Raw genomic sequence first — 228,478 nt, forward strand, 5'->3', positions numbered from 1 at the left:
GCCGGGCGCCCCGGGATGTCGTACGGAAGTCGTCGTACGTCAGTCCTTGATCTCGCAGATCGCGGCGCCGGAGGTGAGGGAGCCGCCGACCTCGGCGGACAGGCCCTTGATGGTGCCGGACTTGTGCGCGTTCAGGGGCTGTTCCATCTTCATCGCCTCGAGGACGACGATCAGGTCGCCTTCCTTGACCTCCTGGCCCTCCTCGACGGCCACCTTGACGATGGTGCCCTGCATCGGGGAGGCGAGGGTGTCGCCGGAGGCCGCGGGGCCGGACTTCTTCGCCGCGCGGCGCTTGGGCTTGGCCCCGGCCGCGAGACCGGTGCGGGCCAGCGACATGCCGAGCGAGGACGGGAGGGAGACCTCCAGGCGCTTGCCGCCGACCTCGACGACGATCGTCTCGCGGTCCGGGTCCTCGTCCGTCTCGGTGTCGGCGGGAGCCGCGAAGGGCTTGATCTCGTTGACGAACTCGGTCTCGATCCAGCGGGTGTGGACCGTGAAGGGGTCCTCGCTGCCGGTGAGTTCGGGGGCGAACGCCGGGTCGGTGACCACCGCGCGGTGGAACGGGATGGCGGTGGCCATGCCCTCGACCTGGAACTCGGCCAGCGCCCGGGCCGCGCGCTGCAGTGCCTGCTCGCGGGTGGCGCCGGTGACGATCAGCTTGGCCAGCAGGGAGTCCCAGGCCGGGCCGATCACCGATCCGGACTCCACGCCCGCGTCCAGGCGGACACCGGGGCCGGTGGGCGGGTCGAAGGTGGTGACCGTGCCGGGGGCCGGCAGGAAGTTGCGGCCGGGGTCCTCGCCGTTGATGCGGAACTCGAAGGAATGCCCGCGCAGCTCCGGGTCGCCGTAGCCGAGCTCCTCGCCGTCGGCGATGCGGAACATCTCGCGGACGAGGTCGATGCCGGCGACCTCCTCGGTGACCGGGTGCTCCACCTGGAGACGGGTGTTGACCTCCAGGAAGGAGATCGTGCCGTCCAGGCCGACCAGGAACTCGACGGTGCCGGCACCCACGTAGCCGGCCTCCTTGAGGATGGCCTTGGAGGACGAGTACAGCTCGGCGACCTGCGCCTCGGAGAGGAACGGCGCCGGGGCCTCCTCCACGAGCTTCTGGTGGCGGCGCTGCAGCGAGCAGTCACGCGTCGACACCACGACCACGTTGCCGTGCCGGTCGGCGAGGCACTGGGTCTCGACGTGGCGGGGCTTGTCGAGGTAACGCTCGACGAAGCACTCCCCGCGCCCGAACGCCGCGACCGCCTCGCGCACCGCGGACTCGTACAGCTCGGGCACCTCCTCGAGGGTGCGGGCGACCTTCAGGCCGCGTCCGCCGCCACCGAAGGCGGCCTTGATCGCGATGGGCAGGCCGTGCTGTTCGGCGAACGCGACGACCTCGTCGGCGCCGGAGACCGGGTCCGGGGTACCCGCCACGAGCGGGGCGCCCGCGCGCTGGGCGATATGACGGGCCGCCACCTTGTCGCCGAGGTCGCGGATGGCCTGCGGCGGCGGGCCGATCCAGATCAGGCCGGCGTCCAGGACGGCCTGGGCGAAGTCGGCGTTCTCGGACAGGAAGCCGTAGCCGGGATGGATGGCGTCCGCGCCGGACTCCCGGGCGGCCTTGAGGACCTTGTCGATGTCCAGGTAACTGGTGGCCGGGGTGTCACCGCCCAGGGCGAACGCCTCATCCGCGGCGCGGACATGCAATGCGTCCCGGTCCGGGTCCGCGTAGACGGCCACGCTCGCGATCCCGGCGTCCCGGCAGGCCCGGGCCACGCGGACAGCGATTTCGCCACGGTTGGCGATGAGCACCTTGCGCACGATTGAGGCTCCCTCCTTGAAACAAGCCGAGTTTAGGGACTGCCGACACGCCACATCGACCCGTCCCCGGTGGTGAGCTTGCCCACACGGAGCGTGATTCCGGGCTTGCTCAACCTGCGAAATCCCATGTCGCGCCTCGGCACGCAGGTCTCTCCCGGAAAACCCTAGCCCTCCGCTGTGGTCAAGGTCTCTGTCATCACGTGCTGCGGGCCACTTGGTTTCTTTGTGGAATCCCTACGAATGGCCCAATGATTCTTTGCCCCTGCTCGAACCCTTGTCCCGGGGTTTACCCGTTAGTAGCGTTCGCGGTGCCTCGAACGTACTTGTAGTAACAGGCGTCAGGCTCAAACGGCAGTCGAAAGTGGGTGGGGGCCGGTGGTGCGCAGGCCGTTGGCGTGGGTGTTGGCGCTCGTGCTCTTCGTCGAGGCGCTCGGCATCGCGGGGCTGAACTGGCTCCTCGGGAACGTCGTCGACAGTCAGGACATGTCCCTGGCCGGTCTGGACCCGGACGTGATGTCGATGTCCTCGAAGATCGGTGGCCTGGTCTTCGGTGCCTACTTCGCGCTGTGCGGCCTGGTAGCCCTGCTCGTGGGCCTGCGCGGCCGCGCCCCGGCCGGCCTCGGCCGCGTCCTGCTGATCAGCGCGGCCGTGGTGCACGGGCTGCTGGGCGCGTTCAGCTGGGGGCTGGTGGGCTGGACGGCGTTCGTGTTCATGATGGTCGTCCTCGGCCTCATAGTGCTGCTGCTCATGACGTACGACGCCCAGAGCGCCCCTGAGGAGCCCGTCGACGCCGTTCCCGACGGGGGCAAGGGCGACGACGGCTCCCCGGCCGGGGGCTCCCCGGTCACCCCTCCGCCGGCGCCCACAACTCCGTGATGCCGATGCCCAGTTGGCCGAGCAGCCGCCGCACCAGCGGCAGGCTGATGCCGATCACGTTGCCGTGGTCGCCGTCGATCCCGTCGATGAACGGGGCCGAGCGGCCGTCGAGGGTGAACGCTCCGGCGACGTAGAGCGGTTCGCCGGAGGCCACGTACGCCGCGATCTCCTCGTCGGTCGGCTCGCCGAAGCGGACGACCGTGGAGGCGGTCGCGGAGGTGTACCGGCCGGTGACGGTGTCGTAGACGCAGTGGCCGGTCTGCAGCGTGCCCGCCCGGCCGCGCATCGACTTCCAGCGGGCCGTGGCCTCCTCGGCGTCGGCCGGCTTGCCCAGGGCCTCGCCGTCCAGGTCGAGAACCGAGTCGCAGCCGATCACGATCGCGCCCTTGACCTCCGGCTTCGCGGCCACGACGGAGGCCTTCGCCTCGGCCAGGGCCAGCGCCAGATCGGCGGGGGTGGGCGCGGTGACGGCGTCCTCGTCGACGCCGCTCACGATGACCTCGGGGTCCAGCCCCGCCTGGCGGAGCAGGTTGAGGCGGGCGGGGGACTGGGAGGCGAGGACGAGTCGGCGGCGCGGCTGATCAGTCATGCGGTCAGCGTATCGGCGGCCCGGCAGGACGCACCGCAGCCGGGCTCACCGCAGTCCGAGCACGATCATCGTCAGCACCATGGCCAGCGCCATGAGAACGCCCAGCCGCCGCAACATCTCCTGCATCTCGCGCAGTTCCTCGGGCGGCTCGTTCTCGGGGTCGGACCACAGCATGCCTTCCATCGTCGGTCGGGGGTCTGGGGCGGCGCCTGAGTACGCGTACTCAACTTTTCTCCAAACGGTGCTAGCGTTCCATTAACTAAAGGGACTTCAGTCCCGTTTGATCGATGTCTGGAGGATGCGTCATGTTCACCGCTTCCTGGACCGCGTCACCTCAGTCGCCCAGCGAGGGCTTCACGCCCAACTGGTCCCGCGAGGGCTTCTGGCGCCAGTCACTGCGGCAGGTCGTACGGCTGTCGGCAGGGGGTGGCCGGGTGCGGGTGCGGCTCTCCCACGCGTACGGCACCTCGCCCGTGCGGGTCGCGGGGGCGAGCGTGGGGCGTACGGCCGTCGGGGCCGGCGTGGAGCCGGGCTCGCTCACGCGGCTCACCTTCGGGGGCGCCGGCGAGGTCCGGATACCCCCGCGGGGGGAGATCGTCAGCGACGACGTCCCGCTCGCCGTCGCCGCCGGGGAGTCGGTGACCGTGACCCTGTACTTCGACGCCACGACCGGCCCCGCGACCTTCCACGCGCAGGCCTTCACGACCGGCTACCGGGGCGAGGGCGACCTGTCGGCGGACACCGGCGGCGAGGGCTTCGACGCGACGACCGAGTCCTGGTACTTCCTGACGGCCGTGGAGGTCGACTCCGGCCGCGCGGACGCCGTCGCCCTCTTCGGCGACTCGATCACGGACGGGTTCGGGTCGACACCGGGTGCGAACCGGCGCTGGTCGGACGTGCTCGCCGCGCGGACGGGGCGGCCTGTTCTGAACGCCGGTATCGGCGGGAACCTGCTGCTCAACGACTCCGCCTGGTACGGAGAGCGGGGCGTGCGCAGGCTGCGCCGGGACGTCCTCGACCGACCCGGCGTGGACACGCTCGTCGTGCTGCTCGGCCTCAACGACATCGGCTTCAGCGAGACGGACGAGCAGCCGACCTACAAGCCGGCGCCGGTGGTGGAGGCGGCGGAACTCATCGCTGGGCACCGGGAGTTGATACGGCAGGGCAGGGCGGCGGGACTGAGGGCGATCGGGGCGACTCTGCTGCCGTTCGGGGGCTCGGACCACTGGGGTGAGCATGCGGCCAAGGTGAGTCACGAGCTGAACGAGTGGATCCGCTGCTCCGGGGAGTACGACGCGGTGGTGGACCTCGACCGGGCGCTGGCCGACCCCGCGGACCCCGACCGCCTGCACCCGTCGTACGACTTCGGCGATCACCTGCACCCGAACGATGCCGGGTACGAGGTGATGGCCGAAGTCGTCTCAGCGCACCTCTAGCCCGGCCAATAGGTACGGGCCCAGGTCGCCGGGCCCGGCTGCGGCAGGCGGTGTGCTGCGATGCGGGACGGGTCCGACCACCCGTCCCGCGGCTTGGGCGCGCCGGACGGCGTGGCTGCCGCCGCCGCGGCGCGGGCGCGAACCACCGCCAGTGCGGCGGCCAGCTCCTCCGGTGTCGGGTTGCCCCGTAGGACCTTGATGTTCATCGTGGCTCCCAGCAGGCCTAGAGGGGGATGTTGCCGTGCTTCTTCGGAGGCAGGGATTCCCGCTTCGTACGCAGCTGACGCAGACCGCGCACGACATGGCGGCGGGTGTCGGACGGCATGATCACCGAGTCGATGTAGCCGCGCTCGGCCGCGATGTAGGGGTTGAGGAGGGTGTCCTCGTACTCCTGGATCAGCCGGGCCCGCACCGCCTCCAGATCCTCCCCGCTCGCCTCCGCCTCGGCGATCGTGCGCCGGTGCAGGATGTTGACCGCGCCCTGGGCGCCCATGACGGCGATCTGGGCGGTCGGCCAGGCGAGGTTGAGGTCGGCGCCGAGGTGCTTGGAGCCCATGACGTCGTAGGCGCCGCCGAAGGCCTTGCGGGTGATCACCGTGATGAGCGGGACCGTCGCCTCGGCGTAGGCGTAGATCAGCTTGGCGCCGCGGCGGATGATGCCGTCGTGCTCCTGGTCGACGCCCGGGAGGAAGCCGGGCACGTCGACGAAGGTGATGACCGGGACGTTGAAGGCGTCGCAGGTGCGCACGAAGCGGGCGGCCTTCTCGCTGGCCTGGATGTCGAGGCAGCCGGCGAACTGCATCGGCTGGTTGGCGACGATGCCGACCGGGCGGCCCTCGACGCGGCCGAAGCCGGTGAGGATGTTCGGCGCGAACAGCGGCTGCGTCTCGAAGAACTCGGCGTCGTCCAGGATGTGTTCGATCACCGTGTGCATGTCGTACGGCTGGTTCGCGCTGTCCGGCACGATCGTGTCCAGCTCGCGGTCCTCGTCGGTGACCGCGAGGTCCGCCTCCTCCGGGAACGCCGGGGGCTCGGAGAGGTTGTTGGACGGCAGGTACGACAGCAGCTGCTTGACGTACTCGATGGCGTCCTTCTCGTCACCGGCCATGTGGTGCGCCACGCCGGAGGCGGAGTTGTGGGTGCGGGCGCCGCCCAGCTCCTCGAAGCCGACGTCCTCACCGGTGACCGTCTTGATGACGTCCGGGCCGGTGATGAACATGTGCGAGGTCTGGTCGACCATGACCGTGAAGTCGGTGATGGCCGGGGAGTAGACCGCGCCGCCCGCACACGGGCCGACGACCAGGCTGATCTGCGGGATGACGCCGGACGCGTGCGTGTTGCGGCGGAAGATCTCGCCGTACGCGCCCAGCGAGGCCACGCCCTCCTGGATGCGGGCGCCGCCGGAGTCGTTGATGCCGATGACCGGACAGCCGGTCTTCAGCGCGAAGTCCATGACCTTGACGATCTTCTGGCCGTAGACCTCGCCCAGCGCACCGCCGAAGACGGTGAAGTCCTGCGAGAACACGGCGACGGGGCGGCCGTCGACCGTGCCGTACCCGGTGACGACACCGTCGCCGTACGGGCGGTTCTTCTCCAGGCCGAAGTTGGTGGAGCGGTGCCGGGCGAACTCGTCGAGCTCGACGAAGGAGCCCTCGTCGAGGAGGAGCTCGATGCGCTCACGGGCCGTCAACTTGCCCTTGGCGTGCTGCTTTTCGACGGCGCGAGCGGAGCCGGCGTGCGTCGCTTCCTCGATACGGCGCTGGAGATCCGCGAGCTTGCCCGCGGTGGTGTGGATGTCGATCCCTTGGGGCTCTTGGATCTCGTGACGCTCTTCCGGCTCGGACATCGGGATGGCGCTCCCTGCCTGCTCAAAAGGGGGGACGGTTACTCATCCGTAGCGTAGTGGGGTGCCTACGAATCAGCAGTGCGGCGTTTACCACACCTAGGGTGGCTTGCATGACGCCGCGAGATGCATCAGATGACAGCCGTTGGTCCGATCTGGACCGTCCGCCGCTGAACGCCGCCGCGCTGCGGCGCGGCCTCGTGCGGGAGGGCGGGCTCTGGCGTGACGTGGAGGTGGTGCGGGCCACCGGCTCCACCAACACCGACCTGGTGGACCTGGCGACCAAGGGCAAGGCGGGCGAGGGCGCCGTCCTGGTCGCCGAGGAGCAGACGGCCGGCAAGGGACGCCTGGACCGGCAGTGGACGGCACCGGCCCGCTCGGGGCTGTTCTTCTCGGTGCTGCTGAACCCGGCCGAGGTGCCGGTGGCCCGGTGGGGGTGGCTGCCGCTGCTCACCGGCGTCGCCGTGGCGACGGGGCTGTCACGCTCGGCGGGCGTCGACACGGCACTCAAGTGGCCCAACGACCTGCTGGTGACCGTCGGCGGCGAGGAGCGCAAGGCCGGCGGGATCCTTGCGGAGCGGGCCGGGAGCTCCGGAGTGGTCGTCGGGGTCGGCATCAATGTCACCCTGCGTGCGGACGAGCTGCCGGTGCCCCAGGCGGGGTCGCTGGCGCTCGCCGGGGCGGTGAGCACGGACCGCGATCCGCTGCTGCGGGCGGTCCTGCGGTCGCTGGAGGAGTGGTACGGGCGGTGGCGGGCCGCGGCCGGGGATCCGGTGGTGAGCGGGCTGCAGGAGACGTACGCGGCGGGGTGCGCGACGCTGGGGAGGGTCGTGCGGGCCGAGTTGCCGGGGGAGCGGGCGGTCACCGGCGAGGCCGTCGCGATCGACGGTGACGGGCGGCTGGTGCTGGCCACGGAGGAGGGCGTGCAGGAGCCCGTGGGGGCCGGGGACATCGTGCACCTGCGGCCGGCGTGAGGCGCGTCGACGACCACGAAGACGCCGGTCATCTCACCAGCACAGGTAGGTCACCGTCGGTCTTCCCTTACGGAGTGAGGTGGCCCACACCTGCCGTACAGTGAAGGCCGGTCGATTACTGACCGCGGCAGATCGGAAGGGCAGCAGGCGTGACCGTCGACGATTCGGGCTCCGGCACGGGCGCGGACGGCCGGGTGGACCCCCACGCCGCCGACCCCGGCGAGGATCCGCTCGCCCTGCGCCTCGAAGGCCTCATCCTCGGCGCCGAGCGGCGCTACACCCCGTTTCAGGCGGCCCGTAGCGCCGGTGTCTCCATGGAGCTGGCGTCCCGGTTCTGGCGGGCCATGGGGTTCGCCGACATCGGGCAGGCCAAGGCGCTGACCGAGGCCGACGTACTGGCGCTCCGGCGTCTGGCCGGTCTCGTCGAGGCGGGGCTGCTCAGCGAGGCCATGGCCGTGCAGGTGGCGCGGTCGACGGGGCAGACCACCGCCCGGCTGGCCGAGTGGCAGATCGACTCTTTCCTGGAGGGCCTGACCGAGCCCCCGGAGCCGGGCATGACCCGCACCGAGGTCACGTACCCGATCATCGAGCTGCTCCTGCCCGAGCTGCAGGAGTTCCTCGTCTACGTCTGGCGGCGCCAGCTCGCCGCCTCGGCCGGCCGGGTCATCCAGGCCGCCGACGACGAGGAGATGGTCGACCGGCGCCTCGCCGTGGGCTTCGCCGACCTGGTCGGCTTCACGCGGCTGACCCGCCGCATGGAGGAGGAGGAACTCGGCGAACTCGTCGAGGCCTTCGAGACCACCGCGGCCGACCTGGTCGCCGCGCGTGGCGGGCGGCTGATCAAGACCCTGGGCGACGAGGTTCTGTACGCGGCCGACGACGCGGGTGTCGCCGCGGAGATCGCCCTGCGGCTCATCGAGACGATGGCGGGCGACGAGACGATGCCCGAGCTGCGGGTCGGCATCGCGTTCGGCACGGTGACCACCCGGATGGGCGATGTCTTCGGTACGACCGTGAACCTTGCCTCCCGGCTGACGTCGATAGCTCCGCGTGACGCCGTACTCGTCGACAGCGCGTTCGCGGAGGAGCTCGTCCGAACGGGTGAAGCGCCGGCGTCCGAGGCGGAGGCCGCGGAGGCCGCTGCCGCCGCGGAGAAGGAGGGGGAGGAGCCGCCGGTCTACCGGTTCGCGTTGCAGCCGATGTGGCAGCGGCCGGTGCGGGGGTTGGGCGTGGTCGAGCCGTGGCTCTTGACGCGGAGGGCGTCCGGCGGGGGCGAGTGAGCGCCGTTGGGCCTCGGGTGGTGTGTCGGCTGCGGGTTCGTCGTGGTTGATCGCGCACGCGCGGCGGAGCCGCATATTGATCATATTGATACAGCCCCGCGCCCCTATGGGGGCGTTGCAGCGCAGGTCGACTTGTCAGTGAGCGGCGGGGAGTGAGTCCACGCACAGGCCGATGATCGGGACGCAGACGGTGTTGTCGTCGGGCTGGCCTGGTTGGGCGGCCGGGGGGTTCGTCGCTGTCTGTCCGGGTGCCGGTGTCGGGGTCTGTTCGGGTGCCTGGCCGGGCGTTGTCGGACGGTGGGGTTCTGGGGCCGGTGCGGCGGACGTCCTGCCGGCTGGTGCGCCCGGTCGTGGCGTCGCCTTGGCGTTCGTGGTCGGTACGGCGATCGTGGCTGTCGTCGGTGTCGTGCCCAGGCCGCCCATGGCCGAAGTGGCCGACGGGCTTGGTTTCGGGGTGGTCGACGGGAGCGTGGCGGCCGTGTCGGCCGAGCCGTCCGTGACCGTGTCGCCGATCGCCAGGTCCGGGGTCGGGTCGGTCTCCGTGGTGCCGAGGCCGGTGACGTCGGTGTCCGGGGTCGGGCGTACGAGACTCAGGGCGCCGGCCGCCAGGGCGAGGCCTCCCGCGGCCAGGAGGACCTTGCGGGGGCGAGGTCGGCGATGGCGGCCCCGAGGGCCGAAGAGTGGCGACGCCTTCGGCGCTTCGGCTTCCCGCGCCGTCTCTCTCGCCTGCGGCCCTTCCGCCGTACCACCCATCACAACCCCTCCCAACACGCTCGCGCCCCCAATGCGCCGTGGTTCGCGCACGCTATGCGCTGTCGTCGGCGGCAGGGCGGGAGTTGGGCGGGATGTCACTCGAACGGGGTGTCGGGCCTTGGCTCGGAACCGTTGCGGAGTCGCTCGTGGTGGGCCTTTTCCCGGCGGGGTCCGGCTGCGATGATCGAGGCGAGAGTTGTTAACCCGCGTTAACCGGAGGGTGTCATGACTGAGGAGCGGTACGGGGAGTTCGTGCTGGTGCGCCGACACGGCGGCGGGGGAGACGGGGCCGTCGGGCCTGTCGCCGAACTCGTCCTCGACCGGCCCAAGGCCATGAACGCCGTCTCGACGGAGATGGCCCGTTCGATCGCGGGGGCGTGTGCGGCGCTGGGTGCGGACCGTGACGTACGGGTGGTGGTGCTGACCTCCACGCATGAGCGGGCGTTCTGCGTCGGGGCGGACCTGAAGGAGCGGAACTCCTTCAGTGACGCGGAGCTGGTGCGGCAGCGGCCGGTGGCGCGGGGGGCGTACACCGGGGTGCTGGAGCTGCCCGTGCCGACGATCGCGGCGGTACATGGCTTCGCGCTGGGGGGCGGCTTCGAGCTGGCGCTGGCCTGCGATGTGATCGTGGCCGACCGGACGGCTGTGGTGGGGCTGCCCGAGGTGTCGGTCGGGGTCATTCCCGGGGGCGGGGGGACGCAGTTGCTGCCGCGACGGGTGGGGGCCGCTCGGGCGGCGGAGCTGATCTTCACGGCGCGGCGGGTCGAGGCAGTCGAGGCCCGGGAGCTGGGGTTGGTGGATCAGCTGGTGGAGGAGGGGCGGGACCGGGAGGAGGCGCTCGCCCTCGGTGCTCGGATCGCGGCGAACTCGCCGGTCGGGCTGCGGGCCGCCAAGCGGGCATTGCGGTTGGGGCACGGGCTGGATCTGCGGGCCGGGCTGGAGGTCGAGGACGCGGCGTGGCGGGCGGTGGCGTTCTCGGGGGACCGGGCCGAGGGGGTGGCGGCGTTCAACGAGAAGCGGAAGCCGGAGTGGCCGGGGGAGTAGGCGAGTAGGGGGGCGGGGGGCGAGCCTCTGGGAGGGCGTACGGGCTGCCCCCGCCTGGGCGGACACGGGCGGACACGGGCGGTCGGCGGCCGGCCCGGCCGGCGAGGGGTGGGGGGAAACCGGGCGGCGTGCCTGCGGAGGTGTCGTGGCGCGCGCGGCCGTTGTGGGGTGGTCGGCAGGCCCGGCGGCAGCGGCGGCGCCAGCGGCGACGGCAGTGGCAGCGGCAGCGCCCGGGCCCGGGTGGGGGTGCGGATCGACGGTGCGCGTGCCGGCCTGCGCGATGTCGTACTTCTTCGCCGGGCCGCGGGCGAGCGTTCGCGTCGGCTTCCGTGGGCATACCCGTCACTCCAGCGCCGTATCAATGTCCTAGTTCGCCCTAAACCTCCTAGCCTGGAGTGATGGGTGAGGACAGACGGCTCGCGGCCGTGGTGGCGCTGGCGCAGGGGATGGCGGCGGCGCACACCCCGCGTGAGTCCTGGCGGGCGGCGGCGCTCGGGGCGTGTCGGGCGTTGGTCGGCAGCTTTGCCGCGTTGTCGGTGTGGGAGCGGGAGCTCGGGCGGTTGCGGGTGCTCGTGAACGTGGGGGACCGGGCGCAGGGGGAGGAGGAGTTTCCCGGCGACGAGGCCTATCCCGTGCATCAGTTTCCGGAGATCACCGAGTTCCTGCACGAGCGGTGGGCCTCCGGTGGTGAGCCCAACGCCTGGGTGGAGACGGCCGACGGTCCCGCCGCCGGTCAACCCGGGTACTGCCATCAGCGGGTCGCCGCGCTGCGGCGGCGGGGGCGGGGGTGCTGTGTCGTCGCGCCGATCGTGCTGAACGGGCGGGCCTGGGGGGAGCTCTATGTCGCCCGTTCCGCCGGTGCGCCCGTCTTCGACCGGGGGGACGCCGACTTCGCCACCGTGCTGGCGTCCGTCGTGGCCGCCGGGATCGCGCAGAGCGAGCGGCTGGAGGAGGCCCGGCGGCTGGCGTTCACCGACGCGCTCACCGGGCTCGCCAATCGGCGTGCGGTGGATGTGCGGTTGGAGGAGGCCGTCGAGCGGCATCGTCGTGAGGGTGTCGTCGTCAGTCTCGTGGTGTGTGACCTCAACGGGCTCAAGCGGGTCAACGACACGCGGGGGCATGCCGTGGGGGACCGGCTGTTGGAGCGGTTCGGGTCGGTGTTGTCGCTGTGCGGGGCGATGTTGCCCGGTGCGCTGGCCGCGCGGCTCGGGGGGGACGAGTTCTGTCTGCTCGTTGTCGGGTCGCCTGCCGATGATGTGGTGAAGGCCGCCGATGAACTGTGCCGTCGGGCCGGTGAGTTGGAGCTGGGGGAGGGGGTCGCGTGCGGGGTGGCGTCGACCGGGGACGCGGTGGGGCCCGTTCGGTCCGCGCGGCGGTTGTTCCGGCTGGCCGATGCGGCGCAGTACCGGGCGAAGGCGGTGCGGGCGGACAGGGCGGTTGTCGCGGGGCGGGAGGGGGCGGACGATCCGGTGGTGCGGCTCGCTGACGCGGAGCCGTCGGGGGAGGGGGTTGTGGAGCGGCGGCGGTTCCGGGGGCGGGTGCCGTGACCTTGCCGGTGCCGAGTGTGGGCCTTGGGTTTCTCGCCCCCGCCGCCCCTACCCGTCCCGTCCCTGGGGGCTGCCGCCCCCAGACCCCCGCTTCGGCCCTGAACGGGCCTCGTCCTCAAACGCCGGACGGGCTGAAAATGCCGGGACCGGCGTCCTCAAGTGCCGGACGGGCTGAAAATGCCGGGACCGGCGTCCTCAAGTGTCGGACAGGCTGAAATTGCCTTGGCCGGCGTTGTAAGGGGTGTACCCCCCACCCACTAGTGACATCTTCGTCTTCAGTGCGTACGCTCCTGAATATGGATATGCACACTGTGGTGGTGGGGACCTCCGGGGTCACCGCGTCCGACGTTCTCTCCGTGGCGCGGGGCGGGGCGCGGGTCGAGTTGTCGGTGGAGGCTGTCGCGGCGCTGGGCGCTGCTCGCGAGATCGTGGACGCGCTGGCGGCCAAGCCCGAGCCCGTGTACGGCGTCTCCACCGGTTTCGGTGCCCTGGCGACCCGGCATATCAGCCAGGAGCTGCGGGCCCGCTTGCAGCGCAACATCGTCCGCTCGCACGCGGCGGGGATGGGGCCGCGCGTGGAGCGGGAGGTCGTACGGGCCCTGATGTTCCTGCGGCTGAAGACCGTCTGCTCGGGGCACACGGGCGTGCGGCCCGAGGTCGCGCAGACCATGGCCGATGTGCTCAACGCCGGTATCACCCCCGTTGTCCACGAGCACGGGTCCCTCGGCTGCTCCGGTGACCTGGCCCCCCTCTCGCACTGCGCCCTCACGCTGATGGGGGAGGGCGACGCCGAGGGGCCGGACGGGGTCGTGCGGCCCGCCGGTGAGCTGCTCGCCGCGCACGGCATCGCGGCCGTGGAGTTGCGGGAGAAGGAAGGGCTCGCCCTGCTCAACGGCACGGACGGCATGCTCGGCATGCTGATCATGGCCCTCGCCGACCTGGACACCCTGTACAAGTCCGCCGATGTCACCGCCGCCCTCAGCCTGGAGGCCCTGCTCGGGACGGACAAGGTCCTCGCGCCCGAACTGCACGCCATCCGGCCGCACCCGGGCCAGGGTGCCTCCGCCGCCAACATGCTGGCCGTGCTGAAGGGTTCGGGACTGACCGGGCATCACCAGGACGACGCGCCCCGCGTGCAGGACGCCTACTCGGTGCGGTGTGCTCCGCAGGTCGCCGGGGCCGGGCGGGACACCATGGCGCATGCGCGGCTGGTCGCCGAGCGGGAGCTCGCCGCCGCCGTGGACAACCCGGTCGTGCTGGCCGACGGGCGCGTCGAGTCCAACGGCAACTTCCATGGGGCGCCGGTCGCCTACGTCCTCGACTTCCTCGCCATCGCCGTCGCCGACCTGGCCTCCATCGCCGAGCGGCGCACCGACCGGCTGCTCGACAAGAACCGCAGCCACGGGCTGCCGCCGTTCCTGGCGGACGACGCGGGGGTCGACTCCGGGTTGATGATCGCCCAGTACACCCAGGCCGCCCTGGTCAGCGAGCTGAAGCGGCTGGCCGTGCCCGCGTCCGCCGACTCGATTCCGTCCTCCGCCATGCAGGAGGACCACGTCTCCATGGGCTGGTCGGCCGCGCGCAAGCTCCGTACCGCCGTCGACAACCTCACCCGTGTGCTCGCCGTCGAGCTGTACGCCGCCACCCGCGCCATCGAGCTGCGGGAGGGGCTCGCCCCGGCACCGGCCTCGCAGGCGGTCATCGACGCCGCACGGTCCGCCGGAGTCCGGGGCGCCGGGCCCGACCGGTTCCTGGCCCCCGACCTCGCGGCGGCCGACGCGTTCGTGCGCTGCGGGGAGTTGGTCGCGGCGACGGAGAAGGTCACCGGCCCGCTCCAGTGAGGACGGAAGGGGCCCTGTCCGTCGTACGAGAGATGTGCGTCGTACGGCGGACAGGGCCCTGGTGTCGTTACTTCAGCTTGGCGCCCTGGGCGTCGACCACCGCGGCCGGGACCGTGTAGTCCTTGCCGGTCATCAGCGCGCCGAGGTTCATCGTGTAGTACGTCGCGACGGTGTTCCCGTGGCGGACGACCTCGGCGTGCGCCTGGCCGCTGTCACCGTCCTCCAGGTCCGAGGTCAGGGCGAACGCCACCGACTCGTCGCCGGCGCCCGCGCCCTTCTCGGCGGTGACCTTGGTGAACTTGCCCTCGTCGCTCTTCTCGCCGGCGGTGAAGCCGCCCGCGCACTTCTCGACCGCGTCGGAGACGGACTTGAACGCCTCCTCGGCGCCGCCGCCGTCGTAGGACGAGAGCCCCACCACGGTGACGTTGACGCTCATCGACTCGTTGAGCGCGTCCTCGATGTCTCCCTCGGACAGGTCCTCCAGGGACTTGGAGGCGGCGTCCGTGGGCTTCTTCTCCTCCGTGGCCACGGTCCTCGTCTCGGTGGCCGCGTCACCCGGGGCGAGGCCGCCGATGACGTAGACGAGGGGCTTGCACTGCTCGTCGCCGGTGATGGCGCTCTTGGCGGAAGGAAGCTTCTTGGCCTCGACATTCGAGACCTTGTGCCCGTCGACATCGCCGTCGGCGATGATCAGCTTCTTCAACTCCGCGGAGCTGAGCGCCTTCGCGTCAGAACCGCCGGAGTCCCCGCCGCAACCCGTGACAAGGGCGAGCGACAGCGCGCTCACGACAACCGTGGCGGCTGCACGCACGCCCGATGATCTCTTCATGCGCGGACTATGAAGCCCAGGTGAACAGGGCGTCAAGTGATTTCAGAACCCGAGACGTTCGCGGCGCACCGAGTAGGCGACGAAGCCCGCGCCCAGCGCGAGGGAGACGGTCCCGCCGACGATGTACGGCGTGGTGTCGAAGCTTCCGGTGTCGGCGAGCCGGGTGTCGTCGCCGGTGATGTCACCGGTCGTGTCGCCGGTGCTCGCGGAAGCGGCCCGCGCCTGCTGGATCGTCTGCCCCGTGGGGGTGGCCGAAGGCTCCGTTCTCGCCGGCTCGTCGCCCGACGCGTTCGCGGAGGGCACGAACCACAGGGCGCCCAGCAGGGCGCCCGCGGCGGTGGCGGTCAGCAGCGATCGGCGTGCGGTGGACGACGATCGGTGAGCGGCGGACACGGAATATCGATCCCCTTGTGGTGCTGGTGAATTGGCCGTGTGGGGCGATGTTAGTGAAAGTCGCGGGTCACGGGAAAGTCACGGGGGAAAAGTGCCGTACCGAGCCGTACTCTCCGGGCATGAGCAATCCAGAATCATCACGGTTTGTGCGACTTCGCGTGGAAGTCGTCCTGGAAGTGGACGACGAGGACGCACTGACTCGGGCCGCGCTGCGGCGCATCGCCGACGACAGCACCATGCCGCCCGACGAACGGGCCCACGCCGAAAGCAGTGTGACGGAAGACACCGCGGAGGCCCTCGCCTATCTGGTTGATCCGTTCGACCTGGTCAGCGAGGTGCCGGGGATCGAGCTCGCGCAGGCCTCCTGGTCCAGCGAGCGCATCGGGCACGACCCGGATTCGCCCGAGTGGGACTTCGACGACGATGATGTCGACGAGGACTTCGACGACGAAGCGGCGAGCAGGGTCGGCTGAGGCGTCTTGGGGAAATCGTGACCCCGGGCGGCAACCGCCGCCCGGGGTTTCGTCGTCTCATGGTGCGCACTGGCCGACACCCGCATCATCCGTCATGGCGAATGTGACGTGGTGTGGCCCACACATACCCGGTATGTGGAACGGGACGAACCGGTCGTAGCGTTGAAGATTCTTGACGGGGACTCTCGGGGTTTTTGGGATTCGGGAACTATGGAGAAGCGTGTGATGACGAACAGTAAGCGGCGCAAGGGCCTCGCGGTCGCGTCCGCACTGCTCGGCGGTGTCCTGGTGCTCTCCGCCTGCTCCGGCGGCGACGACAAGGCCGGCGGCGACGGCGACACCTCGCAGTCCAAGGTCGACGAGGCGGCGGCCAAGAAGACCTCCGAGGCCCAGATCAAGATCACGCCCGAGGACGGCACCGACAACGCCTCCATCAACAACTCGGCCGCCGTCACCGTGAGCAAGGGCACGCTCACCGAGGTGACGATGACGACCGCCGAGGGCGCCGCGGTCGAGGGCGAGATATCCGCCGACAAGACCAGCTGGAAGCCGAGCGCCCAGCTGGAGCGCTCCACGACCTACAAGATCGCGGTGGCCGCGAAGGACTCCAAGGGCCTGGAGGCCCACGAGAACGCCTCCTTCACCACCGTCTCCCCGAACAACAGCTTCCTCGGCTACTTCACGCCCGAGGACGGCTCCACCGTCGGTGTCGGTATGCCTGTCTCGATCAACTTCGACAAGGCGATCAGCAACAAGGCGGCCGTCCAGAAGGGCGTCACCGTCTCCTCCACCAGCGGCCAGGAAGTCGTCTGCCACTGGTTCAACGACACGCGCATGGACTGCCGGCCCGAGGACTACTGGCAGGAGGGCGCCACCGTCACCCTGAAGATGGCCCTGGACGGCGTCGAGGGCTCCGACGGCGTCTACGGCGTCCAGGAGAAGACGGTCACCTTCAAGATCGGCCGCAACCAGGTCTCCTACGTCGACGCGAAGACCAAGCAGATGAAGGTCACGCAGGACGGCAAGACCATCAAGACCATCCCGATCTCGGCCGGTTCCCCGGAGAACAAGACCTACGAGGGCACCATGGTGATGTCCGAGAAGTTCAAGGAGACGCGCATGAACGGCGCGACCGTGGGCTTCACGGACGACGACGGCAAGGGCGAGTACGACATCAAGGACGTGCCGCACGCCATCCGCCTCTCGACCTCCGGCACCTTCATCCACGGCAATTACTGGGGTGCGAAGTCCATCTTCGGCAGCGTGAACACCAGCCACGGCTGTGTGGGTCTGTCGGACACGAAGGGCGCCAACGACAAGGGCACGGCGGGCTACTGGTTCTACAACAGCTCGATCGTCGGTGACGTCGTGGTCGTCCAGAACACCGGGGACAAGACGATCGCCCCGGACAACGGCCTCAACGGCTGGAACATGGACTGGGCGCAGTGGAAGGCCGGTTCGGCCGTCTGACGTACCGCCGCGCGTAGAAGTCCTACAGCTGCCTCACAGCTGACCGATGCCGCCTCCAGGGGCGGCATCGGTGTTTCCTGGGGGCGTCTCAGTCTTCTCATCCATCTCTTATTTCGGCCTTATCCCTTCATCACGCGCCGTCTCTAGCTTGCGGCGCATGTTCTTCACCTACCTGAGGCGCGAGCTGCGCCGCCGCAGAAAGGCGGCCCTCGTCGTCGCCTCCGGACTCGCGCTGGGCATCGCGCTGGTCATCATGGTCACCTCCGTGTCCTCCGGCATGAGCAAGGCCCAGGACAAGGTCCTGCAATCCCTGTACGGCCTCGGCACGGACATGACCGTCACCAAGGCCGCCGAACCGGCCGCGAGCAGCTCCGAGCGGCCGCGCTTCGAGTTCGACGCGCAGGACAGCGACTCCGACGAGGAGCAGTCCAGCGACCGCGTCATGGTCCAGGGCTTCCAGACGCTGGCGGGCTCGACCGTGACCGAGGTCGGCCGGCAGAGCGGGGTCTCGGACGCCGTGGGCGGGCTGAGCCTGCAGGTCATCAAGGTCAGCGGGGAGTTCACGCGGGGTGAGTTCCAGCAGGACCAGAGCAGCGGGGGCCAACAGGGCGGGGGTCCCGGGCAGGACGGTGGCGGCACCGGCGGCAGCGGGCAGCCGCAGGGCGAAGTGCGCGGTGGCGGCGCCAACTTCGACGTCAACAACTACTCCGTCTACGGCACCGACGTCACCAAGCCGGCGCTCGGTCCGCTGACGTCGTCGAAGATCACCAGTGGCCGTGCCTTCAAGACGTCGGAGACCAACGCCAAGGTCGTCGTCGCCGACACGTCGTACGCCAAGGAGAAGAAGCTCAAGGTCGGCTCGACCGTCACCGTCAAGGGCACCAAGTTCGAGGTCATCGGCATCGCCACGCCCGACAGCGGGGACGCGGCGGCCAACCTCTACATCCCCCTGAAGCAGGCGCAGACGCTCGCCGACGCGAAGGACAAGGTCACCACGATCTACGTCAAGGCGACCGACTCGCAGCAGATCGACACCGTCAAGTCGGCCATCCAGAAGAACATCTCCGGTACGACGGTGACGACCTCCGCGGACCTCGCAGACACGGTGTCGGGCTCCCTGTCCACGGCATCCTCGCTGGCGACGAGTGTCGGCAAGTGGCTGTCGATCGCCGTGCTCGTGGCGGCGTTCCTGGTCGCCGGTCTGCTCACCTCCTCGGCCGTCTCCCGCCGGGTGCGGGAGTTCGGCACGCTGAAGGCGCTGGGGTGGAAGTCGGGGCGGGTGACCCGGCAGGTGGTCGGTGAGGCGGTCGTCAACGGGCTGCTCGGCGGGGCGCTGGGTATTGCGCTGGGTCTCGCGGGAGCGTACGTCGTGACGGCGATCAGCCCGACGCTGCAGGCGCAGTTGGGCGGCGGCGGTGGCGGTGGCGGCGGTATGGGCGGTGGCTTCGGGGGCGGCGGCCCTGGTCGTCGGACGGCTTCCACCACCCTCGACGTCGCGCTGACGGCACCGGTCAGCCTGACGACGGTTGCGCTCGCGGTGGGGCTCGCGGTGACCGGCGGCCTGATCGCCGGCGCGTTCGGCGGCTGGCGGGCGTCCCGGCTCCGTCCGGCGGACGCACTGCGCCGCGTCGAGTAGCTGACGTCGGCTGCAACGCCCTCAGGGGCGCGGGGAACTGCGCGATCAGCCCCCACGCACCCGCAGCCGCAGAGGCTGCGACAGCCGAGCGAACGCCTGTGGCCAGGCCGGCTGCAACGCCCTCAGGGGCGCGGGGAACTGCGCGATCAGCCCCCACCCACCCCCAGCCGAACAACGACTCGCACCACCCCGAACCCCACCCAGGAGCAACCCGATGTACGAACTCAGAAACGTCACCAAGCGCTACACCCGAGGCAAGGAATCCATCGACGCCCTCGACGGAGTGGACCTCACCATCGCCGACGGGGACCGCCTCGTCATCCAGGGCCCCACCGGCGGCGGCAAGTCCACCCTCCTCCAGATGCTCGGCGCCCTGGACCGCCCCACCGCAGGCGAAGTCGTGCTCGACGGCACCGACCTGGCCAGGCTCTCCGAAACCCGGCTCACAAAGGTGCGCAGCGAGAACATCGGCTTCGTCTTCCAGTCCTTCAACCTGATCCCCACCCTCACCGCACAGGAGAACGTCGAGACCGCCCTCGTCCCCCTCGGCGTCAAGCCGAAGGAGCGGCGCGAGCGGGCCGCCGAGGCGCTCACTTCGGTCGGACTGGGGGAGCGGCTCGGGCATCTGCCGAGCGAGATGTCCGGCGGTCAGCAGCAGCGTGTCGCCATCGCCCGCGCGCTCGTCAAGCAGCCCAAGGTGCTGCTGGCCGACGAACCCACGGGAAATCTCGACGAGTCGATGCGCGACGAGATCATGGACGTACTCGAACGCATGTGGAAGGAACTCGGGCTGACCTTCATCATGGTCACCCACGACTCGGCGATCGCGAAAAAAGCCCCGCGACTGGCGACCATCCGCAAGGGACGGATCAGTGTCAAGGAGAATGCGGGTGCGTAACCCACCAACTTTGTAACGGAGTTCACGCCGTCGCGTAACAGTCGACAGGTGTGCTTCTCATCTTCCTCTCATCTATTGAGGAGCCTGATCACCCCTCGGCATACTGCGTATTCCGGGGGGTGACGCGCATGCGTACGGGACCTCCTCCGGCCGGGTGAAGGGGAATTCGCCCGGACCTTCTGCAAGGGGGAAACTTGCGCAGACAAGTCAAAAGAGTTGGCGTGGCCTCTGTGGCAACAGCGGCCGCCGTCGCCCTCGCCGCGGGAATGACCAGCCCGGCGTCGGCCGAACCGGAGCAGCGCGCGTCCGGCGCCGCTTCGTCGTTCACGTCTCCCCACCGCATCACCCTGATCACGGGTGACCGGATCTCCGTCGACTCCAAGGGCCGGGTGGTCGGCCTGGAGCGGGCGCAGGGGCGTGGGCACATACCCGTACAGATTCGCAAGGTGGACGGGCACACGCTCGCCATCCCGGCCGACGCGATCCGCCTGGTCGCCGCCGGCAAGCTCGACCAGCGGCTGTTCGACATCACCGAGCTGGCCAAGTCCGAGACCCGCGCCTCCCAGGCCAAGGGCCTGAAGGTCATCGTCGGTTACAAGGGCGCCGCCGCCGGCGCCAAGGCCGACGTCCGGGACGCGGGCACGCTGCGCCGGACCCTGAAGTCCCTGAACGCGGACGCGGTGCAGACCCCGCACCAGGACACGCCCGAACTGTGGGACGCGCTCACCAACGGCGACAAGACCGCCTCCGGCATCGCGCACGTCTGGCTCGACGGCGTCCGCGAGGCCAGCCTCGACAAGTCCGTGCCGCAGATCGGCGCCCCCAAGGCGTGGGAGGCCGGCTACGACGGCAAGGGCGTCAAGATCGCCGTCCTGGACACCGGCGTCGACGCGACCCACCCGGACCTCAAGGACCAGGTGATCGCGGCCAAGAACTTCACGCCGTCCGCCACCGCCGAGGACAAGGTCGGTCACGGCACGCACGTCGCGTCCATCGCGGCGGGAACCGGCGCCAAGTCCGGCGGCAAGTTCAAGGGTGTGGCGCCCGGCGCCGACATCCTCAACGGCAAGGTCCTCGACGACCAGGGCTTCGGCGACGACTCCGGCATCCTCGCCGGCATGGAGTGGGCGGCCGAGCAGGGCGCCCAGGTCGTCAACATGAGCCTGGGCGGCGGCGACACCCCGGAGATCGACCCGCTGGAGGCGGCGGTCAACAAGCTGTCCGCCGAGAAGGGCATCCTGTTCGCGATCGCGGCGGGCAACTCCGGCCCGGAGTCGGTCGGTTCGCCGGGCAGCGCCGAGGCCGCGCTCACCGTCGGCGCCGTCGACAAGAAGGACGTCCTGGCGCCCTTCTCCAGCACCGGCCCGCGCCTCGGCGACGGCGCCATCAAGCCGGACGTCACCGCGCCGGGCGTGGACATCACGGCCGCGTCCGCCAAGGGCAGCCTCATCGAGCAGGAAGTCGGCGAGAAGCCGGCCGGCTACCTGACCATTTCCGGTACGTCCATGGCGACCCCGCATGTCGCGGGCGCGGCGGCGATCCTCAAGCAGCAGCACCCGGACTGGACGTACGCCGAGCTCAAGGGCGCGCTGGCCGGTTCCACCAAGGGCGGCAAGTACACGCCGTTCGAGCAGGGTTCGGGCCGTATCCAGGTCGACAAGGCCATCAAGCAGACCGTGATCGCCGACCCGGTGTCGGTGAGCTTCGGCACGCAGGCCTGGCCGCACACCGACGACACGCCGGTCACCAAGGAGCTGACGTACCGCAACCTCGGCACCGAGGACGTCACGCTCACGCTCTCCGCGACCGCCACCGACCCCAAGGGCCAGGCGGCTCCCGCGGGCTTCTTCAAGCTCGGCGCGACGAAGGTGACGGTCCCGGCGGGCGGCAAGGCCTCCGTCGACTTCACCGTCAACACCAAGCTGGGCGGCACGCTCGACGGCGCCTACTCCGCGTATGTGACGGCGACGGGCGGCGGGCAGAGCGTCCGTACCGGCGCCGCGGTGCAGCGTGAGGTGGAGTCGTACGACGTCACCGTCAAGCACATCGACAAGGACGGCAAGCCGGCCCCCGAGTACAACACCGTCCTGCTCGGCTACTCCGGCCTGGCGACCGACCGGGCCTACCAGCTGCCGGTCTCCGAGTCCGGCACCACCAAGCTGCGGCTGCCCAAGGGCACGTATCTGCTGGACGCCTGGATCGCCAAGGACTGGGTGAACCTGGAGGGCGGCCTCGACTGGCTGGTCCAGCCGAAGCTGAGCCTCACCAAGAACACCTCGGTGACGATCGACGCCCGTACGGCCAAGAGCGCCGACATCACTGTGCCGGACGCGCAGGCCAAGCAGGTGTTCGCCTCCAGCAACTACTTCTACGACCCGGCGGGCATCGGCATCGGGGTCGGCCTCGACTCCTTCGCCAACCTGCGGATGGCGCACCTGGGTCCGGAGGTCGCGAGCGGTCTGATGCAGACCTGGAACGGCCAGTGGACCAAGGGCGCGGACGCCGAGTACGACGTCGCCACCACCGCCAAGGTCAAGAAGATCCAGGGCAACAAGGTCCGCCACTTCAAGGCGGGCGAGCTCGCCAAGGTGAAGAACAACCTCGGCGCCTCGTCCCCGAACAAGACCGGCTCCCTGCTTCCCCTCGGGATCTTCCCCGACGACGCGGCGCTCGGTTCGCCGATCGAGCAGAAGCTGCCCGGTTCGCGGACGGTGTACCTGTCGACGTCCGACAAGATCAAGTGGACCTTCGACTTCCAGCAGTACGCCGGCAAGGACGCGGACGGCTTCCCGATCACCGACACGTACTACACGCTGGGCGAGCCGCAGGCCTTCAAGGGCGGGCAGAGCTACACGAAGACCTTCAACACGGCGGTCTTCGGCCCGCACATCAACAAGGAATTCGGCTTGTTCCGCGAGGCCAACGAGATCTACGGCTACCTGCCGCTGTTCGCCGACGCCAACAAGCACGCCGGGTCGTCGGACTTCACCGCGGTGACCACCAACCTGTACCGCAACGGCACCAAGATCGGCACCAACAAGGACCCGCTGTTCGGTGAGCCGTTCAAGGTCCCGGCTGGGGAGGCCGAGTACAAGCTGACGACCTCGGTCAAGCGGAGCGTCAAGGTCGCGGCCGCCTCCACGCGGATCGACGCGAGCTGGACCTTCCGGTCCAAGAAGTCGGCCGCCGAGCAGGTCAAGCTTCCTGCCTCCACGGTCCGCTTCAACGCCAAGACCGGCCTGGACAGCCGCGTCGAGGCCGACAAGAAGGTGACGATCCCGGTCACCGTCGTGGGTGCGGCCGCGGGCAGCAACCTCAAGTCGCTGCACGTGTACGTGTCGTACGACTACGGGCAGACCTGGAAGAAGGTCGACGTCCGGGACGGCAAGATCACGGTGAAGAACCCGGCGAAGGGGAAGGCCATCTCCTTCCACGCCAAGGTCGCCGACAAGAAGGGCAACAAGTCGACGGTCTCGATCTACAACGCGTACTACGGCAAGTAGGCCGTAGGCCGCCGAGCAGGTCCTGAGTCAGAAAGCCCCGCCGGAGGTGCTGCTTCCGGCGGGGCTTTCGCATGCGTCGGGGGCGCCGGGGGACTCGATGGCCTCCCGCTCCCGTGAGAACCTCGATACCGGAAGTGGCGGAGGACGAGCGTCCGGTCGGTTTTCGTGTTTCCGTGAGGCCATGACGGCTCACACGGTCGAATACATCCGGTACCGCATCCCCGAGCAGAAGTCGGCGGAGTTCCTGGCCGCCTACACCCGCGCAGCGGCCCAGCTGGCCGCGTCCCCGCACTGCGTCGACTATGAACTCGCCCGCTGCGAGGAGGACTTCGAGCACTACGTCCTGCGCATCACCTGGACCTCGACGGAGGACCATCTGGAAGGCTTCCGCAAGTCGGAGCTGTTCCCCGACTTCCTCGCCGAGATCCGTCCGTACATCACGCACATCGAGGAGATGCGCCACTACAAGCCGACGACGGTGCGCGGCGCGGGCGCGTCCGTGCCGACGCTGTACGCCTGGGCGGGCGGTGCGGAGGCGTTCGCCCGTCTGACATCGGTCTTCTACGACAAGGTCCTCAAGGACGACCTGCTGGCCCCGCTGTTCGCGCACCTGGACCCGGAGCACGCGCTGCACGTGGCGCTCTGGCTCGGCGAGGTCTTCGGCGGCCCGCCCGCCTACTCCGAGACCCAGGGCGGCCACGGCCACATGGTCGCCAAGCACATGGGCCGGGGCATCACCGAGCCCCAGCGCCGCCGCTGGGTCAACCTCATCCAGGACGCGGCCGACGAGGCGGGCCTGCCGACGGACGCGGAGTTCCGCTCGGCGTTCCTGGCGTACGTGGAGTGGGGGACGCGGCTGGCGGTGTACTTCTCGGGGCCGGACGCGGTGGCGCCGGCGGAGCAGCCGGTGCCGAAGTGGAACTGGGGGGCCGCACCGCCGTATCAGGGCTGACGGCGGGCCGGGCGCACGGTCCTGCGCCTCCCGCGGCGAAGAAGGTACGTGAGGGTCTCCACTCCGCGGGCAGGTCTCTTTCAGCCTGCCCGCGCCTCAGCCGCCGCTGCCGTACGGCCTCGTCAGGATCTCCAGGTTGTGGCCGTTCGGATCGTCGAAGTAGGTGCCGCGGCCGCCGTCATTGCGGTTGATCTCGCCGGGGCGGCTGTGGAAGGGGTCGGCCCAGTAGGGCAGGCCGGCTTTCCGGATGCGGTCGAAGATCGTGTCGAAGTCGTCCTCCGACACCAGGAACGCGTAGTGCTGCGGCGTGATGGCGCCGGGCGACTCCAGATAGTCCAGGGTCACGCCGTTCGGGATCTCGACCGGTATGAAGGGGCCGTACTGCGGGCTCACCTCCAGGCCCAGGATGTCGGCGAGGAACCGGGCCGACGCCTTCTTGTCGTGCGCGGCGACGATGGTGTGGTTGAGCCGGACGGTCATCGGGGCTGCCTCCTCGTGTGCACGGGTCACGGTTCGGACTGGCCTGGTTTCACAGTAGGCCCGGCCGTCGCGCGGCACATCGGCCGAGGGGAGGGGTGGCGCTACACCTCCGGTACTCCGTCTCCGGAGCCGCGAGCTCCGTACGTGATCGCCCGAGTCAAGGTTGCGTGCTCACCGTCCTCGGCGTCGTCCTCGCCGCCACGGCCACCGGGGCCGCCGGACCGATCGGGTTCGTGGCACCGACCGCGCCGCAACTGGCCCGGCGACTCACCCGTACACCCCAACTCCCGCTCCTGAACGCCGCGTCGACCGGCGCGATCGTCCTCGTCGCCGCCGATCTCGCCGCCCGTACGCGCCTGCCCCCGCTGGAGATCCCGGTCGGCGCGCTCACCGCGCTCGTCGGTGGGCCGTATCCGCTGTGGCTGCTGGGGCGTCGTACGGGGACACGCCGAGGGCCCCGGAGCAGTGCGGCTCCGGGGCCCGGTCATCCGGCGTGGATCAGATCGTCGCCGTGTCGATCACGAACCGGTACCGCACATCGCTGCTGAGTACCCGCTCGTACGCCTCGTTGATCTGGTCCGCCTTGATCAGCTCGATCTCCGCGCCGAAGCCGTGCCCGGCGCAGAAGTCCAGCATCTCCTGGGTCTCGGCGATGCCGCCGATCATCGAGCCGGCGAGCGTCTTGTTGCCGCCGATCAGCGAGAAGAGGTTGAGCGCGATCGGCTCCTCGGGGGCGCCGACGTTCACCAGGGCGCCGCCGGTCTTCAGCAGGCTCAGGTAGGCGCCGAAGTCGAGCGGTGCCGACACCGTGGAGAGGATCAGGTCGAAGGTGCCGGCCAGCTCCTCGAAGGTCTTCGGGTCGCTGGTGGCGTAGTAGTGGTCGGCGCCCAGCTTCAGGCCGTCGTCCTTCTTGCGCAGGGACTGGGAGAGGACGGTCACCTCGGCGCCCAGCGCGTGCGCGATCTTGACGCCCATGTGGCCGAGGCCGCCCAGACCGATGACGGCGACCTTCTTGCCCGGGCCCGCGCCCCAGTGCTTGAGCGGCGAGTACGTGGTGATGCCGGCGCACAGGAGGGGCGCGGCGACGTCCAGGGACAGGCCGTCGGGGATGCGGAGGACGAAGTTCTCGTCGACGACGACCTTCTCCGAGTAGCCGCCGTAGGTGGGCTCGCCGTCCTTGCCGATGGCGTTGTAGGTGCCGACGCCACCGCCGGTGCAGTGCTGTTCGAGACCGGCCCTGCAGTTCTCGCACTCACGGCAGGAGTCGACCAGGCAGCCGACGCCCACCCGGTCGCCGACCTTGTGCTTGGTCACGCCGGAGCCGACCTCGGAGACGATGCCCGCGATCTCGTGGCCGGGGACCATCGGGAAGATCGCCTCGCCCCAGCCCTCCTGGGCCTGGTGGATGTCGGAGTGGCAGATACCGGCGAACTTGATGTCGATCAGGACATCGAACTCGCCGACCTCACGGCGCTCGATGGTGGTGCGCTCCAGCGGAGCCTTGGCGGCGGGTGCTGCGTATGCGGCGACGGTGGTCATGCCGGGATCTCCTAGCGGGGGTTTTTGCGCCCGGCTGCCTTCTGGTCCTGCTTCACGTCCGGGCACGGCACCCAGCCTGCCGGGATGTTCCCAGGTCACCCAGGCCTCGGTTGTACGTACGTCCGCCGGTCCTACCACTGACGGGGTCAGGCTCGTGTGCGTATGACCGGGAATACTTGAGGCATGGAAGACAAGCCCGAATCCGGTGGCGGCCTGGACCGGCGCGCCGAGCTCAGCGAGTTTCTGCGCACCCGGCGTGCCCGGCTGAAGCCCGAGGACGTCGGGCTGCCGGACTTCGGGCGGCACCGAAGGGTGCCCGGGCTGCGGCGCGAGGAGCTGGCGCAGCTGGCCGGGGTGTCCGTGGCGTACTACACGCGCCTTGAGCAGGGCAACGGGCGCAACGTCTCGGCGGAGGTCCTCGACGCGATCGCCCGGGCGCTGCGGCTGAGCGACGCCGAGCACGCGCACCTCACGCACCTCGCGAAGCCGAAGCAGAACAAGAAGAAGCCGGCGGCGCGGACGGAGCAGGTGCGGCCGGCGCTGGCGCAGCTGCTGGACTCGATCGACGGGGTGCCCGCGTACGTCGCGGGCCGGCGCTCGGACATCCTCGCCTGGAACCGGATGGCGGCGGCGGTGTTCGGCGACTGGTCGGAGCTGCCGGTGCAGGAGCGGAACTGGGCGCGGCTGGTGTTCCTGAAGGCCGAGTATCGCGAGCTCTTCGTGGAGTGGGACCAGAAGGCGTCCGACATGGTCGCCTATCTGCGTATGGACGCGGGCTGCCACCCGGACGACCCGCGTCTGTCGGCCCTCGTCGGCGAACTCTCCGTCAAGAGCGAGGAGTTCCGGCGGCTGTGGGCCGCGCACGACGTCAAGGAGAAGAGCTACGGCGTCAAGAACATCCGGCATCCTCTGGTGGGCGAGCTGACCCTGAACTTCGAGTCGTTCCGCCTGTCCGACGGCACGGAACAGTCCCTGATCACGTACCACGCGGAGCCGGGGTCACCGTCGGCGGAGGCGTTGCGGCTGCTGGCGAGCTGGGGGGCGGATGCGACGAAGGCGGGGGCTACGGGGAGGTCGGGGCCGTCGGTGTGAGGGGGCCCTTGGGGGAGGGTTCGGGACTCGGCGACGGGGGGGGGAGGGTTCGGGACTCGGCGACTCAGTGGAGCTCAGGGTCTCGGCCGCCGCGTCGCTCGACCGCCGAGGCGACCTCCTCCAGGTCCTTCGCGATCGCCTTGCTCACCGCCCGTGAGCCCAGGCCGCCCAGAATCCTGGCGAGCAGGCCCGCGACGCCGCCGGAGGCCACGGCGGTGAAGGTCATCCGGACCGTCGTCGCCGACGGCCCGTCCGCCCGTAGCACCCACTCCGAGATGTAGCGCGAGCCGTGCGACTCGGCCTCCACGACATAGCGCTCGGGCGGATCGCTGGCGGTCACCCACATCTCCTCGGTGGCCTCCTTGCCGAACATCCGCCGGGTCTCCCGCCACCGCGTCCCGACACCGAAGGCCCCGTCCGTGAGGACCTCGACCTTCGTGACGCCGCTGAGCACCCGCTCCATGCCCCGAAGGTCGGTCAGGGCCTCCCACACAGGCCCCTGGCCCGCGGCGATACGCCGCTCCACGACGACGCTTCTGCTGGTCATGCCCCCATGAAAGCAGCAGGGTCCGACAATCGCCCGACGGCCGGGGTACGCGACGGGGTCACACCGCCCGCCACGGGACGAACGACCTGGTGGTCCTGCCGGAGCTGTGGACTGCCGGGGCCTGGCGTACGACCGCTGGGAGCGCGATGCCGAAGGGGTCGACGGCCCCCTTCCCTGGGCCTGCTCGACGAGAGCGCGGAGCTGATCGCGGTACCCGCGGCATGGCCCGCGACCCGCCTCAGCCACTCCGAACTCCCCGTGCCGCGCGACCGTGTCCTCGCCATCGCGGCGCCTGGGGGACGGTGAAGGCCGGTGGTCCGTGTCCGCAGGGCCGGTCGGACGGGTACGGAATCGCCGGGCCCCCTCGCGCGTTGAGGTGAGCGGGCATGGGATGCCGGCGGTGTGCGAGCCGAGTAGCCCGAGTGAGCGAGCTGAGAGATATGGGAGGGCAGCGATGGCTGCGCAGGCGCAGAGGGCCGTGCTGGCGGGCGGATGCTTCTGGGGGATGGAGGAGCTGATCCGTCGGCTTCCGGGCGTGACGGCGACCCGGGTGGGATACACCGGGGGTGACGTGCCGAACGCGACGTACCGTAACCACGGCACGCACGCGGAGGCCATCGAGATCCTTTTCGACCCCGCGAAGACCGACTTCCGCGCGCTCCTGGAGTTCTTCTTCCAGATCCACGACCCGAGCACGAAGGACCGCCAGGGCAACGACATCGGCACCAGCTACCGCTCGGCGATCTACTACGTGGACGACGAGCAGAAGCGGATCGCCGAGGACACGATCGCGGACGTGGACGCCTCCGGCCTGTGGCCCGGCAAGGTCGTCACCGAGGTGGAGCCGGTCGGCCCCTTCTGGGAGGCCGAGCCCGAGCACCAGGATTACCTGCAGCGTTACCCCGACGGCTACACCTGCCACTTCCCGCGCCCGGGGTGGCGGCTCCCCGCCCGCGCCGAGGGCTGACCGCGAGGGCGCCCGGCGGTGCTGGGTGCCGCGTCCGCGGCACCCAGGCGAGCGCCGTCACCGTGCGTCGCGTAGCTGGAGGAGGTGTGGGGTGCTCGGTGTAGCCGCCCTGATAGCCGACCAGAGTCGTCCACACCCCCGCCGGGAGCTGCCAGAACTTGCGCTCCGCGCCCCAGAAGCAGCCCAGCCCGAAGTCGGCGACCTCCAAGCCCTCGGGGTAGGGGCCGAGGAGCGGGTTGCCGAGGACCGTGTGGCGGTCGGGGACCGGGAAGACCGGTTCCGGACGGCCCTGCAGCGCCTGCTCGGGGGTGGGCAGGAGGGGCGTACGCCCGAAGAGCATGAGGGTTCCTTCCTCGCGGGCCGGGGCGGCGGCCGCGGGACGCCGCGACGGGGTACCTCCGCACCGGGCGGTACCCCGTCAACGTACGGCCGGGACCTCAGATTCCGCGCCGCGCCTTCACCACCTGCGCCGCGCTGAAGTCCCGCTGCTGCACATACGCCTTGATCATCCCTTCCCGGCTGCCGCGGTACGCCCACGGCACGGTGTCGATGTACCCGTCGACCAGCCGGAACTGCTCGACCGCCGCCTCGTACCGGTCCTGCCAGTACAGCAGGCTGGCCAGCAGGTGGCGGACCGGCGGGATCCGCCAGTCGTCGGGGTTCGCGGCGGCCGCGGCCGCCACGTCGACCAGGGCGGCGTCGACCGCCGCGACGATCTCCGGGCGCTTGTAGAACTCGTCCTGTTCGAGGTCGTCGTGCGCGATCTCGTACTCGAAGTACGCCTCCAGCGGCAGCACGCTCAGCAACTGGCCCGGCGTCCCCTTCTGCGCCGCGGACCGGGCGAAGGACTCCGCCAGTTCGTACGAGCCGCGCCACTTCTTGCACCAGTACTGCAGGGCGGAGGTGTGCGCGGCCAGGTGGTGCGGGTCGCGCTTGACGATCTCGGCCCAGATCTCCTCGAACCGCTCGTGCGGGTAGCCGAGGCCCTTCGCCAGCGGGATCTCCACGATGAACGGGCACGGGTCGTCGCCGGCCAGCGCCTGCGCGGCCGCGACCGCCTCGCGGGCCTGGTCCAGGATCCGGTGGAAGCCGGCGAACTGCTCCTGGGTGGTGTGCCGGGCGGTCGACGAGCCCCGTACCTCCCAGGCGAGATAGATCAGCGACTCGGCGAGCACCAGGGCCACGTCGGCGTCCTCCGGACGCTCCTTGCGCCAGGCCAGCAGCCAGGAGTCGTCCTTGACGGCCTCCGTCGCCAGCACACTGGAACGCCGGTCGCGCTCCTGCCAGTCCCGCCCGGCCCCGGCCAGGAACTCCGCGGCGGCCTGCCAGTTCCCCGCCTGTACGGCTTCCCGTACGGCCGTGATCCGCGGGTCGGGCGGGTAGGCCCGGTCGGTGTCTAGCTGCTCGCCGGGCAGGAAGCCCAGTTCGGCGGCGGCCTTGGGCAGGTCCCGGTTGCGTATGGATCCGCCGGTTCCGTTCGGGGCCGCCTTCTGTCGCGTGCGGTACCAGGAGTAGATCGCGAAGAGGATCAGGGCGATCGGGAGGATGTGACTCATGGGTGTCTGTCTGCGTCCTTGAGCGGTGAGGGGGCGTGGGGTGTGAGGTGTGGGGCGTGGATGGCGAAGGGACGTTGGGGCGTGGATCTCCCGGCGCTTCGGCGCGCCCGAGTCAGCGCGCACGCGCCAGCAGCCGACGCAGTTCCCGTGTGTCCGGTACGTCCTCCACCGCCGCGTCCAGCGCCTGCTTCAGCTCCTCCTCGTAACCGTCCGGCAGGCTCAGACGCGCCGCGTCCGTCCAGGACAGCTCCCAGTGGGCCCGGCCGAGGCGGGCGAGCTCGACGACGGTCATGCGGGAGAGCCGGGCGCGCACCTGGGGGCGCGCGAACTCGCGGGCGGCGCGGCCCGTGGCGTCCTGCGCCTCCTGCGACTTGGGGAGCCGGTCGGCCACCTCCCACAGCCGGCCCGCGTCGACGGCGTCCAGGAAGGCGTCCAGGGAGCCGTCGCCGCCGTGGACCTCGGTGACGGCCGTGCGCAGCGGCTCGGCGTCCTGGTCGGCGTGCCAGAGCATCGAGTCGTTCACGAGCTGGGGCCAGTCGGCGGCGCGGCGCAACTGGTGGGCCTCGGGGGTGAGGGCGGAGCGCTCCAACTCGGCGAAGGAACGGGTCGGGTCGGTGAGCAGGGCGAGCGCGGGGCGGGCGCCGGTCAGGGCGCGGCCGTCGTCGGGGAGCTGCTCGATGTGGGCGATGCGCTCGGCGATCGGCGGGTGGGAGTCGTACGGCGACAGCTCCTCCTCCGGCAGGGCCTGGCGCATCTCGTCCAGCTCGTCGGCGCGCCCGGCCAGCAGGTGGCGCAGCCCGCCGAAGACCTCGCCGGACGGCGGCAGCAGCCCGGCGCCGGTGCCGAGAGTGGCGTACGACTGCATGTAGAAGCCGTGCGCGGCGTCCAGGACGGGGATCTCGCGCAGCGCGGACGCCGTGGCGTCGCGGCCGGCGATGCGTGCGGCGGCCAGGTCGGCGGCGAGCTCCTGTCGCCGGCCCACGCCCTGGGAGGCGCGCAGGTAGAAGGTGCCGTACCAGAGGAAGGGCTTGGCGGCGAGGCGGTAGCTCAGGCCGGCCGACCCGGCGTCGACCTCGCCCGCCTCCTTGCCCTTGGCGAGCCGCTTGGCGTTCTTCTTCTCCTGCTTGGCCTCCTCCTTGGCGACCTTCTTGCGGGAGCGCTCGTGCAGGCTGGCGACGGTGCGCATCACCTGGAGCCGGCCGCGCAGCGTGATCGCGGCGAGGCGGGTGTCGTGGTTGGTGTAGTGCCCGAACTCATGGGCCAGGACGGCCTGCAGCTGCGGTTCGCTCAGCCCCGCCATCAGCGGCAGGCCGATGTACATGCGTCGTCGGCCGGGCTTGAGGCCGAGGAAGGTCGCGTCCTCGGACACGGCCGCGTTGACGTCCGGGGTCAGGAGGATCTCGTCGGGCGCGCGGGTCCCCGTCTGCTCGGCGAGCTTCCGTACGGCGGCCCAGAGCGCGGGCTCCTGCTGCTCGGTCACGGACAGGCCGGGCAGCGGTTCGTCCTTGGGTGTGCGCAGTGCGAACATGCCCTGCACGATCGGGATGGCCAGCAGCGCGCTGACGATCCACACCTTCGCGGTGACGCTGCCGACACCGCCCTCCGCGACCGCCCAGTCCACGGCGACGAGCACACCGAGCATGACGAAGCCGAGCAAGTAGAACCCGGCGAGCAGGACGAGCGCGCGCACCGCGCGCAGAGTTGCCCCCATGTTGGGCAAATCCCCCCACTAGAAATGGACATGACCAAGTGGTGTGGGGGGAAGCGGAGTATGCCCTACTGCAGGTCAGTGCGGCAATGCGGATTCCGGGGGGCGCGTGCCTGGGGGCGGCGTCGGCATGCCGCGCCCCCTGCGGAGCGGCGCTCGCCTCAGTGCGGGAGCGTCGCCGGGCTGCCGCCGTTCGCCTCGTAGCCGGCGACCGCCAGCGCGCGGTAGACCGCGAACTCCGCCGCCGGGTCGCCGGACAGGGTCCAGGGGAGGGCGCCGACATGGCCGTCGACGTGTATCAGCTGGTTCATGGCCTCCGCCCAGCGCTCGCCGCGGACCAGGAAGAAGACCAGCAGATGGCGTACGTGCGCCAGCATCGGGTCGTCGGAGCGGGCCGAGTGCACCGCGAACAGCGCGCCGTGCACCGCCTTCGTCACGACCTCGCTCTGGTAGAAGCCGCTGACCAGGTTCACCTCGGGCAGGTGCTCGAACACCGCGAAGAGCGGCATGGCGGCGAGGAGGGAGCCCTGGGGTGCGCGGGCCGCCGCGGCCTCCGCGAACTGGTACGCCTGTGCGCGCGAGCCGTGCCACTTCTCGCACCAGTAGTGCAGGGCCGCCAGGTGCGCGCCCATGTGGGCCGGGGCGCGGTCCAGGATCTTCAGCCAGAGCTGCTCGAACTCCGGTTGGGGGTAGGCCAGTCCACGCGCCACCGACAGCTCGATGATGTACGGGATCGGGTCGCCGGGGGCGAGCAGTGCCGCGTCGGCGCAGGCCGACCTCGCCTCCTCCATGATGATCCGGAACTCGTCCGTGCCCGGCGCCGCCGTGCGCCACGCCTGCTGCACGAGGAACTCCGCGTGCACGGCCGCGCCGCCCGCGTCCTTCGCCTGCTCGGTCCGCCACACCCGCAGCCACTGCCCGCCCGGCGACTCGCTGACCCCGCCCGGCCGCTGCTGCAGCTCCAGCGACGCGGCGCCGGCGAAGGCCTGCACACGCTGCCAGCGCAGCTCGCCCTCCGCCTCCGTGCCGGCCAGCAGCTGCGAGGCCGCGCGGTAGTCCTGGGTGCGCTGCACCAGGTCCAGGACGTCCAGCAGGTCCTGGTCGGGGCCGGGCATGCGGACGTCCAGCTCCTCCTGCCGTACGAAGCCGTAGTTCGACGGGTCCGCGGCGTCCGGGTGGCCCGGCGGGACCTGCTCGATCATGCCCCGCCTGCGCCTCATGAACGGCAGCACCACAAAGCCGAGCATGACGAGCGCGATCAGGACCCAGAGAATCTCCATGCCTCCAGCGTTCCAGACGCCGCGGACAATTGGCCAACGAGGTCGGACGCCTGTGGAGAAAGGGTTCTGTGGGAATCGGTCCTGTGGAACACGGCGACGGGGCCCGTTCACGGCCCCAGCAGGGGCCCGGGGGCCGCCGGCCCCGGCGGGTCCCGCGCCGACGCCGAAGACCGTAATCCGGACGCAAGTGGCGGTCTGCCTGAGCCGACGGAGTCATCCGCGCCGTTCGCACACTACGCTCGGTGCACATGAGCGACAGGCACATCAGTCAGCACTTCGAGACCCTCGCCATCCACGCGGGCAACACGGCGGACCCCCTCACCGGTGCGGTCGTCCCGCCGATCTACCAGGTCTCGACCTACAAGCAGGACGGCGTGGGGGGCCTGCGCGGCGGCTACGAGTACAGCCGTAGCGCCAACCCGACCAGGACCGCCCTCGAGGAGAACCTCGCAGCCCTGGAGGGCGGCCGCCGCGGCCTCGCGTTCGCGTCCGGGCTGGCGGCCGAGGACTGCCTGCTGCGTACGCTGCTCAGCCCGGGCGACCACGTGGTCATCCCCAATGACGCGTACGGCGGCACGTTCCGCCTCTTCGCCAAGGTCGTCGCCCGGTGGGGGGTGGAGTGGTCGGTCGCCGACACCAGCGATCCGTCCGCGGTCCGCGCCGCCATCACCCCGAAGACCAAGATCGTGTGGGTGGAGACCCCCTCCAACCCGCTGCTCGGCATCACCGACATCGCCGCCGTCGCCCAGATCGCCCGGGACGCCGGAGCGAAGCTCGTCGTCGACAACACCTTCGCCACGCCGTACCTGCAGCAGCCGCTGCACCTCGGCGCGGACGTCGTGGTGCACTCCTTGACGAAGTACATGGGCGGTCACTCGGACGTCGTCGGCGGCGCCCTGGTCGTCGCCGACTCGGACCTGGGCGACGAACTGGCCTACCACCAGAACGCGATGGGCGCGGTCGCCGGTCCCTTCGACTCCTGGCTGGTGCTGCGCGGCGCCAAGACCCTGTCGGTGCGCATGGACCGGCACAGCGAGAACGCCACGAAGATCGCCGACATGCTCACCCGGCACGCGCGCGTGACGCGCGTTCTGTACCCGGGCCTGCCCGATCACCCCGGTCACGAGGTCGCCGCCAAGCAGATGAAGACGTTCGGCGGCATGGTCTCCTTCCGGGTCGACGGCGGTGAGGAGGCGGCGGTCGAGGTCTGCAACCGCGCCAAGGTGTTCACGCTGGGCGAGTCCCTGGGCGGTGTCGAGTCCCTCATCGAGCACCCGGGACGCATGACGCACGCGTCGGTGGCCGGCTCGGCACTGGAGGTCCCCGCCGATCTCGTCCGCCTCTCCGTGGGCATCGAGAACGTCGACGACCTCCTGGAGGACCTCCAGCAGGCGCTCGGCTAGTCCAAGGGCTTACCCGGGGGGCCTGCAGAAGGTCTCACCAGCCGGTCAGCGGTGGAGTCGTCTCCGACGGCGGCTCCACCCACGGGCGGGCCATCACGGCCCACACCACGAAGGCCACCGTCGCGGCGAACAGCAGCAGCCACATCAGTCGTACGGCGACCGTCCTTCGGCGCAGCATGCGGACACCGCGCCGCACGGCCTCCGCGTACAGCTCCGGCGGCACGGGCGGCGGCGTGCCCTCCATGATCCGCCGTACGGCCGCCTCCCGTTGGGGGCGACTCACGGCGACACCGCCTTCGCTCCCAGTACGGCCGGTGCGGGCCCCCGCGGTGGATGCAGCAGGGTCGCCGTCGCCCGGTCGCACATCGCGTGGACGCGTTCCCTGGGCAGGCCGAGCAGCGCCGCCACCTGCTCTTCGGCGACCCCCTCGTACAGCCGTAGGACCAGGATCAGGCGTTCCTGCGGGGAGAGCCGGGCGAGTGGGCCGTCGGGACGCGGTCGGAACCGGCCGAGCGCGCCCAGGCCGCCGTACTGGTGCCAGGCGGCCCGGGAGAAGCGGGTGGCCAGGCACTGGCGGGCATGGTCGTACGGGTCCTCGCCGCGCAGCCGGTCCCAGCAGGCGTACGTGTGAGCGAGGGACAACGTCAGCAGGCGCCTCGCGCGCGGGTTCTCCGTCGGCGGCTCCACGGTGAGCAGCGTGGCGGCATGCAACAGCCGCCCTGCCGCGCCCGCGACGAACGCCTCGAACTCCCGGGCCCGGCGGGCGTCCTGGGCCGCGCGCCGTCGTCCCACCGCCCCTCCCGCCTGAACCAGCTCCGAGGAACCGCCCGATTTCATATGAGGCCAGCGGCGGCCCGGGGTCAAGAGCCGGGACCCGACCGTCCCCGCCTTTGATGCCGGTCCAGGCATTCCAGCCCGTCTGGGGGTACCCCTCTGGGGGAGTTTGAGGACGAGGCCCGTTCAGGGCCGAAGCGGGGGTCTGCGGGCGGCAGCCCTCAGAAGGGGGCCAGGACGGGACGGGTAGGGGCGGCGGGGGCGAGACCCACTGCGGACTCCGACGGCGCGCTCGGCGCGACGCCCCCCCGCCGAACAGCCGCCTCTCAGGACGCCGTAGTGGCCTCAGCGCCCGAGATCCCCTGTGCCGCCATCCGCGTGGACAGCGCGGTGTTGAAGCGGGTGAGCAGCGTGCAGAACGCCTCCCGCTCCTCCGGGGCCCAGTCGTGCGTCAGCTCGGCCATCAACTGACGCCGGGACGAACGCACTTCCTCCAGTCGCGACTGCCCGCGCGGGGACAGCTGGAGCACCACCGCCCGCCCGTCCTCGGGGTGCGAGGTCCGCTTGACGAGCCCGGTGTCGACGAGCGGCGCCACCTGCCGGGTGACCGTCGACGAGTCGATCCCCATGCTCGCGGCGAGCGCCTTGACGCCCATGGGGCCTTCCTTGTCGAGGCGGTTGAGCAGCAGGTATGCGGCGCGGTCCATGGAGTTGCGCACCTGCCCGACCCCACCGAGCCGGGTCTGTTCGGCACGGCGGGCGAACACCGCCACCTCGTGCTGCAGCGTGTCGAGGAGACCGCTGTCAGCGACGGTCGTCATGTCCATCGACATTTCAGGTGTTGTGGGCATGGCCGGGGGCTCACTTCATGAAGGGGGTGCTGGGTTGGGGGACAGGGTACGCGGCCCGGACGCGGGGCGTACCAGCGCTGGCGAAACCCATCTCGGTGCTTGGTCACACCAGGGCCTCGCGCCTGTGAACTGCGAGACTTGAGTCATGAGCTACAGCACGTCTGACTCCTTGCCTCCCGTCACGCTCGACGACGTGCGCGGCGCTCAGAAGATGCTGACGGGCGTGGCGCGGGTGACGGCGATGGAGGGCAGCAGGCACCTGTCCCAGCTGGTGGGCGCGCCGGTGCACTTCAAGTGCGAGAACCTCCAGCGGACGGGATCGTTCAAGCTGCGCGGCGCCTACGTCCGGATCGCCGGGCTGCTCCCGGAGGAGCGCGCGGCGGGCGTCGTGGCCGCGAGCGCCGGCAACCACGCGCAGGGCGTCGCCCTGGCGTCGTCGCTGCTCGGCGTGGGCTCCACCGTGTTCATGCCGAAAGGTGCCCCGCTGCCGAAGATCAGCGCCACCCAGGACTACGGCGCCGAGGTGCGCCTGCACGGCCAGGTGGTCGACGAGACGCTGGCCGCCGCGCAGGAGTACGCGGCCGAGACCGGCGCGGTGTTCATCCACCCCTTCGACCACCCCGACATCATCGCGGGTCAGGGCACGGTCGGCCTGGAGATCCTGGAGCAGTGCCCGGAGGTGCGGACGATCCTCGTCGGCATCGGCGGGGGTGGGCTCGCGGCGGGTATCGCCACGGCGGTGAAGGCGCTGCGGCCGGACGTGCGGATCGTGGGCGTGCAGGCGGCGGGCGCGGCGGCGTACCCGCCCTCGCTGGCGGCCGGGCACCCGGTCGCGGTCGACAACCCGGCGACGATGGCCGACGGCATCAGGGTCGGCCGGCCGGGTGACGTGCCGTTCCGGATCGTCGGCGACCTGGTGGACGAGGTCCGCACGGTCACCGAGGACGAGCTGGCCACTGCCCTGCTGCTGTGCCTGGAGCGGGCGAAGCTGGTCGTCGAGCCGGCCGGGGCGAGCCCCGTCGCGGCGCTGCTGAGCGACCCCGGCGCCTTCGAGGGCCCGGTCGTCGCGGTGCTGTCCGGCGGCAACGTCGACCCGGTGCTGCTGCAGCGCGTCCTGCGGCACGGCATGGCCGCGCAAGGCCGCTACCTGGCCGTACGGCTGCGGCTGACGGACCGGCCGGGCGCGCTCGCCACGCTTTTGGGTGTGTTGTCAGTGGTGGACGCTAACGTCCTCGATGTGAGCCACGTACGGACCGACCCACGGCTCGGGCTCACGGAGGCGGAGGTCGAGCTGCACCTGGAGACGAAGGGCACCGCGCACTGCGTCGAGGTCGGCCAGGCCCTGCGCGAGGCGGGCTACACCGTCATCGGCTGAGGCGTCGAGGCATCGAGGCATCGAGGCACGGACTGAGGCACGATTCGGCGAAAGCCCAGGTCGGAGCCCCTTTGTCACCCGTTCGGGTAAATCCGGTAAATCTCATTGAGAGACGCGATACATCGCGTTATGGTGTGTCTCGTATTCGCACCGCAGCACTGAGTCACGGCACGGAACGAAGAGAACGAAGAGAACGCACCTACGCTTTTCCAACGCTTTCGAATGCTTCCCCGACGACGTGGAGATTCATATGCCAGGCGCCATCTATGCCGAAGGCCTGGTGAAGACCTTCGGTGACGTAAGGGCTCTGGACGGCGTCGACCTCGATGTCCCCGAGGGCACGGTCCTCGGTCTGCTCGGGCCGAACGGCGCGGGCAAGACGACGACCGTCCGCTGTCTGACGACCCTGCTGAACCCCGACAGCGGCTCGGCGGTCGTCGCGGGCATGGACGTCCTGAAGAACCCTGATGCCGTACGCCGCTCCATCGGCCTGTCCGGCCAGTTCGCGGCGGTCGACGAGTACCTCACCGGCCGGGAGAACCTGCAGATGGTCGGCCAGCTCTACCAGATGAGGGCGAAGGAGGCGAAGGCCCGTGCGGTGGAGCTGCTGGAGCAGTTCGACCTCACCGACGCCGCCGACCGCCCCACCAAGACCTACTCCGGCGGGATGCGCCGCCGCCTCGACCTGGCGGCCGCCCTGGTGGTCTCACCGCCCGTGATGTTCATGGACGAGCCGACGACGGGCCTCGACCCGCGCAACCGGCAGCTGCTGTGGGACGTCATCAAGCGACTGGTCTCCGGCGGTACGACCCTGCTGCTGACCACGCAGTACCTCGAAGAGGCCGACCACCTGGCACACGACATAGCGGTGGTCGACCATGGCCGCGTCATCGCCACGGGCACCTCCGACCAGCTCAAGGCCCGCACCGGCGGCGAGCGCGTCGAGGTCGTGGTGCACCAGCGCGAGGACATCCAGTCGGCGTCCGAGGTGCTGCGCGGCTTCGGCAAGGGCGAGACGACGGTCGAGGACCACATGCGCAAGCTCACCGTGCCCGTGGCCGGAGGCGCCAAGCTTCTCGCCGAGGTCATCCGCGAACTCGACACCCGGGGTATCGAGATCGACGACATCGGCCTGCGTCGCCCGACCCTCGACGACGTGTTCCTGTCCCTGACGGGCCACGTGGCCGAGACGAAGGACGAGGAGAACGGCAAGGAGGCCGTCAAATGATCTCGCCGCCCGACCGAGACCGGTGGACGACCGTCGTGAAGGAGCAGGTGAAGTGAGCGCCACGAACGACTCCCTGGTCATCGCCCGCCGGAACCTGATCCGTATGGGCCGGATTCCCGAGATGATCATCTTCGGGCTGATCCAGCCGATCATGTTCGTCGTGCTCTTCACCTATGTGTTCGGCGGCTCGATCCAGGTCGGCTCGTCCACCTCCACCCAGGCGTACCGCGAGTTCCTGATGGCCGGCATCTTCGCCCAGACGGTCACCTTCGCCACGGCGGGCGCGGGCGCGGGCATCGCCGACGACATGCACAAGGGCCTCATCGACCGGTTCCGCTCGCTGCCCATGGCACGCGGTGCGGTGCTCACCGGGCGGACCCTCGCCGACCTGGTGCAGACGACGCTCACCCTCGTCGTCCTGGCGGTCGTCGCCCTGATCGTCGGCTGGCGCACGCACGAGAACCTCGGCAAGGTGCTCGCCGGATTCGGCCTGCTCCTGCTGCTCGGCTACGCGTTCTCCTGGATCGGCGCGCTCATCGGCCTGTCGGTGCGCACGCCCGAAGCGGCGACCTCGGGTGGTCTGATCTGGCTGTTTCCGCTGACGTTCATCTCGAACGCGTTCGTGGACGCGAACCAGATGCCGACCTTCCTGCGGCACATCGCGGAGTGGAACCCGTTCAGCGCCACGGTGCAGGCGAGCCGCGAGCTGTTCGGCAACCTTCCCCCGGGCTTCCAGCCGCCCGACGCCTGGCCGATGCAGCACCCGGTGTGGGCGTCGCTGATCTGGTCGGTCGTCATCATCCTGACCTTCCGCACGCTCGCGGTCCGCAAGTACCGCCGGGCGCATGGCTGACGGCTCAGGTGCGACGGCATGACGAAAGCCCCCGGCGCCACTGGGCGCCGGGGGCCGGTGAAGGACTTGTCGGGCGGGGTCAGCCGCCGCACGGTCCGGTCAGCCGCTGTAGGGCTCGGCCTTCAGGATCTTCACCGAGGCCTTCTTGCCGTTCGGCAGCTCGTACTCGGCGTCCTCGCCGACCTTGTGGCCGATGACGCCGGAGCCCAGCGGGGACTGCGGCGAGTAGGTCTCGATGTCGGCGCTCGCGTACTCGCGGGAGGCGAGCAGGAAGGTCATGGTGTCGTCCTCGTCACCGTCGAAGGCGATCGTCACGACCATGCCGGGCGCCACCGCACCGTCCGCCGATGCCGGCGCCTCGCCGACCTGGGCGTTCTCCAGGAGCTGGGTCAGCTGGCGCACACGGAGCTCCTGCTTGCCCTGCTCCTCCTTGGCCGCGTGGTACCCGCCGTTCTCGCGCAGGTCGCCCTCCTCGCGCGCGGCCGCGATCTTGGCTGCGATCTCCGTGCGCGCAGGACCAGACAGGTACTCCAGCTCGGCCTTGAGCTGGTTGTACGCCTCCTGGGTCAGCCAGGTGACGTTCTCGCTGGTCTGGGTCACAGGTGCTCCTCGTCGGTACTGGGAATACAAAGCATCGCCCTACCCAGAAGGATGTTCCTTCACGGATGGGCGAAACCACGAGCCTAACAATTCAACGGCCGAAGGGGGAGGACATAAGCCATCAGAATCACGTCAACGCAGGTCAGGGCCTACGCATTCAGGCCGGAACCGGTCGGCGTCGATCGCCGTCGAGCGGTTTCGATCGACGGAGTCAGTCGGCGTGGCAGCCGAGCAGTTCGGCCGTCGTTCCCTGGGACGTCGTACGGAGCGTGACGACCTTGTCGATCCGCGTCGCGTCGCCGTCGAAGCGGAAGTCGGCCCGGCCCACCTCGGCGCCGTCCTCCGCCTGGGAGCGCAGCGTGCAGTAGCCGGAGGCGCCGGCGTCCTTGCGGACCTCCAGATGGATCTTCACCGCGTCCTGCGTCGCGTCGAACTCGATCACCTCGGCGCTGATCTTGTTCTGGCCGACGTAGTGGTAGCCGAAGTAGCCGACCAGCGCCAGCAGTGCCACCCCGAGAAAGGCGCCGACGACCTTGAGTGTGCGGTCGGAGCGCGCGTCCGAGGAGCGGCCATAGCGGCCCTCGGGCGGTCGCGTGCTCGCCGTACTCATGATCGTCCTTTCGGCCGGGGCGGGACGGATGTCCTGAAAGGAGGGCCTGCGGGCCGTACCGCGGAATTATCCGCCCTCCGATTCGGTCACTATAGAAGCCGCCGATCGCACCGGTTCACACCGGGCGCCGACTTTTGAGGATTGAGTCTTGACTGACCAGTTGCGACTGATGGCCGTCCACGCCCACCCCGACGACGAGTCGAGCAAGGGCGCGGCCACCATGGCGAAGTACGTGTCCGAGGGGGTGGACGTGCTGGTCGTGACCTGCACGGGCGGGGAGCGCGGCTCCATCCTCAATCCGAAGCTTCAGGGCGACAAGTACATCGAGGAGCACATCCACGAGGTACGCAAGAAAGAGATGGACGAGGCTCGCGAGATCCTCGGCGTGAAGCAGGAGTGGCTCGGCTTCGTCGACTCCGGCCTCCCCGAGGGCGACCCGCTGCCGCCGCTGCCGGAGGGCTGCTTCGCCCTGGAGGACGTCGACAAGGCGGCCGGCGAGCTGGTGAAGCAGATCCGTTCGTTCCGTCCCCAGGTGATCACCACCTATGACGAGAACGGCGGCTATCCGCACCCCGACCACATCATGACCCACAAGATCTCGATGGTGGCCTTCGAGGGCGCGACGGACACCGAGAAGTACCCGGAGACGGAGTACGGCCCCGCGTACCAGCCGCAGAAGCTCTACTACAACCAGGGCTTCAACCGCCCCCGCACCCAGGCGCTGCACGACGCCATGCTGGAGCGCGGCCTGGAGTCGCCGTACGGGGACTGGCTCAAGCGCTGGGACGAGTTCCAGCGCAGCGAGCGCACGATCACCACACACGTCCCGTGTGGCGACTTCTATGAGATTCGCGACAAGGCCCTGATCGCGCACGCCACCCAGATCGACCCCGACGGCGGCTGGTTCCGGGTGCCGCTGGAGCTGCAGAGGGAGGTCTGGCCGACGGAGGAGTACGAGCTCGCGAAGTCACTCGTCGATACCTCCCTCCCCGAGGACGACCTCTTTGCGGGCATCCGCGACAATGCCTGACATGAGCGCAAGCGCAAGCCTGGCAATGACACAGCTCGTCACCCTCGCGAAGGAGGTGGACAAGGACAAGGTCACCCCCGGCGTCCTCGGTTTCATCGTCTTCGCGGTGATGGCGGTGGCGGTGTGGGGCCTGATGAAGTCCATGAACCGCCACATGAGCAAGGTCGACTTCAAGGAGGCTCCGGACCCGACGGCGGAGGCCTCCGGCGAGAGCGCCGGGGCGAGCGGCACCGCCAAGTCGTAGCGAGGCGGAGGACGGCTGGGTCACTGCCGGGCCGCCATCGGCACCCCCATGACCTCCCGCGCGTGGCGGTTCGGCACCATGCCGAGCCGCCAGGCCTGCCAGCCGGACTCCAGGCTCACGCCGCGTTCGAGCAGGAGCTGGTAGGCCTCCACGTAGTCGACCAGCTTCCCGTCCCGCAGCGCATGCCCGTCGCGGGACAGCTGGGCCAGTTCCTCCTGCGCCACCGCCGTCCCGATCTCGACACCGCCCGGCGCCGCGTACGGCAGCAGTGTGCAGCGCAGGAACCGTGCCCAGTCCTCGCCTCTGCGGTCGTCGTACGACGTGAAGAGCCGCACCGCGTCCTCGCACAGCGTCAGCGCCTGCTGGGTGCGGGTGTTCCCGGCGTCCACCACCGCCAGCTCCAGGCATGTCCATGCCTCGCCGTGGGCGACGCCGATGCGCTGGAAATCGGCGCGGGCGTCCATCAGCAGCTGGCGGGCGAACCCGGAGTTCTTCAACGAGCCCGTCTGGGCCGCCCGCTGGTCGCGGGTCACGCGGGCCGAGTGATGGCGGGCGCAGGCGAGGCCGTACACGTCCCGCATGCGGGAGAACATCGTGCGGGAGCGTTCCAGCTCGCGGACCGCCAGGTCCAGGTTGCCGGTCTCCTCCAGGGCCTGGCCCAGGTAGTAGACGGACCAGGCCTCGCCGCGCGCGTCCTCGTTGTCGCGGTGCCGGGAGGCCGCCTGGCGCAGTCCGTCCACCGCCGGGGACGGGTCACCGGCGACCAGGCGGGCCCGGGAGAGCTGGGTCATCGCCCAGGCCTCGCCCCGGGCGTCACGCGTACGGCCGTACAACTCCAGGGCCGTCCGCAACTCGGCTTCCGCGCTCGGTACGTCGCCCCTGCGCAGGCTCAGTTGCCCCAGCTGGAAGTGGGCCCAGGCCTCGCCGTGGATGGACTCGCCGGCACGGTGCAGGGACAGGGATTCGGTCAGGAGGGCGAGGGACTCCGAGATCCGGCCCTGGTCCCGTTCCACGGCCGCCAGCGCGTGCATCGTCCAGGCGCGGTCCGTCGCCAGCGCCGGGGCGGACTGCAGGTCCAGGGCCTCGCGGAGCTTCGTCGCCGCCTCGGTGAGGTTGCCCTGGTGGTGCAGGGTGATGCCGAGGGAGCACAGGGCCCGGGCCGCGCCCGCGTCGTGGTGGGCCTCCATGTAGAGGTCGACGACCGAGGTCAGGGTCGTGCGGGCCTTGTCCAGCTCGCCGAGCTGGCGGGCCGCGATGCCGGTGCGCCACTGCACCGAGCGGACCAGCAGCCCCTGGTCCACCTCCTGCGCCAGCTCGCTGATCTCGCCGAGGCGGTAGAGGTCGCCCCGCAGGAGGCAGTAGTCGCACAGGGCGCCGAGCAGGTTCAGGACCGCCGCCTGGTTCACGTCCTGCGCGTGCCGGAGTGCGGCCGTGATGAAGCTCGACTCGTCGTCCAGCCAGCGCAGCGCGTCGTCCAGCGAGGTGAAGCCGTGCGGGCTGAAGCGGTCCGAGCGGGTCGACATGTTGCCGTCGACCAGGCGCAGCACGGAGTCCGCCAGCTCCGCGTAGTTCACGATCAACCGTTCCTGCGCCGCCGTACGCTCCGCCGGTTCCTCCTCGTCGAGGAGGCGGGCCTGGGCGAAGGCGCGGACCAGGTCGTGCAGGCGGTAGCGGCTGCCGCGCACATGGTCGATCAGACCCGACCGGGACAGGGCCACCAGGTGGCGGGTCGCCTCCGCCTCGTCCGTGGCCAGCAGCGACGCCGCCGCGGCGGCGCCCAGGGAGGCCCGGCCCGCCAGAGCCAGCCTGCGCAGCAGGCGCCGCGCGACCTCCGACTGGTCCGTGTAGCGCAGCCACAGCACCCGTTCGATCGGCTCCACGGGGCCGTACGCGCCCAGGTCCGTCGCCAGCGTGCGCGGTGAACGCGGGCCCAGCGACGAACCCGCGATGCGCAGCGCCAGTGGCAGCCCGCCGCACAACTCCCGTATCCGGTCGGCGGATTCGGCGTCGTAGGGCGCCGAGGAATCCTGCGCCGCCGCCGTCAGCAACTCCTCCGCGCCGGCCGCGTCCAGCGACTCCACCGGAAGCCGGTGCACCCAGGCGGCGAGGTCCGCGGGCAGGTCCAGAGGCTCGCGGGCGGTGACCAGGACCAGGCTGTCGGAGCGCTCGGGGATCAGGGAGCGGACCTGTTCCGGGTCCGAGGCGTCGTCCAGTACGACCGTGACCGGCAGGCCGGTCAGGTGCTGGTGGTAGAGCTCGCTCAGCCGCTTGACCTGCTGTTCGGCCGACGAGCGCTCGCGGAACAGGAGCTGCTCGCGCGGGGCGCCCAAACGGTTCAGCAGATGCAGCAGCGCGTCTCTCGTCGACAGCGGCGGCTCCTGCGACGTGTCGCCGCGCAGGTCCACCACGCACGCGCCCCGGAACTGGTCCTTGAGGTCATGGGCGGCGCGGACCGCCAGTGCCGTACGACCGCTGCCCGGCGCCCCGTGCAGGACCACGACCGTCGGCTTCGTCTCCGTACTCGCGCGTGCCGCCTGCACCCACTGCCGGATGCGGGCCATCTCCTGCCTGCGGCCCGCGAACGGGTCCTCCGGCTCCGGGAGCTGACCGAACGACTGCTCCAGCACGCTCCGGCCGCGGGCCGCCGCGCTCTTGTCCGCGCCCTTGAGCCGCGGCCCCGTCTTCTTCGGGCCGGTGGACGCGCTCAGCACCCGCTGCTGGTCGAGGAACGGACGGATGCCCCGTACCTCCAGCGCCGTCAGCCACTGCAGGCGCAGCTGCTGCGGGCCGCCGGGCTGGCCGACGGCGCCCGCGCGGTGGTGCGCGGCCGGCAGATGGGTGCCGGCCACCTTCGCCACCGTCGCCGCCGCGCCGACGACGCCCACGGTCACGCCCGCGCCGACCGCGGTGCCCGTGCCCGTGCCGAGCGCCAGGTCGGAGACGACGGCCGTGACCGCCGCGACACCCGCCACCATCAGCGGCGTACGGCCGCCCTCCCGCGCGAACCGCTGCCCGAACGTCAGCCGGCCGGCCTCCGCCTCGTCCAGCGCGCGCGTATACGCCTCGTACTCCTCGGCCGCCGTCTGCGCCATGGAGTCCAGCGCCCCGCGCGCCCGCGACAACAGCACCTGCCCGTCGACGCTCCCGCCCGAGCGCCGCACCTCCTCCTCCACGGCCCGGGCCAACAGCCGCTCGGCGTCGGCCCGATGGCTGTCCCGCATGTCACGTCCCCCTCCGGTGGCAACGGCGTTCTTGGTCAAGTGTGCTGCGGACGGCGCATCGGGGCGAGGGGGCGAGCGGACTTCGATCACCTTGCAAGATCGGTGAATTGGCGCGGAGGGGGGCGGTGGCTCTGGTGTTCGCGCGCACGAACGGGAAGGTCGGGGGAGAACATGAGCTGGGCGAACAACGGGCCTGCGGGCCCGGCGCAGGGGCAGCCGTACGGTCCGTCACAGCCTCCGGGCCCGCCGCGGAGTGTGGAGTCGGCGCCCACGGAGAAGGCCAAGGCGGATCAGGTGCGGTACGGACCGGTCGAGGTGTCGGCCGACGGCACCGATTCGGGGTCGTACCTTGAGCTGGACACGCCGAAGCCGGTCGTGATGAGCTCCACCAACGGCGCGGACATCATCTTCTCGGGAAGCCTCGCCCCGAATCTGTTCGTCCCGGACTCCGTTTCCGACCTGGCCCCGTGGCACGACCCAGAAGCCGTCCCGACGGCCGTGGACGGCCTCGAGAGCGACGGGAAAACTCAAGGTCACGGTCTGGGAGACGCCTGACGTCTGACCGGCGGGGTACTGCGGCAGGATGGACCCCATGCCGAACCGACTGGCTCACGAGACGTCCCCCTACCTCCTCCAGCACGCGGACAACCCCGTCGACTGGTGGCCGTGGTCGGCCGAGGCCTTCGAGGAGGCCCGCAAGAGCGGCAAACCGGTCCTGCTCAGCGTCGGCTACAGCAGCTGTCACTGGTGTCACGTGATGGCACACGAGTCCTTCGAGGACCAGGAGACCGCCGACTACCTCAACGCCCACTTCGTCAGCGTCAAGGTCGACCGCGAGGAACGCCCCGACGTGGACGCCGTCTACATGGAGGCCGTCCAGGCGGCCACCGGCCAGGGCGGCTGGCCCATGACGGTGTTCCTCACCCCGGACGCCGAGCCCTTCTACTTCGGCACCTACTTCCCGCCCGCGCCCCGGCAGGGGATGCCGTCCTTCCGGCAGGTCCTGGAGGGCGTGCGCAGCGCCTGGACCGACCGGCGCGAGGAGGTCGCCGACGTCGCGGGGAAGATCGTGCGGGACCTCGCCGGGCGGGAGATCTCCTACGGCGGGCCCGAGGCGCCCGGTGAGCAGGAGCTGTCGGCGGCGTTGCTCGGGCTCACCCGGGAGTACGACCCGCAGCGGGGCGGGTTCGGCGGGGCACCGAAGTTCCCGCCGTCCATGGTGATCGAGTTCCTGCTGCGGCATCACGCGCGGACCGGTGCCGAGGGCGCGCTGGAGATGGCGCGGGACACCTGCGAGCGGATGGCCCGGGGCGGCATCTACGACCAGCTCGGCGGTGGCTTCGCCCGCTACTCCGTCGACCGCGACTGGGTCGTGCCGCACTTCGAGAAGATGCTGTACGACAACGCCCTGCTGTGCCGCGCCTACGCCCACCTCTGGCGCGCCACCGCCCGCGGCGGAGCCGCTGATGAACTCAGCGAGCTCGCCCGCCGCGTGGCTCTGGAGACCGCGGACTTCATGGTGCGTGAACTGCGCACCGCCGAGGGCGGGTTCGCCTCCGCGCTCGACGCCGACAGCGACGACGGGACCGGCAGGCACGTCGAGGGCGCCTACTACGTGTGGACCCCGCAGCAGCTGCGTGACGTCCTCGGCGACGACGACGCCGAACTCGCCGCCCGGTACTTCGGTGTCACGCAGGAGGGCACCTTCGAGCACGGCTCCTCCGTGCTGCAGCTGCCGCAGCAGGACGGGCTTTTCGACGCCGAGAAGATCACCTCCGTACGGCAGCGGCTGCTCGACAGTCGCGGCGAACGCTCCGCCCCCGGCCGCGACGACAAGATCGTCGCCGCCTGGAACGGCCTCGCCGTCGCCGCCCTCGCCGAGACCGGCGCCTACTTCGACCGCCCCGACCTCGTGGAGGCCGCCCTCGGCGCCGCCGACCTCCTCGTCCGGCTGCACCTCGGCGACCACGCCCGCCTCGCCCGCACCAGCAAGGACGGCCAGGTCGGCGCCAACGCGGGTGTGCTGGAGGACTACGCCGATGTCGCCGAGGGCTTCCTCGCGCTCGCGTCCGTCACCGGCGAGGGCGTCTGGCTGGAGTTCGCCGGGTTCCTGCTCGACCACGTCCTCGCCCGTTTCGTCGACGAGGAGTCCGGCGCCCTGTACGACACCGCCGCCGACGCCGAGCAGCTGATCCGCCGGCCCCAGGACCCCACCGACAACGCCGCCCCCGCCGGCTGGACCGCGGCGGCCGGCGCCCTGCTGAGCTATGCCGCGCAGACCGGCGCCGAGCCCCATCGCATCGCCGCCGAGCGGGCGTTGGGCGTCGTCAAGGCCCTCGGCCCGCGCGTCCCCCGTTTCATCGCCTGGGGGCTCGCGGTCGCCGAGGCCAACCTCGACGGGCCGCGCGAGGTCGCGATCGTCGGACCGGCCCTCGATGACAAGGCGACAAAGGCTCTGCACCGTACGGCACTTCTGGCCACCGCCCCGGGGGCAGTCGTGGCCGTGGGAACTCCGGAGAGTGACGAGTTTCCGCTTCTCGTCGAACGTCCGTTGCAGCAGGGCGAACCTGCGGCCTATGTCTGCCGCAACTTCACCTGCGACGCTCCGACCACCGATCCCGACCGCCTGCGAACCACTCTGACCAGCTGAAACGGCAGCGGGTTCGGGACGGTTACGCAGGCCGTGTTCGAATTGTTCACTCTCGGGGATCGTTGTGATGAAACGCGCTCTTCACTGAAACGGTCTGCGGACTTCACAGATCCCCCTTAATCTCTGCACAGTGCCGCGACTGGTGTGACTCACTGTCGCGACAGGGGGCATTGGGGATCTGGGGGGATCTGTTGTTGACGTCTGTCTTCATATCTGCTGTGTCGCTGGCCTTGTTCTGGATGGCGGCCTTCACCCTGTGGTGGCAGATGCACGCGTGGCGCACGCCCGAGGTGCTCGCCTCCACCCGGTTCAGCAGACCGGACGGGGACGAGCACGTCTCGTTCTCACTGCTACTGCCGGCCCGGCACGAACAGGCCGTGCTGGACCACACCATCCAGCGACTGCTGGAGTCCACACACACCGACTTCGAGATCATCGTCATCGTCGGGCACGACGACCCGGAGACCACGGAGGTCGCCGAGAAGGCGGCCGCCCGTGACCCGCGCGTCCGGGTCGTCGTCGACACCCATGAGAAGAAGAACAAGCCGAAGGCCATGAACACGGCGCTGCCGCACTGCCGCGGCGACGTCGTCGGGGTCTTCGACGCCGAGGACCAGGTCCACCCGGAGCTCCTCGCGCACGTGGACCACGCGTTCCGGACGACCGGGGCGGACGTCGTCCAGGGCGGGGTCCAGCTCATCAACTTCCACTCCAGCTGGTACAGCCTGCGCAACTGCCTGGAGTACTTCTTCTGGTTCCGCTCCCGGCTCCATCTGCACGCGCAGAAGGGGTTCATCCCGCTCGGCGGCAACACCGTCTTCGTGCGCACCGACGTGCTGCGGGAGGCCGACGGCTGGGATCCCAACTGCCTCGCCGAGGACTGCGACCTGGGCGTGCGGCTGTCCAGCGTCGGCAAGAAGGTCGTCGTCGCCTACGACTCCGACATGGTGACCAAGGAGGAGACGCCGGGCAGCCTGATGTCGCTGCTCAAGCAGCGCACCCGCTGGAACCAGGGCTTCCTGCAGGTCTACCGGAAGAAGGACTGGAAGCAACTGCCCACCTTCGGGCAGCGGTTGCTCGCCCGGTACACCCTCATGACGCCGTTCATGCAGGCCTTCACCGGGCTCATCATCCCGCTCAACATCGCGATCGCGGTCTTCCTCGACGTGTCCGTGAGCGTCGCCTTCATCACCTTCCTGCCGGCCGTCACCGCGCTCGTCACCTTCGTCTTCGAGATCGTCGGACTGCACGACTTCGGCAAGCAGTACGGACTTCGGGTGCGCTTCGTGCACTACGTGAAGCTCGTCGTGGGCGGCCCCTTCTACCAGGTGCTCCTCGCCGGGGCCGCCGTCCGCGCCGTATGGCGTGAGCAACGCGGCCAGAACGACTGGGAGTTGACCAGCCACGTCGGCGCGCATCTCACCGATGCCGAAGTGACCCGAGACCTCCGAGAGGACGTCCCTGCGTGACCTCCACCCTTCCCGCGGTGACCACTCCGAAGGTCCCCGCGCAGAGAACAGCTGTCCCTGAAACGCGTTCGACCGCTCGAACGAACCCGTCGAAGCGTCTCCGTTCCTCCCGCTCCGACCTGCTCCTGTGCGGCGCGCTCCTCGTCGCGATCCTCGTCGTGCAGGGCTGGAACATCTCCGACTACCCGACCCTCAGCGACGACGAGGGCACCTACCTCGCCCAGGCCTGGGCCGTCCAGGAGGGCCGGGGCCTCGCCCACTACACCTACTGGTACGACCACCCGCCGCTCGGCTGGATCCAGATAGCCCTGCTCACCTGGATACCGGCCGCGCTCAGCCCCGAGTCGATGACCGTCGGCTCGATGCGTGCCGCGATGCTCGTCATCAGCGCGGTCAGCGCGGTCCTGGTGTACGTGCTCGGGCGGCGGCTGTCCCTGCCGCGCTGGGCGGCCGGGCTCGGCATGGTCCTGTTCGGGCTGTCCCCGCTGTCGGTCGTGCTCCAGCGGGAGATCTTCCTCGACAACCTCGCGGTGATGTGGACGCTGCTCGCCTTCGCCCTCGCCGCCTCGCCGAGCCGCCACCTCTGGCATCACTTCGGCGCCGGGATGGCGGCCGCCACGGCCGTGCTGACCAAGGAGACGATGCTCTTCGTCCTCCCCGCGGTCTTCGTCACCATGTGGCGGCACAGCCACCGCGACACCCGCAAGTTCGCCCTCACCGGAGCCGTCACCGCCTGCGCGCTCATCGGCCTGGCCTACCCCCTGTTCGCCCTGCTGAAGGGCGAGATGTTCCCGGGCGACGGCCATGTCTCGCTGTGGGACGGCATCAAGTACCAGATGACCAGGCCGGGTTCGGGCTTCATCCTCGACCAGGGCTCGGGCTCGCACGGTGTGCTCCGGTCCTGGCTCTACTACGACCGCGTCCTCATCCTCGGCGGCCTCGCGGGCGCGCTGCTGCTCCTGTTCACCTGGCGCTGGTCGGTCACCGCCCGCGCCCTGGCCGGACCGTCGTTCGCGGTGGCGATCCTCGCCCTGGTGGCCATGCGTCCCAACGGCTACCTGCCCGCCATGTACGTCATCCAGGCGCTGCCGTTCCTCGCCCTGGTCCTCGCCGGAGGAACCGCCTCCGTCGCCCACGCCGCCCTGCGGCGGTGGAGGTCCGAGGGCGAGCACCGGTACCTCACCGGCGGGCGGTACGCCCTCGCGGCCGTCCTCGCGATCTCCGCCGGCGCCTATGTCGTACCCCGCTGGTACGACGGCGACCGCACCGCCGTCACGGCCGACGCCAACGCGCCCTACCAGGCCGCCTCGAAGTGGCTGTCCACCGAGGTGGCGGACCCGAAGGACACCCGCGTCCTCGTCGACGACGCGCTGTGGCTGGACCTGGTGCACGCCGGGTACGAGCCGGGGCTCGGCGTCATCTGGTTCTACAAGGCCGACCTCGACCCGGCCGTGACGAAGACGATGCCCCGCGGCTGGAAGGACCTCGACTACGTCGTCGCCTCGCCGACGGTACGGCGCGACGCGGTCGACCTGCCCAACGTCAAGGCGGCCATCGAGCACTCGACGCCGGTCGCCGTGTTCGGCAGCGGCGAGGACCGCATCGAGATCCGCCAGATCCAGACAGCCTCCGGAGGCGTTCGATGACCCACGAGTACACCGCCCCCGGGGAGCTGGGCGATCCCTCGGTAGAGGCCGCCGAGGTGCCCGAGCCGGGCGCCGTCACCATCGTCGTACCGACCTTCAACGAGTCGGCGAACGTACGGCAGTTGCTGCACATGATCACCGAGTCGGTGCCGTCCCGGCTGCCCTGCGAGGTCGTCTTCGTGGACGACTCCACCGACGACACGCCCCAGGTCATCAAGGAGGCCGCGCAGGACTGCCCGTTCCCCGTCACCGTCATCCACCGCGACGAACCCGTCGGCGGGCTCGGCGGCGCGGTCGTCGAGGGGATGAAGGCGGCAGGGTCGGACTGGATCGTCGTCATGGACGGCGACTGCCAGCACCCGCCGTCCCTCGTGCCGGACCTGGTCGCCACCGGTGAGCGCGCGAACGCCGGGCTCGTCGTCGCCTCCCGGTACATCAAGGGCGGCAGCCGGGCCGGGCTCGCCGGCAGCTACCGGGTGGCCGTGTCGCGGGCGGCGACCTGGCTGACCAAGTCCCTCTTCCCGCGCCGCCTGCACGGCATCAGCGACCCGATGAGCGGCTTCTTCGCCATCCGCCGCAGCGACATCACCGCGGACGCGCTCAAGCCGCTCGGCTACAAGATCCTGCTGGAGCTGGCCGTGCGCAGCCGCCCGCGCACGGTCACCGAGGTGCCGTTCGTGTTCCAGGAGCGGTTCGCGGGGGAGTCCAAGTCCACGGCGGCGGAGGGGCGGCGTTTCCTGCGGCACCTAGCCGGGCTGCGTACGGCCGACCCGCTGTCCCGCATGGTGGTGTTCGGGCTGATCGGGCTCACCGGCTTCGTGCCGAACCTGGCCGCGCTGTGGGCGATGACCGAGGCGGGGCTGCACTATCTGCCCGCCGAGATCGTCGCCAACCAGTTCGGCGTGGCCTGGAACTTCCTGCTGATCGAGAAGCTGCTGTTCCGCGACCGCCGCGTCCACCGCCACTGGGCCGACCGCACCATCCGGTTCGCGCTGCTCGCCAACGCCGACCTGGTGCTGCGCATCCCGCTGATCGCGCTGTTCGTCGGGCAGTTCGGGCTGGCCGTGCTGCCCGCCACGGCACTGGCCCTGGTCGTCACCTTCGTCCTGCGCTTCGCCGGTACCGAAGCGCTGGTCTATCTGCCGCGCCGGGGCCGGAAGGGGACCGGGCGCGGGAGCCGCACAGCAAGGAGCACTGCATGAGATCGAGCCGCACGAGAGCCGGACGGAGAACGGCCCTGTTGGCCGTCCTCGGCCTCACCGGAGGCCTCCTCCTCACCGCGCCCCAGCCCGCCTCCGCCGCCAACCTCATCAAGAACCCCGGCTTCGAGACCGCGGGTACCGACGACATGCCCTACTGCTGGAAGAAGTCCGGCTGGGGCGACAACGACGTCACCTTCGAGACGGTGGCCGACGCCCACTCGGGCGGCAAGGCCATGAAGGTCACGCTCACCCGCCGCGTCGACGGCGACCGCAAGGCGCTGATCACCGAGTCCGCCGAGTGCGCGCCGGTCGTCACGCCGGGCAAGCAGTACGACCTGGGGCTCTGGTACAAGTCGACCACCCCCGACACCTCGGTCACCCTCTTCCGGCACGACCCCACGGCGGGCTGGCAGTACTGGACGGACCTCAAGACGCTGGAGATGGCGGGCGGTTGGACCGAGGCGACGGTCCGCACACCCGAGGTGCCCGCCGGCACCGACCGGATCGCCTGGGGCGTCTCCGTCTACGGCACCGGTTCCGTCACCACCGACGACTACACGATGGACCAGGTCGCCGACCCCGTCCCCGACCCGGTGTGCACGGGCACCGCGGAGGAGTGCGCGAACGGCCGCTGGGACGTCCTGCCGACCAAGAACCCGGTCCGCTCCATGCACTCCGTCGTCCTCCGCAACGGCAAGGTGTTGCTGATCGCGGGCTCCGGCAACAGCGAGCAGATGTTCGCGGCGGGCACGTTCACCAGCGCGGTCTACGACCCGCAGAACGGCACGTACAAGCAGATCACCACGCCCAAGGACATGTTCTGTGCGGGCCACGTCCAGCTCGACGACGGGCGTGTGCTCGTCATGAGCGGCAACAAGGGCTATCCGTCGGCCGACGGCACGATCGGCTACCAGGGCTACAAGGACTCGTACGTCTTCGACCCGGTCACCGAGACCTACAGCAAGACCAACGACATGAACGACGGCCACTGGTATCCGTCGGCCACGATCCTCGGCAACGGTGACGTGATCTCCTTCGGCGGGCTGAAGGAGGACTCGACCGGCTCGGTGACCGCCGAACTGTGGTCGGACGCCGAGCAGAAGTGGCTCGAACTCTGGAAGGTCAACCAGACCTGGTCCTACTGGGGCCTGTACCCGTCGATGATCCTGATGCAGGACGGCCGCCTCTTCTACTCGGGCAGCCACACGTTCGGCAACAACATCCCCGGCACCGGGTCGGCGATCTACGACTACGACGCCAACACGATCACCCAGGTCCCCGGCCTGCGGAACAAGGACGAGCGCGACCAGTCCGCGAGCGTGCTGCTGCCCCCGGCCCAGGACCAGAAGGTCCTCATCATCGGCGGCGGCAACATCGACTCCAACCCGGACGCCAACCGCCTCACCGACGTCATCGACCTCAAGCAGCCCAACCCGTCCTACGTCGCCGGCCCGCCGCTCCCGCAGGGCACCGTCGACCTCGGAGCCGGCAAGGTCCCGCAGACCGGCAACCAGGGCAAGATGTACGTCTCCGCCGTACTCCTGCCCGACGGCAAGGTCCTGGAGACGGGCGGCGCGCTGCACAACCGGGCCGACCCGGTGTACGAGTCGTCGCTCTACGACCCGGCGACGGGCACCTTCGACCCGGTGGCGGCCGACCCAGAGGAGCGCGGCTACCACTCCTCGGCGTTCCTGCTGCCCGACGGCCGCGTGATGACCACCGGCGACAACCCGGGCAACGGCAGCTGGAACCACGACGTGTCGATCTACACCCCGCCCTATCTCCTCAAGGGCGAGCGTCCGGCGATCACTTCGGTCATCGACACCGAGTGGACGTACGGCGACACCCAGCGGATCACCGTCGACCGGCCCATCGCCAAGGCCGAACTGATCCGCCCGGCCGCCGTCACCCACTCCTCCGACCCGAACCAGCGCTTCGTGGATCTCCCCCTGTCGGTGGACGGCAACAACATCGACCTGAACGTGACGAGCAACCCCAACCTGGCCCCGCCCGGCTGGTACATGCTCTTCGCGGTGGACGCGAACGGAGTGCCGTCGGTCGCCAAGTGGGTGCACCTCCAGGGCCCGCAGGCACTGAGCGCGACGGATGCCTCCGCCCACGTCCACGACTTCGCCGACAACCTCGAGGGCAAGGTCACGGGCCCCGGCAAGAAGCGCACGTCGCAGAAGGTCGGCCCGACCGTCTCCGGCTGCGACCGGCACTACGGCTCCGCCAACGTCTGCGTCCCGACGGACTTCCCGCCGACCGTGAGGGCGACGACGAAGGCCCGCTGCGACTGGCTGAAGAAGAACGACTACGGCCGTCTGAAAGTCAACGGCAAGGACGATCCGCTGCGGCTGGACCGGAACAGGGACGGAATCGCCTGCGGAAAGGGTGATGTGACCCTGCGTCAGCTCCCGTAGTCCGCCAGGGCGCGCTCCACGATGGCCACCAGCTGCTCGTGGTGCGCGCCCTTCCAGTACGCCCGCTTGCACCGGGTGCACTGCGCGAAGACGTCGTACGACCGCTGCGTCCCGCCCTCCAGCTGGTCCGCCACCTCGTCCTTGGTGGCCTCCTTGAGCAGGCCGTTGCAGGCGGTGCAGCGGGTCCAGGGACGCAGCTCGGGGCGGAACCGCTCGAGGATGTCGCGGAGTTGGTCGTCGGGGCGGGTGCTGTAGACGAAGGCACCGGCCCACAGCTCGCGGCGCCGCAGCAGACCCCGGTCACGGCTGAGCATGACCCGCTGCTCGGCGGCCGAGCGGGCGGCGAGCGCCGGGTCGCCGATGTCCGTCGACTCGTACGCCGTGTCCACGCCGAGCAGGCGCATGCGCCGGGCGAGGGTGCCGAGATGGACGTCGAGCAGGAAGCGCAGGGGAGCGCCGGGCACCCGCTGGGGGCGTGCGACGGGCCGTACCGAGACGGACTCGCCCGCTGCCGGGATGTGCGACACCGGCACCTCACGGCCGTCCACGACCACCGCACCGACCTCCGTCAGCGGGACGCCGAGGGACTCGACGACATGGCCGAGGGTCGAGACGCCGTCGGTGGTGACCTGGGCGGCACCGCCCTCGCGCCGTCCGTTGGGGAGGAAGATGCGCAGTTCGGGGGCGAACTCGACATGGATCCCGGGACCGTTCACCTCGTCAGGATGTCACGGCTAGGGGCTCGTGCCTCAGGTGTTTTTCGCGGGGAGGCCGTGCTCGATGACGTCCAGGGCGCGGTCCACCAGATCGCGGAGTTCGTCCTGGCAGTCGTTCTCCGCCCAGGTGATGTTGGCCTCCATCAGGCCGCCGACCAGGGACATCGCGTAGACCCGCACTTCGAGGGAGTCGGCGTCCAGACCGTGGCGCTCGGCGATGGCACCCCGCAGCAGCAGTCCGGTGGCCGACATGCTCTCGATCATCCGGGCGCGGACGGCGGGGATCTGGACCGCCAGGTGCGCCCGGACCCGGACCGCCTCGGGGTCCTCGGCGAGCAGCGCGTCCATGGACCGGTGCAGCACGTACCGCACCGAGTCCAGCCAGGACTCCGTGGCGGGCCGGGCACGCAACTCCTCCAGCATCAGAGGGTCGTACTCGTCCGTGAGGACGATGTCCTCCTTGGTCGGGAAGTAGCGGAAGACCGTGGACGGCGACACCTCGGCGCGCTCGGCGATCTGCTCGATCGTGGTGGCGTCGTAGCCCTGCTCCTTGATCAGGGCGTACGTCGCCTCACGGATCGCCATCCTGGTCTTGATCTTCTTCCGTTCGCGTAGTCCCAGCTGGGGGCCTTCGGGGAGGGGGACGGGGCGTGCGGGTGTCATGGGGCTCATTGTCGGGCATCGGCCTGCTCGGCAGCCATGTCCGGGGTCTCGGGCTTCTCCGCTTCCGGGGTGCTCGGCAGGAAGGCCGCCGCCAGCAGGGCGGAGACGAGGGCCGCGATCGCACACACCAGCAGCACGACGCCCATGCCGTGGACGTAGGCGCTGTTCGCGGAGGCCGCGAGCTGTGCCGACCCCGCCCGTTCGGCGACCAGGTGTGCCGCGACCACGGACTCGCCGGCCGTGTCGGCCGCCTCGGTGGGCAGCCCGGTGACGTCGAGCCGGTCCCGGAAGGCGCCGGCGAGCAGACTGCCGAGCAGGGCGATGCCGATCGCGCCGCCGACCTGACGCAGGGTCATCAGCAGCCCGGAGCCGCTGCCGGCGCGGTCGCGGGGCAGCGCGCTGAGGCCGCCGTTCATGGCGGGGATGAGCGAGAGACCGAAGCCGAGGCCGGTGATGGTGAGCCACAGCGCCACGAATCCGTAGCCGGAGCCCACCGCCGTGCGGCTGCCGAGGAACCCGGCGAAGGCCAGCACCACCAGGCCCGCGCTCACCGCGGCACGCGCGCCGAAGCGGGCGACGACCTTCGGGGCGAGGCGGGAGGCGACCAGCAGTCCGCCCATCATCGGCAGCAGCCGCACGCCGGTGCCCAGGGCGTCGTGGCCGAGGACGGCCTGGAGGTAGGGCGGCAGCACGAACAGCAGGCCGGTCAGGATGAACGTCACCAGGGTCGCGGCGACGGTGTTGAAGAGGAAGCCGCGGTGGGCCAGCAGGTTCATGTCGAGCATGGGGCGCTCGACCCGGCGTTCGCGCACCACGAGCGCGGCGATCAGCAGCACGGCCGCCCCGAGCATGCCCAGGACCAGCGGGTCGCCCCAGCCCCGGGTAGGCGCCTCGATGATGCCGTAGACGAGCGCGCCGAGCCCGGTCGCGGTGAGGGCCGTCGAGACGGTGTCGACCTCGGGGGAGGCGGGGTCCTTCGTCTCGGGGAGCAGGAAGACGCAGGCGGTGATGCCGATCGCGGCCATGGGGAGGTTGATCAGGAAGACCGAGCCCCACCAGAAGTGGTTCAGCAGCCAGCCGCCGATGATCGGGCCGAGGGGCAGGCCGAGCGCGGAGGCGGCGGAGGTGATGCCGACGGCCTTGGTGCGCTCCGCGGGCCCGAAGAGGGTGGGTAGCACGGACAGCGAGAGCGGGGTGACCAGTGCCGCGCCGACGCCCATCACGGCACGCGCGACGATCACCGCGTTCACGTCGCCGGCCAGTGCGCCGACCAGCGACCCAGCGAGGAAGATCCCGAGCCCGGTGATCAGCATCAGCCGCCGCCCGAAGCGGTCGCCGAGCAGGCCCGCGGGGAGCATCAGCGCGGCGAAGACGACGACGTACGCGTCCGCCATCCACTGCTGCTGGCCGGTGGTGGCACCGAGATCGGCGGCCATCGTCGGCAGCGCGACATTGAGGATCGTCATGTCGAAGCCGAGCGTGAGCATGCTCGCGACCAGCGCGGCGAGAGCCCACCAACGGCGAGGATCTGGAGTGACAGTTTCCATGAAATGAGAGTAGCTCTCAAAAGATAGGAACTGTCAATCGGTTTCGGCATGCAAAAAGGGCCACGGCGTTGAGCCGTGGCCCTTCGAGGAGCGGTGTGCGGACTACCCGTGCTGGTATGCCACCAGCGAGATCCCCACGTAGTGCGTGATGAACGCCGCCAGCGTGAAGGAGTGGAAGACCTCGTGGAAGCCGAACCAGCGCGGTGACGGGTTCGGGCGCTTGATGCCGTAGATCACTCCGCCCGCGCTGTAGAGGACACCGCCGACGATGACCAGGACCAGCACCGCGATGCCGCCGCTGCGCATGAAGTCCGGCAGGAAGAAGACGGCCGCCCAGCCCATCGCGATGTAGCAGGGGGTGTAGAGCCAGCGCGGGGCGCCGACCCAGAAGACGCGGAAGATGATGCCCGCCGCGGCGGCGGCCCAGATGCCCCACAGCAGCCACTGGCCCTTGGCCTCCGGCAGCAGCAGCATCGTCAGCGGTGTGTAGGTGCCTGCGATGATCAGGAAGATGTTGGCGTGATCCAGCCGGCGCAGGATGCCGTCCATGCGCGGGCTCCAGTTGCCCCGGTGGTACAGCGCGCTCACGCCGAACAGCAGGCAGGCGGTGAGGGCGAAGATCCCGCAGGCGAGGCGGCCCCGCGCCGAGTCCGCGAGGGCGGTGAGCACCAGGCCCGAGACGAGCGCGGCCGGAAACATGCCGAGATGCAGCCAGCCGCGGAGCTTGGGCTTGATCTCGTCCGTGAGCTGCTGGGCGTGGTGTGCGATCTGGTGCGGCAATGAGCGCGCGTCGGACTCGCGGCCGGCGGCCGGCGTGTCCGTTGGCGCGTCGGGGGCGGGCGACGTCATGCGGGGCATCGTACCTACGGAACCGTAAGTTACGTATCAGGGCGGCCAGATGACCGCACGGAAGTGGCCATCGTCTCATGGGGTACCCGGCAGGGGCGCACCCGGGGTGAAGCCGTGGTGACGCATCGAAAACATCTCGATGAGTGGTGATGCTCACGCCGCTCACCTGTGACGCCCTCTGGACATATGGGCGGACGCGTCGGATGATCAAATGAGTGCGGTCGGCACCGGATGAGCGCGGAAGATCCAGAAGATGTCCTGTCTGCGAAGCATCCGGGTCGCGGCCCCCACGGGGCATACAAGGGCATATTCAGACAAAATCCCTCACTTAGGAGCAACCGTGGCGCGCGACATCGCGGCTCCCCCCGTCGTCCCCACCAACCACCGGGAACTCGTCTCGTGGGTCAACGAGATCGCAGAACTGACGCAGCCGGACAGCGTGGTCTGGTGTGACGGATCAGAGGCCGAGTACGAGCGCCTGTCCGAGGAGCTCGTCGCGAAGGGCACCTTCCGCAAACTCGACCCGATCAAGCGCCCCAACTCCTACTACGCCGCCTCCGACCCGACCGACGTCGCCCGCGTCGAGGACCGGACCTTCATCTGCTCCGAGAAGGAGGAGGACGCCGGCCCGACGAACCACTGGATGGACCCCGCCGAGATGCGCGAGGTCTTCTCCGGTGAGAAGGGCGTCTTCCGCGGCTCGATGCGCGGCCGGACGATGTACGTCGTCCCGTTCTGCATGGGCCCGCTCGGCTCGAAACTCTCCGCGATCGGCGTCGAGATCACCGACTCGGCGTACGTCGCCGTCTCCATGCGCACCATGACCCGTATGGGCCAGGCCGTCCTCGACGAGCTCGGGGAGGACGGCTTCTTCGTGAAGGCCGTGCACTCCGTCGGCGCCCCGCTGGAGGAAGGCCAGGAGGACGTCCCCTGGCCCTGCAACCAGACCAAGTACATCTCCCACTTCCCGGAGAGCCGCGAGATCTGGTCCTACGGCTCCGGCTACGGCGGCAACGCCCTGCTCGGCAAGAAGTGCTACGCCCTGCGCATCGCCTCCGTCATGGCCCGCGACGAGGGCTGGCTGGCCGAGCACATGCTGATCCTCAAGCTGACCCCGCCGCAGGGCGAGTCCAAGTACGTCGCCGCCGCCTTCCCGAGCGCCTGCGGCAAGACCAACCTCGCCATGCTGGAGCCCACCATCTCCGGCTGGACCGTCGAGACGATCGGCGACGACATCGCCTGGATGCGCTTCGGCGAGGACGGCCGCCTGTACGCCATCAACCCCGAGGCCGGCTTCTTCGGCGTCGCGCCCGGCACCGGTGAGCACACCAACGCCAACGCGATGAAGACGCTGTGGGGCAACTCGGTCTTCACCAACGTCGCCCTCACCGACGACAACGACATCTGGTGGGAGGGCATGACGGAGGAGACTCCGGCCCACCTCACCGACTGGAAGGGCAACGACTGGACGCCGGCCTCCGAGGCCCCGGCCGCCCACCCCAACGCCCGCTTCACCGTCCCCGCCTCGCAGTGCCCGATCATCGCGCCCGAGTGGGAGGACCCCAAGGGCGTGCCGATCTCGGCGATCCTCTTCGGCGGCCGGCGCGCCACCGCCGTACCGCTGGTGACGGAGTCCTTCGACTGGAACCACGGCGTGTTCCTCGGCGCCAACGTGGCCTCCGAGAAGACCGCCGCCGCCGAGGGCAAGGTCGGCGAGCTGCGCCGCGACCCCTTCGCCATGCTGCCGTTCTGCGGCTACAACATGGGCGACTACATGGCCCACTGGGTCGACGTGGCCAAGGACAAGGACCAGTCCAAGCTGCCGAAGATCTACTACGTCAACTGGTTCCGCAAGAACGACGAGGGCAAGTTCGTCTGGCCCGGCTTCGGCGAGAACAGCCGCGTCCTGAAGTGGATCGTCGAGCGCCTCGACGGCAAGGCCGAGGGCGTCGAGACCCCGATCGGCATCCTGCCGGCCAAGGGCGCGCTGGACACGAACGGCCTCGAACTGGCCGACTCCGACCTCGACTTCCTGCTCACCGTCGACAAGGAGGTCTGGCGCGAGGAGGCGGCGCTGGTCCCCGACCACCTCAACACCTTCGGTGACCACACGCCGAAGGAGCTGTGGGACGAGTACCGCGCCCTGGTGCAGCGCCTGGGCTGAGACAAGCCCCCAAGGACGCCGCGGCCGGCTCCGATCGTGCCCTGACCAGCAACATCGTCACGGCCGGCCGCGGTGACAGCACCACAGACCGGCGAAGTTCCGTACAACGGCGTGCGGGGCTCCGGGCCTGTCGTCGCACCTTCCCGTCCGCCCCGACGGGAGCAACGCGACGACAGGCCCTCGCCTGTTTCGGGCCCCTTTCGCATATCGGGGCCCCTTTCGCGGTCGTGCCGTCTTGATTGTGTGATCTTCACAGCTGTTTCATATGCATCACAAGAGCGTCACTGATCCCAGGAGGCGCTCAACACAGCCTGTGGGGGGCACAGTTGAATACTGCACACCGTCCCAGACGCCTCGCGGCCACGCTGCTCGCCGCCGCACTCGCCGGGACCGGCCTGACCGTCGCCGCGGCACCGGCGGCGCACGCGGCGGCGTCCGACTCCGTGGCCAAGCTGCCGATCTCGTCGTACTCGGCGCTGGCCGTCGACAACGTCCACCAGCGCGTCTTCGTGGCGGACAGCAACGTCGGCTACTACCTCAACTCCGGCACCATCACCGTCTACAACTTCGCGGGTGAGCGCCTCACGACGATCACCACCAACCAGGCCCATGTCTCCGGCCTGGCGGTCAGCGCCGACGGCAGCAAGCTCTACGCCGGACTGCGCGACCGGATCGAGGCCATCGACACCACGACCTACGAGCGCACCGTCGTGGCCTACGCCAACACCGACTACTGCGGCCGCGAGGTCGCCCAGTCCGGCGGGCAGGTCTACTTCACGACGCCGTTCGCGTCCAACGTCTCCCAGTGCGCCACCGCCGAGACCTACCTGGACGCGGTCATCAACGGAACGCACACCCGCACCGGCTGGAACGACTTCGGCGATCTGCTGCTGGAAGCCGGCGCCGGGGACAAGATGCTCATGGGCCAGCCGCTCAACGCCAAGGCGGCCGATCCCTTCCTCACCGTGTACGACACCAGCGGCCCCAGCCCCGTGCGCGAGGGCGCGCGGCGCTTCGCCGACGCCGAGGGCAAGGGCGCCCTGGACCTCAAGGACCTGGCGCTGTCCGCCGACGGCGGCAAGGTCGCCGTGGCCGACGCCACCGCCGGCACCCGGCTGCTCAACACCGCCGACCTGTCGGACGCGGCGGCCGGCTACCCGGCGCTTCCGTCCGGCGCCACCGCCAGCGCGGTCGCCTTCGGCGGCGACGGCAGGTACATCGCGCGCGGCGCCTCGGCCACCGGCTCCACGCCGGACCTGCTCGTCCAGCCCGCCGACCCGACCGACTCCACCGCCCCGCTGGAGTTCGTCTTCGAGGGCAGCCTCGACGGCGACCGGGTGGTGCCGCGCGGCCTGGAGTGGGCGGCGGACGGCTCCCGGCTGTTCGCGGTGACCACCAACGCGGCCGGCAGCCAGTACTGGCTGCACATCATCCAGCCCCCGGCCGTCCAGTACGACGCCCGCTTCACCGGCGGCCTCACCCACAGCCCCGCCGCTGCCGCCGCCGGCGAACCGCTGGCCGTACGCGGCAAGCTGGAGCAGGACGGCCCGGCACCCGCCGAGCCCCTGAGGGTCCAGGCGACCCGCACCGACGCGAACGGCACCCACGAGCTCGGCACCTTCACGGTCAAGGACGACGGCACCTTCACCGTCCTCGACGAGCCCGACCTCGTAGGCGACGCCACCTACAAGGTCTCCTTCCTCGGCGACCTGACCCACCGCCCCGCCGAGGACGTCACCACCAAGGTGTCCGTCGGCAAGGCACCCACCTCGATCGCGCTCACCGCGCCCGAGGAGGGCTCCCTGAGCACGGGCGTCGAGATCACCGGCACGTTCACCGCCCAGGGCAAGGCGCTGCCCGACCGCGCGGTCCTCAAGGTCACCCGCAAGGACCGGCTCGGCACCGGCACGCTGTCGTCGGTGACGGTCGCCGCCGACGGCACGTTCACCATCAACGACCTGCCGCGCACCCGGGGCAACACGACCTACACGGTCAGCTGGCCGGGCGACGACCTCCACGAGGCATCGACGGCCACGGCGACGCTCTACGTCAGGCGCTGATACCGCCCGTCCCGCCCCGGTCCTCCAGATACCGGGTGTGGGACTCCTGGCGGCGGGCCTCCACCTCGCGCAGACCCGCCGCCAGGCGCTCGGCGTCCTTCTTCAGCAGGCCGAGCTGCCGCTCCAGATGCAGTTCGGGGGACTCGGTGCCGGGCGCCATCCGCGTCCACCACCGCGTCCGTACGAAACTGTCGACGGCCTCGGGGAGATCGCGCCGCACGATCCGGGAGAGCACATGCACGCCCTCCGGATCGTGCGCGAGCAGCTCGGCCACCCAGCCCCGGTCGAGCAACGCGGCCAGCAGCTCGGTGAGTTCCCGCAGCCGGGCGGCGGCCGTGACCGACAGCTCGATGTCCGTCAGATAGCCGCGCAGCTTCTCGAAGTCGCCCCGCAACTCGTCGAGCTGGGCCGACGGATCCGGGAAGTCGGGCGGTGCGGGCCGCTCCGGCGGGGCGATCAGCGCGCCCGCGCCGTACAGCCCCGCGACCACGACGAGCCAGTACGGTCCCGCCACTCCCGTGAACGTCAGCACCAGGCCGACCAGCCCGCACGCGCTGCCCGCGATGTTCTTGCGGGACTCCAGGTACGCCAGCGCCTTGCCGGCAGCCGTCCTACTGGTAGCCACGGATCTCCTCGAAGGCGCCGTCCAGCGAGCCCTCCTGGGCGTCGAAGAGGCGGCCGCCGGTCAGCTCGGCGATGTGCTCCAGCTCGGACTCGTCGGAGTCGCCGAAGAGGATGGGGAACACGGGCGTCTCCCGCCGGTCGCGGTCGAGCCCGGCGTAGAAGGCGTCGAAGTCCGCCGCCTCGGCGCCGGTGGTGTTCTCGCCGTCCGTCATCAGCACGATCGACGTGAACGTGTCCCGGCCGGCGCCCAGATGGTCGTACGCCTTCTCCAACGAGGTGTAGATCGCGGTGTCGCCCTCGGCGGAGAGCGCCTCCGTGTCCTCGCGGATCCCGGCGAGCCCGGCCTTCGGGCCGGCCGGCTCCACCACATGGGTGCGCACGCTCTTCACCTCCGACCCGAAGGGCATCAGCGTGACCTCCTCGCGTTCGCGGAAGTCGCCGGTGAGGTCGGCGAGCGCCTGCTTGAGCTGCGCCAGGCGGTCGCCCTCCATCGAGCCCGAGGTGTCGAGGACGTAGACCGTCCTGGACGGGCGGCGCAGCTCGTTCTCGTACGCGTCCAGCAGTCCGTCGGCGACGGAACGGCTGCCCGGGAAGGGCAGTTCGCGCCGCCGGCCGGGGTCGAGACCGGACGCGGGGGCGACGGAGGCGACGACCGGGCGGCGATGGGTGCGCTCGGTGATCAGCCGCTGGACGTCCTCGGTGCGCAGGGCCTCGGTGAGGCGGCGGACGTCGTCGCGGGTCGCGGCGTTCGTCGACGCGAGCGAGGAGAGCGGGTAGTCGGCGGTGACGACGCCGTCCTTGGGGCGGATCACGGTCAGGCCGGGGATGCCCTTGAGGACGGACTCGTAGTTGAGCAGCGCGTCGACGCTCCCGCGCCGCTTGTACGCCGTCGCCAGCCAGCCCGACGAACCCGACGTCAGCTTCTGCCCCTTGAAGAACTCCTTCAGCCGGGGCGTGGCCTCGGTGACGTCCGCGTCGTTGAGCGCGGACTGGGCGCCGGAGAGGGCCGAGGCGACGGAGACGAGGGTGGCGAAGCCGGAGTTGGAGCGGGCGGGGTCGGTCATGCCGTAGGTGAGCCTGCCCTCCTGGACGGCCTGCTCGATCTGCGACCAGGTGACGTCGTCGGGCTTCCACCCCAGCTCGCCGAGGGTCGTGGACCGGACCCCGATGGCGACGGGGCTCGACATGACGGACGTCTCCGAAACGACCTTCTTCGCGGCTTCCGGCCGCAGCCGCAGATAGTCGTTGGACGACAGCCACAGCGCGTCGTACTGCCCGTTTGCCCTGCCCTTCGCCAGCAGCTCCACGGCGTCGAGGGTGCCCATGTAGGTGGGCCGGACCTTGATGCCGGTGTCGTCCGCGATCCGGTCGAGGACCGGGGCCATGTCGCTGAGCTCGCTGGAGGCGAGGACACGGAGGGTGCCGGGCTGCGGGGCGTTCGGGTCCTCGGCGGCCTGCTGAGAGGTGCAGGCGGTCAGCAGGGCGATCGCACAGAGGGCGACGGCGAGCAGGCGGCCGCGACGAGGGCCTTGGAGGTGTCTCATCCGAGCCCACCCTCCAGCGCGCCCTGCGAGCGGCTGCGCTCCAAGTAGGCGCTCGCGTGCTGCAGTTCGGCGGTCAGGTTCTCCACTGTCGTCGCCATCGCCTCGGTCGCCTGAACCTTGTAGGTGTCGATGGCGTCGAGGGTGCGGTAGATCTGCTGGAAGGCGCTGCGCAGGGTCTCCGCCCCCACCGCCGGGTCGGCGGCGATGCGCTGGATCTCGCCGCTCTGCGTGGCCAGCATCTCGGCGTTGCCGCGAATGAGCTCCTCGGTGGTCCCGCGCAGGGCGTTGACCTGCTCGATGACCTTCTTCTGATGGTCGAGCGCGGAGGCCAGCATCACGGAGATCCGCAGGGCCGAGACGGTCGTGGTCGCGGCCCGGTCGACGCCCTTGATCAGCTCGTCGTTGTTGCGCCGTACGACGTCCATGGCGAGGTAGCCCTGCGCGCACACCGCGAGCTGGGTGAGCAGGTCCTGGTGCTTCTGCCGGACCGGGAAGAGGATGTCGGCCCGCAGACTGTCGGCCTGCTGGGGATCCACGACCCGCGCGATGTGCTGCTCGACCGCCGTGTCCAGGGCTTCCGTCAGCACGACGTACTCCTGGAGCTTGCCCATGGACTCCCAGAGCCGCACCCGCTCGGTCTGGAGCGCGGCGTTGTCCCGCCGCAGCTCGTCCTGCCCGCCCCGCAGCGACCCCACGATCCTGTTCAGGGTGCCCTGCGCGGAGGCGTACTTGGCGACGTGGTCGCGCAGCTTGTTGCCGCCGGGAAGCCGGGAGAGGAACTTGCGTCCCTTGGAAGCGGGAAGATCGCGCGGGTCCAGGTCCTCGACCACCCGCCGGAGTTCGACGAGCGAGCCCGCGACCTGCGCCTGGGCGTCCCCGCCCTTGTCGGGCAGGCTCCGGATGGTCCGCTCCAGCATGCGGTTGGACTGGGCAGCGGCCGTGCGCATCTCGCCCGCACCCAGGGCGGTGATCTCCCCGACCTTGCCGGCGAACTCGGGGGAGCGGGCGTCGAGCGCCGCGAGCCCGTCCACGTAGTCGGAGGCCTTCTTGGCCATGTCGGTACGGACGCCGTCGTCGACCGGGACGAGTCCGCCGGCCTTCTCGCGCGGCACGCTGGCCACGGGCTCGGGCGGAGTGAGGACGAAGGTGTCGTCGCTGGTGCTCATGTGCTGTGGCCCCCTTGTCCGCGCGCCCGTCGTGCCAGCTCGTGCAGCACCTCGGAGGTGGGCACGGCCGCCTGGTGGACGCCGGTCAGTTCCTGCTTGAGGTAGGTGGTGTCCAAGGCGAACTCACTGGACTCGCCCTGCGGACGGAACCCGTGCCGGGCCTGAAGCTCGCGCAACTTCGGGTCCGAGGAGAGGAGTTCGGCGACGGCCTTGCCGTTCTCGGTCAGCGGTACGACGGTGTGGTCGCTGTTGACCGTGGTGTCCGGGTAGAGGACGACCAGGTCGTCGGGTTGCTGCCCCTTTGCCAGCAGGGAGGCGACCTGGGACTCGTACACCACGACGAGCGGGTTGCCCGCACCGCTGACGAAGTCCCGGAAGACGGCGTCACTGCCGGCCTGCTGAGCGCCCTGCACGCTGACCAGCTTGTGCAGCAGCGGGGCGGTGCGATCCACCTCGGCGTCGGTGGCGACGACCTTGCCGTCGTTCTCGACGTAGGAGGCGGCGGCCAGATAGAGGGCGCCGGAGTTGGAGGTCTCGGGGTCGGTGCTGGACAGGTACAGGGTGCCCGTCAACTCCCCGTATTTCCGGGCGCCCTTGAGCTGTTGCCAGGTGCGGTCGGCGCGGGCGGCGTCCAGATAGGCGGCCATCTCGAAGGTGCCGCGGTGCTCGGAGTCCAAAGTGGCGAGCCCGTTCGCCGCGAGTACCTCGGCGGCGTTGCGGTGCGCGACGACGACGAGGGGTGAGTAGAAGGGGCGGGGCAGGGTCCCCGTCACCTTGTACTTCGCGGCGAGGGCGACGGCCGGCGCCTGGCTCGACGGCAGCGCGAGGTCGTACCCCTTGAGGTCCAGCCCCTCCATGGCCCAGGACCCGGAGGTCTCGGCCTTCACGGTGTAGCCCTTGGCGGCGAGGGCCTTCACCACATCGGGATCGGCGAAGAACTCGGCCTTCTCCGACCCGATCACCGCCTGCACGGTCTTCGTTGCCGTGCCGTCCTCATTACTGCGGCCCGCGACGACGGCGGCCACCACGCCACCGATCAGCAGCACCGCGAGGATGATTCCTGCGATACGTCTCACGTCGGGGAGAGTGCTCGCGGAATCCAACGTTCCCCGTCAACGGGGATGAACGCCAGGTGTCATACCGGTCCCGTTACAACACGGGGTGATGCGAGGTTCCTCAGGGGCGCGGGGCTGTGTCGATTTGCGGCTCCGCCGCGTGGGCGCGATCAGCCACACACAACCCGCAGCCGCCGCACGACACAAACCCCTACGGCGGAACGGCGAACCCGACCAAAGCCAACGCAGTGCTGTGGCACCCGGTCCGCGCGTCGCTGCGGGTGCACGCGGACCGGGGCCGTTCAAGGGGCGTTCAGCTGACGCCGGTCAACTCCTGCGCGGCGGCATGCGCGTCCATCCGTTCGGCGGCGAGAATCGCAGCCGCCGTATCGGCCCGGGACGCGGCCACAACCAGCGCCCGCCCGGCAAGGGCATGCGCCCGCTGATGCAACGCCGCCACCTTCGGCCCGCCGCCGGAGGCAGCCGCGCGGGCCGGCTTACGGCCTTCCCGCAGTCGGGCCACCTGACTGGCGAGCCGCTCGGCGGCGATGTCCAGGTCCTCCGAGGGTGCCGTCGCACGCAGCTCGTCCGTCACGGCAAGCAGCGCAGCGAGATGGCTGGCGAGCTGAATGTCCAGCTCTTCCTCACGCGAGCGGTGTGGAAAGTCCGTGGTGCTGCCGGCCATCGTGCTGTGGACCGACTTGGTGCGGATCGGTTCGTACATGGGGATGGCCTCCTGTGCGCTGACAGGAAGCCATCCTAGCTTAGATTTCGTCTAAAGTTGAGTGCTTCACAAAACAGGACGGCTCGTACACGCAGCGTGAGCCTCAGGGCTGGCTGTAGCCGTCCAGGAACCGCCCGATCCGCCCCACCGCGTCCCGCAGATCCGTGACCGTCGGCAGGGTCACCACCCGGAAGTGATCCGACTCCGGCCAGTTGAAGCCCGAGCCCTGGACGACCATGATCTTCTCGCGTCGCAGCAGGTCCAGGACCATCTGCCGGTCGTCCTTGATCTTGAACACCTTGGGGTCGAGGCGCGGGAAGAGATACAGCGCACCCTTCGGCCGTACGCATGTCACGCCGGGGATCTGGGTCAGCAGCTCGTAGGCGACATCCATCTGCTCCTTCAGCCGCCCCCCGGGCAGCACCAGGTCGTTGATGGACTGCCGCCCGCTCAGCGCGGCCACGACCCCGTGCTGACCGGGCATGTTCGCGCACAGCCGCATGTTCGCGAGGATGGTGAGGCCCTCGATGTAGGAGTCGGCGTGCGCGCGCGGTCCGGAGATGGACATCCAGCCCACGCGGTATCCGGCGACCCGGTACGCCTTCGACATGCCGTTGAAGGTGAGGGTGAGCAGATCGGGGGCGACGGCGGCGGTGGGCGTGTGCGTGGCGCCGTCGTAGAGGATCTTGTCGTAGATCTCGTCGGAGCAGACGAGGAGGTTGTGCCGGCGGGCGATGTCCGTCAGTCCCCGCAGCATCGCCTCGTCGTACACGGCCCCCGTCGGGTTGTTGGGGTTGATGACGACGATGGCCTTGGTGCGGTCGGTGACCTTGCGCTCGATGTCGGCGAGGTCGGGCATCCAGTCGGCCTGTTCGTCGCACCGGTAGTGGACGGCGGTGCCGCCGGACAGGGACACGGCGGCGGTCCACAGCGGATAGTCGGGGGCCGGGACGAGCACCTCGTCGCCGTCGTCGAGCAGGCCCTGCATGGCCATGACGATCAGCTCGGAGACGCCGTTGCCGATGAAGACGTGCTCGACGTCGGTCTCGATGCCCAGGGTCTGGTTGTGCATGACCACGGCCCGGCGTGCGGCCAGCAGGCCCTTCGCGTCGCCGTACCCGTGGGCCGACGACACGTTGCGGAGGACGTCCTCCAGGATCTCGGGCGGGCACTCGAAGCCGAACGCGGCCGGGTTGCCGGTGTTCAGCTTGAGGATCCGATGCCCCGCCGACTCGAGCCGCATCGCCTCCTCGAGCACCGGGCCCCGGATCTCGTAACAGACGTTGGCGAGCTTGGTCGACTGGATCACCTGCATGTCAAGGAGCTTACGGCGCGGTAACGCACCTTGGTCCGTGTTTTCCGACACGTGAGACGCGGGGGTTTGGCCTGTTATCGCCGGTAGCTGTCCCGTGGGCGCTCCCGTCCCTACAATGCGCGGTCATGTCCAGGCCGTCTGACCACGAGAACGGAACGTACGGGGCGAATGCCGCGAACGGTACGCCCGGTGCGTACGACACCCCTGGCGGGATCCGGCCGGCCGATGAGCCCGAGGCGCCGAACGTGTACCACCCGCAGGCCGAGCCGACCCCCGAGTACGAGGCGTACGTCGACCCGGCGGCCGCCCACGGGTGGCAGAACGCATACGACGAGACGGCCGAGCTGCCTCGGGTGGTCGGCGGGGTGGACGGTGTCCACGAGGACCGCGGTGCCGGCGGCGCATCCGGTTTCGGCGGTGGCTACGACTACGTCTACGAGGACGGCTACGACTACGCCGACGACTACGACGCGGAACGCGGCGGCCGCCGCAGTCACCGAGGCCGGCACCAGCCCGCCGTCCGGCCCGGCGCCTGGCGCTCGCGGCGCGTCGCGGTGGCCGCCGGCGTCGCGGGGGCACTGTCCCTCGGGGCGCTGATAGCCGGGTTCTCCCTGTCCGGGTCCTCCTCGGAGGGTGGCGCGAAGAACAAGGGCGACCGGACGAGCACGACGTCCGGCGACTCGGTGCTGCCGGGTGGGCCCTCCGCGGGCGCGTCGGCCGGCACTCTCCGCTCCGAAGGCGCCGAACGGCCGCGACCCGCCTCTCCGAGCGCCTCTGCGAGCCCGTCCGACTCTGACGACAAGACCGACAAGCCCTCGACCGCCCCGTCGACCACCAGCGCGGCCCCCACCCCGACCGCCACCACGCCGGCGCCGGTCGAGACCGACGATCACCCGGGGCGGGGACAGGGCAACACCAAGAAGCCCGGTTGAAGGCAGGGCGGGTCGGGATAGCGCTCAGCCCCTGACGATCAGGGTGCGTGAGCCCCGGGTGTTCCGACTGTGGTGATCTCATGCCCTCGCGTGAACGTCCTGCGCCGCCTGCCCGGCATGCCCGGCTCCCCGTGATAGGGAAACCCCTACGGCCCGAACTCGCCGGTAATCAAGTCCTTGTCCGCACCCCCCTCCTGCGTGAGAATGCGCATGACAAAAATGCGGGTGACCGGAGATTCTTCGGTCACCCTCCTCGTATGAGGGGACCCCCACATGAGAAAACCGCTCGGCGCCGCCCTCCTCGCCCTGGCGATAGCCGGGGCCGGCGCCGCACCCGCGGTCGCGGCTCCCGTGGACTCGGCCGCTTCCTTCGGCAAGAGCGTGGACACGGGCTCGGTCACGTCGGTGGTCAACGACACCGTCGCCTCCACCGCGGACACCCTCGGCCAGGTCCTGAACCGGAACCCAAAGGTCCAGGCCGTCAGCTTCGCGGGCACCGTCTCACTCAGCAACTGTTCCGGCTCCGTGGTCCGTTTCCCGGACTCGGAGGCCAACGACCCGGCGCTGGTGATGACCAACGGCCACTGTCTGGAGACCGGCATGCCGGGCCCCGGCGAGGTCGTGGTCGACCGGGCCTCCAGCCGTACCTTCGGTCTGCTCAACGCCTCGGGCAGCCGGGTCGGCACGCTGCGGGCCAGCAAGATCGCCTACGGGACGATGACCGACACGGACGTCGCCTTCTACCAACTCACCACCACGTACGCGCAGATCAAGAGCTCGTACAGCATCAACCCGCTCACCGTGGCCGACACCCACCCGGTCAAGGGCACGGCCATCACCGTCGCCTCCGGTTACTGGAAGCGGCTGTACAACTGCAACATCGACGGGTTCGCCTACCAGCTCAAGGAAGGCGACTGGACCTTCAAGGACTCGGTCCGCTACACCTCCGCCTGCAACACCATCGGCGGCACCTCCGGCTCCCCCGTCATCGACCAGGCCACCAACCAGGTCGTCGCCGTCAACAACACCGGCAACGAGTCCGGCGAGCGCTGCACGGTCAACAACCCGTGCGAGGTCGACGAGAGCGGCAACGTCACCGTCCGCCAGGGCATCAACTACGCCCAGCAGATCTACCAGATCCACGCCTGCTTCGGCGTCGACAACAAGCTCGACCTGAGCGCGAGCGGGTGCGTGCTGCCCAAGCCGTGACAGCGGCACAGGGCTTGCTTGCTCCGGGGCGGGTGGTCCCGGGACACCGCGGCAGTTCAGCGCGGTGTCCTGCGGACCGCCCGCCCCGCCAGTTCGTCCGTCCTGCGTCCGTCCTCGATCACGAAACGGCCGTCGACGAGAACGTACGGAATGCCCGTCGGCAGCCTCCGCGGTTCCTCGAACGTCGAACCCGCCGCCACCGTCCGCGGGTCGAACAGCACCAGGTCCGCCCGGTATCCCTCGCGGACCAGCCCCCGGTCCGGCAGTCGCAGCCGTGCCGCCGGGCGCGAGGTCAGATGGGCCACGCACTCCTCCAGGGACAGCACCCCCAACTCCCGTACGTAGTGGCCGAGGTAGTGCGGGAACGTGCCGTACGCCCGCGGATGCGGCTTCGTGCCCTGCAGGATGCCGTCCGAACCGCCGGTGTGGACGCGGTGCCGCATGATCGTCCGTACGTTCTCCTCGTGGCCGACGTGCTGGAGGATCGTCGAGCCCAGCCGGTCGTCGAGGAGGAGGCGGCGAGCGGTGACCCAGGGGGCCTCGCCCCGGGCGTCGGCCGACTGCTGGACCGTCCGGCCGACGAAGTCCCCGAGCGCCGCCTGGCTCACTCCCGAGATCTCGATCGTGTCCCACTCGATGGGCACGCCGTGGCAGCCGTCGGCGCCGATGACCTCCATGTGGTGCCGGATGCGCTCGGCCGTGTCGTCGTCCGAGAGCCGGGCCAGGATCGCCTCGGGGCCGCCCTCGCTCGCCCAACTCGGCAGCATGGCGACGAGGGTCGTGCAGCCGGGGGTGTACGGGTAGGTGTCGAGGGTGATGTCGGCCCCTTCGGCGAGGGCCTTGTCCAGCAGTGACAGCAGTTCCGGCGCCCGGCCCTTGTTCACGCCGAAGTTCATGGTGGCGTGGGCCAGGTGGAGGGAGCAGTCCGCCTCCCTGGTCAGGGCCACCATCTCCTCGTACGCCTCCAGGGCCCCGGCCCCGTAGGAGCGGTGGTGCGGGCAGTAGTAGCCGCCGTACGACGCCACCACCCGGCACAGCTCCGTCAGTTCGGCGTCCTCGGCGTACATGCCGGGCGTGTACGTCAGCCCGGACGACAGGCCGACCGCGCCCTGCTCCAGGCCCTCCGCGACCAACTGCCGCATCCGGTCGAGCTCGTCCGGCGTCGCCTCCCGGTCCTCCCAGCCGACGGCGAGCGCGCGGACCGTGCCCTGCGGGATCAGGTAGGCCGCGTTCACGGCGATGCCCCGGCCCTCGAAACCGGAGTCGAGCCGGTCCAGGTACTCGCCGACCGTGCGCCAGTCGAGGTCGATGTCGTCGCCGGAGCCGTTCCAGCCGGTGATCGCGCGGCGGACCTCGGCGAGGGTGCGGTCGTCGACGGGGGCGTACGACAGGCCGTCCTGGCCGATGACCTCCAGCGTCACGCCCTGCGCGGCCTTGGCGCTGTGGTCGGGGTCGCGCAGCAGCGCGAGGTCGCTGTGGGCGTGCATGTCGATGAAGCCGGGGGAGAGGGCGAGGCCCTCGGCGTCCAGCTCGCGGCGCGCCTTGGGGCGTTGGCAGCCTGCCGCCGACGCCTCCTGGACGATCGACACGATCCTGCCGCCGTCCACGACGACATCGGCGCGGTAGGAGGGGCCGCCTCCGCCGTCCACGACCTCCGCGTCCCGAATGACCAGGTCCTCCATGGATGTACCTCCTAGAAGAACGTGCGGATGTAGTCGACGACCGTCCCGTCCGCCTCCGTGACCGGGATGAGCTGCCACTTGTCGAACGACGTGCACGGGTGGGAGAGCCCCATGCCGAGCCAGTCCCCGACCTCCAGATCCGCCTCCTCGGTCGTGCGCAGCCACGCGTGCTGGTCGGACAGGCCGGTCACGGAGATGCCGGTGGCCGGGCGCTCGGTGCCGTCGCGGCGGACGACCTGGGCGAACGGCAGGTCGAGGTCGTACGCCGCGTCCCGCTTGCCCGCGTTGACGAAGGCCTGGTCGGGGGAGGGGCGGGAGACGACCTGGGCCCACAGGCGGAAGGCGGGTTCGAGGGCGCCCTCCTCAGGGACCCGGTTGAAGGGGGTCAGCTTGCGGTAGTGGCCGTCGTCGTGCGAGACGTACGCGCCCGAGCGCAGCAACTTCAGTACGGGGACGGACAGTCCGGGGATCTCGGCGAAGACGTCGGCCACCGCGTCGAACCACGCGCTGCCGCCCGCGCTGACGACGATCTCGTCGAGCCCGGCGAATCGTCCCGCCTTGTCGAACTCGGCGGCCAGGGCGACGAGTCGGCGCAGCCACGCGTGCACCCGCTCGGAGTCCGCCCGCGGGACCTCGCCCTCGTAGCCCGCGACGCCGACCAGCCGCAGCGTCGGCACGCCGGCCACCGCGTCCGCGACGGCTGCGCACTCCGCCTCCGTACGGACCCCGGTACGGGCGCCCTCACCGGCCGCCAGTTCGACGACGACGTCCAGCGGACGGGTGGCCCCTGCCCCGCTCAGCGCCTCGTCCATCTGCCGCACCCCGCGCACGGAGTCGACGTAGCAGACGAGACGGAAGTCCGGGTCGGCGGCCAGCTCGCCGGCGATCCAGCGCAGGGCCGCCGCGTCCACCAGCTCGTTCGCGAGGAAGATCCGCCGGGTGCCGTACGCCCGCGCGACCCGCACCTGGTGCGGCACCGCGAGCGTGATGCCCCAGGCGCCGTGCTCGATCTGCCGCTGGAACAGCTGGGGGGCCATGGAGGTCTTGCCGTGCGGGGCGAAGGCGAGGCCGTGGCGGGCCGCGTAGGTCTCCATGAGGTCGAGGTTGTGCTCCAGACGCTCGGCGGAGAGCGCGAGGACGGGAGTGGCGAAACCGCCGGTGAAGAGGTTCCGGCGCTGGGCGGCGAGCTCCGCGACGGTCAGGCCGTCGGCGTCCGGGGGGAGGCCCTTGAAGCGGTGGTCGACGCGTTCCTCGGCCAGGCGGGCGAGCGCCTCGTTGCTCATGGAACCTCCCTGATCTGGTGCGTTGCAATACCTGCAACACTCATTGCGTATATCGCTTACGGCTGTCTAACATCTCGGCCAACCGCGGGTCAACGGAGCCACCGATCCACCCGCACAAGTCCTGGAGCTACGACGATCGTGACCATCAGCGGACCCTGCAATGCCCCCGACGTCGTGGACGTCGTCGCGCTCGGCGAGTCCATGGTCACGTTCCTGCCCTCGTGCCCGGGGCGCCTCGCCGACGTCCCCTCGTTCGAGCGGGCGATCGGGGGCGCGGAGTCCAACGTGGCGTGCGGGCTCGCCGCCGCGGGGCATGCGGTGCGGTGGGTCGGCCGGGTGGGGGCGGACGGATTCGGCGATCACCTGGTGGAGGCGATCGGCGGCTACGGCGTCGATGTCTCGGCCGTGGGGAGGGACGCCGCGCGTCCGACCGGCGTGTACTTCCGCACGGCGGGGGACCGGGCCACGGATGCGCATGAGGTGGCGTACTACCGGGCGGGGTCGGCGGCGTCGGCGATGTCCGTGGACAACGTGGACCTGAAGGCGGTGCGTTCGGGGCGGGTGCTGCATCTGACGGGGATCACGGCGGCGCTCTCGGACAGCTGTCTGGGGCTGATGCGGGAACTGGCCGCACCGCGGCCGGACGGTCCGCTCGTCTCCTTCGACATCAACCACCGGGCCGGGTTGTGGCGGGACACCGACGGCCCGGAGGTGCTGCTGGAGCTGGCGCGCACCTGCGACCTGGTCTTCGTGGGCGCCGATGAGGCCGAGGCGGCCTGGGGTGTCACCGGAGGGCCGGAGGCGATCCGTGCGCTGTTGCCGGAGCCGAGGGCGCTGGTCGTGAAGGAAGGAGGCCGTGGGGCGACCGTGTTCGGCCCGGCCACGACGCCGGCCACCTTCGTCCCGGCCCCCGACGTGGACGTGGTCGCGGCGGTCGGCGCGGGCGACGCCTTCGCCGCCGGCTTCCTCTCCGCCACCCTGCGCGCACTGCCCTTCCGCGACCGCCTCCGCCACGGCCACCTCTGGGCCGCCGCCGCCCTGACCGTCCCCGGCGACCTCGCCGCACCCCCTTCCCGCGACCACGCCGACCGCCTGGTCGCCCTGGACACCGCCGCGTGGGAGAAACTTCGACTCGGCCCCGGCTGGACGCAAGCCGCTGAGCGGGCCGACGAGGAGGTACGTACGCCATGAGCCAGACCGTCGACCGCGCGCTGAGCATCCTGCCGCTGCTCGCCGAGGGCCCCGCCGACCTCGGCCAGGTCGCCGACCGGCTGGGGGTCCACAAGTCCACCGCCCTGCGCCTGCTGCGCACCCTGCACGAGCACGGCCTCGTCTACCGCCAGTCCGACCAGCGCTACCGCCTCGGCGCCCGCCTCATCGCCCTCGCCCAGGAGGCGATGGAGAACCTCGACATCCGCGAGATCGCCCACCCCCACCTCGTACGGCTGAACGAGCACTGCGGTCACACCGTGCACCTCGCCGTGTACGAGGAGGACGAGGTGCTCTACATCGACAAGGTCGAGAGCCGCTACCCGGTGCGGATGTACTCGCGGATCGGCAAGCCGGTCGCCATCACGGTCGCGGCCGTGGCGAAGCTGCTGCTCGCCGACCTGTCCGAGCAGGAGCGCCGGGCCCTCGCCGAGAAGCTCGACTACCCCATGTACACGGCCCGTTCGACGCCGAATCCGGATGCCTTCCTCAGGGAACTGGCCAAGGTGCGCGAACAGGGCTGGGCCACCGACCTCGGTGGTCACGAGGAGTCCATCAACTGCGTCGCCGCGCCGATCCGCGGTGCCGACGGCCGGGTCGTCGCCGCGATGTCGGTCTCCGCGCCGAACGTCGTCGTCACCGCCGACGAACTCCTCACCCTGCTCCCGCTGGTGCGCCGTACCGCGGACGACATCAGCGGCGAGTACTCCGGCAGGAACCCGGCGAAGAACCCCGTATGACCGAGGACGGCAAGGAATCCGTATGACCGAGAAGATCGCACTCACCCCGAAGACCCACACCACCCCGCCCGCGAAGTTCTCGCACGGCGTGAAGAAGGGGAACATCCTCCAGGTCGCCGGCCAGGTCGGATTCCTTCCCGCGGTCGAGGGGCAGCCCCCGACGCCCGCCGGCCCCACCCTGCGCGAGCAGACCCTCCAGACCCTCGCCAACGTCAAGGCGATCCTGGAGGAGGGCGGCGCCTCCTGGGACGACGCGATGATGATCCGCGTCTATCTGACGGACGTCGCCCACTTCGCCGAGATGAACGAGATCTACAACACCTACTTCGAGGAGCAGGGGCTGACCCGGCCGCCCGCCGCGCGCACGACCGTGTACGTCGGTCTGCCGGCGGGGCTGCTCATCGAGATCGACGCACTGGCCGTACTCGGCTGACGCCTCCTCAACTCCCGCACGCCGTAAACGGCATGGTGTCCGTAACCCCTGGGACGCCATGCCGTGATCCCCCCTGCCCGAAAGCAAGATGTACTTACCCAGAGGACCCCCGAATGTCCCCGTCCCTCCCGCTCGCCGCATCCGCCCCCGCCGAGACCCCACCCCACACCGGCGGCCTGCTCCTCCTGATCGACGGAACGGCCGGCCTCCTGACCGTCGCCGCCCTCGGTATCGCCCTCCTGCTCTTCCTGATCATCAAGGTCCGCCTGCAGCCCTTCGTGGCCCTCCTCGCGGTCTCCATAGCCGTCGGCCTGATGGCCGGCCTGTCGGTCACCGAACTCTTCGGCACCGTCCAGCGAAGCGACGCCGTGTCGACCATCGAGTCCGGCATGGGCGGCATCCTCGGCCATGTCGCGGTCATCATCGGCCTGGGCACGATGCTCGGCGCGATCCTCGAAGTGAGCGGCGGCGCGGAGGTGTTGGCCTCCCGCCTCCTGAACCTCTTCGGTGAGAAGAGAGCCCCCCTCGCCATGGGCCTGACCGGCCTGATCTTCGGTATCCCGGTCTTCTTCGACGTCGGCATCTTCGTCCTCGCGCCGATCGTGTACGCGGCGGCCAAGCGCTCGGGGAGGTCCATCCTCCTCTACTGTCTGCCGCTGCTCGCGGGCCTGTCGATGACGCACGCCTTCCTGCCCCCGCACCCGGGCCCGGTGGCGGCCGCCGGCCTCCTGCACGTCGACCTCGGCTGGGTCATCCTCATGGGCATCGTCTGCGGCATCCCCGCGGTGCTGGCCGCGTGGGTGTTCTCGGCCTGGATCGGCAAGCGCATCTTCGTCCCCGTACCGCAGGACATGGTCGAGGCGGCGGACGAGGCGAAGCAGGCTGTGGTCGACGAGCAGCGGGCCGCCGGGGTCGAGCCCCAGGAGACGCCGGTTCCGCTCGGCACGGTTCTCGCGATCATCGGCACGCCGTTGGCGCTGATCCTGGCCGCGACGTTCTCCTCGATCGCCCTGGACCCCTCCACCACCCGCTCGGTGATCGAGTTCTTCGGCAACCCGTTCGTGGCCCTGACGATCGCCCTGCTCCTGGCCTACTACCTGCTGGGCATCCGCCGGGGCTGGTCCCGCAAGTCCCTGGAGACGGTGTCGACGTCGTCCCTCAAGCCGGTCGGCAACATCCTCCTCGTCGTCGGCGCGGGCGGGGTCTTCGGCGCCGTCCTCAAGGGCAGCGGCGTCGCCCAGGCCCTCTCCGACACCTTCAACGACGTCGGCCTCCCGGTGATCGTCCTGGCGTACCTGATCTCGGTGGTCCTCCGGGTCGCCCAGGGTTCGGCCACGGTCGCCATCGTCACCACGGCCGGTATCGTCGCCCCCCTCCTCACCGAGGGCGACCACTCCCAGGCCTTCATCGCCCTGGTCATCATGGCCATCTCGGCCGGCTCCATCTTCGCCTCGCACGTCAACGACGGGGGCTTCTGGATCGTGGCGAAGTACTTCGGTATCAGTGAGCGGGACACGTTGAAGACGTGGACGGTGCTGGAGAGTGTGCTGTCGGTGGCCGGGTTCGTGGTCGCGGCGGTGTTGAGCCTGTTCGTCTGAATGATCTGAATCATCGTGTAACGATGCGGGGGCTGGTTGCGCGGGACACAGGGTCGTCGACCATACTGCTCCGCTGTGGAGCAGCGCATAGGTTCAGGCAGCCAGCCCCTGGAAGGCGCCGGGTTCGACCCGGCCTTCATCCCCGGGCTCACCTCGCCCGCGTCCGCCAAGTCGGGGGGTGCGCAGGGCAAGGAGGAGGACGTGGCCGACGAGGCCACCGCCGAGGAAGCCCCTTCCGAGGAGACGGAATCCGAGCGGCCGGAGTCCGCGGACACCGACGCCGACGAGACGGACCTCGAAGCCGACGGCGAGCCCGCGGCGGAGGACGACGAGGAGGCGGACGAAGCGGACGAGGCCGAAGAGGAGGCCCCCGTCGACGGGCCCGTCTTCGAGGCCGCCGACCGCCGGGCCCGAATCGTCGCCGACCACAAGGGCGTACGGCTCGCCCTGGACGACCAGGAGTGCGAGTTCCGCTGGGACGAGATCGGCGCCGTCGAGACCGAGGCCCCGCGCTTCGGGAAGCGGTTCACCGTCACGGTGCACACCCCTGACCGCCGCTGGTACCCGATCGAGATCGAGGCGGCGGCCAGGAGCCGCTTCAAGGAGTGGGACGAGCAACTGGACGCGGTCCTCGACGCCTACTTCGAAGACGCGGATGCCGAGGAGGCCGACGCGGTGGAAGCCGACGCCGAGGACGCGAGCGCCAAGTAGTCAGCCGGCTAGCTGCAGTACTGGGCTTCCTTCCCGATGGACCGGTACATACAGTCCGCGTTCTCCAGCAACTGCAGCACCGCATCCCTGTTCCGGGACGTCTCCCGCTCGATCACCTCGTCGGGCGGGTAGAACCCACCCCCGGAGCTGGACGACGGGTACATCTCGAAGGTGTACCCGAAGATCTTCTGACTGCCCCACAGCCAGTCGTCGATCGACCCGTCGGTGATGTACAGGTCACTGGACTGCTCCGCCGTATAGCCGTTGCTGGCGGCCATCTTCTGCCCGACCGTCGCGAACGCGTTCCGGTCGTCCGCGGTCATCCCGGTCGTCGTGTCGGAGTACGTGTACCCGAACGGCCACAGCACCAGCTCGCTGTACGTGTGGAAGTCGACCCCGGCCTTGATCTGCTGAACCCCGCCGACGACCCGGCTGCGCACGAAGTTGGCGACGACCTTGACCTCCGGCGCCGACTCGGCGGACGTGCCCCGGTATGTGTCGGAGGACGGCGACCCGGACGAACCACCACAGCAGCCCCACCGGTAGTTCCAGTTCCGGTTCATGTCCGTCCCGACGTACGACGAACCGGAGTTGGGCTGCCGGTTCTTGCGCCACGACCGGTACGAACCGGTGGCGATGTCGTACTCGCCGCCGTCCGGGTTGAGGTCCGGCACGATCCAGATCTCGCGGTTGTTCACCATGCTGGTGACCCGGGAGTCGGTGCCGTAGTCGGAGGTCAGCTCGCGCAGCAGATAGAGCGCCATCTCGACGGTGAGGTGCTCACGGGCGTGCTGGTGGTGGGTGAAGAGGACCTCCGGCTCCGACTCGTCGGTCCCCACGTTGTCGCTGATCTTGATCGCGACGATGTTCCGGCCCTGGTACGACGTGCCGATCACACGCTGGCTCGCGATCGAGGAGTTGGCCGAGACGAGCGAGTTGATCTCGCTCGTCATCTCCGCGTAGTTGTGATAGCGCGAGTCGCCCGACGGGAAGTCGTAGAGGCGGACGTCGTCCTCACTGGCGGACCGGTCCGGGACCGCGCCGAGCGGGATGACGTCGTAGCCGAGCGACTTCAGCTTCTTGATCTGGTCCGCGCGGCCGGAGACGACCACGCCGTGGCCGTGGGTCTCGTCCACGGTCACGCCCGTGCGCTGAAGTGCCGTGCGGTCCTTGGCGGTCGAGTGCATGTGGACCTCGTACTGCCGGACGTCATCGGCCGAAGCGGCCGCCTTGGCGTCGCTGTCGGCGTTCGCGGTCACGGTCGCGGAGAGGGGCGCCGCGAGGGCGAGGGCGAGGAGTGCGGCGAGCGTGGCGGTCCGTCTGCCGCTACGGGCGCCTGAGCCGCGGATGCGGAGTCGCATGAATTCTCCTTGTGGGAGTGGGGGGTGGGGTTCAGTGCGACGTACGTGGTGCGGGTGTGGCGCTCATCGTGGGCCGGTGGCATGTGCAGGTCAAGAGTGACTCGCTGATCGATGGCGAGAACCCCTCGAAAATCAGCCGCGCAGTGTACGCGCGCGCCCTCCGTACGGAGTGGTCCCGGACGAAGTCCACCCGCGGGTGTGATCCGGACGTGCGGGCCGGCGCGAGGGCGGGGAAGGGTGAGGAACCGCGCAAGGGGGGAGCGGTGGGAGCGGCGGGAGTGGTGGGGAACGCCGCACCCTCCGACTCCCCCGGCTCCTCCACTCCCGGCTCCTTCGGACGACCCCCCCCGGACGGCGACACCTTCGGATGCGGATGCGGACGACACCCCAGAGGAACGGCTGATCATGGGCGGATCAGCGCCACGACGGGATCACCGGCTGCCGGTCGAGACGACCAGCTTCGTCGACCGGCGAGGCGAACTCGCCGCGGGCCGCGAGCTGCTGGCCCGGAACCGGCTGGTCACGCTGACCGGGCCCGGCGGAGTCGGCAAGACCCGCCTCGCCGCACGCATCGCGGCCGCCGTACGGCGCACCTTCCCGGACGGCGTGCGGTGCGTGCACCTCTCCGGCCTCGACGACCCGCAGCTCGTCCCGCTCGCCGCCGCCGACGCCCTCGACCTGCACGACCACTCCGCGCGGCCCCCGCTGCAGGCGCTGGTGGAGCGGGTACGGGACCGCCGGCTGCTTTTGCTGATCGACAACTGCGAACACCTGCTGCCGGCCTGCGCCGAACTCGCCGCGGCCCTGCTGCACGGCACGACCGGCGTACGGATCCTCGCCACCAGCCGCCACCGGCTGGGCCTCACCGAGGAACACCTCCTGGACGTACGGCCCCTGCCGGTACCCGACCCCGACGCTGACCTCTCCGCCCCCGAGGGCTACCCGGCCCTCGCCCTCTTCGCCGACCGGGCCGCCGCGGTGGTCCCCGGCTTCCGCCTGACCGCCGCGAACCGGACGGCCGTCGCCCGCCTCTGCCGCCGCCTCGACGGCCTCCCCCTCGCCATCGAACTCGCCGCCGTACGCATGCGCGTCCTCGACGTCGATCAACTCCTCGACCGCCTCGACGACCGCTACCGCCTCCTCACCGGCGGCAGCCCCGCCGCCCTGCCCCGCCACCAGACCCTGCGGGCGGCGGTCGACTGGAGCCACGAACTGTGCACCGGGCGGGAGCGGTTGGTGTGGGCGCGGCTGTCGGTGCTGGCGGGGAGCTTCGACCTGGAGACGGCGGAGGCGGTGTGTGCGGGCGGGGCTACCCGTCCGCCCGCCCCCGGCGCCTCCGAGTCCGGCCTCTTGGCCGACCGGGTCGGGCGGTGGGAGGGCGAGGCAGGGGCCGAAGGGGCGGAGCCCCTGGAGGACGGGACGGGTAGGGGCGGCGGGGGCGACGAACTCCCGGCGGCCACCACCACCCGCCTCCACCCCCACGAAGTCCTCCACCCCCACGACATCCTCGACGCCATCGCCGGCCTCGTCGACAAGTCCGTCCTGTCCCGCGAGTCCGGCCCCGACGGCACCCGCTACCGCCTCCTCGACACCCTCCGCCACTACGGCCTGGACCGCCTGCGCCGACTCCCCGGCGAGGAACCCGCCGCCCGCCGCCGCCAGCGCGACTGGATGCTGCACCGCGCCGCCGCCTGCGAGAGCGCCTGGTTCGGCCCGGGCCAGCGCGCGATCGTCGCCCGGCTCCGCGCCGACCAGGACAACCTCCGTACCGCCCTCGACTTCAGCCTCACCACCCCCGGCGAACGCCTCCCCGGACTGCGCCTCGCCGGCACCCTCTGGTTCTACTGGCACGCCTGCGGCGCCCCTCGTGAGGGCCGCCACTGGCTCGACCGCGCCCTCGCCGCCAACCCGGAGCCGACCCCGGAACGCGCCCGCGGCCTGTGGATCGCGGGCCTCCTCGCCGCCGCCACCCACGACCTCACCGCCGGCCTCGCCCTCGCCCGCGACGCCCACGCCCTCGCCCGCGACCTGGACGACGAGGCCGAGGCCGCCCACGCCGCGTACGCCATCGGCGTCATCACCCTGTTCCTGGGCGACCTCCCGACCGCGCTCGAGCACTTCGAGACCAGCGTCGCCCGCGGCCCCGTCCCCGGCCAGCACCTCAGCCTGTACGGCCTCGACCAGGTCGAACTCGCCTGCGCCCTGGGCTTCCTGGGCGAGGCCGACCGCGCGGTCGAGGTCTGCGAGCGGGCCCGGCGGATGTGCGAAGGGCACGGGGAGGAGTGGGTGCACTCGTACGTGCTGCGGATGCTCGCCCTCGCCCACACCGTGCAGCGCGACTGGCGCCGGGCCGAACACCACGCCCGCCAGGCCCTGCGCCTCAAACTCGCCGTCCACGACGTCCTCGGCATCGCCCTCACCCTCGACCTCCTGGCCCACGTCGCCACGGAGACGCGCGCCCACGAACGCGCCGCCGTCCTGCTCGGCGCCGCCGACCGCACCTGGTGCGGCATCGACCGCGACCGCTGGGGATCGGCGGCCCTCAACGCGACCCGCAGCGACAGCGAGAGCCGGACCCGCGAGGCCCTGAACGGCCCCGCCTTCCAACGGGCCTACGAACACGGCACCCGACTCGGCCTCACGGAGACCGTCGCCTACGCGGTCACCGACGACCGACGGCCCAAGACCACCCCGAACGTGACGAGCGCGGGGGGCACGGCGGACACGGCCGACCCGACAGGCGCCCCCCGCACCAACGGCAGACCCGGATCCCCGCACCTCACGACCGGCCTCCACCTCACCCGCCGCGAGGCCGAGGTCGCCGAACTCGTCGCCCAGGGCCTCGCCAACCAGCAGATCGCCGACCGCCTGGTCATCGCCCGCCGCACCGCCGAGGGCCACGTCGAACGCATCCTCGGCAAGCTCGGCTTCAGCAACCGCAGCCAGATCGCGGCCTGGGTGGCGGCCCAGCGCTGAGCCCCACGACCGGCCCACCACGACCGGCACACCACGACTGACACACCACGACCGGCACACCCGACACCCGGCTCCCAAGGAGGTCCCACCCCATGACCCCCCGAACCGCACCGGCTCATTCCCCCTTCGACCACCGAATGGCGGTCTTCGCCACCGACGACGAGTTCCTCGCCGCCGTCCTCCCCTTCCTCGCCGAAGGCCTCTCCGCCCCCGGCGAACCCCCGCCCGTGGCCATCGCCGCCCCCGCCCGCCTGGACCTCCTGCGCGACGCCCTCGGTGGCGACGCGAAGGAGGTCGGACTCGTCCCGCACACCGAGTGGTACACCGGCTCCGCCGCCAACGCGATCGCCCAGGGCGCCGGTTACCTCGCCGCGAACGCCGGCCCAGGCGGCCGTATCCATCTCCTCATGGAGCCCCTCTGGGGCGGCCGAGCGGGCCGCTCGCCGCGTGAGACGGCCGAGTGGATCCGCTACGAGGCCCTCGCCAACCTCCTCTTCGCCCCGCTCGCGACAACGGTCCTGTGCGCCTACGACGCCCGCGTCGCGGGCACCGCCATCGTCGCCGCGGCCCGCCGAGCCCACCCCGACACCGGCGTGTACGAGGACCCGGTCCGCCTCGCCGCGGAACTCGACGCCGTACCGCTGCCACCGGCTCCCGCCGACGCCGAGCGGCTCCCCGGCCCGATGCCCACCGGCGACGCCGTACGCGACTGGGCGGCCGCGCGCGGACTGCCCGTCGCGGACGCGGAGCTGTTCGCCACGGCCGTCACCGAGGCCGCCGACGCCGTCGGCCCGCTCGACGGGGCCCTGCTGTGGTCCCAGCCCCCGGCGTGCGTCGCCGAACTGCGCGCCGCGCACCGGGTCGACGACCCCCTCGCGGGCTTCATCCCGCCGCCGAGCGCGGAACTGGAACCCGGGCAGGGGCTGTGGTTCGCACGGCAGGTGTGCGCGTACGTCGATGTGCGTGACGAGGGGGAAGGGGCGAGCGTACGGCTGCAGTACGGGTAGCTCGGGCCGGTGCGGGTATGCGGCGGTGCAGGTATGGAATCGGGTATTCCTCCCCGTGCGCCCATACCCCCGTACACGCCACTGTGGACCCATGCTGCACCTCTCCGGGTATCCCCAACCGCCCATGAGGGCCGGCCATCTGAGCCTCGAGTACGACCCCCGTCCCTCCGCGGTCCGTGAGGCCCGTGCGGAGGTCCGCCGGCAGTTGGAGGGATGGGGGCTCGCGGACCTGGACGACGTGGCGGACGTGGCCGAGCTGCTGGTGAGCGAACTGGCCACCAACGCCCTGCTGCACTCGGCGAGCCGCTTCCGGCTCACCCTGTTCGCCGCGCACGGGATCCTGCGCTGCGAGGTCCGGGACGCGGGCCGGCGCGTCCCCACCGTGCTGGAGGCGGGCTCCTCCGAGAGCGGTCGCGGAATGTTCCTGGTGGACGCGCTCGCCCGGCGCTGGGGCTGCCAGCAGGACGGGACGGGCAAGACGGTGTGGTTCGAGCTCGGCACGTGCGGGTCCGACGACTGCTGCCGCTGACCGCCCCGACGCCCGCCAAACCCCCGTGAGCACATCGGGTGGAGATCGCGCACGCCCTCTTGTCCGCTCGGCGCCTTTGCGCTTTCTTGACGCTCATGGCGGACACCACGGGAAACACAGCGGCATCACCGGTGGGCGAGGCGAACTCCCGTCCCCGTAAGTCCAGTTGGCGTTACATCGGCCCCGGCATCGTCGTCGCCGCGACCGGTGTCGGGGCCGGCGATCTGGTCGCCACCCTCATCGCGGGCAGCAACTTCGGCTACACGCTGCTCTGGGCGGCGGTCGTCGGCTGTCTGGTGAAGATCTCCCTCGCCGAGGCGGCGGGGCGCTGGCATCTGTCGACCGGGCGCACCCTCTTCGACGGCTGGGCGAGCCTCGGCCGCTGGACCACGTACTTCTTCGGCGTCTACGCCGTGATCTGGGGCTTCGTCTACGGCGCGGCCGCGATGTCGTCGAGCGCGCTGCCGCTGCAGGCGCTGTTCCCGGACGTGATGGACCTTCAGTGGTGGGCCATCGCGTGCGGTCTGGTCGGGCTGGTCTTCGTCTGGTTCAACAAGTACGCCGTGTTCGAGAAGGTCATGACGGTCCTCGTGGGCGTCATGTTCGTGGTGACCGTCTACCTGGCGATCCGCGTCACGCCCAACCTCCCCGACGCCTTCGCCGGTCTGCTGCCCGTCCTGCCCGACGAGAAGGACTCCATCCTCAACACCCTTGGCCTGATCGGCGGCGTCGGCGGCACCATCACCCTTGCCGCGTACGGCTACTGGGTCAACGCCAAGGGCTGGACGAACACCGGCTGGATGAAGGTCATGCGGCTCGACAACCGCGTCGCCTACGCCACCACCGGCATCTTCGTGATCGCGATGCTCTTCGTCGGTGCGGAGCTGCTGCACTCGGCGAACGTGGCCATCGCGAGCGGCGACAAGGGGCTGCTGCAGCTGAGCGACATCCTGGAGGCGGAGTACGGGGCCGCGACGGCCAAGTTCTTCCTGATCGGCTTCTTCGCCACCTCGTACACCTCCCTGATCGGCGTCTGGCACGGGGTGAGCCTGATGTTCGCCGACTTCGTCGCCCGCTTCCGGGGTCAGGGCGAGCAGAAGGGCGAGGAGGTCGCCTCCGGCACGCGCGAACGCTCCTGGGCATTCCGCGCGTACCTGCTGTGGCTGACCTTCCCGCCCATCGTCCTGCTCTTCCAGGGCGAGCCCTTCCGCCTGATCATCATCTACGGCGTCCTGGGCGCGGCCTTCCTCCCCTTCCTCGCCGGAACCCTGCTCCGGCTCCTCAACTCCTCGCGCACGCCGAGGGAGTGGCGCAACGGCCCGGTCAGCAACGCGATGCTCGTGATCGCGGGCCTGCTGTTCCTGGTGCTGTGCGTGAAGCAGGTCTGGGACCAGCCCTGGTCGGAGTTCTTCTAGCGGCCTAGCGGAACTTGTTCCACTGCGGGCTGAGGGCGATCTCCCGGAGCTGCCGCACGGTCAGGGCGGGCTTCGCACGGGACGGGGCGGCATGCGGGCCTGGCGCGTTGTAGGCGCTGACCACGACGCGGAAGCCGTCGGTGCGCAGGGTGTCGACGGTCCACCGCACGCAGCCCGGGACGTCCTTGTCGCCCGCGTCCTGGCGGTCCGTGACCTTGGTGCCGTCCGCCAGGGTCTCGGAGCCGTCCCCGAACAGCTCGTCTGCGACGTCGCCCATGCCGTGCTGGACGTCGATCTCGACGAGGCTCCTGCCCTTGCCGTCGTCGATCACGGCGTACGAGTAGTCCTCGCCCCTCTCGACCACCTCGGCGCCCTTGGGCAGGAGCGGCACGAGCGTGTCCAGGACCTTGCCGTAGGACGCCTCCTCGACGGGGTCCGGCGCGGCCGTCGCCGTCGGCTTCCCGGTCTCCTGGGGAATGAACTCGACATACTTGCGCCACACCTGGGCCGTCACCAGCTCCTTCAGCTGAGCCGTGGACAAGGGGGGTTCGCTCCTGCTGATGGGCGCTCCCTTCTCGGCTGCGGCGTTCCACTCGCTGACGGAGACGTGCTGCCCGCTCGGGGTGACCAGGTCGGCCGTCCACCTCTTGGTGTCGACGCGCCGGTCGGGATACTCGTAGCCCTGGAACAGCATGAGCAGGGAGCCGTCCGGCATCCGGCTGGAGACGCAACTGTCATGCGGCGTCAGCGTCTTGTCCGGGCAGTCGACCGCCTGGCGGGCCTGCTCGCTGCCCGGCTCGACCCGGTTCAGGCTGACGTCGACGGCCCCGGGGCCCTTGCCGTCGTCGTAGACGACGTGGACGTACGGCGACGGCATCGAGCCCTCGGTGCCCCGTGCCTGCTGCTCGCTGACCTTCCCTTCGGGGAGCAGCTCTTCGAGTGTCGCGATGAGTTCGCGGCCCGTCAGGGGAACCGCGGACGGTGTGCGGGAGGGCTGCTCGGCCACGCTGGAGTCGGCCGGCCGCGGGGTGGGCGCTCCGCCCCAGGGCACCAGCAGCGCCCCGCCCACCCCCACGAGCGCGATCCCGGCCGCGCCGCCCACCACGGCGGCCCGCCGCCTCAGCCGCTGCCGACGCCCCCGCGCCAGTCCGCCGGCGACGAGCGCGGCCCGGTCGGCGTCAAAGCGGTCACCGGCGTCGTGCAGCGCGTGGCCGAGCCGCCCCTCGAAGTGCTCCTCGTCGTGTTCCACAGGCATGGCAAAACCACCGTTTCTCGGGATAGGTCGTAGGAGAGGGGGCCGGGGTCAGGAAGCCGCGTACTCGCCGAGGTCCTCGCCCAGCAGCTCGCGCAGCCGCCCGAGCGCCCGGGTGCACCGCGTCCGCACCGCCGCGGAACTGGCGTTCAGCGCGTCGGCGGTCTCCTCGACGGACCGGTCCTCCCAGTACCGCAGGACGATCACGGCCCGGTCCTTGGCGGGCAGGCCGGAGAGCGCCTGGAGCAGGGTCAGCCGCAGCGGCAGGTCGCCCGGGCCGCCGTGGGACGCCGCGCGGTCGGGAATCGCGTCCGTGGCCCGCTCGGTGCTGCTGCGCCGGCGCTGGTGGGCGAGGAAGGCGCGGGTGAGGACGGTCTGCGCGTACCCGGCGGGGTTGTCCACCCGGGACACGCGTCCCCAGCGGACGTAGATCCGGCCGAGGGTCTCCTGGACGAGGTCCTCGGCGAGGTGGGTGTCCCCGGCGGTCAGCAGACAGGCCGACCGGTACAGATGGCCGGCCCTGGCCGCCGCGAACTCGGCGTACTCGTCCGCGCGGCCCTGTCTCATGCGTTCCCCCTGCTGCTGTGTGCCGGCTGTCGGCGAGGTCCTCACTTCACTGATGCGGTGAGGCAGGGAGAATGTTTCACCGCAGCGCCGAGAAGTTCTCGGCGAATACGAGGACACAGGACCCGATGACCGAGCAGCCACCCCCACCCGCCCCGGGCTTCGGCCCGCCCCCGCCGCAGTACGCCCCCGGCCAGCCCGGGCAGCCCTCCTACGCGCCCGCGCAGCCGCCGTACGCCCCGCTCCCGCCCCAGCCGGCGCCGGCCGGCCCCGAGTTCCTGGCCGTCGACAAACGCAACGCGGTCGTCGTCGACGTGTCCGGTGTGGTCTTCGAGCTGGGTGACTTCACGATGGAGTTCCCCTGGCCCGAGATCCGCAGCGTCCACTACAAGGCGAGCCCCGACGGCAAGGCCCTGATGGTCGCCGTGGTCCACATGGACGGCCGGTTCTTCGAGTGCGTGGTGGAGGCCAAGCCCCGGACGAAACTGCAGGAGTGGTTCCCGCAGCTCGCCTGGGTGCTCGGCCACTACCGTCCGGCGGGGTGAGGTCAACGGCTCCTACGGCAGCCCGTGCACATGCGGCCCCACCGCGTTCGACCACGCGTTGCCGGCCGCGGCGTCCCAGTTGGTCGACCAGGTCATCGCGCCCCGCAGGTCGGGATAGGTCCTGGACGGCTTGAACGAGCCGCAGTTCGTGCCCTTGGCCAGACAGTCCAGGGCGTTGTTCACGACGGTGGGCGAGACGTACCCACTGCCCGCGCCGCTCGGCGAGGCCGGCAGGCCGAGACCCACCTGGGACGGGGCGAGGCCGCCCTCCAGCTGGATGCAGGCCAGGGCGGTCAGGAAGTCCACCGAGCCCTGGCTGTAGACCTTGCCGTCGCAGCCCAGCATCGAGCCGCTGTTGTAGTACTGCATGTTGACGACCGTGAGGATGTCCTTGATGTTCAGGGCCGTCTGGAAGTAGGAGTTCGACGTCGACTGCATGTCGATGGTCTGCGGCGCCATCGTGATGATCAGCGACGAGCCCGCCTTGGACGACAGCGAGCGCAGGGCCTGCGTCATGTAGGTGGCGTTGAGGCCGTTCTCCAGGTCGATGTCGACGCCGTCGAAGCCGTACGTCTGCATCAGTGAGTGGACGGAGTTCGCGAAGTTCGTTGCCGACGCCGCGTCGTTCACCGCCACGGTGCCGCGCTCGCCGCCCACCGAGACGATGACCTTCTTGCCCGCGGCCTGCTTCGCCCTGACGTCGGCCTTGAACTGGTCGACCGTGTAGCCGCCCAGCCCGGCCGAGTCCAGGTTGAAGGTCACCGCGCCCGGCGTCGACGTCGCGTCCGCGAAGGCGACGGCGATGATGTCGTACTGCGACTGGACGTCGGCGAGCTTCTGGACCGTCGCTCCGTTGTTGAAGTTCTGCCAGTAGCCGGTCACCGCGTGCTTCGGGAGGGCGGGGCCGGGGCCGGTCGGCGTGTTCGTGGTCCCCGTCACCGCCGCCGACTTCGGCGACTCACCGGCCGCGTTGGTCGCCGTGACCTGGAAGGAGTACGACGTCGAGGCGGTGAGCCCGGTGACGGTCGCCGAGGTGCCGGTCACCGCGGTCACCTTCGTGCCGTCGCGGTAGACGTTGTAGCCGGTCGCGCCCGAGACCGTGTTCCAGGCCAGGGAGACGGAGGAGGAGGTCGTGCCCGAGACGGCCAGGCCGGCCGGAGCCCCGGGGATCGTGGGGGAGGGGTCGGTGCCCCCGCCGCCGTCGGGGCCGTACACCGACACGTCGTCCGCGTAGTAGGCCGCCTGCCCGTACCAGCCGTGCGTGTACACCGTGACGGAGGTCGTGGCGGCGCCGGTGGTGAAGGTGGTCGACAGCTGCTTCCAGGCCGCGGAGTCCGGCGTCCAGGTCGAGACGTCGGTGGTGCCCGTGCCTGTCACGCCCAGGTAGGTGTAGCCGCCCTGCACCCAGGCGCTCAGCGTGTACGTCGAGTTGGGCTTCACCGCCACCGTCTGGGCGCACCGGGCGTTGTCCTGCCCGGCCGGGGTCGCCTTGAGCGCGGTCGTGCCGCCGTGCACCGGGGAGGTGACGGTCGTCCCGCTGCCGGCGGAGCAGGTCCAGTTGCTCAGGCCGGACTCGAAGCCGGCGTTCTTGGCGTTGTTGACGTCCGCCGCGGACGCCTGGCCCGCGGGGAGGAAGGCGAGGGCGAGGGCCGCGGTGACCGCGCCCGCCCGGAATCTGCTGCGTATGGACATGACAAGAGGCATGGTGAACAACTTGGTCCAGACCAATTCGCGTGTCAAGAGATTCCGGTAGTGGAGAGTTCGTGTGCGTAACCTGCCCCGTTTTGGCGCGACTTGTGTGAGACAAGTTGCTTCTCTGCTGGAGAGAAGCTGTTCTCCGGCCACAGAGCCGTGGATACAGTGCTGAGGTAGTCACGCAATGAAGTCACCGGGGAGCTGCGCGTGCCAACTGCCATTGCCGTGACCAGCGCCGACATGGCGCTGCCGGCGCAGGACGAGCGAACCGTGCCCGCCGTCGTGCTCGGGGACCTCGGCCAGGAGTCGCTGGACCTGTCGCTTGCGGACATGCAGACCCTGATCGATCAGCACGGCCATGTGATCGTCGTCTGCTCGCAGGCCGCCCCGCACGCGGTCGTGCAGCGGCTGCGCACCGTACGGTCCCTCCTGGAGAGCGACCGGATCGCCCTGTTCCGACCCGAACTGCCCCCGCTCGCCATCGCCGTCCTCGCCCGCCAGTTGCGGCAGCTGGCCTCCTGCGACCTCAGCCCCGGCGTCCTCGCCTCCGCCGGCCGGCTGCTCACCCACTACCTCCACGCCGGGGCACTGCTCGGCTCCGTCGCCAAGCTGGACCGCATCCCCGTCGATCTCAAGTCGCACGCCAAGTCCTGGGTGCCCGGCAGCCAGTTCGGCGTCCTCGCCCACCCCACCCCGCACCTGGTGAGGATGGGCCCCTCGGTCACCCTCCCCGGCCCGGAGTTCGGCACGTCGCTGCTGGTCGCCAAGGGGCAGCTCCCGTCCGACTGGGTCACCACCACCCTGGCCCCGTCCTGGCGGGTGAGGGGCCTGCGGGAGGCGGCGCTGCCCGCCGAGTCGGCGGCCTGGTGGGGGACGTCCAAGCTGGTCGAGTTCTGCGCCCATCTGCCCGACCTGTCGGTGCTTTACCAACTGGTCACCTCCGTACGGCAGAACTCCTGTCACTGGTGCGGCATCGACGTCATCGGCGACCGCTGCGTCTTCTGCTCCGCCATCCCGCCCGCCCACGAGCAACCGGCCCGCGCAGGCTGACCGGACCCTGGCCCATCCGACCCCGACCGATTCCCCCAATGAGGTTGTACGGTTCATGAACTCCCGTCAGCGCCGCGGCGTGATACTCCTGCTCCTGTCGGTGGTCTGCGCCCTCGGCGCCTTCGCCGGCGTCCTCTCCGTCATCAGCGACGTGAAGTCCAAGGTCGGTCCCGAGGTCACCGCATACCAGCTCAAGCGGGACGTGGCCCCCTACACCCCGCTCAGCGCGGCCCAGTTCGAGAAGATCGAGATGCCCGAGCGGTGGCTGTCGAGGAACGCGGTCACGAACCTGCGTGAGATCCAGGGCAAGATCGCCGTCACGACCCTGCGCCAGGGCTCCCTGCTCCAGAGCGACATGATCGTCGACCAGCCCGCCCTGCAGACGGGCGAGCAGGAGATCGCCATCATGATCGACGCCGCGACCGGCGTCGCCGGCAAGATCACCCCGGGCTCCAAGGTCAACGTCTACGCCACCTTCGAGGGGCAGCGCGACGGCGACCCCGACCAGTCCAAGCTCATCGTCGAGAACGCCAGGGTCATTGACGTGGGCGAGCTGACGTCGCTGGAACCGGACGACGACGACCGCAGCCGCCGGACCACCGAGGCCGTCCCGATCACCTTCGCCCTGAACCCCGTCGACGCCCAGCGCATCACCTACGCCGAGTCGTTCGCCGACGAGGTCCGGCTCGCCCTGGTCGCACCCGGCAGCGACTCCGACGTCTCCGCGACGCAGCGGACGTACGAACTCGCCAAGGACAAGTGAGAGGCCCCTATGCCCACGAGGATCCTTCCGGCGGTCGGCGACGCGGACGCGGTCCGGTCCCTCACGACGCTGCTCAGCCAGCTGCCGGACGCCGAGCCGGTGGCCCCGGTGACCGACTCGACCCAGCTCGTCGACACCCTCGCGCGCCTCGCCGCCGAGTCCGTCGACGAGCTGCCCGAGGTCGTCGTCGTCCACGAACGCATCGGCCCCGTCCCGGCCCTGGAGCTCATCCGCGAGGTCGCCCTGCGCTTCCCCGCGGTCGGCGTCATCCTCGTGACGTCCGACGCCGGACCCGGCCTCTTCCAGGCCGCCATGGACTACGGGGCGCGGGGCCTGGTGGCCCTGCCGCTGCACTACGAGGAGCTGGCCAGCCGCGTCCACGCGGTGGCCCAGTGGTCGGCGGGCGTACGGCGGCATCTGGGCGCGGGCGCTGACGTGTTCAGCGGCGTCGGCGGCACCGTGGTGACGGTGAGCGGCGCCAAGGGCGGGGTCGGCGCCACGCTCACGGCCATCCAACTGGCCCTCGCCGCCCAGGCGTCGGGCCGCAGCACCGCGCTGCTCGACATGGACCTGCAGACCGGGGACGTCGCCGCCTTCCTGGACATCCAGTTCCGCCGCTCGGTCGTCGACCTCGCCGCCATCAACGACATCTCGCCGCGCGTGCTCGCGGACGCGGTGTTCCGGCACGACACCGGGGTCGCCCTGTTGCTCGCCCCGGGCGACGGCGAGCGCGGCGAGGAGGTCACCGACCGCGCCGCCCGCCACATCGTCAGCGCGCTGCGCTCCCGCTACGAGGTCGTCGTCATCGATTGCGGCGGGCAACTGACCGGCGCGAGCGCGGCGGCCGTGGAGATGGCCGACACGGCGCTCCTGGTCACCACGCCGGACGTGGTCGCCGTCCGCGGCGCCAAACGCACCGTACGGATGTGGGACCGGCTGCAGATCCGCAAGGCGGAGGAGACCACGATCGTCGTCAACCGCCACTCGCGCGGTGCGGAGATCCAGCCGTCCCTGATCCAGAAGATCACCGGCACCGGAATCGCCGCCACCGCGATCCCCGCCAACTACAAGGAACTCCAGGGGGCGATCGACGCCGGCCGCGTGCACGAGCTGGACGGCAAGGGAGCCGTCCGGCAGGCCCTGTGGGCGCTCGCCGGGGAGCTGGGGCTGGTCAAGGGCACGGAGGGGGCGCTTCAGCGGCGCAACGGCAAGGCGCGGGGCGGGGACCGGGCGGCGCTGACGTTCCGGCGGCGCAAGGAGCTGGGGCGGTGAGGGGGCGGCCTGGGCGGGGGGACAAGGGACAGGTCACCGTCGAGTTCCTCGGGATGATGCCGCTGATCATCATCACGCTGGTGCTGCTGTGGCAGTTCGTGCTGGTGGGGTACACGTTCTCGCTGGCGGGGAATGCTGCGGACGAGGCGGCGCGGGCCGCGACCGCGTCCGAAGGGCAGGCGGCCTGCGAGGAGGCCGGGCTTCAGCATCTGCCCGGCGCGTGGGAGGGCGGCGCCAGCGTGGAGTGCGGTGTGAACGGCGGCTATGTCACGGCCGATGTGTCCCTGGAAGTGCCTGTCCTCTTCCCCGGCGCGATCGGCTTCCCGTTCACCGTCGAGGGCCACGCGGGGGCCGTGCAGGAGGAGAAGGACTGAGATGTCGTACGGCTCGAAAGTCCGGGACGCGAAAGTCCGTGACCGCGGTCAGGTCGCCATCGAGTACCTCGGGTTCATCCCGATCCTGATCCTCGTCGCCATGGCCGGCGTGCAGGTCGGGCTCATCGCCTACACCGCCCAGCAGGCCGGTACGGCGGCCAGGGCGGGGGCGCGGGCCGCCTCGCTGGAGGGGAGCGCGCAGGACGGCTGTGTGAACGCGATCAGCGACTGGCTGTCGGTCAGCTGTGTCCCCGCAGAGGGCGACGACGAGGTCACCGTCACCGCCACCGTCGAGATCCCGTCGATCGTCCCCGGCTGGAACTTCGGCGACGCCCAGAAGACCGCGACCATGCCGCTCGACCACTGAACGAGGACTGAACGAGGATCCCCATGAGCCTGAGGTCACGCATCAACACCCCCGAGGAGAACGGCAGCCGGGGCGAGGACGGCCACCTGGTCTCCTCCTACCGGGCCAAGCTCCTGGAGGAGATCGACCTCGCGGAGATGAGCTCGCTGGCCGCGGCCGAGCGCCGGGCCCGGCTGGAGCGGGTGCTCGGGCACATCATCAGCCGTGAGGGGCCGGTGCTGTCGACGGTCGAGCGCTCGCAGCTGATCCGCAGGGTCGTCGACGAGGCTCTCGGCCTGGGCATCCTGGAACCGCTGCTGGAGGACGCGTCGATCACCGAGATCATGGTGAACGGCCCGGACGCGATCTTCGTCGAACGGGCGGGCCGCGTAGAGCAGTTGCCGCTCCGTTTCCCCTCCCACGACCAGCTGATGCAGACCATCGAGCGCATCGTCTCGACGGTGAACCGGCGGGTGGACGAGTCGAACCCGATGGTGGACGCCCGGCTGCCGTCCGGCGAGCGCGTGAACGTCATCATCCCGCCCCTGGCGCTGACCGGCGCGACCCTGACGATCCGCCGCTTCCCCCGCTCCTTCACCCTGCACGAGATGACCGGCCTCGGCTCGCTCGACGAGCCCATGGTGTATCTGCTGGCCGGACTGGTGCAGGCGAAGTCCAACATCATCGTCTCGGGCGCGACGGGCACCGGGAAGACGACCCTGCTCAACGCGCTCTCGGGCCTGATCCCCGAGCACGAGCGCATCATCACCATCGAGGACTCGGCCGAACTCCAGCTCCAGCAGGCCCATGTGATCCGCCTGGAGTCCCGCCCGCCGAACGTCGAGGGCAAGGGCCAGGTCACCATCCGCGACCTGGTCCGCAACTCGCTGCGCATGCGCCCCGACCGGATCGTCGTCGGTGAGGTCCGCGGCGGGGAGTCCCTGGACATGCTCCAGGCGATGTCGACCGGCCACGACGGCTCCCTCGCCACCGTGCACGCCAACAGCGCCGAGGACGCCCTGATGCGGCTGAAGACCCTCGCGTCCATGTCCGACGTGGCGGTCCCCTTCGAGGCGCTGCACGACCAGATCAACAGCGCGGTGGACGTGATCATCCAGCTGACCCGCTTCCCGGACGGCGCCCGCCGGATCACCGAGATCGCGATCCTGGACAGCCACGGGGCGGAGCCGTACCGCCTGGCCACGGTTGCCCGCTTCCATGCCCAGCCCATGACGCCGGACGGCCGCGTCCACGGCGCCTTCCAGTACTTCCCCCTCCCGCGCCGCACCGCGGACCGCCTCTACTTGGCGAGCCAGCCGATCCCCCAGGCCTTCGGCGTCGCCCAGTCCCCGCTCGAGCTCGCCACCCGAGAAGCCAGGTAGGACCCACCCCATGGACCTCCAGACCCGCATCACGCTCACCACCGGCATAGCCCTGCTGGCCTGCGCGCTGGCCGTGGTGGGCGTCCAGGCGTACGCCGCCGGCCGGGCCCGGCGCCAGGCCCTGGTCGACCGCCTGACGGCCACCGGCCAGATCACCGGGGGCGGGGGCCGCCGACGCCGCTTCGCCGACCTGGACCGCCGACTGCGCCGTACGAAACCGGGCAAGCAGCTCGAACTGCGGCTGGCGGCGACGGGCCTGGACGTCACCCCGGGCGAGTTCTTCGTCTATATGCTGGTGACGGTGGCCGGCCTGTGGCTGATCGGCCAGGCGACCCTCGCGCCCTTCTTCGGCCCGATCGCGGGCCTGCTGGGTATCTGGGCCGCGGTCCAGTTCCTCAACTGGCAGCGCCAGAAGCGCATCGAGAAGTTCATCAACCAACTCCCCGAACTGGCCCGCATCCTGGCCAACGCCGCCCACGCGGGCCTGGCCATGCGCACCGCCATCGGCCTCGCCGCGGAGGAACTGGAGGCCCCGGCGGGCGAGGAACTCGCCAAGGTCTCCAACCAGCTGGCCCTCGGCGCCTCGATGGACGACGCCCTGGGCGAGCTCGCCGAGCGCCTCCCGTCCCGCGAACTGGTCGTCCTGGTGACCACGCTGGTGCTGTCCAACCGGGCGGGCGGCCAGGTGGTGAGCGCGCTGCGCAACCTCACCGAGACGCTGGAGGAGCGCAAGGAGACCCGGCGCGAGGTCCGCACCCAGCTCTCCCAGGTGAGCATGACGTCGTACGCGGTCCCGGTGCTGGGCGTGGGGTCGCTGTTCCTGATGAACGGGGTGAAGGACGGCGCGCTGGACCGCATGACGGGTTCCCCGGTCGGCCAGGCGGCGGTGCTGATCGCGTTCGGGCTGTACGCGGTCGGCTTCATCCTGATCCGCCGCCTGTCGCGGATCGACGTCTGAGGCGCCGAGGCGCGGGAAGGGAGGACGACGACGATGGGACTGGGACAACTCGGCCTGCTCCTCGCGCTGGTGACGGGCCTGAGCGTGTGGGGGATCTTCGCCGGCATCCGCATGTACCGGGCCGACGCGAAACTGCCCAGCGACCTGGCGCTGGCCCTGGAGGTCGGCGCGACCCGCACCGGCGCCGTGGACTCGCTGATCGACCGCATGGGCATGCGCTACGCCCCCGCCGTGCTGCGCCTGATGGGCCCGAAGCTGGTGGCCAGGTACCGCCGCAGGATCGACCTCGCGGGCAACCCCGGCGGCCTGACCATCGACCGCTATGCGGCCAGGCGGGCGGTGTACGGCTTCCTCGGCGCGGTCGGCTTCCTGGTGTTCCTGCTCCGCGGCCAGGTGCTGATGGCCTTGCTGCTGCTGGCGTTCGGCGCCTTCTGGACGGAGGTCGGCATCTGGTCGGCGATCCGCATCAGGAAGGACGAGATCGAACGCACCCTGCCCGACTTCCTGGACGTCCTGGCGGTCGTGGTGAGCGCGGGCCTCGGCTTCCGCCAGGCCCTCGACCGGGTCGCCTCGAAGTACGAGGGCCCCTGGGCCGACGAACTCCGCATCACCCTGCGCCAGATGGACCTCGGCATGAGCCGCCGCCAGGCCTTCGCGGAGCTGAGGAGGAGGAACGACTCCGAACAGGTGGCGATGTTCGTGACGGCACTGCAGCAGGGGGAGGAGCTCGGCGCGCCGATCGTGGACACGCTGGTGGCGCTCGCGAAGGACATGCGCCGCACGGACGCCCAGAACGCCCGTAGGAAGGCGGCCCGGGCGGTGCCCAAGGCCACGATGATGATCACGACGTTCATGGTTCCGGCGACGATGATCCTGCTGGGGGCGGGGCTGTTGCTGGGATCTGGGACGGACTTCGGGTCGCTGACGGGAGAGTAGTCGTTGACGGGGGGAGGGATCAGGGGAGGGGAGGGCTGTATGGCAGGAATGCCGGTGTGGATGGGAACGGCGACGGCGCCTTCGCCGGGGACGGGTCTGTCGAGGGCGGCGAGCCTCGCGTTCGGGCTGCGCCGCCGCTGGACGTCCCGGGCGGCGAGCGAGGAGACGGAGCGGTCGTCGGCGATCACCCTCCAGATAAACGCCCTCCAGGCGCTGTGCCGCCAGGTCTTCGGCTTCCGGCTCGCCATGATCGCGCTCGCCGCGCCCGGCGCCCTGCTCAACGCGGCACCGGGCCTCGCCACCCGCCTGGTGGGTGCCTCGGTGGTGGTCACGTTCATGGGCTCCTACGTCCTGTTCCGCGACTGGGAACGCTTCGGCCCCCTCCTCCTGCGCCACCCCACCCTCCTGGCGGCGGACACCCTCTGCACCTCCCTGCTCCTCGTCTCCGCGGGCCCGGACACCACGCCGGCCTACGTCAGCGTCTGCACCCCACTGCTCGCCGGCATCGTCTACGGCTACCGGGGCGCGGCGGTGTTCGCCAGCGCGCAGTCCCTGATCCTGCTCCTTGCCTACGCGATCGACGCCGAGGCGCAGGCGGGCAGCGGCCTGGCGGAGAAGCTCCTCCTCCCGGGCCTCTGCGTCATCACGGGCGCCCTCGGCTCGTCCCTGCGCAACCTCATGCTCCGCTTCGGCACGGCCACCCAGGCCCTCACGACGATCCAGGCCCGCCTGGCGGTCACGGAAGCGGTGAGCGCGGAACGGGCCCGGCTGGCCCGCGAGATGCACGACTCGGTGGCGAAGACGCTGCATGGCGTGGCGCTGGCGGCGGAGGGGCTGGCGATTTCGGCGGGGGCGGGGCTGGGGAGTGGGGGGCTGTCCGGGGTGGGCTCGTCCCGTGTGGGTCCGTCGTCGGGTGTGGATCTGTCGGGCGTGCGCTCGTCGCGCGGGGACCTATCTGGCGTGGACCCGTCGCCGGGTGTGGGCTCGGCGGGTGTGGATCCGACGGGCGTGGGTTCGTCCGGCGTGGGCTTGGCCGGCGTGGGCGCGTCCGGCGTGGACCGGTCCGGCGGCGACCGGTCCGGTGTGGGCTCGCCCGTCATGGACTCGTCCCGCACGGACTCGTCCCGCACGGGCTCATCCGGAATGGACGCGTTCCGGATCCGGCAACAGGCGCAGCTGGTCGCCCGCGCGGCCCGGCGGGCAGCGGCCGAGTCCCGGGAGCTGCTGGCGGACCTGCGCCGCGAGTCCGACCCGGATCACGCGACGGACATCGCGCCTGAACTGGCGGCCCGCACCGAGGCCTTCACCACCCGCACCGGTCTGCGCGCCACGTACCACGCCACGGGCGAGGCCCCTTTGCCCGCCGTCCCGCCGGCCGTGGCCCGCCACCTCCTCACCATCACCGAGGAGGCCATGGAGAACGCCCACCGCCACGCGAAGGCGACCTGTGTCGACGTACGGGCGGGCGTGGAGGCGGACGTGCTCCGCCTGACCGTCCAGGACGACGGCGGGGGCCTCCCCGCCGGCACGACCGTCGAACACCTCCGCCGGACGGGCCACTTCGGCCTGCTGGGCATGACGGAAAGAGCGGCCTCGATAGGAGCCCGCATCCACATCGGCAAGGGCAGGCAGGCGCGCGGCACGGAGGTCCGCCTGGAACTCCCGCTGGCGGCCCTGACGACGACGAGAACGACGAGGACTACGAGGACCGCAAGGACCACGAGGACCACGAGGACCACAAGGACGACAGGGGCGACCCCATGACCGAGCGGAAGCCGGCCCCCGCCACCGAGCCTCTCCGACTGGTGGTGGCCGACGACAACCCGGTGGTCCGCGCCGGCCTGACGGCCCTCCTCTCCACTCACGCGGACATAACCGTCGTGGCCGAGGCGACGAACGGCCACGAGGCCCACGAGGCGGCCCGCCGCCACCACCCCGACGCGATCCTCCTGGACGTCCGCATGCCGGGCATGGACGGCATCACGGCACTCCCGCATCTCGTGCGCATCGCCCCGGTGCTGATGCTGACCTACAGCCGCGAGTCGGAGACGGTCCGCGAGGCCCTGCGCCGAGGGGCGGCCGGGTACCTGGTCCACGGTGAGTTCACGACGGACGAACTGGTGGAGGCCGTACGGGACATCAAGCGAGGTCGGCCGCCTCGACTCACGCCTACGGCGGCAGCTGCGGCAGCGGCGTCGCTCGCGGAAGCAAATCCTCAACTAGTAACTCCTACGGGCAATTCCCCGGAACTCCTTTCGCAAGTGCAACCAGATGTGGGACAGTCGTCGTCGTACCGTTCGCGGTTCCAGCTGAGCAGGAGGGAGGCGGAGATCATGGACCTCATCGCATCGGGCATGAACAACCAGCAGATCGCCGCCACCTGCTTCATCAGCGAGAAGACGGTCAAGAACCACATCAACCGCATCTTCGCCAAACTCCACAGCACCAGCCGGGCGGAAGCCGCCGCCAAGTGGCTGGGCACCGCCCCGGGTTCACACCCAGGACGGAGCTGACCGGCGATGACACAGCGATGGTTTTCGGCCTGGGCCCGGAATTGGGCCCTGGGACCCTCTGGTGTTTCGGGTAATCCCGCTTACTTTTCTCGCAGGACTTGTCACCACACTTGCGAGCCAAGCGCTCTACGACCGCCGGACACCAGAGGGGTACACCATGAGCAACTGGATCAACACCACCATCACATACCTCCGCTCGCGTGCTGCTCACAACGACAAGGGGCAGACGGCGGTGGAGTATCTGGGGATCATCGCCGTGGTGGTGGCGATCGTGTTGGCCATCACGGGGACCGACATCGGGCAGACGATCTACGACGCGATTGTGGAGCAGATCGACGAGCTCACCGGATGATCAGCCGCCGCACGTCCGGCGACGCAGGGCAGGCCTTTCCCATCTACATCACGGTGGTGGGGGGCCTGCTCTTTCTCGCGTTCGCGTATCTGGCGGTCGGCCAGGCCGCGGCAAACCGGAACGGCGCCCAGACGGCAGCGGACGCGGCAGCGCTCGCGGCGGCCCTGGACACCCGGGACAAGCTCACGGACGAGTGGGTGGAGCACGTGCTCGACCCGACGAAGTGGCAGGACATCTTCGACGGCGAGGGCGTGGTGTTCGACGGCTGCGGGCGCGCGCGGCAACTGGCGGCGCAGAACGACGCCAGGGCGGAATGCGAGTCGACGCTCGGCCTGCCTCCGGGCTACCAGGTCGATGTCGAGACCACGGAGCCTGTCGGTGACTCCATCGTGCCCGGCACGGAGGACATGCGCTCGACGGCGACCGCCACCGCTGTGATCGAACCGCTCTGCGAGTTCGAACTCCCGGGGGAGGATGCCGGGGACGACGTACTGCCGGAGCTCGCCTGCAAGGACAGGAGCTGGACCCTGGACCCGGACGATCTCGACGATCTTCCGGGGCCCGAGGACCTCTTCCATGTCCATCTGGCCGACTGACAAGTGATCGACGAGTGACGAGGGAAGCAGAGGCATGAGCATTCGGTTCACCACGAAGGCCCAGAGGGGGATGGTCGCGCTGACCGTTGCGGCTGGACTGGCCCTCGGTGTGGCCGGCTGCGGTAGCGGAGGCGATGACGACAAGAAGCCGGAGGCATCGGCTCCCGCTTCCACGAACAGGGGGTCCGACCCGAGTGCTCAGGAAGGAACGGACCAGCCGCTGGCCGAACTCAAGGGTGAGGACGGACTGATCCTCCAGATCACCTCTGCGCAGCGTGACTCGGGTGGTTTCGTCACCGTGAGCGGTGAGCTGAAGAACGACGGAGACGAGGCGGCTCGCGTGTCCGCGCGCACGTCGGGCGACGAGACCGAGATCATCAGGCACGGGACATCGTTCGGCGGAGCGACGCTCGTCGACTCGGAGAGCAAGAAGCGCTACTACGTGCTGCGTGACACCGATGGCCGCCCCTTGACGACGACGGGCATGCCGCGGATCAAGCCCGGCGACTCGATCCCGGTCTTCATGCAGTTCCCGTCCCCGCCTTCGAACACGGCCGAAGTCAGTTTCCAGCTCCCGACCTTCGCCGCCGCCACCATCCAGATCTCCGGATGAGGCCCCCGATGACCCGCACCCCCCGCCTCCCCCTGACCCTCACCGCCGCAACCCTCATGGTCGCCGCCAACATCCTCGGCGCCACCACGGCCGACGCGGCCGACGACCCCAGCGTCCCGCCCGGTACCGCGGCGACGGCCGCCGCCCCCGTCGAGGTGGACGCCAACGACCCCGACCTCAAGCTCCCGGAGGGCGCGACGCTCGCCGAGGCCAAGGTGCTGGACATCAAACAGGTGGTCGAGGACCAGGCCGGTGAGGAACGCCGGGAGGACACCAACACGGACGTGAAGTTCGCGCTCCAGGCGGAGGTCCTGTTCCCCAAGGACAGCGCGAAGCTGACCGGCGAGGCGAAGGCCCGTATCTCGTCCATCGCCGAGGAGATCAAGACCCAGAACGCCACCCGGATCCGCGTCTTCGGCTTCACCGACAACCTGGGCTCCTCGGCCCACGGCGACGTCCTGTCCCGCAAGCGCGCGAACGCCGTACAGGGCGTCCTGGAGTCGGAGCTGAACGACTCCACGATCACCTACGAGGTACGGGGCTACGGCGAGCAGTACCCGATCTCCTCCAACGACACGGAGTCAGGCCGCAAGAAGAACCGAAGGGTGGAGGTGTCGTTCCCCCGCTCGGACAACTGACCTCACCTCACCCCGCCTCACCTCACCCCGACTCCACACTCACCCGCGTGCCCACCCGCACCCCCCACCCCGCCATCGCCCCGGCCTCCGCCTCCAGCACGTGCCGGGCACGAAGCCGGGGCAGCCCCAACAACCCGGGCCGCATGGTGCGCACCGCGAGGACGTTCAGCCTTCGGTCGAGGTAGGCCACGTCGATGGGGATGCGCATCCGGAACGTGTGCACACCGCTCGCAGGCGTGAGCAGCATCGCCCCGTCGACGGCATCACGCCCCAGGAGCCCTTTCGTGCGGGCCCGATAGGACGCGGCGATCTCCAGGGGCACCGACACATCACCCCGCTCCCCGTGGACGACCAGGGCCCCTCGCCCGTCACGCCAACGCCGCCCCATCCTCAGCCACCTCCTGGATTTTCTGTTGTCCGGCGAGTGCTACCCGGGTAGGAAAGGTCGCATGACCGGACTCGGCGCAGTATTCCGCCCCCAGCTCGCCCCCGAACGACTCCGATCCGTCGCCGAACTGGCCGACGCCGCGGGACTCGAAGAGCTCTGGCTCTGGGAGGACTGCTTCCGGGAGGGCGGGATCTCCACGGCCGCGGCCGCCCTCGCCTGGACCGAGCGGGTCAAGGTCGGCGTCGGGCTGTTGCCCGTCCCGCTGCGGAACGTCGCCATCGCCGCCATGGAGGCGGCCACCCTGCACCGGATGTTCCCGGGGCGGCCCATTCTCGCCGTCGGGCACGGCGTGCAGGACTGGATGGGACAGGTGGGGGCGAGGGTGGAATCGCCGGTGACCCTGCTGCGGGAGCATCTCGTCGCCCTGCGTGCCCTGCTCGGCGGGGAGCGGGTCAGTACCGAGGGCCGGTACGTCAAGCTCGACGACGTCGCCCTCGACTGGCCGCCCGCCGAGCCGGTGCCCGTCATCGCCGGGGTCACCGGGCCCCGCTCGCTGCGGCTCGCCGGGGAGGCCGCCGACGGAACCCTGCTCACCGCCTCGACCTCGCCCGAGGGGGTACGGCGGGCCCGGCAACTCATCGACGAGGGGCGGGAGTCGGCCGGCCGTTCCGATGCCGGGCCGCATCCGATCGTCGTCTATCTGCTCACCGCCACCGGGCCCGACGGTGCCGCCCGGCTCAAGGCCGAGCTCGCCGAGGAAGGGCTCGGCTCCGTGCCCGATCTCGGTGTCGCCGGGGACGCCGGCGCCGTCGCGAAGGCCGTGCAGCGGCTCGCGGACGCCGGTGCCGACACCGTGGTGCTGCAGCCGACGGGGGACGAGCCCGACCCGGAGGGGTTCGTGCGGTTCGCTGCGGAGGAAGTGCGGCCGCTGGTGCCGTAGTCGAGAGAGGCCGTCCGGCGGTCGAGGTTCACGCCCCGGCCGCGCGACGCCTTCGGCACCAGGGCGCTCGCCCTCTTCCTACGAGCACGTGCTGCTCGTCCTTCCCGACGCCGATGCCGATGCCGCCGCCGAAACCGAGGCCGACGCAGGGCAGAGAAGAAAATCGGCGGCGGCGACTGATCCCGCCCTGGGACGATCACCGTATGCACGAGCCGCAGCACACCCCCACCTCCCCTGCTTCCCCTGACTCCCCTGGTTCCCCAACCTCCCTCGCCTCCTTCGAGGACCTCGTCGCCGAAGGCGCCGCCGTCCCCACCGAAGGCTGGGACTTCTCCTGGTTCGAGGGGCGTGCCACCGAGGCCCGGCCCTCCTGGGGATACGCCACGTCCCTCGCCGAGCGGCTCTCCCGCTCCACCGCGGCCCTCGACATCCAGACCGGCGGAGGGGAGGTACTCGACTTCGCCCTGCGCCGTGCCGCCCCGAAGGTGCCGCCGCTCACCGTCGCCACCGAGGGCTGGCCGCCGAACGTCACCAAGGCCACCGCCCTCCTCCGCCCGCGCGGCGTCGCCGTCGTCGCCTCCCCGCAGGACGCCCCGCTGCCCTTCGCCGACGGTGCCTTCGACCTGGTCGGCAGCCGGCACCCGGTCAGCCCGCACTGGGCCGAGATCGCCCGTGTCCTGCAGCCCGGCGGCACCTACTTCGCCCAGCACGTCGGGCCGCGCAGTGTCTTCGAGCTCGTCGAGTACTTCCTGGGCCCCCTCCATGAGGAGCAGAGCGACGCCCGCCACCCCGACCGCGAGCGCGCCGCCGCCGAGGCCGCCGGGCTGGACATCGTCGATCTGCGGGCCGAGCGGCTGCGCGTCGAGTTCCACGACATCGCGGCCGTCGTCCACTTCCTGCGCAAGGTGGTGTGGATGGTCCCCGGCTTCACCGTCGAGGCGTACGAACCCCGGCTGCGCGCCCTGCACGAGTCGATCCGGTCCGACGGCCCCTTCGTCGCGCACAGCACCCGCCACCTCTTCGAGGCCCGCAAGCCCGACGCCTGAGCCCCCGGCACGGCCCTCACGCGTGCGGACCGACCGTCACCTCCCCGACCACCAACTCCGCCGTCGCCTCCAGCACCTCCCCGACCCGCTCCACCTGCTCGCCCAGCTCCCGCTCCTGCCGCGCCGTCAGCCGTCGTCCGACCGTCTCCACCGTGACCGTCGCACGACGGCCCCGGCGCCGCTGATGCCAGACCCCGGCCACCACCCCCTCCACCAACAGCACCGGATAGTTCCCCGCCTGACCGCCCGCCAGAGCCCGCCGGTACGCCTTCCCGGGGAACAGCGACTCCCGGGGCTGCGCGGCGATGGCGTACGCGTCGAAGTACGGCAGCAGCCGCACGCCCCGCACCCGCCCGCCCGGGAACCCCGTGTCACCCGCCGCCACCCAGGCCGCCGCCCCCTCGAACGACACCTCCTCGACCTCCCCGGCCCGCGCCAGCTCCCCGAACAGAGCCACCGCCCACCCCACCGGCGCCGCCAGCCACTTCGCGAAGTACTGGGGCGTCGCCGGTCCGTACGCGCGCAGATACCGCCGTACGAGCTCCCGAAGCGCCCCCTGGCCCGCCTGCCCCGACCCGGCCCCCGGCACCGGATCGACCCCGCGCGGCCGTGTGTACGTCACCTTCCGCCCCCGGTTCGGCCCGAAGCACAGCGCGCCCGACTGGCCGGCCCGGTGCATCACCTGCCGCCAGCGCGGCCACAGGTCCTGGAAGGCCGGCATCACCAGGTCACCGGCCCAGGGACCGGTGCCGGCGACCACCTCCTCGCCCAGTTCCTCCACGGTCAGACACACCCCGTCCAGGGCGTCCCCGATCGCGGCCACGATCCGCTCCGCCTGCTCCTCCGTCACCCGCACATCCGGCGGAAACGGGCTCGGCCCGGTCGGAATCGCGCTCAGCGCACCGCACCACAGCGGCAGTTCGGCGGCGGGCAGCAGATGCACGGTGCCGCGCGGGCCGAACGTCTTCACCAGTGACCGCTCGTCCCACAGTGCCGTCCGTACGTCCGCCCGAGTCACCCCGGAGGCCCGCACCCCCACCGACACCTCGGCCGCGGACAGCACCTGCGCATGCGCGCCCAGCATCGCCCCGACCACATCGGCGACCGGCGTGCCGACCCCGGCGGGACGGTCCAGGAACTGCCGCTCCAGCCGCCGCGCGCTCGCCTCGTCCCACGTGACAGTGACAGTCATAGGGCGACGTTAGGCCGGACAGAGGTCAGAGGTTGTCCTCTATTCGACGGATCGCCACGCTCCGTGTGCCCTGCGCTGCAAACCGTGCATCCATGCGCGAACGGCCTCTACGCCCTGCGCATCAAAGGAACCCTCACCTTTTCCACATTGTTATGACGGCTGACTCGCTTTCCCTTCACCTGTCACGTAAGTTCAGACCAAGGTAATTCGCGTAAGCAAAGCTGCGCGGCGGCACCGCGCAGCGGAGGGGGCTGCGCGGTGCCATGCCCCCGTGCGCGCCCCTGCTGGACGCGCATCGCATCGACCCCGCCCGTGCCCCGCGAGGCCCTCCGTACCGTCAAGCGGACGTTCGCGGTCGGCGTCACCCGGGGGAGGGAAGCGCGGACAAGTCGCCGAGCGCCCCCCAAGCTGCGCCAAACCCTATGGATCCGTCCGCTTCCCACCCGTTTCCCCAAGGAATCCGTGTCGGCGCGGCCACATTTCCGCCACGAACAGGCCCCCGTATGGCCACCGCGCCGTCGCCGAGCGATTTCGGAGAGTAGTTGTGGCACGCCGATGCGCGCAGCATCCCTTACGAAGGGTTATGGTGGAAACCCCCCCTCGGGCCGGTCCGTCTCCCCCCCACGGACCGGCCCGTTTTTTGTGCCCAGACACCCCGGCGCGACCAGCCCCCACCCACCCGCAGCCGCCCACACACACCAGACGCCCCCCGACCCAAGGCGCCAACCCCACCCCCCGCACCCCAAAACCACGCCCCAAGCCCCGCAGGGGTACGCTTCGCCGCAGGGGACCGCCATACGGACAGGAACCGCGCCCCACTGCGCCGCGCGGAGCGCCGCGCGCCTGTCCGATCCGTACGGAGGGGCTGACAATCACGTGAACCTGCGCGACAAGCTGCGCGGCCTGCTGGTCAGGCTGTACGCACGCCGGGTGGAAGGTCACCTGGACCACGCTCAGGTGCCCAAGCACATCGGCGTGATCGTGGACGGCAGCCGGCGCTGGGCGAAGGCCGCCGGCTCCACCGCCGTCGACGGCCACCGTGCCGGTGCCGAGAAGATCGAGGAGTTCCTCGGCTGGTGCACCGAGACGGACGTCGAGGTCGTCACCCTCTGGCTGTTGTCGACGGACAACTTCAACCGGCCGCCGGAGGAGCTCGGCCCGCTCCTCGGCATCATCGAGGACGTCGTCCGCACTCTCGCCGCCGACGGCCGCTGGCGGGTCCACCACGTCGGTGCCCCCGACCTGTTGCCCTCCCCGATGCAGGCCGCCCTCAAGGAGGCTGAGGAGTCCACGGCCCACATCGACGGGATACTGGTCAACGTCGCCATCGGCTACGGCGGCCGCCAGGAGATCGCCGACGCCGTACGGTCGATGCTGCTGGACGCGCAGACCAAGGGCACGTCCATGGAGGAGCTCGCCGAGTCCGTCGACATCGACATGATCGGCCGCCACCTCTACACGAGCGACCAGCCCGACCCCGACCTCGTGATCCGCACCAGCGGCGAGCAGCGGTTGTCCGGATTCATGCTCTGGCAGACGGCCCACTCGGAGTACTACTTCTGCGAGGTCTTCTGGCCGGCCTTCCGCAAGGTCGACTTCCTGCGCGCCCTGCGCGACTACGCGGCCCGGCACCGGCGTTACGGCGGCTGAGCCGCTCTCCGGCGCACTCCTCGCCGTATCCGGGTGAGAGAAAAGCCATGCTCTCCGGGACAGAAGTAACAAGGAGTTCACCAGCGCGCCGTCATATGCGCTGGCATGGCACCGCATGTTCGAGGGCATAAGGCAAGCAGGTCGACACCCGAACCACGGGTGTCGTATCTCAGCGGGCGGCGCCGGAGCCGTCCGCCCGGGAGGCCCTTTGCACCAGCTCGACCGTGCGGTCACGGCATGGAAGAAGCAGTGGAGGGCCGGTTTTCGGCCCGTGCCAGGCGTGCAGGGCGGCCGACGACCGGTCCAGCTCCACTCCGTCGCTCCCCGACCTCATCCGAGGGGGTACGTCCTTCCGTGGTGACCAGCACAAAGCGCCACAAGCCAGACCGGCGCACCTACGTTCTCGACACCAGCGTCCTGCTGGCCGACCCGAATGCCCTGAGCCGCTTCGACGAGCACGAGGTCGTGCTCCCCATCGTCGTGGTGACGGAGCTGGAGGCCAAGCGGCACCATCCCGAACTCGGCTACTTCGCCCGGCAGGCGCTGCGCCTGCTCGACGAGTTCCGGGTCCGGCACGGTCGCCTCGACGCCCCCATCCCGATCGGGGATCTCGGCGGGACCGTCCGTGTCGAGCTCAACCACTCGGACCCCAGCGTGCTGCCGACCGGCTACCGCCTGGGGGACAACGACTCCCGTATCCTCGCGGTCGCCCGCAATCTGCAGGCCGAGGGGTTCGACGTCACGGTCGTGTCGAAGGACCTCCCGCTCAGGATCAAGGCCTCGTCCGTCGGACTCCTCGCCGAGGAGTACCGCGCCGAGCTCGCCATCACGGACTCGTCCGGCTGGACCGGAATGTCCGAACTGACCCTGCCCGGCGAGCAGGTGGACATCCTCTTCGAGGAGGGACACGTCTATGTCCCCGAGGTCGCCGAGCTGCCGGTGCACACCGGACTGATGATCCAGTCCGAGCGCGGCAAGGCTCTGGGGCGGATCTCGCCCGAGGGCAACGTCCGTCTGGTGCGCGGCGATCGGGAGGCCTTCGGCATCAAGGGGCGCAGCGCCGAGCAGCGGATCGCGCTCGACCTGCTGCTCGACCCGGACGTCGGGATCATGTCCATGGGTGGCCGGGCCGGCACGGGCAAGTCGGCGCTGGCGCTGTGCGCGGGGCTGGAGGCGGTGCTCGAGCGCCGTCAGCACCAGAAGGTGATGGTCTTCCGGCCGCTGTACGCGGTGGGCGGGCAGGAGCTCGGCTATCTGCCCGGCTCCGAGGCCGAGAAGATGAGCCCCTGGGCACAGGCGGTCTTCGACACGCTGTCCGCGGTCACCAGCCGCGAGGTCATCGAAGAGGTCACCGCGCGGGGAATGCTGGAGGTGCTTCCTCTCACCCACATCCGCGGCCGCTCGCTGCATGACGCGTTCGTGATCGTGGACGAGGCGCAGTCACTGGAAAGGAATGTCCTGCTGACCGTTCTGTCCCGAATTGGTGCTAACTCGCGGGTGGTTCTCACCCATGACGTGGCCCAGCGGGACAATCTGCGGGTCGGGCGCTACGACGGTGTCGTCGCCGTCGTGGAGAAGCTGAAGGGGCATCCGCTCTTCGCCCACGTCACGCTGACGCGGTCCGAGAGGTCCCAGATTGCCGCCCTTGTGACCGAAATGCTGGAGGACGGGCAGATCTGACCCAAGTGCTCAACTTGCGGTAGCTACTCGTTGGTTGGCGCCGTTCGGAAAGGCAGGGAGCCTATCCGGGCGGCGCCTCGGCGTGTGCGGCTTTCCGTAAAACCCCTGGCACAAACAAGGTGTGAGCTTTCACACGCAACACAGAATTGCCTTGCGGCGTCCGGGTACGGCAGAGTCTCACTCCTGTCAGGCCCCGCATACGACACACCTGTACCCCCAGCGGTACGGCACCACAGCAACACCACAGCCAACTCCATAGCGTCGTCGTATGCCGCCCGAGTTCTCACGCGGCGCTCCCCTCGGGGAGTTGCCCACCGGGTCCGTGCCTCCCGTGACCCCGCAGTTGGGAGGCCAGCGCCAGGGGCACGATTGCGTCCGCCAGGGTCACCGAAGCGGGCGATGCTGGAAGGAAACCGTGTGAGTCCGATTTCGGTCAGGGGATTCGCAGTGGCCTCTGCCACCGCGGTCACCGCTGTCGGAAGCGTCGTCGGCGTTGCCTCGGGCAGCACCGCGCAGAACAACGACGCCGAGGCGACGGCTGCCGATTCGACGCTCCTCGCGGACATACCCGCGGGCCAGCAGGCCCAGGTGCAGACCGAGTCGCTGACGGCGCAGGCCGACGTCCAAGCCATCGCCGCGGACGCGAGCGCCAAGAAGGACGCGGAGGAGGCGGCCCGCAAGGCCGCGGCCCAGACCGCGATCGACAAGAGGGAAGCCGCCGAGAAGGCGGCGAAGGAAGCCAAGGAGCGCGAAGAGGCCGAGGCGAAGGCGTCCCGTAGCGCCTCCGACTTCCCGGTCTACAGCTCCTACAGCATCGCCCAGATCCAGTCGATGGCGCGCCAGATGGTGCCGAGCGACCAGTTCCAGTGCTTCAGCAACATCGTGGACCACGAGTCCGACTGGAACTACAAGGCCGTCAACCCGTCTTCGGGTGCCTACGGCCTCTTCCAGGCGCTGCCCGGTTCCAAGATGTCGTCCGTCGGCTCGGACTGGCAGACGAACCCGGCCACCCAGATCAAGTGGGGCCTGAACTACATGAACGACCGTTACGGCAGCCCGTGCGGCGCCTGGGACTTCTGGCAGGCCAACAACTGGTACTGAGTACCTGAGTACCTGAGTACTGAGCCTGCGCTCAACCCTGTGGAGCCCCTCACCGTCCTTCGGTGAGGGGCTTTCGCTGTTCCGCGCACGGCGCCATGTACGGTCGGACGCAACGACTCCAGGGGGGAGTGGTGAGGAGAGACGGGGGAAGAGGACGGATCATGTCGCGAGTGCCAGGGTGGCTCGGTCGGCTCGCTGCCGGACTGACCGAGATGAGTGAGCGGTTGGACGAGCGTCGCGCGGCGGTGGAACGGGAGAGCGGCGACCTCCAGCCCGCGCAGCGGTCCGCCGCCGAGCCCGAGAGCTCCGCAGCCGACGTCCCGGCGCCGCCCGCCGACCACGTCCCACGGCCCCCCGACTACGCGCCCGCGGCTCCGCCGCCCCGCCCCGACCCCGCGCAGGTCGTGCCGTGGGGCGTACGAGTGGCGGCGGAGGCCGGCTGGCGGCTGCTGGTGCTGGCCGGCACGGTCTGGGTGCTGATGCGGGTCATCAGCGCCGTACAGCTCGTGGTGCTGGCGTTCGTCATCTCCCTGCTCCTCACCGCGCTGATGCAGCCCTCGGTGGCGTGGCTGATGCGGCGCGGTCTGCCGCGCGGGCTCGCCACCGCCCTGACCGCGATCCTCGGGTTCGTCGTCATCGGGCTGATGGGCTGGTTCGTGACCTGGCAGGTCATGGAGAACATCGACAACCTCTCCGACCAGATCCAGGACGGCATCGACGAGCTGCGCAACTGGCTGCTCAACAGCCCGTTCCACGTCACCGACAAGCAGATCAACGACATCGCCGAGAACCTGCGGGAGGCGATCGGCGCCAACACCGACGCGATCACCTCGGCCGGCCTCGAAGGCGTCACGGTCATCGTCGAGGCGCTCACCGGCATCCTGCTGGCGGTCTTCTCGACGCTGTTCCTGCTCTACGACGGCAAGCGGATCTGGGAGTGGACCCTCAAGCTGGTCCCGGCCGCGGCCCGGCCGGGTGTCGCCGGTGCCGGGCCGCGGGCCTGGGCGACGCTGACGGCGTATGTGCGCGGCACGGTGATGGTGGCCCTGATCGACGCCGTCTTCATCGGCATCGGCATCTACTTCCTGGACGTCCCCATGGCCGTCCCGCTGGCCGTCTTCATCTTCCTGTTCTCCTTCATCCCGCTCGTCGGCGCGGTGGCCTCCGGCGCGCTGGCCGTGGTCGTGGCCCTGGTGACGCAGGGCGTCTTCACCGCGGTGATGACGCTGGTCGTCGTCCTGGCCGTGCAGCAGATCGAAGGCCACATCCTGCAGCCGTTCATCCTCGGCCGCGCGGTCCGCGTCCATCCGCTGGCCGTGGTGCTGTCGGTGGCGGCCGGCGGCATGGTGGCGGGGATCGGCGGCGCGGTGGTGGCCGTACCGCTGGTGGCGGTGACGAACACGATCGTGGGGTATCTGCGGGCCTATTCGCAGGAGGCGGCCCTTCGCTACGCACCCGAACCGAGGGGAGCGACCGCGGTGGGTGTGGCTTCCGTGGACCCGCCGCCGCCCGCGAAGGACAAGTCGGCGGCGGAATGACGGCGGAATGACAAGGGCCCGTTCACCCTCAGGGTGAACGGGCCCCGCGTTTCTCGGCGAAGGGCTACTCCGCCAGAATCGCCTCGGCGTCCAGCGTGACACCGACCGCCTGAACGACGGACGCGATCTTGAAGGCCTCCTGGACCGTCTCGCGGTCCACGCCCGCCTTGCGCAGCACCTGCTCGTGCGAGTCGAGGCACAGGCCGCAGCCGTTGATGGCGGACACCGCGAAGGACCACAGCTCGAAGTCGACCTTGTCGACACCGGGGTTGCCGATGACGTTCATTCGCAGGCCCGCGCGCAGGCTGCCGTACTCGTGGTCGGACAGCAGGTGCCGGGTGCGGTAGAAGACGTTGTTCATCGCCATCACCGCGGCGGCGGACCTGGCCGCGGTGTACGCCTCCGGCGAGAGGTTCGCCTTGGCCTCCGGCGCCAGCTCGCGCAGCACGATCGGGGAGCGCGAGGCGATCGCGGTGGCGAGCACCGTGCCCCACAGCTGCTGGGCCGGGAGGTCGGAGTTGCCGATGACCGAGCCCAGGTTGAGCTTCAGGTCCTTGGCGTAGTCCGGTATGCGGGACTTGAGGGAGTCGAGGGACATGTCACTCACTCTCCGGCAAGCAGCTTGACCGGGTCCAGGGTGTCCTCGCCCTTGGTCCAGTTGCACGGGCACAGCTCGTCGGTCTGCAGGGCGTCCAGGACCCGCAGGACCTCCTTGGGGTTACGGCCGACGGAGCCGGCGGTCACCATGGAGAACTGGATCTCGTTGTTCTGGTCGACGATGAAGACGGCACGCTTGGCGAAGCCGTCCTCGCCCTCGATGCCGAGGTCGCGCATCAGCTCGTGCTTGGAGTCGGCCAGCATCGGGAACGGCAGGTCGCGCAGGTCGTCGTGGTCCTTGCGCCAGGCGTGGTGGACGAACTCCGAGTCACCGGAGAAGCCGAGGACCTGGGCGTCGCGGTCGGCGAACTCCTCGTTCAGCTTGCCGAAGGCCGCGATCTCGGTCGGGCAGACGAAGGTGAAGTCCTTCGGCCAGGCGAAGACGATCTTCCACTTGCCCTCGTAGGTCTTGTGGTCGATCGTCTCGAACTCCTTGCCCTTCTCCAGCGAGACGCAGGCGGTCAGTTCGAACTCGGGGAACTTGTCACCGACAGTGAGCACACGCTCTCCTTGCAGCGAAGAGACACCTGTGTCTGTACAGGTGTCTCCCTTGGGTTGGACCTTACCGATCCTGGCACAGGCTGCATTGATACGGGAAATAGCTACACTCGGTCGAGTTGATCGGAGGTATTTATCAGTGACTGCTGGTAAGAGGAGGCAGCCGAGCCTCGCGCAGCTGCGCGCCTTCGCCGCCGTGGCCGAGCACCTCCACTTCCGCGACGCCGCCGCCGCGATCGGCATGAGTCAGCCCGCGCTCTCCGGTGCCGTCTCCGCGCTGGAGGAGACCCTCGGGGTCACGCTGGTGGAACGGACCACCCGCAAGGTGCTTCTCTCGCCCGCCGGTGAGCGGCTGGCCGTACGGGCGAAGGCGGTGCTGGTGGAGGTCGCGGCGCTGATGGAGGAGGCGGAGGCGGTGCGGGCCCCGTTCACCGGTGCCCTGCGCCTCGGAGTCATCCCGACGGTGGCGCCGTATCTGCTGCCGACCGTCCTGCGTCTCGTCCACGACCGCTACCCGCACCTCGACCTCGAGGTGCACGAGGAGCAGACCGCCAGCCTCGTCGAGGGGCTCGCCACCGGCCGGCTGGACCTGCTGCTGCTCGCCGTCCCGCTCGGCGTGCCCGGCATCACCGAACTCCCGCTCTTCGACGAGGACTTCGTGCTCGTCACGCCGCTCGACCACCGGCTGGGCGGGCGCGAGGGCATCTCGCGCGATGCGCTGCGGGAGTTGAACCTCCTGCTCCTGGACGAGGGGCACTGCCTGCGCGACCAGGCGCTCGACATCTGCCGGGAGGCCGGCCGCGAGGACGCGCCCGTGACCACGACGGCCGCCGGGCTGTCCACGCTCGTGCAGCTCGTCGCGGGCGGCCTCGGCTGCACGCTGCTCCCGCGGACCGCCCTCAAGCTGGAGACGACGCGCAGCAGCCGGCTCCTCACCGGGTACTTCGCGGACCCGGCCCCCACCCGCCGCGTCGCCCTCGCCATGCGGGCCGCGGCGGCACGGGCGAGCGAGTACGAGGAGCTCGCGGTGGCGCTGCGCGAGGCCCTGCGACCCCTGCCGGTACGGGTGTGGGAGTACGACCACTGAGCCGAGTCCGGATGCGGGGCCATCGGTGTGTTCGGGCGAACCCGGGTGCCGTTCGCTCAAATGGACGTCCGACGAAGCGCCTTGAGAACCGGAAGATTTCATCTTCCGCCATGTAGGGCGACTCCCCGTGGGACACCCCGTTCGCACTGCTACACATGCTCCCTCAGTGCTACGCGTCACGCGTATGTGCGAAATCGCCGTATCAAGGGGAGTGATGGCCGCCATTCGGGATTCCCTTGACCGTGACGGTTACGAGCGACTGTCGCGGGCGCTTGCCGACGTCGCGGTGGACTCCCGTACCGGGGAACTGCGGGTGTCGGGCCGGCCCGGGGGAGTCTTTCACTTCCGTGACGGGCTCGTGGTCGCCGTCGAGAGCCCCGGCGCGCCGGGCCCGGAGGTCCTGCTGCTGCGCTCGGGGCGGGTCAGCGGTGAGCAGTGGGCCGAGCTGATGCGCGAACCAGGAGCCGGTCGGTGGCCCGAGGCCGGGCTCGTCGGCCATGGGTACGCAGGGGCGATACAGCTGCGGATCGTGTGCATGATGGCGATGCAGGACGCGGTCTTCGCGATCCTCGCCGGCCGGGTGGAGGACTGCGAGCTGCTCGACGAGGGGCGCCCGCTCGCGCCGGTCCCGCACGGCGAGACGCCGGTGCGCCTGCTCCAGGAGGCCACCAGGAAGCTGGCCGCGCTCGCGGCACTGCCCCGGCCCGTGCGGCCCGACCGCGCGCGGCTGGTGCCGACGCCGCAGAGCGACGACGTGGTGCGGCTGCTGCCCGCCTCCCAGCAGGAGCTGCTGGCACAGGCGGACGGCCGCCGCACCGCCCGCGACATCGCCTTCAGAACCGGTCGCAGCGTGTACACGGTGACGGTCGAGATGTCCCGCATGCTCCAGGAAGGGCACCTGGCCTTCCACACCGGCGGCACCACGGTGACGCGGGGCGTCCCGGTTGCCGGGGTTCGCCCCAGGGTGCCGTCGCCGCCCGCCGCCCCCGAGTCCCGCAGCGCAGGGCAGTTGCCGCCCCGAGTGCTGTCCGCTCTGGAGTCCGCGCTGACCATGTCGCCCCAGGAAACGCCGGTCTCCTCCACCGGGCCGCAGGAGCCACCGCCGCCGCCCACGGTGGCCCCGCACCCCCGGGCACCCGACAGCATCCACGCCGTCGGCACCGGCACCCCCGACGCCCCGACCCAGGCTCCGTACGCCCTCCCCACCCCGGACGACCCGGCCCGGGACAGCCTCCCGCCGGTCCCGGACACCACCCCCACCCCGGCCGACGTGCCGGACCCCGCGGAGTCCCGGAGCCTGCCTCGGCGGCGGCCGGGGGTCAGTGGGATCACTGAGACTCTCGGACCCGGCAGGAACGGGACGAGTTGGAAAGGGTTCTTCCGTCTGCGCAGCCGCATCCGCCCGTCCGAGACCGGTGTCTGAGACGTCGCGGACGAAGAACCGTCGCGAGGAAAGAGAGAGACGGCGCCGGCCGCGGGGTCGGACTCGTGCCGCCCGGTGCCAGGGAGTTCACCACATGGATCACGAAGCATTGGCCAGGGAGATGCGGGGCCTGCGCGAGCAGGTGACCGGCATCACCGACACGGCCGTGGCAGCCGCCGACGGCCTGCTCATCGCGGCGGACACGGCGGAGACCATCGACGCCGAGGGCCTCGCCGCCATCGCCGCCGCCGGCCTGGGCATCGCCCGGCGCGCGGCCGAGGCGACCGGCCGGGGCACCCTCCGCAAGACCGTCGCCTACGGCAGCCACGGCTGCGCGGCCTTCTATGCCGTCGGCGACACCGCGCTCATGGTCGTCCTCGGCGACGAGGGCATCGACCTCGACCGGCTGCACCAGGAGACCCAGCCCGCCCTGCGGCGCATCGGTGCCCTCCTGTCCGTGACCGCAACAGCAGACCGAAAGGCGTGACCTCATGGCGACCAAGCGGATGAACGCCGGTTTCTCGGACCGGGTCACGGCCCTGGTGAAGGCGCTGCGCAGCGAGACACCCGACTGTGTGGCCTCCGGGGCGGTCGACATGGCGACCGGGATGCTGCTGTCGTACGAGACGGTGGACTCCCACCCGGCGGAGGTCCTGGACCTGTTGGCGGGGGCGACACTCGACCTGTTCCAGGGACGTACGGTCGTGATGATCGAGGACGTTTTCAAGGAGCGCCGCGGCGTCGAGTCCGACCAGCACTATTTCCAGGAGATCCTGGTGAACAGCGAAAACCTGACGCACCTGTTCCTGCGCATGAACGATCAGCAGGACGTCGTCGCCGTCGCCGTGTGCCGCAAGTCCGTCAACGTGGGCATGCTCTTCGCCCAGGCCAGACGTGTGATGCGGGAGCACGGCGGCCTGTGACGGACGTACGGCGCGGTGGACCGTCCCCGAGGGAGCGGTCCACCGCGCCGTGTCGTCACACGGGCCGGGCCGGGCGCCGGCTACTCCGTGCGCAGCCCGTCCGGGCGCATCAGCCGCAGCAGCGGCGGCAGGCTGAGGAGCGTCACCGCGAGGACGACCGCGGCGCCGATGCCCGTCATCGTCAGCACGCTGGCCCAGTCCACGCTCACCGTGGCCTCGACCATCCTCAGCAGCACCGCGCCGAGCGTCAGTCCGACCACCGACGCCAGCAGCAGGCCCAGCGCGATCGGGATCGCCGTCTGCCACAGCACCGACAGGCTCAGCGTGCGGCGCCGGGTGCCGAAGGCGACCAGGGACGACAGCAGCTTCTTCCGCTCGCGCAGCTGCTCCAGCTGGGAGACCAGCAAGCTCGCGCCGATCAGCAGCAGGACGCAGGTCGCGCCGACGAACAGGCCGTTGCGGATGGCGCGGAACTCCTCGGACTGCCGGCTGGCGGTCAGGGCGTTCACGCTCGTCAGCGGGTCGATCCGCGCGGCGGTGTTGCGGGCGAACTCGGCGGCGTCCGGCACCGACGTGTCCAGCGAGAGGTACACCGTCTCGAACATGGCGGCTCCCGTGCCCTCGGGCAGTGCGCCCGGAGTGAACAGCAGGCCGCCGCGCTCGTAACCGGTCGGATCCTCACGCGGCCCCGCCACCTTGATGCCGGCCGGCACCTTCCAGGACACCGTGTGGCTCGGCGAACCGGGGTAGGCAGGGTCGAAGTACAGGGTCTCGCCCGGCTCGGTGAGCTTCTTCGTCTCGCCGTCGTACTCGCTGCCGAGGATCCTGAACATGTCGCCGTCCCGGCAGGACGTCAGACGCGCCACCTCACGCAACTCGGCGCAGCCCGCGACGGTCGCCTCCACCGTGTTGTCGGGCTCCTTGGCCCGGTCGCCGAGCGAACCCTCGGCGAGGGCCGTCGCGTGGCGTACGCCCTCCGTGCGCGCCAGCTGCCCGGCGAGCTCGCCCAGCGCGACGTCGTCCCGCACATGCATCGTCAGCTGAGCCCGGCTCGGGTCGTTGCCCGTGTCCTCGGTGTAGTCGGACTCGACCCCGGCGAACAGCATCTGCAGGGCGATCGCCCCGGCCACCGCGACCGCGATGCCGTTGACCATGCGGGCGGCCGTGCCACTGCTCAACTGCAGCCTGCGAACGGCCAGTTGCCAGGAGACCGAGCCCGAGTTCAGCCGGGCCACCACGGCCTCGACGAGCCACGGCAGCAGCGCGGTGACGCCGACCAGCAGCAGGACGGTGCCGCCGATCACCATCCACTCGTTGAAGTTCCCGTTGCCGTTGCCCTGCCCCATCATCGGGTACAGCAGCGCGAGGCCGGCCAGCGGCAGCAGCAGCCGCCACCACAGCCGACGGCGCGGGGGCTTCGCCGTACGGACGACGCCGAGCGGCTCGATGACGACCCCGCGCAGCGCGAACAGCGTCACCAGCACGGCCGCGGCCGGTACGGCGACGGCGACCAGCGCGGCGAGCGCGGGCGACGGATTGAGATCGCTCGGGAACACGCTGATGTTGCGCACCTTCAGCAGGGACGCCAGCTGACGCCCCGCCAGGAAGAACGCGGTGCCGAGGACGAGCCCGAGCAGTGCCCCGGCGAGTGCCTCGCCGGCCGCGACCCGGCGCGCCATCCGCCCGTCCGCGCCGACCAGCCTGAGGGCCGCGAGCCGACGGTCCCGGCGCTCGCCGCCGAAGCGTACTGCCGCCGCGATGAACACGCCGACCGGCAGCAGCAGCACCACAAAGATGATCATGACGAGCAGGATCAGGATCGGGTCCAGCTCGTCGTCCGGCGTCCCCGACGAGGGCCCGAAGTAGTCGATGCGCTCGATGGAACCGTTGCTCAGATGGTTTGCCAGCCCCGAGCCGCCCGCGTAGTAGGCGAGTTCCGCGGGCCCGATGAGCCCGGACTGCTGGATGGTGCCGGTGATCCGATAGGGGAGGCGTTCGCTCAGCAGCTTGCCAGAGTCGGACTCCAGCAGGCGCTTCAGCGCGGGCGAGGCGACCATCTCGCCCTTCGCGGGGAACTTCTCGACGCCCGGCGGCAGTGGAGCCCGCGAGCCTTCGGGCTCCAGGAGGCGGCCCCGTACGTCCTGGGTGCGGAAGGTCGTGTCGACTTCCGCGATGATCAACGTGTCGTCCGCCTTGGACAGCGGATTCGCGCCGTACGTGAAGTCGTCCCGGGCGGTGGCGCGGTGTTCGCGCTCGGTCAGCGCACTCGGTACGGCGGTCGTCAGCAGCAGCAGCGCCACGCCGAGCCCGACCCCGACGGCCGTCAGCAGGGCGCGGACCCAGCCCTCACGTCCGCCGGCGAAGGCGAACCGGACCCCCATGCCCAGGTCCTTGGCCCACTGACCCACGCTCATACGACGCGCTCCATGTCCCGGGACTTGCCGTCCCGTACGACGATCTCGCGGTCGGAGTAGGCGGCGACCCGGGCCTCGTGCGTGACGAGCACGACGGCGGCGTTGGTCGAACGCGCGGCATCCGTGAGCAGCTCCATCACGCGCTCGCCGTTGAGGGAGTCCAGCGCGCCGGTCGGCTCGTCGGCGAAGAGCACGCGCGGGTTGGTGACCAGCGCACGGGCGACGGCGACGCGCTGCCCCTGACCGCCGGATACCTCGCCGGGCCGCTTCTTGCGCAGGCCGTCGACCTCCAGCCGCTCCATCCAGGTCAGGGCGGCCTTCTCGGCCTCCTTGCGGGAGGTGCCGTTGAGCCGCAGCGGAAGGGCGACGTTCTCGACGCAGGTCAACTCCGGTACGAGCTGGCCGAACTGGAAGACGAAGCCGAACTCGGAGCGCCTGAGCGCACTGCGCTGGGCGTCGCTCATGCCGGCCAGCTCGTGTCCGTTGTAGGTGATGGACCCGGAGTCGGGCGGCACGATTCCGGCGAGGCAGTGCAGCAGGGTCGACTTGCCGGAGCCGGACGGCCCCATGACGGCGACGACCTCGCCGGGGTGGATGGAGAACTCGGCGCCGTCGAGGGCGACGGTCGGGCCGTAGGCCTTGCGCAGCTCTTCGGCCGCGAGCAGGGAACCGGGAGGCGGAGTCACTTGGCCACCACCTCGGCCAGCTTGTCGAGGCGCGCGGCGGTGAGTTCCAGCCAGCGCAGATCGGCCTCCAGGTGGAACAGGGCGTGGTCGCAGATGAGCTGATCGGCGAGATCGCCCTTGCGCTTGCGGTCGGTGAGGATCCGCATCATGCGCAGGTGCTCGGCGCGCTGGGTGTCGAGGATGTCGGCAGCGTTGCGCCGGGTGAGCAGGGCGAGGACGACCTTGGTGTAGAGGGTCGACTGGAGGTACGGCTCCGGCTTCTCGGGCGTCGCGAGCCACCGCTGTACGTCGGTGATGCCGGCGTCGGTGATCGCGTACCGCTTCCGCTCGGGCCCGCCGCCGGGCTCGATCCCGTCGACCTCGACGAGCCCGTTCTTCAGCAGCCGGGACATCGTGGAGTAGACCTGGCCGTAGTGCAGCGGCCGGTCGTGACCGAACTTCTCGTCGAAGGCCCGCTTGAGGTCGTAACCGTGGCGGGGGCCCGATTCCAGGAGCCCTAGAAGGGTGTGACCGATGGACATGGCCATGACTCTACATGGGGTGTATACGCCGCATGTATACGCGGAGTGTGTAGGTGGTGGCGTGGGGTGGGAAGGCCCAGGTGGGGGCCGATTGTCACGGTTCTGCTACTGGCGTTCGGGAGGGTTCGCGGGAGGGCGCCCCCGGCGCGCGATCGGCTTGGCCTCGCCCGGCAGTCGGCCCGCCTCCGCGAGGGCGCGTCGCAGCAGGAACTCGATCTGCGCGTTGGCCGAACGCAGCTCGTCGCCGGCCCACCGTGCGAGCGCCTCGTACACCGACGGGTCGAGCCGCAGCAGTACCTGCTTGCGCTGCGGCCGACCTTGAGGGGGCGAGCCCCCGGAGGGATCCGTCACTGGTAGAGCGTCCCGGTGTTGAGGACCGGCTGCGGGGACCTGTCGCCGCACAGCACGACCATCAGGTTCGACACCATCGCCGCCTTCCGCTCTTCGTCCAGCTCCACGATGTCCCGCTCGGAGATCCGCGCGAGCGCCGCCTCGACCATGCCCACCGCCCCGTCGACGATCTGCCGCCGGGCCGCGACGACCGCTCCGGCCTGCTGTCGCTGGAGCATCGCGGAGGCGATCTCGGGAGCGTACGCGAGATGCGTGAAGCGCGACTCGATGATCTGCACGCCGGCCGCCTCCACGCGCGCGTGCAGCTCGAAGGCGAGCTTCTCGGTGATCTCCTCGGCGTTGCCGCGCAGCGACAGGCCGCCCTCGTCATGGGCGTCGTAGGGGTACTCGATGGCGATGTGCCGCACGGCCGCCTCCGTCTGCGTGGCCACGAACTCGAGGTAGTTGTCCACCTCGAACGTCGCCTGTGCGGTGTCCTCGACCTTCCACACCACGACCGCGGCGAGCTCGATCGGGTTGCCGTAGGCGTCGTTGACCTTGAGGACGGCCGTCTCGTGGTTGCGGACCCGGGTCGAGATCTTCGTGCGGGACGTGAGGGGGTTCACCCAGCGCAGCCCGTCCGTCCGGATCGTCCCCCGGTACCGCCCGAAGAGCTGGACGACACGCGCCTCGCCCGGCGCGACCATGTTCAGCCCGCACATGGCCAGGACGGAGGCGATGAGGACCAGGATGCCGACGATGATCAGCGCCGCCTTGGCGCCGGCCCCGGAGACCGCCCCGGCGCTGACGAGCAACCCCGCGCCGAGCAGCAGCCCGACGAGGCCGAGCAGCAGGGCGAGCCCGCCGCTGATGCTGTGCGCCGTGAACTCCCGCACGCGCGGTGCGGGCATCTCGGGTATGTCGGCGGCGACGTCGGATGTCGCGTCGTTCTTGTCGTTCGGCATGGATGGTCCCCCGTCCAACTGATGGCTTTGGTCTATCTAAGTGATATCACTTTACCCCGTTCGAGCAACCCTATGCCTCCCTCGGCCGTCGGTTCCGTTGGGACAGGTGCTGATTGTCACGTCCGTAAAAGACCGGATCGGCAGTCCTTTGTCACAACTTCCGGTGTTAGCTTTCTGAGCTGACCCGAGCGGCGAACCCGTGTTGCAGGCGTGCACACAAAAGCGAAGCGGAGCGGAACGGACCCATGGGACGAGCGGAAGAGAGACGAGCACGGCAGCGCGGTGGCCGCCGCGCCGCCCCCCGGCGTTCGTCCGGGCCTCCGTCGAACACCGGGGGCAGCCCGTCGGCCACCGTCGTCGGCACACCGTCGGACGCGGTCGGCGGCCGGGCCGCGGCCCGCCGGGCGGCCAAGGGCAGGGGCAACGGCAGGAGCGGGGACGGCAAGGGCCGAATACGCCGGCTGTTCACCTGGAAGAAGATGCTGGGCACGTTCCTCGGCACGTGCCTGCTCGCCATCGGTGCCTTCGTCGCCCTGTATCTGTACGTGGACATCCCGAAGGACAACGCCGCCGCCCAGGCCGCCCGGCGCCAGAGCAACATCTACAAGTTCAGCGACGGCTCGACCCTGGCCCGCGACGGCAAGGTCAACCGCGAGATCGTGGCTCTGTCCAAGGTGCCGAAGGAGGTCCGGAACACCTTCGTCGCCGCTGAGAACAAGTCCTTCTACAAGGACAACGGCATCGACCTGAAGGGCACGGCCCGCGGTGTGCTCAACACGCTGATGGGCAAGGGCGCGCAGGGCGGTTCGACGATCACCCAGCAGTACGTCAAGAACTACTACCTCAGCCAGGAACAGACCGTCAGTCGCAAGCTCAGGGAGATAGTCATCTCCTTGAAGGTCGACCGCGAGATGTCGAAGGACGAGATCCTGGCCGGCTACATCAACACCAGCTACTACGGCCGCAACGCCTACGGCATCCAGGCCGCCGCCCAGGCCTACTACGGCGTCGACGCCGACAAGCTCAAGGTCGAACAGGGCGCCTATCTCGCCGCGTTGCTGCAGGCGCCGAGCCAGTACGACTGGGAAATCGCCTCCGACACCGGCAAGGAGCTGGTCACGGCCCGCTGGAACTACGTCCTGGACAACATGGTCGAGGAGGGCTGGCTGGACAAGACCGAGCGCCAGGGCATGAAGTTCCCGGTTCCCAAGCCGCCGAAGCCCGCCGCCGGACTGGAGGGCCAGAAGGGCTATCTGGTCGGGCTCGCCAACCGTCAGCTGGAGGACCAGCTGATGAAGGAGCAGGGCCTCAGCCGCTCCCAGGCCGAAGCGGCCGTCGTCGACCAGGGCTGGACCATCACCCTGAACATCGACAAGAAGAAGCAGGCCCAGCTGGAGAAGGCCGTCAAGGCGCAGCTGACGAGCAAGCTGGACGCGAAGAAGCGCAAGGTCGACGCGGACATCCAGGCCGGCGCGGTCTCCGTCGATCCCAAGACCGGCAAGGTCGTGGCGCTGTACGGCGGGGTGGACTACTTCGAGCACTACACGAGCAACGCGACCCGCACGGACTACCAGCCCGCCTCCACGTTCAAGCCGGTGATCCTGGCCGCCGCGCTGGAGGAGAACGCCGAGACCAGGTCCGGCAAGCCGATCACCGCGAACACGATCTACGACGGCACCAGCAAGCGGCAGGTCCTGGACAGCGACGGCGACAAGGTCGGCTTCGCCCCCGAGAACGAGGACGACGAGAACTACGGCGACGTCACCGTCCAGACGGCGATGAACAAGTCCATCAACTCCGTCTTCGCGCAGATGGGCGTCGACGTCGGCATGAAGAACGTCATGGACGTGGCCGGCAAGCTCGGCATGGACGTCGCCGACGAGCAGGCCGTACCCGCCCAGACCCTGGGCACCATGGGCGCGAGCCCGCTGCAGATGGCAGGCGTGTACGCCACCCTGGACAACCACGGACAGAAGGTCACACCGAGCATCATCAAGACGGCCGAGCACAACAGCCAGGCGGTCGAGATGCCGAACCCGGTCGGCGAGCAGGTCATCAGCCGCAAGGTCGCCGACACCGTGACCTCGGTGCTGACGGGCGTGGTCGACGACGGTACGGCCCGCAGGTCCGTGGCGAACAACCCCGAGCGCGACGGCCAGAAGGTCGCCGGCAAGACGGGTACGTCCGACGACAACAAGTCGGCCTGGTTCACCGGCTACACGCCCGACCTGGTCACCTCGGTCGGCCTGTTCGGCGAGGACGACAAGACCCACGCCCAGACCAAGATGTACGGCGCGGGCGGCGAGGAGCGCGTCAACGGCGGTGACTTCCCGGCGGAGATCTGGGCGGCGTACATGTTCGGCGTGACGAAGCCGGACGCCAAGTTCGACCTCGACACCGACCAGGGCGCGGCGGTCCAGCCGACCTGGACGCCGACACCGACCCAGGAACCGACGACGCAGGAGCCGACGGAGGAACCGACGACTCAGAAGCCGACGGAGACGCCGACGACGCAGGAGCCGACGGAGACGCCGACGACGCAGGAGCCGACGGAGGAGCCGACGACCGAGCCGCCGACGCAGGAGCCGACGACCGAACCGACGGACGACATCACGTTGGACCCGGTCAGACCCGGAAACGACCAGTAGGACAGCGCCCCTGAAAGGGGCGCGGGGAACTGCGCGACCAGCCACGACGCACAAGCAGTCGGCGGTCCGCAGTTCCCCCCACGGCGCTCAGCCGCGATTCAACTCGAACCAGACGACTTTCCCGGTACTCAACCGTGTCGCTCCCCACCGCCGGGCCAGCCGGTTCACCAGGTACAACCCGCGACCACCTTCATCCGTGGCCCGGGCCTGCCGCAGCCGCGGCAACTGCGGCACGTCGTCACCGACCTCGCACCGCAGCACATCGGTCCGCAGCAGCCGCAGCGTCACCGGCCGCGAGGCATACCGCACCGCGTTGGTGACGACCTCGCTGACCAGCAGCTCGACGGAGTCGGTGAGTTCCTCCAGGCCCCATCGGGCCAGCGCACGCCGGGCCAGCCGCCGGGCACGGCCGGGCGCCGCATCCTCCGGCTCCAGGAACCAGTACGCCACGTCGCTGGGCGCGATCCCGTCGAAGCGGGCGGCGAGCAGCGCGATGTCGTCGTCCCGGTCACCCGGGCCGAGCATGTCGAGGACCTCGTCGCACAGGGCTTCCAGGGGCGGCGGGTGGTCCGGGCCGGTGAGCTGCGCGGTGGCGGCGAGCTTCTCGCGCAGCTGCTCTATGCCGGTCCATACGTCGCGCAGCCGGGACTCGACCAGGCCGTCGGTGTAGAGGAGCAGGGTGGCTCCGGCCGGCGCGTCCAGCTCCACCGCCTCGAAGTCGACGCCGCCGACGCCGATGGGGGCGCCCGCGGGGACGCGCAGCACCTCCGCGCGACCGCCCAGGTGGAGCAGGACGGGCGGCGGATGGCCGGCGTTGGCGATGGTGATGCGGTGCGATACCGGGTCGTAGACCGCGTACAGGCAGGTCGCCATCCGGTCGGTGCCCAGGCGCTGGGCCTGTTCGTCGAGGTGGTGCAGGACCTCCTGCGGGGGCAGGTCGAGGCCGGCGAGGGTCTGCGCCGTGGTGCGCAGCTGGCCCATGATCGCGGCGGACGTCATGGAGTGGCCCATGACGTCGCCGACGACCAGGGCGACGCGGCTGCCCGGCAGGGGGATCGCGTCGTACCAGTCGCCGCCCACCCGGGCCGTCTCGGCCGCCGGGAGGTAGCGGGAGGCCAGCCGTACGCCCGTCGGACGCGGCAGTGTCTCCGGCAGCATGGTGCGCTGCAGCTCGTCGGCGATGTACGCCTCGCGGCCGTACAGCACCGCCTTGTCGATGCCGAGCGCGCTGTGCGTGGCGAGCTGGGCGGCGACCAGGAGGTCGTCGGGCTCGAAGGCGATGCGGTCGGGGCGGCGCAGGAAGACCGCGGCGCCGATGACGCGGCGGCGGCCGCGCAGCGGGGCGAGGATCGCGCGCTGGCCGTCGGGGATGATCAGCTGGCCGTCGTCGCCGAGGAGTTCGGGCAGGGCGGCGCGGGCGGCCGGCGCGTCGGCGAACACGGGACGTACGCCGCGCAGCACCTCGGCGAGGGCGCCGCCTGGCCGCACCTCGCACAGTTCGGCGGTGAGGGAGGACAGTTCGGCCAGTTCGGCCGGCTCCGGCGGTGTCTGCGCGGGCAGGAAGCCGCCGCCCTCGGTGTCCCGCTCCTCCGGGATGCGGTCGGTGCGGCGCAGCCGCAGCACGACGGGCCCCGTGGGCCGTTCGTCGCCGACCGGCAGCGGGTCGCGCAGGTAGACGAGGATCGCGTCGGAGAAGGTCGGCACGGTCGCCCGGCACAGCCCCATCACGATCTCGTCCAGGTCGATGCCGCGCGCGATCCGCCGGGTGGCGGCGCCCACGAAGCGCAGCCGGTCACCGTCCCGCCGCATCGGCGTGGGCCGGCCGGGTGGCAGGCCCTGCCCGGTGCGCCGCTCGGCGGACGCCTGCGACTGCTCGGTGCCGGGCTGGGGCGGTATGGCCTCCGGTACGGGGCGCGGCCGGTGCGTGTCGGGCTCGGCGGCGACGGAGGGCTGCGAGTGCTCGGGGCCGTTGCCGGCGATGACTGGGGGCTCCTTGCTCGGGCCGGACGGCGTGGTGGTGCCCGGCGTGGAAGGGGTCTCTCCGGTGCGCGCCTGCACGGGTAAGGCGGAACCGCCGCCAGGGGTGTGCGACGGCGTGGAGTGCGTCGTCGACGGTGTCGAGGTACGCACGAGCGCCCCGCGGGGCTCCGCGGGGTCGACGCCCGTCTCGGGGCGTTCGAAGGAGGTCGGCTGCTCCGTCACGCCTTTCGAATCCATCCGTCCGGGGCTGCGCGCCGCGCGTGCAGTTCGTCCCGCCGAAACTCCGATACCCGGAATACGTGCCCCAGGAACGGAATTCCCGCGTGGCCAGAGGCAGTTCCTGTGCCGCCGGTGGAGCGTCTGCTCGTCCCGGCGTTGCCCTGGTAACCCTCGCTCACGTCCTGCCGCCCCTCGGTGACGATCGGTCAAGCCCGGTGCGCACTCCGGCCGTTGCCCTTGCGCGCCCTTGCGGAGGACGATCCTACGTTTGTTGCCCGGGGGCGCATCAAGGGTCTCACGAGGACTGGTGCGCGGGCGTGCGATCCCAGTCCTCAGGCAAAGAAGGTACAGCCCAGGAGGGATCCGGGCGCCAGTGCGGCCAGCCGTCGGCGAACGGCGGCCCCCACGCCCGGATCACCTCCACCGCGTCGTGCCCCGCCTCCCGCACCCGCGCGGCGACCCGTTCGTCGATCAGTCCGTCCCGCTGGGCCTGCGCGAACTCGTCCTCGTCACGCCAGTGCCAACTGCGGTCCGGGTGCACGGAGATGTCGAGGAAGTGGTCCTCGGAGTCCACCCCGCCCGTCCAACGGGCCAGCGGCTCCTCAAGGTTCACGTACCAGTTCTTGAACTCCCACCCGGGCTCCCAGAACAGCCACACCGACCACGGCTCACCGGGCCGCGCGAGTTTCAGCACCCCGGTCCCGAACCAGCGGTCGCGCTGGACGGACCGCGGCTTGGTGTACCGGGTCTCAAGGGGTTCCAGGTGCACGGAGGTTCCGTCGGCGAGCACCGGCTTGACGCACTCCGTGCCCGGAGCCAGCCATACGGCGAGGAGCTCGTCGTCGTCCCGCACGACCGTGACGGGGCGCGCGATGTGGAAGCGACGGCCCGCGTTCTCCCGGTACCGCCACAGGATCTGTGTCCCGGGCGCCCAGAAGCCCGTCGACCCGCCCGCTTTCACTTCCGTCGTCACCGCTCCACCGTCTGCCATGAACAGATATTAGGTGCCACGGGCATACGACGCTGCGGCACGTGTCATGGTTCACGCCGCGCTGGGCGTTCTTGCGACGACTGGTTACGGCCGTGTCATCCGCAGGACATCAAGGGCCTCGTCCAGCTGCTGAAGTGTGAGGTCACCGCGTTCCACGTACCCGTTCTCCAGGACGACTTGGCGAATGGTCCGCCGCTGCGCCAGCGCCTTCTTGGCGACCTTGGCGGCCTCCTCGTACCCGATGTACTTGTTGAGCGGCGTGACCACGGAGGGTGACGACTCGGCGTACTCCAGCGCCCGTTCGCGGTGCGCGACGATGCCGTCGACGGTGCGGTCGGCCAGCAGCCGGGAGGCATTGGCGAGCAGCCGGATCGACTCCAGGACGTTCTTCGCGATGACCGGAAGCATCACGTTCAGCTCGAAGTTGCCGGCGGCTCCGGCGGTGGCCACGGTGGCGTCGTTGCCGACGACCTGCGCGGCGACCATCAGTACGGCCTCCGGAATGACCGGGTTGACCTTGCCGGGCATGATCGACGACCCCGGCTGGAGGTCGGGCAGCGAGATCTCGGCGAGCCCGGTGCGCGGCCCGGACGCCATCCACCGCAGGTCGTTCGCGATCTTCGTCAGTCCGACCGCGATCGTCCTGAGCTGCCCGCTGGTCTCGACGATGCCGTCCCGGGCGCCCTGCGCCTCGAAGTGGTCGCGCGCCTCGGTGAGCGGCAGCCCGGTGGCGCGGGCCACCTCCTCGATGACGGCGGCGGAGAAGCCGGGCGGCGTGTTGATGCCGGTGCCCACCGCCGTGCCGCCGAGGGGGAGTTCGGCGAGGCGGGGGAGGGAGGCGTGCAGCCGCTCGACGCCGTACCGGATCTGGGCGGCGTACCCGCCGAACTCCTGGCCCAGTGTCACGGGCGTGGCGTCCATGAGATGGGTCCGCCCCGACTTCACGACATCGGCGAACTCCTCGGCCTTGCGTTCCAGGGAGGCGGCGAGGTGCTCCAGGGCCGGGACGAGATCGCGGGTGACGGCGGCGGTGGCGGCGATGTGGATGGAGGACGGGAAGACGTCGTTGGAGGACTGCGAGGCGTTGACGTGGTCGTTGGGGTGGACGTCCCGTCCGAGCCGCTCGGTGGCGAGCGTGGCGATCACCTCGTTGGTGTTCATGTTGGACGAGGTGCCGGACCCGGTCTGGAACACGTCGATGGGGAAGTGCTCGTCCCACCGCCCCTCGGCGACCTCCCGCGAGGCCTCCTGGATGGCCTCGGCGACCTCCTTGTCGAGCACCCCCAGCCGTGCGTTCACCTTGGCGGCGGCGCCCTTGATGCGGGCCAGGGCCTCGATGTGGGCGCGCTCGATGCGCTGGCCGGAGATCGGGAAGTTCTCGACGGCTCGCTGGGTCTGCGCCCGCCACTTGGCGTCCGCCGGGACCCGGACCTCGCCCATGGAGTCGTGCTCGATGCGGTAGTCGCTCATACCTGGGTAAGCGTGGGGGGCGACGCGGTTGTTCCTGCGCTGCGGCCATTCGTGGCTCGCTCGGGGAGTCTCGCCCGTCCCTGGGGGCTGCCGCCCCCAGACCCCGCTTCGGCCCGAAGAGCCTCGTCCTCAAAAGCCGGACAGGCTGAATTCAGCCCCTCCGGCGTTTGAGGAGCGGGGTCTGGGGCGGAGCCCCAGAAGGACGGGAAGGGTAGGGGCGGCGGGGGCGAAAACCGTCTCCGCCGCGCCCCAGGTGCTACGCCAGCCCCGGCCCCCGCACCGGAATCGACGTGAACGTCGGCGCCGGCGCCGGGTCCTGGAAGAAGTCGTTGCCCTTGTCGTCGACCACGATGAACGCCGGGAAGTCCTCGACCTCGATCTTCCAGACGGCCTCCATGCCGAGCTCCTCGTACTCGACGACCTCGACCTTCTTGATGCAGTCCTGGGCGAGACGGGCGGCCGGGCCGCCGATGGAGCCGAGGTAGAAGCCGCCGTGGGTGCCACACGCGTCGGTGACCTGCTTGCTGCGGTTGCCCTTGGCCAGCATCACCTTGGAGCCACCGGCGGCCTGGAACTGCTCGACGTAGGAGTCCATGCGGCCGGCCGTCGTCGGGCCGAAGGAGCCGGACGCGTAGCCCTCGGGGGTCTTCGCCGGCCCGGCGTAGTACACCGGGTGGTCCTTCAGGTACTGCGGCATCTCCTCGCCCGCGTCCAGCCGCTCCTTGATCTTGGCGTGCGCGATGTCACGGGCCACGACCAGCGGACCGGTGAGCGAGAGCCGGGTCTTCACCGGGTACTTGGTGAGCTCCGCGAGGATCGACTCCATCGGCTGGTTGAGGTCGATCCTCACCACGTCCGAGGACTCGTCGAGGTGCTCGTCCGTCGTCTCCGGCAGGAACCGCGCCGGGTCGGTCTCCAGCTGCTCCAGGAAGACGCCCTCGGCGGTGATCTTCGCGACGGCCTGCCGGTCGGCGGAGCAGGAGACGGCGATGGCGACCGGGCACGAGGCCCCGTGTCGCGGCAGCCGCACCACACGCACGTCGTGGCAGAAGTACTTGCCGCCGAACTGCGCCCCGATCCCGATCTTCTGCGTCAGTTCGAAGACCTTCTCCTCCAGCTCCTTGTCCCGGAACCCGTGCCCGAGCGGCGAGCCCTCGGCCGGGATCTCGTCCAGGTAGTGCGCGGAGGCGTACTTCGCGGTCTTCAGCGCGTACTCGGCGGACGTACCGCCGACGACGATCGCCAGGTGGTACGGCGGGCAGGCGGCCGTACCCAGCGAACGGATCTTCTCCTCCAGGAACTTCATCATGGAGGCCTCGTTCAGGACGGCCTTCGTCTCCTGGTACAGGAACGACTTGTTGGCCGACCCGCCGCCCTTGGCCATGAAGAGGAACTTGTAGGCGCCGCCGTCGGTGGCGTACAGCTCGATCTGCGCGGGCAGGTTCGAGCCGGTGTTCTTCTCCTCCCACATGGTGAGCGGAGCCATCTGCGAGTAACGCAGGTTGAGGTTCAGGTACGCGTCGTAGACGCCGCGCGACAGGGCCGCCTCGTCGCCGCCCTCGGTCAGCACGTTCTGCCCGCGCTTGCCCATCACGATCGCCGTACCGGTGTCCTGGCACATGGGCAGGACTCCCGCCGCCGCGATGTTCGCGTTCTTCAGCAGGTCCAGCGCCACGAACTTGTCGTTGCTCGACGCCTCGGGGTCGTCGATGATGCGGCGCAGCTGGGCCAGGTGGGCGGGGCGCAGGTAGTGCTGGATGTCGTGGATGGCCTCCTCGGCCAGCTTGCGCAGCGCCTCGGGCTCCACCTTGAGGAACGTCCGCCCGTCGGCCTCGAAGGTGGAGACACCTTCGGAGGTCACCAGCCGGTACGGGGTGGTGTCCTCTCCCATGGGGAGCAGATCGGTGTACGCGAACTCAGGCATGTCGCCCATTCCTCACTAAAAAGACAGCGCGGCTGGCCTCCGTCGGCAGCGTCCACCAGCGTAGAACCTGCCGCTGACGGCGAGCTTGTGAGGTAAGGCTCAGTTCGAAGACGGGAGGGCGGCCCGGCGAGGGGGTATCGCGATCTATCGTGTTTGGGTACGCTGCTGCCGTGGACCTTCAGAAGCAGACCGCGCCCGCTGCCGGCGCCGAGCTCCGCGCCTCCGACGCCGACCGTGACCGGATCGCCGACATCCTGCGCGACGCCCTGGCCGAGGGCCGCCTCACCGCCGACGAGCACGCCGAACGCGTCGAGGGCGTGCTGGCCGCCAAGACGGTCGGCGAACTGGACGTCTTCATACGGGACCTGCCGGCCGCCCACCAGCGCCGCGCACCCCAGGCGCCGCCCTTCGGTCGTCCGGCCCCCGTCGCGATACCGGCCGACCCCGACGAGAACGTGGTCGCGGTCTTCAGTGGCGCCGTCCGCAAGGGCCGCTGGCGCGCGGGCCGCCGTATCCACGCGTACGCGATCTTCGGCAGCGTGGAGATAGACCTCAGCGAGGCCCTCTTCGAGTACCAGCAGGTCGTGATCCGCGCGATCTCGTTCTGTGGCAGCGTCGAGGTCCGCGTCCCCGAGAACGTCTCGTTGCGCGGCGCCGGCGGCGGTGTGCTCGGCGACTTCACGGTGGACTCGCTCGACGCGGAGGACCGCGAGGCGCCGGTGGTCCACGTCGACGGCTGGGCCGTGCTCGGCAGCATCGAGGCCAGGCCGAAGCGGGGCAAGCTCGTCGCCGACATCCTCGATCGGGTGCAGCGCAACATCGACAAGGGCACCAAGGGTTTGCGCAAGCATCTGGATCATTGACGGTTGCGAATCGGACCGGCTCCGTCCCGGCTCAACGGCCGTCCGGGGAGCCGCAAGGCGACGCGCGGCACACCCCGAAATCCAGCGGTTCGGAACTGCCTGCATAGGCACGCGTACAGCGGGTAGACCTTGCTGCATCGTCTCTCGCTCGCGAAGCCGTCGTCAGGAGTAGACCGTGCTGCAACCGCCGCATTCGTCCCTGCAGGTAGCTGCCGTTCCGGCCCAGCGGGTGCCAGTGCGAGACAGGGACCAAGACGCCCCATGGCACACAGAGGCCGTGTGCCGCCGCGACGAGGCCGGCCTGTTCTTCGCCCCATCCAAGGAGCCCACCGCGGCCCGCCTCTCCCGTGAGGAGGCGGCCAAGCGGGTCTGCGCCCGCTGTCCCGTCATGGTCGAGTGCCGCGAACACGCCCTCCTCCAGCCCGAGCCCTACGGCGTCTGGGGCGGCCTTACGGCAGCGGAACGCCGCGTGGTCCTGGCGAGGCGCAGGCGCCGCGAAATGGAACTGAAGAAGGCGGCGAGGGCGACGAACCAGATAGCGCAGGCAGGCTGAGGAGCAGAAAAACGCTGGGCGCCCCCTCCGCACCGGGGGCGCCCAACGTCTTTGAGGGGCGCGGGGCCGGGCCGATTCGCGGCTTTGCCGCGTGGGCTCGACCGGCCACGAATCACCCGCGGCCGCCGACGGTCCGCAGTTCCCTCATCTCTTGGGCGTACTGGGCGCTACTTCGCCCTGTCGAAGTCGATCGCGCTGTAAGCCCGCAGCTTGCTCAGCCGGTGCTCGGAGTCGATCCTGCGCACCGTCCCCGACTTCGACCGCATCACGATGGAGTCGGTGGTCGCGGTCTCCGACCGGTACCGCACGCCGCGCAGCAGCTCACCATCGGTGATCCCGGTCGCGACGAAGAACACGTTGTCCCCGGCGACCAGGTCGTCCGTCAGCAGCACCCGGTCCAGGTCGTGCCCCGCGTCGATCGCCCGCTGCCGCTCCTCGTCGTCCTTGGGCCACAGCTTGCCCTGGATGGTCCCGCCGAGACACTTCACGGCGCACGCCGAGATGATGCCCTCCGGCGTACCGCCGACACCGAGCAGCATGTCGACCCCGGTGCCCTCACGCAGCGCGTAGATCGACCCCGCCACGTCACCGTCGGAGATCAGCTTGATCCGCGCTCCGGCGTCCCGGATCTCCTTGATGATGCCCTCGTGCCGAGGCCGGTCGAGGATGACCACGGTGACGTCCTCGGGCGTCGACCGCTTCGCCTTGGCGACCCGGCGGATGTTCACGGACACGGGCGCGTTGATGTCGACGAAGTCGGCGGCCTCGGGGCCGGTGACGAGCTTGTCCATGTAGAACACGGCGGACGGGTCGAACATGGACCCGCGGTCGGCCGCGGCCAGCACGGAGATCGCGTTCGGCATGCCCTTCGCGGTCAGCGTGGTCCCGTCGATCGGGTCGACGGCGATGTCGACCTCGGCCCCGGTCCCGTCGCCGACCCGCTCCCCGTTGAAGAGCATCGGCGCCTCGTCCTTCTCGCCCTCACCGATGACGACGACGCCGTTCATCGACACGGTGTGGACGAGGGTCCGCATGGCGCGCACCGCGGCGCCGTCGGCGCCGTTCTTGTCGCCGCGGCCGACCCAGCGGCCCGCGGCCATCGCCGCGGCCTCGGTCACACGGACCAGTTCCAGAGCGAGGTTGCGGTCGGGGGCTTCGCTGGGTACTTCGAGCTCGGACGGCAAATGATGATGATTCTCGGTCATCGGAGCGCACCTTTCTGATACGACGACGGCCGGATGAGGGTGACGGCCCTGACTCTATCCTCGGGCGGACAGAATGAGCAGGGGGCCCCACGGATGAGCAGACCAGGGCACCTGCGACGATAGGGGGCGTGGCAGGTTCGAACGGCAAGCAGAAGTCGGTCCGGAACATGGTCCTCTCCCTCGGAGTGACCGTGCTCGCGGCGGGGGTCATCTATCTCTTCGTCCCCCATGAGGACGGCGCTCCCGACCTCCCGCGGGTCGACTACCGCGTGGAGCTGCTGACGGCCCGCCGCGCGGCGTCGTACGCGGTGGCCGCGCCCGAGGGCCTGCCCGACTCCTGGAAGGCGACGTCCGTGCGCTTCAAGGGCGACGACTTCGACGCCTGGCATCTCGGCTACCACACCTCCGGCGGGGACTACGTGCAGGTCGAGCAGTCGACCGAGAAGCCGTCGACGTTCCTGGAGGAGGCCACCCGGGGCGGGCGGGCCACCGAGGTCACCGAGGAGATCGGCGACCGGACGTGGACGCGGTACACGGGCGGCCGCTACGACGCGCTCGTGCACCAGGAGAAGGGCGCGACGACCGTGGTGGCCGGTACGGGGTCGTTCGAGCAGCTGACGCAGATGGCGAAGGCCCTGAGGACGGAGTGACCGCACAGGGCCCCCAGGGCAAGGGGCATGGCGAAGGCCCCCGGCGTTGTCGCCGGGGGCCTTCGTCGTGCGCGGCCGGGTTGCGCGCGCTCGAATGTGCGGGGTCGGTCAGACCGTGGTGACGACCTGGTCGAACTCCAGACGCGGGGAGCGCGGGTACCAGGCGTCCGGGCCCGGCTTGCCGATGTTGACGACCATCAGCGGGGTGTGGTCGTCGTCCAGGAACTCCTTGCGGACGCCCTCGAAGTCGAAGCCGGTCATCGGGCCGGCGGCCAGCCCGGCGGCGCGGACGCCGACGATGAAGTAGGCGGCCTGCAGGGCGGCGTTCAGCCCGGCGGCGTTCTCGCGGGCGGGGCGCTCGCTGAAGAAGAGGTCCTTGGCCTGCGGGAAGGCCGGGAAGAGGGCCGGCAGCTCCTCGTGGAACTCGTTGTCCGCGGACAGGATCGCGACCAGCGGGGCACTGGCGGTCTTGGCCTGGTTGCCCTCGGCCATGTGCCGCACCAGGCGCTCACGGGCCTCGGCGGAGCGGACCAGGGTGATGCGCAGCGGGGTCTGGTTGAAGGCGGTGGGGCCGTACTTGACCAGGTCGTAGATCGCCTGGACCTGCTCCTCGGTCACCGGCTCGTCGGTGAAGGTGTTCGCGGTGCGGGCCTCGCGGAACAGCAGGTCCTGGGCGGCGGGGTCAAGGACGAGAGACATGCGTGAACCTTCTCGGGTCGGGCGTCGGGTTGGCCGTCGCGTCGCGTTTGTACGTCGCGTTGTCCGTCGTGGCTAAACGGACCGGGGGCCGGTTTCGAGTTCGACGGTACGCGAGACAAGTTCAAGGTTCAACAAATGCCGGGGTGTCGTGATCTGCTTCACAGCTCAGCCAGGGCGTCACTGGCGGGACGAGCCGCCCTCGGCCTCTTCCCGCTCGGCCTCGGCCTCCTCGGCGAGCGCCGCGTCCAGCCGGGCCCGCGCCCCCTCCAGCCAGCGCCGGCAGACCTTGGCCAGCTCCTCGCCCCGCTCCCAGAGCGCGAGGGACTCCTCCAGCGTCGTACCGCCCGCCTCCAGCCGTCGTACGACCTCGATCAGCTCGTCCCGAGCCTGCTCGTAGCCCAGTGCCTCTTCCGCCTTGCTGGTCATTCGCCCACCCTATGCATCGGTTCGTGCGTCACTTCGTGTGTCGGTTCCTGCGCCGGTTCCCGCATCGGTTCCTGTGTCGATGCGCGCCTCGACGCGTACCGAGAACTCGCCCTCGGCGACCCGTGCCCGCAGCGCCTCGTCCGCCGTCACCTCGCCCGGGTCACGGACCACGTGCCCGTCGGCCTTCTGCAGGACCGCGTACCCCCGCTTCATGGTCGCCGCAGGGGACAGGGCCACCACGCGCGCGTGCGTGTGCGTCAGCTCCGACTCGGCCCGGTCGAGGAGGTGGCCGAGGCAGCGGCGGCCGCGGTCGAGGAGGGCGGCCACGTGATCGGCGCGTTCGTCGATCATCCGGTGCGGATCCTCCATCGACGGCCGCGCGAGGGCATGGGCGAGCCCGCGTTCCTCCCGCTCGACGAGCGCCTCGACACACCGCCGGGCCCGGTCGCGCAGCAGCCGTACGCGCTCGTACTCCTCGCCCACGTCCGGTACGACCTTCTTGGCGGCGTCGGTGGGGGTGGAGGCGCGCAGGTCGGCGACGTGGTCGAGGAGGGGGTTGTCGGGCTCGTGCCCGATGGCGGACACGACGGGGGTGCGGCAGGAGGCGACGGCCCGCACGAGCTGTTCGTCGGAGAAGGGCAGCAGGTCCTCGACGCTTCCGCCGCCACGGGCGACGATGATCACGTCGACGTCGTCCATCTCGTCGAGCTCCTTCACCGCCTGCACGACCTGCGGGACGGCGTGCACGCCCTGCACGGGGACGTTGCGCACCTCGAAGCGGACGGCCGGCCAGCGGTGGCGGGCGTTCTCGAGCACGTCGCGTTCGGCGGCGGAGGCGCGGCCGCAGACGAGGCCGATGAGCTGGGGGAGGAAGGGGAGCGCCTTCTTGCGCTCCGGCGCGAACAGCCCCTCGGCGGTGAGGGCCTTCTTCAGCATCTCCAGCCGGGCGAGCAGTTCGCCGACGCCGACGGGCCTTATCTCGGTGGCGCGCAGGGAGAGCTGGCCGCGGGGGGCGTACCACTCGGGCTTGGCGAGTACGACGACGCGGGCGCCCTCGCTCACGACGTCGGCGACGGAGTCGAAGACCTGCCGGTAGGCCGTCACGCTCACGGAGATGTCGTACGACGGGTCGCGCAGCGTCAGGAACACGACGCCGGCGCCGGGGCGTCGGGACAGCTGGGTGATCTGTCCCTCGACCCAGACCGCTCCGAGCCGGTCGATCCAGCCGCCGATGAGCCGCGACACCTCACCTACGGGCAGGGGGGATTCGGGCGACGTGTTCACAGCCATGCGCCGAGCGTAACGGCCGCCGCCGACATCGCCGGGCCGGCGGTCGGGTGCGGGCCGGGAGGGTTTCCTCGCCCCCGCCGCCCCTACCTTCCCGTCCCTGGGGGCCTGCGGCCCCCAGACCCCCGCTTCGGCCCGAAGGGCCTCGTCCTCAAACGCCGGACGGGCTGAAACGAGCACGCAACGCGGGCCCCCGCCGTCGCCCGCGCCCCCACCCCTCACAGCCCCCCACCCCTCTCGCCACCAACCCGTCACCCGCGCGATCTTCTCGCCCCCGAACGCACCCTTACGATGGGACGCATGACTGCTTCGCCTGGCCGCCGTGTCCTGCTCGCCGCCCCCCGTGGCTACTGCGCGGGTGTGGACCGCGCCGTGATCGCCGTCGAGAAAGCCCTGGAGCAGTACGGCGCTCCGGTGTACGTCCGGCACGAGATCGTCCACAACAAGTACGTCGTGCAGACCCTGGAGAAGAAGGGCGCCATCTTCGTCGAACGGACGGAGGAGGTGCCCGAGGGGAACATCGTCATGTTCTCCGCGCACGGCGTGGCCCCCGTCGTCCACGAGGAGGCCGCCCGCGGCAAGCTCGCCACCATCGACGCGACCTGCCCGCTGGTCACCAAGGTCCACAAGGAAGCCGTCCGCTTCGCCAACGAGGACTACGACATCCTCCTGATCGGGCACGAGGGGCACGAGGAGGTCATCGGTACGTCCGGTGAGGCCCCGGAGCACATCCAGCTCGTCGACGGTCCGGGCGACGTCGCCAAGGTCGAGGTCCGCGACGAGTCGAAGGTCGTCTGGCTGTCGCAGACCACCCTCTCCGTGGACGAGACCATGGAGACCGTCGACGCGCTGAAGGAGAAGTTCCCGCAGCTCATCTCCCCGCCCAGCGACGACATCTGCTACGCCACACAGAACCGCCAGCTCGCCGTGAAGCAGATGGGTGCCGAGGCCGAGCTGGTCATCGTGGTCGGCTCGCGCAACTCCTCCAACTCCAAGCGCCTGGTCGAGGTCGCCAAGCTGGCCGGCTCGCGCGAGGCCTACCTCGTGGACTTCGCCAGCGAGATCGACGAGGCCTGGCTGGAGGGCGTGACGACGGTGGGCGTCACCTCCGGCGCGTCCGTCCCGGAGGTGCTGGTCGAGGAGGTCCTGGAGTGGCTCACCCAGCGCGGCTACGGCGACGTCGAGCTGGTCAAGGCGGCCGAGGAGTCCATCACCTTCTCGCTGCCCAAGGAGCTGCGCCGCGATCTGCGCGAGGAGGCGGCGGCGCTGATCGCCGAGCGCACGGGGGCCGCCGGCCCCGGTGACTCCGTCGGCTCCGGGGAGTGACCGTCAGTCCCGCGTCGTAACGTAGAGCCATGCAGATCTTCGGCTTGGACATCGGTGGATCCGGGATCAAGGGCGCCCCGGTGGACCTCGACAGGGGCGATCTCGCTCAGGAGCGTTTCAAGGTGCTCACTCCGCACCCGGCCACGCCCGACGGGGTGGCCGACGGTGTGAAGGAGGTCGTCGAGCACTACGGCTGGACAGGGCCGGTCGGGCTCACCTTCCCCGGCGTGGTCACCGGCGGTTCCACGATCCGCACGGCGGCGAACGTCGACAAGAGCTGGATCGACACCGACGCGCGCGCGTTGTTCAGCGCGCGCCTCGGCGGCCTCCCGGTGACGGTGGTCAACGACGCGGACGCGGCCGGCGTCGCCGAGATGCACTTCGGCGCGGGCCGCGACCGCCGGGGCACCGTGATCCTCCTCACCTTCGGCACCGGCATCGGCAGCGCGCTGTTCGTCGACGGCGCCCTGGTCCCCAACACCGAGCTGGGCCACCTCGAACTGCACGGCCACGACGCGGAGAAGAAGGCCTCCAGCAAGGCCAAGGAGGACGAGGAGCTGACCTGGGAGCACTGGGCCCACCGGGTCCACAAGTACCTCGCCCATGTCGAGATGCTGTTCTCCCCGGAGCTGTTCATCATCGGCGGCGGGGTGAGCCGCAAGTCCCACAAGTTCCTGCACTACATCGAGGGCATCAAGGCGGAGATCGTCCCGGCCCAGCTGCAGAACAACGCGGGGATCGTGGGGGCCGCGATGCACGCGGCGGAGAAGGACGGCTAGCGGCACAGCCGGGAGAACGCCGGGAGGGCAGCCGGCCGGCGGTCACGGCGACGACCGGCGGCGGGCGGCCGCCCTGCGTGCGATCAGGCGGACCTTTCGTACGGTCACGACGAGACCGGCGATCAGCGTCCCCCCGTACAGCCATCCGGCCTGGGTGGCGAGGGCGGTGAAGATCCCCATCAGGTGGCCGCTGATTCCCCCGCCGTTGTCGGCCACCGGAACCAGCCCCACGGCGAACGCGATCGGCAGCACCACCGGCGCGGTCACCAGGTCGCCCCCGCGCACCCAGACGGCGGTCAGTACGCACACCGGCAGGAACAGCACGCTGTACACCGTGAGCGACGCCCCGAAGAGTAGTGCGTCGAGGTAGCCGAGCAGCATCATCACCGCACCGCAGAACAGACCGCCGCCCAGACCGGTGAGCCGGGGGTTGGGAAACCGGCGGGGCGCCTGCGGCTTGGGGGACGGCCCGGGCCGCCGTACGGCCGCCGCCGGGGCCGTACCCGAATCCGGGCGGCGCTGGGCGACGGGCCGGGTGGAGCGGGCGGGCCGGTCGGAGGCCGCCGCTCGGGAGGGGCGGGCGGCGAGCCGGGCCCCGGAGGACCGGGCCGCGGCCGGCCGGGACGACCGGGCAGGCCGGCCGGACCGAGCCGAACCACTCCCTCCGCGGCCCAACCCGCCCTCGCCGTGACCCGCCCGACGTTCGCCCCGCTCCACCCTGTCCCCGTCCCTGTCCCCGTCAGTCGGCATTGCGCCCTGGCCCGACGCGAATCCGCCCGCACCCCGCGTCAACCGCGGGGCGACTCGTACCCGGCAGGTCGCGTCCTGTCCTGCTCCACTGGACCAACCTAGGTCGGTTTATGTGCTGAATCGCCCGTCAGACACACCTTGGGGCCGACCTTGGCCAGGTGTTCGATCGGGCGCCGGGGCCGCGCCCGATACGCCGTAGACTGGTGGATCGGCCCGTGCGTCTGCATCATCTGCACCGAAGATCGAAGAAGGACCGGGCCCCAGCCCAGCCCCTGAACTCCTCTCACGTACGGGAAGTCGCAACGTGTCGCTCACGATCGGAATCGTCGGTCTGCCGAATGTCGGCAAGTCGACCCTGTTCAACGCCCTGACCAAGAACGACGTGCTGGCGGCCAACTACCCGTTCGCCACGATCGAGCCGAACGTCGGTGTCGTGGGTGTCCCGGACGCCCGCCTCACCAAACTGGCCGAGATCTTCTCCTCCCAGCGCATCCTCCCGGCGACCGTCGACTTCGTCGACATCGCGGGCATCGTGCGCGGCGCCTCCGAGGGCGAGGGCCTGGGCAACAAGTTCCTGGCGAACATCCGTGAGTCCGACGCGATCTGCCAGGTCATCCGTGCCTTCAAGGACGAGAACGTCGTCCACGTGGACGGCAAGGTCTCGCCCAAGGACGACATCGAGACGATCAACACCGAGCTGATCCTCGCCGACCTCCAGACCATCGAGAAGGTCCTGCCCCGGCTCCAGAAGGAGTCGCGGATCAAGAAGGACGTCGCTCCGAAGGTGGCGGCGGTCGAGGCGGCGAAGGAGATCCTGGAGAAGGGCGACACGCTGTTCTCCGCGGGCATCGTCCAGGGTTCGGGCAACGAGGAGCTCCTGCACGACCTGCACCTGCTCACCACCAAGCCCTTCCTCTACGTCTTCAACGTCGATGAGGAGGAACTGGTCGACGAGGACTTCAAGAACGAGCAGCGCGCCCTCGTCGCCCCCGCCGAGGCGATCTTCCTCAACGCCAAGCTGGAGGCGGACCTCGCCGAGCTCGACGAGGAGGACGCGATGGAGCTCCTGGAGTCCGTCGGCGCCGAGGAGCCCGGCCTCGCCACCCTCGCCCGCGTCGGCTTCAACACCCTCGGCCTGCAGACCTACCTCACGGCCGGTCCCAAGGAGTCCCGCGCCTGGACGATCAAGAAGGGCGCCACCGCCCCCGAGGCCGCCGGCGTCATCCACACCGACTTCCAGAAGGGCTTCATCAAGGCCGAGGTCATCTCCTTCGCCGACCTGGTGGAGACGGGCTCGGTCGCGGAGGCCCGCGCGAAGGGGAAGGCGCGCATGGAGGGCAAGGACTATGTGATGCAGGACGGGGACGTCGTGGAGTTCCGCTTCAACGTGTAGCGGCTGACATATCACCACGTCGCCGATCTGGCAGACATGCAGGTCAGAGAGGGTCCGGCTCTTCGGGGTCGGGCCCTTTGTTTTTTCCCGTGCTGGGATGGTGCTGGGATAGCTGACCTCTTGTCACCTGTCGTCATCCCTGGTCATCCGTACCGTGCTGGGATCGTGCTGGGATGGGATGAGAAGCCCGTGCTGGGTTTTGGGCAGTGATCTGCTCGGTGCGCGGGGTGGGCGGGAGAGGTTTCATCCACACGTCTTCTTCACGACCCTGGGATGCCACAAGGATTCGGGCGTGGCACTTTTCCTACTCGTTTGACACACTCGGGGTATGGGTGAGACGACGTACAGCATCGGGGAAGGTCCGGCGACGCGGGTGAGCCTGTCGCTGCCCGAAGGGACCGCGGAGGCGATCCGGGCGCGGGTGGGGAAGCGGGAGTTCTCCGCGTTCATCACCGCGGCGGTCGAGCGTGAGCTGCGCGGGCAGGTTCTGGATGAGTACCTGGCGGACTACGAGAGCCGCAAGGGGCCGGTCTCCGAGCCGGCGCGGCAGCGGGCGCGGCAGGTCTTCGACGAGGTGTTCGCCGCGGAGGCCGAGTGGCCCGCCGCAGGCTGAGTCATGACGGGACGCTGGTCCTCGACAGCGAGGGACTCTCGAGGCTACTCGCCGACGACGAGCAGGTGGTGGCTCTGATCGCTGAGGCGCGCTCGCGCGGCATGGAGGTCGTGATCAGTGCGCTCACCATCATCGAAGCGGTCCATGCCCGTACGAACAAGTCGCGCCTGAACTGGGTGCTGTCCGGGCTGCGGGTCGCCCCGGTGGGTGACGAGGAGGCGAGGGCGGCCTCGAGGTTGCTGATGAATGCCGGGTTGCACGGGCACAAATGCGCGATCGATGCGGCCATCGCCGAGGCTGCGCTGCGACAGCATCGCCCCGTGGTCATGCTGACTTCCGATATCGACGACATGGCCAAGCTGTGCGGTGAGCGGGTCCGGCTCGTGGCGGTGTGAGCTCCCCTGGTCGGCTTTCTGCCTTTCGACGGTTGGTCAGTGAGTGGCGGTGGAGCTCGAAGTATTCGGCGGATCTCCGGTTTCGGTAACCGGCAATCCGCCGCTATGGTGCCGCTCTTCCGCCTCGTGGTGAATTCCGTAGGTCGCGGGCGGAGCCAAGCCTCAGTAGGAGCGGGGCCCGTAGGGGCTCCAGTGGCCGAGGAAGGGCTTGAGGTCGTCGCCGCTGGGCTTCGGCGGTGTGGGCAGGGGCGCCGCGGACCTGGCGCGAGTCGCCGGCACAGGAGCCGAGACCCTCGAGCTGACCGGCGACAAAACCCAGGATGCGAAGGCGATCGCTGCCGCCCTGGACGGCCGCAGTCCCGAGCTGGTGTTCGACTATTTGTGGGGCACGCCTGCCGAATCGGCCTTCGAGGCCCTGCACAGCATCCCCGGCGCGGCACCCACCAACTATGTTGAGATCGGCTCCGTGGCCGGCGAGGACGCTGCTGTACCCGCCTCCCTCCTGCGCAGCCGTCCGTTCCGGCTGTCCGGCAGCGGCATCGGCTCCTTCCCGGTGGACCGCTACCTCGTCCAGGGCGTGGCCTATCTGCAGGTCCTCGCGGACGGAAAGATCACTGTCGACGCCACCACCTACCCGCTGGAGCAGTGCACTGACGCCTGGAACGCCGGGCCTGGACCTCGCGCCGTCCTGACCGCCGGCTGACCGACCGGATCCTGCCCGGTTCGTATGCCTCCATAGTGGATACGGTGTTGCTGTTATGGTGCTGGCCGAGGAGGTGGACGTTCAGTGGCAGCAGCTGGTCCTACGCGAGCGACCACGGCATCGGCTCGGCGCCCGGGGCGTCCGCCCGTGCCGCTGGAGCGCATCGTCTCCACCGCACTGCAGATCGTGGACGATGAAGGGGCCGACGCTCTCTCGATGCGGACGCTGGCCCAGCGCCTGGGCTCGGGCACGGCGACGCTGTACCGGCATTTCGACAACCGGGCAGCGCTGGTCGCCCATGTCGTGGACCGCATGTTCGGCGCCGTGGAACTGAAGGGCGACGAACTCCTCGCGATGGGCTGGCAGCAAGCGCTGCGGACGGTCGCGCACACCATGTTCGAGGCCCTGGCCCGGCACCGGAACGCGGCGCGCCTGATGGTCGAAGAGATTCCCCTGGGGCCGAACGCCATGGCGCTGCGGGAGAACTGTGTCGCGGCGCTGCTCGACAGCGGCTTCCCGCCGCGACTGGCCGCGCACGCCTTTGCCACCCTCTCCCGCTACGTCCTCGGATTCGCCATACAGGTCAACGGTCACGGTGGCGGCGGCGGGCAACTCGACGACGCACAAGTGTCCTCCGTCTTTCAGAGCGTCGATCCAGCCTTGTTCCCGGCAACGGTCACCGTCGCCGGGTCGATGCCCGTTCCGATCGAGGACGAGTTCTCCTTCGGACTCGAACTCCTTCTCAGCGGGCTTGCCCACCTGCGCGACGACGCCTGACCAGTCAGGACGATGCGAACCTGAGGCCGCCCGCCCGCGGAGTCATGTCGGTCGGCATGGAGCGAGGCTGTCAGGGACTCGTGATCGACCCGCCGGCCCCGGCCAAGGGCGAATGCGCCGCACTGTGGACGAAGGGGCTCTGGTGAAGGCAGGCGGACCGTGCGGTCGCGGCTTGAGCCCCGCGCGGCGGTCCGAAGCCGTCCCCGTCGGCCGGCTCTTCGAGGTGAAGTCACGGCTCGGGGCAGCATTGCTTTCCGGGCGAAACCGCCGGAGCTGTCCATCCGTGGAGGCGTGGACTCGATCCGCAGCGCTTCAGGCGAACAAGGCCGCGAGGTATGAGGCGACAAGCACCGCGCACACGGCGGCGGGCGCGAATTTGGCAACCGGGTCGCCCTTGCGCAGGTGTACGACCACAGCTCCGGCGAGCAGCAGGAGAAGCCCGGCTCCCGCGAGGCCGCCGAGCGGCGGCATGGCGAGGCCGAGCGCCACGCCGGCGGCTCCTGCCAGTTGCAGCACGCCGATGCGGCGGTAGGCGGCGACGGAGAAGCCGGTCTCGGCGGCTAGCTCGCGTGCCTTCGGCAATGCGAGTGCATTGAGCACCCCGATCCCTCCGAAGATCAGGGCGATGGCGCAGGCGAGGGTGATGGTGAGGATCATGAGGTATCTCCAGGGTGCCGGCGTCATGGCGGCGTGGGCGTCAAGGGTGACGGCCTGATGGCGGGCGGGTCTTCACGAGACCGTTATGGGATGTGTCGGGCGCGGTCGAGTTGCCGGCCGGGTGCATCGCTCGGCGCCCAGATAGGCGATTTGGTCGATCGATGCAGCGGTTCAGCCTAGCGCAATAACGGAAACGGTGTAACCGTTATGATGGTCGGCTTCGGAGTGAGTTTGCGGTGTCGTGGGCGTAACGACATTCACGCAGCCAGTGCCTGTCGCCAGGTTGTATGTGGAGGGCCGGTCGGCTGCCATTGGCATCCCGTATTCGTGAACTCCCCGACGGCGACAGAGAGACCGCGAAGCAATGTGTTGATTCTTTACGGGCGCCCTTAGACGCGGAGTGCTCCTTCAGGCAGATCCCGCTCCGCGGTCAGCGGCAACTCCAAAGTGGTGAGCATGTCCCGGTACCGCTCCGCCAGCTGGGAGGGGAGCTTCCTGCTGAACACCACCAGCTCCCGGAAACAGCCGGGCCCGATCCGCCGGGCGTGCCTCGACCAGCGCAGGGGCACCGCGTTCTCCGGTGTCACCGTCACGCCGATCCCCTCGACCGCGAACAGGAGCGCCGCGGAGACCTGGCCCGTGCGTGCGACGGCGCGCGGCGTGAACCCGAGGTGCCCTGCCAGGCGGTCCACCACTTCGCTCATGCCCTGTTCCTGCTCGTAGAGCACCCAGTCGGCAGCGGCCAGTTCGGCCGGATCGGCCGCTGTCCCCGCCGGGTATTCGGCCGAGCCGGTCACCACCATCTCCTCATATCCCAGGGAGATGACGGGCCCCTCCCACGGGTCGGGCCGTGGACCGACCGCGATGTCGCCCTGGCCGCTGCGCATGGCCTCTTCGAGGTCCCGGCGGTGGGAGTAGTCGTGCAGTCTCAGCACGGTGGAGGGGTACGTCGAGTGCCAGCGCGCCGCGGACGGCGGCAGGATCCCCGAGGCGACGGACCGTACGGTCAGGACGTGGACGTCGCCGTGGCGGCCCTCCACCACCTCGCGCACCGCGTCCTGGGAGTCCTGGACAGCGCGGATGACGTCCTGTGCCCGGGGCAGAAACACCCGTCCGGCGGGCGTCAGCGTCACTCCCTGCCGGCCGCGTTCCAGCAGGATCGCACCCAATTCCTTCTCCAGAGCCCCGATCTGCTGGGAGAGCGAGGGCTGCGTGACGTACAGCCGCGCGGCCGCCCCGCTGAAGGAGCCCGCCTCCCAGACCGCGAGGAAGTACTCCAGCTGACGTAGCTGCATCTGATCAAGCTACTCGACAGGGGGCTGCCCGTCCCTCACACCGTGACCACGACCCTGCTGTCCTTGCGGGCCAGCCGCGCCAGCAGGTAGTCGACCTCGGTGCAGGCACGCGCCGACAGCGCGGCCCCGGGCTTGCGCTGGGTGTCGGAGGCCAGGATTCCGCGGCGCTTCATGACGTACTTGCGCACGGCCAGGCCGATGCCCGGCTGCTGTTCGTAGCGCAGCAGGGGCAGGTGGGCGTCGAAGACGTCATGGGCGGCGTCACGATCGCCGGCGGCGGTGTGGCGCACCACGTCGACGAGGAGCTCGGGAACGCAGTAGCCCGTCATCGCTCCGTCGGCTCCGCGTTCGGTCTCGAAGTCCAGGAAGAGGCCGCCGTTTCCGCACAGGATCGACAGGCGGGGCATCGCTCCATCGGCTTCGAGTTGCCGGAGTGCGCTGATCTTCTCCAAGCCCGGCCAGTCCTCGTGCTTGAGCATCACGCATCCTGGCGCGGCGTTCGCGATGCGGGCGATGACGGCAGGGGACATGACGACGGAGAAGGACAGCGGATAGTCCTGGATCACGAACGGCACGTCCGCGCCGATGGCGCCCGCCGCTCCCTCGTAGTAGCTCACGATCTGGTCGTCGGTACGCAGCGTGTTCGGCGGGGCGATCATGACGCCGCCGGCACCGGCTGACATGACGTCGACCGTGAGAGCCCGCATGGCGGCGTAGCCGGGTGCGGAGACGCCCACGATGATCGGCAGGTCGGTGCGCTTGATGACGTGCTGGACGATGCGCACGCTTTCCTCGTGGGACAGCTTGGGTGCTTCGCCCATCTGGCCCAGGAGGGTCAGTCCGGTGACGCCGGCGTCTGCGTAGAAGTCGACGAGTCGGCTGAGTGAGTCGAAATCGATTGCGCCTTCCTCGTCGAAGGGCGTTGGTGCGATGGCGAAAACACCATGGGTGTTGCGGTCCAGGGGTGCCATTGTTCTGCCTCCTCAGAATTCCGATGTCTTTTTCAGAGGCTGGCGATGAGTCCGCCGTCGACGCGAATGACCGAGCCTGTGATGTAAGAGGCCTGGGCGCTTGCGAGGAAGGTGACGGCGGCGGCGTATTCCCGCGGTTCGCCGTAGCGGCCCACAGGGATCGACGCGACGCTCTCGGCGGACGTCTCCGCGACGGACTTGCCCTCCCGGTCGGCCTTGGCCTGGTCGAGGAACTTGGTCCGCTGGGTGCCGATCCGTCCCGGAACGACCACGTTGCAGGTGACACCCTCGGCCGCGACTTCCCGGGCCAGTGTCTTGGACCAGCCGAGCAGGCTGCCCCGCAAGGCGTTCGACAGCCCCAGGTTGGGGATGGGGGCGATCACCCCCGAGCTGGCGCTGGTGATGATCCTGCCCCAGCCGCGGCTCCGCATCAGCGGCGCGACCCTGTCCGTGATCGCGATGACGGACAGCACCATGGACTGGAAGTGCTTCAGCCAGAGTTCAGGGTCCTGCCCCGCAACCGGCGAGGGCGGCGGCCCTCCCGTGTTGTTGACCAGGATGTCCACGGGACCGAGCGCCCCTTCGACTGCCGCGATGTGCTGATCGATCGCGCCCAGGTCCGCGAGATCCCATTCCAGGGGCACGGCTTTCCCGCCCGCGTCGGCCACCGCCTCGGCGGTGCGCTCTGCGGCCTGTGGGCTGATGTCCGCGACGGCGACAGCGGCGCCTTCAGCGGCGAGAGTCTGGGCGATCGCGCCGCCGAGACCCCCACCTCCGCCCAGTACGAGCGCGGTCTTGCCCGAAATTCCCAGATCCACAGCTTCGCTCCTTGGGCGGTGGCCCCGTTCGTCGTTTCCAAATGACACTGCCACGAGGTCGTGATGGGTCTCCAATAGGAATCTCTCGTGACATGCATAAGGGATGCCTATGCGCCGCGAAGAGGGAATAGGCGTTGCCGGCGGGCAAGATGAGGTGGGGAACAGGGCCGTTTCGGTCCGTCGATTTCCGACGCATGTTCATGGCCGTAACTGGAGGCCCCTATGTCCTTGCCGGAAACCATGCAGGCCGCGGTGCTGGGCGAGCCCGGCACCCTCGCCGTCACGACGCTGCCGGTGCCGCGGGTGGGACCGGAAGACGTTCTGGTACACGTCCGCAGGGCGTCCCTGTGCGGAACGGACTTGAAGATCCGCAGTCGGCACTTCTTCAAGGACGGCGGGCCGGCCGCGGGCGAGTTCGTACCCGGCCACGAGTACGCCGGCGTCGTCGCCGCGGTGGGCAGCGCCGTGGACGAGCTCCGGGTCGGCGACCGGGTGGTGACGGAAGCCCACCGCGGCTGCATGCGCTGCGCCAACTGCCTGGCCGGGGCCTACACGGACTGCCTCAACTACGGCCTGCGGCACACCGGGCACCGTGTGCAGGGGATGACCGTCAACGGGGGCTTCGCGGAGTACGCGCTCAACCACGTGGCGACCCTCCACAGGTTGCCGGACACCGTGAACTTCGACGCCGCGGTCGTCCTCACCACCGTGGGCACCGTGATGCACGCCTTCGACGTGCTGGACACCCTGCTCGTCGGATCCACGGTCGCTGTGATCGGACCCGGACCGATAGGTCTGCTCGCGGTACAGGTCGCCCGTGAACTCGGGGCCAGGACCGTGGCCCTGGCCGGCACGCGGGAAGCCAGGCTCGCCATCGGCAAGTCCTTCGGCGCGGACCTGGTCGTCAACTCCCGGGAGGAGGACGCCGTAGCGGCGGTTCGGGAGGCGACCGACGGGATCGGCGCCGACATCGTCCTGGAGTGCTCCGGCGCCCCGAGTGCGGTGGACGACGCGCTGCGCATGGCCAAGCGGTCCGGGACGGTCGTCCTCGTCGGCTTCTTCGAAGAGCCCGTACGGGCCGACCTCAACCACGCCGTGATGAACGGCATCTCGATCCAGACGGTCCGCGGCGAGGGCACCGGTTCGCTGGCCCGCGCCGTGGGCCTGGCCGCCCGGGACCGGCTGCGCACCGCGGAACTGGTCACCCACCATTTCGGGCTGCCCGACGTCGTCGAGGCGTTCGACACCTACGCCGAGCGCCGGGGCAACGCCATCAAGGTCATGCTGGACATCTCCGAGGACCCGGAGCCCACCGGTGACCGGTGACCGAAAGGGCACCGTGCCCGACGCCGCCCTGGCAGCCGGCCGGGAGAAGGCGGCGGCCGCCATGGCCGATGCCGCCACCGCCTGGCTGGACAGCCTGAGCGAGGACCAACTCCCGCTCGCCGCCTACGACTCCCCGCTCCACCCGGATGCGGAGGCCGAGCGGCTGCGCTGGTTCTACACCCCCACCGACCACGGCGGGCTCTCCGTCCGAGACCAGGACGCCCGCCAACAGAGCCTGGCCATGCGGCTGGTGGCCACCGGACTGTCCGTCCCGGGCTACGCCACGGTCACCACCGTGATGGGACTGGAGAACGTCCTGGACCAGCTGGAAGGGTGGCGGGTCCACTGGGGCCGGCAGCGCGGACGGGACCCCGGCCTGTACTGGCTGAGGATCTTCGGCCGCCCCGGCGACCATGTCTGGGCGTGGCGGTTCGGCGGCCACCACATCTCCCTGAACAACCTCGTCGTCGCCGGCCGGCTCGTCTCCACGACCCCCTGCTTCATCGGTGCCGACCCGGCCACGACCGAGCTGATCGGAGGCACCCTGCGGCCCTTGGAAGGCCCTGAGGAGACGGCCCGTCAACTGGTCCGCAGTCTGGACACGGGCCAACTCCAAAGCGCCCTGCTCCACCCGTCCGCGGTCTCGGACATCGTCTCCGGCAACCGCCCACGCGTCGAGCACGGCGACACGATGATGCACATGCAGGACCTGTGGCGCGGCCGGTTCGCCGACCCTGAGCTGGACCGGCTCGTCGACGACATCGACCGCCGGGCGGAAGCGGGCAGCGGATACACCGAGAGCGATCACGCGCGCGTGGCCATCACGATTCCCCCCAAAGGCATCAGCGGTCGCGACCTGAACAACGAGCAGCGGCACCTGTTGCGCCGGCTCGTCACCCTTTACACCGGACGGGCACCCGAGTTCCTCGCAGACGCCTACGACACCCACTACGCCTCCGACACCGTCCTCGACGCGGTGCATTTCGGCTGGGCGGGCAGCACGGATGCCGGGGAACCGCACTACTACCGGGTGCAGGACCCTCGCGTCCTCATCGAGTACGACAACACACAGCGGTACGCCAACCACGCCCACTCGGTGTGGCGTGACCTGACCTCCGACTTCGGACTGGACGTGCTCGCCGAACACCGCGCGCACATCGCACACGAGTAGGGCGTACGCACTCGGGGAGCGCGCTCACCGCCTGCAACGTCCCGTCCCAGACCAGGACCACGACGACAGCGGCCGCTCCACCACCTCACCGGACGCGAGCGTGAGATTCTCGCCCGCGTCGCATCGGTTCGGAGCAACGGAGAGATCGCCGAGGACCTGCATCTGGCCGAAACCACGATCAAGTCACACGTCAGCAGCATCCTCGCCAAGATCGGTGCCCTGACCCGCGTCCAGGCGGTGGCTTTCGCCTACGACGTAGGGCTCGTCAGACCGGTCCCGCACATGTGACAACCTCCGCGAGGCGGACGGCATCGCGGTGCCAAGAAGGAGAGCCGGACATGAGCAGTCCCCAGATGAACGTAGTCGCCGCGTACCTGCGGTTGACCCGAGAACGCAGGACGGCCCCTGACCCCGTGGCTGCATCGAAGGAACCACCTCGTCCGCCCGCCAAACTGGTACAGCGGCACGATGTGAGATCGCGCAGCATAGACGGTTTCGAATGCTGCACCGTCAGTCCGCGCGGGCGCCGGGCGGAGCGAGCGGTCGTCTATCTGCACGGCGGCGCCTACATCAGCCACATGTTGCCCCAGCACTGGCAGTTGATCTCGCAGCTTGCGGATGCCGGTGTACGAGTCGAGGTGGCGCAGTACGGGCTGGCGCCGAAGTACACCTACCGTGACGCCTATCCCTTCGTCACTGCCGTCTACCGCGACCTGCTCAGCGACCTGGATGCCGGCCAGGTCACGATCATGGGCGACTCCGCCGGCGCGGGCTTGGCTCTGGGCGTGGCGCAGAGCCTGGTCGGCTCGGGTCTGCCCCAGCCGGCCCGAGTACTACTGATTTCCCCCTGGCTGGATCTGACTCTGACCAACCCCGCGATTCCCGAGGTCGAAGCTCGAGATCCGTTTCTCACCACCAGCCGCCTGCTCGCGGCCGGACGTGGCTGGGCCGGCGGGGACGACCCCGCCCACCCCCGGCTCAGTCCCGTCAATGGCCCGCTTGCCCCCCTGGCGCCCATCGACGTCTACATCGGCACTCGCGACTTGTTCTACCCGGACGTCCGGCGCCTGGAAGAACGGGCTGCTGCGGAAGGGGCGGCCGTGAATGTCATCGTGTGCGACGGGGCGGTCCATGCCTATCCGCTCGTCCCCGCTCCCGAGGGGCGTGCTGCGGCCCGCGCCATCGTGCGGTCCGCGGCCTCCTGAGCGTCCAGTCGCTCTGCCCGTTCAGAGACAGGCGCATTAGCTGAGCGTCTGCCCCTTGTGCTGTGTCGGGTCAGGTACGGGCGGCAAGCCTGGCTTCGACGCCGTCGAGAAGCGACTGCAGTCCGAAGGACACATACGGGCGAGGGGTGGCCGCAAGGGCGGAGCCGATCGCGAACGTGACGACGCTCTGGGCGGCTTGCTCGGCGTCCCGCCTGGTGAGGCCGGACGCCTCGCAGACCGCGAGCAGGTGCTCGTCATGGCGGTTTCTGGCCGGGCCGTCAAGAGGCTGGACGGTCATGGCGGCCAGCGTCCAGGGGTGCCTGAGAAGCATCGAACGCAGGTTGTCGGCCATGGCCAGGAGGACCGGACGCCATTCGAGGCCGTCGAGAGCGGGGAGAGGTGTACGCCCCCAGACGGTGTCAGCGGCCAGCAGGAGCAGATCGTGTCTGCTCTTGACGTGCCAGTAGAGTGCCGCCGCGGTGATGCCGAGACGGCTGCCGAGTCTTCGCATGCTCAGACTCTCGATGCCGCCCTCGTCCAGAAGGGCGATGGCCGCCTGGATGATCTGCTCCTGGTGCAGAACGTCGCGGGGCATTCCCGCGGTTGGCGGCATGGGGCTGCTCACGGGACCTTCTTGCTGTGGGAACGAGGCCGCGGTGTGCGGCGCTGAGGGCGCGTGGCCATCGCGCCGACGAGGACGGGGTGTCGTGCGCGTCGGCGCGCGGTTCATGCGTGGGGGCCGTTGCGGTGTGTCAGCCGGGAGAGCCCGCGGGCCTGATGCTGCGCAGCAGCCGTTTTCCGGACTCGCGTAGCTGGTCCTTGACCTCGTCGAGGCCGGAGGCGAGCAGGACGTGATCGCGTTTGCGCCAGGTGCCGACGACCATCACGGCTTCGATGTTGGCGATGTCGGCGTGCAGGACCGTGGCGATGGGGTCGTGCGCCGGCCACAGGTTGAGTGCCCGGGCGTCGACGGCGACCAGGTCGGCCTGCATGCCCGCCTCGATCCGGCCCACCTTGTCCGCCAGGCCCAGTGCCTTCGCTCCTTCGACCGTGGCCCAGGCAAGCGCCTGTTTGCTGGTGACAGACGGTGTGTTGGCGTACATGCCGGTCGTCTGCCGGTGGTGGGCGTGGTCCAGGCTGCGCTGGTGGGCCAGGGCGATCCGGGCGGCGGTGAGGACCGTGCCGGGTACGGCGGTATCGATGTCAGTGCCCAGGGAGGGTGCCGCGTCCAGGCGCAGCAGGGGTCCGGTGACGGGTGTGCCGTGTCCCTGGCCCAGTTCGTTCTCCGGGGTGGTGGTGAAGGTGACGCCCGCCTCGACCAGCGTCTTCAGCCAGTCCTCGGGCAGCTCGGCTCCGTGCACGACGTTGGTCAGGGGGCTGAACAGCCCGGCGTTGCGCACGGCCTCCCAGCCGGGTGAGGGTTCGCCGCCGCTCTGGTGCATCGAGACGACGAGGCCGCGTTCCGCGCCGGCCCGGAAGTCGGCCACCGCGGTCTCGGCGGTGGAGTACTGCGGCCCCTGGAGTGCCATGCCCAGGGTGAGGAGGCCGTGGTCGCGGACGGGACCGTCGAGCAACCGGTCGATCTCGCCGAGCGGGTGGGGTGTGTCCGGCGAGCGGTAGGGCGTGCCGTGCAGGAAGACCGCGCGGATCCCGGCCTGGACCAGTCCCTCGACGGCCGCGTCGGCGTGTTCGGGCGACAGGGCGTTGTGACACCAGTCGCCGAGGGTGGTCGTCCCGCAGTTGAGCTGGTTCAGGGCGCCGGCGAGATTGCTGATGTGCATGTCGGCCGGGGTGTAGTGCCCGACGCACTCGCCGTGCAGGTGGGTGAGGTACTCCATCAGCGTCCAGTCGGCGCCCACGGAGCGCAGCGCGGTCTGCCAGGTGTGCAGATGGGCATTGACCAGGCCGGGGATGACGATGCGGCCGGAGAAGTCGACGACCTCGGCGTCGGGCGCCTCGATGGTTTCGCCAACGGCCGCGATGGTCTCGCCGTCGACGAGGATGTCGACCTGCTCGGCGTCCGGCCGGTCCGGCGTCATCGTGATGACCTGCGCCCCGCGCAGCAGTATGCAGCTCATTCAGTGGCCCCCGAACCGGGGGAGGTGTGGCTCGGCTGGGACATGGTGCGGCTCCTTGCCTGCGGCGTCATTGCCCGCACGGCGGCTTGTGTGGTGGTGAGGAAATCCCGAGTGGCGATGTGTCCGATGTAGCCGTCGGGACGGATCAGCAGCAGCGTGTCGCCGGTCAGGCCGTAGGCACTCCGCAGCGTGTTCTTGGGGTCGGAGAAGGCGCCGCCGTCGCCCGCGGCCGATCCGACGGTCAGCCGCTTCATCTGGGCGCCCGTCGTCGGCCAGTCGAGGAGTTCGAGGTCCCGGGCGGCGCCGGGGCCGTAGGCGATGGCGGTGAAGTGCGGTCCCTGGAAGAGGTTGAACAGGCGGGTCTCGGCGCCGTCGGCGCCGAGTAGTCGGGCGTCCGGGGCGCGGTCGCCCACGTGCAGCGTGCCGGTGCCGCCGCTGTCGGCGGGGGCGAGGGGGCCGCCGTAGTAGGTCAGGGAGAGCTGCTGCTCGTCCTTGCCGCGCTTCATGCTGGAGGGGGCGAGCTTGGCGATGCCGTCCCACTTCTCCGTGGACAGGCCCAGGACTCCGGCGGCGATCGGCTGCCGCTCGGCCTCGTAGGTGCTCAGCAGGGCCGGGTCGGCTCCGGCGAGGACCTGGCCGAGCTTCCAGCCGAGGTTGTAGCCGTCCTGCATACCGGTGTTCAGGCCCTGGGCACCGGCCGGGGTGTGGACATGCGCGGCGTCGCCGACGAGGAAGACACGTCCGCGGCCGTAGTGCTCCGCAAGACGGATGTTGGGCCGGAACACGGACTTCCAGTGGATCGCGTGCAGCTGGATGTGCCGGTTGCGGGTGTGGGAGTGGATCCGGTCGATGATGGCGCCGATCTCCTGGGGCGGCTTCTCATCGGGCGTGAGCCGGATCATCCACTGGAACATGTCGCTGTCGGGGAGCGGGCAGGCGCCGATGAACTTGCCGCCGAGGCCGGGCCACATGTGCCACCGGTTGCGGGCCAGGCCACTCACGGAGGCATCCACGATCAGCATGCGGTCGGACTCGTCCGTCGTCCCCACGAAACCGATGTCGAGCTGCTTGCGCACCGCACTGGAGCCGCCGTCGGCCCCCACGGCATAGCGGGCGACGATCTCCTCGACCCCGTCCGCGCTCACCACCTTGGCGACCACCGTGTCCTCGTCCTGCGTCAGCTCGGTCAGTTCCTTGCCGAACTCGACCTCGCGGCCGAGCTCACCGAGCCGGGCGTGCAGGGCGCGGTCCGTGCGGAACTGCGGGATCAGCCAGGTGTTCGGGTACGGGACGTCCGGGGTTGCCTCTTTGTGGGGGAACATCTTCCACGGCACACCGATGGGTCCTGCATGGAGCCCGAGCTTGGGATAGATGTCGCCGCCGGCCAGCACGTCGTCGAGAGCGCCGAGGTCTTCGAGGACTTCGAGGCTGCGGGGCTGGATGCCCTTGGCGCGCGAGCCGTCGAAAGCGTGGGGGGACCTGTCGACGATCCGGACCTCGAGTCCGCGCCGTACGAGGTCGATCGCCAAGGCGGAGCCAGATGGGCCGGCACCGATGATCAGTACGTCGATGGCCTGCGGCCTGTTCATGAGTCGAGCCTTTCGGTGCGTGCGGACACGAACGAGACGAGCTGATCGGCGACGTCGCAAGGCCGTTCGAACGGGGCCATATGCCCGCATTTGTTAATTACGTGATGTTTACGAGGCTTCAGCAGAGTGCGCGCTGTGTCGAAGTGCGCCAGCGGCGTGACGTCGTCCTCGTCGCCCCACAGCAGCAGCGTCGGAATGCCCAGTGCCCCCGTCCGCCGGAAGAGGTCCTCACGGCCGGTGAGAGGCAGGTGCTGCAGGGTGTCGAAGACCGCGTACAGCGAGCCCTCGAAGCGGAGGGAGCCGAGGACCATCTCGGTCAGTTTCGCGCCGAGCTCGGGGTCGCGGACGTTGTGCCCGAGGTGCCCCTGGAGCAGCTGAAGGCCGCGGCGGCGGGCGACCAGTCCGGCCAGCAGATCACTGCGCAGCAGCCGGTGGGGGGAGGTCAACTGCGGTTTCGCGAGACCGGCCGGTCCGACGATGGTGAGAGTGGACACCGATGAGCGGTACTGGGCGGCGTACGTCATGCCGACCAGCGCGCCCATGGAGGTGCCGACCAGGTGCAGGGGCCGCGCCGTCAGGCCGAGCCGGTCCGTCAGCTCGGCCAGCTGCCGCGTGAACAGCGTCTCGTCGTATCGCGCCTGTACCCGGTCGGAGTAGCCGCGGCCGTAGGCGCTGCAGGTCAGGGTGCGCAGCCCGCGGGCGTGCAGCTCGCTGACGAGGCCATCCCAGTAGAACAGCGGGATGGTCAGACCGCCCGCCATCAGGACCACATCCCCGTCCTCGGGCCCTGTCAACTCGTAGTGAGTCACGCCGTCGGACAGCTCGATGAAACTGCCGCGCAGCGCCTTGCGCGAGTCGGCGGTGAGCTTGCGGTCCTCGCCCGAGGCGACGAAGTACTTCATGGAACGGGCCTCCTTGCCCTCAGTTCGCGGGGGTGTCGGCGCAGGAGCCGAGGAACTTCGCGATCGCGTCCGCGACCCACTCCGGTTCCTCCTCCGGCAGCAGATGTCCGCCGTGGGGGTGGACGAGCTCCTGGGCGCCGGGGATGTCGCGGGCGAAGTGCTGGCCGTCGATGCTCGCGCTGCGCAGCACCAGCGTCGGCACCGTGATGCGGGGGATCTGCGCGCTGCGGTCCGGCTGGTCGGTGTTGCAGAAGTCGACGAAGGCCGAGCGGTTACCGGGGCGGCTCATGAGCTGATAGGCGCGGTCCACCATGGAGTCGTCCACGATCTGCGAATACGGCCCGACACTCTCGCGCAGGCTGCGCTCGATGGCCCCGCGCGGCATCACCCGCCTCAGCAGGGGCCGCACCAGCGGGTTGCGGGTCAGGCGCATCCCCGCCGGCACCGTCTTCTCCGGGTAGCCGGTGGCGTTGACCAGAACCAGGCCGGTCAGCCGCTCCGGATGATCCAGCGCGACGTTCCAGGCGATGTTGCCGCCCAGGGAATTGCCGGCCAACGCGTAGCGCGGCACGCCCAGCGACTCCAGGAAGCCCGCCACCGTCGCGGCGTACGCCGGAACGCGGTAGTCGCGATCCTTGCGCGGGCCCGTCAGTCCGAACGCCGGCAGGTCGGGACGGATGACATCGAACGAATCCGACAGCAGATCCGTCGCGCGGTCGAAGTGCTGCAGCGATGAGGCACTGCCGTGCAGCAGCACGAGTGCCGGGCCGTGCCCAGCACGCTTGTAGTGGATCCGCAGGCCGTCCACCTCGACGAACCGGGAATCGGGCTGGGGCTCAGACCAGGTACTCATAATGGCTACACTGTTACCGATATGGTGGACGTGTCAAGAGGAAGCCCCCGCGTGTTACGGCCACGGTGGTCTTGGGTGAGGGGATGGATCAGTTGGTGGGATGCGCCTGCGTTTCCGCAGGTCAGAGCCTTGTCGTGGAATCCCGCTTCAACGTCTGAGCGGATGACCGGACGCCGCGTCGGTGTCCTGGCGAATATGCAGGTCAGATGGGTCCGGCTCTTCGGGGTCGGGCCCTTGATCTTTGTCTGGGTGCCCGAGAACGGCCGACTGAGGTGAAGTAAGATTCAATCTACGTAAGACTCTGTCTACGTTAATCACCCTGGGGGTGTGCCGTGGAGTTCCAAGGCCGGGCCGGAGATCTTGAACTGCTGGCCGAGCAGTACCGGACCGTGGCAGAGGGTGCCGGGGCCACGCGGGGGCGGGCCGTGATCATGACGGGTCGGCGACGGGTGGGGAAGTCGCGGCTGGTCCAGGAGTTCTGCGACCGCTCGGGGGCGCCGTACGTGGTGTTCCAGGCCACCCGGGGGCGTAACCCTGTGACGGAGCGCGCCGACTTCGCCGCGACCCTCGCGCAGTCGCCGCTGCCGGGGGCCGAGCTGGTCGCCGGTCTCCAGGCTCAGGACTGGAACCAGGCCCTGCGTTCGCTGGCGCTCGCGGTGCCCGATGACTCACCCAGCATCGCGGTGATCGACGAGGTGCCCTGGCTGGTCGAGCAGGATCCGGAGTTCGAGGGCGCGCTCCAGACCGTCTGGGACCGTCATCTGTCCGCCAAGCCCGTGCTTGTGCTGCTGGTCGGCAGCGACACGTCGGTGATGGAGGCGCTGCAGTCCTACGGGCGCCCGTTCTTCGGCCGGGCGGCGACAATGACCGTCCGTCCCCTGAACCTGGCCGACGTGCAGGCCATGACCGCGCTCGATGCCGCCGGGGCCGTCGACGCCCAGTTGATCACCGGTGGGTTCCCCGAGATCGTGCAGTCATGGCGGCCGGGTATGGGCCGTACGGACTTCCTTCGGGCTTCGGTCGCCAGTCCGCTCTCGCCGCTGCTGGTGGCCGGCGAGCTGTCCCTGCTGGGCGAGTTCCCCGAGGCTTCGCACTCCCGGGCCGTACTGGAGGCGGTCGGCAGCGGTGAGCGCACGTTCAGCGCGATCGCGGCCCAGGCCGGCGGCGCCGGCGCGCTGCCGTCCGGCACGCTCTCCCCGCTGCTGGCCGTGCTGCAGGCCAAGCGCGTCCTGGCCGCTGATCTCCCTCTGTCCGTCAAGCCGGACAGCAAGAACAAGCGCTACCGGATCGCCGACCCGTATCTGCGGTTCTGGCTGGCCTTCCTGGCGCGCTCGATCCCCCTCATCGAGCGTGGCCGCGGTGACCTGGCGCTGGAACGTATCGAGCGGTCATGGACCACGTGGCGCGGGCGCGCGGTCGAGCCGCTGGTCCGCGAGTCCCTGCTGCGTCTGCTGCCCGACGCCGGGTGGCCCGGGACCGAGGCCGTCGGCGGCTGGTGGAACCGTCAGAACAACCCCGAGATCGACCTCGTCGGCACGGACCGTGAGCCGGTGGCCGGGAAGGTGCACTTCGTCGGGTCGGTCAAGTGGCTGGAGAGCCGGCCCTTCGGGCGGCATGAGTACGACGCCCTGGTGCGCGACATGCTCGCCGTCCCCGGTACCGCCCCGGACACTCCGCTGGTCGCGGTCTCCCGCTGCGGGGTGGCCGATGATCTGCCACTGACCGCGCACTGGGGACCGGAGGACCTCGTACGGGCCTGGCAGCCCCGATAGCCGCCGGATCGCATGCAGGTGGGTCGGAAGGGGCCGGGTCGGCAGTGGCTGACCCCTTCCGGCCTCGCGCGGGTGCCGGTCAGGCGGGAAAGACGTGGTCGTGGCTGACGTTGCGGGAGCGCAGGAGCAGCTCGCCGTCCTCGCCGCGGACCAGGACGTCGTGCACGACGCAACTCGGCCCGAACTCGGGCTCCTTGACGTCGGCGTGGACGGTGAGGACCAGGCAGTAGCTCGTCGCCGTGAGCGATCCGTCGGGCGCCTGGCTCAGCGCCACGTGGTTGAACCAGTGTCGGCGCTGGATCTTCTTGGCGTCGAACTTGCGGTGGAAGTCCTCCAGGACGGCGAGGATCCCGGCACGGGTATGGGCGGCGGGCAGCGAGGGGGAGTGCTTGAACTCGCCGTCCTCGGTGAAGGTCGCGGCGTAGCCGGCGAAGTCGCGGCCGTCCAGCTTCTGCATCTGGTGGCCGTAGAACGACAGGACCTCGGCGTACAGGCCGGTGGGAAGCGCGGTGATGGTCATGCGGCCACGGTCGCCCCGTGGCCTCGAAGTCCGCTCGAGCCGGGTTCGAGTTGGCCCTGCCAGCCTCGTCGCCATGAGCACCGTGACAGTGATCGGGGCGGGCACGATCGGCCTGGGATGGATCAACCTGTTCAGCGCCCACGGGCTGACCGTACGGGTCAACAGCCGCAGGCCTGACGCCCGGCGCATCGTGCGCGAGGGGCTCGAACTGTTCTCCCCGGGCCGGGCGGACGAGCTGGCTGAGCGAATCGAGTACGAGCCGGACGTCGGCCGGGCGGTGGCCGGGGCGGACCTCGTCTCCGAGAACGCCCCCGACGACCTGCCCCTCAAGCAGCGGCTGTTCGCCGAGATCGGCGAGGCCGCCCCGGACCACGCCCTCGTACTGTCCTCGACGTCGAAACTGCTCCCCGACGACCTGAGCCGGGACATGCCCGGACCGGGCCGGCTGGTCGTCGCCCATCCCTTCAACCCGCCGCACATCGTGCCGCTGGTCGAGGTGCTCGGCGGGGAGCGCACCGATCCCGAGGCCGTCGAAAGGGCGGTGGCCTTCCTGGAGTCGGTCGGGCGGACCCCGGTCGTGCTGCGCAGGGCGCTGCCCGGCTTCGCCGCCAACCGGCTGCAGTCCGCGCTGCTGCGCGAGAGCATCCACCTCGTCCTCGAAGGCGTCGTGACCGTCGAGGAGCTCGACCGGATCGTCACCGACTCGATCGGGCTGCGCTGGTCCACGATCGGACCGTTCCACGCGTTCCACCTGGGCGGCGGTCCGGGCGGCCTGCGCAAATGGCTCGAGCACCTCGGCAGCGGCCTCGAGCAGGGCTGGCGCGGGCTCGGACAGCCCGCCCTCACCCCACAGGCCGTCGAGACCGTGGTCGAACAGACCGAAGCCGCCTACGGCCACCGCACCTATGCCGAGCTGGTCCGCGACCGTGACGACCGGCACCACGCCGTACTGGCCGCCCTGGGGCGGACCGAGCAGCCCCAGGAGGAGAAGAAGTGATGCGTGCCGTCCAGTTCGACCGGTACGGGGATCCCGACGTGCTGTACGTCGCCGAGCGCCCCGTTCCCGAGCCCGGCCCCGGCCAGGTGAGAATCGCCGTCGAGGCCGTCAGCGTCGGCCACGCGCAGACCCAGATGCGGCGCGAGGTCTTCCCCGCGCCGATGTGGCGGCCCGTCTTCCCCGTCGTCCTCGGCGGCGACGTGGTCGGCAGGATCACCGCGGTGGGCCCCGACGTCACGGGCCTGCGCCCCGGTGACCGGGTCGGCGCCTTCACCCTCTACGGCGCCTACGCCGAGCAGGTCGTCGTCGACGCCGTCACCGTCGTACCCGTACCCGAGGAGCTGGACGCCGCCGAGGCCGCGGTCCTCCCGGGCACCGGGCTGATCGCCCTCGGCATCCTGCGGACCGGCCAACTGCGCAAGGGCGAGACGGTGCTGGTGCACGCGGCGGCCGGCGGGGTCGGCCATATCGCGGTCCAGCTCGCCCGGGCGGCCGGGGCCGGCCAGGTCATCGGCACCGCGGGCGCGGCCGACAAACGCGAGTTCGCCCGCACGACGGGCGCCGACGCCGTCGTGGACCACCGCTCCCCGGACTGGGCCGACGAGGTCCGGGAACTCACCGGGGGCCGCGGGCCCGACCTGATCCTGGACGGCGTCGGCGCCGAGGTCCTGCACCAGGGCATCGACCTGCTCGCCCCGGGCGGCCGCCTGGTGTTCTACGGCTCGTCCGGCGGCGAGTTGGAGATCCCGCGGGTGTCGGTGATGGCCCTCATCGGCATCAAGTACGTCACCGGCTTCGCGCTGTCGGCCTGGCGGATCGGCCGCCCGCACGAGTACGAGGCGGGTGTCGCCGAACTCACCCGGCTGCTGGTCGACGGACAGGTGAAGTCCGCCGTGCACGCCCGGCTGCCCCTGGAGCGGGCCGCCGAGGCCCACACCATCGTCGAGGCCAGGGCCCAGCTGGGCCGGGTCGTCCTCATTCCCTGACGGCCTCATTCCCCGACCGGTCCCTGGCCTTTCCCTGGCCTTTCGGTCCTTCCCTGACCGGTCCCGGCCTTTCCCCTGCCTTTCCACGGCCTTTCTTCGGCCATCCATTCCGAGTTCGTTTTTCCAAGAATCCGAAGGAGAACCTTCCATGACCTCGAAGCGTCAACAGGTGATACGTCTGACCACCGCGTCCGCCCTCGCCCTGGGCGGAATCATGAGCCTGGGCACCAGCGCGCACGCCGCGAACGTGGACGTGCCGTACGAGTGCCGCACCTGGGTGCAGGGCAACACGCACCCGGTCTATGACTACAAGCGCGGATTCGATGTCACCGTGCCCGCCTCCGTCCGGGCGAACAAGCAGTTCCAGGCCACGTACGACCCGGCGCCGATCACCGCGTTCGCCGACTACAACAAGATCGTCAAGGACGTGCGGGTCGCCTACCGGATCCCGGAGGGCGCGAAGGTCAAGAAGGTGAAGCTCACCGGAGGCAGCGGCCTCGGCGACTCCGCTCTCAAGGCCGAGGTCAAGGGCGGGGACATCATCGTCAGCGCGTCCGGCCCGTTCGAGGGCGGCGTCGAGTTCGACCTGCCGACGCTCAAGGTCACCTACAAGGCGCCCAAGGCCACGGGTACGCTCAACTTCGGCCCGGGCGGCTCGAGTTACGAGGAGCCGGGCTTCTACTGGTACCGCTACCAGCCGACCCTCGACGAGTGGGGCCCGTTCGAGTGCTTCCCGGACCCGGCGAAGCCCCAGACCGTCCTGGCCAGCACGCAGGTCAAGAAGTAACAAGCACCGTCAAGCGAAAGTGGAGAACGCATGCCTAAGGCCGTAGCCATCCACCAGTTCGGCGGGCCGGACGTACTGGGCCTCGTCGATGTCCCCGAGCCGGTGCCAGGGCCGGGCCAGGTGACGGTCCGGGTGCGGGCCGTCGGGGTCAACGGATTCGACTGCCGGGTGCGGTCCGGCGGCATGCGGGGGCGTTATCCGGTCGAGTTCCCGCAGATCATCGGCAACGAGTTCGCCGGGGTCGTCGAGCGGACCGGACCGGAGGTGACCGGGTTCGCGCCCGGCGACGAGGTGCTCGGGTTCGCCGTCATGCAGTCCGGCACCGAGCTGCTCGCCGTCGGCGCGGACCAGATCACCGCCAAGCCGCCGGAGCTGTCCTGGGAGGTCGCCGGGTCGCTCTCGGCCGTCGGGCAGACCGCGGACATCGCCCTGGACGCACTGCGCGTCGGCCAGGGAGACACCGTGCTCGTGCACGCCGCGGCCGGCGGCGTCGGCAGCCTCGCCGTCCAGCTCGTCCGCGAGCGGGGCGGCACGGCGATCGGCAGCGCCGGCGAGCACAACCACGAGTTCCTGCGCTCGCTGGGCGCGCTGCCCGTCGCCTACGGCCCGGGCTTCGCCGACCGGGTGCGCGCCCTGGCCCCGGACGGCGTGGACGCTGCCCTCGACTGCCACGGCGGACCGGAGGCGCTCGCCGTGTCGCTCGAACTCGTCGCGGACCGGGGCCGGATCGCCACCATCGCCAACTTCCGCGCCGCCGCCCAGGAGGGCATCCTCATGCCGCAGGTGGTGCGCTCCGCCGAGCGGCTCGCCGCGCTGGCCGCGCTCTGCGCGGAGGGCCGGCTGCGGCCGCACGTCGAGGCCGTCCTCCCGTTCGCCAAGGCGGCCGAGGCCCACCACAGGCTGGAGCAGGGCCATGTGCGCGGGAAGCTCGTCCTGGTGCCGGACCTGTGACACCGGGCCCTGGTCGACCGGGCGGCCCGGCGCACGAGGGACATCCGCGGCGCTGGGCCGTTCTCGCGGTGCTGGTCCTCAGCCTGGTGAGCATCATCCTCGACAACACCGTGCTCAACGTGACGCTGCGCACCCTCACCGACCCGGAAGAGGGCCTCGGCGCCTCGCACAGCCAGGTCGAATGGGTGCTCAGCGCCTACACCCTGGCGTTCGCGGCGATGCTGTTCACCTGGGGTGTGCTCGGCGACCGGCTGGGCCGCAGGCGCGTACTCCTGCTGGGCCTCGCCCTGTTCGGGCTCTCGTCCCTGGCCGGGGCCTACGCCGGATCGCCGGAGCAGCTCATCGCCGCCCGCGCCTGCATGGGGGTGAGCGGCGCGGCGGTCCTGCCGAGCACGCTCGCCACCATCGCCGCCGTCTTCCCGATGCGGGAGCGCCCCAAGGCCCTCGGGATCTGGGCGGCTTCGGTCGGCTTCGCCCTCGGTATCGGGCCCGTCACCGGCGGACTGCTGCTCGCGCACTTCTGGTGGGGCTCGGTCTTCCTGATCAACGTGCCGATCGTGGCGGTCTGTCTGGTCGCGGTGGTGCTGGTGGTGCCCGAGACGCGGGGCCTCGCGGGCAAGCGCGTCGACGCGGGCGGGCTGCTGCTCTCCATCGCCGGTCTCGTGCTGCTCGTCTACGGCATCATCGAGGCGGGCCGGACCGGCGGGGTCACCCAGCCCACGGTCTGGGGAACGGGCCTGGCCGGCCTCGGCCTGCTCGGCGTGTTCCTGTGGCACGAGCGTCGTACCGCGGAACCCTCGCTGGAGCTCGGCTTCTTCCGGCTGAAGGCCTTCTCCACCGCTGTCGCGGCCGTCGGCTTCGTCAGCTTCGCGATGATGGGCTTCCTCTTCTTCAGCGCCTTCTACCTGCAGAGCGTGCGCGGCTACACCCCGCTGCAGGCCGGGAGTTGCACGGTGGCGCTGGCCGTCGCGAACGTGGTCTGCGGACCCCTCAGCACGGTACTGGTGCGCTCGATCGGCCCGCGGAACGTGTGCGCGGCGGGCATGCTGGCCGTGACCGCCGCACTCTCCGGAGTCGTCTTCGTGACCCAGCACGCTCCGCTCTGGCTGATCCTCGTCTTGTTCGCCGCACTGGGGGCAGGCGTAGCCTGCGTCATGCCGACCGCAGCCGTGTCCATCATGAACGCGATCCCACGCGAGAAGGCGGGCGTGGCCTCCGCGATGAACAACACCGTGCGCCAGCTGGGCGGCGCCCTGGGCGTCGCGGTGCTCGGCTCCCTCATGGGCGCCGCCTACCGCAGCGGTATCGAGGACGAGCTCGCCGTACTGCCGCCGTCCGTGCGGCACGAGGCCGGCGAGTCCCTGGACGCCACGCTGCTGGCTGCGACCCGGCTGGGGGAGAGCGGACTTGTCGGTCCCGCACGGCAGGCGTTCCTGGACGCCATGCATCTGGCCGCCGGGGCGGCCGCCGCGGCGGCCCTCGTGGGCGCCCTCGCCGTGCTCCGCTGGCTGCCCTCCACCGTCACGACTCCGAAGCCCGCGGCGGGCCCCGTGCCCGGCCGCGAGCATTCCGAACACACCAAGGCCCAAGGAAGCTGACATGCCTTTCACTCCTGACGAGCTCGAGTACTACGCCTCCCAGAACCTCGGCCGGCTGGCCACCGTGGCGGCCGACGGCCAGCCCCAGGTCAACCCCGTCTCGTTCACGATCAACACCGAGACCGGCACGATCGACATCGGCGGACACAATCTGACGGCCAGCAAGAAGTTCCGCAACGTCGGCAAGAACGACCAGGTCGCCTTCGTCGTCGACGATCTGCTCTCCACGCAGCCGTGGAACGTACGCGGTATCGAAGTGCGCGGCCGGGCCGAGGCACTGACCGACGCCCAGCCGCCGCACCCGTACTTCGGCACCGCGATGATCCGTATCCACCCCAAGCGCATCATCACCTGGGGCCTCGGCGACGACAGCGCACAGCGCGGCCGGAACGTCTGACAACGGGGCCCAGGCCCCTTCGACTCCGCTTCGAGTGGAGCTCGATGCCCTCTTGCCAGGGTGGAGCCCGTAGGACGGGCACACCACGGGGAGGGCCGGATGAGCACAGAAATCTTCCATGAGGATTTCACCGGGGGACTGGTGACCGAGGGACCGGGCGCGCCATGGCGGCTGCGCCCGGTCGACGGTCTCCCCGAAGGAGACGGGGTGGTCCGTGGCGGGCCGAACGGCCTGGTGGTCGTGCCGAGCGCCGCCCACGCCCGGACCCGGCGGCCGGCGTTCACCGAGCCGAAGCCGGGGCCGGACGGCGCCCCGCTCCATCTGCGCTGGGGTGCCTTCACCACCGGCGGCACCGCCTCGGCGCGCGGCGGGTTCACCGCGGTGCCGGGTGAACTGCTCTCGGTCACGGCCGAGGTGGGACTGCGCGGCTTCGGCCTGCGCTCCCATCCGTACGACGACGTGGCCGAGCCGACCGCGGACGCCCGGCTCGCCGCGGGCGGTCTGATCTCGGTCGATCTCGAGACCGGCATCATCTTCGACTTCTTTCTCACGCACAGTCGGCTCTACGCGGTCTACGAGCGCCTCGCGCTGCAGCCGGACGCCGACTTCGCGTCCTTCACCTACTGCGTCCCGGTAGCGGACCGCACCCCCGGCACGCTCCACCGGCTCCAGGTCGGTTACGACGCCGCGGCCGGCACCGTCCACTGGACGGCCGACGGGCAGGAGGTGCTGTCCGTGGACCGGATCGGCTTGCGCTCGCTGGACGCGCGCTGGCTCCGGCGGGACAACGGCGGCCGTGAGGAACTCGTACGGCCGCGCGGACTCAGCTTCGGCCTCGGGCTCTTCCTGGAGCGCTACTTCGGCCAAGGGGTGCGGCTGTCGGCCCGCCATCTCTCGGTGTCCACCTCGCCCGTCGGTTCCCGCGCCGCGTGACGACCGACTCGTGACGACGACCAACGAAAGGCACAGCCATGCCCGATGAGAACAAGCCCGTACTGGTCCTCGGCGCCACCGGCAAGCAAGGCGGCTCCGCGGCCCGGTACCTGCTGGAACGCGGCTGGACCGTCCGGGCCTTCGTCCGCGACCCGGGCGCGCCCAAGGCCAAGGAGCTGCGGGAGCTGGGCGCGAGCCTGCACACCGGCGACCTCGAGGACGCCGAGTCGGTGCGCGCGGCCATGAAGGGCGCCTACGGGGTGTTCAGCATCCAGACGCCGATGACACCGGCGGGCGTGGAGGGCGAGGAGCGGCAGGGCAAGATCTGCGCCGACGCCGCCCGCGACCTCGGCATCCAGCACTACGTGCACAGCTCGGTCGGCGGGGCGGAGCGGCCGGAGGGCGTGAACTGGAGGCTGTCCAAGCTCGCGATCGAGCAGCGGATCCAGGAGAACGAGCTCAACTTCACCTTCCTGCGGCCGTCGTACTTCATGGAGAACCTGAACCACGACATGTCGCCCCTCGTCATGGAGGACGGCGTACTGACCTTCCGGCGGGGGCTCGGGCCGACCAACACCCTGCAGATGATCAGCGGCCCCGACATCGGGTACTTCGCGGCCGACGCCTTCGACGACCCCGAGACCTTCGGCGGCGCCAAGATCGAGCTGGCTGGGGACGAGCTGACCGGCGAGCAGATCGCGGACGCGTTCGGCCGGCACACCGGGCTGCCCGCCCGCTTCGTCTCGGTGCCGATACCGGAGCTGCACCGCACGGGCTTCGAATGGCAGGCGATCTCGTACACCTGGCTCAACGGGATCGGCTATCACGCCGACATCCCCACGCTGCGCGCTCGTTTCCCGCAGATGCTCACCCTCGACCAGTGGCTGGCCAAGACCGGCTGGGCCCCGATGGACCCGGCGTGAGCGGGGACGCGATGACCCAGGAGCGCCCCCCTCTGGCGGCCGGGGCCGGCCGGATCGCCGAGCTGGCCGGGAAGCGGGCGGCCGACGCCGAGCAGCAGCGCCGGCTGAGCCCCGATGTCGTCCGCGCGGTCCTGCAGGCCGGTTTCGCCGCCCACTTCGTTCCGGTGGCGCACGGCGGCAGGGCCGCGACCTTCGCCGAGCTCGTCGAGCCGGTCGCGGTGCTGGGCGAGGCCTGCTCGTCGACCGCCTGGTACGCGTCGCTCACGGCGAGCCTCGGCCGGATGGCCGCCTATCTGCCGGACGAGGGCCAGGCCGAGCTGTGGGCCGCCGGCCCCGACGCCCTGATCGTCGGCGCCCTGATGCCGCTCGGCCGCGCCGAGCGGACGGCGGGCGGCTGGCATGTCTCGGGCACCTGGCCGTTCGTCAGCGTCGTCGACCACTCCGACTGGGCGCTGGTGTGCGCCATGGCGGGGCAGGAGCCGTGGTTCTTCGCGGTGCCGCGGCAGGCGTACGGGATCGTCGACAGCTGGTACCCGATGGGCATGCGTGGAACGGGCAGCAACACCCTGGTGCTCGACGGGGTGTTCGTGCCGGACGCGCGGGCCTGTACCCGTGCGGCCATCGCGGCCGGCCTCGGTCCGGGTGCCGAGGCGATCTGCCACACCGTGCCCATGCGGGCGGTCAACGGGCTCGCCTTCGCCCTGCCGATGCTCGGCGCGGCCCGCGGCGCCGCGGCCGTGTGGACCTCGTGGATCGCCGCGAAGCTGGCGGGGCCGACCGGGCAGAACGCCGTCTCCTCCCAGGACCGTGTGCTGTACGAGCACACGCTGGCCCGGGCCACCGGCGAGATCGACGCGGCCCAGCTGCTCCTTGAGCGGGTCGCCGCGGTCGCCGACGCCGGCGGGGTGACGGGCGAACTCGTCGGCCGTGGGGCGCGGGACTGCGCCCTGGCGGCCGAGCTGCTGACCGCCGCGACCGACCGGCTGTTCGCCTCCGCGGGCACCCGGGCACAGACGGAGGACAGTCCGCTCCAGCGCTTCTGGCGCGATGTGCACGCGGCCGCGAGCCACATCGGGCTGCAGTTCGGGCCGGGAGCGACGTTGTATGCCGGAGAGCTGCTGAGGAGGAGCACCGATGGCTGAAGTGAACGATCCCCGGGTGGGCTTTGTCGCCGTCGTCACCTTCCCGGTGGACGGCCCCGCCACCCAGCACAAGCTGGTGGAGCTGGCCACGGGCGGGGTGCAGGAGTGGATCCGTGAGGTGCCCGGCTTTCTGTCGGCCACGTATCACGCGAGCACGGACGGCACCGCGGTCGTCAACTACGCCCAGTGGGAGAGCGAACAGGCCTACCGGGAGAACTTCAGCGCCGACCCGCGCTCGGCGAAGCTGCGGGAGGCGCTGAGCTCTCTGCCCGGTCTGGAGGGACCGCCGAAGGCCGTCTTCATGACCCCGCAGGGGTCGATCCTGCCGTCCTGACACGGTCGTCCGCACCGTCACCGTCGTCCGCACCCTCGCCGGCTCCGGCCACCAGGCCGGCGATGATGATCTCGAGTCCGAGCTCGAACCGGCGGTCGGAGTCGAGCGAGGTGATCGGGCCGGCCAGGTGGACCAGGTTCGGGAACTGGGCGGGCGGCAGCGACTTCAGATAGCCATGGAGCTGGTCGGCGAACATGCCGGCCTGCTCCTGGTTCTGCTCCGCGCCGGAATTCCGGGACGACTGTTCCAGTGCCTCCGCCGTGACGAAGGTCGACAGCAGATCGCCCCCGTAGGCGGCGAGTTCGTCCCGCAGGCCCCCCGCGCGCAGCAGGTTCAGGGTGCGCTCCATCCCCATGATCCCGTTGGGGCCGAGCGGGACCCGGTCGATCGCGATGCGCGCCACGTCCCGGTGGGCCAGGAACACCCTCCGCAGCGACCGGCACATCTCCTTGACCTGCTCCGCCCAGCGGCCCGGCTCCGGATCCGGGATCTCCACCTCGGTCAGTACGAGGTCGAAGACGAGGTCGAGCAGCTCGTCCCGGTTCCCCACGTGCGCGTACAGCGAGGCGTGCCCGGTCTTCAGCTCCTGCGCGAGCCGCCGCATGCTCAGCGCGTCGAGTCCCTCGGCGTCCAGGATGCCGAGCGCCGTGTCGACGATCCGGTCCTGGGACAGGGGCATGCGCGGCGGCGCCTTCTTCGGCCGGCGCCACGGAGGTACGGGGATCTCCTCGGGCATGGGCCTCCTTCCTTCGCTTCGGAGCAGGTGGCAGACCTCATCGTATGGCATCGGCGGGCCACCGTTTCTTGACACGACCACCGTTCCACTATAGAACGGTGGTCGTTCGTGGACCTATAGTCGAGGACCTCGGGGGATGCCATGAGTTCCGTTGAAGCAGACGAGCCGGAAAGGACCGCGGCGCCTGCGACGGCGCTGGTGTCGGAGGCGGATCCAGGGCCGGACACGGCCACGGCCGAGCCCCCGCCCTACGCGCGCCGCTGGGCAGCGCTGGGCGTGATCCTCGGCGCCGAGATCATGGACCTGCTCGACGGCACGGTCATGAACGTGGCCGCGCCCGCGGTCCGCGCCGATCTGGGCGGCAGCCTCAGCGTCATCCAGTGGATCACCGTCGGCTACACCCTTGCCTTCGCCGTCCTGCTCGTGGTCGGCGGCAGGCTGGGCGACATCTACGGCCGCAAGCGCATGTTCGTCGTCGGCGCCGTCGGGTTCACCCTGGCCTCCGTGCTGTGCGCGGTGGCGGGCAGTCCCGAGATGCTCATCGCCGCGCGCTTCCTGCAGGGCGGGCTGGGCGCGCTGATGATTCCGCAGGGGCTCGGCCTCATCAAGCAGATGTTCCCGCCCAAGGAGACCGCGGCGGCGTTCGGCGCGTTCGGGCCCGCCATCGGCCTGGGTGCCGTGCTCGGCCCGATCGTCGCCGGCTTCCTGGTCGACGCCGATCTGTTCGGCAGCGGCTGGCGGTCCGTCTTCCTGATCAACCTGCCGATCGGGGCAGCCGTGATCATCGGTGCGGTGCTGCTGCTGCCCGAGGGCAGGGCGCCCGTGCGGCCGAAGTTCGACGTCGTCGGCATGCTGCTGGTGACGCTCGGGCTGACCCTGCTGATCTTCCCGCTCGTACAGGGGCGCGAACGCGGCTGGCCCGCCTGGACGTTCGTGCTGATGGTGGCCGGAGCGGTCGTGCTCGCCGCCTTCGTCGCCTACGAACTGCGGCAGGAGAAGCGCGGCGGTGCCACGCTGATCGAGCTCAGCCTGCTGCGCAGGTCCCGCTACGCCGCGGGGCTGGCGGTGGCGCTGGTGTTCTTCACCGGTATCTCCGGAATGTCGCTGCTGCTCGGTCTGCATCTGCAGATCGGCCTGGGCTTCAGCCCGACCCGGGCGGCGCTGACGATGACGCCCTGGTCGGTGTTCCTGGTCGTCGGCGCGATCCTGACCGGTGCGGTGCTGGGAGCGAAGTTCGGCCGCAAGGCCCTGCACGGCGGGCTCGCGGTGCTGGCACTCGGCGTACTGATCATGCTGCTGACGATCGGCGACCAGGCCGGCGGGCTGACCAGCTGGGAGCTCGTCCCGGGCATCGCCGTGGCCGGGCTCGGTATGGGCATCATGATCGGTCTGCTCTTCGACATCGCCCTGGCCGACGTCGACAAGCAGGAGGCCGGCACCGCCTCCGGGATCCTCACCGCGGTCCAGCAGCTCGGCTTCGCGGTCGGCGTCGCGGTGCTCGCGACGCTGTTCTTCGGGCTGCTCGGCTCCCAGGCCACGGCGAGCGTCGCCGACGGCGAGAGCCGCACCCGCGCCGAACTCACCGCCGCCGGGGCGACCCCGGCCGAGCAGGACCGGCTGCTCGCCGACCTGCGGGAGTGCCTGCGGGAGTCGGCGAGCCAGAAGGACTCCGAACGGACACCCGAGAGCTGCCAGAACATCCAGCAGGCCCGGCCGGAGGTGGCCGAGGCCACGGCTCGGGCCTGGCAGACGGCCCACACCGAGAACTTCAGCACCGCGATGGTCCGCACGCTCTGGGTCGTGATCGGACTGCTGGCGGTCTCCTTCGCGCTGGCCTTCGGGCTGCCGCGCAAGCCCCGTGAGGAAGAGGGTTTCTGATGACACGCAAACTGCTGGCCTGGCCCGGCGGCCGCCGGCTCAAGTGGCTGGTGCTCGTGGCCTGGATCGGTCTGCTGATCGTGCTCCAGCCGCTGGCCGGAAAGCTCGGTGACGTCGAGTCCAACGACGCCGCCGCCTGGCTGCCCGGCAACGCGGAATCGACCGAAGTGCTGGAGCTCTCCGAGAAGTTCCAGCCCGCCGACACCAGCCCGGCCATCGTCGTCTACGACCGCCCCTCCGGGATCACGGCCGCCGACGAGGAGAAGGCCCGGGCCGACGCCGCGGAGTTCGCGGACGGCACCAACGTGGTGGGCGAGCCGTTCGGCCCGGTGCGCTCGGACGACGGCAAGGCGCTGCGCACCGTGGTCAACGTCCACCTCGGCAAGGAGGGCTGGGAGGGACTCAACGCGGCCACGAAGGATCTGCGGGCGACCGCGCAGCCCAACGCGCCCGACGGACTCGGCGTCCATGTGACGGGCCCGACCGGCTATGCCGCCGACTCCGCGGAGTCCTTCAGCAGCGCCGACTTCAAGCTCACCCTGGTCACCCTCCTGATCGTCGTGACGATCCTCGTCGTCACCTACCGCAGTCCGCTGCTCTGGCTGCTGCCGATGATCGCCGCGGGCATGTCCCTGGTCATCTCGCAGGCCATCATCTACCTGCTGGCCAAGAACGCGGGACTCACGGTCAACGCCCAGACGGCGATGATCCTCACGGTGCTGGTGCTCGGCGCGGCCACCGACTACGCCCTGCTGCTCGTCGCCCGTTACCGGGAGGAGCTGCGGCGGCACGAGGACCGGCACGAGGCCATGGCCGTGGCGCTGCACCGTGCGGGTCCGGCCATCGTGGCCAGCGCCGCCACCGTCGCCGTCAGCATGCTCGTCCTGCTGCTGGCCGCGCTGAACTCCACCAAGGGCCTCGGCCCGGTCTGCGCCGTCGGTGTGCTGGTCGGCCTGCTGTCGATGATGACGCTGCTGCCCGCCCTGCTGGTGATCTTCGGACGCTGGATCTTCTGGCCGGCCCGGCCGAAGCACGGTACGGAGCCCGACGTCACCCGTGGCGTGTGGACGCGGGTCGCCCGGCTGGTCTCCGGCCGCCCGCGGGCGGTCTGGATCACGACCAGCGTGGTGCTGGGGGCGGTGGCCGTGCTGGCCGTCACCCTGAACGCCGACGGGCTGCAGCAGAAGGACGGTTTCAAGACCAAGCCGGAGTCGGTGGTGGGCGAGGAGATCCTCGCCCGGCACTTCCCGGCCGGTTCCGGCGAGCCGATGGTCGTCATCGCCAAGGAGTCCTCGGCGTCCGAGGTGAGCGCCGCGCTGGAGACGGTGCCCGGTGTCACCGAGGTCGCGAAGCCCGAGGTCAAGGACGGGCTGGCCTATGTCGAGGCGACGCTCGGCGCCGGAGCCGACAGTCCGGCGGCGATGGACGCGGTCACCGCGGCCCGCGAGGCGCTCGGCAAGCTGGACGGGGCTGAGGCCATGGTGGGCGGCAGCAGCGCCGTCGTCCACGACATGCGCGAGGCGTCCAGCCGCGACCGCGGACTGATCATCCCGGTGATCCTCGCCGTGGTGTTCTGCATCCTCGCGCTGCTGCTGCGGGCACTGGTGGCCCCGCTGCTGCTGATCGCGAGCGTGGTGCTGTCCTTCTTCACGGCGCTCGGCCTCGCCGCCTTCTTCTTCAACCACGTCTTCGACTTCGCGGGGGCCGATTCCGCCTTCCCGCTCTGGGTGTTCGTCTTCCTGGTCGCCCTGGGCGTCGACTACAACATCTTCCTCGTCACCCGGATCAGGGAGGAGAGCAACCGGCTCGGTACCCGGCAGGGTGCGCTCAAGGGCCTCACCTCGACCGGTGGCGTGATCACCGCGGCCGGTCTGGTGCTGGCCGGCACCTTCGCCGCCCTGGCCACGCTGCCGCTGGTCTTCATCGCCGAGCTCGGCTTCACGGTGGCGGTGGGCATCCTGCTCGACACCATGATCGTGCGCTCGGTCCTGGTCACCGCGCTCACCCTCGATGTCGGCCGGTGGATGTGGTGGCCGCACGCGCTCTCCCGGCGCGCGGACGTCCCCGAGGAATCAGCCGGAGCAGGAATTTCCGATTCCGTGAATTCGGAGGCACCGGCTCCTGTTTCTCGGTAAGAAAACGGTAAATGTGAATCAGCGCAGCTTGCTGCGCTGATTTATATTTGGACAAATAATTGATCTTTTGTGACAACAACCACGTTGAAGTGCGTCAAGTAGGCCTGTTATCGTCGCCCCTAAGAAAACGGAGAATCTCGACGGGGGCGCAGGATGAGATTCAATCTGTTGGGGCATGTTCATGTAATCAATGATACGGGGCGGTTAATTCCGCTTAAATCCTCGAAAGCAACCCAGCTCCTGGCGTTGCTGCTGCTCAGGCGGCATGAGGTGGTGGGCTCGGGGGTGCTCATCGAGGAGTTGTGGGGAGACGATCCGCCGCGCAGTGCCATGACCACGCTGCAGACCTACGTCTACCACACCCGCCGATTGCTGGCGGAGCACCAGGTGACAGGTGACGAACGGGAGTTGCTCCTGACCCGGCCTCCCGGATATTTCGCTCTGATCGACGACGACGAGCTCGATGTCACGATCGTCGAGCGGCTGATCCGCACGGGCAGCCGGCTGCTCGAGGAGGACCGGCCCGAGGAGGCGCTCGCCTCGCTGAACGCGGGACTGGATCTCTGGCGCGGCCCGGCACTGTCCACCGTTCCGTGCGGCCGGGTGCTGGAAAGCCATATCGCTCATCTGGAAGAGCTCCGGCTCTTCGGGGTGCAGCTTCGCATAGATGCGAATTGGCGGCTGGGCAGGATAGGGCCCATGATTCCGGAGCTCCGGTCCCTGGTTATTTCACATCCGCTGAACGAGACCCTGCATGCCAAGCTGATGGGGGCGCTCTACACGGTGGGCCGGCGGGCGGAGGCGCTGGCGTCGTACCGAAATCTCAGGCAGATCCTTTCCGACGAGTTGGGGGTGGATCCGACGCCGGAAATACAGCGTATGCATATGGGGATTCTCAACGGTGACCATGTGCTCGCGTAAACACCGGCCCGTGAATGCGGTGAGGCCCCTCGCGTACTGCGAGGGGCCTCACCGCATTCACGGGCCGGCTGGCGTCAGTAGTTCCCCAGGCCGCCGCAGACGTTCAGCGCCTGCGCGGTGACCGCGGCCGCCCCGTCCCCGATCAGATAGGCCACCATCTCCGCCACCTCGGACGGCTGCACATACCGGCCGATCGGCACACGCGTGGTGATCCGGTCGAAGGCCTCCTCGGTCGACACCTCCCAGATCTCCGAGTAGTGCTCGCGCACGGACGCGGCCATCGGCGTCTCGACGAACCCCGGGCACACGGCGTTCACCGTGATGCCGGTCCGGGCCAGTTCCAGGCCGAGCGCCTTGCTGAAACCGACCACGCCGTGCTTCGACGCCGAGTACGGGGCGGCGTGCACCACGCCCTGCTTCCCGCCCGTCGAGGCGATGTTGACGATCCGGCCGGTCCCTCGCTCCAGCATGCCGCCGGCCTTCAGGACCTGCTTGGTCACCCGGAACACGCTGGTGAGATTGGTGTCGATCACATCGAGCCAGAGCTCGTCGGCGAGCTCGGCCGTCTCACCGCCGCCGGGCCGGCCCGCGTTGTTCACCAGTACGTCGACCGGACCGTAGCGCTCCACGACCGCCGCCACGAGCTCCTCGATCTCGGCGACCGAGCGGACGTCGCAGGTGCGGCCGTCCGCCTCGACCCCCGCCTCCCGCAGCTCCTTGAGCGTCGTGGCCAGGGCCTCCTCACCGCGCGCGCAGATGAAGACCTGCAACCCCTCCTTACCGAGCCTTCGGGCGATCTCCAGCCCGATACCGCTGGTTGCACCCGTAACCAGTGCGACCTTCGAGACCTGCGTGGCCATGTGTCCCTCTCCCTGCTCAGTGGTGCCTCATCCGCCCAGCCTTGGGCGCCCGACTCGAGCCGCGGTCGAAAGGGATTGGGGCGCGGCTGGGACGCCGCGGTGATGGATCCGGCGTCGAGGGGCTCCGTATCGGCCTTCGAGCCGCTTTCGAGCCACGGGGCCCACGATGACGACGACCACCGGGTGAACTCACCGAAGGAGCTGTTCCGATTGAAGCGCAGAGTCGTCATCACGGGCGTCGGCGTCCGCGCCCCGGGCGGGAACGGCACGCGGCAGTTCTGGGAACTGCTCACCTCGGGGCGGACGGCGACGCGCCGGATCTCGTTCTTCGACCCCTCGCCCTACCGTTCGCAGGTCGCCGCGGAAGCCGATTTCGACCCGGTCGCCGAGGGCTTCGGCCCGCGGGAGCTCGACCGGATGGACCGGGCCTCGCAGTTCGCCGTGGCCTGTGCCCGGGAGGCCGTCGCCGCGAGCGGGCTGGAGTTCGACACCCTGGACCCCACCCGGGTCGGGGTCAGCCTCGGCAGCGCGGTGGCAGCCGCGACCAGCCTGGAACGCGAGTACCTGCTGCTGTCGGACTCCGGCCGTGAGTGGGAGGTCGACGCCGACTGGCTGTCCCGGCACATGTTCGACTACCTGGTGCCCAGCGTCATGCCGGCCGAAGTGGCCTGGGCGGTCGGCGCCGAGGGCCCGGTCGCGATGGTCTCCAACGGCTGCACCTCGGGCCTGGACTCCGTGGGACACGCGGTGCGGCTGATCGAGGAGGGCAGCGCCGACGTGATGCTCGCGGGGGCCGCCGACACCCCGATCACCCCGATCGTCGTCGCCTGCTTCGACGCGATCCGGGCCACCACGTCGCGCAACGACGACCCGGAGCACGCCTCGCGGCCGTTCGACGGCACGCGCGACGGCTTCGTCCTGGCCGAGGGGGCCGCGATGTTCGTCCTGGAGGACTACGAGAGCGCGCTGTCCCGCGGCGCCCACATCCACGCCGAGATCCCGGGGTACGCGACGCGCTGCAACGCGTACCACATGACGGGGCTGAAGGCCGACGGCCGCGAGATGGCCGAGGCCATCCGGGTCGCCCTCGACGAGTCCCGCACGGACGCGACGGACATCGACTACATCAACGCCCACGGATCCGGCACCCGGCAGAACGACCGTCACGAGACCGCGGCGTACAAGCGCGCGCTCGGCGATCACGCCCGGCGCACCCCGGTCAGCTCGATCAAGTCGATGGTCGGCCACTCGCTCGGCGCGATCGGCTCGCTGGAGATCGCGGCCAGCGTGCTCGCCCTCGAACACGGCGTGGTGCCACCGACCGCGAACCTGCACACGAGCGACCCCGAGTGCGATCTCGACTATGTCCCACTGGAGGCGAGGGAGCAGAAACTGGGGACCGTGCTCACCGTGGGCAGCGGCTTCGGCGGCTTCCAGAGCGCGATGGTCCTGCGCAGCGCCGAGGCGGCGGGGGCGATCGCATGAGCGTCCTCATCACCGGGGTCGGCGTCGCCGCACCCAACGGCCTCGGCCTGGAGCCGTACTGGGAGGCCGTGCTGGCCGGCCGCTTCGGCCTCGGCCAGGTCACCCGCTTCGACGTGAGCCGGTACCCGGCCACGCTCGCCGGCCAGATCGACGACTTCCACGCGCCGGACCACGTCCCGGGCCGCCTGCTGCCGCAGACGGACCCCTCCACGCGGCTCGCGCTGACCGCCGCGGCCTGGGCACTCCAGGACGCGAAGGCCGATCCGGAGTCGCTGACCGACTACGACATGGGCGTGGTCACGGCCAACGCCTGCGGCGGATTCGACTTCACCCACCGCGAGTTCCGCAAGCTGTGGACCGAGGGCCCCAAGTCGGTCAGCGTCTACGAGTCCTTCGCGTGGTTCTACGCGGTGAACACCGGCCAGATCTCCATCCGGCACGGCATGCGCGGCCCGAGCAGCGCCCTGGTCGCCGAGCAGGCCGGCGGCCTGGACGCCCTCGGCCACGCCCGCCGCACGATCCGCCGCGGCACCCCGCTCGTGGTCTCCGGCGGCGTCGACTCGGCGCTCGACCCCTGGGGCTGGGTCTCGCAGCTCGCGAGCGGCCGGGTCAGCACCGCCACCGACCCGGCGAGGGCCTATCTGCCCTTCGACGAGCAGGCGGCCGGCTATGTCCCGGGCGAGGGCGGCGCCATCCTCGTCCTGGAGGACAGCGCCGCGGCCGAGGCCCGGGGCCGGCACGACGCGTACGGCGAACTTGTCGGCTGCGCCTCGACCTTCGACCCCGCCCCCGGCTCCGGACGGCCCCCGGGCCTGGAGCGCGCGATCCGGCTGGCGCTGACCGACGCCGGGCTCGGCCCGAAGGACGTCGACGTCGTGTTCGCCGACGGCGCGGGCGTACCCGAGCTGGACGCCGCCGAGGCCCGGGCCATCGGCCAGGTGTTCGGCGACCACGGGGTGCCGGTCACCGTCCCGAAGACGACGACAGGGCGGCTCTACTCGGGCGGCGGCCCGCTCGACGTGGTCACCGCCCTGATGTCCCTGCGTGAAGGCGTGATCCCGCCGACCGCGGGAGTGCGGTCCGTACCGCAGGAGTACGGCATCGACCTGGTGCTCGGCGAACCGCGCACCGCGCCCCTGCGCACCGCCCTGGTTCTGGCCAGGGGCCGCTGGGGCTTCAACTCGGCGGTCGTCCTGCGCCGTCCCGTACCGACCCCTTAGCGACACTGAGAACTGGAGACAGCAATGGCAACCCTGCTGACCATCGACGACCTGCGCCGCATCCTCATCGAATGCGCCGGAGAGACGGACGGAACGGACCTGTCCGGCGACATCCTCGACACCCGCTTCGAGACCATCGGCTACGACTCGCTCGCCCTGATGGAGACCGCGGCGCGGCTGGAGAGCCGCTACGACGTGGCCATCCCCGACGACATCGCGGCCCGCGTCGACACGCCACGGGAACTGCTCGACCTGGTCAACGGCGCGCTGGCCGAGGCAGCATGAGCCGGCCGGGAGAACACCGGGTGGTCCACACCCTCAGGACCCCGGCCCCGGCGCACCGGCTCTACGAGCTGGTCGCGCGGGCCGAACTCTGGCCGGCCGTCTTCGAACCCGCGGTGCACGTGCGGATCCTGGAGCGCGGCCAGGGCACGGAACGCTTCCAGATCTGGGCGAGCGTGGCCGGACAGGTGAAGACCTGGACGTCCCGTCGGACCCTGGACCCCGACGCCCTGCGCGTCACCTTCCGCCAGGAGCGCACCCAGCCGCCCATCGCCTCGATGGGCGGGAGCTGGGAGTTCCGGCGGGACGGCGACGGCACCGAGGTCGTGCTGACCCACGACTTCGCCGCGGTCGACGAGGCCGCCCTGCCGGGGCTGCGCGCGGCACTGGACGTGAACAGCGAGAAGGAGCTGGCCGCGCTGGCCCGGCTCGCGGAGCGGGAATTCCCGGTCGAGGAGCTCCTGTTCACGTTCGAGGACACGCTCCAGGTGCCGTCCGGGGACGACGTCTACGCCTTCATCGAGCGCAGCGACCTGTGGCCGGAGCGGCTGCCGCACGTGGGGAAGGTGACACTGACCGAAGAGGCGGCGGACTCCGGATCACCCGGCGTCCAGGACATGACCATGGAGACCGTGACCGCCGACGGCAGCACGCACACGACCCGTTCGATCCGACTCTGCTTCCCCGGCGAGAGCATCGTGTACAAGCAGCTCGTCCCGCCCGCCCTGCTCACCGGACACAGCGGCGCCTGGCTCTTCGACACGAACGACAAGGACACCGTCACCGCCCGCCACACCGTGGCGATCGACCCGACCCGGATCGAAGAGGTCCTGGGCGAGGGCAGGACCGTCGCCGACGCCCGGACCTATCTGCGTGACGCGCTCGGCGCCAACAGCCGGGCCACGCTCAGCCACGCGGCGGCCGCTGCCGCCGGGCCGACGCCGTGACGGCCGCGGTCCACGAGGTCGCCGAGGGGGTCTACGCCTACGAGCAGGCCCCCGGCGGCTGGTGTGTCAGCAACGCGGGCATCGTCGTGGGCGGCGACGGCGCGCTCGTCGTCGACACGCTGTCGACGATCCCGAGGGCGCGGCGGCTGGCCGAGACGGTCGACAAGCTCGCCGCGGGCCCCGGCCGCACCGTGGTCAACACCCACTTCCACGGCGACCACGCGTTCGGCAACCAGGTCTTCCCGCCGGGGACGCAGATCATCGCGCACGAGGACATGCGGACCGCCATGGTGACCACGGGCCTGGCCCTCACCGGGCTCTGGCCGCGGGTCGACTGGGGCGAGATCGAGGTGACGCCGCCGACCGTGACCTTCCGCGACCGTCTCACCGTGCACGTCGGCGAGCGACAGGCCGAACTGATCTGCGTCGGGCCCGCGCACACCGGCCACGACGTGGTGGTCTGGCTGCCCGAGGAGCGGGTGCTGTTCGCCGGGGACATCGTCATGTCGGGCGTCACCCCGTTCGCGCTCTTCGGGTCGGTGGCCGGCACGCTGGCCGCGCTCGACCTGCTGGCGGAGCTGGAGCCCGCGGTGGTCGTCGGCGGGCACGGCCCGGTGGCGGGACCCGAGGTGCTCGACGCCAACCGGGACTATCTGCGCTGGGTCCAGCAACTCGCCGCCGAGGCGGTCGACAGCGGGCTGACCCCGCTGCAGGCCGCGCGCGCGGCGGACCTCGGCGCCTTCGCCGACCTGCTGGACGCGGAGCGCCTCGTCGCGAACCTGCACCGGGCTCACGAGGAGCTGCTGGGCGGGCCGGCGCGCGACGCGATGGAGATCTTCTCGGAGCTGGTCGCCTACAACGGTGGGCGGCTGCCCACCTGCCTCGCTTAAGGAGTCGAAGATGGCCGCCGACCAGGGAATGCTCCGGGACGCCATGGCCCGGGTGCCGGCCGGGGTGGCGCTGGTGACCGCCCATGACCGCAGGGGAGTCCCGCACGGTTTCACCGCCAGCTCGTTCGTGTCCGTCTCGATGGAGCCACCGCTCGCGCTGGTCTGCCTGGCCCGTACCGCAAACTCCTTCCCGGTGTTCGACAGTTGCGGCGAGTTCGCGGTGAGCGTGCTGCGCGAGGACCACACCGAGCTGGCGATGCGCTTCGCGCGCAAGTCCGCGGACAAGTTCGCGGGCGGGGAGTTCGTCCGCACCGCGCGGGGCGCGACCGTGCTCGACGGAGCGCTCGCGGTCGTCGAGTGCACGGTCCACGAGCGCTACCCCGCGGGCGACCACATCATCCTGCTCGGCGAGGTCCAGTCCGTGCACGTCGAGGAGAAGGGGGTGCCCGCGGTCTACGTGGACCGCAGGTTCGCCGCCCTGTGCTCGGGGACGGGCGCCTGCCTGTCCGCCGCCGAGCGGGGCGCGCACGCGCACGCCGGCTGAGGAGAGTTGAGGAGGAACCATGTCCGTGACCGACGAGGTGACCGGTGAGCTGACCGGCGAGCACCTGGCCGGCCTTGCGCGGATCCGGGCGGAGGCCGAGGCCGGCCCGGGGGAGCAGGCGACCCGGGCGCAGCACGCCAGAGGGAAGCTGACGGCCCGGGAGCGGATCGCGCTCCTGCTGGACCCCGGCTCCTTCCAGGAGGTGGAACAGCTGCGCCGGCACCGGGCGAGCGGCTTCGGGCTGGAGCACAGGCGGCCGTACACCGACGGCGTGATCACCGGCTGGGGCACGGTCGACGGCCGGACGGTCTTCGTCTACGCGCACGACTTCAGGATCTTCGGCGGCTCGCTCGGCGAGGCACACGCCGCGAAGATCCACAAGATCATGGACATGGCGCTCTCAGCGGGCGCTCCGCTGGTGAGCCTCAACGACGGGGCCGGGGCGCGGATCCAGGAGGGCGTCTCCGCGCTGGCCGGCTACGGCGGGATCTTCCGGCGCAACACCCGTGCCTCGGGGGTGATCCCGCAGATCTCGGTGATGCTCGGCCCGTGCGCGGGCGGCGCGGCCTACTCGCCGGCACTGACGGACTTCGTGTTCATGGTGCGCGAGACCGCGCAGATGTTCATCACCGGCCCGGATGTGGTCAGCGCCGTCACCGGCGCGCAACTCACCCAGAACGCGCTGGGCGGCGCCGATGTGCACGCCTCGACGTCCGGGGTGGCGCACTTCGTGTACGAGGACGAGGAGACATGCCTGGCGGAAGTGCGCTACCTGCTCTCCCTGCTGCCCTCCAACAACCGGCAGAATCCGCCCGCCCACCCCTCGGACGACCCGGCGAACCGGCCCACGACCACGCTCTACGACCTGGTGCCGCAGGACGGCAACCAGCCGTACGACATGCACAAGGTGATCGAGGAACTCGTCGACGACGGCGACTGGCTGGAGGTCCACGAGCGCTGGGCCCGCAACATCGTCTGCGGCCTCGCCCGGCTGGACGGCCAGGTGGTGGGCATCGTCGCCAACCAGCCGCAGACGCTGGCCGGGGTACTGGACATCTCGGCCTCGGAGAAGGCCGGCCGCTTCGTGACGATGTGCGACGCCTTCAACATCCCGATCGTCACCCTGCTCGACGTGCCGGGCTTCCTGCCCGGGGCGGACCAGGAGCACGGCGGCATCATCCGCCACGGCGCGAAGTTGCTGTACGCGTACTGCAACGCCACCGTCCCCCGGGTCTCGATCGTGCTGCGCAAGGCCTACGGCGGCGCGTACATCGTGCTGGACTCCCAGTCCATCGGCGCCGATCTGACCTTCGCCTGGCCGACCAACGAGATCGCGGTGATGGGTGCGGAAGGCGCGGCCAACGTCATCTTCCGGCGCGAGATCGCCGCGGCCGACGACCCCGAGGCCAAGCGTGCCGAGATGGTCAAGGAGTACAAGGCCGAGCTGATGCACCCGTACTACGCGGCCGAGCGGGGCCTGGTCGACGATGTCATCGACCCGGCGGAAACCCGCGAGATCCTGATCCGTTCGCTCGCGATGCTGCGCACGAAGCACGCCGACCTGCCGTCGCGCAAGCACGGCAACCCGCCGCAGTGAGCGCGACGGCCGGTGTGGTCGCCGCCGAACTCCGCGTCGAGAGGGGCCGGGCGAGCGCCGAGGAGATCGCGGCACTCACCGCGGTTCTCCTGGCCCGGGCCGCCGCCCTGTCCGACTCCGCCCCGGGGCACCGCGCCGCCGGCACGGCGGGCTGGCGTCGTCTGGAACGCACGCCCGGGTTCCGCGCGCCGCACAGCTGGCAGGAGTTCGGCTGACGGCGCGGCGGCGGCCGGCCGGCCTCAGACCAACTCGGGCTGTGGCGCCGCCTGCGGTGCCGGCACCGCCTTCGGCTCCCACAGTCTGGTGGTGCGTACATAGCCGTAGATCACGGAGATCATCGCCAGGATGAGAAGGGGGCCGTACACCCACGGAAGTCGGGCCATCTCCATCGGCAGATAGCGATAGGAAAGCAGGAGCGCGACGAACACCGTCGCGCCATAAGCGACGAGTTGGATTCCGGAACGGTCCCAGCCACGCGCCTGCGAGCGCAGAGCGGCCTCGATCGTGAGCGTGAACACCACGCCGGCGATGAGATCGACTCCGTAGTGATAGCCGAAGCCCAGCGTCGCGCCCAAAGTGGCGATCAACCAGAATGTTCCCGCAAAACGCAGAAGGCGTGGGCCATTTCGGGTGTGAATGAAGATCGCGGTGGCCCACGCCGTGTGCAGGCTGGGCATGCAGTTGCGGGGGGTGATCCCGTCGAACGGCATCGCGTAGGGGGCAGCGATCGGCGGCGCCGTCTCCGGCCATATGTTGGCCGTCGCCCAGTGCAGGCCGCCGGTGCCGAAGGCGCCCGGGCCGTAGGCGAAGATCGGTCCGACCACCGGGAAGATCATGTAGATGCCCGGCCCGAGGAGGCCTATCACCAGGAAGGTGCGCACCAGATGGTGGCGCGGGAAGCGGCGTTCGGCCGCCACGTGACGCAGCTGGTACAGCGCGACGACGACCGCGGCCACCGCGAGCTGAACGTAGACGTAGTCGAGAACATGGGCGCCGACCGGGCCGGTCGCCCTGACGATCCGGCCCACCAGCCAAGACGGGTTGCCCAGTGCGTGATCGGCGACGGCCAGATACGGGTCGAGCACCGTCGGGCGGGTCTTCGCCGTGATGAGCAGCCAGGTGTCACCGGTCTTGCGGCCGGCCACCAACAGCAGGCCCAGCACGACGCCCTTCAGCAGCAGGACGCGTTCGCGGCCGCTGCGGCGTGTGACGGCGATCACCGCCACGCCGAGGACCACCCACAACGCGCCGTTACCGAACGGGTGGCCGTCGGTCGCCCTGGCGCCGATCGCCCACCGCACCACGAAGACGGCGGCGTCGATGCCGAGCGCGGTACCGACCGCGATGAGGCGTTGCCGCCGGGTGAGCACCACCATCGTCAACGCCATACCGGCGTACAGCAGGAATCCCGATTTCGGGGCGAATATCGCCTCGCGGGCCTGAAGGGTGATCGGCCCCGGTATGCCCAGGCGGCGCGCGGTGATCTCCAGCGCTATGAGGGATACGAGGGTTGCCGCACCCAGCGTGGCCCAGAGCACCGCCCGGGGTTGACGCGATATGGATATCAAGTGATCGGCCGATTTGTTAGTGGTTAAGAGGGATCGTCGGTGAGGCCGATCATGTTATCGGAGCGGTGTACGTGGTTATCCCGGGACGTGTCCGGGGTCACGTCCGTACCGTTCCAGCGGAGCGTGACGTCCAAGTGGGCGCCGGCACTGGCGCTCGACAGGACCGCGCCGAGCTTCGCGTCCAGGACGACGCCGAAGGCGACCTCCACCTCGTCGGGCCGCTGGGCGAGGGACCGGAACCCGCCGATCACATCGGACGCGGCCGCGGTGACCGGCGCCAGCGCCTCGCGCAGGGACTGTGCCGCGCTCTCCAGCCGTGTCCCGAGCCCCACCGCCCCGGTACCCGCGCGGGCGGGTGGGGCGACGAGGACGACGGTGCCGTCGGAGAGGGTGAACTGGACTGCGTCCGGCATGGCGCTCCTTGGGGCGGAGTAGGCGGTGGGGCGGTGGGTCAGGGCTGGTTCGGGGTGCCGCAGAGCGGGGTGGACGGAGGGGAGTCGTCCGTTCCCAACCTCTGCCGGACTCTGTCGAGTGCTTCCAGAAGACCTTTCAGCTCCGCGCCTTTCACGTACTCCAGGACGGCCCGGTAGAAGGCGGCGGAGACGTCGGGGTCCATGGCGTCGGCGGCGCTGAAGCAGAGGGTGTGCCCGGAGCGGAGCATGGCGGCCACCTGGCCCTGTGTGGCGTTCTCGTAGCGCGTCACGTCCTTGTGGGCGGAGAGCGCGAATCCGGGCGCGTCCGCCCAGGCCTGCTGTGCTTGCGCCGTCGCCAGATAGCGAACGAACTTCTCGGCGCTGTCGTCGTCGGTGAACTTCACGACGAAGTCCGCCGACACCTCCAGCGGTTGACCCTTGAGCGGCTTCACGTAGGTGTACGTCCTCACCTGGTCCGCCTCGAAGTCCTGGGCGGAGAGCGCCCCGTGGCTCAGGGAACAGGTGTTGTCCTTCATGTCCTCGGTGGCCTCGGTGAAGGAGAGGCCGGACGCTTGCGCGAGCTCCTTTTCGTTCTTGTCGATGAGGTCGCGCCAGGTGGACCACGCCTCCGCGACCGACCCCCACTCCCGCGTCCCCGACGCCCAGGCCTTGTAGGCGTCGACGCCCTCCCCGGCGAGCAGGATGTCCGCGATCCAGTCCGCGCCGGGCCAGCCGGAGGTCGGACCGGAGGCCAGACCGAGACACCAGGACTCGGGCCGTGACGCCAGAGCGGCCCAGGTCTTGGGAGGCGGCGGGACGATCACCTCGGGGTCGTACCAGACGAGGCTCTTGACGTCGGCCTTGACGGGGACCGCGTAGACGACGTCGCCGTGCATGGCCAGCCCGCGGAACGGCTGTACGAACGCTTTCGTGTCGATCGCGATCGGTTGGAGACTTCTGTCGTTCCGGAACTTCGTGAGTGCCCCCACACTCGGCAGCACGGCCAGGTCGGGTGCCGCGCCCGCGGCGACCGCGGCGTCGAGCTGGGGCGTCAGGTCGCGGGTCACCTGCGGTTGGACGTCGATGGTGGGGTGGCTCTCCTCGAAGGCGTCGATGAGCGAGTGGAAGGCCGCGAACTCGGTCCTGGTCCAGGGCACCATGATCGTCACTCGGCTCTTCTCGGCGTCCCCGCACCCGACCGCTGTCAGGAGCAGTCCGAGAACCAGGGCGCAGCGCACGAGGGGTGCCGTCGGCCTTCTCATGTCCGCCTTCTCATGCGTGGGGGAACCTGTACTCGGCGAGACGGTGCTTGAAGCCCACATAGGTGAGCGCACCGGCGGCGACCAGCAGCGGCAGCATGATCGCCATGACCCATTCGTCGGCATCGCCGTCCCTGCACCGCAGGCATGTGGTGAGGGCGACGGACGCGGTCAGCAGCAGCGCCAGGCCGAGCGCGGGGCTGGGGTACTGGCGGAAGTGGCGGGCGACGACGTAGCCGGTCGCGCAGACCAGCAGCAGCATGGCGGCCACCGGGACGGTGAGCAGGGGCCACAGGAGGAGGGGGTTCAGCCAGCGTGCCTCGCGCTGGCGGTCACGGGCAGCGGTCTCGATCGCTTCGAGGTCATGGAGCGACTGGATGAGCCCGCCCGTGAACGGGACCTCGGCCGTGCCGTCCTCCGCCGTCCTGTCCGCCACCCGCGCGTGCTCGGCCCACACGCACTTCGGGCCTTCGCTCACCACCCTGTTGGCCAACTGCGCACACGTCGTCAACTGGCCCTGGACGAACTGGAAGTGGCGCCGTCCCTCGTTCCGGTCCGCGTTGCCCTCGGCCGCGGAGGTGAGGAGGGCGCTCACCTGGGCGGTGGCGTTGGTGAAGTCGGCGCCGGGGCCGGTCAGTTCCTCCGCGTCGGTGCGGATGGCCAGATCCAGCGCGCCCTTCGCCGTGCCGGCGTAGCCCTGTGCCTCGACGATCTGCCTGATGGCGCCGTCCGTGCGACGAACCGCCTCCGCCTGATCCCCCGCCCGATTGGCGACCACCACGTACAGCAACGCGGTCAGCACCACCATCCCCAGGATGCCCGCCCTCAGCCACCGCAGCACCACGATCGGATGGGATGCGCGCAGCCGTGTCCGGACCGCACGCCAGCGCACCCTCACGACGCGTCCACCGGCCCACGGCCGAACGTCCCGTCCCCGAGCCGGAACCCGCACTCCTCGCAGAACTTCGCCGACGCCGACGACGACGCCGTACCGCAGCGGGGGCACGCGCGCGGCCCCGACGGGGCGTCGAGCACCGGGAGTTCGACCGCGTCCGCCAGGCCCATCGGCGCCGCCGTCTTCGTCGAGTCCACCCCGATCCGCTGGATCTCCGCACGGGAGACCTCCGGCCGCACCCGCAGCCTGCCGTCGGGGCCGGTGGTGGCCAGGGCGCGCAGCAGGCGCAGACGTGCGGTGTCGCGCAGGTCCTGTGCCAGACCGGTCGCGAGGCGCAGTTCGTGGTCGGCGCGGGGGAGGTCGCCGCGCAGATGGGCGTCGGCGCAGGCACGCATGGCCATGCCGAGTTCGCGTTCGTTCTCCACCCGGGTGAGGTGGGGCGAGCGGGGGATGCCGAAGCCGGGTGTCGAGCGGCGGCGTACGACCATGGCCGCCGTTTCGGAGCAGGGCCGGCGGGTGCCGTCGGGGCGCTCGGCGTGCAGGGTGATCCGGGCGGCACGCAGCGGCTCGTCGACGGTCAGGGTGTGCGGGTCGAAGCGGAGGGAGACCTGGTACTGGCGGGTCTCCGGAGGCCAGGAGCCCAGGGGGACATGGGTCTCGAGGTCGTGTTGCCGGCGTGCCGTCAGTTCCGCCTCCACGGGGCGGGTCTGGCGTACGAACGCGAGCTGGAAACGGTCGTTGAGGCGCAGGCCCAGATAGACCCGGGGCACGACGATGCGCTGCGCCTGCCGCATGAGCCGGGTGAAGTCCTCGGTGAGGTCGGAGACGGTGACGACGGCCTCGGCGGTGCCGTGCAGGGCCTCGGTGATGCGGAGCAGTTCGGCGTAGTGCCAGTCGCTGCCCAGTCCCCGGGCGTCACAGACGAACTGGTCGGTGCACGCGGTCAGTACGTCGTCGAGCTGCTCGGGCGTCTCGTGCTCGTCCTTGCCGTCCGTGTAGAGCACGGCGTGACGCACGGTGTGTGTCGTCACCGAGGTGAACAGGCGCTGGGCGCAGGCCAGCCAGGAGCCGATCGACGTACCGCCCTCGGCGAGTTGGCCGACGACCCGGAGCTTGGCGTCCTCCCGTGTCAGGGCGTCGACGCGGGCGAGACCGCCGGTGGCCGGGAAGATCACGTCGGCCTTGTGGTTGCCCGCGACGATGCCCAGGAGGGTGCCGTCCCGGAGGGTGTCGACGGCCGCGCACATCGCACGCTTCGCCTCGTCCAGCTTGCGGCCGGACATGGACAACGACCGGTCCATGATGAGGATTTCGGCGCCCGGGGTGTCCGGCAGCGCGTCCGCCTCGGCCGCCGCGGAGCGGGCCGTGACGGTGATGAGGGCGTCCGCGCGCTGCTCGTCGTAGGCCAGATCCGGGGGTGCGTCCACTTCCAGGGCAAAGCTGAGTCCCAAGGGCGAGCTGTCCCCCACCGGCACCACCCGATCGCGTCGCTGCGTGTCCCTGTGTGTCCCTGTGCGTGTCCCCGTGTCTCTTACGGAGCGTGGATGCGTCCGCTACTTGGCGTATCAGGAGCTTAGCGTTGTGGGTGTTCCTCCGAAACGGGAATGACCGGTTCTGGCACGTCGTGCGGCCCATCTCCACCGAAGTGGGGGACGCAGCCGGTTCGCGAGGTCCACCAGGGCGACGTACTCGCGCTCGGTGGGCGCGTGCCGCCCGAGTTCGCGGACCGCGTCGGACAGTTGCGCGCGGTCGCGGTGGTGCAGGAAGTGCGCGTACTGGATCTCGGCGCGCAGTCCGGCGCGCGCCGCCCTGTCCATGTCGAGGCCGGCCAGGCCCGCCGTGGCCCGCTCCAGGTCGTCCCGGGTCGGCGCCGGTTGGGCCGGCCCGTCGAGGACCATGACGCTCAGTCGTACGGCCGCCACGCGCGCCTGCCGTTCGTAGCGGAACTCCTGCGCCAGCCGTACGGCGGTGCCCACGGCCTTCGTCCGGTCGCCTCCCAGCAGATGCACGCGGGCCAGGCCGAAGCCGGCCGCGCCGAGCGCCGGGGTCGTGTCGAAGACCGCGCCGTAGTGCGAGCCGGCCGCGTCCAGGTCGCCGCGCAGCTCGGCGCACAGGCCGAGGGCGAGTTGCGGTATCAACTCGCCGGGAACGGCCCTGCGTACCGTGGTGAACGCCGTCGTGGCCGACCGGATGTCCGCACGGGCCAGCGCGATCAGGCCGCAGTACCAGGCGTGCAGCCAGTGCCAGTCGTCCAGGCCCGCCGCCGCCAGCGCCCGCTCCGCCAGCTCCGGATCCCTTCGGCTCAGGGCGTGCCGGCTCTCGCCCAGGGCCCGCCTGGTCGAGCCCGCCATGTCCGGGGCGTCGGGATCGGACAACGGGGTCGGCAGCGCGGTCGCGATGTCGCCGGGCTCGGGGGAGGAGAACGGTGGCCGCATCGACAGCGCCGCGTCCTCGCAGGGCCGCGCCTCGACCCAGTGGGCGAGCGGCCGGGCCGCCCCGAGACCGCCGTGCAGGGAATGCGGCATCGAACCGAACAGGGCCGACGGACGGGCCACCTGACGATGGGTCGGCGCCGCCGCCACGACCTGCCGGACGACACCGCTGAGCTGCTCCGCGAACTGCCGCGCCGACACGAACCGCCGCGGCGGCCGCTCGGTGTCCGTGGCCCGCTCCAGCAGCAGGTGGAGCGAGTCGACGCCGGGCGCCGAACGGTCGGTCCAGGCGCGGCACACCGAGCGCAGGGTCATGCCCAGGGAGTAGAGGTCGAAGCCCGGGGTCGGGTGCCGATGCTCCGGATCGCTCTCCGGGGGCGCGTACGCCGGGGTGTACGCCACGACCGGCCCCTCGTCGCGCTGGCGGCGCACCGCGCCGAAGTCGATCAGCCGCACCTGGTCCAGCGCGCCCGCCGGGCTGAGCTCCCGGAACCGCATGATGTTCAGGGGTTTGACGTCACAGTGCAGCAGGCCCCGGGCGTGCAGGTAGTCGAGCGCCTGGAGGATGCGGATGCCGTGCGCGAGGAGGGTCTCCAGCCGGTCGCCGTCACGCGCCGAGAGCGCCACGCCGGGGACGTACTCCAGGACGAGGTGCGGTCCCTCGTGCTCGTAGCCCAGGATGCGGACGATGCTGTCGTGCCGGAGCCCGACCAGCACGTCCCGTTCGTGCAGGGCGGTCTCGGCGACCGACCTGTGCAGGGCCTTGAGGACGACGTGGGCGGCGAGGTTGCGGTCGTGGGCGAGGTAGGCCGCGCCGAACGCTCCCGCGCCGAGGACGCGTTCGAGGTCGTAGCGGCCGGCGACGGTACGGCCGTCGGGCTGGGTGAAGTCGAAGCCCGTGCCGCATTCCGGGCAGTAGCCCCTCGTACGGCCCGGCTCGCCGTCGCGGCCACGGCCGACCGGCAGCTCGCAGTCGGGGTTGGGGCAGAAGCGGTGCTCCTCGGCGATGGGCTCCGCCGAGCGGGGCGGCTCCTCCGGGGCGTCGGGACCCTGGTCGGAGTCGACCAGTCCGAGGCCGTACCAGGGGTCCGGCCGCACCTGTGCCACGCCCCCGCCCGTGCCCCGCACCGGTTCCGGGACGCGGACCGGCGCGGTGGCGCGGTCCTGCGGCAGCCGCTCGCGGTCGCACACCTCGCAGAAGCCCTGCTGGTCGATCTCGCCACGGCCGCAGTCGGGGCGATTGCACATCCGCACGGCGTCACCCTTCTTCGATACGGCGGTTGACCTCGTCGGTGTAACGGCGGACCGCCCGGCGCGCGTCCGCCAGCCTGATCGGCACCGTCTGCAGCGCCCGGGCGGCGGGGGCGTGGAGTTCGGCGAGGCGGCGGTCCTCGTCGCCGAAGTACCGGGCGGCCCGTACGCGGTGCAGTTCCAGGGTCGAGGAGAGGTCCTGGTGGGTTTCGACCATCCGGCGCAGGGCGTGGTCGAAGCCGGCCACGGCGGCGCGGGCCGCGACGGCCCGGTCGTGCACCGCGGTGAGTTCGGGGCTGGGCTCCGTGGCGCGGGCGACGGCCAGCCGGACCCGCAGCCGGGGCGCGTCGCGGGGCGGCAGCCGGGGCGGGTCGAAGAACCGTACGCCCCACTCCTGGTCCAGCGCGGCCGCGGCGTCCTCCTCGCCGGCGAGCCGGCCGACGACCCGCTGGGCCTGTGCGGTGGTCACGCCCCCGACGACGGATCCGCGGATCGGTTCGGGGTCGAGGGACACGTCGTGGGCGAGGTCCTGCGGCGGCGCGCCCTCGAAGCCGAGCACGAGCCGCAGCCCCCGCGACCGGGCTCGCTCGGCCAGCGTCCCCAGCAGCTCCCGGACGAGGGCCTGCGGGTCCTCGGCCCGGTCGACGCCGCCCACCACCAGGCAGGCGGGCGGCCTGCGCCGCAGCAGGTGCCACGCCACCGCGTCGGCGTCGCCGTTCGGGAGCCCGAACCGGCGCGCGAGGTAGCCGCACACGTCGGCGACCGACTTGCCGCGCGCGTCGTAGGCCGCGTCGATGGCGCCCAGGCCGAGCACCGTGTCACCGGGCGCGCCGGTGAGTTCCGCGTCGGAGACGGTGGCCCGGGCCGCCGGGTCGGCCGTGCGCACGAGGCGCACCAGCCACGAGTCGCCGACCGCGGTCGTGCCGCCGGTGCCGACGACGACGGTGCCCGGGCGGCCGCTGTCGAGCTGCCGGGTGAGCTCCTGCGTCAGGGCGAGCCGCAGCGGGTCGTCCAGCACGTCCTCCGCCAACGCGCCCCGGGAGCGCCCCAGTTCGTCGGCCGCGTCGCCTTCGACGAACCCGAGCTCCCCGATTTGGGGCAGATACGTCAGCACCGTCTCGGTCGGCAGCATCCAGGCCGCCTTCGCGTCGCCGTCGACGAAGTCGGCCACCACGATGCCGATGACCCGCCCGTCGAACTCGCCGCCCCGCGCAAGCACTCCGGCGCCCGAGTACCCCCGCTCGATCCACGGATCGCCCAGGCGCACCCGCTTCATCAGCCCCCACTCGCCCTCCCGCCCGCCGGACCCCGCGAGCTGCGCGTCGGCCCCCATGCCGAGCGGATCGGCATGGGGAAACCCGTAGACACGCACCGTGCCGCCGGAGATGGGCGCCTTCCACAGCGTGGTCCGGGTGCCGCACCCGGCCGGCTCGTCGAGTTCGAGCAGCGCCACGTCGCCGCGCTGCGTGCCGTCCTCGTGCACCCATGTCCCGGGTGCCACCCGCGCGGGGCGGGTCCACTCGGGACGGCACGCCACACTGCTGATCCGCACATGGCGCGTGGTGCCCCCGGGCGCCGCTCCGGCGTACCGGACGACGTGCGCGCAGGTGAGCACATGGCGGTCGTCGAGCAGCACCCCTGCGCCACAGGGCGTGCCGTCCTCGTCGTCCACCCTCACCCGCCACGGACGGTCCTTGTGGTGATGCAGGGCCATATGCCCACGGTATGGCAACAACCGCCACATGCACCCGAGTTGTCAAGCCTCCATGGGGCCCGCACTCAGGCGCGAACGTCGAGTTCGGCCAGCCCGGCCGCCCCGCGCACACTCACCCGCACATACCGCACCGCGCTCCCGTCCACCGGGTGCCACATCCGCCCGTCGGCCGAGACCTCGACGCGGTACGACTCCGGCCGCTGCCGCCAACTCGGCCGCACGGCACGGACGTCGACCGCCCGCCCCAGGTCGACCGTGAGAGCGGCGCGCTCGGCGGCCGGCGACCAGACGGTGGCCGCGCTGCCGTCCACGGCCGCCTCCGCGTACAGCCCCGGCTCGGCCGAGGTCGCCGTCGCCGGGCGGCAGCGGGCCAGGTCGGGGGTGGGGGCGAGGTCGGGGCGGCGGGTCTTGAGGGTGATCGTGCCGAAGAGCGTGTAGCGGCCCTCGGGGGTGTCCAGCAGGACGGGTGCACCCGAGCGGAGCCGCACGGTGGTGATCTCCGGTCCGATCGAGACGTCGTACGTCCGGCCCCGCCACCGCAGCCCCGACAGCCGTACCCCGTCCGCGAGCTGGGGCGGCAGCGTCGGGTCGAGGTGCAGGGCGTCCGGGCGCGGCCGCAGGCCCGTCAGGCCGTGCGTGAAGACCTGGAGGAAGCCGCCCTTGCCGGTGAGGAAGTCCTGGGCCGGGGAGCCCGCGAGCGGGTCGGCGGCGCCCGCCTTCTCGCCGCGCGACTCCGAGAACAGCGCGAACGGGCCCCGCGCGAAGGGCTGGTAGGCGCGCCGCAGGAAGGTGTACGCGGCACAGCCCGGCTCGCCGGTGGCGGCCGCGGCGATCGCGTGCACCGAGTCGGTCATGGCAGGCCCGTCCGGATCGGTGCGGGCGGTGTAGTGGTCGAGCGTGGCCGCCGCTGCGCCGTCCGGCATGGGCCACTCCAGCGGATACACGAGCAGCACGGTGTCGGCCTGCTTGATGGGCGCGCCGTCGTAACCCTCGTACTGGAGGAAGACCTTGCGCTTCGGGTCGTACGGGATGCGCAGCCGCCCGGCGATGCGTGCCCAGTCGGCCGGGGCCGGCCTGCCCAGGTAGCGGGCCGCGTCGGTCGCGGCGCGCAGGGCGGTCGCGGCGACGGCGTTGGTGTACGCGCCGTCGGTGACGCCGTTGCTGTACTCGTCGGGACCGGCCACCTCCTTGACGGAGTACGAGCCGTCGGGGTTCTCGGTGACCCGCGAGGCCCAGTAACGCGCGATCCCGTCGAGCAGCGGCCACCCCCGGTCGCGCAGCCAGCCGAGGTCGCCGGTGGCCAGGTAGTACTGCCAGGCGGCCAGCGCGATGTCGCCCTGGAGATGGTTCTGGGTCACGCAGTGCGGCGGCTGCCAGCTCTGGCACTCGCTCCACAGCCGCCCGCGGCTGCCGCTCGTCCACGGGTAGAACAGGCCCTTCACCGCCGTCCTCGCGGCGTTGTCGGCGGCGGCCGCGCGGGTGCGGTAGCGGTACTCCAGGACCGGGCGGGCGAGTTCGGGATGCAGGGCGAGCAGCGCCGGGAACATCCAGGTCTCCGCGTCCCAGAACACCATGCCCGCGTAGTTGTCGCTGGTCAGCCCGGTCGGCGCGATGCTGTCGCGGGCACCCGCCCGCAGTGACGACAGCAGCCCGTACTGCGCCGAGCGCACCCAGAGCTGCAGGTCACGACGGCCCGGCACCTCGATGTCGGCCGTCCACAGGGCACGCCAGGCGGCACGGTGCGAGCCGAGCAGCGCCGCCCAGCCGCGCCCGGCGGCACGGCGGGCGGCCGCGCGGGCGGCGGAACGGGGGTCGCGGGAGGTGAGCGCGGTGTCGACGCCGACGAACTTGGTTGCGGTGTAGGTGCGCCCGGCGCGCACGGGCACGTCGACGGTCTGACTGACACTCAGGTCACTTGAATCACGGCCGTGTTGTCGCCTCCCGCCGGGCGGCGCATGGAAGGTGGAGGCGACCGCTGCGTCGATCCGGGTGGCCTGCGTCCGGAACGCCACGGCGATCGTGCGCGCGTCGACTCGGCCCGCCCCGGTCCCGGTGATCCGGCGGGCGCCGCGGCCGTCGATGCGGTCGGTGAGGGTGAGTTCGCCGTCCCAGTGCGGGGTGACACGCAGCCGTACGGCGGCGGTGTGCGGGTCGTCGCGGGAGGTGAGGACGTCGTACGCGAGATCCGTGCGGCGGCCGTCGGGGGTGGTCCAGGTGAGGGTGGTGCGGACGTAGCCGCAGCGCAGCGAGAGGGTCTGGCGGTAGCCGGTCACGCGGCTGCGGGCGCCGTAGGTCTCACCACCGGCCCTGACGTCGAGGCCGGTCCAGTTCGGCAGCGCGGCGAGGGCCTCGCGGCCCGCCGTGTGCTCGGGGCCGCGGCCGTAGAGACCGGAGACGAACGTGCCGTCGTAGCGCGGGGTGTACAGGGGCCAGCCGGTCTTCTCGCCGGAGGCGGCGTAGCCGGTGCCGGTGGGCGGGATGCGCGTGGCGAGGTAGCCGTTGCCGACGTAGGGGTGGTGGGCGTCCTCCGGGTCGATCCGGGTGGCGGCCGGGGCCCAGCCGGGGGCTTCGCAGGCGTCGGCGGGGGAGTGGGGGGCGGTGTGTGCCGGGGAGACGGAGTGGAGGGGAAGGGCTGGAGGGGCTGGAGGGGCGGGATGGACGGGATGGAGAGGTTGTACGGGATGGAGGGGCTGGAGCGGCAGGAGGAGCGCGGCGGCCAGGAGGTGGGCGAGGAGGTGGGGCTTCGTCACGTCGTCGACGATGCGGGGTGGAAGGGGTAACAGGGGAAGATTCGCCGGGAATTACCACGTATGGGGTGAGGTGGGGCAGGGAGGGCGCGGGCCTGGATCCCGGGCCGGCCGCAGGGCAGGGGGGTCGGCGGTGTCGGGGCGCATTCCTGATGCCGGTAGGTGACCTCGAAGGCCTTCCAGGTGCAGTCCTGGATGCCGGACGTGACTGGCGAAGGTCCTTGGGTGGGCCGATGAGCCGCTCCTTCTCCTCGGCCGAGAACAGCCTGCCGAACAGCGTCGCGTCGGGGTGCCCGAGGGCCTGGTCGTCGGGGACGGCGTGGGAGAAGGCGACGGCCTCTCGCTGTCTGCCGTGGCAGGGGCCTCGCTGGAGCAAGTGAAGTGACCGGAGCAGTCGAAGTGAGGGCTGTGAAGGGAAAGTTGAAGCTGCGTCATGGGCCCGACACCCGTCGGCACGCTTCCGCGTATGCCCGCACCAGCGGCCGCCCCCCGTCCTCCACCCGCCACGCCAGTGCGTACCGGCTCGGCGAGATCCCCCGCACCGGACGCGTCACCACCCCGCCCAGGGTGATCAGCGGGGCGTTGCCCGTCGCGACCAGGCAGACACCGAGACCGGCGACGAGCGCCTCGTACGTCTCCTCCGTGCTCGCGATCTCCGCCCCGATGCGCGGCGGCCGGCCGCCCCGCTCCTCCAGCGCGAGCCAGTAGTCGCGCAACGGCCCGGCAGCCGCCGGCAGGGCGAGGAACGGCTCGTCGGCGAGGTCGGCGAAGTCGATCTCCGTACGGGCCGCGAGGGGATGGGACTCCGGGAGGGCGACCAGGCGGGGTTCCCGCGCGATCACCGTCCAGCCGTAGCGGTCGGCGTCCGGGAGGGGCAGCCAGACGAAGGCCACGTCCGCGTCGCCCTCGGCGAGGCCCGCCGTGGGGTCCTGCCAGCTCACCTGGCGCAGGCGCAGCACCGTGTCGGGGTGGTCGGCGGTGAAGCGGGAGCGGATCGCCGGGAGCAGGCCGCCGCGGCCGGGACTGGTGCTCATGCCGACCACCAGCGTGCCGCGCGCCGCGGCCCGGGCCGCCTCCATCGCCGCCGACCCCTCCGACCAGGCGTCCAGCACCCGCCGCGCATGCGGCAGCAGTGCCGTACCGGCGTCGGTGAGCGTCACGCCCTGGGGATCCCGGCGGAACAGCTCCACGCCCAACTGTCGCTCCAGCGCCCGTACCTGCTTGCTGAGCGCGGGCTGGGAGACGTACAGCCGCTCGGCCGCGCGGGTGAAGTGCAGGTCCTCGGCCACCGTCACGAAGTAGCGCAGATCGCGCACATGAACGTCCATCGTCATAACCATCGGTTATCAGCGTGGGTCTTGGACGCGCAACCGGGCACGGCGGCAGGCTGGATCCAGGCAAGCGGGCAAGCCGCGAAAACGAGGAGCTGTCATGAACAGGGTGTGGCTGATCACCGGCGCGAGCAGCGGTTTCGGGCGGGCCATCGCGGAGGCGGCGCTCGCCGAGGGCGACGTGGTGGTGGGCGCGGTGCGGCGGCCCGAGGGGCTGGGCGACCTCGTGGCCGCCCACCCCGACCAGGTCGAGGCGCTGCGGCTGGACGTCGGGGACACGGGGGCCGCCGAGGCCGCCGTACGGGATGTGATCGCCCGGCACGGACGCATCGACGTGCTGGTCAACAACGCGGGCCGTACCCATGTGGGCGCGTTCGAGGAGACGACCGAGGACGAGCTGCGCAAGCTGTTCGATGTGCATGTCTTCGGGCCCGCCGCCCTCACACGCGCGGTGCTTCCGCACATGCGGGAGCGGCGGGCCGGAGCGATCGTGCAGATGAGCAGCATGGGCGGGCAGATGTCCTTCGCGGGCTTCTCGGCGTACAGCGCCACCAAGTTCGCACTGGAGGGCATGTCCGAGGGGCTCGCGGACGAGGTCGCCGAGTTCGGCATCAAGGTGCTGATCGTGGAGCCGGGTTCCTTCCGGACCTCGCTGTTCGAGACGGGGCGGGCCGGGGCCAGCTCCGACAGCGGGCTGTACCCCAAGGTGAGCCAGACCCGCGACTTCGTCTCCGGCGGCGACGGCACCCAGCCCGGCGACCCGGCGAAGGCGGCGGCCCTCATCCTGGCCGCGCTGGAGGCCGAGCACACCCCGCTGCGCCTGCCCCTCGGCGACGACGGCGTCGACGCGGTCCTCGGCCACCTCGACCAGGTTCGCGAGAACGTCGCGGCGTGGGAGAAGAGCGCACGGGCGACGGCCTTCGACGACGGAGGCGACGGAGGCGAAAACAGGTAGGGGGCGGCCGAGCCGCCCCCTATCCCTCTTTTCTCCCGCAGCGGAAGGAAGGCGGCCCTGTGCCGGAGGAGCCGAGCGTCCGGGAAGTACGGCTGGGCGTGTACGCCACGCGACAGCAGGCCGACCAGCTCAAGGAGCAGATCATCAAGCCGCTCTGCCCCGACCCCGACCACGCCCCGCCGTGTCCGATCCCGTGGACGGTCATGACGCTGAGCGTGTCGGAACTCGACGACCCGGACGCGTACGAGGAGTTGCGGGAGCAGGAGCGAATCGAGCGCATGCGCTGAGCCGGCGGGGCACCTTGCTCCGCCCGGGCGGCTGCGGGCGGACCGGCCCGACCGCCCCCGGCAAGGTCCTGTGGGCGGAGTTCGCCGTGCAGGGCCCTTGTGCAATTCCTGTGGAGGCCTCAATCTTTCGGCTGGCGCACAGGTGCGGCACAGGGAATTGACATGTCCCTGTCTCCTCCCTCGTTCACTCCGCTCCCGTGCTCCCCCCACCAGCGCACCACCGATTGAGGAGGACCCCTCAGATGGCAGTGATGCGTAAGTCCCGAAGAGACTCCCGGCGAAGACTGGCCGCCCTCAGCGCGGCGGCCACCGCGGCCCTCACCGCGAGCCTCGTCTCCGCTCTCCCCGCCGCGGCCGCTCCCGAGGGCCGTATCCAGTACGCGGGCGCGGCGAACGCCGTGGCCGACAGCTACATCGTGACCCTCAGGGCGGACCACGCCCGTTCGGGTTCCCAGGCGGGGCGCGCCCTCGTCGAGAAGTACGGCGCCGATGTCGAGCGCACCTACAAGAAGGCCCTGAACGGCTACGCGATCGACGCCTCCGAGGCGCAGGCCAAGGCGCTCGCCGCCGACCCGGCGGTCGCCTCCGTCGTCCAGAACCGCACGTTCAGCATCAATGCGACCCAGACCAACCCGCCCTCCTGGGGCCTGGACCGCATCGACCAGAAGGCGCTCCCGCTCAACAGCTCCTACACCTACCCGGATTCGGCCGGACAGGGCGTCACGGCCTACGTCATCGACACCGGCGTACGCATCACCCACGGCGACTTCGGCGGCCGTGCCTCCTACGGCTACGACGCCATCGACAACGACAACACCGCCCAGGACGGCCACGGCCACGGCACGCACGTCGCGGGCACGGTCGCCGGCAACGCGTACGGCGTCGCCAAGAAGGCCAAGGTCGTCGGCGTCCGCGTGCTGAACAACTCCGGCCAGGGCACCACCGCCCAGGTCGTCGCCGGCATCGACTGGGTCGCCCAGAACGCGGTCAAGCCGGCCGTCGCCAACATGTCCCTCGGCGGCGGCGCCGACTCCGCCCTCGACACGGCCGTACGCAACGCCATAGCCTCCGGCGTCACCTTCGCCGTGGCGGCCGGCAACGAGTCGACCAACGCCTCCACCAGGTCCCCCGCACGCGTGACGGAGGCCATCACGGTCGGCGCCACGACCTCGTCCGACGCCAAGGCGAGCTACTCCAACTACGGCTCGGTCCTGGACCTCTTCGCACCGGGCTCCTCCATCACCTCGGCCTGGAACTCCAGTGACTCGGCGACCAACACCATCTCCGGTACGTCGATGGCGACCCCGCACGTCGCGGGCGCGGTCGCGCTCTACCTCGCCGACAACCCCACATCAACCCCGGCCCAGGTCTCCTCGGCCCTGACGACCGCCGCCACGACCGGCGTCGTCACCAGCCCCGGCACGGGGTCTCCCAACCGCCTCCTCTACGTCGGCGGCGGCACGACCACCCCGCCCGGCCCGCGCTTCGAGAACACCGGTGACTACGCGATCGCCGACAACTCCACGGCCGAGTCCCCGGTGACGGTCTCCGGCGTCTCCGGCAACGCGCCCTCGGCCCTCGCCGTCGAGGTCCACATCGTCCACACGTACATCGGCGACCTCCAGGTCCAGCTGATCGCCCCCGACGGCACGGCGTACACGCTGAAGTCGTACGGCACGGGCGGCAGTTCGGACAACATCAACACCACGTACTCGGTGAACGCCTCCTCTGAGGTGGCCAACGGCACGTGGAAGCTCCGCGTCAGCGACAACGCGAACCTGGACACGGGGCGCATCGACGCCTGGGCGCTGCAGTTCTAGCCCAAGTCGCGGCCCCGTCTCCGTAATCCTCCTCGTCCTCGCGGCACAGCTCGGGTCGATGACCCGGCCCGCCGCGAGGACGAGCCACGTATGGGGAAGCGACCGGGGACCAGCTTCACTCTCGCCCCCGCCGCCCCTACCCGTCCCGTCCCTGGGGGCTGCCGCCCCCAGACCCCCGCTTCGGCCCGAAGGGCCTCGTCCTCAAACTCCCCCAGAGGGGGCACCCCCAACGGGCTGAAATGCCGGGACCGGCGCCGAGAGGTGGCCGCGTACCCCCACGCACCCGGCGGCCGCGTACGGCGGGAAGGGGACGTGCCGGGGGGGGGGTGTCCGCCCGCAGTGGCCGGCGTCAACACGCGGCACCTCCTGGCATAAGTCCAGCCGCCGGTCCGAGGACGGACACCCCCCGGCACGGCCCCGACCCACACCCCACCCGCAGGCGCTACGCGCACCCCCACCAAGGCCACACAGGCCGCCGCAGGCATCCCGCCCGGATCGTCGCATTCGTAACCCGCATGACAACCCCCCTCGCCCCGCGCTTACCATTCGCCCAGCCGCACGCCAGTTCCCGCCACCCGCCACCCCCGCCCGACCCAGGAGCCCGGTACACGTGTCCATACCCCCGCCCCCCGGACCCCAGCAGCCCCCAGGGTCCCCGGAGCAGCCCCAAGGGCCGTACGCACCGGGACCGTACGCGTACCAGCAGCAGCCCTACGGCCCGTACCCCCCGTACAGCCCGTACGGCCCCTACGGCCGCCCCGCGCCCGTCAACGGCGTCGCCATCGGCGCCCTCGTCCTCGGCATCCTGTGCTTCGTCCCGGCCGTCGGCCTGGTGCTCGGGCTGATCGCGCTCGCGCAGATCAAGAAGAAGGGTGAGCGCGGCAAGGGCATGGCGATCGCCGGTTCCATCCTGTCCTCCGTCGGACTGGCGCTGTGGGTGCTGATGCTGTCCACGGGCTCCGCCTCCGACTTCTGGGAGGGCTTCAGGGACGCCGCGAAGGGCGACGGCACCGCCTACGCGCTCGCCAAGGGCGACTGCTTCGACTCGCCGACCGGCAACCTGGAGGGGGACGCGTACGACGTCGACGAACTGCCCTGCTCCCGCGCGCACGACGGCGAGGTCTTCGCGGTCGTCACGCTGCCGGAGGGGGACTTCCCGGGCGACGACGAGGTCACCGACGTCGCCGACGAGAAGTGCTACGCGCTCCAGGACGGCTACGCCATGGACACCTGGGCCGTCCCGGACGACGCGGACGTCTACTACTTCATCCCCTCCGAGCAGAGCTGGCGCTTCGGCGACCGTGAGATCACCTGCCTGTTCGGCAGCACGGAGGAGAACGGCAAGCTGACCGGCTCGCTGCGCAACGACGCGACGACGCTGGACACCGACCAGACCACCTTCCTATCCGCCACGAACGCCGTCGACACGGTGCTGTACGAGGAGCCCGAGGAATACCCGGAGGAGGACCTGGCGGCGAACCAGGCCTGGGCCGAGGAGGTCCACACGGTCCTCGGCGAGCAGATCGAGGCCCTGCGCGGGCACGAGTGGCCGGCCGGGGCCGAGCGGCCGGTCGCCGCTCTGGTCAAGGAGATGGAGGGCGCCCGGAAGGACTGGGAGCGGGCGGCCGCGGCGAAGGACGCGGACACGTTCTACACGCACTACGACAGTGGGTACGAGTACGTGGACGGCCGTACGACGGTCACCGCGCGCAAGGCTCTGGGCCTGGACACCACCGTGCCGACGTACGAGGAGGACTCGGGCGGCGGCAGCGACAGCGGGAGCGGCGGCGGCATCAATGTGTGAGCGGATGTGTGAGCGCGGCTATAGCGGGGAGAAAGTGCCTGCGTAAAGCCCTCCGTAGGCACAAGTCATCACATCGAGTGATTCTCTGGCCTTTGCTTGCATGGGACAACCCACGGTTGCCACGCTGTTGCTGTCTGTACAACCTGATGGGAGCGGCCAGTGACTTTCGGTGAGCAGCCGGCGTACCTGCGCGTCGCGGGTGATCTCCGCAAGAAGATCGTCGACGGTTCGCTGCCACCGCACACCCGCCTCCCCTCCCAGGCCAGGATCCGCGAGGAGTACGGCGTCTCGGACACCGTCGCCCTCGAGGCGCGCAAGGTCCTCATGGCCGAGGGTCTGGTCGAGGGCCGCTCCGGGTCCGGGACATACGTCCGTGAGCGCCCCGTGCCCCGCCGGATCGCCCGCTCCGGCTTCCGCCCGCCGAGCGGCGCCACGCCCTTCCGTCAGGAGCAGGCCGACGGCGAGGCCCGCGGCACCTGGGAGTCCAACAGCGCGCAGGCCGAGGCGAGCGTCGCCGTCGCCGAGCGGCTCGACATCCGGCCCGGCGACCGCGTCATGTGCACGCGGTACGTCTTCCGGGACGCCGGCGAGACGATGATGCTCTCCACCTCCTGGGAGCCCCTCGCCGTCACCGGCCGCACCCCCGTGATGCTGCCCGAGGAGGGCCCGCTCGGCGGCATGGGCGTCGTCGAGCGCATGGCGGCCATCGACGTCGTCGTGGACAACGTGACGGAGGAGGTGGGCGCGCGCCCCGGTCTGGCGGAGGAACTGCTGGCGTTGGGCGGTGTGCCCGGTCATGTGGTCGTCGTCATTCAGCGCACCTACTACGCGTCCGGCCGTCCCGTGGAGACCGCGGACGTGGTGATCCCCGCGGACCGCTACCGGGTCGCGTACCACCTCCCAGTGAAGTAGCGCACACCTTCACCGCAGTTGCCGCTGTCAGAGCCCCAACTCCCGCCCCTTCCATCGCCGTTGGAATCTGGCCGTTTTCCCAGGTCGTAGCAGCCGTGTCCGGCATGCCTGTGACCGGATGCATCAACGTCCGCGCACGGCGCATTCAATGCCGTGCGCCCCCTGCGACTTGGCTGGTTGCGTACCTCTTTGTGAAAAGGCGTATTCGCTGCGTAAAGGTTAGGCGTAGGCTCGGGCATATGCGGATTGCGGTTTCCTTAGCGGGCGGGGCACAGCACAGGCCGCGAGCGGGCCTCGGGCGGCTGCGGGCGGGAACGAGCGGCCGGCTGTGGGCGGGAAGGAGCGGTGGGGCGCGATGAACGACAGCACGATCACTCTTCCTTGGCTCGTCGTCCGGCAGGACGACAACGGCAATCGGTACCGCGTGGGCCGGTACGCGACACGGGCGGAGGCCCAGAAGATCGCGGACAGCCTCGACGGCCGTGGGCACAAGCAGCTGTACTGGGTCGAGCGGATCGCGCGCAACGCAGACGGTGCCGACAGCGCCGACGGCTGACGCCCGCCGACCCCGTACGGGACGAATCCCCGCGCGGATGCCCGCTCCCGTAGGCTCCGGCGCATGACGGAACGGATCGTGGTCGGTGCCGCACTGCTGGACGGGGGCCGCCTGCTCGCGGCACGTCGCAGCGCGCCCGAGGAACTGGCCGGGCGCTGGGAGTTGCCCGGCGGGAAGGTCGAGCCCGGAGAAGCGCCCGAGGCGGCGCTGGTGCGGGAACTTCGGGAGGAACTCGGCGTCGACGCCGAGGTGATCGAGCGGGTGCCGGGGCAGTGGCCCCTGAAATCCCCCTACCTCCTGCAGGTGTGGACCGTCCGCCTCCTGCCCGGCACCCCGGACCCCAAGCCCCTCCAGGACCACGACGCGCTGCGCTGGCTGGAGTACGGGGAAGTCTGGGACGTGGACTGGCTGGAGCAGGATGTGCCCGCGGTCCGAGAGGTGGCCGAGCGGCTGGGCGCGGGCTGAGCGAACGGGGAGATGGGGCGGGCCGGCGTCGATGACCGCCCGGCGGCCTGTCTTCCTGTGCGATATCGCCTCTCGATATCGGGTATGTGCCTATTAACCCCACGAAACCGGACATGGGTGGACCCGCTGGCCTGGGAAGTGATCGGCGTGATCGACACCGAAGGCGACGGCGCCGACTGGAGCTTTCCCGCAGAACCCGGCGCGGTCCGCGCCGCGCGCGCGGCCGTCCGCGACCGCCTGCGCGAGTGGGGCCTGGACAGCCTCGCCGACATCACGGCGCTCCTGGTCAGCGAGCTGGTGACCAACTCCCTCCGGCACGCCACGGGCCCCATCGGCGTACGTCTGGTACGCCCCGCCGACCTCGGTGACGTCCTCCTGGTCGAGGTCTCCGACCCCCTCCCCGACCCACCCCGCGAGCGCGTCGCCCATCCCGAGGACGAGAGCGGCCGCGGACTCCAGCTCGTGGCGCACTCCTCGCGCCGATGGGGAACCCGGCCGGGCCGCAACACCGGCAAGACGGTGTGGTTCGAGCTCGCGGTGCCGGACTGACCGCCGGTCGCGTCGGCACACCGCACGCCGGTTCTACGACCCGTCAGCAGACGTCCACTTCGCTGTACGTCAGCCCTCACCCTGTCGAGCGTCTGGTTCAGGCCAGTGGCAGTTGGGCCGGGGCGTGATTCGACTGCGTGTCCGCTGGTTAGAAGACTGGAAGTGTTTCCGCGGCCGGGACCGAAAACCATCGGGAACGTGCTGTGATCGTGAACACCGTGTTGTGCGGGGCCGTAGTGCTGGATACTGCGGGCAGCCGCCGCCGGTGACCGGTGCCGGACGCGGTGAGCTGGAGGGGACGGTTCGCGTGAGCGAGATACCAGCGAAGGCCACGGAGTCCGAGGACCCGTCGGACGGCGCGAGGACGAAGGCCGCGGAAGAGCGGGCGGCCTACGGCACCCAGGACTCCCGAGCCCCACGGGCCTCCCGGCACACACAGGACTCCGGACACACACGGGCCTCCGGACGCACACAGGCCTCGCGGACACCACAGGACGCGCATGTCGACGCCGCCACCTCCGGCTTCCTCGCCGACGAAGTCCGCCCGGGTGACCCCGTCTGGCAGAGCAGCCCGCCCGGCTCGATCTACGACTACATCAAGGTCGCGTCCTTCTCCATCGGCCCCGACGGCCTGGTCGACCAGTGGAGCCTGCGCGCCGAACAGCTCTTCGGCATCCCGGCCGAGCGTGCCGTCGGGATGGACCCCATAGAGGCGTTCATCGACCCAGACCTGCGCGAGCAGGGGCAGCGCAAGATGGCCGAGATCCTGGACGGGCGGGAGTGGACCGGCGTGGTCCCCTTCCGGATGCCGGACGGCGCCGGTGGGGGTGCCTCCCGCTCGAGCGAGGCCGAGAGTGGGGGAGGGCGCGACAGGGACGGCCTCGCCGAGGTGTACGTCATGCCGACGCGGACCGAGGACGGAGAGAAGGCCGCCGTGTGCATCGTGGTCGACGTCCGCACCCTTCGCCGTATGGAGACCGACCTCGCGGCCTCACAGTCGATTTTCGGTCAATCTCCCTTCGGTTTCGTGCTGATCGACCCCGAACTGAAGGTCCGCCGCGTCAACCACCGGTTCGCCTCCCTGTTCGGCGGCGCACCGGACGACCACCGCGGCCGCGGCGTGCACGACTACCTGCCCCGCGCCGAGGCCGACCGGGTCGCGGCCACCCTGCGCAGGGTCCTGGAGAGCGGCGACTCCATCACGGACATGCACGTCACGGGCTTCCTGCCCGGCTCCGACGAACGTCGCCACTGGTCCATCAACCTCTACCGGGTGCGCAGCGGCAGCGGCCGCCCCATCGGCATCGCCTGGCTCGGAACCGACATCACCGCCCGGCGCGCCGCGGCCCGCGAGGCCGCCGCCGCCCGGCGCAATCTCGCCCTCCTGAACGAGGCGGGAGCCCGCATAGGCAACTCCCTGGACCTGGAGACCACGGCCCGCGAACTCCTCGACGTCGTGGTCCCCGGCTTCTGCGATCTGGCCACGGTCGACCTCTACCAGGGCCTGCTGGCCGGCGACGAGACGCCGCCCGGTCTGGCCGACGGCAGCGCGGAGTTGCGGCGGGTCGCGTTCGCCAGCGCGGTCTCCGACGCGCCGTTCGTCGGCGGCGGCGCCCCCGTCGCGGTCGGCGCCGTCCACCACTACCCCTTCAACTCGCCCTGCGCGGACGCCCTGCGCACCGCCCGGCCGCAGCGCGTGCCGGGTGAGGAGGGCGGGCTCGTGCAGTCCACGCTCGCCGTGCCGATGGTCGCCCACGACACGGTCGTGGGACTGGCGCAGTTCGCCCGTACGAAGGGCAGCGAGCCGTTCGGGGAGAGGGACCGCGACCTCGCGGTGGAGCTGGCGGCGCGGGCGGCGGTGTGCATCGACAACGCCCGCCTGTACCGCCGCGAGCACGAGCGCGCGCTGATACTGCAACGGTCCCTGCTCCCGCCGGGGGACCCGGTCGCGTCCGGCCTGGACATCGCGTGCCGCTACCTGCCGGGCAACGCCTCCTCCGACCGCCCCAGTGAGGTGGGCGGCGACTGGTTCGACGTCATAGAACTCCCCGGTCACCGCACGGCGTTGGTCGTCGGGGACGTCATGGGCCGGGGCCTGCGGGCCGCCGTCGCGATGGGCGAACTCCGTTCGGCCGTACGAACGCTGGCGTTGCTGGACCTCGAACCGGCCGAGGTCCTCTCGGCACTGGACGAGATCGCGCGCGGCCTGGGCGCCCCCGGCGGCGTCCAGCAGGCCACGCGCGCGGCCCGCCGGCCCCGGGAGGCGGACCTGTCCGAGGTGTACCTGGCGACGTGCGTGTACGCGGTGTACGACTCGGTGACACGCCGCTGCACCTTCGCCAACGCGGGCCACCTGCCACCGGTCCTGGTCGAGCCCGGCGAGGCGGCGCTGATGCTGGACGTGCCGCCCGGGATGCCGCTGGGCGTGGGCGGCGAGCCCTTCGAGGAGGTGGAGGTCGAACTGCCGGAGGGCGCGCTGCTGGCGCTCTACACGGATGGACTGGTCGAGTCCCGCGACCACCCCTTGGACGAGGGCCTGCAAGCCTTCGTGGGCGCGCTCACCGACCCGACCCGCCCCTTGGAGGACGTCTGCGACCACGTCCTCAACACCCTCGACAGCCACCACGGCGAGGACGACATCGCCCTGCTGATGGCCCGGGTCCAGGGTCTGCCCGCGGACTCGGTCGGCGACTGGACCCTCCCGCGCGAGCCGCGCAGCGTGGGCCGGGCCCGCGAGCACGCCCGAGGCCAGCTGCTGTCCTGGGACCTGGAACCCTTGGTCGACACCACAGAGCTCCTGGTCAGCGAACTGGTCACCAACGCCCTGCGCTACGGCGAGGGCGACATCAGGCTGAGGCTTCTGTTGGATCGCACCCTGGTCTGCGAGGTCTGGGACTCCGGCCTGGTCCAACCACGCCGCCGCCGCGCCCGCGACACGGACGAGGGCGGCCGAGGCCTCCAACTGGTCGGCCTCCTCAGCGCAGCCTGGGGCTCCCGCCGCACACCCCGCGGCAAGACGGTCTGGTTCGAACTCCCGCTGCCAGACGGGGAGAACGGGCTGACGGATCCGGCGGAGGCGTTGCTGAGCCTGTTCTGAGCGGGGCGCCGCCGAGGGTCGTGGGCCCGCTCCCGCGGAGGGGCTGTTGCGGCGGTCGCGGCCGAGGGCGTGGGCCGCTTACGCGGGGTGGGCTGCCGTGGGCTCCTTGTTCGGCGGGGCGCCACCGTGGGGGCGGATTCGCTTGGGCGGGGGGTGCTGCTGTGGGGCGTGGTGGCGCGTTGCGTTCGGGGTGGGCGGCCCGGTTAGCGGATGGGGGGCCGTCGTTGTCTGGCTCCCTGCCCGGTGGGGTGCCGCGAGGGCCGTGGGTCCGTTTGCGCGGGGTGTGTTGTCGCGGTCGTGCCCGTGCCCATGCGTGTGGGGGCCCCGTTCGGTAGGGCGCCACCGTGGGCGGCGGATTCGCTTGCGCGGGGCGTGCTGCTGTGGGGCGTGGTGGCGCTTTGCCGTCCGGGTGGGCGGCCCGGCTAGCGGATGGGGGCCGTCGTTGCCTGGCTTTCGCCCGGTGGGGTGCGCCGAGGGCCGTGGGTCCGTTGCGCGCGGTGTGTCGCCGCGGTCGTGCTCCCGTGCGCGTGGGGCTCCTCGTTCTGTAGGGCGCCACCGAGGGCGGCGGATTCGCTTGCGCGGGGGCGTGCTGCTGGGCGTGTGATGGCGTGTTGCCGTCCGGGTAGGCGGTCCGGCTAGCGGATGGGGGCCGTCCTTGTCTGGCTTCCTGCCCGGCGAGGTGCTGCCGACGGCCGTGGGTCCGTTCATGCGGTCGGGGTAGCGCCGCGCCGCCCCCGTGTGCGTGGTCCGCCGAAGCCGGCGGGTGGGCCGCCGTTGGGGTCTCCGCCCAGTAGGACTCCGCCCAGGACTGCCCCGGCGAGTCCGATGGCGTTCGTGCCGGGGCCGTCGATGGGGTGGCCGTGGGTGCGGATGTCCTGTTCGGCGAGGTCGTGGGCCTGCTGGGCCAGGGTGTCGGCGGTGACCAGGTCGGTGAGTTCCTGACGCGGGCCGCGCCCGGCCGGTGCGGAGGCCGGGGGTGTGAGCAGGCGACGGGCCTCCGCCAGCCGGGTGCGTGGCTCGGCGCCCACCGCGGCGCGATGCGTCGCGACGACGTCGTCCGCACCGGCGACGGCACTGCGCGCGCACACCAGCGCGGCGGCCGCGATCACCCCGGCCCGCCCCGCGACGGCGGGCTGAACGCCGTGCACGATCCGCCGCAGCAGGTCGAGGGGGTCGTACGGCCCGGAGGTCAGTTCCTGGCGTACGACGGCCAGGACGACGTCGGCATGGCCGACACGGGCGCGCAGCTCGCCGGGAGGGACGTCCACGTACGCCTCTCCCACCCACGGCGTCGGCCCGCGCGCCCAGGCCAGCTCCGCCTCCGCGCCGGTCAGCGCGGCCGGAACCAGCGCCGCGGCCGTCGCGAGCTCTCCGGCGAGCCGGTCGATGCCGTCGATGAAGACGGCGGCCTGGGCGATGGCGCCCTCGGCGGCCCGCAAGTGACCCGCGGCCCGCTCGTTCTCGCCCAAGTCGGCGCTCTGGCGGGCATGGTTGAGGCGGGCCGTGGCGAACACCAGCCGGTCCTTGGCCTGCTCGACGTGGCCCGCCACGGCGGCCGTGGCCGAGGGGGCGTACCGCTCACCGAGGGCGCGCAGAGCCGCGTCAGCGCCCCCGGTACGCCCCGCCAGCTCCCGAAACCGCCCCTCCGCGACGGCCAACGCCTCGCCGAGGCCCCCGCCCAGGCCCTCCTCCAACCCCCGTACCTGGTCGAACGCGGCGGCCTGCCCGTCCAGCAGCCGCCCCGCCTCCTCGCTGCGCCCGACGATCCCCGCCAGCACATGCCGCCGAGCCGCCGCCTCTCCCGGCACCCCACCCTCGTACTGCCACCGCATCCGGAACGCGACCGCCAGTTCGGCCTCGGCGTCCCGCAGAACCCCCGCGAACGGCTCGACGTCCGCCGCCCCGAGCGCGGCCTGCGGACGGCCGCCGCCGACGCCCCCTACCCGCCCCTGGACGAACCCGAGCTCCTCCCGGCCGGCCCGCACCCAGTTGTCGGCCTCGACCAGCAAGACCCGCGCCCGCTCGTCGAGTTCCCTCACCTCCGGTTCGTCGCCCCGCACCGGCGCCCCACCCGGTGTCGTACGCCCCCGCGCCCGCCGCCTGCGCCGCAGGAACCCGTACCCCGCGAGCACCACCACCGCGACGACGGCCAGCATCGGCATCACCAGATCCGCCGCGGACGTCTCCCCGACCTCCCCCTGCGCCACCCCACCGGCAACGGGCCGCGCTGCCCCGCCGGCCACCCGCCCCTCACCCCCGATGTCCACCCCGGACAACACCAGCCACACCACCCCGACCACCCCGCCCACCAGCGCGTGCACCACCCGCACGGATATGTGCGAGGCGCCACGCCGCGGCCGGCCCCGGATCAAGGATGACGTCACATTTCGGAGCGTATGAGCAGGAATGCGGCCGCGCGACCGGGGTGCGCCGGGCCGGGGTGGGGGAGGGCGGGCGGCCGCCCTACGTCGACCGCCTCATGATCTTCGAGCCCAGCCACACCAACGGGTCGTACTTGCGGTCGACCGCCCGTTCCTTCAAGGGGATCAGCGCGTTGTCCGTGATCTTGATGCCCTCGGGGCAGACCTCCGTGCAGCACTTGGTGATGTTGCAGTAGCCGAGACCGTGCTCGTCCTGGGCGGTCTGCTTACGGTCCAGGCCGGTCTCGCTCGCCGCGTCCAGCGGGTGCATGTCGAGCTCCGCGACCCGCATGAGGAAGCGCGGGCCCGCGAACGCCGGCTTGTTCTCCTCGTGGTCACGGACCACATGGCAGGTGTCCTGGCACAGGAAGCACTCGATGCACTTGCGGAACTCCTGCGAGCGGTCCACGTCCTCCTGCATCATCCGGTACTCGCCGGGGCCGAGGTCTGCGGGCGGTACGAAGGCCGGGACCTGCCGCGCCTTGTCGTAGTTGAAGCCGACGTTCGTGACCAGGTCGCGTACGACGGGGAACGCCCGCAGCGGTGTGACGGTGATCGTCTCCTCGCGGGTGAACACCGACATCCGCGTCATGCACAGCAGCCGCGGCCGCCCGTTGATCTCCGCCGAACACGAACCGCACTTGCCCGCCTTGCAGTTCCAGCGGACCGCCAGGTCGGGCGCCTGGGTGGCCTGGAGGCGGTGGATGATGTCCAGGACCACCTCGCCGTCGTTCACCTCGACCTCGAAGTCCTCCAGGCCGCCGCCCTGCACATCGCCCCGCCACACCTTGAAGCGGGCCTCGTAGCTGCTCACTGGTAGAGCTCCTCTTCGGCGAGGTACTTGACCAGCTCCTCCTTGTCGAAGAGAGCGAGCAGGTCCGGGCGGACGGGGTCGGTGGTCTCCCGTACGAGGTCGATCTGGCCGCGTTCCGGGTCGGTGGCCGCCAGGCCGCCCGTCGGGTCGGCCAGTCGGCACAGCAGGTTGATGTTGCGCCACTTGCGGTCCATCGTCGGATGGTCCTCGCGGGTGTGGCCGCCCCGCGACTCGGTGCGCTCCAGCGCCGCCCGGGCCACGCACTCGCTGACCAGCAGCATGTTGCGCAGGTCGAGTGCGAGGTGCCAGCCGGGGTTGAACTGACGGTGGCCCTCGACGCCCGCCCTCCGGGCCCGTACCCGCAGCTCGGCGAGCTTCTCCAGGGCCTGCTCCATCTCGCCCTCGCGGCGGATGATGCCGACGAGGTCGTTCATCGTCTGCTGGAGTTCCTGGTGGAGGGTGTACGGGTTCTCCGGCGGGCGTCCGTCCTCCTCGCCGCCGACCGGGCCCTCCGCCGAGAAGGGCCGCAGCGCCTCCGCGGCCGCCGTGTCGACCTCCAGGTCGCTGACCTCGGGGCGTTCGAAGGCCCGCGCGGCCGCGTACTCGGCGGCGTGCCAGCCCGCCCGGCGCCCGAACACCAGCAGGTCGGACAGGGAGTTCCCGCCGAGCCGGTTCGAGCCGTGCATGCCGCCGGCGACCTCACCGGCCGCGTACAGGCCGGGCACGCCACGCGCCGCCGCGGTGTCGGACTCGACCGCGATACCGCCCATGACGTAGTGGCAGGTCGGCCCGACCTCCATCGCCTCCGCCGTGATGTCCACGTCCGCCAGCTCCTTGAACTGGTGGTACATGGAGGGCAGACGACGGCGGATGACCTCCGCAGGCATACGGGTGGAGACGTCCAGGAACACACCGCCGTGCGGGGAGCCGCGGCCCGCCTTCACCTCGGAGTTGATCGCCCGGGCGACCTCGTCACGCGGCAGCAGCTCCGGAGGGCGCCGGTTGTTGTCCGGGTCCTCGTACCAGCGGTCGCCCTCCTCCTCCGACTCGGCGTACTTCTCCTTGAAGACGTCGGGGATGTAGTCGAACATGAACCGCTTGCCCTCGGAGTTGCGCAGCACCCCGCCGTCGCCCCGCACCGACTCCGTGACCAGGATCCCCTTCACCGACGGCGGCCAGACCATGCCCGTCGGGTGGAACTGCACGAACTCCATGTTGAGCAGGGGAGCCCCGGCGAGCAGGGCCAGCGCGTGGCCGTCGCCCGTGTACTCCCACGAGTTCGACGTCACCTTGAAGGACTTGCCGATGCCGCCCGTCGCGACGACGACCGAGGGCGCCTCGAGGACGAAGAAGCGGCCGGTCTCGCGGTCGTAGGCGAAGACCCCGGAGACCCGGCTGCCGCCCGCGGCGGAGCCGCTGTCAGACGCCTTGAGGATCCTCGTGACCGTGCACTCCTGGTAGACCTTCAGCCGGGACTCGTAGTCCCCGGTCTCCTTCTTGTCCTCCTGCTGGAGTGCGACGATCTTCTGCTGGAGGGTGCGGATCAGCTCCAGGCCGGTACGGTCACCGACGTGCGCGAGGCGCGGGTACTCGTGGCCGCCGAAGTTGCGCTGCGAGATACGGCCGTCCTTCGTACGGTCGAAGAGCGCGCCCCAGGTCTCCAGCTCCCACACCCGGTCCGGCGCCTCGCGCGCGTGCAGCTCGGCCATCCGCCACTGGTTGAGGAACTTGCCGCCGCGCATGGTGTCGCGGAAGTGGACCTGCCAGTTGTCGTGCTCGTTGGCGTTGGCCATGGCCGCCGCGATGCCGCCCTCGGCCATCACGGTGTGCGCCTTGCCGAACAGCGACTTGCAGATCACGGCCGTACGGGCGCCTCGCTCGCGTGCCTCGATCGCCGCACGGAGGCCCGCGCCCCCGGCGCCGACCACGACGACGTCCCACTCCTGTCGGTCGACCACGGACATCAGTCAGCCCCACCCATTCAGAAGAAGCGCGGATCGTCGAAGACCCCGGACGCGACGAGATAGACGTAGAAGTCGGCGAGCGCCACGCTCACCAGCGACGCCCAGGCGAGCAGCATGTGGCGGGCGTTGAGCTTCCCGATCCACTGCCATGCCTTGTAGCGCACGGGGTGTTTGGAGAAGTGCTTGAGCTTGCCGCCGACGATGTGCCGGCAGGAGTGACAGGAGAGGGTGTACGCCCAGATCAGCACGATGTTGACGAGGAAGACGAGGGTGCCGAGGCCCATGTGGCCCCACTCGTAGTTTTCGTCGGTCCCGCCGCGGAAGGCGAGCACCGTGTCGTACGTCAGGATCCCGGCGACCGGGATCGCGGCGTAGAAGAAGTACCGGTGGATGTTCTGCAGGATCAGCGGGAAGCGGGTCTCGCCGGAGTACTTCTTGTGCGGCTCCGCCACCGCGCAGGCCGGGGGCGACATCCAGAAGCCGCGGTAGTAGGCCTTGCGGTAGTAGTAGCAGGTCAGGCGGAAGCCGAGCGGGAAGATCAGGATGATGATCGCGGGGGAGACGCCCCACCAGCTCCCGAAGAGGTCCCAGTTCGGCCCGGCGCGCATGGGCTCGCAGTTCTCCGCCAGACAGGGCGAGTAGAACGGGGAGACGTACGGCGCCGCGTAGTAGTCCGCGTTGGCGAAGGCCCGCCACGTCGAGTACACGATGAACGCCAGCAGACCGGCCGCGGTGGCGGCGGGGGCCAGCCACCAGCGGTCGGTCCGCAGGTGCGGGGCGGAGATCGCGGCGCGCGTACCGGTTCGTACGCCGCCGCTGTTCAGATGGGGTTCCGTACCAGTGGCCAATGGATGACTCCGGTCGGGTCAGGGGGTGGGATCAGGGTGCGCGGCGGTCCCGGGCGCCGAGACCCTCGTCATCCGTGTCGATCCACAGAGAGTCGTCGTACGGCGTGTCGGGGATGGTGACGAGCTCCGGCCTGCGCTGCGCGCCGGGAGCCGACGCGGACTCCCGCAGCAGCGCCACGCTCTCGCGCAGATGGTCGGCGTCGGTGCGCACGCGGCGCATCTCCAGCCCGCCGGTGCCCAGGTGCTGCTCGAGGCGGCCCACGGACCGGGCCAGGTCGTCGAGGCAGCGCTGGACAGCTGTCAGGTCGTCTTGCACGGACATGACGTGACCTCACTTCCGTGGGCCCTTCGGCCCTGGGTGGCAACGTTCATGCGCCTGCGAGTGTTGCGCGTCACACCTACCGCTGTGAAGGCATGTGCAGCGATTGGCGGATTGCACGCCTCCGACGCGCGCCCGCATGCGCTCTGTGTACGCCGGGGGGCCTCAGGTGGTACGGGGGCGCGTTGCTCCGTCCGTGCGGGAGCGCGTTGCTCCACACGGGTGGCCTTCCGCGTCCCCGCCGCCGTGTCGACGCCGCCTGGCGAACCCTTTCCTCTTCAGTGGGGGCCCGTAGATCTGATCAACTCCAAAATACCGCCAAACGTGATCAAAACGCACTTATTGTCACCGGCGGGCCGCTCCCCGGAGGTACCTGAGATGTCCTACGACGGCGTTGGACCCAGGCCTGGCCGCACCGCGGTCATGCGCGCGGTCGCTTTCCTTGCCGCGGGCGTGCTCGCGGTGCCCGCGCTCGCCGGTTGCAGCGACCCCGACCCGGCCGGCAAGCCGCTGGCCGGACAGGACATCGGCGCGGCCGCCCGGGACCGGGTCGCCGACGGCGGCACGCTGCGGTGGGCCGTGGACGCCGTGCCGGAGACGCTGAACACCTTCCAGTCGGACGCCGACGCGACCACGACCCGGATCGCTCAGGCCACCCTGCCGTCGATGTACCGGCTCGATCCGAACGGGCGGCCGGAGCGCAACCCGGATTACCTGGAGTCCGCCAAGATCGTCGAGACCGAGCCCAAGCAGGTCGTCCTGTACAGGCTCAACCAGCAGGCCGTCTGGAGCGACGGCCGGGAGATCGGCGCCGCCGACTTCGCCGCCCAGTGGCGGGCCCTGTCCGGCAAGGACAGCGCCTACTGGACCGCCCGTAACGCCGGCTACGACCGGATCGAGAAGATCGAGCGCGGCAAGGGCGACCTGGAGGTCAGAGTCACCTTCGCGCGGCCGTACGCCGACTGGCGCTCGCTGTTCTCGCCGCTGTACCCGAAGGAGGTCATGGGCACGCCGGACTCGTTCAACGACGGGGCGCGGCGCAAGCTCAAGGTCAGCGCCGGGCCGTTCGCCCTGCAGAAGATCGACCGCGGGAACGACGAGGTCCGGCTCACCCGCAACCCCCGCTGGTGGGGACAGCGCGCCAAGCTGCACGAGATCGTGCTGCGGGCCGTGCCACGCGACGAGCGCGCCGCCGAGCTGGCCGCCGGACGGCTCGACCTGGCCGAGATCGACCCCGCCGCGGCCCGGCGCATCGCGCTCGCCGCGCCGCCGCGGGCCGCGACCGCCGGTGCCACCGGTACGGCGGCCGGTTCCGCTTCGCCGCTGATGGGCCCCGACCGGCGCAGGATGACGCCCGAGCAGCGGCGGGAGGCGGCGGCGTTCCAGGGCTTCGAGGTGCGCAAGTCCCTGGAACCGACGTACACCCAGCTCGCCCTCAACGGGGCCGAAGGCGCGCTCGCCGACGAACGGGTGCGCCGGGCCGTGGCTCGCGCGATCGACCGCAAGGAACTGGCGAAGCTGGTCCTCACCCCGCTGGGCCTGCCCGCCGAGCCGGTCGGCAGCCACCTCGCGCTGTCCGGCCAGGCCGCGTACGCCGACAACAGCGGGGCGATCGGCGGCCAGGACACCAAGGAGGCGAAGGCGCTGCTCGCCGACGCGGGGTGGGTGCGGGGCGGGCCGATCAAGGAGGAGGAGAAGAAGGCGGAGGAGGCGGCGGGGCCGGAGGGGAAGAAGGCCGGAGAGGGCGAGAAGGCCGAGAAGGCCGAGAAGGCCGAGAAGGCGGAGAAGAAGGGCGAGAAGGCGGACAAGGACGCCAAGAAGTCGGACAAGGACGCCGAGAAGGCAGACAAGGGCGCCGAGAAGAAGGAGCCCGAGAAGAAGGAGCCCGAGAAGAAGGAGCCCGAGAAGAAGGACGCCGCGAAGGACTCGGAGTCGTCGGGCGGGGACGACGGGACGTACATCGTCGGGGAGGACAACAAGGCGGACGGCGACGAGCGTCGCGAGGGGAAGCATCTCGCCCAGGACGGCAAGCAGTACGGCAACAAGCAGCTCCAGCCCGGCGGGGCGCCCGGTGCGTACGCGCCCCAGGGCACGCCCGCACCGGCGGGCGCGGCGGCGCGGCCGCTGGCGAAGGACGGCAAGGCGCTGGTGCTGCGGTTCGTGGTGCCGGCGGGGGAGGGATCGCAGACGCTGCGCACGGTGGCGGACCGGATCGGTCTGATGCTGGAGCGGGTCGGGATCCGCACCGTGATCACCAAGGTCTCGGACGAGAGCTACTTCAAGGACCACATCGCGTCCGGGCAGTACGACCTGGCCCTCTACTCCTGGCCCACCTCCGCCTACCCGGCCACGGACGCCCGGCCCATCTACGCCAAGCCGGTCCCGGCCGCCGACGGCTCCCTGAACGTCGAGCAGAACTACACGCGTGTCGGCACCGACCAGGTCGACCAGCTCTTCGACCAGGCGGTCGGGACGCTCGACGAGTCCGAGTCCCGCTCGTTGATCCGCAAGGCCGACTCCCGTATCTGGGCGGCGGCCGGGTCGATTCCTCTCTTCCAGCGGCCGCAGCTCACGGCGGCGAGGGCGAATGTCGCCAACGCGGGGGCCTTCGGGTTCGGGACGCCCGTGTACCAGGACATGGGCTTCCTGAAGAAGGGGACGGGACCGTCGGCGAGCGCGTCGACGAACTGACCTTCTCCTCGCCCCCGCCGCCCCTACCCGTCCCGTCCCGGGGGCTGCCGCCCCCGGACCCCCGCTTCGGCCCTGAAGGGGCTCGTCGGACGGGCTGAGTTCAGCCCCTCCGGCGTTGAGGGAGCGGGGCCCAGGGGCCGTGAACCTTGCTAGGTGTGGGTAGCCTCTGACCTGCGGAAACAACGGTCTCAAGGTCGATCGTGAGCCTTGAGACCGTTGCGGAGTCGTCAGCAAAGTAATGGGCCTATTTGCCACCGCCTCTTACGCTGGCCGCCGAGTCGCCATCGCTGGGCGGGCGTTGCGAACCCGAGAGAGCAACGGTAGCGACGATGACGGCTCCGATGGCCACGCACACCACCATGACGGCAACGATTGCCTCCCAGCCCGCCATGACCGCGCGGATCAGCACCCTAGGAATCGGCAGGCCAGCTGGTTGATCCGCAGCAGCAAGAAGGCCGAAGCCGATCGCTCCCAACAGAGAGATCACCACCGACACGAGCAGCATGTTCCAAAGCTTGTGCTTGTCCATGAAGGGTTGAGCGCCCCTTCTATGCCTACTGAGCTTGAACTCGGGTTGTCGTAGCCGCTGACAGAGCTTGATCCTCGCGGTAGGTCGTTGCCATGAGGTATGCGCAGGGCGGCGGTCTGTCCAACGAGCGCCGGCAGTTCCGCGAGGGGATCGGGATGAACGCGGCCGAGAGGTTCGCCCGGGGCGAGCCGAGCTCGGCGATCGCCAAGGAGTTACGGGTGAGTGTCCGGTCCGTGCAGCGGTAGCGGCGGGCCTGGGACAAGGGTGGGCCGCTGGCCCTGCACTCGGTAGGCTCGGCCTCGCCGCCCGGACTGAGCGAGGCCCAGTCCGCCCAGCTGGAAGCGGAGATGGCGCAAGGGCCGGTCGCACACGGAAGCCATCGAAGCCTAGAACGCAGAAAAGGACCCGGTATCCGCCCAGCAGTAGCGAGGGGATACCGGGTCCTATTCATGGATGGGCTTATCAGCGCTCACGGGTAAGCAGTGGATACCGCTGTCGCTCGAAGATCTCTGTCTTGACTGCCTCGTACTACAGCCTCAGATCATGTGACTGGTGATCGGTGCTGACCGTTGTCCGGTCATGCTGATGGACGTGAGCGCGGAGCACGTCGGGGGCTGGGCGGAGAAACTGGCCGCTCTGACGGATGGATTGGGGCATCTGTTCGCCCGGCTGAGCCGCGGGAGGTGTTCTCGGATCTCATCGACGGGCTGCTGTTGGACCTGGGCCGCAAGAACGGCTGGACGATGGTCGAGCGGGCCGGGCATGCCGCCCCGCACCGGATCCAGAAGTTCCTCGGCGAGGCATCCTGGGATGCGGACGCGTTGCTGGCCGAGGTGCAGGGGACGTGGTCCGGGAGTTGAGGGATCCGAAGGCGACGCTGGTGTTGGACGACACCCAGGTGATCAAGAAGGGTGACAAGTCCGTCGGGGTCGCCCACCAGCACTGCGGGGTTACCGGCGCCTGTACCTGCCGGGGTCATGGACACGCGACCGTGAAAGGTGCCAGGCGGCCGGGGTGCCCGACTCCGACGCCTTCGCCACCAAGCCGCAGCTGGGCATCGCCATGCTGACCGGCGTGGAGGCCAGCTCGATGCCGTTTTCCTGGGTGGTCGCAGACGCGGACTACGGCGAGGACCCCGCTCTCAGGTCCTGGCTCCATGAGCGGAGGATCTGCTACGTGCTCGCGGTGCCGGTCACCCTGCCGCTGACCGGTCCGCCGGGCAAGCCGTCCCTCCCGAAGGTCGCGGCGGTCGGTGACCTGCTGCACTACGCCACAGTGTGCGAGAAGAGAAGTTGGAGCGCCGCAGCCAGGGCGCGGGCTCCAAGGGACAGCGCACCTACGACTGGACAACTGCTCCGGTGCGCCATTGGAGCTCAAATGTATCTCAAGACCCGTGACTCTCATTGAGCTTATCGGCAGTATGGAGCTCGCATGACGTTTCCACCCCTCACAAAAAGCATCGGGGGATGCATTGAGTAAGACCAGAATCATCGCCGGAATGGCCACGTCGGCGCTCGCTATCGGCGTGACCATTACTGGGCCCGCATCGACCGCGCGGGCCGATGACGGCGGCCGCTGGTACATCGTGAACCAGTACAACGGCAAGTGCGTCCAAGGTCATGGCCGGGGCAAGAATCTCACGCTGGGCACTTGCAAGAAGAAGAACGCGTTCCAGTGGCAAAATTACGGAAGTCACCAGTACGTAAACTTCAGCGAAAGCCCCGGTGGAGAGTGGGGGGTTCTGTGCATGGCCCAGAAGGGGAAGGACAAGCCCGTAAGCCTGAAACCGTGCCATGACGTAGATGGTGTTTGGCAGATCGCGTCTTTGAACAACGGCGCCAAGACCCCCATCACGAACGTCAAGTGTGGAGCTCTTCAGGCCGTAAACACGACGACCCTGAAATGCGGCAAAGTGCCTGCTAACAGGAAGAAGATGACTTGGATAATCAAGTACTCCCTCAGCTAGGCGTAGCCGCCCACTCTTCGCCGCACTCCAGTCGCGGAACGCAGTGCCCCAACATTCCGTGAGGAAGAGCCAGTATCTGACCCTATGTCAGGTACTGGCTCTTCTCGTATGTGTGGCTGTCAGCTCCTGTCAGGAGACTCCCCTCCCCGCCTAACCTCGCGCTTTCGCTTAGGGTAAAGGGGACTTCGTGCAGCCGGGCCACACCTCGGCCTCGGTCCACTCGGCCAAGCGGCGCCAGCAGGCCACGCCCGAGCCGAAGGCCGAGTTCCTGCAGCAGTTGTTCCCAGGAGATCCTGGTGTGCAGCACGAACAGGTATTACAGCCTCAGATCTTGAGGTTGTGAACGGTTCTGCTCAGGTTGTCGTCGGGGGGCGGAGGGCGGGTGGGCAGGGGGTCGCCGCGCCAGTTGTAGTGGCTGACGGTGGCCGGGTCTGGTGCAGGGCCCGCCAGTGGTGCTGCTGGAGCTGTACGCGTTGCTGTGGTGGGTGAATCAGGGCGGTGGCCGCGCGAGGAGCGTGGCGAGTGCCGGCGCGGTCAGCCGGATCAGCGGAAGGCGCCCCTTCCCGCTGTCACCTGTGCCCCTTCGTCTGCAGGGTCCAGACCGACGGGCTGCCCGGGGAGATCGGCTGCGGATTCGGGTTCCGGGTCGGGGTAGCGGGCGCGCTGGATGGTCAGGAAGGCCAAGGCGAGCATCGCGCGGGTGACGTGCCGGTGCCAGGAGGTCCAGCGGCGGACATGTTACTGGCCGAGGCCGAGGTGGGCGTGTGCTTGCGGTACCCGCCGTATGCGGGACGGAGCGACAACGTCCGCAGGTGATCACTCGTGAACGGACGGCCGACCGGTTCACGTGCTCCGCCGCCGCCAGGTCGCGGACGATGGAACGCATGTCATGGCCGGCTCTCGCTCTTGCGTTGTCGTCGTGCTGTTCGGTCACGGACCGTTGACGCCCAGAGCTGTCCTGCGACACAGGCAGGTACTCACGGCCCGTGAGCAGCTCTGGGCGACGGAAGCGGCGGTCAGGGTGACGTTTGCGCTGGTGAAGGCATGTTTGGAGCATGCCCGCTAACCGACATCTGGAAAAATGAGCGGGGCGGAGCCCCAGAAAGACGGGAAGGGTAGGGGCGGCGGGGGCGATAACCCCTCTGACCTGCACCGACGTATCCCGCCAAGCCCCAGTGGCAGCGGCCCCGTACCATGGGGTAAGGCCGTGGCACGTTCAGCCCGGCAGGGCCCGCGTAACACAGACGTACGCGAGAGCCGTCCTCACCACTCCGGGAGTACGCCGCAATATGGCCACGCGCCACGACATCCGCAACGTCGCCATCGTCGCCCACGTCGACCACGGCAAGACCACCATCGTCGACGGCATGCTGAAGCAGGCCGGTGCCTTCGCCGCGCACCAGCTCGACTCCGTCGACGACCGCATGATGGACTCGAACGACCTGGAGCGTGAGAAGGGCATCACGATCCTGGCCAAGAACACGGCGGTGAAGTACCACCCGAAGGACGGGGGGGACGTCATCACCATCAACATCATCGACACCCCCGGCCACGCCGACTTCGGCGGCGAGGTCGAGCGCGGTCTGTCGATGGTCGACGGTGTCGTCCTGCTCGTCGACGCCTCCGAGGGCCCGCTCCCGCAGACCCGCTTCGTGCTGCGCAAGGCCCTCCAGGCCCGGCTGCCGATCATCCTCTGTATCAACAAGACGGACCGGCCGGACGCCCGTATCGACGAGGTCGTCAACGAGACCTACGACCTCTTCCTCGACCTGGACGCCGACGAGGAGCAGATCGAGTTCCCGATCGTCTACGCCTGCGGCCGTGACGGCATCGCGTCCCTCACCAAGCCGGACGACGGGACCGTGCCCGCCGACTCCACCAGCCTGGAGCCGTTCTTCTCCACCATCCTGGAGCACATCCCGGCCCCGACCTTCGACGAGGACGCCCCGCTCCAGGCCCACGTCACCAACCTCGACGCCGACAACTTCCTCGGCCGTATCGCGCTGCTGCGCGTGCACCAGGGCGAGCTGAAGAAGGGGCAGACCGTCGCCTGGATGAAGCGTGACGGCTCCGTCACCAACGTCCGCATCAGCGAGCTGATGATGACCGAGGCACTGACCCGCAAGCCGGCGGAGGTGGCCGGGCCCGGTGACATCTGTGCCGTCGCCGGTATCCCCGACATCATGATCGGCGAGACCCTCGCCGACACCGAGAACCCCGTCCCGCTGCCCCTGATCACGGTCGACGAGCCCGCGATCTCCATGGTCATCGGCACCAACACCTCCCCGCTGGTCGGCCGCGGCGGCACCGGCAAGGGCGCCGACGCGAAGGCGGCCGTCAAGGACCGCAAGGTCACCGCCCGTCAGGTGAAGGACCGCCTGGACCGCGAGCTGATCGGTAACGTCTCCCTCCGTGTGCTCGACACCGAGCGTCCGGACGCCTGGGAGGTGCAGGGCCGTGGTGAGCTGGCGCTGGCCATCCTGGTCGAGCAGATGCGCCGCGAGGGCTTCGAGCTGACCATCGGCAAGCCGCAGGTCGTCACGAAGGACGTCGACGGCAAGGTCTACGAGCCCGTCGAGCGCATGACCATCGACGTGCCCGAGGAGCACATGGGCGCCGTCACGCAGCTGATGGGCGTCCGCAAGGGTCGTATGGACAACATGTCCAACCACGGCTCCGGGTGGGTGCGCATGGAGTTCGTCGTCCCGTCGCGCGGTCTGATCGGTTTCCGGACCGAGTTCCTGACCCAGACCCGCGGCACCGGCATCGGCCACTCCATCCACGAGGGCCACGAGCCCTGGTTCGGCACGCTCCAGACCCGTAACAACGGCTCGCTGGTCGCCGACCGCTCCGGTGCCGTCACCGCGTTCGCGATGACCAACCTCCAGGAGCGCGGCGTGCTGTTCGTCGAGCCCGGCACCGAGGTGTACGAGGGCATGATCGTCGGCGAGAACTCGCGCGCCGACGACATGGACGTCAACATCACCAAGGAGAAGAAGCTCACCAACATGCGGTCGTCCACGGCTGATGTGGCCGAGTCGATCGTCCCGCCGCGCAAGCTGTCGCTGGAGCAGTCCCTGGAGTTCTGCCGCGACGACGAGTGCGTCGAGGTGACCCCGGAGGCGGTCCGCATCCGCAAGGTGAACCTGGACGCCCGCGAGCGCGCCCGCGCCGCGAGCCGCGCCAAGCACGGCTGACCCTAGCGCTGACGGCACCGGGCGCCCCGCCGAGGGGCGCCCGGTGCCGTTTTGCAGAAGATGGAGCGACTGGAGCGAAGGGATCCAAAGGGACGTAGGGAAAACCCTTGAATTCGCTGTGAGGCCCCGTTCGGTGGGGCGGATCCCATTAACCTGCCCGGAAGCAACGTGCCGACATGCCCGGGAGCAGCGCGCTCGAACGGTCGGGGCACCCAAGCACCGACGGTGTGCGCTCGGCAACTGTTTTTCCGGCGCAGGACGTCCGGTATTCGGACGCTACCCCCCGATAGATGTGTAACAAGTCCGTTTCGCAGCGATCTCTCCTCAAACCCTTTGTCCGGATTTTGGAAGACCTAGCCCCTATCTGTGATCGAACCGAGACCTCAAGAGTGTGGTTCGTCCCCTGGCCGATAGCAGATAGTTAGGCGCGTAGAGCTCGGATGAACGGGTTACGCGCTGACGGGGCGCGGACTCGCGAGCGTGGGGGCACGTGACGAACTCCGGCACCAATGAAGGGGCCTGGAGGTGTCGTCTGCTCCCCTTTGCGGTGAACAAGCGGATTCATGAGGAGGAACCCATGCGAGGTGCCACAAGCGCCATATGGGTCGCGTCGTCCCGGATGGCAGATGTAGGCCCCGCAGGTGCGAGTCCCGATTCGGCGGTCGCGACGGTCATCAGGCGTCGCGAACTCCCCTGACGGACCGATCCGTCGGCCGGTCAGTGCCGATCGCGAGCCAGGTTCCCCCGGGGGCTCGCCCCCAGCCGTTGTTCTCCTCGCGCGCTGCGAAAGACGTACGCCGTGCGACGGTCGTCGAACACTGTGTGGTCCCGACGACCTCCAACATCTGTGAAATGGACGAATCATGACGAGTCCAATCGAGCTCGAGGGTGCCGAGACCCCTTCTCTCGTGGACAAGGAGAGCGCCCCGCAGGAAGGCGCCAAGGAGTCGAAGAAGCTTGAGGGCCGCAGCCCCGGGCAGTTGATGTGGGGTCGCTTCAAGCGCGACCGCACCGGTGTGATCTCCGCCGTCGTCGTCCTGTTCTTCTTCGTCATCGCAGCCGCGGCGCCGCTGATCTCGATGGTGTACGGCAAGGACCCGTACACGCTCTACGGGCAGGAGCGGCCGGAACTACTGGACATGTTCACCATGCCGGCGGGGCCTGCCGGCGGCATGACCGGGGAGTTCTGGTTCGGCATCGAACCGGTCCTGGGCCGGGATGTCTTCACCCAGCTCCTGTACGGCATCCGGACCTCGCTGCTCACGGCGCTGGCCGCGACGGTGCTGATGACCGTGGTCGGTGTGCTGATCGGCCTCGCGGGAGGCTACTTCGGCGGGAAGTCCGACTACTGGCTCGGCCGGATCACCGACTTCTTCATGGCTCTGCCCAACCAGCTCTTCTTCGTCGCCGCGATGCCCGTCATCACCACGGTGTTCGTCGCTCCGGACGAGGAGACACCCACCTATGTGCGCACCTGCGCGATCATCATCGTCCTGTCCTTCCTGGGCTGGATGAGCATGGCGCGGCTGATCCGGGCCGCCACCCTGTCCCTGCGGGACCGGGAGTTCATCGAGGCGGCGCGGATCTCCGGGGCCTCGCCCTGGCGGATCATCCGCAAGGAGCTGTTCCCCAACATCGTCACTCCGGTGCTGGTGCAGTTCACGCTCACGCTGCCGAGCACCATCCTCAGCATCGCCTTCCTCTCCTTCGTGGGCGTGGGATACGTCGAACCCACCCCGGACTGGGGGCGGATGTTCGCCATCGGCGCGCGCTACATCGAGCAGGACCCGTACTACATGCTCTTCCCCGGCGTGGCCATGGTGGTCTTCGTCGTGGCCTTCAACCTTCTCGGTGACTCGGTGCGGGATGCCTTCGATCCCAAGACGGGTCGCTGAGGGTCCCCCCACTCACGGGCAGGCCACGCTCTTGCCCACGTCGGCTTCGGTCCCCACGGCCCGGCTCCGGCCAGCTACAGCAATGCTCACTACTCACAGGCAGGTGGATTCCACTCCATGAGCATCTTCCGTAACCGCACCACAACGGCCGCGCTTGTCGCGGTTGCCGCCGGAGCCCTGACCCTCACCGCCTGCGGTGGCGGCGGCGGCAGCTCGGCGGAGGACAACAGCAAGAGCAAGGAGGACGCCAAGTCGCAGTCCAAGCCGGTGCAGATCGGCGATGAGAAGGCGTCCACCGGCCCCGCTGCCGAGGTCCCCGGTGCCAAGGCGGGCGGTACCGCGATCGTCTACCAGGAGGCGGACTTCTCCCACCTGGACCCGGGCCAGATCTACGTCTCGGACGGAAAGCTGCTCAGCCGCCTCATCTACCGCGGTCTGACCCAGTACGCCGAGGACGACAAGGGCAACCTGACCGTCGTGGGCGACCTCGCCACCGACGCGGGCAAGGTCTCCGACGGCGGCAAGACCTGGACCTACACCCTGAAGCCCGGCCTGAAGGACGAGAACGGCAACCCGATCAACTCGGCGGACATCCGCCACTCGGTCGAGCGCCTGTACTCGACGTACATCACCGACGGCCCGTCGTACCTGCAGCAGTGGCTGTCCGGCTCCGGCACCACCTACCGCGACGCCTACGCGGGCCCGGACAAGGGCAAGCACCTGCCCGACAGTGTCCTGGAGACGCCGGACGAGAAGACGGTTGTCTTCCACTTCAAGGACGCGCAGCCCGACCTCCCGCAGATGCTGACCATGCCCGGTTACAGCGTCGTCCCGGAGGAGACGGACACCAAGGAGAAGTACGACACGGACCCGGTCGCGACCGGCCCGTACAAGATCGCCGACTTCAAGCCGGGCAAGTCGATGAAGCTCGTCAAGAACACCCAGTGGGACCCGAAGTCCGACTCGGTGCGTCACCAGTACGTCGACGGCTTCGACATCGAGATGAACCACGACGACGAGGACCAGACCAAGACCCTCCTCGCCGACCAGGGCGACGCCAAGAACGCGATGATGTTCACGGGTCAGGTCGCCACCACGCAGCTCCAGGCCGTCGTGGGCGACAAGAGCGTCCTGGGCAAGCGCACCATCGAGGGCTACGCGCCCTACGTGTGGCAGCTCAACTTCAACCTGGACCGCGTCAAGGACAAGAAGCTCCGTGACGCCATCACGCTGGCCCTGCCGGCCACCTCGGTCTTCAAGGCCGACGGTGGTGCCTACGGCGGTGAGGTCGCCAACTCGCTGATGTCGCCCACCACTCCGGGCTACGACGAGAAGTACGACCCGTTCAACCGCGCCAAGAAGCCCAACGGTGACATCGAGGCCGCCAAGAAGCTGATCGAGGAAGGCGGCTTCAAGGGCAAGAAGCTCGTCTACGCCTACGGCAACACGCCGGTCCGTCAGCAGCAGGCCGTCCTGATCGCCGATGCGCTGGAGAAGATCGGTCTCGACATCCAGAAGAAGGAGATCGACTCCGCCACCTGGTACGAGCAGGTCGGTAAGGTCAAGAACGGCTACGACCTGTACATGACCGGCTGGGGTCAGGACTGGTCGTCCGCGGCGACGGTCTTCCCGCCGCTGTACGACGGCACCCAGATCCAGGACGGCGCGTCGAACTACTCGCACATCAACGACGAGCACGTCAACTCCGAGATCGCCCGCATCGTGAAGATCACGGACACCGACCAGGCCACCAAGGCGTGGGACGCGCTGAACAAGTACATCAGCGAGAAGGTCAACCCGGCCGCCCCGATCTACTACACCAAGGTCTTCCAGATCTTCGGTTCGAACATCGGCGGCATCCGCTACAGCTCCGACTCGAGCTACGTGGACGTCACCCGGGTCTTCCTGAAGAAGTAACCCGCTTCGTCGGCAATCCGGTGGTGGGCGCGTGGCGGAGCGCCCACCACCGGGGCCCGGTTCCCCCAGACTTTCCCATCGACTGCCGCCGTCCTGAGAGCAGCTGCCTGCCATGCTTCAATTCCTCGTTCGCCGGACGTTCGGCGCGGCGCTGATTTTGCTGTTGATCAGTGCGTTCACGTTCTTCATGTTCTTCGCCATTCCGCAGGACCCGGCTTTGCTGGCCTGTGGCAAGAACTGCACTCCGGACGCGCTGGCGATCATCCACAAGAACCTCGGCCTCGACTCGCCCGTCCCCGTTCAGTACTGGAACTTCCTCGTCGGCATATTCGTCGGCCGGGACTTCGCCGTCGGCCACTGCGACGCCCCCTGCTTCGGCGTCTCCTTCGCCAACAACCAGAACGTCTGGGACACGATCCTCGACCGCTTCCCGCTGACCATCTCGCTGACCGTCGGCAGCCTGCTGGTCTTCCTCACCCTCGGCCTCGGCGCCGGTCTGCTGGCCGCCAAGTACCGCGGCACCTGGATCGACAAGGTGTTCAGCTCGGGCTCGCTGGTCATCAGCTCCATGCAGATCTACTTCCTCGGCCCGCTCGTGCTGCTCGCCCTGGTCTACAGCACCGGCTGGCTCGACAAGCCGAAGTACGTGCCGATCTCCGAGGACCTCGGCGGCTGGTTCATGGGCCTGTTGATCCCCTGGGTCGTCATGGCGACCATCTTCACCGCCAACTACACGCGTATGGCGCGCTCCTCGATGATCGAGCAACTGCAGGAAGAGCATGTGAAGGCGGCCCGCGCCAAGGGCATGTCGAGCAACTTCGTCTTCTTCCGCTACGCCTGGCGCGGCTCCCTCATCCCCATCGTCACCATCCTCGGCATTGACCTGTCGAGTCTCCTGGCCGGAGGCATGGTGACGGAGTTCACGTTCGGCCTGGCCGGTCTCGGCCGGCTCGCGCTCGAGTCCGTCACCAACAAGGACCTTCCGATGCTCATGGGCGTCATGCTGATCAGCGCCGCGCTCATCATCGTCTTCAACCTGATCGTGGACGCCCTGTACGCCGTCATCGACCCGCGCGTGCGGCTGTCCTAGGAGAACCACCGTGACCACTCAGACCAAGCCCGAAGAGGCCGCGGCCACCGCCGCGGAGCGGGCCTTTCTCTCGGTACGTGACCTCAAGGTCCACTTCTCCACCGAGGACGGCGTCGTCAAGGCGGTGGACGGGCTCTCCTTCGACCTGGAGCGCGGCAAGACCCTCGGCATCGTCGGTGAGTCCGGCTCCGGCAAGTCCGTGACCAACCTCGCCGTACTCGGCCTGCACAACCGCAAGACCACCGCCATCGACGGGTCGATCACGCTGGACGGTCAGGAGCTGACCGACGCCGGCGAGAAGCAGCTGGAGACGCTGCGCGGCAAGAAGATGGCGATGATCTTCCAGGACGCGCTGACCGCGCTGTCGCCGTACTACACGGTCGGCCGCCAGATCGGCGAGCCGTTCATGAAGCACACCGGGGCCTCCAAGCGGGACGCCCGCGTGCGCGCCATCGACCTGCTCGAGAAGGTCGGCATCCCGCACCCGCAGCAGCGGGTCGACGACTATCCGCACCAGTTCTCCGGCGGTATGCGGCAGCGCGCCATGATCGCGATGGCACTCGCCTGCGACCCTGACCTGCTCATCGCCGACGAGCCCACCACGGCGCTCGACGTAACGGTGCAGGCGCAGATCCTCGACCTGCTCAAGGATCTGCAGCAGGAGTTCGGCTCCGCCATCATCATGATCACCCACGACCTCGGCGTGGTCGCCAACATGGCCGACGACATCCTCGTGATGTACGCGGGCCGCGCGGTCGAGCGGGGCACGGTGCGCGAGGTGCTCAAGGCGCCTCAGCACCCGTACACCTGGGGCCTGCTGGGATCGATGCCCAGGCTCACGTCCGATGTCGACGAGCCGCTGGTGCCGATCCCCGGATCGCCCCCCTCGCTGCTCAACCCGCCCTCGGGTTGTGCCTTCCACCCGCGGTGCGGCTTCAAAGAAGAGGTTCCTGGAGGCCGTTGCTCCAGTGAGCGGCCGCTGCTCGCCCCAGGGCGGGCCGCCGCGTGTCACCTGACGGGGGACCAGCGGCAGCAGCTGTTCATCGAGACGATTCAGCCCCGGCTGGGCTGAGCCAAACCGGGACTGGGGCATCACCATGAGCGACAACAGCAACACCACGACGGCGGTCGCCGACGCGATCCCGCAGCAGCGGGACGAGGACAGCGCACCGCTCCTTCGGGTCAGCGGCCTGAAGAAACACTTCCCGATCAAAGGCGGCTTCCCGATCCGTCGGACCGTCGGCCATGTGAAGGCCGTCGACGGCGTCGACCTGGAGGTCTACCCGGGCGAGAGCCTCGGCCTGGTCGGCGAGTCCGGCTGCGGCAAGTCGACGACCGGGCGACTGCTGACCCGGCTGTACGAGCCGACCGAGGGCACCATCGAGTACAAGGGGCGGGACATCAGTCACGCCAGCCGGTCGAAGCTGGCGCCGATCAGGTCCGAGATCCAGATGATCTTCCAGGACCCGTACACCGCGCTGAACCCGCGGCAGACGGTCGGCAAGATCATCTCGGGCCCGATGGAGATCAACGGGATCAACCCGCCCGGCGGCCGTGAGAAGCGGGTCCGCGAGCTCCTGGAGATCGTCGGTCTCAACCCGGAACACTACAACCGCTTCCCGCACGAGTTCTCCGGCGGCCAGCGCCAGCGCATCGGTGTCGCGCGCGCCGTCGCGCTGGAGCCGAAGCTGATCATCGCGGACGAGCCGGTCTCGGCCCTCGACGTGTCGATCCAGGCCCAGGTGGTGAACCTGCTGCAGGAGGTGCAGCGGGAGATGGGCATCGCCTTCGTCTTCATCGCCCACGACCTGGCGATCGTGCGCCACTTCTCGCAGCGCGTCGCGGTGATGTACCTCGGCAAGATCGTGGAGATCGCGGACCGCGACTCGCTCTACAACCGGCCCCGTCACCCCTACACGCACGCGCTGCTGTCGGCGGTGCCGGACGCGGACATCGACGCGGCCAAGCGGGAGCGGATCCGCCTCGCGGGCGACGTGCCCTCCCCGATCAGCCCGCCGTCCGGCTGCCGGTTCCGTACGCGCTGCTGGAAGGCGCAGGACAAGTGCGCGACGCAGGAGCCGCCGCTGCTGCGTATCGAGGGCAGCAAGCCGGGGCACCTGACGGCGTGTCACTTCCCGGAGGAGCCCACCACCGCGGACCGTGGCGAGGACGTCGTACTGGACCAGGGTCTGAAGGCCCTGGAGGACAACGCCGACGGCGACACGGCGGTCTCGAAGGGCTGACCGGCCGAGTCACCATGGGACCGGGGGCGGGAGAGGACTCTCCCGCCCCCGGTCTTCGTGTGTGGCGGCGGACCGACTGCCCGTGCGCGGGCGTCACGCGGTGATCCGCGTCCGTGCCCAGTGACACGCCACCTGCGCCCGCGCACCCCCGCCCAGCACCTCCGGATCCTCGTTCCGGCAGGCGTCGGCCACGCCCGCCCGGTCCGCCTCCCCGCCCGCCAGCACCTGGCAGCGGGCGTGGAAACGGCATCCGGAGGGGATGCGGGTCGGGTCCGGAGGTTCGCCGGTCAGGACCACCGGATCGCCCGGTGCCTCCGGGAGGACCGACAACAGGGCCTGGGTGTACGGGTGCCGGGGCGCCGTGAGCACCTGCTCCACGTCCCCTGTCTCCACGATCCGGCCCAGGTACATCACCGCCACCCGGTCCGCGATGTTCCACGCCAGCCCCAGGTCGTGCGTCACCACCAGCGCCGACAGGCCCAGGTCGGTGCGCAGCCGCAGCAGCAGGGCGAGGATCTCGCCGCGTACGGAGGCGTCCAGGGAGGCCACCGGCTCGTCTGCGACGAGGAGTTCGGGTTGGAGGACCAACGCGCCCGCGATGACCACGCGTTGGCGCTGACCGCCGGAGAGTTCGTGCGGATAGCGCAGGAAGAAGCGCTCCGGGGGCCGCAGTCCGGCCCGGGACAAGGCCTCGGCCACCGCCGTGCGCTCGTCGCCGCCGTGGCCGTGGATCCGCAGGCCCTCCGCCACCGCGTCGTACACCGTGTGCCGTGGGTTCAGCGACCCCGTCGGGTCCTGCAGGACCAACTGGACGCGCCGCCGGTACGCCTTCAGGGCCCGTGAGGAGTACCGCAGTCGTTCGCCGTCGAAGACGACCCGCCCCTGTGTCGGCGGCTCCAAGCCGAGCAGGGCGCGGGCCAGCGTCGTCTTGCCGCAGCCGGACTCGCCGACCAGCGCCACGATCTCCCCGGCGCCGATGTCGAGTTCGACGCCGTCCACCGCGCGGGCGGGCGGGGCGCCGTGCCGGCCGGGATAGGTGACGTGCAGGCCTTGTGCGCTCAGGAGGGTCATGGTGTGCTCCCCGCGTCCGGCGTCGTCGGTTGGTGTGGCCGGGGCTGCGGTCGATGGCTGCCGTCCACGGTGTGGGCGGTGGGGGTGCTGTGTCGGTCGGGGGCGGAGAGTCGCAGGGCCTGTGCGCTCAGGGGGGTCATGGTGTGCTCCCCGCGTCCGGCGTCCTTGGTTGGTGTGGCCGGGGCTGCGGTCGGTGGCTGCCGTCCACGGTGTGGGCGGTGGGGGTGCTGTGTCGGTCGGGGCCGGAGAGTCGCAGGGCCTGTGCGCTCAGGGGGGTCATGGTGTGCTCCCCGCGTCCGGCGTCGTCGGTTGGTGTGGCCGGGGCTGCGGTCGATGGCTGCCGTCCACGGTGGGGGCGGTGGGGGTGCTGTGTCGGTCGGGGGCGGAGAGTCGCAGGGCCTGTGCGCTCAGGAGGGTCATGATCCGCTCCTCGCGTCCCGCGTCGCCGGCACGTGCACACAGGCCGCCCGCCGGTCCTCGTCGGCCGCACGCAGCTCCTGGTCGTCCACCGCGCAGGACTCCAGCGCGACCGGGCAGCGCGGATGGAAGGCGCACCCGCAGGGCACGGCGGACGGGTCCGGCGGATCGCCTGGCAGGCCGCGCGGCGCGAACCGCGACGCCGGGTCGCCGATCCTCGGGAACGCCTCCGACAGCGCCTTGCCGTAGGGGTGCCGGGCGTCCTCGTAGACCTTGCGCGCCGGGCCCTCCTCGACCACTCGGCCCGCGTACATCACCGCCAGCCGGTCGCAGGTGTCGGCGAGGACCGCCAGGTCGTGGCTGATCGCGATCAGCCCCAACTCCTGCTCCGCGA

203 protein-coding genes and 5 pseudogenes (1 of these 208 cut by a window edge) are annotated in these 228,478 nt (G+C 70.4%); 123 read left to right on the forward strand and 85 right to left on the reverse strand.

Annotation, left to right across the window (positions count from 1 at the left end):
- Nucleotides 1–39: 39 nt before the first annotated feature.
- Nucleotides 40–1,812, reverse strand: a complete 1,773-nt coding sequence (locus EJ357_RS29155; RefSeq protein ID WP_126394507.1) for an acetyl/propionyl/methylcrotonyl-CoA carboxylase subunit alpha — start codon at nt 1,810–1,812, stop codon at nt 40–42.
- A gap of 375 nt (nt 1,813–2,187) precedes the next feature.
- Between EJ357_RS29155 and EJ357_RS29160 the strand changes: the two genes are divergently transcribed.
- Nucleotides 2,188–2,688 carry a hypothetical protein gene (locus EJ357_RS29160; protein ID WP_126394509.1) on the forward strand — a complete coding sequence of 167 codons (501 nt, stop codon included), beginning with the start codon at nt 2,188–2,190 and terminating at the stop codon, nt 2,686–2,688.
- Here EJ357_RS29160 and EJ357_RS29165 read toward each other — a convergent pair.
- Both EJ357_RS29165 and mmpB read right to left on the reverse strand, forming a co-directional pair.
- Nucleotides 2,657–3,277, reverse strand: a complete 621-nt coding sequence (locus EJ357_RS29165) for a Maf family protein (protein WP_093905042.1) — start codon at nt 3,275–3,277, stop codon at nt 2,657–2,659. The two genes, EJ357_RS29160 and EJ357_RS29165, sit on opposite strands and share 32 nt — an antisense overlap.
- 45 nt (nt 3,278–3,322) lie before the next feature.
- Nucleotides 3,323–3,451, reverse strand: a complete 129-nt coding sequence (gene mmpB / locus EJ357_RS50285; protein WP_267132810.1) for a morphogenic membrane protein MmpB — start codon at nt 3,449–3,451, stop codon at nt 3,323–3,325.
- A gap of 131 nt (nt 3,452–3,582) precedes the next feature.
- Between mmpB and EJ357_RS29170 the strand changes: the two genes are divergently transcribed.
- Nucleotides 3,583–4,713 carry an SGNH/GDSL hydrolase family protein gene (locus EJ357_RS29170; RefSeq protein ID WP_126394511.1) on the forward strand — a complete coding sequence of 377 codons (1,131 nt, stop codon included), beginning with the start codon at nt 3,583–3,585 and terminating at the stop codon, nt 4,711–4,713.
- Here EJ357_RS29170 and EJ357_RS29175 read toward each other — a convergent pair.
- Together EJ357_RS29175 and EJ357_RS29180 are read right to left on the reverse strand one after the other, a co-directional pair.
- The gene (locus EJ357_RS29175; RefSeq protein WP_126394513.1) at nt 4,710–4,919 is read right to left on the reverse strand and encodes an acyl-CoA carboxylase epsilon subunit; all 210 of its coding nucleotides are present in this window, start codon (nt 4,917–4,919) and stop codon (nt 4,710–4,712) included. The genes EJ357_RS29170 and EJ357_RS29175 overlap by 4 nt on opposite strands.
- A 17-nt stretch (nt 4,920–4,936) precedes the next feature.
- On the reverse strand, nt 4,937–6,559 hold the full coding sequence (locus tag EJ357_RS29180) for an acyl-CoA carboxylase subunit beta (RefSeq protein ID WP_126394515.1): 1,623 nt from the start codon (nt 6,557–6,559) through the stop codon (nt 4,937–4,939).
- Nucleotides 6,560–6,669: 110 nt separating this feature from the next.
- On the opposite strand from EJ357_RS29180, the gene EJ357_RS29185 reads away from it, so the two are divergent.
- Both EJ357_RS29185 and EJ357_RS29190 read left to right on the forward strand, forming a co-directional pair.
- Nucleotides 6,670–7,530 (forward strand): biotin--[acetyl-CoA-carboxylase] ligase, encoded by an 861-nt coding sequence (locus tag EJ357_RS29185; protein WP_126394517.1) that lies wholly within the window; start codon nt 6,670–6,672, stop codon nt 7,528–7,530.
- Nucleotides 7,531–7,679: 149 nt separating this feature from the next.
- Nucleotides 7,680–8,810 (forward strand): adenylate/guanylate cyclase domain-containing protein, encoded by a 1,131-nt coding sequence (locus tag EJ357_RS29190; RefSeq protein ID WP_126394519.1) that lies wholly within the window; start codon nt 7,680–7,682, stop codon nt 8,808–8,810.
- A gap of 135 nt (nt 8,811–8,945) precedes the next feature.
- Here EJ357_RS29190 and EJ357_RS29195 read toward each other — a convergent pair whose 3' ends face one another.
- On the reverse strand, nt 8,946–9,563 hold the full coding sequence (locus EJ357_RS29195; RefSeq protein ID WP_175647560.1) for a hypothetical protein: 618 nt from the start codon (nt 9,561–9,563) through the stop codon (nt 8,946–8,948).
- A gap of 225 nt (nt 9,564–9,788) precedes the next feature.
- On the opposite strand from EJ357_RS29195, the gene EJ357_RS29200 reads away from it, so the two are divergent.
- The 3 genes from EJ357_RS29200 (at nt 9,789) to hutH (ending at nt 13,995) form a co-directional block, all read left to right on the forward strand.
- Nucleotides 9,789–10,607 (forward strand): enoyl-CoA hydratase/isomerase family protein, encoded by an 819-nt coding sequence (locus EJ357_RS29200; protein ID WP_126394521.1) that lies wholly within the window; start codon nt 9,789–9,791, stop codon nt 10,605–10,607.
- Between the two features lie 398 nt (nt 10,608–11,005).
- Nucleotides 11,006–12,154 carry a GGDEF domain-containing protein gene (locus EJ357_RS29205; protein ID WP_126394523.1) on the forward strand — a complete coding sequence of 383 codons (1,149 nt, stop codon included), beginning with the start codon at nt 11,006–11,008 and terminating at the stop codon, nt 12,152–12,154.
- 302 nt (nt 12,155–12,456) lie between these two features.
- Nucleotides 12,457–13,995 (forward strand): histidine ammonia-lyase, encoded by a 1,539-nt coding sequence (hutH, locus tag EJ357_RS29215; protein ID WP_126400196.1) that lies wholly within the window; start codon nt 12,457–12,459, stop codon nt 13,993–13,995.
- A 67-nt stretch (nt 13,996–14,062) separates the two neighbouring features.
- On the opposite strand, the gene EJ357_RS29220 is transcribed toward hutH, so the two are convergent.
- Together EJ357_RS29220 and EJ357_RS29225 are read right to left on the reverse strand one after the other, a co-directional pair.
- Nucleotides 14,063–14,824 (reverse strand): hypothetical protein, encoded by a 762-nt coding sequence (locus EJ357_RS29220; RefSeq protein WP_175647561.1) that lies wholly within the window; start codon nt 14,822–14,824, stop codon nt 14,063–14,065.
- A gap of 42 nt (nt 14,825–14,866) precedes the next feature.
- Complete coding sequence (locus tag EJ357_RS29225) at nt 14,867–15,217, reverse strand: hypothetical protein (RefSeq protein WP_228472640.1); 351 nt, start codon at nt 15,215–15,217, stop codon at nt 14,867–14,869.
- Nucleotides 15,218–15,393: 176 nt separating this feature from the next.
- On the opposite strand from EJ357_RS29225, the gene EJ357_RS29230 reads away from it, so the two are divergent.
- The 6 genes from EJ357_RS29230 (at nt 15,394) to EJ357_RS29255 (ending at nt 24,149) form a co-directional block, all read left to right on the forward strand.
- Nucleotides 15,394–15,690 (forward strand): hypothetical protein, encoded by a 297-nt coding sequence (locus EJ357_RS29230; RefSeq protein ID WP_228472641.1) that lies wholly within the window; start codon nt 15,394–15,396, stop codon nt 15,688–15,690.
- A 225-nt stretch (nt 15,691–15,915) separates the two neighbouring features.
- A complete protein-coding gene (locus EJ357_RS29235; protein ID WP_126394527.1) occupies nt 15,916–17,160 on the forward strand; it encodes a L,D-transpeptidase in 1,245 nt (414 codons plus the stop codon).
- A gap of 157 nt (nt 17,161–17,317) precedes the next feature.
- Nucleotides 17,318–18,796, forward strand: coding sequence for an ABC transporter permease (locus EJ357_RS29240; protein WP_126394528.1), 1,479 nt, complete (start codon nt 17,318–17,320; stop codon nt 18,794–18,796).
- A 214-nt stretch (nt 18,797–19,010) separates the two neighbouring features.
- The gene (locus tag EJ357_RS29245; protein ID WP_126394530.1) at nt 19,011–19,694 is read left to right on the forward strand and encodes an ABC transporter ATP-binding protein; all 684 of its coding nucleotides are present in this window, start codon (nt 19,011–19,013) and stop codon (nt 19,692–19,694) included.
- Between the two features lie 266 nt (nt 19,695–19,960).
- The gene (locus EJ357_RS29250; RefSeq protein WP_126400205.1) at nt 19,961–23,197 is read left to right on the forward strand and encodes a S8 family peptidase; all 3,237 of its coding nucleotides are present in this window, start codon (nt 19,961–19,963) and stop codon (nt 23,195–23,197) included.
- A 181-nt stretch (nt 23,198–23,378) separates the two neighbouring features.
- On the forward strand, nt 23,379–24,149 hold the full coding sequence (locus EJ357_RS29255; protein ID WP_126394532.1) for a group II truncated hemoglobin: 771 nt from the start codon (nt 23,379–23,381) through the stop codon (nt 24,147–24,149).
- Between the two features lie 96 nt (nt 24,150–24,245).
- On the opposite strand, the gene EJ357_RS29260 is transcribed toward EJ357_RS29255, so the two are convergent.
- Nucleotides 24,246–24,629: a VOC family protein gene (locus EJ357_RS29260; RefSeq protein ID WP_126394534.1), complete on the reverse strand. Its 384-nt coding sequence runs from the start codon at nt 24,627–24,629 to the stop codon at nt 24,246–24,248.
- A gap of 167 nt (nt 24,630–24,796) precedes the next feature.
- On the opposite strand from EJ357_RS29260, the gene EJ357_RS29265 reads away from it, so the two are divergent.
- Nucleotides 24,797–25,177, forward strand: a complete 381-nt coding sequence (locus EJ357_RS29265) for an iron chelate uptake ABC transporter family permease subunit (RefSeq protein ID WP_407698422.1) — start codon at nt 24,797–24,799, stop codon at nt 25,175–25,177.
- On the opposite strand, the gene EJ357_RS29270 is transcribed toward EJ357_RS29265, so the two are convergent.
- On the reverse strand, nt 25,128–26,168 hold the full coding sequence (locus tag EJ357_RS29270) for an NAD(P)-dependent alcohol dehydrogenase (RefSeq protein WP_126394536.1): 1,041 nt from the start codon (nt 26,166–26,168) through the stop codon (nt 25,128–25,130). The two genes, EJ357_RS29265 and EJ357_RS29270, sit on opposite strands and share 50 nt — an antisense overlap.
- 183 nt (nt 26,169–26,351) lie before the next feature.
- Here EJ357_RS29270 and EJ357_RS29275 point away from each other — a divergent pair, with 183 nt between their 5' ends.
- Nucleotides 26,352–27,260 carry a helix-turn-helix domain-containing protein gene (locus tag EJ357_RS29275; protein WP_126394538.1) on the forward strand — a complete coding sequence of 303 codons (909 nt, stop codon included), beginning with the start codon at nt 26,352–26,354 and terminating at the stop codon, nt 27,258–27,260.
- A gap of 64 nt (nt 27,261–27,324) precedes the next feature.
- On the opposite strand, the gene EJ357_RS29280 is transcribed toward EJ357_RS29275, so the two are convergent.
- On the reverse strand, nt 27,325–27,807 hold the full coding sequence (locus EJ357_RS29280) for an SRPBCC family protein (RefSeq protein WP_126394540.1): 483 nt from the start codon (nt 27,805–27,807) through the stop codon (nt 27,325–27,327).
- Nucleotides 27,808–28,261: 454 nt separating this feature from the next.
- On the opposite strand from EJ357_RS29280, the gene msrA reads away from it, so the two are divergent.
- Nucleotides 28,262–28,774 (forward strand): peptide-methionine (S)-S-oxide reductase MsrA, encoded by a 513-nt coding sequence (gene msrA / locus EJ357_RS29285; RefSeq protein WP_126394542.1) that lies wholly within the window; start codon nt 28,262–28,264, stop codon nt 28,772–28,774.
- Between the two features lie 85 nt (nt 28,775–28,859).
- On the opposite strand, the pseudogene EJ357_RS29290 reads toward msrA, so the two are convergent.
- From EJ357_RS29290 to EJ357_RS29305, 4 genes and pseudogenes are all read right to left on the reverse strand, one after another.
- Nucleotides 28,860–29,114 (reverse strand): annotated as a pseudogene (locus EJ357_RS29290) (peptide-methionine (S)-S-oxide reductase); the annotation flags it as partial.
- Nucleotides 29,115–29,211: 97 nt separating this feature from the next.
- Nucleotides 29,212–30,330: a hypothetical protein gene (locus EJ357_RS29295; protein WP_126394544.1), complete on the reverse strand. Its 1,119-nt coding sequence runs from the start codon at nt 30,328–30,330 to the stop codon at nt 29,212–29,214.
- A 112-nt stretch (nt 30,331–30,442) separates the two neighbouring features.
- A complete protein-coding gene (locus EJ357_RS29300; protein WP_126394546.1) occupies nt 30,443–32,041 on the reverse strand; it encodes a M48 family metalloprotease in 1,599 nt (532 codons plus the stop codon).
- A 158-nt stretch (nt 32,042–32,199) separates the two neighbouring features.
- A complete protein-coding gene (locus EJ357_RS29305; protein WP_126394548.1) occupies nt 32,200–33,318 on the reverse strand; it encodes a hypothetical protein in 1,119 nt (372 codons plus the stop codon).
- Between the two features lie 248 nt (nt 33,319–33,566).
- Between EJ357_RS29305 and EJ357_RS29310 the strand changes: the two genes are divergently transcribed.
- Complete coding sequence (locus EJ357_RS29310; protein WP_126394550.1) at nt 33,567–34,721, forward strand: cystathionine gamma-synthase; 1,155 nt, start codon at nt 33,567–33,569, stop codon at nt 34,719–34,721.
- Nucleotides 34,722–34,755: 34 nt separating this feature from the next.
- Here the strand turns inward: EJ357_RS29310 and EJ357_RS49565 are convergent, their stop codons facing one another.
- The 3 genes from EJ357_RS49565 to EJ357_RS29320 form a co-directional block, all read right to left on the reverse strand.
- On the reverse strand, nt 34,756–35,004 hold the full coding sequence (locus EJ357_RS49565) for a hypothetical protein (RefSeq protein ID WP_228472642.1): 249 nt from the start codon (nt 35,002–35,004) through the stop codon (nt 34,756–34,758).
- Nucleotides 35,001–35,513 carry a sigma factor-like helix-turn-helix DNA-binding protein gene (locus EJ357_RS49570; protein ID WP_228472643.1) on the reverse strand — a complete coding sequence of 171 codons (513 nt, stop codon included), beginning with the start codon at nt 35,511–35,513 and terminating at the stop codon, nt 35,001–35,003. Before EJ357_RS49570 ends, EJ357_RS49565 begins: the two co-directional genes overlap by 4 nt.
- Nucleotides 35,514–35,821: 308 nt before the next feature.
- Complete coding sequence (locus EJ357_RS29320) at nt 35,822–36,328, reverse strand: MarR family winged helix-turn-helix transcriptional regulator (protein WP_175647562.1); 507 nt, start codon at nt 36,326–36,328, stop codon at nt 35,822–35,824.
- Nucleotides 36,329–36,491: 163 nt separating this feature from the next.
- Here EJ357_RS29320 and ilvA point away from each other — a divergent pair, with 163 nt between their 5' ends.
- The 3 genes from ilvA to EJ357_RS29335 all read left to right on the forward strand — a co-directional run bounded on the left by ilvA (nt 36,492) and on the right by EJ357_RS29335 (nt 39,802).
- Nucleotides 36,492–37,721: a threonine ammonia-lyase gene (ilvA, locus tag EJ357_RS29325; protein ID WP_126394551.1), complete on the forward strand. Its 1,230-nt coding sequence runs from the start codon at nt 36,492–36,494 to the stop codon at nt 37,719–37,721.
- A gap of 250 nt (nt 37,722–37,971) precedes the next feature.
- The gene (locus EJ357_RS29330; protein WP_126394553.1) at nt 37,972–38,949 is read left to right on the forward strand and encodes an ATP-binding cassette domain-containing protein; all 978 of its coding nucleotides are present in this window, start codon (nt 37,972–37,974) and stop codon (nt 38,947–38,949) included.
- A gap of 52 nt (nt 38,950–39,001) precedes the next feature.
- Entirely contained in the window at nt 39,002–39,802 is an 801-nt protein-coding gene (locus tag EJ357_RS29335) for an ABC transporter permease (RefSeq protein ID WP_175647563.1), read from the forward strand.
- 99 nt (nt 39,803–39,901) lie between these two features.
- On the opposite strand, the gene greA is transcribed toward EJ357_RS29335, so the two are convergent.
- On the reverse strand, nt 39,902–40,402 hold the full coding sequence (gene greA, locus EJ357_RS29340) for a transcription elongation factor GreA (protein ID WP_126394557.1): 501 nt from the start codon (nt 40,400–40,402) through the stop codon (nt 39,902–39,904).
- A 211-nt stretch (nt 40,403–40,613) separates the two neighbouring features.
- Nucleotides 40,614–41,012, reverse strand: coding sequence for a DUF4307 domain-containing protein (locus tag EJ357_RS29345; RefSeq protein WP_126394558.1), 399 nt, complete (start codon nt 41,010–41,012; stop codon nt 40,614–40,616).
- Between the two features lie 169 nt (nt 41,013–41,181).
- Here EJ357_RS29345 and mca point away from each other — a divergent pair, with 169 nt between their 5' ends.
- Nucleotides 41,182–42,042, forward strand: a complete 861-nt coding sequence (gene mca / locus EJ357_RS29350) for a mycothiol conjugate amidase Mca (protein ID WP_175647852.1) — start codon at nt 41,182–41,184, stop codon at nt 42,040–42,042.
- A complete protein-coding gene (locus tag EJ357_RS29355; RefSeq protein ID WP_175647564.1) occupies nt 42,035–42,286 on the forward strand; it encodes a hypothetical protein in 252 nt (83 codons plus the stop codon). Before mca ends, EJ357_RS29355 begins: the two co-directional genes overlap by 8 nt.
- 20 nt (nt 42,287–42,306) lie before the next feature.
- Here the strand turns inward: EJ357_RS29355 and EJ357_RS29360 are convergent, their stop codons facing one another.
- Nucleotides 42,307–45,507 carry a tetratricopeptide repeat protein gene (locus tag EJ357_RS29360; protein ID WP_126394563.1) on the reverse strand — a complete coding sequence of 1,067 codons (3,201 nt, stop codon included), beginning with the start codon at nt 45,505–45,507 and terminating at the stop codon, nt 42,307–42,309.
- Nucleotides 45,508–45,678: 171 nt separating this feature from the next.
- Between EJ357_RS29360 and EJ357_RS29365 the strand changes: the two genes are divergently transcribed.
- From EJ357_RS29365 to EJ357_RS29390, 6 genes are all read left to right on the forward strand, one after another.
- Nucleotides 45,679–46,062, forward strand: coding sequence for a hypothetical protein (locus tag EJ357_RS29365; protein ID WP_126394565.1), 384 nt, complete (start codon nt 45,679–45,681; stop codon nt 46,060–46,062).
- A gap of 37 nt (nt 46,063–46,099) precedes the next feature.
- Nucleotides 46,100–48,157, forward strand: coding sequence for a thioredoxin domain-containing protein (locus tag EJ357_RS29370; protein ID WP_126394567.1), 2,058 nt, complete (start codon nt 46,100–46,102; stop codon nt 48,155–48,157).
- A 191-nt stretch (nt 48,158–48,348) separates the two neighbouring features.
- Nucleotides 48,349–49,626: a glycosyltransferase gene (locus EJ357_RS29375; protein WP_126394569.1), complete on the forward strand. Its 1,278-nt coding sequence runs from the start codon at nt 48,349–48,351 to the stop codon at nt 49,624–49,626.
- Nucleotides 49,623–51,272: an ArnT family glycosyltransferase gene (locus EJ357_RS29380; protein ID WP_126394571.1), complete on the forward strand. Its 1,650-nt coding sequence runs from the start codon at nt 49,623–49,625 to the stop codon at nt 51,270–51,272. The genes EJ357_RS29375 and EJ357_RS29380 overlap by 4 nt, the downstream gene beginning before the upstream one ends.
- Entirely contained in the window at nt 51,269–52,474 is a 1,206-nt protein-coding gene (locus tag EJ357_RS29385; RefSeq protein WP_126394572.1) for a glycosyltransferase, read from the forward strand. Before EJ357_RS29380 ends, EJ357_RS29385 begins: the two co-directional genes overlap by 4 nt.
- Nucleotides 52,471–54,897 carry a galactose oxidase-like domain-containing protein gene (locus EJ357_RS29390; RefSeq protein ID WP_126394575.1) on the forward strand — a complete coding sequence of 809 codons (2,427 nt, stop codon included), beginning with the start codon at nt 52,471–52,473 and terminating at the stop codon, nt 54,895–54,897. The genes EJ357_RS29385 and EJ357_RS29390 overlap by 4 nt, the downstream gene beginning before the upstream one ends.
- Here EJ357_RS29390 and EJ357_RS29395 read toward each other — a convergent pair.
- From EJ357_RS29395 to trhA, 4 genes are all read right to left on the reverse strand, one after another.
- Complete coding sequence (locus tag EJ357_RS29395; protein ID WP_126394576.1) at nt 54,885–55,613, reverse strand: Mut7-C RNAse domain-containing protein; 729 nt, start codon at nt 55,611–55,613, stop codon at nt 54,885–54,887. The two genes, EJ357_RS29390 and EJ357_RS29395, sit on opposite strands and share 13 nt — an antisense overlap.
- Before the next feature lie 33 nt (nt 55,614–55,646).
- The gene (locus EJ357_RS29400) at nt 55,647–56,276 is read right to left on the reverse strand and encodes a TetR/AcrR family transcriptional regulator (protein ID WP_126394578.1); all 630 of its coding nucleotides are present in this window, start codon (nt 56,274–56,276) and stop codon (nt 55,647–55,649) included.
- A gap of 5 nt (nt 56,277–56,281) precedes the next feature.
- Entirely contained in the window at nt 56,282–57,823 is a 1,542-nt protein-coding gene (locus EJ357_RS29405) for a DHA2 family efflux MFS transporter permease subunit (RefSeq protein ID WP_126394580.1), read from the reverse strand.
- Between the two features lie 102 nt (nt 57,824–57,925).
- On the reverse strand, nt 57,926–58,672 hold the full coding sequence (gene trhA / locus EJ357_RS29410) for a PAQR family membrane homeostasis protein TrhA (RefSeq protein WP_126394581.1): 747 nt from the start codon (nt 58,670–58,672) through the stop codon (nt 57,926–57,928).
- A gap of 340 nt (nt 58,673–59,012) precedes the next feature.
- On the opposite strand from trhA, the gene EJ357_RS29415 reads away from it, so the two are divergent.
- Together EJ357_RS29415 and EJ357_RS29420 are read left to right on the forward strand one after the other, a co-directional pair.
- Entirely contained in the window at nt 59,013–60,836 is a 1,824-nt protein-coding gene (locus EJ357_RS29415; RefSeq protein WP_126394583.1) for a phosphoenolpyruvate carboxykinase (GTP), read from the forward strand.
- Nucleotides 60,837–61,162: 326 nt separating this feature from the next.
- Nucleotides 61,163–62,896, forward strand: coding sequence for an Ig-like domain repeat protein (locus EJ357_RS29420; protein ID WP_175647565.1), 1,734 nt, complete (start codon nt 61,163–61,165; stop codon nt 62,894–62,896).
- On the opposite strand, the gene EJ357_RS29425 is transcribed toward EJ357_RS29420, so the two are convergent.
- From EJ357_RS29425 to EJ357_RS29450, 6 genes are all read right to left on the reverse strand, one after another.
- Nucleotides 62,886–63,521: a hypothetical protein gene (locus tag EJ357_RS29425; protein WP_228472644.1), complete on the reverse strand. Its 636-nt coding sequence runs from the start codon at nt 63,519–63,521 to the stop codon at nt 62,886–62,888. The genes EJ357_RS29420 and EJ357_RS29425 overlap by 11 nt on opposite strands.
- Complete coding sequence (locus tag EJ357_RS29430) at nt 63,508–65,064, reverse strand: substrate-binding and vWA domain-containing protein (protein ID WP_126394585.1); 1,557 nt, start codon at nt 65,062–65,064, stop codon at nt 63,508–63,510. Before EJ357_RS29430 ends, EJ357_RS29425 begins: the two co-directional genes overlap by 14 nt.
- The gene (locus tag EJ357_RS29435; protein ID WP_126394586.1) at nt 65,061–66,230 is read right to left on the reverse strand and encodes a toxic anion resistance protein; all 1,170 of its coding nucleotides are present in this window, start codon (nt 66,228–66,230) and stop codon (nt 65,061–65,063) included. The genes EJ357_RS29430 and EJ357_RS29435 overlap by 4 nt, the downstream gene beginning before the upstream one ends.
- Nucleotides 66,227–67,306, reverse strand: a complete 1,080-nt coding sequence (locus EJ357_RS29440) for a hypothetical protein (protein ID WP_126394588.1) — start codon at nt 67,304–67,306, stop codon at nt 66,227–66,229. Before EJ357_RS29440 ends, EJ357_RS29435 begins: the two co-directional genes overlap by 4 nt.
- Before the next feature lie 292 nt (nt 67,307–67,598).
- Nucleotides 67,599–68,009 (reverse strand): SCO4983 family protein, encoded by a 411-nt coding sequence (locus EJ357_RS29445; RefSeq protein WP_126394590.1) that lies wholly within the window; start codon nt 68,007–68,009, stop codon nt 67,599–67,601.
- A 103-nt stretch (nt 68,010–68,112) separates the two neighbouring features.
- A complete protein-coding gene (locus EJ357_RS29450; protein ID WP_126394592.1) occupies nt 68,113–69,324 on the reverse strand; it encodes a pyridoxal phosphate-dependent aminotransferase in 1,212 nt (403 codons plus the stop codon).
- Between the two features lie 125 nt (nt 69,325–69,449).
- On the opposite strand from EJ357_RS29450, the gene EJ357_RS29455 reads away from it, so the two are divergent.
- On the forward strand, nt 69,450–70,256 hold the full coding sequence (locus EJ357_RS29455; RefSeq protein WP_126394594.1) for a hypothetical protein: 807 nt from the start codon (nt 69,450–69,452) through the stop codon (nt 70,254–70,256).
- A 273-nt stretch (nt 70,257–70,529) separates the two neighbouring features.
- Nucleotides 70,530–71,465, forward strand: a complete 936-nt coding sequence (locus EJ357_RS29460; RefSeq protein WP_126394595.1) for a S1 family peptidase — start codon at nt 70,530–70,532, stop codon at nt 71,463–71,465.
- Between the two features lie 56 nt (nt 71,466–71,521).
- Here the strand turns inward: EJ357_RS29460 and EJ357_RS29465 are convergent, their stop codons facing one another.
- Entirely contained in the window at nt 71,522–73,147 is a 1,626-nt protein-coding gene (locus EJ357_RS29465; RefSeq protein ID WP_126394596.1) for an N-acyl-D-amino-acid deacylase family protein, read from the reverse strand.
- An 11-nt stretch (nt 73,148–73,158) separates the two neighbouring features.
- The gene (locus EJ357_RS29470) at nt 73,159–74,430 is read right to left on the reverse strand and encodes an amino acid deaminase (protein ID WP_126394597.1); all 1,272 of its coding nucleotides are present in this window, start codon (nt 74,428–74,430) and stop codon (nt 73,159–73,161) included.
- 138 nt (nt 74,431–74,568) lie between these two features.
- Here EJ357_RS29470 and EJ357_RS29475 point away from each other — a divergent pair, with 138 nt between their 5' ends.
- From EJ357_RS29475 to EJ357_RS29495, 5 genes are all read left to right on the forward strand, one after another.
- Nucleotides 74,569–75,621, forward strand: coding sequence for a sugar kinase (locus EJ357_RS29475; protein WP_126394599.1), 1,053 nt, complete (start codon nt 74,569–74,571; stop codon nt 75,619–75,621).
- Nucleotides 75,618–76,379 carry an IclR family transcriptional regulator gene (locus tag EJ357_RS29480; protein WP_126394600.1) on the forward strand — a complete coding sequence of 254 codons (762 nt, stop codon included), beginning with the start codon at nt 75,618–75,620 and terminating at the stop codon, nt 76,377–76,379. The genes EJ357_RS29475 and EJ357_RS29480 overlap by 4 nt, the downstream gene beginning before the upstream one ends.
- 22 nt (nt 76,380–76,401) lie before the next feature.
- The gene (locus EJ357_RS29485; protein WP_126394602.1) at nt 76,402–76,812 is read left to right on the forward strand and encodes a RidA family protein; all 411 of its coding nucleotides are present in this window, start codon (nt 76,402–76,404) and stop codon (nt 76,810–76,812) included.
- A 113-nt stretch (nt 76,813–76,925) separates the two neighbouring features.
- Nucleotides 76,926–78,410 carry a GntP family permease gene (locus EJ357_RS29490; RefSeq protein WP_126394604.1) on the forward strand — a complete coding sequence of 495 codons (1,485 nt, stop codon included), beginning with the start codon at nt 76,926–76,928 and terminating at the stop codon, nt 78,408–78,410.
- 75 nt (nt 78,411–78,485) lie between these two features.
- A complete protein-coding gene (locus EJ357_RS29495; protein ID WP_126394606.1) occupies nt 78,486–79,121 on the forward strand; it encodes a hypothetical protein in 636 nt (211 codons plus the stop codon).
- A gap of 8 nt (nt 79,122–79,129) precedes the next feature.
- Here the strand turns inward: EJ357_RS29495 and EJ357_RS29500 are convergent, their stop codons facing one another.
- A complete protein-coding gene (locus tag EJ357_RS29500) occupies nt 79,130–80,482 on the reverse strand; it encodes a M14 family metallopeptidase (protein WP_126394608.1) in 1,353 nt (450 codons plus the stop codon).
- A gap of 405 nt (nt 80,483–80,887) precedes the next feature.
- Between EJ357_RS29500 and EJ357_RS29505 the strand changes: the two genes are divergently transcribed.
- The 4 genes from EJ357_RS29505 (at nt 80,888) to EJ357_RS29520 (ending at nt 86,409) form a co-directional block, all read left to right on the forward strand.
- Nucleotides 80,888–83,458, forward strand: coding sequence for an ATP-binding protein (locus EJ357_RS29505; RefSeq protein WP_126394610.1), 2,571 nt, complete (start codon nt 80,888–80,890; stop codon nt 83,456–83,458).
- A gap of 92 nt (nt 83,459–83,550) precedes the next feature.
- Nucleotides 83,551–84,465 carry an MEDS domain-containing protein gene (locus EJ357_RS29510; protein WP_126394612.1) on the forward strand — a complete coding sequence of 305 codons (915 nt, stop codon included), beginning with the start codon at nt 83,551–83,553 and terminating at the stop codon, nt 84,463–84,465.
- A 91-nt stretch (nt 84,466–84,556) separates the two neighbouring features.
- On the forward strand, nt 84,557–84,994 hold the full coding sequence (locus tag EJ357_RS29515) for an ATP-binding protein (RefSeq protein WP_228472645.1): 438 nt from the start codon (nt 84,557–84,559) through the stop codon (nt 84,992–84,994).
- A 95-nt stretch (nt 84,995–85,089) separates the two neighbouring features.
- Nucleotides 85,090–86,409, forward strand: a complete 1,320-nt coding sequence (locus EJ357_RS29520) for an Nramp family divalent metal transporter (protein WP_126394614.1) — start codon at nt 85,090–85,092, stop codon at nt 86,407–86,409.
- Nucleotides 86,410–86,413: 4 nt separating this feature from the next.
- Here EJ357_RS29520 and EJ357_RS29525 read toward each other — a convergent pair whose 3' ends face one another.
- Nucleotides 86,414–87,664, reverse strand: a complete 1,251-nt coding sequence (locus EJ357_RS29525; protein ID WP_175647566.1) for a hypothetical protein — start codon at nt 87,662–87,664, stop codon at nt 86,414–86,416.
- Nucleotides 87,665–87,712: 48 nt separating this feature from the next.
- Nucleotides 87,713–88,228, reverse strand: a complete 516-nt coding sequence (locus EJ357_RS29530) for a SigE family RNA polymerase sigma factor (protein WP_126394616.1) — start codon at nt 88,226–88,228, stop codon at nt 87,713–87,715.
- 125 nt (nt 88,229–88,353) lie between these two features.
- On the opposite strand from EJ357_RS29530, the gene EJ357_RS29535 reads away from it, so the two are divergent.
- Nucleotides 88,354–88,770, forward strand: coding sequence for a hypothetical protein (locus EJ357_RS29535; protein WP_126394618.1), 417 nt, complete (start codon nt 88,354–88,356; stop codon nt 88,768–88,770).
- Nucleotides 88,771–88,782: 12 nt separating this feature from the next.
- Here EJ357_RS29535 and EJ357_RS29540 read toward each other — a convergent pair whose 3' ends face one another.
- On the reverse strand, nt 88,783–90,462 hold the full coding sequence (locus EJ357_RS29540; RefSeq protein ID WP_228472646.1) for a chitinase: 1,680 nt from the start codon (nt 90,460–90,462) through the stop codon (nt 88,783–88,785).
- A gap of 243 nt (nt 90,463–90,705) precedes the next feature.
- Here EJ357_RS29540 and EJ357_RS29545 point away from each other — a divergent pair, with 243 nt between their 5' ends.
- The 14 genes from EJ357_RS29545 (at nt 90,706) to EJ357_RS29615 (ending at nt 102,258) form a co-directional block, all read left to right on the forward strand.
- Nucleotides 90,706–91,515: a hypothetical protein gene (locus tag EJ357_RS29545; protein ID WP_126400221.1), complete on the forward strand. Its 810-nt coding sequence runs from the start codon at nt 90,706–90,708 to the stop codon at nt 91,513–91,515.
- Between the two features lie 55 nt (nt 91,516–91,570).
- The gene (gene cpaB / locus EJ357_RS29550; RefSeq protein WP_126394623.1) at nt 91,571–92,278 is read left to right on the forward strand and encodes a Flp pilus assembly protein CpaB; all 708 of its coding nucleotides are present in this window, start codon (nt 91,571–91,573) and stop codon (nt 92,276–92,278) included.
- Nucleotides 92,279–92,287: 9 nt separating this feature from the next.
- Complete coding sequence (locus tag EJ357_RS29555) at nt 92,288–93,550, forward strand: AAA family ATPase (protein ID WP_126394625.1); 1,263 nt, start codon at nt 92,288–92,290, stop codon at nt 93,548–93,550.
- A gap of 53 nt (nt 93,551–93,603) precedes the next feature.
- Nucleotides 93,604–93,924 (forward strand): pilus assembly protein, encoded by a 321-nt coding sequence (locus EJ357_RS29560; protein WP_267132864.1) that lies wholly within the window; start codon nt 93,604–93,606, stop codon nt 93,922–93,924.
- A gap of 1 nt (nt 93,925) precedes the next feature.
- Nucleotides 93,926–94,291 (forward strand): TadE/TadG family type IV pilus assembly protein, encoded by a 366-nt coding sequence (locus tag EJ357_RS29565; RefSeq protein WP_126394629.1) that lies wholly within the window; start codon nt 93,926–93,928, stop codon nt 94,289–94,291.
- Between the two features lie 23 nt (nt 94,292–94,314).
- Nucleotides 94,315–95,652, forward strand: a complete 1,338-nt coding sequence (locus EJ357_RS29570) for a CpaF family protein (protein WP_126394631.1) — start codon at nt 94,315–94,317, stop codon at nt 95,650–95,652.
- 10 nt (nt 95,653–95,662) lie between these two features.
- Entirely contained in the window at nt 95,663–96,610 is a 948-nt protein-coding gene (locus EJ357_RS29575; RefSeq protein ID WP_126394633.1) for a type II secretion system F family protein, read from the forward strand.
- A gap of 33 nt (nt 96,611–96,643) precedes the next feature.
- The gene (locus tag EJ357_RS29580; protein ID WP_126394635.1) at nt 96,644–97,546 is read left to right on the forward strand and encodes a DUF5936 domain-containing protein; all 903 of its coding nucleotides are present in this window, start codon (nt 96,644–96,646) and stop codon (nt 97,544–97,546) included.
- 39 nt (nt 97,547–97,585) lie between these two features.
- Nucleotides 97,586–99,310 carry an ATP-binding protein gene (locus tag EJ357_RS49575; protein ID WP_407698423.1) on the forward strand — a complete coding sequence of 575 codons (1,725 nt, stop codon included), beginning with the start codon at nt 97,586–97,588 and terminating at the stop codon, nt 99,308–99,310.
- A complete protein-coding gene (locus EJ357_RS29595; protein WP_126394637.1) occupies nt 99,307–100,059 on the forward strand; it encodes a response regulator in 753 nt (250 codons plus the stop codon). Before EJ357_RS49575 ends, EJ357_RS29595 begins: the two co-directional genes overlap by 4 nt.
- A 157-nt stretch (nt 100,060–100,216) precedes the next feature.
- The gene (locus EJ357_RS29600; RefSeq protein WP_126394639.1) at nt 100,217–100,411 is read left to right on the forward strand and encodes a hypothetical protein; all 195 of its coding nucleotides are present in this window, start codon (nt 100,217–100,219) and stop codon (nt 100,409–100,411) included.
- The gene (locus EJ357_RS29605) at nt 100,408–101,007 is read left to right on the forward strand and encodes a pilus assembly protein TadG-related protein (protein ID WP_126394641.1); all 600 of its coding nucleotides are present in this window, start codon (nt 100,408–100,410) and stop codon (nt 101,005–101,007) included. Before EJ357_RS29600 ends, EJ357_RS29605 begins: the two co-directional genes overlap by 4 nt.
- 34 nt (nt 101,008–101,041) lie before the next feature.
- On the forward strand, nt 101,042–101,620 hold the full coding sequence (locus tag EJ357_RS29610) for a hypothetical protein (RefSeq protein ID WP_126394643.1): 579 nt from the start codon (nt 101,042–101,044) through the stop codon (nt 101,618–101,620).
- 8 nt (nt 101,621–101,628) lie between these two features.
- Nucleotides 101,629–102,258: an OmpA family protein gene (locus tag EJ357_RS29615; RefSeq protein WP_126394645.1), complete on the forward strand. Its 630-nt coding sequence runs from the start codon at nt 101,629–101,631 to the stop codon at nt 102,256–102,258.
- 22 nt (nt 102,259–102,280) lie between these two features.
- On the opposite strand, the gene EJ357_RS29620 is transcribed toward EJ357_RS29615, so the two are convergent.
- Entirely contained in the window at nt 102,281–102,646 is a 366-nt protein-coding gene (locus tag EJ357_RS29620; RefSeq protein ID WP_126394646.1) for a DUF192 domain-containing protein, read from the reverse strand.
- 61 nt (nt 102,647–102,707) lie between these two features.
- Here EJ357_RS29620 and EJ357_RS29625 point away from each other — a divergent pair, with 61 nt between their 5' ends.
- Both EJ357_RS29625 and EJ357_RS29630 read left to right on the forward strand, forming a co-directional pair.
- Complete coding sequence (locus EJ357_RS29625) at nt 102,708–103,586, forward strand: LLM class flavin-dependent oxidoreductase (RefSeq protein WP_126394648.1); 879 nt, start codon at nt 102,708–102,710, stop codon at nt 103,584–103,586.
- Between the two features lie 203 nt (nt 103,587–103,789).
- Nucleotides 103,790–104,632, forward strand: coding sequence for a class I SAM-dependent methyltransferase (locus EJ357_RS29630; RefSeq protein WP_126394650.1), 843 nt, complete (start codon nt 103,790–103,792; stop codon nt 104,630–104,632).
- 16 nt (nt 104,633–104,648) lie between these two features.
- Here the strand turns inward: EJ357_RS29630 and EJ357_RS29635 are convergent, their stop codons facing one another.
- Nucleotides 104,649–105,824, reverse strand: coding sequence for a winged helix DNA-binding domain-containing protein (locus tag EJ357_RS29635; RefSeq protein ID WP_126394651.1), 1,176 nt, complete (start codon nt 105,822–105,824; stop codon nt 104,649–104,651).
- A gap of 876 nt (nt 105,825–106,700) precedes the next feature.
- Between EJ357_RS29635 and EJ357_RS29640 the strand changes: the two genes are divergently transcribed.
- The 4 genes from EJ357_RS29640 (at nt 106,701) to EJ357_RS29655 (ending at nt 111,793) form a co-directional block, all read left to right on the forward strand.
- On the forward strand, nt 106,701–107,474 hold the full coding sequence (locus EJ357_RS29640) for an isoprenyl transferase (RefSeq protein ID WP_126394653.1): 774 nt from the start codon (nt 106,701–106,703) through the stop codon (nt 107,472–107,474).
- 354 nt (nt 107,475–107,828) lie between these two features.
- Complete coding sequence (locus EJ357_RS29645; protein ID WP_126394655.1) at nt 107,829–109,154, forward strand: PhoH family protein; 1,326 nt, start codon at nt 107,829–107,831, stop codon at nt 109,152–109,154.
- A 417-nt stretch (nt 109,155–109,571) separates the two neighbouring features.
- A complete protein-coding gene (locus EJ357_RS29650; protein WP_456114813.1) occupies nt 109,572–110,255 on the forward strand; it encodes an aggregation-promoting factor C-terminal-like domain-containing protein in 684 nt (227 codons plus the stop codon).
- Between the two features lie 161 nt (nt 110,256–110,416).
- The gene (locus EJ357_RS29655; RefSeq protein ID WP_126394658.1) at nt 110,417–111,793 is read left to right on the forward strand and encodes an AI-2E family transporter; all 1,377 of its coding nucleotides are present in this window, start codon (nt 110,417–110,419) and stop codon (nt 111,791–111,793) included.
- Between the two features lie 64 nt (nt 111,794–111,857).
- Here EJ357_RS29655 and EJ357_RS29660 read toward each other — a convergent pair whose 3' ends face one another.
- Both EJ357_RS29660 and EJ357_RS29665 read right to left on the reverse strand, forming a co-directional pair.
- Nucleotides 111,858–112,391 carry an alkyl hydroperoxide reductase gene (locus tag EJ357_RS29660; RefSeq protein ID WP_126394660.1) on the reverse strand — a complete coding sequence of 178 codons (534 nt, stop codon included), beginning with the start codon at nt 112,389–112,391 and terminating at the stop codon, nt 111,858–111,860.
- A 5-nt stretch (nt 112,392–112,396) separates the two neighbouring features.
- Complete coding sequence (locus EJ357_RS29665) at nt 112,397–112,951, reverse strand: peroxiredoxin (RefSeq protein WP_126394662.1); 555 nt, start codon at nt 112,949–112,951, stop codon at nt 112,397–112,399.
- A gap of 136 nt (nt 112,952–113,087) precedes the next feature.
- Here EJ357_RS29665 and EJ357_RS29670 point away from each other — a divergent pair, with 136 nt between their 5' ends.
- The 4 genes from EJ357_RS29670 to EJ357_RS29685 all read left to right on the forward strand — a co-directional run bounded on the left by EJ357_RS29670 (nt 113,088) and on the right by EJ357_RS29685 (nt 116,381).
- Nucleotides 113,088–114,035 carry a LysR substrate-binding domain-containing protein gene (locus EJ357_RS29670; RefSeq protein ID WP_126394664.1) on the forward strand — a complete coding sequence of 316 codons (948 nt, stop codon included), beginning with the start codon at nt 113,088–113,090 and terminating at the stop codon, nt 114,033–114,035.
- Between the two features lie 214 nt (nt 114,036–114,249).
- On the forward strand, nt 114,250–115,458 hold the full coding sequence (locus tag EJ357_RS29675; RefSeq protein WP_175647567.1) for a MarR family transcriptional regulator: 1,209 nt from the start codon (nt 114,250–114,252) through the stop codon (nt 115,456–115,458).
- Nucleotides 115,459–115,552: 94 nt separating this feature from the next.
- On the forward strand, nt 115,553–115,945 hold the full coding sequence (locus tag EJ357_RS29680) for a roadblock/LC7 domain-containing protein (protein WP_175647568.1): 393 nt from the start codon (nt 115,553–115,555) through the stop codon (nt 115,943–115,945).
- A gap of 4 nt (nt 115,946–115,949) precedes the next feature.
- Nucleotides 115,950–116,381: a hypothetical protein gene (locus tag EJ357_RS29685; protein WP_126394665.1), complete on the forward strand. Its 432-nt coding sequence runs from the start codon at nt 115,950–115,952 to the stop codon at nt 116,379–116,381.
- Between the two features lie 80 nt (nt 116,382–116,461).
- Here the strand turns inward: EJ357_RS29685 and EJ357_RS29690 are convergent, their stop codons facing one another.
- From EJ357_RS29690 to EJ357_RS29710, 5 genes are all read right to left on the reverse strand, one after another.
- Entirely contained in the window at nt 116,462–118,795 is a 2,334-nt protein-coding gene (locus tag EJ357_RS29690; protein WP_126394667.1) for an ABC transporter permease, read from the reverse strand.
- A complete protein-coding gene (locus tag EJ357_RS29695) occupies nt 118,792–119,481 on the reverse strand; it encodes an ABC transporter ATP-binding protein (protein ID WP_126394669.1) in 690 nt (229 codons plus the stop codon). Before EJ357_RS29695 ends, EJ357_RS29690 begins: the two co-directional genes overlap by 4 nt.
- Nucleotides 119,478–120,002: a PadR family transcriptional regulator gene (locus EJ357_RS29700; protein WP_031483740.1), complete on the reverse strand. Its 525-nt coding sequence runs from the start codon at nt 120,000–120,002 to the stop codon at nt 119,478–119,480. Before EJ357_RS29700 ends, EJ357_RS29695 begins: the two co-directional genes overlap by 4 nt.
- A 105-nt stretch (nt 120,003–120,107) precedes the next feature.
- Entirely contained in the window at nt 120,108–120,353 is a 246-nt protein-coding gene (locus tag EJ357_RS29705; protein ID WP_126394670.1) for a hypothetical protein, read from the reverse strand.
- Nucleotides 120,350–121,297 (reverse strand): SPFH domain-containing protein, encoded by a 948-nt coding sequence (locus EJ357_RS29710; protein WP_126394672.1) that lies wholly within the window; start codon nt 121,295–121,297, stop codon nt 120,350–120,352. The genes EJ357_RS29705 and EJ357_RS29710 overlap by 4 nt, the downstream gene beginning before the upstream one ends.
- A gap of 245 nt (nt 121,298–121,542) precedes the next feature.
- Here EJ357_RS29710 and EJ357_RS29715 point away from each other — a divergent pair, with 245 nt between their 5' ends.
- Nucleotides 121,543–123,945, forward strand: a complete 2,403-nt coding sequence (locus EJ357_RS29715; protein WP_126394674.1) for a transglycosylase domain-containing protein — start codon at nt 121,543–121,545, stop codon at nt 123,943–123,945.
- 87 nt (nt 123,946–124,032) lie between these two features.
- Here the strand turns inward: EJ357_RS29715 and EJ357_RS29720 are convergent, their stop codons facing one another.
- From EJ357_RS29720 to EJ357_RS29735, 4 genes are all read right to left on the reverse strand, one after another.
- Nucleotides 124,033–126,162: an ATP-binding SpoIIE family protein phosphatase gene (locus tag EJ357_RS29720; RefSeq protein ID WP_175647569.1), complete on the reverse strand. Its 2,130-nt coding sequence runs from the start codon at nt 126,160–126,162 to the stop codon at nt 124,033–124,035.
- A 277-nt stretch (nt 126,163–126,439) separates the two neighbouring features.
- Nucleotides 126,440–127,135 carry a cytidylyl-2-hydroxypropylphosphonate hydrolase gene (fomD, locus tag EJ357_RS29725; protein WP_175647570.1) on the reverse strand — a complete coding sequence of 232 codons (696 nt, stop codon included), beginning with the start codon at nt 127,133–127,135 and terminating at the stop codon, nt 126,440–126,442.
- Between the two features lie 84 nt (nt 127,136–127,219).
- Nucleotides 127,220–128,605 carry a class II fumarate hydratase gene (locus EJ357_RS29730; protein ID WP_126394677.1) on the reverse strand — a complete coding sequence of 462 codons (1,386 nt, stop codon included), beginning with the start codon at nt 128,603–128,605 and terminating at the stop codon, nt 127,220–127,222.
- A gap of 256 nt (nt 128,606–128,861) precedes the next feature.
- Nucleotides 128,862–130,529, reverse strand: a complete 1,668-nt coding sequence (locus tag EJ357_RS29735; protein WP_175647571.1) for a fumarate hydratase — start codon at nt 130,527–130,529, stop codon at nt 128,862–128,864.
- A 170-nt stretch (nt 130,530–130,699) separates the two neighbouring features.
- On the opposite strand from EJ357_RS29735, the gene EJ357_RS29740 reads away from it, so the two are divergent.
- Nucleotides 130,700–131,392 (forward strand): DUF1707 SHOCT-like domain-containing protein, encoded by a 693-nt coding sequence (locus tag EJ357_RS29740; protein ID WP_126394681.1) that lies wholly within the window; start codon nt 130,700–130,702, stop codon nt 131,390–131,392.
- Nucleotides 131,393–131,567: 175 nt separating this feature from the next.
- Nucleotides 131,568–131,945, forward strand: coding sequence for a WhiB family transcriptional regulator (locus EJ357_RS29745; RefSeq protein WP_126394683.1), 378 nt, complete (start codon nt 131,568–131,570; stop codon nt 131,943–131,945).
- 167 nt (nt 131,946–132,112) lie between these two features.
- On the opposite strand, the gene glpX is transcribed toward EJ357_RS29745, so the two are convergent.
- Nucleotides 132,113–133,150, reverse strand: a complete 1,038-nt coding sequence (gene glpX, locus EJ357_RS29750; RefSeq protein ID WP_126394684.1) for a class II fructose-bisphosphatase — start codon at nt 133,148–133,150, stop codon at nt 132,113–132,115.
- Between the two features lie 128 nt (nt 133,151–133,278).
- Between glpX and EJ357_RS29755 the strand changes: the two genes are divergently transcribed.
- A complete protein-coding gene (locus tag EJ357_RS29755; RefSeq protein ID WP_126394686.1) occupies nt 133,279–133,800 on the forward strand; it encodes a DUF4245 domain-containing protein in 522 nt (173 codons plus the stop codon).
- A gap of 108 nt (nt 133,801–133,908) precedes the next feature.
- Here the strand turns inward: EJ357_RS29755 and EJ357_RS29760 are convergent, their stop codons facing one another.
- The 3 genes from EJ357_RS29760 to xseA form a co-directional block, all read right to left on the reverse strand.
- The gene (locus tag EJ357_RS29760; RefSeq protein WP_126394687.1) at nt 133,909–134,499 is read right to left on the reverse strand and encodes a malonic semialdehyde reductase; all 591 of its coding nucleotides are present in this window, start codon (nt 134,497–134,499) and stop codon (nt 133,909–133,911) included.
- A gap of 177 nt (nt 134,500–134,676) precedes the next feature.
- Nucleotides 134,677–134,925, reverse strand: a complete 249-nt coding sequence (locus EJ357_RS29765) for an exodeoxyribonuclease VII small subunit (RefSeq protein ID WP_126394689.1) — start codon at nt 134,923–134,925, stop codon at nt 134,677–134,679.
- A gap of 9 nt (nt 134,926–134,934) precedes the next feature.
- The gene (gene xseA, locus EJ357_RS29770) at nt 134,935–136,215 is read right to left on the reverse strand and encodes an exodeoxyribonuclease VII large subunit (protein WP_228472647.1); all 1,281 of its coding nucleotides are present in this window, start codon (nt 136,213–136,215) and stop codon (nt 134,935–134,937) included.
- A 288-nt stretch (nt 136,216–136,503) separates the two neighbouring features.
- On the opposite strand from xseA, the gene EJ357_RS29775 reads away from it, so the two are divergent.
- Nucleotides 136,504–137,538 carry a 4-hydroxy-3-methylbut-2-enyl diphosphate reductase gene (locus EJ357_RS29775; protein ID WP_126394691.1) on the forward strand — a complete coding sequence of 345 codons (1,035 nt, stop codon included), beginning with the start codon at nt 136,504–136,506 and terminating at the stop codon, nt 137,536–137,538.
- 29 nt (nt 137,539–137,567) lie between these two features.
- The gene (ppgK, locus tag EJ357_RS29780) at nt 137,568–138,317 is read left to right on the forward strand and encodes a polyphosphate--glucose phosphotransferase (RefSeq protein ID WP_126394692.1); all 750 of its coding nucleotides are present in this window, start codon (nt 137,568–137,570) and stop codon (nt 138,315–138,317) included.
- A 42-nt stretch (nt 138,318–138,359) separates the two neighbouring features.
- Here ppgK and EJ357_RS49580 read toward each other — a convergent pair whose 3' ends face one another.
- Nucleotides 138,360–139,067: a DUF6542 domain-containing protein gene (locus EJ357_RS49580; protein ID WP_407698424.1), complete on the reverse strand. Its 708-nt coding sequence runs from the start codon at nt 139,065–139,067 to the stop codon at nt 138,360–138,362.
- Nucleotides 139,068–139,371: 304 nt separating this feature from the next.
- Between EJ357_RS49580 and ychF the strand changes: the two genes are divergently transcribed.
- The 5 genes from ychF to EJ357_RS29810 all read left to right on the forward strand — a co-directional run bounded on the left by ychF (nt 139,372) and on the right by EJ357_RS29810 (nt 142,948).
- Complete coding sequence (ychF, locus tag EJ357_RS29790; protein ID WP_126394694.1) at nt 139,372–140,460, forward strand: redox-regulated ATPase YchF; 1,089 nt, start codon at nt 139,372–139,374, stop codon at nt 140,458–140,460.
- Between the two features lie 328 nt (nt 140,461–140,788).
- On the forward strand, nt 140,789–141,073 hold the full coding sequence (locus tag EJ357_RS29795; protein ID WP_126394696.1) for a hypothetical protein: 285 nt from the start codon (nt 140,789–140,791) through the stop codon (nt 141,071–141,073).
- A complete protein-coding gene (locus EJ357_RS29800; RefSeq protein ID WP_126394698.1) occupies nt 141,055–141,468 on the forward strand; it encodes a DNA-binding protein in 414 nt (137 codons plus the stop codon). Before EJ357_RS29795 ends, EJ357_RS29800 begins: the two co-directional genes overlap by 19 nt.
- Nucleotides 141,469–141,676: 208 nt before the next feature.
- Nucleotides 141,677–142,171 (forward strand): hypothetical protein, encoded by a 495-nt coding sequence (locus EJ357_RS29805; protein WP_175647572.1) that lies wholly within the window; start codon nt 141,677–141,679, stop codon nt 142,169–142,171.
- Between the two features lie 147 nt (nt 142,172–142,318).
- Nucleotides 142,319–142,948: a TetR/AcrR family transcriptional regulator gene (locus tag EJ357_RS29810; protein WP_126394702.1), complete on the forward strand. Its 630-nt coding sequence runs from the start codon at nt 142,319–142,321 to the stop codon at nt 142,946–142,948.
- A 312-nt stretch (nt 142,949–143,260) separates the two neighbouring features.
- Here EJ357_RS29810 and EJ357_RS29815 read toward each other — a convergent pair whose 3' ends face one another.
- The 4 genes from EJ357_RS29815 to EJ357_RS29830 form a co-directional block, all read right to left on the reverse strand.
- Entirely contained in the window at nt 143,261–143,605 is a 345-nt protein-coding gene (locus EJ357_RS29815) for a DoxX family protein (protein ID WP_126394704.1), read from the reverse strand.
- A gap of 389 nt (nt 143,606–143,994) precedes the next feature.
- Entirely contained in the window at nt 143,995–144,900 is a 906-nt protein-coding gene (locus EJ357_RS29820) for a LysR family transcriptional regulator (RefSeq protein WP_126394706.1), read from the reverse strand.
- A gap of 35 nt (nt 144,901–144,935) precedes the next feature.
- Nucleotides 144,936–145,871: a dihydrodipicolinate synthase family protein gene (locus tag EJ357_RS29825; protein ID WP_126394708.1), complete on the reverse strand. Its 936-nt coding sequence runs from the start codon at nt 145,869–145,871 to the stop codon at nt 144,936–144,938.
- A 32-nt stretch (nt 145,872–145,903) separates the two neighbouring features.
- Entirely contained in the window at nt 145,904–146,689 is a 786-nt protein-coding gene (locus tag EJ357_RS29830) for an SDR family oxidoreductase (protein WP_126394709.1), read from the reverse strand.
- 222 nt (nt 146,690–146,911) lie between these two features.
- Between EJ357_RS29830 and EJ357_RS29835 the strand changes: the two genes are divergently transcribed.
- From EJ357_RS29835 to EJ357_RS29850, 4 genes and pseudogenes are all read left to right on the forward strand, one after another.
- On the forward strand, nt 146,912–148,015 hold the full coding sequence (locus EJ357_RS29835) for a zinc-dependent alcohol dehydrogenase (RefSeq protein ID WP_126394711.1): 1,104 nt from the start codon (nt 146,912–146,914) through the stop codon (nt 148,013–148,015).
- Nucleotides 148,005–149,186: a DUF3500 domain-containing protein gene (locus EJ357_RS29840; RefSeq protein WP_323377643.1), complete on the forward strand. Its 1,182-nt coding sequence runs from the start codon at nt 148,005–148,007 to the stop codon at nt 149,184–149,186. Before EJ357_RS29835 ends, EJ357_RS29840 begins: the two co-directional genes overlap by 11 nt.
- 75 nt (nt 149,187–149,261) lie before the next feature.
- A pseudogene (locus EJ357_RS29845) lies at nt 149,262–149,474 on the forward strand (response regulator transcription factor); the annotation flags it as partial.
- A gap of 50 nt (nt 149,475–149,524) precedes the next feature.
- On the forward strand, nt 149,525–150,391 hold the full coding sequence (locus EJ357_RS29850) for an alpha/beta hydrolase fold domain-containing protein (protein WP_126394713.1): 867 nt from the start codon (nt 149,525–149,527) through the stop codon (nt 150,389–150,391).
- Nucleotides 150,392–150,461: 70 nt separating this feature from the next.
- On the opposite strand, the gene EJ357_RS29855 is transcribed toward EJ357_RS29850, so the two are convergent.
- The 5 genes from EJ357_RS29855 to EJ357_RS29875 form a co-directional block, all read right to left on the reverse strand.
- The gene (locus EJ357_RS29855; RefSeq protein WP_228472648.1) at nt 150,462–151,016 is read right to left on the reverse strand and encodes a TetR/AcrR family transcriptional regulator C-terminal domain-containing protein; all 555 of its coding nucleotides are present in this window, start codon (nt 151,014–151,016) and stop codon (nt 150,462–150,464) included.
- 127 nt (nt 151,017–151,143) lie between these two features.
- A complete protein-coding gene (locus EJ357_RS29860) occupies nt 151,144–152,469 on the reverse strand; it encodes an amidohydrolase family protein (protein ID WP_126394715.1) in 1,326 nt (441 codons plus the stop codon).
- Nucleotides 152,466–154,058 carry an FAD-dependent oxidoreductase gene (locus EJ357_RS29865; protein WP_126394717.1) on the reverse strand — a complete coding sequence of 531 codons (1,593 nt, stop codon included), beginning with the start codon at nt 154,056–154,058 and terminating at the stop codon, nt 152,466–152,468. Before EJ357_RS29865 ends, EJ357_RS29860 begins: the two co-directional genes overlap by 4 nt.
- Nucleotides 154,055–154,960 carry an alpha/beta fold hydrolase gene (locus tag EJ357_RS29870; protein ID WP_126394719.1) on the reverse strand — a complete coding sequence of 302 codons (906 nt, stop codon included), beginning with the start codon at nt 154,958–154,960 and terminating at the stop codon, nt 154,055–154,057. Before EJ357_RS29870 ends, EJ357_RS29865 begins: the two co-directional genes overlap by 4 nt.
- 19 nt (nt 154,961–154,979) lie before the next feature.
- On the reverse strand, nt 154,980–155,813 hold the full coding sequence (locus tag EJ357_RS29875; protein ID WP_126394720.1) for an alpha/beta fold hydrolase: 834 nt from the start codon (nt 155,811–155,813) through the stop codon (nt 154,980–154,982).
- 332 nt (nt 155,814–156,145) lie between these two features.
- Here EJ357_RS29875 and EJ357_RS29880 point away from each other — a divergent pair, with 332 nt between their 5' ends.
- Nucleotides 156,146–157,585: an ATP-binding protein gene (locus EJ357_RS29880; RefSeq protein ID WP_126394722.1), complete on the forward strand. Its 1,440-nt coding sequence runs from the start codon at nt 156,146–156,148 to the stop codon at nt 157,583–157,585.
- A 79-nt stretch (nt 157,586–157,664) separates the two neighbouring features.
- Here EJ357_RS29880 and EJ357_RS29885 read toward each other — a convergent pair whose 3' ends face one another.
- On the reverse strand, nt 157,665–158,105 hold the full coding sequence (locus EJ357_RS29885) for a nuclear transport factor 2 family protein (RefSeq protein WP_126394724.1): 441 nt from the start codon (nt 158,103–158,105) through the stop codon (nt 157,665–157,667).
- A gap of 73 nt (nt 158,106–158,178) precedes the next feature.
- On the opposite strand from EJ357_RS29885, the gene EJ357_RS29890 reads away from it, so the two are divergent.
- The 10 genes from EJ357_RS29890 to EJ357_RS29935 all read left to right on the forward strand — a co-directional run bounded on the left by EJ357_RS29890 (nt 158,179) and on the right by EJ357_RS29935 (nt 167,153).
- The gene (locus EJ357_RS29890) at nt 158,179–159,102 is read left to right on the forward strand and encodes a 3-hydroxyacyl-CoA dehydrogenase NAD-binding domain-containing protein (RefSeq protein ID WP_126394725.1); all 924 of its coding nucleotides are present in this window, start codon (nt 158,179–158,181) and stop codon (nt 159,100–159,102) included.
- Nucleotides 159,102–160,088 (forward strand): quinone oxidoreductase family protein, encoded by a 987-nt coding sequence (locus EJ357_RS29895; RefSeq protein ID WP_228472649.1) that lies wholly within the window; start codon nt 159,102–159,104, stop codon nt 160,086–160,088. The genes EJ357_RS29890 and EJ357_RS29895 overlap by 1 nt, the downstream gene beginning before the upstream one ends.
- Before the next feature lie 148 nt (nt 160,089–160,236).
- On the forward strand, nt 160,237–160,875 hold the full coding sequence (locus EJ357_RS29900) for a hypothetical protein (protein WP_126394729.1): 639 nt from the start codon (nt 160,237–160,239) through the stop codon (nt 160,873–160,875).
- Between the two features lie 30 nt (nt 160,876–160,905).
- Complete coding sequence (locus tag EJ357_RS29905) at nt 160,906–161,826, forward strand: NADP-dependent oxidoreductase (RefSeq protein ID WP_126394730.1); 921 nt, start codon at nt 160,906–160,908, stop codon at nt 161,824–161,826.
- Nucleotides 161,823–163,424 (forward strand): MFS transporter, encoded by a 1,602-nt coding sequence (locus EJ357_RS29910; RefSeq protein ID WP_126394732.1) that lies wholly within the window; start codon nt 161,823–161,825, stop codon nt 163,422–163,424. Before EJ357_RS29905 ends, EJ357_RS29910 begins: the two co-directional genes overlap by 4 nt.
- A 1-nt stretch (nt 163,425) precedes the next feature.
- Nucleotides 163,426–163,821, forward strand: a complete 396-nt coding sequence (locus EJ357_RS29915; protein WP_126394733.1) for a PPOX class F420-dependent oxidoreductase — start codon at nt 163,426–163,428, stop codon at nt 163,819–163,821.
- 99 nt (nt 163,822–163,920) lie between these two features.
- Nucleotides 163,921–164,754 carry a DUF6081 family protein gene (locus EJ357_RS29920; RefSeq protein ID WP_126394735.1) on the forward strand — a complete coding sequence of 278 codons (834 nt, stop codon included), beginning with the start codon at nt 163,921–163,923 and terminating at the stop codon, nt 164,752–164,754.
- Between the two features lie 38 nt (nt 164,755–164,792).
- A complete protein-coding gene (locus EJ357_RS29925; RefSeq protein WP_126394736.1) occupies nt 164,793–165,677 on the forward strand; it encodes an NmrA/HSCARG family protein in 885 nt (294 codons plus the stop codon).
- On the forward strand, nt 165,674–166,819 hold the full coding sequence (locus tag EJ357_RS29930) for an acyl-CoA dehydrogenase family protein (protein ID WP_126394738.1): 1,146 nt from the start codon (nt 165,674–165,676) through the stop codon (nt 166,817–166,819). Before EJ357_RS29925 ends, EJ357_RS29930 begins: the two co-directional genes overlap by 4 nt.
- Nucleotides 166,812–167,153, forward strand: a complete 342-nt coding sequence (locus EJ357_RS29935; protein ID WP_126394739.1) for an antibiotic biosynthesis monooxygenase — start codon at nt 166,812–166,814, stop codon at nt 167,151–167,153. The genes EJ357_RS29930 and EJ357_RS29935 overlap by 8 nt, the downstream gene beginning before the upstream one ends.
- On the opposite strand, the gene EJ357_RS29940 is transcribed toward EJ357_RS29935, so the two are convergent.
- On the reverse strand, nt 167,119–167,916 hold the full coding sequence (locus EJ357_RS29940) for a TetR/AcrR family transcriptional regulator (protein ID WP_126400241.1): 798 nt from the start codon (nt 167,914–167,916) through the stop codon (nt 167,119–167,121). The genes EJ357_RS29935 and EJ357_RS29940 overlap by 35 nt on opposite strands.
- A gap of 114 nt (nt 167,917–168,030) precedes the next feature.
- Between EJ357_RS29940 and EJ357_RS29945 the strand changes: the two genes are divergently transcribed.
- The 3 genes from EJ357_RS29945 to EJ357_RS29955 all read left to right on the forward strand — a co-directional run bounded on the left by EJ357_RS29945 (nt 168,031) and on the right by EJ357_RS29955 (nt 172,823).
- On the forward strand, nt 168,031–169,767 hold the full coding sequence (locus EJ357_RS29945; RefSeq protein WP_126394741.1) for an MFS transporter: 1,737 nt from the start codon (nt 168,031–168,033) through the stop codon (nt 169,765–169,767).
- Nucleotides 169,767–171,902, forward strand: a complete 2,136-nt coding sequence (locus EJ357_RS29950) for an MMPL family transporter (RefSeq protein ID WP_126394743.1) — start codon at nt 169,767–169,769, stop codon at nt 171,900–171,902. Before EJ357_RS29945 ends, EJ357_RS29950 begins: the two co-directional genes overlap by 1 nt.
- Before the next feature lie 153 nt (nt 171,903–172,055).
- Complete coding sequence (locus tag EJ357_RS29955) at nt 172,056–172,823, forward strand: AfsR/SARP family transcriptional regulator (RefSeq protein ID WP_126394745.1); 768 nt, start codon at nt 172,056–172,058, stop codon at nt 172,821–172,823.
- Between the two features lie 74 nt (nt 172,824–172,897).
- Here the strand turns inward: EJ357_RS29955 and EJ357_RS29960 are convergent, their stop codons facing one another.
- Nucleotides 172,898–173,683, reverse strand: coding sequence for a 3-oxoacyl-ACP reductase (locus EJ357_RS29960; RefSeq protein WP_126394747.1), 786 nt, complete (start codon nt 173,681–173,683; stop codon nt 172,898–172,900).
- A 102-nt stretch (nt 173,684–173,785) separates the two neighbouring features.
- Between EJ357_RS29960 and EJ357_RS29965 the strand changes: the two genes are divergently transcribed.
- From EJ357_RS29965 to EJ357_RS30000, 8 genes are read left to right on the forward strand one after another with little or no spacing between them, the layout of a single operon-like run.
- Complete coding sequence (locus EJ357_RS29965; protein ID WP_126394749.1) at nt 173,786–175,168, forward strand: beta-ketoacyl-[acyl-carrier-protein] synthase family protein; 1,383 nt, start codon at nt 173,786–173,788, stop codon at nt 175,166–175,168.
- On the forward strand, nt 175,165–176,388 hold the full coding sequence (locus EJ357_RS29970) for a ketosynthase chain-length factor (protein ID WP_126394751.1): 1,224 nt from the start codon (nt 175,165–175,167) through the stop codon (nt 176,386–176,388). The genes EJ357_RS29965 and EJ357_RS29970 overlap by 4 nt, the downstream gene beginning before the upstream one ends.
- A 24-nt stretch (nt 176,389–176,412) precedes the next feature.
- On the forward strand, nt 176,413–176,673 hold the full coding sequence (locus EJ357_RS29975) for an acyl carrier protein (RefSeq protein WP_126394753.1): 261 nt from the start codon (nt 176,413–176,415) through the stop codon (nt 176,671–176,673).
- Nucleotides 176,670–177,617 carry an aromatase/cyclase gene (locus EJ357_RS29980; RefSeq protein ID WP_126394755.1) on the forward strand — a complete coding sequence of 316 codons (948 nt, stop codon included), beginning with the start codon at nt 176,670–176,672 and terminating at the stop codon, nt 177,615–177,617. The genes EJ357_RS29975 and EJ357_RS29980 overlap by 4 nt, the downstream gene beginning before the upstream one ends.
- Complete coding sequence (locus EJ357_RS29985; protein WP_126394757.1) at nt 177,614–178,507, forward strand: MBL fold metallo-hydrolase; 894 nt, start codon at nt 177,614–177,616, stop codon at nt 178,505–178,507. Before EJ357_RS29980 ends, EJ357_RS29985 begins: the two co-directional genes overlap by 4 nt.
- Before the next feature lie 10 nt (nt 178,508–178,517).
- Nucleotides 178,518–179,051, forward strand: a complete 534-nt coding sequence (gene actVB / locus EJ357_RS29990; protein ID WP_126394759.1) for an actinorhodin polyketide dimerase ActVB — start codon at nt 178,518–178,520, stop codon at nt 179,049–179,051.
- A gap of 19 nt (nt 179,052–179,070) precedes the next feature.
- Entirely contained in the window at nt 179,071–180,648 is a 1,578-nt protein-coding gene (locus tag EJ357_RS29995) for an acyl-CoA carboxylase subunit beta (RefSeq protein ID WP_126394761.1), read from the forward strand.
- Nucleotides 180,645–180,863 (forward strand): acyl-CoA carboxylase epsilon subunit, encoded by a 219-nt coding sequence (locus EJ357_RS30000; protein WP_228472651.1) that lies wholly within the window; start codon nt 180,645–180,647, stop codon nt 180,861–180,863. The genes EJ357_RS29995 and EJ357_RS30000 overlap by 4 nt, the downstream gene beginning before the upstream one ends.
- Before the next feature lie 24 nt (nt 180,864–180,887).
- On the opposite strand, the gene EJ357_RS30005 is transcribed toward EJ357_RS30000, so the two are convergent.
- From EJ357_RS30005 to EJ357_RS30045, 9 genes are all read right to left on the reverse strand, one after another.
- Nucleotides 180,888–182,186 carry a phosphatase PAP2 family protein gene (locus EJ357_RS30005; protein ID WP_126394763.1) on the reverse strand — a complete coding sequence of 433 codons (1,299 nt, stop codon included), beginning with the start codon at nt 182,184–182,186 and terminating at the stop codon, nt 180,888–180,890.
- 53 nt (nt 182,187–182,239) lie between these two features.
- A complete protein-coding gene (locus tag EJ357_RS30010; RefSeq protein WP_126394765.1) occupies nt 182,240–182,629 on the reverse strand; it encodes a CU044_2847 family protein in 390 nt (129 codons plus the stop codon).
- Between the two features lie 38 nt (nt 182,630–182,667).
- Complete coding sequence (locus EJ357_RS30015; protein ID WP_175647574.1) at nt 182,668–183,891, reverse strand: ABC transporter substrate-binding protein; 1,224 nt, start codon at nt 183,889–183,891, stop codon at nt 182,668–182,670.
- A gap of 10 nt (nt 183,892–183,901) precedes the next feature.
- Nucleotides 183,902–184,732, reverse strand: coding sequence for a hypothetical protein (locus EJ357_RS30020; protein ID WP_175647575.1), 831 nt, complete (start codon nt 184,730–184,732; stop codon nt 183,902–183,904).
- Between the two features lie 50 nt (nt 184,733–184,782).
- Nucleotides 184,783–186,234, reverse strand: coding sequence for a VWA domain-containing protein (locus tag EJ357_RS30025; RefSeq protein ID WP_126394770.1), 1,452 nt, complete (start codon nt 186,232–186,234; stop codon nt 184,783–184,785).
- Between the two features lie 114 nt (nt 186,235–186,348).
- Nucleotides 186,349–188,463, reverse strand: coding sequence for a serine/threonine-protein kinase (locus tag EJ357_RS30030; RefSeq protein ID WP_228473209.1), 2,115 nt, complete (start codon nt 188,461–188,463; stop codon nt 186,349–186,351).
- A gap of 10 nt (nt 188,464–188,473) precedes the next feature.
- The gene (locus EJ357_RS30035) at nt 188,474–190,180 is read right to left on the reverse strand and encodes a S1 family peptidase (RefSeq protein ID WP_175647576.1); all 1,707 of its coding nucleotides are present in this window, start codon (nt 190,178–190,180) and stop codon (nt 188,474–188,476) included.
- Nucleotides 190,181–190,245: 65 nt separating this feature from the next.
- Complete coding sequence (locus EJ357_RS30040) at nt 190,246–192,930, reverse strand: discoidin domain-containing protein (protein WP_126394775.1); 2,685 nt, start codon at nt 192,928–192,930, stop codon at nt 190,246–190,248.
- Nucleotides 192,931–193,358: 428 nt separating this feature from the next.
- On the reverse strand, nt 193,359–194,261 hold the full coding sequence (locus EJ357_RS30045; RefSeq protein ID WP_228472652.1) for a LysR family transcriptional regulator: 903 nt from the start codon (nt 194,259–194,261) through the stop codon (nt 193,359–193,361).
- Between the two features lie 97 nt (nt 194,262–194,358).
- Here EJ357_RS30045 and EJ357_RS30050 point away from each other — a divergent pair, with 97 nt between their 5' ends.
- From EJ357_RS30050 to EJ357_RS30100, 9 genes are all read left to right on the forward strand, one after another.
- Complete coding sequence (locus tag EJ357_RS30050) at nt 194,359–195,213, forward strand: oxidoreductase (protein WP_126394779.1); 855 nt, start codon at nt 194,359–194,361, stop codon at nt 195,211–195,213.
- A gap of 59 nt (nt 195,214–195,272) precedes the next feature.
- Entirely contained in the window at nt 195,273–195,500 is a 228-nt protein-coding gene (locus tag EJ357_RS30055; RefSeq protein WP_126394780.1) for a hypothetical protein, read from the forward strand.
- A gap of 242 nt (nt 195,501–195,742) precedes the next feature.
- Nucleotides 195,743–197,320: a S8 family peptidase gene (locus EJ357_RS30065; RefSeq protein WP_126394782.1), complete on the forward strand. Its 1,578-nt coding sequence runs from the start codon at nt 195,743–195,745 to the stop codon at nt 197,318–197,320.
- Between the two features lie 610 nt (nt 197,321–197,930).
- On the forward strand, nt 197,931–199,124 hold the full coding sequence (locus EJ357_RS30075; protein ID WP_126394786.1) for a DUF4190 domain-containing protein: 1,194 nt from the start codon (nt 197,931–197,933) through the stop codon (nt 199,122–199,124).
- A 159-nt stretch (nt 199,125–199,283) separates the two neighbouring features.
- Nucleotides 199,284–200,036 carry a GntR family transcriptional regulator gene (locus EJ357_RS30080; RefSeq protein ID WP_126394788.1) on the forward strand — a complete coding sequence of 251 codons (753 nt, stop codon included), beginning with the start codon at nt 199,284–199,286 and terminating at the stop codon, nt 200,034–200,036.
- Nucleotides 200,037–200,391: 355 nt separating this feature from the next.
- A complete protein-coding gene (locus EJ357_RS30085; RefSeq protein WP_126394790.1) occupies nt 200,392–200,592 on the forward strand; it encodes an SPOR domain-containing protein in 201 nt (66 codons plus the stop codon).
- A 63-nt stretch (nt 200,593–200,655) separates the two neighbouring features.
- Nucleotides 200,656–201,057: a (deoxy)nucleoside triphosphate pyrophosphohydrolase gene (locus EJ357_RS30090; RefSeq protein ID WP_126394792.1), complete on the forward strand. Its 402-nt coding sequence runs from the start codon at nt 200,656–200,658 to the stop codon at nt 201,055–201,057.
- Between the two features lie 117 nt (nt 201,058–201,174).
- Nucleotides 201,175–201,606 (forward strand): ATP-binding protein, encoded by a 432-nt coding sequence (locus tag EJ357_RS30095; RefSeq protein WP_126394794.1) that lies wholly within the window; start codon nt 201,175–201,177, stop codon nt 201,604–201,606.
- Nucleotides 201,607–201,913: 307 nt separating this feature from the next.
- Nucleotides 201,914–204,703 (forward strand): SpoIIE family protein phosphatase, encoded by a 2,790-nt coding sequence (locus tag EJ357_RS30100; RefSeq protein ID WP_126394795.1) that lies wholly within the window; start codon nt 201,914–201,916, stop codon nt 204,701–204,703.
- A gap of 704 nt (nt 204,704–205,407) precedes the next feature.
- Here EJ357_RS30100 and EJ357_RS30105 read toward each other — a convergent pair.
- From EJ357_RS30105 to EJ357_RS30125, 5 genes are all read right to left on the reverse strand, one after another.
- On the reverse strand, nt 205,408–207,087 hold the full coding sequence (locus tag EJ357_RS30105; RefSeq protein WP_126394796.1) for a hypothetical protein: 1,680 nt from the start codon (nt 207,085–207,087) through the stop codon (nt 205,408–205,410).
- Between the two features lie 79 nt (nt 207,088–207,166).
- Nucleotides 207,167–207,937 carry a succinate dehydrogenase/fumarate reductase iron-sulfur subunit gene (locus EJ357_RS30110; protein ID WP_126394798.1) on the reverse strand — a complete coding sequence of 257 codons (771 nt, stop codon included), beginning with the start codon at nt 207,935–207,937 and terminating at the stop codon, nt 207,167–207,169.
- Nucleotides 207,934–209,901, reverse strand: a complete 1,968-nt coding sequence (locus EJ357_RS30115; RefSeq protein ID WP_126394800.1) for a fumarate reductase/succinate dehydrogenase flavoprotein subunit — start codon at nt 209,899–209,901, stop codon at nt 207,934–207,936. The genes EJ357_RS30110 and EJ357_RS30115 overlap by 4 nt, the downstream gene beginning before the upstream one ends.
- Before the next feature lie 17 nt (nt 209,902–209,918).
- Nucleotides 209,919–210,749 carry a hypothetical protein gene (locus EJ357_RS30120; RefSeq protein ID WP_126394802.1) on the reverse strand — a complete coding sequence of 277 codons (831 nt, stop codon included), beginning with the start codon at nt 210,747–210,749 and terminating at the stop codon, nt 209,919–209,921.
- Between the two features lie 31 nt (nt 210,750–210,780).
- Nucleotides 210,781–211,071, reverse strand: a complete 291-nt coding sequence (locus EJ357_RS30125) for a hypothetical protein (RefSeq protein ID WP_126394804.1) — start codon at nt 211,069–211,071, stop codon at nt 210,781–210,783.
- Between the two features lie 375 nt (nt 211,072–211,446).
- On the opposite strand from EJ357_RS30125, the gene EJ357_RS30130 reads away from it, so the two are divergent.
- The gene (locus EJ357_RS30130) at nt 211,447–213,759 is read left to right on the forward strand and encodes an ABC transporter family substrate-binding protein (protein WP_126394805.1); all 2,313 of its coding nucleotides are present in this window, start codon (nt 211,447–211,449) and stop codon (nt 213,757–213,759) included.
- 244 nt (nt 213,760–214,003) lie between these two features.
- Here the strand turns inward: EJ357_RS30130 and EJ357_RS30135 are convergent, their stop codons facing one another.
- Nucleotides 214,004–214,288: a hypothetical protein gene (locus tag EJ357_RS30135; protein WP_126394807.1), complete on the reverse strand. Its 285-nt coding sequence runs from the start codon at nt 214,286–214,288 to the stop codon at nt 214,004–214,006.
- A 92-nt stretch (nt 214,289–214,380) separates the two neighbouring features.
- Between EJ357_RS30135 and EJ357_RS50990 the strand changes: the two are divergent.
- The 4 genes and pseudogenes from EJ357_RS50990 to EJ357_RS30155 all read left to right on the forward strand — a co-directional run.
- Nucleotides 214,381–214,662: pseudogene (locus EJ357_RS50990) on the forward strand (helix-turn-helix domain-containing protein); the annotation flags it as partial.
- Nucleotides 214,663–214,971: 309 nt separating this feature from the next.
- Nucleotides 214,972–215,148 carry a hypothetical protein gene (locus EJ357_RS48500; RefSeq protein ID WP_175647578.1) on the forward strand — a complete coding sequence of 59 codons (177 nt, stop codon included), beginning with the start codon at nt 214,972–214,974 and terminating at the stop codon, nt 215,146–215,148.
- A gap of 38 nt (nt 215,149–215,186) precedes the next feature.
- Nucleotides 215,187–215,695 (forward strand): annotated as a pseudogene (locus tag EJ357_RS30150) (transposase).
- A gap of 91 nt (nt 215,696–215,786) precedes the next feature.
- On the forward strand, nt 215,787–216,254 hold the full coding sequence (locus EJ357_RS30155) for a hypothetical protein (RefSeq protein ID WP_126394811.1): 468 nt from the start codon (nt 215,787–215,789) through the stop codon (nt 216,252–216,254).
- 198 nt (nt 216,255–216,452) lie between these two features.
- On the opposite strand, the pseudogene EJ357_RS30160 reads toward EJ357_RS30155, so the two are convergent.
- Nucleotides 216,453–216,567, reverse strand: a pseudogene (locus EJ357_RS30160) (IS5/IS1182 family transposase); the annotation flags it as partial.
- Between the two features lie 976 nt (nt 216,568–217,543).
- On the opposite strand from EJ357_RS30160, the gene typA reads away from it, so the two are divergent.
- The 6 genes from typA to EJ357_RS30190 all read left to right on the forward strand — a co-directional run bounded on the left by typA (nt 217,544) and on the right by EJ357_RS30190 (nt 226,596).
- Nucleotides 217,544–219,451 (forward strand): translational GTPase TypA, encoded by a 1,908-nt coding sequence (gene typA / locus EJ357_RS30165; RefSeq protein WP_126394813.1) that lies wholly within the window; start codon nt 217,544–217,546, stop codon nt 219,449–219,451.
- Between the two features lie 863 nt (nt 219,452–220,314).
- Complete coding sequence (locus EJ357_RS30170; protein WP_126394814.1) at nt 220,315–221,346, forward strand: ABC transporter permease; 1,032 nt, start codon at nt 220,315–220,317, stop codon at nt 221,344–221,346.
- Nucleotides 221,347–221,463: 117 nt separating this feature from the next.
- Nucleotides 221,464–223,263 carry an ABC transporter substrate-binding protein gene (locus EJ357_RS30175; RefSeq protein ID WP_126394816.1) on the forward strand — a complete coding sequence of 600 codons (1,800 nt, stop codon included), beginning with the start codon at nt 221,464–221,466 and terminating at the stop codon, nt 223,261–223,263.
- 112 nt (nt 223,264–223,375) lie between these two features.
- Nucleotides 223,376–224,353, forward strand: a complete 978-nt coding sequence (locus EJ357_RS30180) for an ABC transporter permease (RefSeq protein WP_126394818.1) — start codon at nt 223,376–223,378, stop codon at nt 224,351–224,353.
- 10 nt (nt 224,354–224,363) lie between these two features.
- A complete protein-coding gene (locus tag EJ357_RS30185) occupies nt 224,364–225,425 on the forward strand; it encodes an ABC transporter ATP-binding protein (protein WP_126394819.1) in 1,062 nt (353 codons plus the stop codon).
- A 25-nt stretch (nt 225,426–225,450) separates the two neighbouring features.
- Nucleotides 225,451–226,596 carry an ABC transporter ATP-binding protein gene (locus EJ357_RS30190; protein WP_126394821.1) on the forward strand — a complete coding sequence of 382 codons (1,146 nt, stop codon included), beginning with the start codon at nt 225,451–225,453 and terminating at the stop codon, nt 226,594–226,596.
- Between the two features lie 93 nt (nt 226,597–226,689).
- Here EJ357_RS30190 and EJ357_RS30195 read toward each other — a convergent pair whose 3' ends face one another.
- Together EJ357_RS30195 and EJ357_RS30200 are read right to left on the reverse strand one after the other, a co-directional pair.
- Nucleotides 226,690–227,667: an ABC transporter ATP-binding protein gene (locus EJ357_RS30195; protein ID WP_126394823.1), complete on the reverse strand. Its 978-nt coding sequence runs from the start codon at nt 227,665–227,667 to the stop codon at nt 226,690–226,692.
- Nucleotides 227,668–228,083: 416 nt separating this feature from the next.
- Nucleotides 228,084–228,478, reverse strand: partial view of an ABC transporter ATP-binding protein gene (locus tag EJ357_RS30200; protein WP_126394824.1) — the 3' portion only. 580 nt of this gene lie beyond the right edge of the window; the window shows 395 of its 975 coding nt (coding positions 581–975); its start codon lies off the right edge, out of view; its stop codon occupies nt 228,084–228,086.

This window comes from Streptomyces cyaneochromogenes, from assembly GCF_003963535.1.
GTDB classification, from domain to species: domain Bacteria; phylum Actinomycetota; class Actinomycetes; order Streptomycetales; family Streptomycetaceae; genus Streptomyces; species Streptomyces shaanxiensis.

Coding starts and splice junctions, on each gene's coding strand:
- EJ357_RS29895 (WP_228472649.1), top strand. CDS start 159,102: ATGCGTGCCGTCCAGTTCGACCGGTACGGGGATCCCGACGTGCTGTAC.
- EJ357_RS29400 (WP_126394578.1), bottom strand. CDS start 56,276: ATGACACCCGCACGCCCCGTCCCCCTCCCCGAAGGCCCCCAGCTGGGA.
- EJ357_RS29975 (WP_126394753.1), top strand. CDS start 176,413: ATGGCAACCCTGCTGACCATCGACGACCTGCGCCGCATCCTCATCGAA.
- EJ357_RS29305 (WP_126394548.1), bottom strand. CDS start 33,318: ATGGAGATTCTCTGGGTCCTGATCGCGCTCGTCATGCTCGGCTTTGTG.
- EJ357_RS30035 (WP_175647576.1), bottom strand. CDS start 190,180: ATGGCCCTGCATCACCACAAGGACCGTCCGTGGCGGGTGAGGGTGGAC.
- EJ357_RS29935 (WP_126394739.1), top strand. CDS start 166,812: ATGGCTGAAGTGAACGATCCCCGGGTGGGCTTTGTCGCCGTCGTCACC.
- EJ357_RS29255 (WP_126394532.1), top strand. CDS start 23,379: ATGACGGCTCACACGGTCGAATACATCCGGTACCGCATCCCCGAGCAG.
- EJ357_RS30045 (WP_228472652.1), bottom strand. CDS start 194,261: ATGACGATGGACGTTCATGTGCGCGATCTGCGCTACTTCGTGACGGTG.
- EJ357_RS29200 (WP_126394521.1), top strand. CDS start 9,789: ATGACTGAGGAGCGGTACGGGGAGTTCGTGCTGGTGCGCCGACACGGC.
- EJ357_RS29320 (WP_175647562.1), bottom strand. CDS start 36,328: ATGTCGATGGACATGACGACCGTCGCTGACAGCGGTCTCCTCGACACG.
- EJ357_RS30090 (WP_126394792.1), top strand. CDS start 200,656: ATGACGGAACGGATCGTGGTCGGTGCCGCACTGCTGGACGGGGGCCGC.
- EJ357_RS29820 (WP_126394706.1), bottom strand. CDS start 144,900: ATGCAGCTACGTCAGCTGGAGTACTTCCTCGCGGTCTGGGAGGCGGGC.
- EJ357_RS29685 (WP_126394665.1), top strand. CDS start 115,950: ATGGCGACCAAGCGGATGAACGCCGGTTTCTCGGACCGGGTCACGGCC.
- EJ357_RS30135 (WP_126394807.1), bottom strand. CDS start 214,288: ATGGACAAGCACAAGCTTTGGAACATGCTGCTCGTGTCGGTGGTGATC.
- EJ357_RS29675 (WP_175647567.1), top strand. CDS start 114,250: ATGGCCGCCATTCGGGATTCCCTTGACCGTGACGGTTACGAGCGACTG.
- glpX (WP_126394684.1), bottom strand. CDS start 133,150: ATGACCGAGAATCATCATCATTTGCCGTCCGAGCTCGAAGTACCCAGC.
- EJ357_RS30010 (WP_126394765.1), bottom strand. CDS start 182,629: ATGCCGGACGCAGTCCAGTTCACCCTCTCCGACGGCACCGTCGTCCTC.
- EJ357_RS29360 (WP_126394563.1), bottom strand. CDS start 45,507: ATGCGGGACAGCCATCGGGCCGACGCCGAGCGGCTGTTGGCCCGGGCC.
- EJ357_RS29620 (WP_126394646.1), bottom strand. CDS start 102,646: ATGGGGCGGCGTTGGCGTGACGGGCGAGGGGCCCTGGTCGTCCACGGG.
- EJ357_RS29175 (WP_126394513.1), bottom strand. CDS start 4,919: ATGAACATCAAGGTCCTACGGGGCAACCCGACACCGGAGGAGCTGGCC.
- EJ357_RS29195 (WP_175647560.1), bottom strand. CDS start 9,563: ATGGGTGGTACGGCGGAAGGGCCGCAGGCGAGAGAGACGGCGCGGGAA.
- EJ357_RS30065 (WP_126394782.1), top strand. CDS start 195,743: ATGGCAGTGATGCGTAAGTCCCGAAGAGACTCCCGGCGAAGACTGGCC.
- EJ357_RS29715 (WP_126394674.1), top strand. CDS start 121,543: ATGGGACGAGCGGAAGAGAGACGAGCACGGCAGCGCGGTGGCCGCCGC.
- EJ357_RS30115 (WP_126394800.1), bottom strand. CDS start 209,901: ATGTCCGTGGTCGACCGACAGGAGTGGGACGTCGTCGTGGTCGGCGCC.
- EJ357_RS30195 (WP_126394823.1), bottom strand. CDS start 227,667: ATGACCCTCCTGAGCGCACAAGGCCTGCACGTCACCTATCCCGGCCGG.
- EJ357_RS29370 (WP_126394567.1), top strand. CDS start 46,100: ATGCCGAACCGACTGGCTCACGAGACGTCCCCCTACCTCCTCCAGCAC.
- EJ357_RS29185 (WP_126394517.1), top strand. CDS start 6,670: ATGACGCCGCGAGATGCATCAGATGACAGCCGTTGGTCCGATCTGGAC.
- EJ357_RS30180 (WP_126394818.1), top strand. CDS start 223,376: ATGCTTCAATTCCTCGTTCGCCGGACGTTCGGCGCGGCGCTGATTTTG.
- EJ357_RS29365 (WP_126394565.1), top strand. CDS start 45,679: ATGAGCTGGGCGAACAACGGGCCTGCGGGCCCGGCGCAGGGGCAGCCG.
- EJ357_RS29875 (WP_126394720.1), bottom strand. CDS start 155,813: ATGAGTACCTGGTCTGAGCCCCAGCCCGATTCCCGGTTCGTCGAGGTG.
- EJ357_RS29355 (WP_175647564.1), top strand. CDS start 42,035: ATGCCTGACATGAGCGCAAGCGCAAGCCTGGCAATGACACAGCTCGTC.
- EJ357_RS29460 (WP_126394595.1), top strand. CDS start 70,530: ATGAGAAAACCGCTCGGCGCCGCCCTCCTCGCCCTGGCGATAGCCGGG.
- EJ357_RS29545 (WP_126400221.1), top strand. CDS start 90,706: ATGGCGCTGCCGGCGCAGGACGAGCGAACCGTGCCCGCCGTCGTGCTC.
- EJ357_RS29700 (WP_031483740.1), bottom strand. CDS start 120,002: ATGTCCATCGGTCACACCCTTCTAGGGCTCCTGGAATCGGGCCCCCGC.
- EJ357_RS29965 (WP_126394749.1), top strand. CDS start 173,786: ATGGATCCGGCGTCGAGGGGCTCCGTATCGGCCTTCGAGCCGCTTTCG.
- EJ357_RS29710 (WP_126394672.1), bottom strand. CDS start 121,297: ATGCCGAACGACAAGAACGACGCGACATCCGACGTCGCCGCCGACATA.
- EJ357_RS30085 (WP_126394790.1), top strand. CDS start 200,392: ATGAACGACAGCACGATCACTCTTCCTTGGCTCGTCGTCCGGCAGGAC.
- EJ357_RS29180 (WP_126394515.1), bottom strand. CDS start 6,559: ATGTCCGAGCCGGAAGAGCGTCACGAGATCCAAGAGCCCCAAGGGATC.
- EJ357_RS29720 (WP_175647569.1), bottom strand. CDS start 126,162: ATGGATTCGAAAGGCGTGACGGAGCAGCCGACCTCCTTCGAACGCCCC.
- EJ357_RS29235 (WP_126394527.1), top strand. CDS start 15,916: ATGACGAACAGTAAGCGGCGCAAGGGCCTCGCGGTCGCGTCCGCACTG.
- EJ357_RS29165 (WP_093905042.1), bottom strand. CDS start 3,277: ATGACTGATCAGCCGCGCCGCCGACTCGTCCTCGCCTCCCAGTCCCCC.
- EJ357_RS29560 (WP_267132864.1), top strand. CDS start 93,604: ATGATGCCGCTGATCATCATCACGCTGGTGCTGCTGTGGCAGTTCGTG.
- EJ357_RS29435 (WP_126394586.1), bottom strand. CDS start 66,230: ATGAGCACCAGCGACGACACCTTCGTCCTCACTCCGCCCGAGCCCGTG.
- EJ357_RS29850 (WP_126394713.1), top strand. CDS start 149,525: ATGAGCAGTCCCCAGATGAACGTAGTCGCCGCGTACCTGCGGTTGACC.
- EJ357_RS29950 (WP_126394743.1), top strand. CDS start 169,767: ATGACACGCAAACTGCTGGCCTGGCCCGGCGGCCGCCGGCTCAAGTGG.
- EJ357_RS29445 (WP_126394590.1), bottom strand. CDS start 68,009: ATGTACGAACCGATCCGCACCAAGTCGGTCCACAGCACGATGGCCGGC.
- EJ357_RS29250 (WP_126400205.1), top strand. CDS start 19,961: ATGACCAGCCCGGCGTCGGCCGAACCGGAGCAGCGCGCGTCCGGCGCC.
- EJ357_RS29795 (WP_126394696.1), top strand. CDS start 140,789: ATGGGTGAGACGACGTACAGCATCGGGGAAGGTCCGGCGACGCGGGTG.
- EJ357_RS29955 (WP_126394745.1), top strand. CDS start 172,056: ATGAGATTCAATCTGTTGGGGCATGTTCATGTAATCAATGATACGGGG.
- EJ357_RS29345 (WP_126394558.1), bottom strand. CDS start 41,012: ATGAGTACGGCGAGCACGCGACCGCCCGAGGGCCGCTATGGCCGCTCC.
- EJ357_RS29870 (WP_126394719.1), bottom strand. CDS start 154,960: ATGAAGTACTTCGTCGCCTCGGGCGAGGACCGCAAGCTCACCGCCGAC.
- EJ357_RS29615 (WP_126394645.1), top strand. CDS start 101,629: ATGACCCGCACCCCCCGCCTCCCCCTGACCCTCACCGCCGCAACCCTC.
- EJ357_RS29625 (WP_126394648.1), top strand. CDS start 102,708: ATGACCGGACTCGGCGCAGTATTCCGCCCCCAGCTCGCCCCCGAACGA.
- fomD (WP_175647570.1), bottom strand. CDS start 127,135: ATGGCAGACGGTGGAGCGGTGACGACGGAAGTGAAAGCGGGCGGGTCG.
- EJ357_RS29390 (WP_126394575.1), top strand. CDS start 52,471: ATGAGATCGAGCCGCACGAGAGCCGGACGGAGAACGGCCCTGTTGGCC.
- EJ357_RS29515 (WP_228472645.1), top strand. CDS start 84,557: ATGCTGCACCTCTCCGGGTATCCCCAACCGCCCATGAGGGCCGGCCAT.
- EJ357_RS29905 (WP_126394730.1), top strand. CDS start 160,906: ATGCCTAAGGCCGTAGCCATCCACCAGTTCGGCGGGCCGGACGTACTG.
- EJ357_RS29970 (WP_126394751.1), top strand. CDS start 175,165: ATGAGCGTCCTCATCACCGGGGTCGGCGTCGCCGCACCCAACGGCCTC.
- EJ357_RS29385 (WP_126394572.1), top strand. CDS start 51,269: ATGACCCACGAGTACACCGCCCCCGGGGAGCTGGGCGATCCCTCGGTA.
- EJ357_RS29600 (WP_126394639.1), top strand. CDS start 100,217: ATGAGCAACTGGATCAACACCACCATCACATACCTCCGCTCGCGTGCT.
- EJ357_RS29405 (WP_126394580.1), bottom strand. CDS start 57,823: ATGGAAACTGTCACTCCAGATCCTCGCCGTTGGTGGGCTCTCGCCGCG.
- EJ357_RS29735 (WP_175647571.1), bottom strand. CDS start 130,529: ATGCCTGAGTTCGCGTACACCGATCTGCTCCCCATGGGAGAGGACACC.
- EJ357_RS29295 (WP_126394544.1), bottom strand. CDS start 30,330: ATGAGTCACATCCTCCCGATCGCCCTGATCCTCTTCGCGATCTACTCC.
- EJ357_RS29915 (WP_126394733.1), top strand. CDS start 163,426: ATGCCTTTCACTCCTGACGAGCTCGAGTACTACGCCTCCCAGAACCTC.
- EJ357_RS29465 (WP_126394596.1), bottom strand. CDS start 73,147: ATGGAGGACCTGGTCATTCGGGACGCGGAGGTCGTGGACGGCGGAGGC.
- EJ357_RS29555 (WP_126394625.1), top strand. CDS start 92,288: ATGCCCACGAGGATCCTTCCGGCGGTCGGCGACGCGGACGCGGTCCGG.
- trhA (WP_126394581.1), bottom strand. CDS start 58,672: ATGACGTCGCCCGCCCCCGACGCGCCAACGGACACGCCGGCCGCCGGC.
- EJ357_RS29960 (WP_126394747.1), bottom strand. CDS start 173,683: ATGGCCACGCAGGTCTCGAAGGTCGCACTGGTTACGGGTGCAACCAGC.
- ppgK (WP_126394692.1), top strand. CDS start 137,568: ATGCAGATCTTCGGCTTGGACATCGGTGGATCCGGGATCAAGGGCGCC.
- EJ357_RS29610 (WP_126394643.1), top strand. CDS start 101,042: ATGAGCATTCGGTTCACCACGAAGGCCCAGAGGGGGATGGTCGCGCTG.
- EJ357_RS29900 (WP_126394729.1), top strand. CDS start 160,237: ATGACCTCGAAGCGTCAACAGGTGATACGTCTGACCACCGCGTCCGCC.
- EJ357_RS29860 (WP_126394715.1), bottom strand. CDS start 152,469: ATGAGCTGCATACTGCTGCGCGGGGCGCAGGTCATCACGATGACGCCG.
- EJ357_RS29330 (WP_126394553.1), top strand. CDS start 37,972: ATGCCAGGCGCCATCTATGCCGAAGGCCTGGTGAAGACCTTCGGTGAC.
- EJ357_RS29605 (WP_126394641.1), top strand. CDS start 100,408: ATGATCAGCCGCCGCACGTCCGGCGACGCAGGGCAGGCCTTTCCCATC.
- EJ357_RS29730 (WP_126394677.1), bottom strand. CDS start 128,605: ATGAGCGACTACCGCATCGAGCACGACTCCATGGGCGAGGTCCGGGTC.
- EJ357_RS29240 (WP_126394528.1), top strand. CDS start 17,318: ATGTTCTTCACCTACCTGAGGCGCGAGCTGCGCCGCCGCAGAAAGGCG.
- EJ357_RS49580 (WP_407698424.1), bottom strand. CDS start 139,067: ATGCCGACTGACGGGGACAGGGACGGGGACAGGGTGGAGCGGGGCGAA.
- EJ357_RS29980 (WP_126394755.1), top strand. CDS start 176,670: ATGAGCCGGCCGGGAGAACACCGGGTGGTCCACACCCTCAGGACCCCG.
- EJ357_RS29825 (WP_126394708.1), bottom strand. CDS start 145,871: ATGGCACCCCTGGACCGCAACACCCATGGTGTTTTCGCCATCGCACCA.
- EJ357_RS29565 (WP_126394629.1), top strand. CDS start 93,926: ATGTCGTACGGCTCGAAAGTCCGGGACGCGAAAGTCCGTGACCGCGGT.
- EJ357_RS29995 (WP_126394761.1), top strand. CDS start 179,071: ATGTCCGTGACCGACGAGGTGACCGGTGAGCTGACCGGCGAGCACCTG.
- EJ357_RS29835 (WP_126394711.1), top strand. CDS start 146,912: ATGTCCTTGCCGGAAACCATGCAGGCCGCGGTGCTGGGCGAGCCCGGC.
- EJ357_RS49575 (WP_407698423.1), top strand. CDS start 97,586: ATGGCAGGAATGCCGGTGTGGATGGGAACGGCGACGGCGCCTTCGCCG.
- EJ357_RS29520 (WP_126394614.1), top strand. CDS start 85,090: ATGGCGGACACCACGGGAAACACAGCGGCATCACCGGTGGGCGAGGCG.
- EJ357_RS29275 (WP_126394538.1), top strand. CDS start 26,352: ATGGAAGACAAGCCCGAATCCGGTGGCGGCCTGGACCGGCGCGCCGAG.
- EJ357_RS29480 (WP_126394600.1), top strand. CDS start 75,618: ATGAGCCAGACCGTCGACCGCGCGCTGAGCATCCTGCCGCTGCTCGCC.
- EJ357_RS29245 (WP_126394530.1), top strand. CDS start 19,011: ATGTACGAACTCAGAAACGTCACCAAGCGCTACACCCGAGGCAAGGAA.
- EJ357_RS29570 (WP_126394631.1), top strand. CDS start 94,315: ATGAGCCTGAGGTCACGCATCAACACCCCCGAGGAGAACGGCAGCCGG.
- EJ357_RS29220 (WP_175647561.1), bottom strand. CDS start 14,824: ATGAAGAGATCATCGGGCGTGCGTGCAGCCGCCACGGTTGTCGTGAGC.
- EJ357_RS29865 (WP_126394717.1), bottom strand. CDS start 154,058: ATGAACAGGCCGCAGGCCATCGACGTACTGATCATCGGTGCCGGCCCA.
- EJ357_RS29885 (WP_126394724.1), bottom strand. CDS start 158,105: ATGACCATCACCGCGCTTCCCACCGGCCTGTACGCCGAGGTCCTGTCG.
- EJ357_RS29310 (WP_126394550.1), top strand. CDS start 33,567: ATGAGCGACAGGCACATCAGTCAGCACTTCGAGACCCTCGCCATCCAC.
- msrA (WP_126394542.1), top strand. CDS start 28,262: ATGGCTGCGCAGGCGCAGAGGGCCGTGCTGGCGGGCGGATGCTTCTGG.
- EJ357_RS29630 (WP_126394650.1), top strand. CDS start 103,790: ATGCACGAGCCGCAGCACACCCCCACCTCCCCTGCTTCCCCTGACTCC.
- EJ357_RS29260 (WP_126394534.1), bottom strand. CDS start 24,629: ATGACCGTCCGGCTCAACCACACCATCGTCGCCGCGCACGACAAGAAG.
- EJ357_RS29920 (WP_126394735.1), top strand. CDS start 163,921: ATGAGCACAGAAATCTTCCATGAGGATTTCACCGGGGGACTGGTGACC.
- EJ357_RS29945 (WP_126394741.1), top strand. CDS start 168,031: ATGAGTTCCGTTGAAGCAGACGAGCCGGAAAGGACCGCGGCGCCTGCG.
- EJ357_RS30050 (WP_126394779.1), top strand. CDS start 194,359: ATGAACAGGGTGTGGCTGATCACCGGCGCGAGCAGCGGTTTCGGGCGG.
- EJ357_RS29505 (WP_126394610.1), top strand. CDS start 80,888: ATGGGCGGATCAGCGCCACGACGGGATCACCGGCTGCCGGTCGAGACG.
- EJ357_RS29500 (WP_126394608.1), bottom strand. CDS start 80,482: ATGCGACTCCGCATCCGCGGCTCAGGCGCCCGTAGCGGCAGACGGACC.
- EJ357_RS29775 (WP_126394691.1), top strand. CDS start 136,504: ATGGGACGCATGACTGCTTCGCCTGGCCGCCGTGTCCTGCTCGCCGCC.
- EJ357_RS29635 (WP_126394651.1), bottom strand. CDS start 105,824: ATGACTGTCACTGTCACGTGGGACGAGGCGAGCGCGCGGCGGCTGGAG.
- EJ357_RS29690 (WP_126394667.1), bottom strand. CDS start 118,795: ATGAGCGTGGGTCAGTGGGCCAAGGACCTGGGCATGGGGGTCCGGTTC.
- EJ357_RS29450 (WP_126394592.1), bottom strand. CDS start 69,324: ATGCAGGTGATCCAGTCGACCAAGCTCGCCAACGTCTGTTACGAGATC.
- EJ357_RS29510 (WP_126394612.1), top strand. CDS start 83,551: ATGACCCCCCGAACCGCACCGGCTCATTCCCCCTTCGACCACCGAATG.
- EJ357_RS30030 (WP_228473209.1), bottom strand. CDS start 188,463: ATGTGCAATCGCCCCGACTGCGGCCGTGGCGAGATCGACCAGCAGGGC.
- typA (WP_126394813.1), top strand. CDS start 217,544: ATGGCCACGCGCCACGACATCCGCAACGTCGCCATCGTCGCCCACGTC.
- EJ357_RS30155 (WP_126394811.1), top strand. CDS start 215,787: ATGGCCACGTCGGCGCTCGCTATCGGCGTGACCATTACTGGGCCCGCA.
- EJ357_RS29760 (WP_126394687.1), bottom strand. CDS start 134,499: ATGTCTCTCGTCCTTGACCCCGCCGCCCAGGACCTGCTGTTCCGCGAG.
- EJ357_RS29660 (WP_126394660.1), bottom strand. CDS start 112,391: ATGTCCCTCGACTCCCTCAAGTCCCGCATACCGGACTACGCCAAGGAC.
- mmpB (WP_267132810.1), bottom strand. CDS start 3,451: ATGCTGTGGTCCGACCCCGAGAACGAGCCGCCCGAGGAACTGCGCGAG.
- mca (WP_175647852.1), top strand. CDS start 41,182: ATGGCCGTCCACGCCCACCCCGACGACGAGTCGAGCAAGGGCGCGGCC.
- EJ357_RS29170 (WP_126394511.1), top strand. CDS start 3,583: ATGTTCACCGCTTCCTGGACCGCGTCACCTCAGTCGCCCAGCGAGGGC.
- cpaB (WP_126394623.1), top strand. CDS start 91,571: ATGAACTCCCGTCAGCGCCGCGGCGTGATACTCCTGCTCCTGTCGGTG.
- EJ357_RS29470 (WP_126394597.1), bottom strand. CDS start 74,430: ATGAGCAACGAGGCGCTCGCCCGCCTGGCCGAGGAACGCGTCGACCAC.
- EJ357_RS29300 (WP_126394546.1), bottom strand. CDS start 32,041: ATGGGGGCAACTCTGCGCGCGGTGCGCGCGCTCGTCCTGCTCGCCGGG.
- EJ357_RS29890 (WP_126394725.1), top strand. CDS start 158,179: ATGAGCACCGTGACAGTGATCGGGGCGGGCACGATCGGCCTGGGATGG.
- EJ357_RS30125 (WP_126394804.1), bottom strand. CDS start 211,071: ATGTCCGTGCAAGACGACCTGACAGCTGTCCAGCGCTGCCTCGACGAC.
- EJ357_RS29815 (WP_126394704.1), bottom strand. CDS start 143,605: ATGATCCTCACCATCACCCTCGCCTGCGCCATCGCCCTGATCTTCGGA.
- EJ357_RS29580 (WP_126394635.1), top strand. CDS start 96,644: ATGGGACTGGGACAACTCGGCCTGCTCCTCGCGCTGGTGACGGGCCTG.
- EJ357_RS29575 (WP_126394633.1), top strand. CDS start 95,663: ATGGACCTCCAGACCCGCATCACGCTCACCACCGGCATAGCCCTGCTG.
- EJ357_RS29430 (WP_126394585.1), bottom strand. CDS start 65,064: ATGAGACACCTCCAAGGCCCTCGTCGCGGCCGCCTGCTCGCCGTCGCC.
- xseA (WP_228472647.1), bottom strand. CDS start 136,215: ATGGCTGTGAACACGTCGCCCGAATCCCCCCTGCCCGTAGGTGAGGTG.
- EJ357_RS30015 (WP_175647574.1), bottom strand. CDS start 183,891: ATGAGAAGGCCGACGGCACCCCTCGTGCGCTGCGCCCTGGTTCTCGGA.
- EJ357_RS29655 (WP_126394658.1), top strand. CDS start 110,417: ATGTCGCGAGTGCCAGGGTGGCTCGGTCGGCTCGCTGCCGGACTGACC.
- EJ357_RS30175 (WP_126394816.1), top strand. CDS start 221,464: ATGAGCATCTTCCGTAACCGCACCACAACGGCCGCGCTTGTCGCGGTT.
- EJ357_RS29925 (WP_126394736.1), top strand. CDS start 164,793: ATGCCCGATGAGAACAAGCCCGTACTGGTCCTCGGCGCCACCGGCAAG.
- EJ357_RS29680 (WP_175647568.1), top strand. CDS start 115,553: ATGGATCACGAAGCATTGGCCAGGGAGATGCGGGGCCTGCGCGAGCAG.
- EJ357_RS29530 (WP_126394616.1), bottom strand. CDS start 88,228: ATGAGACAGGGCCGCGCGGACGAGTACGCCGAGTTCGCGGCGGCCAGG.
- EJ357_RS29485 (WP_126394602.1), top strand. CDS start 76,402: ATGACCGAGAAGATCGCACTCACCCCGAAGACCCACACCACCCCGCCC.
- hutH (WP_126400196.1), top strand. CDS start 12,457: ATGCACACTGTGGTGGTGGGGACCTCCGGGGTCACCGCGTCCGACGTT.
- EJ357_RS30130 (WP_126394805.1), top strand. CDS start 211,447: ATGTCCTACGACGGCGTTGGACCCAGGCCTGGCCGCACCGCGGTCATG.
- EJ357_RS29270 (WP_126394536.1), bottom strand. CDS start 26,168: ATGACCACCGTCGCCGCATACGCAGCACCCGCCGCCAAGGCTCCGCTG.
- EJ357_RS29455 (WP_126394594.1), top strand. CDS start 69,450: ATGTCCAGGCCGTCTGACCACGAGAACGGAACGTACGGGGCGAATGCC.
- EJ357_RS29525 (WP_175647566.1), bottom strand. CDS start 87,664: ATGCCTGTGGAACACGACGAGGAGCACTTCGAGGGGCGGCTCGGCCAC.
- EJ357_RS29595 (WP_126394637.1), top strand. CDS start 99,307: ATGACCGAGCGGAAGCCGGCCCCCGCCACCGAGCCTCTCCGACTGGTG.
- EJ357_RS29280 (WP_126394540.1), bottom strand. CDS start 27,807: ATGACCAGCAGAAGCGTCGTCGTGGAGCGGCGTATCGCCGCGGGCCAG.
- EJ357_RS30170 (WP_126394814.1), top strand. CDS start 220,315: ATGACGAGTCCAATCGAGCTCGAGGGTGCCGAGACCCCTTCTCTCGTG.
- EJ357_RS29535 (WP_126394618.1), top strand. CDS start 88,354: ATGACCGAGCAGCCACCCCCACCCGCCCCGGGCTTCGGCCCGCCCCCG.
- EJ357_RS29765 (WP_126394689.1), bottom strand. CDS start 134,925: ATGACCAGCAAGGCGGAAGAGGCACTGGGCTACGAGCAGGCTCGGGAC.
- EJ357_RS29490 (WP_126394604.1), top strand. CDS start 76,926: ATGTCCCCGTCCCTCCCGCTCGCCGCATCCGCCCCCGCCGAGACCCCA.
- actVB (WP_126394759.1), top strand. CDS start 178,518: ATGGCCGCCGACCAGGGAATGCTCCGGGACGCCATGGCCCGGGTGCCG.
- EJ357_RS29205 (WP_126394523.1), top strand. CDS start 11,006: ATGGGTGAGGACAGACGGCTCGCGGCCGTGGTGGCGCTGGCGCAGGGG.
- EJ357_RS30190 (WP_126394821.1), top strand. CDS start 225,451: ATGAGCGACAACAGCAACACCACGACGGCGGTCGCCGACGCGATCCCG.
- EJ357_RS29540 (WP_228472646.1), bottom strand. CDS start 90,462: ATGTCCATACGCAGCAGATTCCGGGCGGGCGCGGTCACCGCGGCCCTC.
- ilvA (WP_126394551.1), top strand. CDS start 36,492: ATGAGCTACAGCACGTCTGACTCCTTGCCTCCCGTCACGCTCGACGAC.